Below are 230,686 nucleotides of genomic sequence, written 5' to 3' on the forward strand. Positions count from 1 at the left end.
AGCCTGAACAACGTCCCCAAGTCCCTCTACCTGCACCTTCTGGAAGCCAACTATAACGGTATGGGCACGGGACACGCTGCGCTTTCAATCAACCAGCGCAGCTCTGAGGTGCTTTTGACCCAGGCCATTCAGGTCGACAATCTGTCAGTCGAAGAGTTTGCAGAAACCGTCAAACTGTTCGTGAAGTACACCAGTTTCTGGGTTCATGAACTGGTGGAGCTGGCAAAGTTCCCCTCTGATGAACCTGTTCCTGTGCAGGATATGCCAGTCGATAGCTTAAACTCTCAAATGCAGTATCTGATGCCTTAAGCGATGAAGGCGAGTTCTCAAAGATCTGGGACCTCGCAAATCGGGTGGGTTTTGTCCGCGCAGACGCCAATAGTGCCTCTAGTCAACCACTGGAGGAAAACATGGAGTTACACGGACAAACGATCATCATCACGGGTGCAAGCAGCGGAATTGGCGCGGCAGCAGCCGAGTTGTTCGTTGATGAAGGAGCCAACGTGGTGCTTGGGGCCAGACGTGAAGCAGAGCTGGCAGTACTGGCAGACAAAATCACGGAACAAGGCGGTTCAGCCACTTATCTTGCAGGAGATGTGACTGATGAGGCCTATGCCTCCGCATTGGTGGAATATGCGCTCAACACCTATGGTGTGCTGCATGGGGCCTTCAACAATGCTGGCACTGTGGGGAACATGGAGCCGGTCCCAGAGATGGACAGCGCGAACTGGGAAAATGTTCTGCAAACCAACCTCACCAGCGCATTTTATGCGGCCAAAACACAGATTCCGGCTTTGAAGAAACGTACAAAGGGGGCGATTGTGTTCACATCCTCCTTTGTGGGGCACTGCAACAGCGGCATGCCAGGTATGGGGGCTTATGCTGCAAGCAAGGCGGGTTTGGTTGGGTTGGTGAAATCGCTGGCTGCAGACCATGGACCAGATGGCATCCGCATCAACGCGCTGCTCCCCGGCGGTACCAAAACAGCAATGGCAGGGGATGATCCGGAGGGACATGCCTTCATCTCTGGCTTGCATCCGCTCAAACGCATGGCAAGCCCGAAGGAGATTGCCCAAGCAGCGCTGTTTCTGCTCTCGGATCGGTCTAGTTTCGTGACGGGAAGCGCAATGACTGCCGATGGTGGTGTTTCAATCCGGCTGGTTTAAAGCCATATAAAACAGAGGGAGGTGCGGGCTCCCTTCTTACCTGCTTGTCAGCAGTTGATGACCTTCCAACTTCAACCCGGCATCAGCAATGCGTTTGTTCCACGCCTTGCGCGTTCCAATGCCTGCGGGCTTTGCAAACAGACCTGCATCTTCGGCGGCCTTCGTTAAAGCAGCATACATTGAGATGTTGGGGTCGTCTTCCGGCAGGAGCAGTTCTTTGCGATGCAGGATTGGCGGGTTCTCACGCTTAGAGTAGTCGATGGCCTTGCTTGTCTGGGTTGCAAGATCAAACGTGATGGAGTGGAGCAAAGCCGGGAAGCCGGAGGTCTCAAAGTCCTCGTAATGCAGCAGCGAGACTTTGCCCTTGCTGATTTTGCACAGGTTCCAAGGGGTGTCCGGATGCTGTGCCACGACCTGAGCCAGTCGTTCAGCCTCCTCCGCAGGGAGCAATTCAACGCCAGAGCGATGCAGGTAGAGCCAACCACCCACACGGCGGCCAATTTTCGTCTTTTGAGCCATAGCTCTTCTCTAACCGAAACTGGTTGCACATGCAGTTCAAATTGAGGTGTTAGCGAAACGGAGATAAAGAACGCACCACCTTAAGGAATAAGGCGGTGCGCTAGGTGGTTAAGCCTGAAGCAGCTTAACAGCTTCGTCTGTTGTCCAGACCGCGTTTGCGATGAAGCGGAAATTGGTCAGAGCGGCAAGATAACCATCACCATCCGGAATAATAGCAGCAGCTGTGCCATCGCTCACCACAGCAACCTCAAAGCCTTGCTCGATCAACTCGCGCATGTGGCTCTCGGTGCAAAGGTTAGCAGACATACCTGCCAGAATAACCTGATCAACACCCTGCTTGCGCAGCTGAAGAGACAGGTCATTGGTGTCGTTGCCGTAGACCTTGTGCGGAGACGTGACGATGGTTTTGCCGTCGTTGATGTATGGCTTGTAAACGTCCAACCAGTCTGCTCCGGACCCTTCAAAGCCATCCACGTTGAGTGCGCCTTTGCGGTCAAACATACCGATGTTGTGCATCAGCTTTTCCAGCGCGCCTTCAAACTTCCAGCCGTGGTCGGTTGGGTAGTAGTAGTGAGGAGAAACGGCCACGGTGATGTCTGCTGCTTTTGCGGCTTTGAACAGGCGCTCGATGTTGTTGACTGTGTTGTTGCGAGTCACACTCTCGCCCACAACACCCCAGGTCACACCATCAGGAGACAGGAAGTCATTCTGAGGGTCGGTCACCACAAGCGCAGCGCGGCTCAGGTCCAGCTTCATGTTGCTTGGAGGCAGAACGGACTTTGCTGGTGGGGCATATGGATCTTTCACTTTGTCCTGCGCTTTGGCGTGCGCTGAACCTGCAATCGCCGCACCACCAACAGCTGCTGCAGCTGTCAGACCACCGCGCAGAGCATCGCGGCGGCTGAGTGTTTTCTTGTGATCATGATCATTACACATCGTCTGTTCCTTCTCTTGTTCGGTGAAGAGAAGATGGAATAGGCTATGTGCCTTGTGGTCCAAAATTGGTACCTTTTCGTCCTGATATGTATCATTTCATCGATTGGACGCGTATAGAGATCAGCATGGATATTCATTTTATTCTCGATGAAATGGAGATACAGGCGCATCCGTTTGCTTTGTGTGAGCTGAATGGCGCCTGCGATCTTGATCTGGACAAAGACCCTTTGGCAACGCTACATTATGTACTCGCAGGGGAGGGCGAGCTTGTGCTGCCGGGACGCCCTGCCATTCCGATGAGCAAAGGGTCGTTGATCCTCGTACCTGCGCTCAAAAAGCACGTTTTGCGTAGCTTCGGGCAGGTTCATGATCCAATCCCCAGCTGCAATCCTGACAAACTGAAAATGGCACACCTGATCCATAACAGTGACACACAGGACAAAGGCCAGCTCATCGCGATCTGCTCTCGTATTTCGCTCAGCTTGCGGCAGATGGAGAACCTGATTGATCTGGTGCAGGAACCAATTGTCGAAAATCAGGCTGGCGAAGATGCCTGTGAAGCGCCAATCCGGCGTTTGCTGTTGGAGCTTGCCAGTCCCGCGCCCGGAAGCCTCGCCATGGTGCGTGCACTCCTGATGCAATGCATGATCGAGCTGATGCGCCGCCGCTTCAACGATCAGCGCGGTGGTTTGGAATGGATGGCCGCGCTGCGCGATCCACGTATGTGGCCCGTGCTTCGACATATCCTTGACACTCCGGGCGAACCGCACTCCGTCGAGAGCCTCGCCTCCCTCGCTGGCATGAGCCGCAGCGGCTTCGCCAAACGCTTTCAGGAAGCATACGGCAGTGGCCCGATGGAACTTCTGCGAGATGTGCGCATGCGCCGTGCTGCCACTATGCTGCTAGAAACAGACCACCCAATTGAGCGCGTCTCCTACCTCATCGGCTTCCGCAGCCGCAGCGCCTTCTCCCGAGCCTTCGAAGCCGCTATCGGCGTTTCACCGCAGAAGTTCCGTATGGAGCGGAAGAGCTAAATATAAACCGCTGGCACCACCACGTTTGTCAGCCCTGCTGACCTCAACTCTGCCGCGATGCGTTCCACGTCTGGTTCTTTCATAGTGGGCCAGGTGAGGGCGTCGCCTTTGACGCCGTGGTGTTGGAAGGCGTTGAGGCGCAGGGGCGTATCCGTATCCAGTGCACGAACGAAGTTAGCGAGGTCTTCGATTTCTTCATCGCTGTCTGTGCGGCCCGGGATGAGCAGATAGCGCAGTTCATGCAGCTTGGCGGAGTCAAAGAGCAGCTTAGCGGTGGCCAGAACGCGTTCATTGCTGCGTGTGGTGAGCAGGTGGTGCAAGGTGTTGTTGAAGGCTTTGATGTCAAGCATCACGCCATCGGTTACGGGCAGAACGGTCTTCCACGCAGCTTCAGGCAGGTAGCCGTTGCTATCGATGAAACAGGTGAGGTCCTTCAGCTTCTCATCAGTTTTGATGGCCTTGAACAAAGAAATGATGAACTTCAGCTGCGTCGTAGCTTCCCCACCTGAAATTGTAATGCCATTCAGGAACGGTTTGTTCTGGTAAAGCAGCGCCAGAACATCATCAACACTGTACTGAGTCACCTTAGGGTTGGCGTTGATGGGGCAGACGTCCAGACACTTATCGCATTGGTCGCAGATGCTCGCATCGTGCACCACTTTGCCTTGCACGATGGTCAGAGCGCCGGTCGGGCACTCTGGCACGCAGTCGCCGCAATCATTGCACAGCTTCATGGTGTGCGGATTGTGGCAGGTCGGGCAGGCGAAGTTACAGCCTTGCAAAAACAGGACAAGCCGGTTGCCCGGCCCGTCCACGCAAGAGAACTTTAAAACCTTACTGACTGTAGCGAGGGGCAAGTTCATGGCTCATCACCCGCGGTGCGCGCTCAAGTATTTTACCAGTCTCAGCAGCTTCCGCACCCAGCACAGTTGTGTTGATGCGAGACCCACCGCATTCTTTGAACTTCGCAATGTCTGACAAGCGCACCATGTAACCGGTGATGCGCACCAGATCATTGTTGGAGACGTTGGCGGAAAACTCTCGGAAGCCCAGTTGGAACGCACCTTTCACGAGCTGCTCCAGCGCGGCTGGATTGTTCTCGATGGTTTCATCCAGTGTCAGGATCTCCGAGACACCAGATGGATAGAACGCATGGTGCTCTGCCAGTGCCTGAACGTGCGTGACTGGATCGGGTTCACTGCCGTAAGGGATACGAACACCTGGCGTACAGCCATCATCATCGCTGAGGCCTGCTTGTGAATGCAGCATAGCCTTGCCGTGCCAACAGTTTTCCATCGGACGCGCTTCAACAGCCTCATAAAGCACTTTGGAGATGCGGTGACCAAGCTGGTTGGCGGTCTCATCATGTCCGTACTTGCCGGAGCGGCCTTCCTTGGCCTGCAACTCATCCACGCACTGCGCCATGGCAAAGATGCCATACATGGCCGTGAAGCGGTCTCGGCTGATCCAGCCTTCCTTCACGAGGAAGCTTTCAAAAAAGCCGGACTTGTTGAAGAGATGATCAATCCGCGCTTCAGTCAGGCGGAAGTTGAGGTCAATGTATTTCGGCAGAACGTTCTCGAAGAAGTCTGCAGTATCTTTGGATCGCCGCGCCACTTCACGCAGGTTGATGCGGGTGAGTGTGGACGCACCACCGCACAGTGGCAACACGTTGTAGCAGCTGGCAACGCCGTAACCGTAGTCATCAAACAGCGGCTGATGCAGCGGGTTGTTGGCGATGTGCGGTTTGGAGCATTCAATAATGCTTTCGCAAGCCTGAGAGAAGATCGCATCAGAGCTGACATCTGGATCCCAGATGAAGGTCAGGTTTGGCGCGATCTGCTTCAGCTCCGCATCAATGCGCATGATGGTACGGGCAACACGGTTGTCGGTTGGCCCCACATTGGCGTGCATGAAGGCATCCGGCAGCACACGGTCCAGATAGCGCCAGAACAGCTTCAGCTTCTTGTAAAGCTCTTCATCACTGACCTCATCGCAATACGGCAGCAGCAGATTGTCGAGGCGACCAATGAACACCGGCATGTTGGTGACAGACGGCACGTGGTGATAAGCAATCATGAGGGAGTTGATAGCTTCATCCAAGGTGGTTGCTGGTTCCAACTCAAGGAAGGTGCTCCCCTTTTCCAGAACCACAGAATAGTCGGGCATCACATAGCGCGGCTTGAAGGGTGCATGCCCCTCATACATGTCGCAGATGACACGCTCTTCCAGCGCCTTGGCGGTTTCCTCATCAAGCTCAGGGTAGGGCAGAGAGTTTTCTGCCTCCAGCGAGAGATACCGCGCCTTTTGCGCAAAGGAGAGGCCAGGGTCTTCCGTAATGCCCTTAAACCGTTTGAGAAGCTCCGACATGCGTTCGTTCCTTTTTGCTCTTTGGAACAAATCTTAAACCCGGCAGACAGACAACGAATTGAACTACCGCAATTTCCGATTGGAAAAGAAGGGTGGTGCACAGGACTGGATCGAAATACATACCAGTTAAACTCACAAGTCGGGCTCACTCAAAGTAACTATGATTGAACAGATTAGAACCCTTGCAGTCATCAGTTGCCAGCGAGGGGCTTTGTGAAAATGATGACGGCTTTTATTGATGGTGAGTAGGTATGCGATTTAATCGAGTTATCGAAATAGACCTGAGCAACAAATACCATTTGCTAGGGCTGAATAACACGCTCATTCCTTGGCTGTTGGCTTACCTAATCAGGTTTGCGAGGAACTTACTAATTGCGCTTCCAGTTCATGTCGATACCATCTTCATACTGGTTGTTATCTCTCTGCTTGTTCTTATGAATCTGTTTAACTTGTATCTTGCTAGTTCTTTGGAATTTCGGGGAAAATGTGTCGCGGTACTACTCGTGTTTTTGAACGTATCTTCGCTGCTACTGTTGGGGGCGATCTCATTTTTTACGGGGATACCAAACTTGCCATTTCTGATTGGAACGTTGCAAACATTCTTCAGCTAAAGCATGAAAAAAATAAAACCCGGCCTCATCGAAGCCGGGTTTTGCGTTTTTCATTTCTGACTAAGCGATTTACGCTTTTTCAGAGGCTGGCTTTGGGTCCAGGTCGCTTGCGTCGTGGCGTTCTGGGACTTGCTGGTCCTCATCACCCCATGTGCGGTTCACGCGTTTGCCGCGTTTAACGGCAGGGCGTTCAGCGATTTCTTCCGCCCAACGCTTGACGTTTTTGTAATCGTCAACGGAGAGGAATTCGGCTGCGCTGTAGAGCGAACCAAGCACCAGCGCGCCGTACCATGGGAAGATCGCGATGTCTGCGATGGAGTACTCATCACCAGCCATAAAGCGGCGCTCGGCCAGATTGCGGTCCAAAACGTCGAGCTGGCGTTTTGCTTCCATGGCAAAACGGTTGATCGGGTATTCAAACTTCTCTGGCGCATAAGCGTAGAAGTGACCGAAACCACCACCCAGATATGGGGCAGAGCCCATTTGCCAGAACAGCCAGTTCATAGCTTCTGTGCGTGCTGCCGGATCTTTCGGCAGGAAGGCGCCGAACTTTTCTGCCAGATACAGCAGGATAGAACCAGATTCGAATACACGGGTTGGTGTTTCGGTGCTGTGATCCACCAGTGCCGGGATTTTGGAGTTAGGGTTTGCGCCAACAAAACCGCTGGAGAACTGGTCGCCTTCACCAATCTTGATCAACCATGCGTCATAGTCTGCTTCGCTGAAACCTGCGGCCAGAAGCTCTTCCAGCATAATGGTGACTTTCACACCATTTGGCGTTGCCAGCGAGTAAAGCTGCAGCGGATGCTTGCCTACCTGCAGGTCTTTGTCATGGGTTGAACCAGCAATAGGACGGTTGATGTTTGCGAACTGGCCGCCGTTTTCCTGTTCCCACACCCAAACCTTTGGTGGGGTATATTCTTGTTTATCACTCATAAAATTGTGGCTCCATATTGATTATGTGCAAATGGGAACGAGCAGTTTTTCGGGCTGCCTTTTTCATTTCAACAGATGGGTGAATCCTTAACAAAATCAAGTGTGCAATCAAAAGCAAGATCTTGGATGTCACTCCTGAGTGCTTAGTCGATATTGAAAGTTCCCTGTGCGCCAGATTAAAAATTGCTTTTTACAAAGCATCTGCCGGAATAATGTTCGTCAATGACATTACGCTCAGAGATTCCTTTTTTCATTGCTGGACTGATCAAATGACTGTGATACCGACACTTGAAACAGAAAGATTACGCTTAAGGCCGATGACAATTGAAGATTGGCCTGCCTATGAGCAGTTGATGCAATCCGAGCGTTCGCAGTTTATGGGCGGCCCAACACCCAAGCATGTGACCTGGGGTATCTTTAGTCATGATATCGCGCATTGGGTCTTGTTTGGTCACGGTGCTTTGATGATTGACGATAAGACCACGGGCAAAACCGTTGGTCAGGTGGGCCTTAATCACGGGCCGCTTTTTCCAGAGCACGAGTTGGGCTGGTTCCTCTATGAGGGCTTTGAAGGACACGGATATGCATTGGAAGCGGCTCAAACCATGCGTAAATGGGCCTTTGATAAGTTGAGTTTGAAAACGCTCGTCAGTTACATCGACCCTAAAAATGATCGCTCGCGGAAGTTGGCTGAACGGATGGGAGCTGTAATTGATCCTGATGCGCAACATCACGATCCGGTCGATCTTGTCTACCGTCATCCGTCCTCCTGAACTTTTTGAGGTGTAGAGTTTGTTTTTTTCTCATCACCACGTCACATCTGAGAGAGCTGTCTCGTCGACCTTGTGAACGCAACAAAACAATCACTGGAGATAACGATGAACGTTCACACCACCATCAATCACTACGAGAGCGGTGCGCAGATCATGACAGCCCTGCAGGGCGTGGAAGCAACTATTGCTGCAACTGGGTTTGACGAGAAACTGCATCACCTCATTCTGCTGCGGGCTTCCCAGATCAACGGTTGCGGGTTTTGTGTAAAGATGCACACCCGCGATGCCCGCAAAGCTGGTGAAACCAACGAGCGTCTGGATCACCTGATCATCTGGCGCCATTGCGATGACTTTTCGGAAAAAGAGAAGCTGGCATTTGAATGGACCGAAGCACTGACTGAACTCAACAAGGAAGATCAGTTGTCACGTCTTCGCCAGGAGTTGAAAAAGCACTACAGTGATCAGGAAATTTCCACCCTGACGGCGATGGTTGGTATGATCAACCTTTGGAACCGGATTGCGATATCGAACCATTGATGAAGAACTCAGACAAATCACTTCGTGTATTTGAACAGGCCAGACCCATGTTGATGGGGCTGGCTTATCGTTTGCTGGGCACAACGGCCGAGGCTGAAGATGTGGTGCAGGAAACCTATCTCAGCTGGTCAGCTGCTGCGCAAGACGACATTGCCAACCCTGATGCTTGGTTGACGACGGTTTGCACCCGCAAAGCACTCGATCAGCTCAAATCAGCACGCAAAAAACGCGAAAATTACGTTGGTATGTGGTTGCCTGAGCCGCTTCACACCACCACACAGGACACACCGGAAGACAGAGTTGAGCTTTCCGAAAGCCTCACAATGGCATTCCTTTTGGTGATGGAGCGCCTTGCTCCAAAAGAGCGAGCTGCGTTTTTGCTGCACGAGGTGTTTTCCTCCAGTTATGAAGACGTTGCAGATATATTGGAGGTCACTCCAGCCAGTTGCCGCAAGCTGGTCTCAAGGGCAAAGGCCAATATTCAGCAGAAATCGCAACGCTTTGTCGCTCAGCCAGAAAAACAGCAGGCGATGGTGAGTGTATTCCAAAGCGCGCTGGAAACCGGAGAAACAGCTGAACTCTCCAAGCTTCTGGCAGCTGACGTCGCGCTTATTTCCGACGGTGGCGGCAAGGTCAATGCCGTTCCAAAACCACTTGTTGGTCTGGAGCAAGTGCTTGGCTTTATCGAAAAGGCGATCTCCCCAGCCGCGAACAGTGGCAAAGCTTGGGTTGAAGAACTTAACTCTTGCCTGTCTCTCGTCACGGTCGACGGAAGCGGGATCACGACGACTTTCACCTTTGGCTATGATGATAACATGAAAGTCGACGCGATTTATGCGCAGCGAAACCCGGACAAGCTCGCTGCCTTCCATTAGGCACTTGCAGTCCAATCAAAGGCATAGCTTGCAATGTGACAAAGAACCTCCCAAACTATCCTCTGATGTTTGGGAGGGGGACTCATGTCTGTTGAGATGATATTAGCGCTTGTGATTGCGACTACGGCTCTGGTGGCTATTCCAGGCCCCAACGTTGCGCTCATCGCAGCCAATACCATCAGCCATGGCTTCCGCTTTGGAGCAGCTACGGTACTGGGAACAACACTTGGCGTTGCCATCCAGCTCAGCATTGTGGTGCTTGGATTTTCAGCCCTGCTGGCACTCGTTGCCGATGCCTTCCTGTGGGTGAAATGGATTGGTGCGGCCTATCTGATCTATCTCGGCATCAAATCCTGGCGAGAGCGGGCGGATATGTTGGAAAACACTGAAGCCAGTAACATCCCTTTGAGCAAGCTGTTCTGGCAGGGCATGTTGCTTGCTATGATCAACCCGAAAACGCTCGTGTTCAGTGCGGCTTTCCTCCCTCAGTTTGTTGGGGACCAAAGTACGAGTTACGCTCTTGCCCAGTCAGCGCTGATCTACCTTCTCGTTATTCTAGGTGGAGATCTGTGTTGGGCGGCTCTTGCTCGTTCTGCAACACCGTTCTTCAAGAGCATAGGTCATTTGCGACATAAACTCACCGGTACGCTCTTCATTGGTTCTGGTATCGGTCTCGCTCTGGCGCGTTTTGAGCGATAGCTTCAAGCTTTTCTGCCTATGGGAATGATCTCGCGTGAGGTTGCGTGGTAAGGTTCACCTGTCCACTCACCCAGCCATGTTTGAGCACATAAGCCAGCTTCTTCAAGGAGCTGGTCGACTTTGTCTTGTGCCGTATATTTAATCTCAGAAGGTGCGCTGAAAATCTCACCAGTCTCAAGCTGCCTGTAAGCATTGATGAAACTGAGCGTTTGAGTGGTCTCGTCATATTCTGAAATGTTCCAGCTCTCAATTGCACCGAGGGCAGGGTGTTGCGTCCGGCTCAGTGTTTCCTCTTTGCGGCGCGTCTTCTTGCCCGGAAAATTCGGGTTGCGGGTATCAAAGACAAACAGGCCTTTGGGGCTTAGATGCGCTGCGATCATTTTAAGAGCTGCAAGCTGGTCCTCTTCCGTCAGGAAAAACTGAAAGGAATGTCCGGTCAGACAGATCAGGTCAAACGTCTCTCCCAGATCGAATGAACGGGCATCCGCTTGTACCCAGCGAACTTGTTCTCCATTGGGGCGCTTGCGTGCAATTTCCAGCATCGCTTCAGCCGGGTCCAGACCAACCACACGGCGACCCTCAGCCAGCTGAACGGTGAGCTCTCCCGTACCGCACCCCAGGTCGAGGACAGAGCGTGCCTCGCGTGCAAGCACTTTGCAATATGTGTGATCCGCGCGATCTCGTGGTGTCAGCTCATAAAATTGTGCCAGATCGGGATCAGTAAAAATTGTGCGATGAGTCATTTGAAAATTGCTTCCTTGGTCAATTCTTGCAGCATAGAACGTCAGAGCCTTTTGGACAATTCCGTGCTTTGCTCGTTAAAACCGAGGAAGACGTGGCTGTTCAGAGCCTCGGGTTCGCATTAGTCTTGTCTGGATGAATCAGTCCCGGCAGGCTCACATTGAGATGCGGGTGAACGTCTGTTGTAATAGTGAAAGGCAGTCCCATGGCAAACCCGCTTTATGATCGTTTGTTTGGGATCCACGCGTCCAAAACAGAGCCGTTCCTGTTCCTTCAAGATGGCACTACTCTTACTTATGCCCAGTTCTTGGCAACAACCGCACAGTTGGCGCACACGCTGGTCGCAAATGGGTTGAACCCGGGCGATCGTGTTGCTGCACAGGTTAAAAAATCACCGGAGGCTTTGGCGCTTTATGCCGCCTGTGTGCAGGCAGGCCTCATCTTCCTGCCTCTGAATACGGCCTACACCAGTGATGAACTCTCTTACTTTCTCGACAATAGCGGAGCATCTCTTCTTGCCTGTGATGGCGCAAAGGCAGAGTCATTGCAGCCCTTAGCTGATCAGCTAGGTGTCCTCCTCAAAACCTTGAATGGAGACGGTTCCGGGTCTTTGATGGCAGAAGCCAAAACTCACCCAACTGCTTTTGAGACTGTAGAACGAGATCTGCAGGATCTGGCAGCGTTTCTTTACACATCAGGCACAACAGGCCGCTCCAAAGGCGCGATGCTGACACAGGACAATTTGCTGTCCAATGCAGATGTGCTGGTTGATTACTGGCGCTTCACAAAAGACGATGTTCTGCTGCATGCGCTGCCGATCTTTCATACGCATGGTCTGTTTGTAGCAACCAATGTCATCCTTGCGGTTGGTGGCTCCATGATCTTCCTGCCAAAGTTCAATCAGGATGCCATCGTACAGTTTCTGCCGCAGGCCACTTCCATGATGGGGGTGCCAACATTTTACACCCGGCTGTTGGGTGATGAACGTTTTACCAAGGAGCTAACAGAGCATATGCGCCTGTTCACCTCCGGTAGTGCACCGTTGCTAGCTGAAACTCATCGCCAGTTTGAAGAGCGTACAGGACACCGCATTTTGGAACGTTACGGCATGACTGAGACCAACATGAGCACGTCGAACCCGTACGATGGAGAGCGACGCGCAGGCACTGTAGGCTTTCCGCTTCCCGGCGTTGAACTCAAGATCACCAATCCTGAAACGGGTTCTGAATTGCCCCAAGACAGCATCGGCGTCATTGAAGTTCGTGGCCGCAACGTGTTCAAAGGCTACTGGCAGATGCCGGAGAAGACAGCCGCCGAACTACGAGAAGATGGTTTCTTTATCACCGGTGATATGGGGAAGGTAGATACGGATGGTTACGTCCACATTGTTGGACGCAACAAAGACCTCATCATTTCAGGGGGCTTCAATATCTACCCAAAAGAGATTGAACTCCTGTTGGATGAGCAACTGGGTGTTCATGAAAGTGCGGTGATCGGCATCCCCCACGCTGACTTCGGTGAAGCCCCGCTTGGATTAATTGTTGCCGAAAAGGGTGAGACCCCTGACCTCGAGCAGATCATGACCACCGTCAAAAAACACCTCGCCCGCTTCAAACACCCACAAAAACTCCTAATCATCAACGAACTCCCCCGTAACACCATGGGCAAAGTCCAAAAAAACATCCTGCGTGATAAGTATGGTGAAGCTGTGTAATTGGAGCCGTTTCAGAAGCTAAAGCTCAGGCATTAAATGCGATATTAGGTAGGCGTATGGTGATAGCTAAGGAAGGCTTCTGAGTAAGTACCATGGCAATCGTGAAAGGGTTCTGAAACTTGCTTATTTTGCGCGTTCGAAGCTTTGGAAGCCTTTGCAGGCTGGTGGGCTTGGGGCGTTGGGTTGGCTGAGTTCGCTGCAGGTCTTTTTTGTGACTGAGGATACGCAGGCAATCGCCTTTCTTTTCTGGGTGTTCGTTGTCGCCGCACTGGTGAAATCTGCTTTGATCAGCGCACAGGCCTGATTGACGCTGTTGTTGATGGCGGTTGCTGTCGGGGTTTGTTTTGAAGACGCGTTGATGCCCATTTGCTGGAATGCGCAGGTTTTTAGTTTCTCGCACATATTAGCAATGGCAGAGTTAAGATTGGCGTTCATCCCGGCGGAGGTGATGCCGGATGAGGCAATGAGAAGTAAAACTGCCAGGCTGAGGCTTTTCATGGGACACTCAGATTTGTATTGGTCACATAAGCATTGTGAGTTGCTGCCATGACCAATACAAGCACCAAGATCTGTGGGCTTTACCCTCGGTGTTCGAACATCTTTGTGCTTTCTATTGCTCTGAAATTCTGCCCTGCTTGACCGTCCTTGCAAGTCAGTTCGATCACCCTATTTCAGGATAGAAACCTTACCGCGCAGAATATCGAAGAACATCACAAAGTCACCAAGCAGGCTGTAGAATGGAAACTTGAACGTGGCTGGTTTGTTCTTTTCAAAGAAGAAATGCCCAATCCACGCAAAGCCGTAGCCAACGACTGGAACTGCGAGCAGTAAAGCCCAAAGACCGAACGTGATGATGTAAGTGAGAAGTGTAAGCACCAGCGCTGTTCCAATAAAATGCAATCGGCGACTGACGACATTCCCATGTTCCGCCAGATAAAATGGATAGAATTCTTTGAAACTGCCAAATTGCTGGTTATGGCTATTGTTGGCTTCACTCATTGCATTATCCCCCCTTGATTTGCCGGTAGTACGTTAGCATTACTCCGGCTTGACGCGTGATGAACAGTCTTGCGCGTTCTCCCAATCCTGCCCCTTTTTCCGGAAGAAGCATAGACCTGACCAAATTGCGCATGGCGCGGGCGTGTTCGCGATAGCGCTGTGTTGGGTTCAAGTCCTTCGCGCGCTTCTCCATGCTGATGCTCGTATGGTTTTGCCCGCGCACGAGGAGCGCGGATTGGTTATCAACACTCACATTGCTCTTTGCAGCCACATACCTGATTGCAAAGCCAATGCGGCGATCATTGGTGGTGTTTGCATCAGACCCATGCACCAATTTGAAATGATGTAGCGACATTTCACCGGGCTTCAGTTCCATATAGATCTGGTTTTCCGGTTCCAGCTCTTCCTCCGGGATTTCCTGTCCGCGGGTGAGGAGGTTGTCTTTAGCGTAGGTGTTGACTTGCGTGCGGATGGTTTTGTGACTGCCCGGCTCCACCTTCATGACGCCTGATTGAGCCGTGGCTGGACTTAATGCGACCCAAGCGGTGACCACGTCATCGGCATCCACCCCCCAGTAAGCAGCGTCCTGATGCATGGAAACGTAGGATTTGCTGCCTGCTTCCTTGGTGAACAGGTTAGTCATCAGACACAGGATATCCGGGCCGATCAGCTGCTCGACTGCGTCAAGAATAACGGGGTGATGGACAAGTTCATCTGCCCAGTCATACAGAAGGTACGACTTGTTGCACTGTGCTTTGTCCATGGGATGTCCCTGAAGCTTCTCAATAGCTTCAAGTTCGGCACGCATACGGATGGCATCGTCTTTTTCGAGCACTTTGATTGGATACAGGAAGCCATCCTTCTGGTAGGTTCCTGTATCTATTGAGTTGGCGGTATCTATCAGTGTCATGCTGAAACCATCCTTGAAATGAGCGTTGCGAAGGTTGCCACAAGACCGATTGAGGCTGCGCCAAGTAAAACTGAAAGAGCAGGTATGCGTTCGCGTGTTCCCGTTTGTGGGTCGAGCCGTGTAAACAGCATTGCGTAAAGATTGCCAGACATGAATGCCCAGGCACAAAGCATAAGAGCGACACCCACTGTGCTATCAAAAATCAAAGCAGAAAAGATGAGTAAGCCGCATGCAAGATAGTCATCGATAGATAGCGGCCAATATTTATCGGTTTTTATCAAAATGAGTGTTTCGCCGACAATGAGTATAACGGCGAGAACCACTGCATAAATTGGCAGATAAGTTTGAAACTCCCCCAAAGTTCTCCCTCCTGAATATATGGAAACAGCGTTACCGAGTCTTGTTGATGTGTCAAGTTAATTGATTTTGATCAAATCTGGAGTGTTTTTCGGTACATGTTCAAACAAGGCGGCTAGGAGACACTAAAAAAACGGATACAATGGTGGAAATTGGGGGGAGCCAATCGGAATGACCGTGGATGTAGACCGCAGAACAATAAAGCCGGAAGCACTTGAAACACTTCGCAGAACCATTCTCGAGATCTTCTCCTCCGGGATGTATCAGGATGTGGGGATACGGCAGATCTGCCAGCAGGCGCGAGTGAGTCCGCAAACGGTTTACAAGTACTTTGGCAATAAAGAAGAGATGCTCTACGCCTGCATCAAAGGGGATCTCGAAAACCTCTATGCAGAAGCGATGCAAGCAGCGCGTGCTGCTGATAACACGGTCGATAAATGCCTCGTTTTCCTGGATATCTGGTGTGAGTTTTATTTCGCCAATCCAAGCATAGCGCGCATTGTATTTCTGAACATCCCGCAAGCTTATTGGTTAGGGCAAACCCAGTTCACGCACGTCGCATTGCATGATGAAACCACCCGTACAATAGCACATGGCCAAAGCGAAGGTTTAGTCTGGGATGAGACATCTGCCGAATTGTTGGGGCAGGCGATTATGGGTATGGCGCACAGGTTACTGACCCGCTGGCTCATGACGGACAATGCGGACAGCGCGGAAACGAAACAAGCGCTGGCGAAGAGCATCAGAAAGCTGTTGCAGCCTTAAAATACGGAGCAGGGGGCTAGTCCAGTTCAATATCTGAAGCATGGGCTATCAGCCGTTTAAGGCTGTGCATGCCTTCATCGACTGATTTTTGAGCCTGAATCGCTTTGCCGTTTTCAATATGGCTTGCTGCGTTGTTGAAGTGGCTTTTCACGTTCTCCGCTTCTTTTTCATAGGCGTCAAAGCTTTGTTTGGCGTCTTCGTCTGACTGGCTTATGAGCTTAAGGTCTTTGTGGCGATCAAGCCAGGATTTGGCATCGCCTTGCAGCTGAACAAGTTGTCTTTCAACCCACTCAACCTGTTCTTTTGCCTTATGGGTCAGGCTGTAAAGCTGGAAGCGGATTTTCCGGAGTGGCAGAACCTTTTCTTCGGCATCTTCAACCTTGCCAGAAATCAGATCTGATTGGGCTGAAGTAAGCAATGTCTTCAGTGATTTGCATTCAGCTTCATACTGGTGAGCATTCGGCAAGCTGGCTTTGATAAAGGGAAGCCGTTCATAGGCTTGTTCCAATGCACGGCGCAGGTTTTGTATCTTTTTGTGCGTTGGGATTGGTTTGCCTTTTTCGATGGGCTCATCTGTTTGGTCATCTGCCGCAGTCGCATTGCTAAACCATAGCTGTTGCATCTGAAACAAGGCGCCTTCGTTGTCGTGCAAAATGGCTGTCGCACCCTGATAATCACCACGGCCTAAAGCCTGCTGTCCTTTTGGCGTCGCAGCAGCAACCTGCTCAAAAGAAGCTGTAAACTGTGCAAGTACATCGGGAGTGTGTTCCAGTTCTGATGAGCGTTTGTTTAAGGCGGTGGCATCGGCAAGGGTTTTGTCCAACCGCTGTTGCGCATCTTCCCGGTTCCTATCAATCTGCTCCTTGGCGTCATCATAGGCTTTGACGAAGGCTTCTTTCTTGCCTGCAATCTTACCCAACATGAACTTCAGGCCCGGATAGCTGTGATCTGCAATCGCCTTTTGCATGCGCAGGAGTGGCAGATTTGCGATGCGGTGAGCCTTATCGAAGTCAGCCGTATCAACGCCCCATTGCGTTAACTCATCACGGTGCTTGTAAGTGTCTTCAACGGTGTTTTGGTAGGCCTCAACAGCGGGCATTTCCTTGGCAATCATTGCATCCGCGTGCTTGCATCCTTGCTGCAGAACCTTCTTTCCTTCGCCAATATGATACTGAACTTTATCCAGCAATGTTTTGAGCAGGCTTATGGTTCCGGCATCAGGCCGCTGCTGGCCAGAAAAGTTCTTGTTAAACTGTTTGAAGGTGTTGCTGATCTTGTCGACTTGCACCTTGAAGGCTTCGATATGCTCCTTGGTGACCAGCTGCTTACGAGCCTGTGCATCCAGCTTCTGGGCGTTCGTGGCCAGTGTTTGATACCTGTTGGAGAGCTGAGTGATCTCGGCCTTGAACTGTTCTGCCGCTTGCGCTGCCTGCTGCTGATGTGCAGCCGTGCTGTCCTTGGAAACCAGCACGCGTGATCGCCGCGCTGCGGGCCGTCCCGGATTCACTTCATTGGGACGATTGCTGTGTTCGGTAGTATCCGAATGCCTCTCGTCTAGCTGCACCTCATCCACATTCTTTAAATTCAAGTGCTTAAGGACCTGCTCAGTCCATTTTTCCTGCTCGGGGGTGAGGTCTGACTTCGGCATCGAGATGCTCCAATCGAATGCACATATTTTTGGTTCTTGCTTACCTATAAGACCAAAATACTGAGCAATCTTAAGGGAGATGACGTGAATTGCGTCGTTGAGTTAATCGAAGATTGAAGGAGGCAAAATATTTTATAGCAATTTGCAGAGAAGAGAGGTGAGGCGCGCGCTGAGCTTCGGAGTGCCTGAAAATGTGATGGTCGTCACAGAACTGTGGCTCGCGCACATAATTTACAGCTTGCGTCTGGTATGTACACTCACTGGTTCCTAGTTTAAGCAGCGAGAAACGGGCAAGGCGAGCAGGCTAGGTTCTTCAAACTCGCAACTAAGAGATTGCAAAAAAGAATGATTAAGAAGATCGCGGGTGGCGTGCTGGGTGTTGTGGTGATCGGAGTTGGTGCGATTTACGCCAGCGCCTATACGAACATGGGGCAAAAGCCAAATGATGAGCACAAAGCGCAGCTGACGCAATCCAACCAATGGGGCGAGGATAGTTTTGTAAACGAGCTGCCAATGGTGCGCGGCCCGCTAAGTGAGATTTTCCGTCAGTTTGTTCTGGAGCCGACCGACCACAACAGGCCGCAGCAAGACATTCCTGTCGAGACGATTGGTGACCGCCTCAACAAACCACCGGAATCTGGAGCTCGCGTTACATGGTTCGGACATTCCACGCTTTTGGTTGAGATGGATGAAACGCGTATTCTGATCGATCCGGTTTGGAGCAAACGCGCTTCGCCTTTGCCATGGGCAGGCGTTGAGCGCTTCTATGATCCCGTAATTGCATTGGAAGAACTCCCTGAGCTTGATGCCGTTGTGATCTCTCATGACCATTATGACCACCTGGATATGGAAACGGTTCAACGACTGGCTCAACAGCAGGTACAATGGATCGTTCCACTCGGAGTTGGGTCTCATTTGGAATATTGGGGTGTTTCCAAGTCCAGCATTACTGAACTCGACTGGTGGCAATCAATGCAAATTGAGGAGACGACGATTACAGCCACCCCGTCACGACATAGGTCAGGCCGCTCCGTCACCTTTAGTGATGTGAATGCAACTCTTTGGGCTGGTTGGGCCTTTAATGGGCCAGAGCATTCAGTGTACTACTCCGGCGATACTGGCATGCATGACCGTTTTGAGGAGATTGGCGACCGCCTTGGTCCGTTTGATCTGACAGTGATTGAAACGGGGGCTTACAATCCGCTTTGGAAAGACACTCATCTGGGACCAGAGCAGGCCGTTTTGGTGCACAAACTGGTGAAGGGTAAAACAATGCTCCCGGTCCATTGGGGTCTGTTTGATCTATCCTCTCACAATTGGACCGAGCCTGTGGAACGCGTCAAGGTTGCCGCAGAAAAATACGGGGTGGATGTCGCCATACCGCTGCCGGGTGGTTCTGTTGAACCGGGACAGGTTATCTCTACAGAAGCCTGGTGGCCAAAAGTACCTTGGAAAAACGCCGAGGAACGCCCGATCTGGGCAACGCAGGTGGAAGACGCGGTAAAGCGCGCCAAGGAGATGAAGGACACTCCCCCTCATGGCGTTGCAACACCTTCCAGCTAACGAGTGGACGACAGGGAGAGCCGTTGAACTCAGCTCTCCTTCCCATCTTTAATAAACTGCAAGGACACGCCCTGGTCCCCCGGTCCCACCTTTGAACTTTGGGGCTCCAGCGATGATTGTTGCACCTGCCAATGGCACCTGATCCAGATTGGTCAGGTTCTCGATGCCATAGCGCCCAGACCCCAGCCACAGATAGTGCACGGGAAAGTCTTTTGTTGGCCCGTAGTCAATGGACAAAGTATCCACGCCAAGTCCGTAAACACTGCGTTCGTTGATTAAAAACTGCGCCGTATCCTCATGGAAACCGGGGAAGTGGAGAACGCCCTTGCTGTCTTCCCCGCGGTATTTATCGGTACCCACGTATTGCGGCCAGCCAGAAAGCATCGCGAAACAGGCCCTGTCCGGAATACGCCCATGCTGCTGCTCGTACTTCAGAATATCTTCCGGCATGACACGGTAATCGGGATTATCCGCTGCTTGATCACGCACATCAATCACCGCTAACGGACAGACGAACTTCTCAACCGGAATTTCATCAATTGACTGCCCGTCCTTGCTGAAATGGATCGGAGCATCGAAATGAGTTCCCACATGTTCGTGATAGTGGAGAGTCTTCAAATTCAATCCGTCTTTAGCAAAGGTGTATTCGTAGCTCTCTTCAAATGCAGGACCACCCTCAAACGTCGGGAAATCAGGCGTCAGTGTCTGGGTGAGGTCAATCACGTTTGAAAACGAAACACTCTCCGGTAAAACATTTGCCGTTGCCGCCAAAGCAGATGCACTCAGCACAGCCCCACCCGCCACCGAAGCCACTGCTCCGCACATAAATCCTCTCCGGGACAACCGCTCCCTCACCATCCGCACAACACACGCATCACACATATCCGTTCCTCTATGGTTCAGCTCTAAAGCGTATGTGAGAAGGGTTAAGGAGAGCAATACGCTAGGGGATGTACCCGGAAGGACGTGGAGCGAAAGGGCCAAATATTGCTGTTCATTAGTTTATGAATGAAGAAAGTGAAACTTGCAGAAACCGCAAATTCTATGGCGAAAACATGGTGTGAGATGTAACAATAAGAGTTGCTGGTGCTGATGAAGGAAGTTGAGTTACGTGGAGAGCAGCAAGTGCAATCCGTTGCTATCATTGAACAAAGTGCAAGATTTCTGAACCGAGTTATGGAAGGTTTGACTTACGTTTTTACTCAGGCCACACCAAGGCGTTTTCGGATTCTGGCTTCGAGTTGGGTTAGTGCGTCGTAGATTAGGACTGCGAACAGGCCGACTATGAGGCCGCCTTGTAAGACGTAGGAGGTGTTGTTGGTCAGCAGGCCTGCGATGATGACTTCGCCAAGCGTGTGGGCGGCGACGGTGGAGCCGATTGTTGCTGTGCCGATGGCAATGACGACAGAGAGGCGAACACCTGTCAGGATCAAAGGAAGTGCCAGTGGAAGTTCGACTTGAAGCAAACGTTGCCGGCGGCTGAGCCCTATACCCCGGGCTGCTTCCATTGTTGCAGGTGGCAAGGTTGAAAGACCGGTCATCGTGTTTTCGAAGATTGGCAAGATGCCGTACAAAAACAAAGCAACAAGCGTTGGTCCGGCTCCAAAACCCAGCATCGGTACTGCCAAAGCCAGAACGGCCACAGGTGGAAACGTCTGTCCCATGTTTGCAATGGTTCGTGACAGCGGCAAAAATGCCTTCCCTTGTGGGCGAGTGACGAGGATCGCCAGTAACACCGCAACAATGATTGCGGCGACGGAAGCTAAGGCAACGATACCCAGATGACTCAGAGAGAGCGACACTAACGAGGTGCGATCGTAGATCACGGCGGCACCGGGCGGTGTGAAGGGTGCAAATATAGGTGCAAACCACTCAGGCTGAAGGACAAGAGCGAGCAGCAGCAAAACAACGATCATCCTCAGGAAATTAGACCGGCTCATGTGTCCCCTCGGCTCTGGAGCGGATCGCTTCCAGTGTTACACGGCCAATAGGACTGCCGTTGCGTTCTACAGGCACAGCATTTCGCCCGCTCCAAAGGCAAACAGAAAGAGCCTCTCGCAGGCTGGACTTCTCGTCAATTGGCTCCCCTTCTGCAGCTCCCTCTTCAAGTATCTGGGAGACCGAAAGCAGCGATAGCAGGCGAAGCGGTCGATCGACACCACCAACCATTTCTGCAACGAACTCTGTGGCAGGGTTGGTGATGATCTCTGCTGGCGTGCCGTGCTGAACCAACTGTCCCTGATCCATCACCGCTACCTGATCACCGAGTTGTATAGCTTCCTCCATATCATGCGTGACGAGAAGGATTGTGGAGCCGAGTGTTCGTTGAATCCGGTGCAAGTCTGTCTGCGCGCGCGTTCGAATGATGGGGTCCAGCGCCCCGAAGGGCTCATCCATGAGCAACAGGTCGGGCCGGGATGCCAAAGCTCGTGCCACGCCTACCCGCTGTTGCTGGCCGCCTGACAGTTCAGCAGGATAGCGATCGCGAAACTCATCTGGCGGCATGGAGAATAGGTCCAACAGCTCATTCACACGCGTATAGATCTTGTCCTTGTCCCAACCGAGTAGCCGCGGCACGGCGCCGATATTTCTGGCAACTGTGTGATGCGGGAAAAGACCATGGCCCTGAATTGCATACCCAATGCGGCGGCGCAGGGCGTTTTTTGGCAGACCTGCAGTTGGTTCACCATTGATCCGAACTTGACCAGACGTGGGCTCAACAAGCCGGTTGACCATACGCAGTAATGTACTTTTTCCAGAGCCGGATGTGCCGACGATTGCGGTGATTGTTGCGCTCTCAATCGTCATAGATACGGAATCGACAGCAGGCCTTCCGTCGTAAACCTTAGTTATGTTGTCGATCTCAATCATCCATGCCTCATCTTATTAGGGCGGGCCAATTCGACCAGAATATCCATTGTAATTGCTGAGATAAGAGCAAGAATGACTGTTGGCAGGGCTCCAAGCAGGATCAAATCTGTTGCAGTCTGATTGAGCCCCTGAAAGACAAAGGTTCCAAAACCACCACCGCCAATCAATCCGGCGATTACCGCAAGGCCAATATTCTGCACCAGAACAATCCGCAGTCCAGCCAACATAACCGGAAGCCCGAGCGGCAATTGAATCTGTATGAGGCGTTGATGGCGGGTCATTCCCATACCGCGCGCAGCATCCAGCGTCACGATTGGAGTGGCTTCCAAACCGGCCACAGTGTTTGCCACTACCGGCAACAGGGAATAGATAACCAGTGCCAGAAATGCGGGCAAAAAGCCGATGCCGACGACACCCAGTTCCTTGGCACCGGGGATCGTGCTGCTGACCCAGGCAAGAAGCGGGATCATGATGCCGAACATGGCAAGTGAGGGGATTGTTTGCAAAAAGCTGAGCACAGGCAGGACTGCGCTACGCAAGCCTTCGTTCCGGTGGCAATACACACCAAGAGGAAAACCTATAGCAGCGGCGACAACAAGCGAGCCAAAAGCAAGGCCGAGGTGCCGCCACGCTGCATTGAAGAAGGCATCTTGTCTGCTGGCGTATTCTCTGAAGATTGACAGATCGGTCAAGGCTCCTGACCACAAGACCAACGCCGACACCACAATCGCTAGTGCCAACAAGGCGCCGCGCATTTTGGGGCCAGGAGAAAGAGAGGACAGAGCATCCGCCGCCAGCAGTAACAGGATTGCAAGCAAACACCAGAAACCACTGCCCAGGGATACTCTGGCATAAGTTCCAGCTCCCTCAAGAAGCGAGGTGCTGCCTTCCATCAGCAGCCAAATCAACGCTGCTATTCCGATCATCGCGCCCGTCAAACGCAAAACTTGCCAAGCCGCTGGCAAACCCAGGACGAGCCCAGCCATCAAGCCAGCAAAGCCGGGAATGACTGCTTCTGGTCCGGCCACGTCCCACACAGGGATACCCTCACCCGCGACAATACGATTGGCGGCAAGCGTCATAAAAGGTGCGTATAAGGCACCCAGACCCAGGCTTACAAACAAAAGACCGGGTCCGGAGACGACTGATTTAATCCTGCCAGGCATAACGCGCGCAGTTAATCCAAAACACCGATCTTGGTCAGATAGTCTTTTGCGACTGCAGCTGCTGGTTCACCACCCACTTGGATGCGGCCGTTGAGCTCCTGTAGTGTCGCCAGATCCAGACCTGCAAAGATCGGGTTCAAGACTGATGCAACTTCTGGATACTGTTTTAACACAGCAGCTCGGATAACCGGAGCTGGCTCGTAGACTGGCTGCACACCCTTGTCATCAGTCATAACAACAAGGCCTGTTGCAGCAACGCCGCCATCTGTGCCGTATGCCATAGCTGCGTTGACGCCAGAGGTGCCACGAGCTGCGGCCTGAATTGTCGCGGCTGTGTCACCGCCAGAAAGCACGACTGTCTGATCCGGAGACAGTTTAAAGCCATAGGTTTCCTGCATGGCAGGAAGGACTGCGGGAGAAGAAACAAACTCCGTAGAGGCCGCCAGTTTCACATTGCCTCCGTTTGCAACCCAGGCGCCGAAGTCAGACATAGTGGCAAGTTTGTTCTGGGAGGCCAATGCACCTGTTACAGCGATGGCCCAGGTGTTGTTAGCTGGTGCGGGTTGAAGCCATACCAGCCCGTTTTTCTCACCATCCAGCTCAGCTGCGCGGGCGTACCCGGCTTTGGCGTCTTTCCAGACTTCGCTGTCCGCCTCATTGTGGAAGTAGGCTGCATTGCCCGTATATTCAGGATAGATGTCGATTTGCTCCGCAAGCTGTGCTTCGCGAACCACCTGAGTGCCGCCAAGCTGCAGACGGCGTTCTACTGGCAAGCCAGCATCTTCCAACGCAAGTGCAATAACGTTTCCGAGGAGACCACCTTCAGTATCAATTTTGGAAGAAACAACAATTTCAGCATGAGCTGCAACTGTTAAGGCTCCGGTCATGCCGATCGCAGCAAGAATTCGATTAAATGTCATGCGAAGTATGCTCCTCAAAGCTCTCTATTTTTCAGCACTGCATTGTGAAATTTCTATTATGGGAAGAATGTGGCATCCCTAAAAGGGCTATTGCCCTAAACTTGGGCGTTTAGCACGGAATCGATTTCGCCAAATCTGTCGAATATCATCTGAGATTTTCCCTCACTCGACTTCCCCCTCAGCCTAGAGCACTCTTGTAAAAACCATAAGTAATCCAGAGTTGTACCAAAGGCACCGCTCATATAGGTCGCCGCCTGTTTCTTCGCAACCCGCCTCTGGTCTCCAAACGGAACTTTATCCAGCGTTCATTCCATCCCTCAATTCCCAAGGATATGCCCAGAGAAGTTCTGGCTGCAAGGTTTTGTTGAAATTGGAGATGTTCTCAGAGGTTTGAGGGTATTGGTATAAGAGGTGGTTCCGTTTTTTTGGAGAGTTGAGCGTCATCTCTAAGTGGATTCGCTCCGAGTATGCGGCAGCTTGAGTTATGCACTGCGGTTGGTTGCAGTAAGTCTGATCCTACGTGTTCCAGTCAAATGATGAATACGGGCGTGTGTTATTGTAAAATGCGATGAACTGGTCGATGGATTGCCTTGCCGCTTGCACGCAGGTGTAAATCTAAAGCTTGGACTCATCGTACTTGATTGTGCACTAGAACCGCTCGATAATAACATTGTCGTGTCGGGCTCCCTTGCCATCCATAGAAATCTTGATGTCCTCGCGCTTAAGCACTTCGGTGAAGTCTCTACTGGTGAACTGAGAGCCCTGATCAGAGTTGAAAATGTCTGGTTTGCCATGCTTTGCGAGCACCTCGATACAAAAAATCCACTTCCATGGTGATCGATAAGCGCCAACTCAAAACTCGGCGTGAATACCAGTCGATGATTGCCACCAGATAGGTGAACCCTTTGGCCATAGGAATATAGGAAATGTCGACCACCCAGATCTGATTGGGCCTCATCACAGCAATATCCCGCAGCAAGTACGGGTAGATTTTGTGCCCAGGAGCTGGTTCGGATATGTTTGGGTGCCTATAGATTGTCTCAATGCCCATCTTCTTCATCAAGATTCTCACCTTGCTGCAGCATTCAACTACCCGCGACTGGATATTTCTGGTGCCAACCATCCTGCCGTCGCATGAGAGCAAGCGTTTCCGGTGAGACTGGGCATGGTCGGTAGTAAACACTGCTTCTAGATATGTTCAGGGCTTTGGCCTACCGGCAAATCGAAAGTTTGTGCGTGGGGTCGAATGTTTTTTGGCGCTCAACAAACCCGGTTTTGTGAGCACTCCTTCTAAAAAATTGTTCTCCAACGCCAGCTCCTCAATCTTGGCGTGCTGCCATTTGATGTCGACTTCCAGTTCTTGCTTATCAACCCCAAACACATCTGGCATAGCTGCAAGAGCCTGCTCTCTACATAACTGGTAAATTCTGCCGTGCTTAATACTAATTGGCACTAGCAAAGTTTGCTTCTACAAGTCGGAAAGAGATAACTAATAAGTTGTAGCGTGAAAGCGTTAGTCGCAAATGTAGTGTGGGACGAAGCGAGATAAGTCTTTTGTGATCTTGGAGCTGTCTTCACGGATGCCTATTCCTGCTGGCTCATCTCCAATAACCCAAGATCCTATTACTGTGAAATCCTCACCATATTGCGGGACTGGGCAATAAGCTTGCAGAACGAAGCCCTCAACACCGTATGGGCCTTGTGCTTCCTCAGCGACTTGCGCTCCCTCCATGATGGAGATATTAGCCCCTTCTCGGCTAAAGATGGGTTTTCGTACATAGCGGTCGGTGAGATCGCTCTTGTCTTCATCCTGCTCAAAATAGGATGGCAATAGGTTAGGGTGGCCTTTGAACATTCCCCAAAGCATCGGAAGCATGGCCTTGTTGGACAGAATGGCCTTCCAAGGTGGTTCAATAAGGCGCATGTTTGTTTTGGGCAAGATAGGTCCATAGGACTCGCGGAACATGTCTTCGTAGGGGTAGAGCTTGAAGAGGTTCTCGATCACGTACTCTTCTTGATCGGCAAACTGGAATGCCTCATCCACGCCAATATCTTCGATAAAGACAAAGTGGTCCTGAAGGCCAGCCTGACGGGCGCAATCTTGCAGGTAGCGCACGGTTGCGCGGTCTTCAATAGCATCCTTCACGCAGGACAGGTGCAGGTGGTCTCCGGCTTCCAGAATCTGTGAGAGACGGCTGATCAGCTTGTCCTGAAGTGAGTTAAACTGATCGGCTTGTTGCGGGATCCCGCCGCGGGAGAGCTGGTCTTCCAGCCAGTTCCACTGGAAGAAGCCGGTCTCATACAAAGAGGTTGGAGTGTCGGCGTTGAACTCCAGCATCTTTGCAGGGCCGTTACCATCGTAGACAAAGTCAAACCGCCCGTAGAGCGCTGGCTCGGAGTTCTTCCATGATTGCGCGATCCAGTCCCAGTATTTCTCTGGAATCTGTAGCGCGCGCATCATCTGCTCACTTTGGACCGCTTTGTCGACGAGTTGGAGACACAGGCCGTTAATCTCCTCGGTCACATCTTCCAGATCATCCTCGATCTGTTTGAGTGTGAACTGGTATGCACGGCTTTCATCCCAATAGGGTTCGCCGTACATACTGTGAAAATTGAAGCCGAGCGCTTCTGCCTGTTGTTTCCAGTCGGAGCGCTCAGGCAACAATATTCGTTTCATAGATCAGCTCAGATGCTTATAGGGCTTCAAGAAGTTTTTGCACGTCGCCCTGTCCCGGACGCTCAAGGCGCTTGATTTTCTCTTCAAGGTCTGCCCCGCTATCAACCCGCGCTTCCTGCTCGGCAGCTTCCAGCATAGCCTGCTGATGGGCCTGACGTTGTTCAAGGCGGTCAAGACTGTCCACCGCACTTGCCAGTTTGCCATTGGAGGCCACTGTGCTGGTGGAGGAAGCTTTTTGAGCCTTGATCAAAGCTTCGGTTGCTTTGGCGCTTTCGATCTTTCGGTTCAGGTTTTCAATACGATCCTGAGACTGACGGATAGAAGCATCCATTTTCTCTTCGGTGGATTTATACTGATCCGCCAGATCCTGTTCAGAGATCGACTTTTCTTTCAGCTTGAGAATGCTCTCAATGATCTCGACAGCCAGCGCTTCATCTCCGGTTGATTTTGCCGTGCGCGCGGCGTCTGTACGGCGCTGTACTTCGCTTTCCAGCTCAGCAACGGAGCGCTCTTTCAGCACTCTGTTGGCAGTCATACGTGAGCGCTCGTCCTTGGCCTTGGCGATGGCGTCTTTCGCCTCGCGAATTTCCTGTTCCAGAATTACCATCAAGTTGGAATCCTGAATGCTCTCAGCTGCGTTGTTGGCGTGGCCCTTCACCGCAGAAAACAGTTTGCCCCAGATGCTCATAGATGCCTCCTGATTATGCGCTGGCTTTTGGACCGAGTTCACGGGCCAGTTCGATTGCGTTTTCTGCGATTACTTTGAATTCCTCGACGATCTCAGAAATCGGAGAGGTGGAGGACATGGTGCCGAACAGCTCATGATACTCACGGTCGCCAATCTTCTCGATGGAGAGGGCGCTGAGCGGCATGAGTGTACGGTGAGAGCGGAGCATCAGTGCTTCAAACGCTTCCGGATCTTCCAGCTCATCGCGATCCCAGAGCACGGTGGTGGTGGTGATTTGTGCAGTGCTGACAACTACAAAGAGGACGACATCGCCGATGCTCTTCATGTGAACTTCAAAAACATCCTGTGCTTCAGGTGCAGCAACAAACTCCATTTCCTCTGAAAGGCCTGCTGCGCTCTTCAGCGCTTCCAGCAAACTTGAGGCCGTCCATTGGCTAACCGACTGAGCCATTACAAATTCTCCAATTCAAAACCGTATGGGTTCAAAGCGCTTTATAAGATGCGAGTCTTTAGTAGATTACCACCCGACTGTCTTGAGTGGGCTCAGAGAATGCACTTATTTAATGCAAATAAATGCTTTTCCCTATTCACCAAGTCAATATAATTACCTATTACTCACGGGGTTAATTTCAATAGTTCGCCACAAGTTTCTTCAGTGACCGTTCTATGGTGTACAGGCGACAGGACGTTTTATCAGTGCCAGTTATTCAGCGGATATATTCCAAGTTCTATGAGCACCTTGTTGAGCTGCGTCTTTGGGTGCTGTTCTCGCTCATAGGCGCGTACCTGCTGATCTCGTGGCTGCTATTTGTGTGGGCGGGTGAGACAGATCTGGTGTCTGACCCTGTCGTGTTCCTGTACTTTGCCTCCACCACGGCCTCAACCGTCGGCTACGGTGATTTGTCTCCGGCAACAGAGGCTGGACGGCTGATTTCGGCGCTCTGGTTTGTGCCCGGTGCACTGCTTATTTTCACGGCTGTGTTGAGCAAGCTCACCAGCTCTCTCGTTCAAGGGATAAGACGCATGGTCGATGGTCGCGGAAACTTTAGAAACCTTAGTGGAGCCACGGTCATCATCGGGTATCATAGCGACCGGACCGAGCGCATGATCACCGACCTGATTGCCGGCAAAGACAACGACACCAAAATTGTGCTGCTCGCCACCTCTGCCGACATTACGGTTCCTGAGGGGGCTCGCTTTGTGCGCGGTGACCGGCTGGATACACTGGAAACCCTGAGACGAGCAGCGGTGGAATTTGCTGAGAAGATTATCGTTTACACCGAGAGTGATGCCGAAACGTTCAACACCTGCCTTGCGATCCGTGAGATTTCCAGTGACGTGCATGTCGCCGCCTATTTCGGCGACCGCGACACAGCACGCCGTGCAACCAGACTAGCGCATGTGGAAGCGGTGGTTTCCAGCGCAACGGAAACGCTAGTACGGGCAGCGCAGGATCCGGGGGCAAGCCGGGTCATCATGGCGCTGAGCAGCGCAACGCACAATGCCACCATTTATTCTGGTGTTCTTGAAGGGACACGGGCGTATCTGGCTGCGGAAGTTGAACAGCAACTTCTTTCGGTCAATGCCGTTTTGCTTGCTGTAGGACAGAACGGAGCGGATGATGTGTCTTTCAAGCCATTTCCGCGTGATTTAGGAGGCGGTACCACCGTCTATTATGTGGCTCAGCAACGTCTTGAGCCGGAGACATGGTCTCGTTTAATGGAGAAGCTTGATGCTGAAGTTCTGGCGTAAATCAAAAACTCAAAATGAATTACCTGAAGTGCTCGGCATCACCATTGGCAGGGCTGTTACTGTTGACAGTATCTCCGTTAAGCTGCTGCCTCAGGACAGTTTGATCGAGGTGCCACAGCTGACGTTTTCAATTGTTGCGCAAGGCCATTGCGATCTTGGCGAACAGTCACATTTGCACCGTTTTTACCCGGATGACGACGCCGTTCTCTTGCAAATTCAGGGAGGGGATGGTGTCACTGATGAGCGTGTTGACGAGATCATGCTGTGGTCCTATTACGATGTTCAGTACCCCAGTACAGATCACCAATGGCGCGAAATCCATCGATCTATCTGCCAAAAAACCTTTTCGCTCTCCAGTTCTCAGGGCGATGTACTGTTCGAACGGGCATGGTTTGACAGCTCTGACCAGCCGGAAGAACCCATGCAGTACTGGGAGAGTGTGAGTGAAGATCGTATTGGTAAATCTGGACGTAGAATTTTCCAAAGCGCCATGTTGTTTGCACGAGAACTAAGCGATGGCAAAGACGAGATGTTGCTGGTGAACATGGAAGAGGTGGAAGGCACAAACGAGCGCAGTGTGGCCTTTATGCTCGGACGTAGTCTTTCACAACACGAATTGCATATTTGATCTTTATGGAGAATATTTTGGCTGAACTTCAAAATTCCTTATTTGGCTTACTGCCTTTTCTGGCCTATTTTATTGTCGCCGTTGTGATGCTTGTGATTTTCGTGGCGATCTACAAGTTTGTCACTCCTCATAAGGAAATGGCACTTATCAAAGAAAATAATAGTGCTGCCTCTCTCTCGCTCACGGGCACTGTTCTTGGCTTTTCCATTCCTATCGCAAGCGCCGCTGCCAACTCTGTTGGTCTGATTGATTTTGCTGTTTGGGGTGTTGTTGCTGGTGTCCTGCAAATTGTCACATTTTTAGTATTCCGAGCGTTCTACCCGCAAGTCTCCAGCAGAATTGAAAAGGGTGAAACCGCAATTGGTATCCATCTTGGTGGCGTTTCTATTAGCGTCGGGCTTTTGAATGCCGCTTGCATGACCTATTGAGCCTTGGAGGAAACCAGATGAAACGTTCAGGACCTCTAAAACTCGTAATCATGGCAACAGCTGGGGTGTCTCTTGCTGCTTGTGATAAGTTCGAGGAAAAGGCAGACGGACAAGTTTTTGTCGATCAGGAGCAGTGTGTTTCTGCTGAGCAATATAGCGTGAATGAGTGCACCGCAGCCTTCAAGGTTGCCAAAGATGCAGACAATGCCTCCGCACCGCGCTACAACACCAACCGCCTCTGTGAAGATCAGCATGGGCGGTATGCATGTGTTCCAGCGCATGGGACTGGAACCTCCTATAGCAGCTACTTTGTTCCAATCGCGGCTGGGTACTTTATTGCTAATGCTGCGCAAGGTTTGTCTGACTGGAAGTATCGCGTTCGCCCTGTTTATCCAGATCGCAATCGACGCCATTTTTACACCAGCGGCGGATACCTTCTCGACATGTCGTCGAGCAATCGTTCAGCTCGTATTCCTAAAAAAGCGACAGCAAAACTCCCAAAGCCACCCAAAGTTCAGACCAGAACCTCCATCGCGTCTCGTGGTGGTTTCGGATCCAGATCAGGGCGTGGATTTGGCGGGTAAGAAAGATAACAGATGAGGCACCGTTTATGTCGATGCCTCATTGTAGAATTGAAATATTTTCTGAATGAATTTTTTAAGTTAGCTTTGCTCATCGAGATTAAGTGAAGTTCTGACAGATGGGACACTGCGTACTCGTAGAAGGACTTTAAAATGGTTCTAAGTGTTTATTCAGATTTTAGTGTTGGGGTTTTCAGCGGTTCAAAATGGTCGTTTGAGCAGAACTCAAATAGCGCTGAACTAATTCTAATTGCTCGTATGTGCAGTATAGCTCGGTAGTTGAAGTGTGGACATTGGCTCTTGTGAAAAACAAGCCCAGCCCAATCTAGAACTCTACTTCAACGAGTTTCTTTCCAACTCACTACGAAGGTCAGAAGACATCTGTTTGCGGGTAATGCAAAAAACAAATATCTTTGCAGACAGAATAGACATTTTACAGATGTTGGAAGTTAAATAGTTGACGGCGAAGGCAAGATGCTGACATTCGAATGTTTTCAATAAGGGAGGTGCCTGCATAAATATTACTCCGATTACATTCACTTTACTTAAGTATTAAGTAGAATAATCGTTGGCATGTAGAAACACGATAGCTAAGAGAAGGTAAAATTGTGCTTTGGCTATGATCAAACTGATGATTTGCTAGCATTGGTACGATCTCATTTCTCATTATCTTGAGTGGGTAAATTTGCGGGAGTGGTCGAAATTTCTACTGGTGAAAACAGCGTTTGTATTTATTTTAGGTATTACAAACAGGAACCGCCCGCCGCTACCTTGTGCTTGAAAGCTTTCGAAAAGTACCTCTCCTACTTTAAAGTTATGCTTCCACCAAAGATAACCATAGTTTGGGAAACCAAGGCGTTTCTCTATGGTTTTGGTGTGCACATCAGTGGAGCGAACGACACAATCAGGCCAAACGATTTGCCTGCCCTCCCATGATCCCATGTTCAGGTAGAGCTGTCCTAGCTTGGCAAGATCCCGACTTGTGAGCTTGATGCGATACGGAACATCTGGCCGCCCCTCCAGACAATGGGTCCATTTGTAATTCTTTATGCCCAGAAGCTCAAATAGATAGACTTTGGCAAATTGGTCAAGCGGCATACCGCTTGCGTTGATGATTGCCTGCCGAAGAGCAATCTCGCCAATACTGGAATATGAGAATTGCTGACCTGACTCGTTTATCAACTTAAGCAGAAATAGCTGATAGTGCCAGTTTAATGACATGCTCCCGGATTTCATAAAAATGACGTTCCAAACATTAGGTGGTCGTAAGATGTAATCTACCTGAGTTTTTGTGTCTTCTTCCGGATCGCGATCATACCAGATTTAGAACGTGGGGCGCGGAACACCCAGCGATTCTAATGTATGCTTGATTGGCTGTTGTGAGTTTTCAACGGGTAGGATGAGTTCCAGTTTTCATAGGCGGGGCACCCCAACTATTCGCTTCCTTCAAACCGATGACAGGCGACTTTTTCATACTCCCCTATCATCGAACATGTTTTTTAGGAGATGCAGCTCGAGAGCCTGCTTGGTGAACGTTTATTGATTGAGTTATCTGTGGTAGGGGGAGGAGACCACGTTAAGTGGAAACTTGCCATGGGCTGGTGCGGACATGACGAGATTTTCAAGGATATTTATCGGTAGTGTTACCCGACTGCTGATTGGCCTGCGTAAGAAAAACTATTCGAGGCTACGTTTGTTTGTTGGTTCATCTGCAAATATTAAACTGATAAATAGCATAAGATAACCCACTCGACGTCACTTCAAAACAACGTAATAATCACCTCATTGAAATAGTTTATTGATGGACTACTAAATGAGTTGTCGATGGCCGTCCCAGTGGTTTGATACTACAGCAGATAAGTGCAAGCTGAACTTGGTTTGTTTGCCTCAGGCGGGAGGTGATACGAGCTTGTATAACCGATGGAAAGTACCGCTAGGTGATCAGGTAAATGTTATGCCTGCTAAATTTCCAGGGCGAGGAACCCGGTTAAAGGAACCAACAATCAATGCGATGGAAAGGGTTGTATCGCAGCTAGCGCTAGAGATTGAGAAGTTCGGCGATGCGCCTTTTGCAATATTGGGGTCAAGTATGGGGGGGTGGATTGCCTACGAGTTGGCGCTCCATCTTTTCAAGCAAAGGCAGCTGACGCCAACGGCGCTTTTTGTGCTGGCTTCGGCGTCTCCTTTTGCTCCAAGAACCCTGCCGTTTCTTGATGGGTGTACACGCGAGGAGATGGTTGATGAGCTCATCTCGTTTAATCCCGAGTTTGCTCAGATTGCACAACATAACGATCTTGTAGACTTGCTTTTACCTGCGATTGTAGGTGACTTTGAACTCTGTGAGACTTACAGGCCGCGAGTTCCCTGGCAAATCGCGTCACCTGTCTTTGCCTACGCAGGAACTAAGGATCAGATTGTGGAACCACATAAAGTGGAGGGATGGACGAAGTTGAGTTCTGAAACTGTTGCCATTGATGAAGTCGAAGGCGGACATTTTTTTATTGAGCATTCTCCAGCTAAAATCCTTAATCAGATAAAAGATCATGCTGCAAACGTTGTTGGTCAGTTACACCAGCCTTCATCCATAGAGCTCGCTTAAGATTTCATGCCTGTTTCATATTCCGTCTTTGATGCTCAGCATTGGTTTTTGGCTGTGAAAGAGCAATGGCAACGTTGCTGTGAGTCAGGCAAAGTGATGCTTGTTTTGTTGCCATTGGAGTATCCATTTCCAATGGACCAAGCGTTAACCGCTGAAGAGAAAACAAGAGGTGCCCGGTTCAGGTTCTTACGAGACCGGCGCGCGTTTGCCTTGGGTCGCTGGGTCGTTAGAACCATTCTGGGAGTGGATCAGCCGCCAATACCCTTTCTGCTGCAAGATGGTGGTAAGCCATACCTTTCAGGATACCCGACATTCAATGTGAGTCATTCAGGCGGTTTGGTTGCAGTCGCTTTTGCACATAATGCGCCCTTGGGTGTTGACATTGAACTCAAGCGACAAGGCAGCCAAATGACTGATTTGATGCTGCTTGTTTGTCATCCGATGGAGCGTTTACACATTGAATCAAGGAGTCTCAAAGAACGCTCAGCCATGTTTTATCGCTGTTGGACCCGGAAAGAAGCCATCTTAAAGGCAACAGGTGAAGGGCTGCGTGATGACCTCAGCTCACTTGACGTGAAATTAGAGCAACAGCACCCCTGGATCACTTCAGAACCTCTTCCTTTGAAACTGCTGGATATTGAGGTCGGATGGGAAGGTTACAGCTGTAGCCTCGCAGTGGACCCCGGTATCACTAGTTTAGACATCCACTCCCCCTTCCAATTACGCCAACTCGAGTGTTTTGACCAAACCAGCAGTAGCCAATACGTGATCTAACGTTTCTCCCATGAGTATTGAATAGTGATCTGTTTCTACAATCTGCCAGTTTTGTAAATCTGGCAGTAGTTTAACCCAGATCTCATGGGAGTTTGCTGTTGTATTTTGGGTTCCGTTCAACCCTTTGGCAGTTTCAGATGCCAAGAATACACTCGCCTGCCAAAAAGGCGTCGGACTCATTGTATGGTGTGCCATCGCTTCCAGATTGGCTTTCGTACAGCGAACAAGTGCTTCTTGATAGGCCTGTCGTTCATGACTGTTCTCAACAAGGGTTCTTTTATCTGGCCATTTCGCCTTCAGCTCCTTTAAGAAGATGATTTCGACTTCTTGCTCACTCATTTGCTTCAGGTTTTCGCCAGAGTTTGGTGCAGGCGGATCAATGAGCGTTAAGTTGCCGGGAGCTCTTTGTTGCTTCGAGAAGCAGAGTCCCATTTCTTGAGCAACCCATGAGCCGAATGACCAGCCGACTAAATGAATCCGCTTATTTGCAAACCTTTCCGCTATGGCTTCAGCGTAAACCGCAGCTCTTTCTTTTAAACTGATTTCTGGTAGATCGGGATTTGTGAGGGCAGGATCGGCAATCACGGTGATCCCAATGTTGTCCGGGAGTTTTCCTGCCAGTTCTCGGTATGCTTCAACATCACCTCCGATTGGATGTATGAGAACAACAACTTCATCACCCTCACCAGAATGCCATTGGTGCGGGGCAACTGCATCTGCCCAAGTGCTGTTTGGAGAAGAGGGGTTTGCCTTGTGCTGTTGTTCAACCAGATTCATAATCAGGTCTAAGGAAGTGTTCTTTGGGATTTGGGAGAGTAACACCTGAATGCCATAGTTTTCTAAGAGGCTAACGACATCCAGAAGAGTAAGTGAATCCATACCTAAGTCATAGAGGCATTCATCAGGGGCAAGCTGATCAAGTCCAAGCTGTTGCAGAAGAAGGGTTTCTATCTGATCGCGAATGAGTTTTAGTTTGTGTGTCTTGCTCGTTCGCGCATCAGATTTGATCTCGTTCCTGACCAGTGATCGATAGAAGTATCGAGCCTCTTCAACATCACAAGTGCTAACCAGCACTTGCGGTACAGTTGTATGAAGTACACGAGAAAATGTGCGCAGGCCTTCTTTGTTGGATAGGCCAAGCGTCAGGTGTTTTTGATGTAGTTCATCTTGTGTATTGGAGTGGGTCGCCATCCCACTTTCGCTCCAGATATCCCAGTTGATGGTGGTTCTGATTGTGTCAGGGGTCACCGGATTGCTGTAATGCGCAAAGCTATCCATTAAGGCGTTGGAGGAAGCGTAGTCCAGTTGGCCAGCTCCCCCTAAAACAGCTGACATTGACGAGCAGTAGATAGCCCTCGTTGGCTTGAATACTTCAATGAAACGCTCAACAAAAATGCTTCCCTCATACTTTGCTAGCATCTTGTTGTAGACTTCTATCGGGTCACGGAAAGAAATCAGATTTCCTTCTCCAACTCCAGAGGCATGGACAACGCCTACAACAGGCATGTTTAATTTGGTGACACTCTCAAACGTCATAAGCCACGTGGCTGGCTTTCCTATGTCAGCCTGTATCAGGTGAATTCTTGTATCAAACTGCAGAAGTTCTTCTGGAATGCGCGGATTGCGGGAGATAATTGCGATTTGAGCAAGAGGATCAGCCAGCAGGCTCTTACAAACTTGAGTTCCAATCGCTCCGCTGCCACCCGTCACCACGAAGAGAGCTGACGCATCGAGTTCAATCGGTTCGATAGTTGGGCGATTTTGAGAAAGAGGTAAGATCCTGCATTCCCAAACAAATCCATTACGCAAGGCAAGGCGTTGTGCCTTCATTTCTTCAAGTGAGAGTGCAAACGCAACCTCGGGCCAAATAAAACCTTGTTTTGTGTCTTCTAAATCCAGCCAGAGTGTCTGGATGCCAAACTCCTGAGGGATCACAGAAAGCGGACCAGCGAGTAGTCCGTGTAGCGGCTGAGCGACTGTACCATTCACCGGTGCAGCCTCGTAAGAGAGCAGGCATATTCTGGATATCTCAAGCCCATATTTAGAGTGAGCCTGAAGCACATAAGTCAGGCTATCCAGACAAACCTTTTTTGCTTCCCGAAGGCTATCCAACTCATTTTGCTCGCCTTTACTGGACAATGGAAGTGCATGAAGCCAGTCCAACTCTCCTAGGTTCATAAATGACAGGTGGCTCAGAAGGTCTTCAACGGAGTCCGTAGAAAACGGATCTACCGACAACTTGTCTGAATGAGCACCAGAAATGCGTCCGTCATAACAAACAAGCACAACACGATGGTAGACGGCATCAAGTGCGGCAAAGTCATCGGAGACGTTGTTCGGATCATATAGGACAACCGCTGTTTTTGATCTCTGCGCTGTTTGGCAACTTCCAACACGGCAGACTGGTTGCCAAACCATCTGGCTTAGCCATTGTTCCTCTGGCAGGCGTTTTGGAAGGTTTTCACTCGCCTTACTCTTGGCTGCTGGAAGCTCTAACACGTTGTATTGTTGAAGATTGAAGCAATAACCCGGCAAATCCCAAGGCGGCGGAGTACCTGCACTTTGGGACACAATCTCTTTGCCTTCCAGCCAATCAGCAGCGGTTAGGCTGGCGGGATCGCAAGCTCCTTTATTCTCATCACAGTAATGCGGGACGAATGAACCGAGAGTTTTAATTGCCTCTTCGACTTCATCACAATCTATAGCAAAACGCCATGGGTGTGCTCGCCTGCTTGATTGCAAATGTGAGAGAACCTGCTGAAATGAAGTTGGGTTATGTTCAAGATAATTCTTGATCTTTTCTGCCAAAGAAAAAAGTGCAATCTTGGTATGTGCTGATAGAACAAGGCATTTTGTAGTTGCGTATTGTCGAAGCTCGTCTTCCGCGGCTTCTCCAATTACAACATGAGCGTTTGTGCCGCCAATTCCGAAACTGCTGACGCCTGCATAACGTGGGCGTGTATCTTCCCATTTTTTGCTGTTGGTCGGGATATAGAACCCCTTTTGATCCAAGCCAAGCTCTTGATTGGGCTGCTCAAATCCAAGGTTAGGGGGTACATAGCCGTGATAGATCGACAGAGCAGCGCGAATAAGCCCAAGGACGCCAGCCCCGGCACCTAAGTGGCCGATCTGGCTTTTGACAGACGAGAGTGCACAGGATGCTTTGGGGAGATTACCGTATGCAGATGAAAGGGCTTGTACTTCAATAGGATCACCCAGTTGTGTCCCTGTTCCGTGCGCTTCCACATATCCGACTTGATCACCCCTTACTCCTGCATTCGTAAGGGCTTGACGAATAACGCTTTCCTGTCCGGAAACTGAAGGTGAAGTATAACTCATTTTGGACCGACCATCGTTATTGATGGCTGATCCTTCGATAACAGCATAGATGCGATCACCGTCCGCTCGGGCGCGATCCAATGACTTCAACACCACAACCCCAACACCACTGGCACCGATGGTACCGCTGGCGTCTTTGCTGAACGGTGAGCAGTTGCCATCCTTGGAAAAGATGTGCTGAGACTGATACTTATAGCCCTCTGACATATCGGGATCTACAAGCACGCCTCCTGCTAGCATGACATCACACTCACCATTTCGGAGCATGCCTGCAGCCGTATGAATACCAATCAGCGAGCTTCCACACGCGGCTTGTAGCGTAATGGCAGGGCCTTTGAGGTCCAGCTGAAAGGCAACCTTGGTGGCGAGGAAGTCTTTCTCATGGTGTAAGGCCATTTGGAACTTGTCGGGAAGGGTGGTTGGGGGGTTGGAGCGAAGGGCTGCGTGATAGTAGGTTGTCTCACCACAGCTTGCGATAACACCGATGTTTTGGTCGGTGTTCAGTGGAGGAATGCCAGCATTTTCAAGAGCATGTACACAGCTCATCAGGAAATGTCGCTGCTGCGGATCCATGAGCGCTGCTTCCCGTGGGCTGATACCGAAGTACTCAGGATCGAACGACATCATTTCGCTCATCTGACTTCGCGCACCAACGAAATCAGGGTTCTCTGGAGTGAAATGTTCAATTCCGCTTCGGTTTTCAAGGACCATGGACCAGAACTCGGCCAGGTCGTTTGCGCCTGGGACACGTAGTGCCATACCGATTATAGCTACTTTATCTGCATTTTTAGCTGTCGATGATTTGCTAGTCCGAGGTTCTAATTCCGCTTTTCCTTCAAGATGTTCTGCCAGACCTAAAGGTGTCACATAACGAAACAAATCTGCGATACTGACTTTTTCTTCCAGCGCTTTATTGAGATGCATTTGATAGCGCATCAATTGCAGGGAAGAGCATCCGGCCTCGAAAAATGTTTGGTCCGCAGTGATGGATGCACCAGTGACATGTTCAAAAGCTGCAATGAGTTCATTTGTGCGTTGAATTGCGTTATTTGCGTTTTTATTGCGTTTTTTACGTTCAATCTTGCGCCAACTGCAGCCGGCCAATGCTCTTTGATTTATCTTTCCACTTGGAGCGCAGGGCCACTCGTCGACCTGTCTGAATTCGTCAACTCGGATGTAGTCAGGAAGCTGCGTTGAAAGATAGTGGTCAAGCTCATCTGCATTGATGGTTTCCACTCGCAAGCTGACATAGGCATGGAGTTTTTTATGCTGGTCATCAAAGACAACAGAAGCCTGCTCGATGGCTCTATGATTTATCAAAGAGGCTTCCAACTGGCCGAGTTCAATGCGGTGACCTGAGATCTTCACCTGGTGGTCGTGACGCCCTTCATAATTTACCTGTCCAAGTTCATCTATAAAGCCGATGTCACCGGTTTTGTAATAGAGTTTTGAACCGTCAGTGTCACTATCTGGCTGGAGTATGACAAAGCGTTCTGCGTTCAGTTCTGCATTGTCTAGATAACATCGGTGAACCAGGTTGCCGCCTATGAGGAGCTGGCCGCGTTCACCGGATGGAACCGGATGGAAGCTGTCATCTACGATGAGAATATCGGTATTGTGAACAGGTGCGCCAATTGGTGGGCGGGTTGGCCAGTTTGCTGCTGATCCGTGCAAAGAGTAGGCACAAACAACATGTGTTTCCGTTGGGCCATAGTGATTGTGCAAGGAGGCTTGGCGTAACTGCGTGAAGAACGTACGAAGGGCTTTGGTACAATATAACTGCTCACCGGCCGTGATCACATTCTTCAAGGTTCCGGGGAAAATATTGAATGTTTGAGCAGCTTCGCAAAACAATTCCAGTGCCACAAAAGGCATGAAGATGCGTTGAAGATTATTGTCACGTATATAGTTCAATAAGCCCTGCATGTCCTGTCGCCAAAGAGGATCAATGACATGGAAGCACCCGCCCGAACAGAGCGTTGAAAAGATCTCCTGAAACGAGACATCGAAGGCTAACTTGGAAAACTGCATGGTGTGTTCTCCAGCGGGCAATCCTCCGTCTTGCTGTTGCCAATGCAATAAATTGCAAAGTGTCTGGTTGTAGACATCAACCCCTTTAGGCTGACCTGTGGAACCAGAGGTGAACAGGGTATATAAGGGCCTTTCACGATCTGAAAATTTCAGAGGATGCTGATGATCTCGCAAGTTTCTGAGCTCTTGCAAATCGACTGAGAGCGCGTGTAAGTCCTTGCGTTTAAGTGCAGAAGGTAAGGATGCCTGCGCTGCATGGAGGATCCCAACTGGTTGGGCTTGCGAAATCACATCCTCCAGCAGCTTTTGAGGATAGCTCAGGTCCAACGGAAGTGCTGTTACACCCAGTTTTGTAACTGCCAGAAGCGAGACTATGTAGTCTGGGGAAGCATCCATATAGAGTGCGACGTGCGCAGGTCCGACAGGTTCTGTTGACCCGAAAATAGTGGACTGCATATAAACAGCTAAAGCATCGGATAGCTCGTCCAACTCGTGATAAGTGAGAGTGTTGCCATCCCATGCCAGGGCAGGTGCATGCGGTGTTAACGAGACTTGTTTGTGGAACCAGCTTGCTACCGTTGTGTATGGTAGTGACTGGCTTGCTCCAGTCACATGCGAAATGCCTTGGTGTGCGTTGAGTTGGAAGACGTTAGCTGCAGGCTCTTCAGTTTCCATCTGAGCCAAACCAGTGAACATCGTTTGTTCCAGCAGGTTGATAGCATCATTGTCGAAATAACTGAGATCATACTCCCAGTAGAATTGATAGGTTTCAGCTTCATCAAGAACAGACAGATAAAGCGGGCACTTAGAGGCGATATCTTCAGGGTAAGATAGCTGCGCGCCTTCTCCATTAAGCTTTAGCGTTTCGTAACGGGTGTTTTCGGTCGCAAACATAAACTCAAACGGAATGCCCGAAATAAGCTTCCTGTTCTGGAGATGATCAACCACATGTTCGAAGGCAACATCCTGACAGGCAAGGACTCGTTTTGCAGCCTTAGTGAGGGTGCTTGTATTTTGTCGAATAGAGGCTGTTGGGTCGATATTAACCGGAACCAACGCTGTGTTGGCGAACATGCCAACTGTTGCTTCAAACTCTGTTGTAAGCCGGTTCGCCACAGGGCTCGCAATTGTGAAACTCGTTCTACCCGTGTGCACATAAAGTGCATGGGCAAATAGCGCGTGAAAGACCTGATGAGGTGTTAGTGAAAGACGCTTTGCAATGGTCAACAACTTTGCTCGGGTGGCTGCATCAAGACGTGTCAAACGTGTTCGCCCTGCTGAAACACCTTGCTTCCCTTGACCGTTTGTCAGCACGGGCTTCCAGCATTCCTTTATCTCCGGTGTGTCGTACAGCTTGAAGAGAGCATCTTTTTGCTTGTTGTAGTGTTCAGTTTCCCATAGGAGCGACTGCCATTTCGCAAAATCTAATGTTGTCAGCCCGATTGGCTTTTGGTCCTGTCCTACTTCGTCTGTTTCTGCCTGGAATAAACGGGAAAGATCTTCAAACAAGATATTGAGAGACCAGCCATCCAGAATAATATGGTGCGCATGAAACAGAAGGACGCTGCTGCCATTTGGTTCGTGGACCAAATGAAGTTGAAACAGGCTTGGGTGCTCAAGATCAAATGGCTGAGTGAGGAGTTTGGTTTGCAGCTGCGAAATTGCTTCTTCTTCCAAGGTTCCGTGGAAGTGAAACGCCTCTGGATTGCTTTCAGCTACCCGCTGTTGCACCCCATCATCAGTGAAATGGAAGCTGGTGCACAGTGCCTGGTGTTTTTTGACCAGCTCATATGTTGCGTGACCCAAACTTTCGGCATTCAGATGACCTGAAAACCGAAAAACGAACGGTGTATTGTAGGATATGTCAGCAGGGTTCCGTTGCTGCTGTAGCCATAACCGCATTTGCTCTGAGGTTGCCTGCTCTTTTGCCAAACCTGATGGAGCAAGTGCAGGCGGTAAACTGCTGGCTTGCTCATTGTGCTTGCCAACAATCTCAGAGAGTTCAGCAAATGTCAGGTTTAAAAGCTGTGATGGCGCAACGCGGCAGCCAAATACTGAGGTGAGTCGGTTAGATAAGCTGATTGCTTTGAGTGAATCGCCCCCTGCAGTAAGCAACGTCTCTTCACGGCTTAACTGCGCCACACTCAACACCATCTCTGCAGTTTGCAGAATGCTGCTCAGAACGGCACTCTCCGAGGCTTGAGAGGAGGAAGCTCGCCGGAATGGAGCAATTTGCATTTCTTGAAGGGCTTTTCGATCGATCTTCCCGTTTGCATTCAGAGGTAACGAGCCAAGGCAAAAAACCTTATGAGGACGCATGTAATCTGGCAGGTAAGCAGAAAAATGGGCATCGAGCTCTTCATAATCAAGCTGCTCTTCAATCGCTAAGTAAGCGTGCAATTCAAGCGGATTGTTTTGCTCCTGAGTTGCTACAACACAAGCCTGCTGTATCTTCGGATATTGCTGGATGCGCTGTTCGATTTCTTCAGGTTCTACGCGAAACCCGCGTACTTTAATCTGCCTGTCAACGCGGCCCACATACTCGACCAGACCTTGCGGATTGAGGCGGACCAGATCGCCAGTGCTATACCATTTTCCAGAGTTTGGAAGCTCTACAAACCTACGCTGTGTTTCCTCTGTTCTATTCAGATAACCATGAGCAACGCCTGCGCCGCCAAGATAGAGTTCCCCAGTTTCACCGATATTGGTGATCTCACCGTTTGATGACCTTAGCTGGCAGTCTGTACTGGCAATGGGACTGCCAATGGGAATGATGTCTGCATCAAAGTCCCGAGGAATTGCAAAGCACAAGGCAAAGGTTGCACACTCTGTCGGGCCATAGATATTGTATATCTGACAGGCGCTTTCAGGGTTTGCTGCATACCATTTCTCGACAGTTTTGGGGTTTAGCTGCTCGCCGCCAATGAGCAGATGCCCAAGCGATCCAAAGCAGGCAGGCCCGTGATCGACCATCGCATTGAACAGAGAGACTGTCATGAACATGGTTGAGATCGACTGCTGCTCCAGCTGCCGAGCAAAGCCTGCAAAATCGGAGAGTTCGTCACTGGAGAAAACGACACTACATCCGCCAGTTAAAAGCGGTACCCAAACATCAAAGCTGAGTGCATCAAACGCAGGGTTGGAAATATGCGCGTAGCGATCTCCGATATGCATGGGGACAAAGCGGGGTTGATGGGCAAGCCTCTCGATTGCTGAGAGAGGCACTTGAACGCCTTTGGGCGTCCCCGTTGTTCCAGATGTGTAAAACAAAAACGCAGTTTTCGCCAAAGGATAACGCGGGAGGTCGCCGCTATTCTCATGCAGGCTTTGTATGAGCAACTGGTCAGCATGAAGGATCTGATGCGCTTGTTGGGAAAATGGCGTGGATGCACTCGCCTCTGGCACGATGAGAAAACGTGTTTGGCTATCAGTTAAGATTGCTGTTTGCCGGTCTGGCGGGCTGGCGGCATCTAACGGGACAACCGTTGCTCCCGCTTTCAGTATCGCGAGCATGACAACTATGAGCTCTTGAGAGCGAGGCAAACAGACGGCAACCACATCGCCGTTTTTTACGCCGTGGCCTCTCAATGCTGAGGCTACTTGTGCGGAGCGTTCGTTGAGCTCTTTGTAGTTGAGGATACGATCATGATCCTGCACCGCGGCCAGTTCAGGAAAATGGTCCGCATAAAAGCTGATACTGTCTAATAACGAAGATTGGACGGGTCCCTGATCTCCAATTTCTAAATCATAAGAGCTCGAGGCTAAATATTCATGAGAAGTGTTGATAGTCATGTAAGCCTCTAAGCGTCTATCTGCATAGGAACGGCAGGAGAGGTGGTTTGCCGCTCAAATAATTGAAACTCATAGGAAATCGCTTTTTTGACACGCTGTATTTCTTCTGATTCAAGCAGTTCCCAGTGGTCCCCCCGAACCAGTCTCGTCATGAAGCCACCTGAAGCTCTTTCAATCCAAAACTGACGTAGTTGATGCAGGAAGCCTTTGTTGAGTGAGCCAAGCGCCTGAATGAACACAACTCGCGCGTCCAATGGCTGGCAGTCATAATCCAGCACACAGGCCCGATTGTGATTGTAAACCTGATGGTAGCGCTTTATTTGCTCGTCATCGATGCCCGGATACATCCCATTGAACTTCACCAGCTTGTCTCGAAATTCTGCAAGATCCACTGGTGCAAGGCTCTGGCGCTCATGCTCCTCAAACCCCTGAGTGTCCAGAAGAATGACGCTGACATTGTGGTTACCACGGGCTTTCAGAAGTCGGGCCATCTCATAGGCAACGTAGCCCCCAAACGACAGGCCGGTGAGGACAATTTTTTCATGCGCGATGTGTTCGATACGTTCCAGATAGGCGCTGGCCATGGCCATTATGGAGGGGAGAGTTTCCTCTCCCGCGTTGAGGCCGGGCGATTGTAGGCCATAAACGCCAATGTCATCAGCCAGGATCTTCGCCAGAGACAGATAACAAAAGGCTGTCCCACCAGCAGGATGAACGCACACGACATGCTCGCCGTTTTGGCTTTCGCGGAACGTAATGAGGTTGTCGCGGGAGTTCTCTTCCGCAGCTCCGGTTCGTATCCAACTGGCAAGCGCCTCTACTGTCGGATTTAGAATGAACGTTTTGGGCGGGACTTGAATTTTGAACGCCTCACCAACTCGATGGGCCACTTTGATCGCTGCGATGGAAGAACCACCGACATGGAAGAAACTGTCGCTGATCCCGATGGATGGATGGAGGAGCACTTCCTTCCAGATGTTATAGATCTGGAGCTCGATATGATCGCGTGGGCTTTCCTGATTGACCTTGAACACAGCCTCATGGGCCAGCACAGATGCCTTGAGGCTGGAATAATCAATCTTACCGTTATTGGTGAGAGGGAGAGTTTCTAAATGTAGCAAAATATGAGGAAGCATGTAGTCCGGAAGCGCTTCTGCCAGATGACGACGAAGGTCACTTTCTACGAGGGGAGAACCGTCTGATGTGGTGTAGCAAAGTGCCAGTTGAGCAGCACCACCCACTTGCTGAACCACGAGCGCGGCACAGCTGCGGCATTCGGGATGTTGTCGGAGGACAGCTTCAATCTCTGACAGCTCGATGCGAAAGCCATTCAGTTTGATCTGGTTGTCTTTGCGGCCTGCAAAAACCAGCTGGCCTTGTTCATCATAGTAGGCAAGATCGCCGGTACGGTAGAGCTGTTCACTTGAGTTGAATGGGCTGGTAATGAACGCTGATGCTTGTTGCTGCGGGGCGTTAAGATAGCCAGAGGAGAGGCCGGCACCACCGATGTAAAGCTCACCAACCAGTCCGATCGGGACAATCGACATGCTCTCATCAAGCAGGTAAGTCCTTGCATTCGATATGGGTTTGCCGATGGGAGCTGAAGGTTTGTCCAGATCTTCCGGCTTCACACTATGCCAGGTGCTGTCTACGGTGCATTCAGTCGGGCCGTAAACATTGTGCAGTGTTGCCCACGGCAGCTTGCTGGAGAACTTGCGCATAAGTGCGCCGCTCAACTCACCACCACCGCAAAACACATTGCGCAGTCGGGTGCATTGGGCAGTCTCCGGTTCGTCAAGAAACAGATCCAGCATTGCGGGAACGAACTGGATACTGGTGATACCATGAGATACACAGATCTTTGCAAGTTCTGCAGGAGAGGTGTGAGCATGAGCCGGAGCCAGCACCAGCGATGCACCAGAGCATAATGGCCAGAAGAATTCCCAGATCGCCGCATCAAATCCCATCGGTGTCTTCTGCAAAAGCGCATCACCGGGCTTGCCTGGAAATGTGCGATTGCTCCACTCTATGAGGTTCACCAAACCCTTGTGTGTGAGCTTGGTGCCTTTTGGAACGCCGGTGGTTCCTGACGTGTAGATGATATAGGCAAGATCCTCGGTGCTTATACCGTTAGCTGGCAAATTATCAGTGCCGCAGGAATGAGTGATTTTGGCTCGTTGCTCCGTATCCAGTGATAAAATTTTAACGTCACAATGGCTCTTGAGTCTCGTGACCGCTTCCGATGCCTCTGGGTGGGTGAGGATCAGATTGGGCTGGCTGTCTTGCACCATATATTCAAGACGCTTGATTGGCAGTCCGGGCTCCAACGGAATGAAATGACCACCCGCCTTGATCACGGCAAGCATGGCTATCACCAACTCACTGGACCGCTCAAAGAGCAGGCCCACTGGACTTCCCTCAGTAACACCAAGTTCCTTCAGGTGGCGGGCAAGTTGATTTGCTTTGGTGTTGAGGCTGGCGTAGCTCCACACGTCTTCGCCGCACACGAGTGCAGGTGCTCGGGGTGAGTGCTCGCATTGAGCCTCAAATGCTTTGTGAATGCACGTTGAGCTTAACGCGTGCTGCGCTCCATGAGACCGTACCTGCGTTAACAGATGTCTTTCTTCGGAGGGGATGAATTCAATCGCACCGAGATCCACTTCTGGCGCTTGGATAGCATTTGAGAGGAAGCAGGTGAGGTGACTGGCCATTCGCGCAATGCGGGATGGCGTAAACAGATCTTTGTTGTACTCAAAGCCAAGGCTAAACGTGGAGCCTCGTTCAAATACTTCCAGTGTGATATCGAACTTTGCTGTCTGGCTGTCTGTTGCCAGAGTTTCGATTTCAACACCATCCATTTGAGCCGATCCACCCGGCAGGTTCTGATAAATCAGCATGACCTGAAACAGAGGCGAGTGAGCTGGTGAGCGTTCCGGATTTACAGCTTCGACTACTTTCTCAAAAGGCAAATCCTGATTGTCCAGCGCTTCCAGAATGGTCGTTTGCGACTGCGTTACCAGCTCGGCAAAGGTGCTTGTGGCCGTGACATGCGTTTTGAGTGCGAGCGTGTTGATGAAGTGCCCGATCAGAGGCTCCAGCTCTGCCAGATGACGGTTGGCAAAAGAGGTGCCAATGCAGATGCCTTCCTGTTTGCTGTAGCGCCATAAGAGGGCGGCAAATCCGGCCAGATAGAGCGCAAATGGCGTGATTGAGCGTCTTTTGCAGAAAAGCCGCAAGCGTTCACTCAAGTTGTCATCAAGCGTGAGTTCAAAGTGAGCACCGTTATGTGTCTGTTCTGCCGGGCGAGGGAAATCCGTGGGTAGCTCAAGTAAGTCTGGCAGGTTCTCAAGCTTGTCAGTCCAATACTGGATCTGTTGCTGCTCTCTGGATGAACTGCGTTCGGTGTTATGATGCTGCACATAATCGGCGTACTGCATGGACAGAGGGGGAAGGTCAGGCGAGATGCCCTTATGATAAGCGTTGTAATGAGCGGTAACTTCGTTGAAAAACAAACCGATGGACCAGCCATCAGCGGCAATGTGGTGCAGGTTTACGAGCCATACATGTTCATCATCTGCAAGCTTGATGTAACTTGAGCGCACGAGCGGGCCGCGCTCTAAATCAAACGGTTGGCTTGCCTCATGCTGGACCCGTTCATTGAGCGCCTCCGCCTGTTTTTCGGCACTCAGATGGCAAAGGTTCAAGAGGTCAAAGGGCAGGTCAGCAGGTTCTGGAAAAGTTTGTGTAGGCGTTCCGTTGCTTGTGCTGAACCTCGCTCGGAGCATGTCGTGACGCGCAACAACAGCATTTACGGCGCGGTGCAGAGTTTCCAACTCGAATATTCCGGAAACTTTGAGCGCAACGGGGTTATTGTAAAACGGACTCTCTGGCTCCAATTGATGCAAGAACCACAAATGGCGTTGTGATGGTGAAAGAGGGATACCTTCAGCCTGCCTTTCTGATGCATGTTGTTGCAGCAGATGAATCAGCTCTGATTTTTCCGCTTTCAGAGCGGCGGCAAGATCAGCTCCCAGAAACCCCTTTTGCGCTTTGAAACGAAGCTTTTCTCCATCAGTCTGGAGGCTCACATTGTGCTGGGCAAAATAATCAAGCAGTTGTTGAGCTTTCATATTTCAAACTCCTCCATTTCATCTTCTTCCATTGAGGAGGCAAGCGCAGTCCCGAAGGTCTCTATGGTGTGTTGCCGGTTTTGCTCACTGGTGGGTGCGCCGCCGATCATGGAATAGATGAGCTTATGAGTAGGCCCCAACCGGAACAGCTCTGTCAAAACCGTCTCATCTATGGAGCCGATGCCGCACAGCCCTAATCCCGCTTCATGGGCACGCATGGTCAACAGCTGTGCCATTGCACCTGTTTCGATCAACCAGAACTGCTCGCTCATCTCGCCATAAAGGGGTTCGATTGCCTGCCGCTCGGCGATGAAGAAAAGCGCGAAGGCAGCCTCTTCAAAAACTGGCCGGTTCACGAAATAATCATAGGCATCCGGGGGCAGTGCCTTGCCATCTGCTGTCGAAATCAGAGCGTGTTTTTCAGGATCGTAATAATAGGCCCCACCTTCCAGGCCCAACACACGACCGGGTTTGATGTAAAGGTAGGTTTGCACCGGATAGAGCCCCCCGGCGCTTGCAAACAAGTGCTTTGGTGCTGCCAGGTTCTGATTACGCCGTAATGCGGTGAGGAGTGCTTCTAATCGGGTTTTGGGGACAGGATCCAAAATGAACTGACGCACCGACCGGTAGGCGTCAAATTCGTCGAACTCAGGAGAGCCGGAGTGTTCCAATTGATGTACGCCATGTTTCTGACCAAACTTGCGCAATCCAATATTACGGTCTTTGAAAGTCTGTCGCTGCAGCGGGTCCTCAAGAGTGGCAATTGCGGACTTTGCTGTGTCAGGTTGCGCTTCTCCCGCTACCTGACCAAACTGCTCCCGATACATGGCAAGGAGCGTTGCAAGGCTTGGGTTGCCCATAAACTTTGCAAGTGGCGGCCGGAATGAGAGTGTGCTCGACAACGCGTTTGAAATGCGCGTGATATCGATAGAGGTCGCTCCCAGCTGCAGTAAATTATCCTCGGGAGTGACGTGATCCAGTTTCAAGATCTGAGAGATAATCTCGTGGATTTTCTCTTCCTGATCGCCTTGCAGATTGAGGCTTGGCTTAGCTTGTGTCTCACTGCGTGGTTCCGGCAGTTGCTTCCGATCAATTTTGCCGTTTGCAGAAATCGGAAGGCGCTCAATCTCAAGGAGAGAAGAGGGAACCATGTAGTGGGGCAGGTGGGCGCGTAAATGATCCAGAAGGGCGTCGATCTCGACACCGCGTTCTTCCGGAACCACATAGCCAATAAGTTGCTTATCGCCTTGTGCCTCGCCAAACATCTTAAAGACTGAGGTTTTTACGGCTTTATGGGCATTGAGCACCGTTTCGATCTCACCAAGCTCGATGCGGAAACCCTGCACCTTGACCTGAGTATCCACGCGCCCAAGAAACTCTATGTTTCCATCTGGCATATAGCGCCCCAAATCGCCGGTACGGTACAAGCGTTCGCCGGTCTTGGGGTGGGTGATGAAACGATGGTTGGTTTGTTCTTCGTCCCGCCAATAGCCTTTCGCAAGTCCAATGCCACCGATGTACAGTTCACCAGTGACCCAGCAAGGGCGAGGGGCCAGCGCTTCATCCAGAACATAAAACTGTTGGTTGTCGAGCGCTTTGCCGTAGGGGATGCTCTTCCAATGCGGCGCGATATCCTGAATAGGGAAGCAGATGGACCAAATGGAGGCTTCAGTTGCTCCACCCAGAGACAAGACATGCGCGTTCGGTGCGAGTGCACGCACCCGCTCAGGCAGTGAAAGTGGGATCCAGTCTCCAGACAACATCACTTCACGCAAATGCGAGCCGAGATTTTTGCGATCGCTTTGAGCATAATCTGTCAGCACACCAAGCAAAGCGGGTGCAGAATTCCAGATCGTGACCTTGTGACGAATGAGGCACTCCAGCCAATGGGCAGGGTCTTTTGCCTCACCCTCATTGGGCAGGACTAAGGAACCACCTGCCGCCAGCAAACCAAAAATATCATAGACTGAGAGATCAAAGCCCAATGCAGAAATGGCAAACACACGATCTTCTGGCTGCACGTTTAGGCGGCGGTTGATGTCAAGCAACGTGTTAACCGCTCCACGATGATCGATCATGCCCCCCTTGGGTTCCCCGGTGGAACCTGAAGTAAAGATCACGTAGGCAAGGTCATCCGGCTGCGTATCAACAACCTGCAGCTTCTTATCGCTCAAGTCATCCAGTTCCCCGCCAACATCAACCGTTTGAGCAAGCGCAGGAAGCCCCTTGTGTGTGTCACTCTGGCTTGTCTTGACGCATACGAGCCTGCACTCGGTCCGTTGCAATATGCCTTTAATGCGATTGGCCGGCAGATCCGGGTCGATTGGAAGATATGCGCCCCCTGCATATAGAATGGCGAGGGCAGCTACACTCTGTTCCCAACCGGTCCGCATCTGAATGGCAACCAGATCACCTTTGGCCAGGCCCTTCTGTTGAAGGAGAGTGGCAAGATTACGGGCACGCTGGCGGACTTTGCTGTAGGACAAAACCAGATCACCGCAGATCACGGCAGGAGCAGCTGGTGTTTTGAGCGCTTGTTCTTCAAACAGCTCATGCATCAATGGCCAATGTTGTGAAAGTGCGCGCTCAGCGTTCCAGACAGGAAAGTGTTGGGGGACTTGCTGTTGCCAGTGATCAGAGGTGACCAACTCTTCTAGCAGAGCACAATAGGCGTCAAACATGTCCTGCATCATGCCCTCTGGAAACAGCTCGTCTATGCTGTCCCAGTTGAAATGTAGCTCGCCATCAATCTCCATGATGGTGTGGTCCAGCCACACCTGTGGTGTTTGGGTGATGGTATGTACATTTTGAGCGTCCAATGCGGAGGAAAGCGTAATTTCCTCCTGATCCGGGATCATCTCCACAAGGGTGCTGTTGAAGACGATGGGCATTCCCGTTTGCTGCTCACCACGCAGGCGCGTGAGCTCTCGCAGAACCCGCACACCACTGACTTCGCTATGATCCATATCCTTCCAGAGTTGACGCTGGACTGCCTTTGCATTGTCAGAAAAGCTCTTTGATGGGTCCGAGCCAACTTCCAGCAAAACAATCGACGTGAAGTCGCCAATGAGACGGTTGATATGGGGGTGGAGCGGTTGGCGATTGAACACAGGTAAGCTGAGCGTGAACCGGGACGACTGGCTCCATTTGGCCAGCACCTGCGCAAATGCTGTCAGCAGACAGCCGGAGGGGGTGACACCATGCTTTCGCGCATTTGCTTTGATCGTTGACCATTTGGCCTCTTCCAAAACAAGTTGTCTGCGTGTGAACCGGGGATTGCTGATGGCCTCTGGCTGTTTTGCAAGTGGCAGTTCCGGTGCTGCAGCGAGAGCCGACAAGCGGTCTTGCCAGTACTTCAGAGAAATCGCATAGCGGGAGTCATCCCGCATCGCCAGTTCCTGCACCACATAGTCGCGGAACGTGATTTCAATCCTCGGAAGTTCTGCCTGCGGGTCCTCATAGAAGGTAGCCAGTTCGCGTGAGAAAATCTGGCTGCTGGCTGCATCCACGATTAACGCATCCATGGAAATGTGTAGCCGGGTTATCTCATTCTCAAGCTGCACGGCCCGGAACTCGAAAAGCGGCCATGTTCCCGCATCCAAAACCTGATGCGACATGGCCTCCCGGTTTCTTGAGATGATGCGCTCCACGACACGTTCACTGCGGCCACAGGCATCGTCAGTTTGAATGATGTATTCAGGAACATCCTCCAATATGCGCTGGGTTCCATCGCTGGCAAAAACAGCTCGCAGCATATCGTGCCGAAGGATCAGCCTGTTCAAAGCAGCGTTGAATCTCTCAAGATCAAGGTGAGGGATCTCAATTTCCTCATAAGCATGAGCGCTGACGCCGCCCAGCCCCAAACTGTCATCCCTGCCAACCCAGTAAGCCTGCTGGATGTCCGTGAGTGGAAATGGTTCATACCGGTTTGCTTCATCTGCATGGATTTGCAGCGCTGAGTGTTCTGCCTTGCCGGTGTTGGTATTGGACGAGGCAGCTAGGTCAACAAGTGTCGGGTTTTCAATAAGATCACTGAGGGACAGGCCGAGTGACAGTTCTTTGTTTATTGCATGGATCAGGCGGGTCGCCAGCAAAGAATGCCCGCCAAGGTCAAAGAAGTTGTCGGTGCGGCCAACCTGTTCCACCTTGAGCACCACCTGCCAAATCTGAGCAATATCTGCTTCAAGCCCCGGCAGTGGTGCTTCATAGTCTGTACTCCCTGTGCGGACAGGAGATGGTAAAGCTCTTCGATCCAGCTTGCCGTTCCGGGTGATGGGCAACTCTTCCAGAGGCATCCAGTCCGTTGGGATCATGTAGTCCGGCAAGTGAGCTTTCAGCTCTGCCCGCAATGTGCCAGCGGGTCTTGTGCCGACGAAGTAACAGACGAGCCGGGCATGCTCGGGGCCTGCTTGCTTGTCCAAAATCACGGCGGTTTCCAGAATGCCATCCATCTGTAAGATGCAGTTCGTGATCTCCATCGGCTCAATCCGGAACCCACGGAATTTCACCTGATCATCTGCACGGCCATGGAAGGCAAGGCTGCCATCTGGCAGGTAGGCCGCCAAATCACCGGTACGATAAAAGCGTTGCGCGTCTTGAGAGGCGAATGAGTGCGTGACAAAACGTTCTGTGGTCAGTTCTTTCTGACCAAAGTAACCTAAAGCCAGATTGTCTCCGCACACATACAGCTCTCCAATCGTTCCGGGAGGCACAGGTCGCATGCCTTCATCCAGAAGAAACACACTGGTGTTATCCATGGGCTTGCCGATGGGCGGAGAGGCTGGCCAAGCCTCCATGTGCGCGCAATCCAGAACGTGCTGGGTCACCACATGAGTTTCAGTGGGGCCGTATTGGTTGTAAAAATAGCGCCCTCCCAGTGCTTTAAGGAGTTGCCGCAGGCTGTCATTGACCAGTAGTGCCTCACCAGCAGTGATCACTTCACAAGCAGGGCCATCTAGCAGCTGCTCTGCCTCAAAAAGTCCTGCCATCTGTTGCAGTACCGCAAAGGGCAAGTGGGCGCGTTCAATGCCGTTGGACTTGATGAAGCCTGCAAGGTTGCCGATGTCTTTGCGCTGGTCATCACTAAGCAACACAAGGCTTGCGCCCTGACACAACGTGCAGAAAATCTCCTGAAAGGCCACATCAAAGTTGAGGGAGGCAAATTGGAGAATGCGCGACGGGGCTCTTTCTGAGGGAACCTGTTTAAGTTGCCAGTTGACCAGATTGCGCAAGGTGCGGTGGGTCTGTACCACGCCTTTTGGTTTGCCTGTAGACCCGGAGGTGTAAAGGACATAGGCCGGGTCAAGAGGGGCAGGGGTAAGGCCCGCAATCTCCGCCGAAGTATGCTGGCTCTTTTGTGCAAGCTCTGCAAGAGTGACTGTTGCACTCGCAAATTCGACTGGCAGTTTTGGCTTTAGTGCATCTGTGGTTATGACGAGATCAGGCTGAACATCCTGCAAGATGGCCTGATGGCGGGCCTCAGGGTAAGCGGGATCCAGTGGAACAATAACGGCTCCCGCCTTCAAGATACCCAGCAGCGCGATGATCATTTCGGGTGACCGGTCCACACAAAGCGCGATGTTTGCCCGTGTACGAATGCCTTCCTGCACAAGTGCATTAGCAAACCGATTAGCGCATGTGTTCAACTCGTCGTAGCTGAGTTCTGTCTGGCCGAAGATCAGCGCTGTGGCTGTTGGTGTGTAAGTGGCGTGTTCTTCAATGCGTCTGCTGATGCATTCAAACTCAGAGTAAGGCACAGAAGGCTGTTGCCATGCATCCAGCGCCAGCGTTCGTTCCTCTTCGCTCAACAGACTTATTGAACGGACCTCCGTACCCACGTCTGCAACCATTTGAGTGAGAACATGCTCGAAGTACTTTGCTATGCGAGTGACGGTCTCTGGCTCAAACAGGTCGCTCGCAAACTCGATGGCGCCTTTCAGCTGGCCGTCTCTTTCCTGAAGCGACAACAGCAGATCAAACTTGGCACCGCCATGGTGGTGAGGAAGAACATCAACAGAAAGACCGGGAAGCTCGAACCGGTCATTGTTCTCTCCCTCCCAGGCAAACATCACCTGAAACAAGGGGGAATGCGCAAGACTTCGCGGCGGGTTGATATGCTCAATTACCTGTTCGAAGGGAAGGTCCTGATTTTGTTGCGCTTCTAAAACAGTGGTCTGCACCTGCGACAGGTACTCTTTCAAGGTAAGGCTTTCATTCGCCTCCACCCGCAAGGCCAGTGTGTTGGCGAAGAAACCAATCATGTTGTCGAGTTGTGAATGATCTCTGTTGGCGACCGGACTGCCAACGACGACATCTTTCTGTCCTGAAAGCTTAGCCAGAGTCAGCGCCCACGTCCCAAGAAGACTGGTAAACAACGTGTTCCGATTGGATGCAGCAAGCTCCTTCACCTTCTGAGTTAAGGATGGCTCCAGATTCAATGGGACTGCGGTGCCTTTGAAGGATTGCCGCTTTGGTCTTGAATGATCGGTTGGCAGCTCCAGCAGCACAGGTGCATCTTTGAGCCTGGACTTCCAATAGCGCTTTTGCTGGTTCCATGAGCCATTCTTCAGCTCATTGCTCTGCCACTGCGCGAAGTCTGCATATTGGATTTGCAAATCGGGGAGCTTGGTATCCTGATGTTGGGACAGAGCAGAATAAAGCACACTCAGTTCCCTGCTGAAGATACCCATGGACCAAGCATCTGAAATGCTGTGGTGCATAACAATCACCAGCACATGATGGTTCTCGTCACAGCGCAGGAGATCCGCACGGAACAGCGGACCCGCCTCCAAATCAAAGGGCACAGAGATCAAACGGGCGACATGATCTTGTAACGTCTCATTCGCAGCCACTTGCGTAACCGCCCCCATCCGCCAAACATTTGCTGGCTGAATTTCCTGATAGGCGGTCCCGTTCTTCTGACTGAAACACGTCCGCAAAGCCTCGTGTCGTGCAACGATTTTCTCAATTGCTTGAGACAGGGCTGAGACGTCCAACTTTCCTTTCAGTTCCAGAACCAATGGCATATGGTAGGCTTCGCTCTGCCCCTCCATTTCTGCCAGGTACCATAAGCGTTGCTGAGAGGAGGAAAGCGGTAGGTTCTGTGTTCTGTCTGCGGGCTCAATTTGTCTTTTTGCGGTGCGTGTCTGGCTGTCTATTGCCTCGGCGAGAGAGGTAAGCGTTGGGGCAGTGAAAACAATTGTTGCCGGGACTTCGACGGAAATTGCATCACGGATACGTTGAGCTAACCGTACTGCAAGCAGAGAATGTCCGCCCAGAGCAAAAAAATTATCGTTACGCCCAATATTGGCGACACCGAGTACATCGCACCAGATCTGGCTGAGTTCCGTTTCTCTGCCTGTTCGTGGAGGCTCAAACTCTGTTTGTGAGAGCGTGGACAGATCAAAGTCCGGGAGGGCTTTCAGATTGACTTTGCCATTGGGAGTGAGTGGTACCTTGTCGACGACGGTGATCCAGGCAGGAACCATGAAGTGTGGGAGTTTTTGGCTCAGGCTTGCTTTCAGTGCTTGAGGAACTTCAGTTCCTACATTATCCGCAAGGACGACATAGGCGAGAAGCTGTTCGCCGCTGGTGTGAGGTCTTACAACACAAATGGCTGATGTGACGCGTTCATCAGCTTCAAGAGCGGCTTCAACCTCACCAAGCTCGACGCGAAAACCGCGGAGTTTTGCCTGCCGGTCATTCCGCCCTAAAAACTCGATTGTCCCATCACGTAGCTGACGGCCTAAATCTCCTGTCTTGAAGATCCTCAGGCCATCACCAATTGATACATCGGTAAACTTTTGTTTCGTGAGTTCAGGTGCGTTCCAATAGCCGCGTGCCAAACCAGATCCGGCAATACAGATTTCTCCAACAACCCCTTCGGGGACAGGTTGGCCGGAAGTGTCCAAAAGCAAGGCCTGATAATTCTTGAGTGCAGTACCGAGACTCAGAGTAGTGTTCGGAGAAATCTCCTCAGGTAAGCTGAGTGCGAGGCAATCAATGGCGGTTTCGGTTAAGCCGTAAGCATGAATGATGTGCACTGTTGGCCCGAAAACCTTTCGTGCTTCGCAAGCACCTTTGGGCGACCAGCGGTCAGAACCGCACACGACAGTTTTGAGGCTGGTTGACTGTTTTCCGATCGTCTGCAAGTGTGCTGTGAGATTGTCCAAAACTGCTGGAACAAAATCACCGAATGTTATCTGATGGTGCTCAATCTTGGCGAGAAGGGCGGTACTGTCTACCAGCTCGTCCTGATCCACCAGGGCAAGCCTGCCCCCAAATGTGAGGGCACGGACGAGGTCTGCGGTGAAAACATCAAACGAAAGACTCGCCATCTGCAAAACGCATGGTGGTTCTTTGAAGTCGTAAAGGCTGCACCATGCGTCTCTGACAGTCCAGATCGCACGATGATCGACCATGACGCCTTTGGGTTGTCCCGTCGAACCGGAAGTGTAGATGATATAGGCCAGTTGGTCAGGCGCGACTTGAACATCTAAATCGCGTTCATCCTGAGACGCCCATTCATCTCTTCCCCTCTCAATATTAATAGTCTGGGCAGACAGCTTGGTGAGTTGATCCAATTGCTCCTGACCATGCATATCGGCCAGAATGGTTTTGGGTTTGCAATCTTGTACAAGCGAGTTGATCCGCTCAGGGGGATAGTTCGCATCAATTGGAATGTAGGCAGCGCCGGTTTTCAGGACAGCAAGCAAGGCGATAACCGCGTCTGCGGATTTGCGCATGCACACCGCAATCCGGTCCTGATTTGCAACGCCGTTAGAGCGCAGGTATCTGGCGAGCTTGTTGGCCTGACTGTTCAGTTGAGAATAAGTGAGTTCGATCTCATTGCTGATCAATGCAACCCGATCGCCGTGGGCCGCAGCGGCCTCTTCAAACGGCAGATGGATGGCGCTTGCTGCCGGTACATCCATAGATGCAAGACGGGAAGCTTCTAATGTTGCTGTATGTGTGGCTGCATCCATAAGGGGCAGTTCGGCGACTGCCTGTTCCGGGTCTGCGCAAATGGCCTTTACAGCCTGCATTACATAACTTGCAAGCCGAACTAAGGTTTGGCGGTCAAACAGAGCTGTCGCGTATTCCAGGCCGCCGGAGATGTTTGAGCCATCGTCTACCAGCTCAAGTGTGATATCGAACTGGGAGGCGGTGCGAGGCAGCCGTACAGTGTCCAATTCCAAACCAGCGAAATGGGCGGTTCCACCCTCTGTGTTTTGCCATGCGAACATGACCTGGAAAAGTGGTGTGTAGGACAAGGACCGTTGAGGACTGAGCGCTTCCACCACCTGCTCGAAAGGGAGAGACTGATTGTCCTGACTGTCGAGGAAAATGCCTCGCATTTGAGCAAGCAGCTGGCTTACAGTGGGATTTTCGCTCAAATCAAAGCGCAAAGCCTGTGTGTTCACGAACAGGCCCACCATCTCTTCCAGCTCTTTGCGGACACGGTTGGCAGATGGCGTGCCAATGACAAGATCCTCTTGTCCAGACAAACGGGAGAGCACGATTGCATAGGCGCTCATGAGTAACAAATAAGGGGTGGAGCCCGTGTTGCGCGCCAATTGGCGCACCTTTTCACTCAACTCAGGGCCTAACTCCAACGGCAGAAGTTCACCCGCAAAATTTTGCTGAGCAGGTCGCCGCCGGTCCGTTGGCAACAGCAAACGCTCGGGTGCACCGGCAAGCGTTTCTTTCCAATAAGTCTTCTGCTCATCAAATTTTTTGAGCTGCTCCGGCTGTTTCTGCCATACGGCATAATCGGCGTATGTAAGATCGGGTGTTTCCCGCTCGATTGGTGTTCCTGCCTCTACCAGATGAGAGTAGTTTTCACCCAACTCTTTGAGGAGGAGGAAGTTGGACCACCCATCGGAAATGATGTGATGCAATGCCAGCAGCAACACGTGATGCGTCTCGTTGATCCGGATAAGACAACAGCGAGCCAACGGTCCTTGCAGCAGATCGAACGACCATGTGCTCTCCTCTTCTGCCAAACGGCAGATCTCTGTTTCTGGGTCGCTATCGACCTCAATTTTGAGCAAGCGAAGGGGAAAGCCACAGGTACGGGGTGAGAAGCTTTGAGACAGCTTCCCGTTATCATCTGTAATGACTGTACGCAGGCCTTCATGACGGTCCATCAGCTGGTCTAGCGCGCTTTGCAGGTATGTCACGTTTAACTCACCACGAAGGCGCAAGCCAAGGGTCAGATGATAGGCTGAATTGATGCCTTCCATGCGAGAGAGGAACCAGAGCCTTTCCTGCGCAAAGGACAGAGGCAGGGGGTCTTGATCACGCGGAGCTGCCTTGAGCGCATTGCGTTGACGCATCTTCAAAAGCTGCTCTGGTGTGAGAGAGCGACGTTTGCGCTTGTTTAATTCGTCCTGCATGATTCCTCCCAATGACGCTGACAATCTGCTTCTGCGTCAGGAATATTCTTCGGCTGCTTCCAGCTCTTCAAAAATGTAATCGAGTGTCTGCTCAATGGTGGGGCGCTCGAAAAAGATGCGCAGCGGCACTTCCATTCCCAACACATCATGCATTCGGGCAATAATGCGTGTGGCTCGAAGAGAATGTCCGCCAATGTCGAAGAAGTTGTCGCGTATGCCGACACGCTCCAGCTGCAGAACTTCGGCCCAGATACGTGCAAGCTCCTCTTCCATTGGGGTTTCAGGAGGCACGTAACTGGTGATCGGCTGAACGCTGCCGCTATCGGGCTCAGGAAGCTGGCTACGGTCTATTTTGCCGTTAGACGTCAAAGGCAAGGTATCCAGCTGCACATAAAGCCCCGGCACCATATACTCCGGCAATTGGCTGGCAAGGATGGTACGCAATGCAGCAGGATCTAGTTGGCCAACGCCTTTATCAGGGCATACATAGGCAACCAGCTGCGTGTCTTTGGCCTGATCCTGATGGGCCACGACGACAGCATTGGACACGCCCTCGCTCCGACACAAGGCATGTTCGATCTCGCCGGGCTCGATCCGATAGCCACGCACTTTGATCTGGAAGTCATCTCGCCCTAAATACTCAATGGTGCCATCTTTCAGATAGCGCCCAACATCACCAGTCTTATAAAGGCGCTCTCCAGCTTTGAACGGGCTATCAATAAAACGTTCTGCTGTGAGTTCAGGGCGGTTCAGATATCCGGTTGCAACACCTGGGCCAGCAACATAAAGATCCCCCGCCACACCGGGGGCGGCAAGTGCCAGATGTTGATCCAGAACATGCATCGTCATGCCTGCGATGGGGCGGCCTATAGGAACAACTGGCGGATAATCTGCGTGATGTTCAACCTCTTGCGCTGTGCAATATATGCTTGCCTCAGTAGGTCCATAAAGGTTCTGCAGCCGCACGGGCCCCAGTACTTCGAAACAGCGCTTTGCTAGATAGGAAGAAAAAGCCTCACCACCGCACAGCACAGACCGTAGGCTCGAGCAAGTATCAGCGCCTTCACATGACAGGAAGAAGCCCAATAGAGAAGGGACGAACTGACAGACTGTGACCTGGTACACACGGATGAGCTCAACCAGATACGAACCTTCCAGTAGGCGGGAGCGGTCTGCCACAATCATGCTTGCACCACAGGTAAGGCTGGCGAATATCTCAACCACTGAGATGTCAAAGGTAAGAGAGGTGGACAGGAGAACTCTGTCTTGCTGCGTGATTTGTCCTTGCTGCTGGAACCATGCAACGAGATTAGCGGGACCTTTGTGTGGTACCATCACGCCCTTGGGTTTGCCCGTGGTGCCAGAGGTGTAGATCACATAAGCTGTGTCTTCGCGGGAAACCGATACATTCAAGTTGTCTTCGCCAAGCACCTGCCAGCATGGATCAGGCTGATCCAGATTGATCAGCTTCTCAGAAACACCCATTTCTGCCATTTGAGGCAGGGTGACATCGTCACACAGAACCAGAGCTGGAGTGCTGTCTTCAATCAGGTAAGTGATGCGCTCAAAGGGGTAAGTTGCATCAACTGGGACATAGGCTGCGCCGGTTTTCAGGATGGCGAGGAGTGCGATAACAGCATCAGCGGTTTTTAGCATGCACACCGCAACACGGTCTTGATATCCAACGCCTTTGGAAACCAGGTATCTGGCAAGCTTGTTGGCCCGGCTGTTCACCTGAGCATAAGTGAGTTGGAGTTCATCAGTGGTCAAGGCAACCTGAGCACCGTGTGCTGCAGCAGCGGCTTCAAAGCCGCCATGGAGTGTGGTTGAACTCTCCGAAAACTCTGGCCCTGCTGCACATTCAAGGAGCTTGGTCTCCAGATCCCGATCCAAACCAACAAGTTGATGTGTTGGTGTCGTTTCAGCCTCTGGATAGACTTTTGTGAGGTGTTGCAGTCCCTCCAGTGTCATCCTCAAAAGTGCAGATGCATTGCAACCATGTGGGGCCTGTATCTGGACTTTGAATGTCCCCCCGAAGTCATCAATGGTCAGGTTGAACGGGTAACTGGTGCCATAATGGCCGGCGAGGTACGTGGCGCCTGGTAAGTCGCGATGAGAGGTGCCTTGAGACCCATCCGACAGAAGCTCGGCATGGCGAAAGTTGATCAACGAAGTGATGAGTGGTGTAGCACGGTCCACTCCACTGGCTTCAATCGCATCGGTTAGCGAGGAGAACTCGTGGTGCGTCAGATCGACAAGTGTCTGGTGGACAGCACGAAGGGCGCTCACCCAATCCCGGTCAGCAAGCTGGATGCGTAAGGGGAGGGTGTTGATGAAGGGCCCCAGTATCCGCTCAGCATTTTCGAGCCCCTGCAATCGACCAAGGAGAACTGTGGCAAAGCAAATATCTTCCTGCCCAGAACACCTTGCCATGACCAGAGCCCAGACGAAATGAAACACTGAAGCTGTACTCACCCCTAATCGGCTGGCAAGTTCTCTGATGTCCATAGTCAGCGCGCTGTCGGTACTGGTGCTATCAGTATCCAGATCTGCACCATGAACATGCTCACCTGTAAGACCGAAGGGTGCCGTGGCGCTTTCAAACCCAGTGAACAGGTCACGAAAGAAGTTGTGTGTGTCCTCCTTGCGGCTCTGCCCCTGTTGGAACGCAACATATTCTCCAAACTGAACAGGGGAAGGCAACGTCTCACCTTGCCCCATCATGAATGCTTTGACCTCAGCATTCAGCTGCTTGAGCGATGTGTTGTCGTCGATAATGTGGTGGAACAGTTTGAGAGCCAACCAGCGTTTGTTGTCAGCATCGTAGCAATAATGAACGCGAAGAAGGGAAGGCTCGCGAAGATCAACTTTTGTTACTCGTGGATCAAACAAGGCCTGAAGCTTTGCAACTGCATCTCCAGCCCCTTCGAGGCTATCAGTCTCCAACTCGCAGGTTTTCAGCTCAACAGTCTTGAGAACAACCTGAAGTGGCTTTTCCAGCCCTTCGGACACAAACACTGTGCGCAATATGTCGTGGCGATCCATGGCCTTCTGCAGGGCAGTCAGATAGCTCTGCAATGCTTCAGCGGTCTCAAATGCCATCAGGCCCCAGAGCAAATATGGGTCCCCTTGTTCTGAAAGCCGATGATGGAAGTAAATACCTTCCTGTAATGGTGTCAGAGGGTAAATGTCTTTTACATTTTGGATGCCACCGGGCACCGAGCCTGCAACATGCTCGATCTGCATTTGCGAAAGGCCGGAGATAGACATTGGGCTTTGGTTGGTGCCGGTTTTTCCAGCAGTTGCGCTCTGTTGAACGCTGGATTGAATGTGTTGCGCAAGATCCTTGAGCACTGGCCTGCGTAGCAAATCCACCGCTGCCAGATGGAAGCCTTTTGCATGCAGAGAGGCCTGCACTCTTGCAGCTAAGAGTGAGTGACCACCAAGCTCGAAAAAGTTGTCAAAGCGGCCAACCTGTTTGACCTTTAAGATATCCGCCCAAACCTGAGCTAACAGCGTTTCGCGGTCCCCCTCTGGACCTACGAAGGTTTTGCTTTTGGTCTGTGTAACGTTGTATCTTTCAAGCGCTTTGTGGTCCAGTTTACCGTTTTGGGTCAGCGGTAACGCCTCTAACTCCACGAATACTGAGGGCACCATGTAGTTTGGCAGAAGATTAGCTGCAAAAGAATGTAGCGCGCTGGAGTCCAAGCCTGTTCTTTGTGCCACGGGCACATAGTAGGCGACCAGCAGGGCATCGCTTGTGGCTTCATTTCTGCAGGTGATTACAACGTGCTGAAGCTCATCGTGGGTGGCGAGAGCGGCTTCGACTTCGCCCAGTTCGATGCGGTATCCGCGCACTTTCACCTGACTGTCGTTGCGGCCCAGATACAACAAGGTGCCGTCAGTTGCATACCTTGCTAAATCTCCTGTTTTATACAGGCGATCTGCAAGCGAAAGAGGGCTCTCAATAAACCGTTCCGCGTTTAAAGCAGGACGGTTAAGGTAACCTCGAGCAACGCCCGCTCCACCAACGTATAGCTCTCCAGTTGCACCAAAAGGCACAGGCATGAGGTTATCATCCAGTACATGAAGGCTCAGGTCATCCAACTGGCGGCCAATGGGGCTGCCTTCTGAATAGCGATAATTGTTCTCAGCCGTGAGCTCCATATATGAAACATGTACGGTGGTTTCTGTGATCCCGTACATGTTCACCATCTGACAGTCCGCATTGCCAGGGTTATTGAACCAGTTTTTGAGCATCGGTGTTGCAAGGGCTTCACCACCAAACACAACCGAGCGCAACGCATGTGGCGTGTTGGCTTCGGCCTGTGCCACCATGAAAGCACGAAAGGCGGAAGGTGTTTGACTGAGAACTGTTACCCCTTGTTTGCAGCATAAAGTGTAGAACTGAGCGGGATCACGGCGCACATCGTCTGGCACAATTGCCACAGAGCCGCCCGTAGAAAGAGCTCCCCATATCTCCCAGACCGAAAAGTCAAACGCGTAGGAATGAAAGAAAGACCAGACATCGGAAGATGTGAAGTTGAACAGAGGCTGGCAGGTGTCAATCAGACGTGCAATGTGCCGATGTTCAATTTGAACGCCTTTGGGTTGCCCGGTAGATCCTGAGGTGTAGATGACATAGGCAAGATCCTCAGAACAGACAGGCTCCAGCTCAAGACCTTTCGGCACTGAGTGGTCTGTGTTTTCTTCAAGAGCTTCAAAAAGATGGAGATTTTGATTGTCTGGCAAACTTGCAAGAGATTGGTGTGTTGCACGGCAGCATAAAATCAAATCTGGCGCACTGTCCTGAAGAATAAAGGCCATTCGCGCTTCTGGTAGTGCGGGATCGATTGGAAGATATGCTCCACCAGCTTTCCAGACTGCCAGCAGTGCCACGATCAAATCGGTGTTTCGTTCCATACAAACGCCGACCAGCTTCTCCTTACCTACACCATGAACACGTAGTTTCATGGCCAAGCATGACGCTTGCTTTTCTAATTCACCGTAGGAAAGGGATGTTTCATCCTGAAGGATCGCGGTGTGCTGAGGCTGGGATTTTGCGAGCTGTTCCAGTCTATGTACGACCGCGCTTGGCGCACTGGTCTTGGTCGGTTGGGTAGGCTTGCTGAGCGAGAGCAGATGCTTTCGTTCTTCTTCGCAAACTGCGCTGAAACTGGCAACTGACAGGCTCGGCTCAGATAAACACTGCTCCAGCAATGCGAAGAAATTTTCCTGCATGCGTTCTATGGTTTGAGGCTGAAAGAGGTCAGTTGCATAGTTCCACAAAAGAGTCAGCGCCGGGATATCAGAGCTGTCAGAGGAACGAGGTAGAATAACCACCTCAATATCAAATTTGGCAGAGTTGTTGCTGTAGGCTTCGTACAGCGATACGTTCAGATCATTTCGTGCGAGCTCTGGTACCTTTGAGTTGTGGTAGCTAAAACCAACTTGGAAGATGGGGTTTCTGGAAAGGTCCCGTTCAGGCTGCAGCGCTCGGACAACTCGTTCAAACGGCACTTCTTCATTGTCATAAGCATTGGAGAGTGTGCTTCGCAGTCGGTTCAGATACTCGGAAAAACTTGGGTTGTTAGACAGATCGGAGCGAATAACGACACTGTTCACAAACATGCCCAGCATATGTTCTGAAAAGCTGGTTTTCCGGTTTGCGACGGCGCTGCCTGTGAGTAGATCTTTTTGACCTGTGTAGCGGGAGAGTAGAAGATGGAAGACACCGAGAAGCACAGTATAATCTGTGTGACCACTGGCCTTACAGTAAGCTTCCAGTTTTTGAAGCAGCGTCCCTGTTAGTTCCAAACGGGACTGTTTGCCTTTGAACGACATGGTTTCTGGGCGCGAGGCATCTGTTGGGAGAGCGAGAGTAAAGTTGGCGCCTGAGAGTTGCTCTTCCCAATAGGCCAGCTGTTTTTCATAGGTTCTCTCTGCGTCCTCACTCTGCTGCCATCCCACGTAATGCCGGTACTGGGCAGGGACAGGCGCGAGATTGGGCAGTGCTCTATCTGCGAAAGCCTCATAAGCCTCTAGGAACTCTGAAAGAAAGATATTCGCGCTCCAACCGTCATGAACAAGGTGATGTTCAATGTGCAAGAGTGCGGAGGAGTCATCATCAAGCTTGAACAATACCCAGCGAGCCAATGGCAAGCAGCTGGTGTCAAAGGGTTTTGAGACCTCGCGATCGACAACCTTCCAGAGCTCTGGGCTATCCATTGAGGTGTTCAGGTCCACCAGATCCAATCGGGCAGGCACAGGTTGATGAACTTTCTGACAGGTCGTACCAGAAGCATCTTCGTGAAACGTGGTGCGAAAAATCTCATGACGCTCGACAATCAGGTCCAATGCTGACTGCAACGCGGATGCATCTACTTTGCCCTGCATCCGGATCAGGCATTGAGCGTTGTATGCAAGAGAGCCCGGCGTTAGTTTTTCCAGTAACCACACTCCGTTTTGTTGATGAGAAACGGGGAAGGTGGTTCTTTCCAGATCATAATCAGTCAAAGACCTCTCGGATCTATCTGGTTCTTCTGAAGTTTGGATTTTTGCCGCGAGTTCGCTGAGTTTCTTTCCGGTAAATACGTCTTCTAGTGAGAGGACTGGACCAAACCGTTCACGGCACCGCGTGAGAAACTGAACAGCATCAAGGGAAGAGCCTCCCAGAGTTTGAAGTGTGTCATTACAAAAGACCGTTTCGACGTGGAGCAGATCTTTCCAAAAACCAGCGAGGATCTGTTGCGTTTCTGTGCTCGGAAGCTCATTTGACTGCGCGCCGCGGGCATATCTGTCAGGAGCTGGAAGCGCTTTTCGATCTATCTTGCCATTTACATTTAGAGGGAACTCATCGAGGTGAATAAACGCGCTCGGTACCATATAGTTTGGCAAGAAGGCGGAGAGGTTCGTTTTAAACTCGTCTACGCCAGGGACAAGAGTGCCATCTCGCGAAGTGAAATAGGCGAGGATTTCCGGGTCTTTTGAATCCGCTGTTGTCGCGGTAACATGAGCGTGCTCTATGCATTCAAGCTTAGAAAAACACTTCTCAACTTCCTGCAATTCAACACGATAGCCACGCACCTTGACCTGCTCATCCAGACGACCGAGGAACTCCAGCGTTCCATCTGCAAGTCGTCGCGCGCGGTCTCCTGTGTTATAGAGCCGGCCAGTTGCAATGCCGGGGACAGAACGGAATACTTTCGCAGTAAGATCTGGCTGGTTCTTGTATCCACGGGCTAACCCGATACCACCCAGCCACAGGGTGCCGACCTCACCATCTTTCACTTGTTTCAGGTCACCATCGAGAAGATGGACATCAACGTTTGAGATTGGTTTGCCTATCGGAACTGTATCCGAAGTACCAGTCTCACCGTTGGTCTTGAAAAGTGTTGCGCATACAGTGTTTTCAGTCGGACCATATGCATTTATCAGGTTAACGTGCCCGGACCAGCGCTCCACGAGCGACCACGGCATTGCCTCGCCCGCGACCACCACTGTCTTTAGGCTCGAATAATCCAACGGGTCCATGCGACTGGCAAGAGAAGGAGGCACTGTTAGATGAGAAATACATCTTTCTCTAACCATCTGCTTCAATGCATCTCCGGCTAACAGCGTGCCGTCGGGTGCAAAATGAAGCTGCGCTCCGCAACATAAACTTACCAGAATTTCGGATATTGACGCATCAAAACCTAAAGATGCGAACTGAAGGACGCGAGAAGTCTCATCCAGACCAAAACAGCGTGCTTGTTCAGAGACTAGATTTAGCAGGCCACGATGTTCAACCATGACACCCTTGGGCTGTCCCGTAGAGCCTGAGGTGTAGATGATGTAAGCAAGCTGATCTGGATTAACCGATTGGCTTGTGCTGCTAGTGAAGGGAGTTGGATCCAGTTTAGAATAATTAACGATCTGCAATGAGTTCGGTATCTCAGCAGATAACTCCTTCACAAGAGAAGCCGTTTCTTCAGTGCACACAACGATACTGGCCTTGCTGTCCTTAAGCATGAACTCAAGCCGTTTGCGTGGGAGGCTATTGTCCAGCGGGACATAAACTCCTCCAGCTTTATGAGTGGCAAGCAACGCTATTATGGCTTCTGGAGTGCGAGGCATACACACCCCAACAGTAACTTCAGGCCCTACTGCGTTTGATTGCAGAACGCTCGCTAGTTGGGCTGTCGCGGCAAGCATTTCGCGGTAACTGATAATCTTACCATCCCCGACTAAGGCTGGCTTTGAAGCATTTTTCGTCACAACTTGTTCTATTTGCGACACGACATTGCCTAGGTCACCTGGGTTCATCGTAACCTGGTTGCGAGGATTGGTTTCTTCCATGAAACAACTATCATTGATTGTGTAATTGAATAAAAATTTATATTACTGAGAGTTATTTGTACTCACTCTCAGTCCATACGTCCGTTTATATCGGATTTTTGGAAGTAAAGATGAATTTTATTCATTAAGGCCTCGGGTATTAAATTTTTAATTGCTCAAACATTCTTTCTAATATATCACAAAGTCAAGTTATAATTCGAATCTGAAAGCATCTTGTTAGCGTGCTGGGGAAACAAATGAACCACTCATATTTGAGGGAGAGCATCTCAACATTGATATGATCGGCAACCTAAAAGGCTGGTCAAACACTGATTGCGAAGTTTTCTATAGCAACTAACTCGCCGCGCAATTTTCGCGCCGAACGTCCTCATTAACGAGCAGGTTATTTTCTTCATGCCCGTACCACGTCACCGGCAATCATTTCTGCGTCAGTTCTGGGTACTTCCGAGACCAGCAAAAACTATTCTGGTTGGCACCTTTTGCGCACGCTTTGCATCGTTCATGATCTGGCCTTTCTTCGCGGTACTCATGGCACGAAACTTCGGAACCTCTATTGCCGAACTTGGGGTAGTTTTTTCGCTGTCGGCGTTTGCTGCGCTTATTGCCTCGCCTGTAAGTGGGATTATAGCGGACAAGTTGAATCGTCGCGCGATCATGCTGATCAGTGCTTTGAGCATCTTAGGGCTCTATTGCGTTCTGGCGTTTGGCAGGGACGAGCAGATCTATTTTGCGGTTATCGTGGGCATGTCCGTTGCCAATGGTGCACTCGAGCCGCTTTTACGATCTGCATTGGGGGACTGCGCAGCGAAAGATGAAGACCGACCACTGCTGTTTCACATACGCTACTATCTGGTCAATATCGCAGGTGCGTTAGGGCCTTTGTGCGGGCTATGGTTTGCAAACCAAAACTCAAACTTCGCTTTTCTCGCAGGTGCGGTTGCGTACGCTGTTCTCGCGCTCTGCATAATGAAAAGTGTCGCGCCAAGCATTGTTGTCTCAGACAGGGAGGAAATGCCGATTTCGGCACTGTTAAAAACAGCAGTAGTGGATCGTCTTTTTCTGACATTGTTTATCTCAAATTTCTTCCTGGTCATCTTGTACGCACAAATAGATGAGCCCCTCACATTTTTCCTGATGTCTCTCGAAACGCCTGATATCAATGGGATTATTGCCTCGATCAACGTTACAAACACGAGCGTCGTTTTGATCGTCCATCTGTTCTTGATGAAGTGGCTGGTTGAGCTTGAAGAACACAAGGCCATTCTGGCTGCTTTCTTTTTCCTGATGCTTGGTCTGCTGGTGATCGCTTCCAATCGCTCCGAAGTAAGGGAGTTGTGGCTTGTTGCGATAGCACTTGCGACATTGGCGGAAATTATCGCCATGCCTTTGTTTGCCACAGTGGTGGATCGCACCGCTCCTGTGCGTCTTAGGAACAGCTATATGGGCCTTTATATGCTTTCCAATGCGGGCGCTGCTGCGGTGCCATTTGCTGCAGCAATGGTGATTGAACGTATCGGTGGGGGGCCATTGTTCCTCACATCCGCGATAATGTGCGTACCGGTAGCTTACCTGGGTTTCCGGCTGCTCAGTGCAACCAGACAAAGAGAAAAAATTGCGGAGCAGGCCAGCTGAACTGCTGACCCATCTCACGTGAGGAGTGGTGTGAAATGAACCCGTACAGTTCGCTGGCTTCCAACAAGTTCTGGCGCCCATCGGTCGCAGAGCGAGACTATTTCTCGATCTCGCAGGTCTGGACCCCGAAGTTTCAAATACAGAAAGATGCGGCCATAATAACTGCCGGGTCTTGTTTCTCTCAGAACATGGGCAAAGAACTGCAGCGGCGAGGGATGAACTGGCACAATGCTGAACTCGCGCCCGACAGTTTAAGCGCTCGGGAAGCCTTTGATCACAACTATGGCGTTTTTTCATTCAGAACAGGAAACATCTATACCGCACGTTTGTTGTTGCAATGGCTCCAATGGGCTTTTGATGAAGTCCCCCAGTCTAAAGAGACTTGGAATAATGGAGAGCGGTACTTCGATCCATTCCGGCCCAATATTTCCCCAAATGGCTTTGAAAGCCCTCAAGCCATGTGGGCATCACGTGAAGACACCCTTGTGGCTATTCGCAAAGCGATAAGTTCTGCTGATCTGTTCGTGTTCACTATGGGTTTGACAGAGGCCTGGCTCAATACGGCAACAGATGTTGTCTATCCTATGTGCCCTGGCACAGTGAAAGGCCGGTTTGATGAAAGATTGCATAAAGCGCATAATTTTGCCTTTGCAGAAATACTCTCTGATTTTCAAAAATGTATCGATCTTATAGGAAGACACAATCCCAACCTACGTCTGGTGTTCACCGTCTCACCGGTTCCGGTCACGGCGACATTCACGACGCATCATGTGCTAACAGCTTCCACCTATACCAAGTCTGTTCTGAGAGCTGTGGCAGGGCAGTTGGAAGTCTCCAATGAGAACGTCGAGTACTTTCCCTCTTACGAACTGGTTGCTTCTCCTCCCATGAATGGAGTGTTTTACAACCCCAACAAGCGCACGATCACACCAACCGGCGTCCGATTTGTAATGGGTCATTTCTTTAATGGCATTTCTTCTGCTGATCAGATGCAGCAAGGCCATTCAGACGTCAGCACGCAATCACTCCTTCCAACTGAGGATATCATCTGTGAAGAAGAACTACTCGACTATTACAAATGACATTCAGTTCTTGTTGTTAGGAGACTCCCACGCTGGCGCAATTGGGCGTGCGGCCAAAGAAGCTGGGATCCCTTTCGTTGGTGGTCCTATGGGCGCAGGGCGCGAGTTCACAGCTCCTTTTGTTGACTGGAATAACGAAGATCCAGTTTTTCGAAGTGGCTATGCCAATGAAATGTATCGGTCTTTTCTGGAGGAACTCGATGCAAATTCGCTGCAGGATGTAAAGGTTCCACTGCTCTGCACTTTCGGCTTTGCGCTGCATTTTTACGCAACCACTGAAAACTGGGAGATATACAGGGAGGTTGACGGAACGCTGCCATCAGCCTTTCTGGAAGGCCCTCTGTTTCATGGCCTTATCTGTGCCATGGTACAGGGCGCTTTGGATTTCTACCGCACCGTTCTCAAAATGGGAGTTGAGGTGATTGCCGTTCTTCCTCCCCAGAAAGTACCTGAGACTTCAGAGCCAAGTGTTTTCCAAGCAGCGCAAAACGTTATGATTGCAGAAGCAGAACGCTTGGGCCTTCCGGTTCTGGACGTTCGCGATGGTACTACGGGTTTCGATAAATTACAGAACGAAGACTTCTCGCAGGAAAATGACCCGATTCACGGGAATACTGCATTTGGTCAGGCTATTTTGAATGCGTTTTCCAGTCAGAGGATATCAGCTCATGTTGGTGCGTGATTTGGAGCAAATACACATTGAGGCTGACCTGGCGAGTTGTACTATGTCTTTGTTGACCGATGGTACGGTTCAGAGACTCCATGCGTATATGGGGCGAACAGTACTGGTGCTTGGAGTTGAAGCAGCACAGATGCGTGGGGAAAGCACCCGTGAGCTGGAATGCCTCAAAGATATGCATTGCAAAGCGGCGATAGGGGATATGCCAGTATCCGAGTGTTGGCTCAACGCGTTAGAAGATGCTTACTTAGTCCTGTTTCGCCTTGCGTTCGTTGCGGAGAAAACCTACCGCGTTTCACACTCCAGTGCGCTTGAGTTTGCCGCGGGCAATAAAGATATGATCGAGAGCGAGTTTGGCTCTGCGGAAGCTTATGCTGATTATTATGGCACTTTAAACAGCGAAGCCAACACAAGGGCGTTTGCTCGGGCAAATGCGCAAGTTCATTCCAACATAAACGCCAAACTGTTTACTGATGGCTCGCTGCAGGGGGCAGATACGACTACTCTCCTCAGCCTGTTTAAAGCTTTGGCCTATGCCTTTGCGTGTGCTCATGCATTTGGTGAGTTGGAGAGGCGTTACTGTGAAGCTTTACTACGCCTCGTTAGAGGCCTCCGAACTATTGCTTAACTATCTTCCAGGGAGAGAACTTCATGCACGAACATGCTCTGACAGCTATTGAAAGTATTGCGGCAGCGCCTCGAGAAACCTACCGGCATATTCAGCTGGACCGCCTTACGCCGGTCATTGGCGCTGAAGTTTGTGGAGTAAATCTATCTGATGGCGTAAGCAAAGAGCAGTTTGCTGAGATCCACCGTGCCTTTCTTGAAAACCACGTCCTGGTGTTCCGCAATCAAAAACTCTCCAAAGACCAACAAAAGGAATTTGCTCGGCAGTTTGGTACACTGCGTGCTCTTCCACTGAGTGATATTGATGGTGATGATCCAGAGATTGTCTTAATCCGTGCCGGTAAGAAATCTCGATTTGTAGCAGGAGAGGTTTGGCATACAGATGGTACAGCTGATCCTGCCCCTTCGCATAGCTCGATGTTGTACATGCATGAGACACCTGAGCTTGGATGCGGTGGGGATACCTTGTTCGCGAACATGCATCTGGCCTATGAGATGTTGTCGCCTGTGATGAAAGAGTTCTTACTTGGGCTCACTGCAATTCACGATGGAGCCGTGCCGTGGAAGGGCTTCACGCCACCAGAAGGGCTACCTAAAACTGAGCACCCAATAGTTGCGAAGCATCCAGAGACAGGCAAGCCAATGCTTTTTGTGAACTCAGGTTTTACAACGCATATCCCAAGTTTATCCGAGGATGAGAGTGATGCCATTTTGAACATGCTCTTTCAACTCGTTGAACGCGAGCAGGCATTGAATTGCCGTATACGTTGGGAGCCGGACACATTGGTATTTTGGGATAATCGCTGCACGCAGCATCGTGCAGTCTGGGATTACTACCCATACTCGCGCTTTGGCGAACGCGTGACTGTTTTAGGCACTCAACCAACCGCCGCAGTACCTCATCGGATCACGAGGGAGATGGAGTTGGCAGACTGAGCACCACGCAACATGGCTTCATTCGTTTGAAGGATAGGGGCTCTGGCCCCTACCAGTTCGGTATTTTATTCTAAGCCTTACAAATGTTCACAGTCAGGTCTGATAAGTGGCGCAGAATGTAAATTATGGAACTTCAGGGCTGCGCTTCAAATCTCCTGAGTCCCTCTTACCCAGAGCAGTGAGTTTATTGCTAGGAGGGCGATGAAGGTGGTGAAGAGGAGGGTGGGGTTGTTTTGTTCCAGGAGGATTCCGGTGAGGAAGAGGCCTAGGGGGACGCCGGTGTAGCGCAGGGAGGAGAAGGCGGAGAAGACTATGCCGCGTTTGTCTTCTGGGACGAGCTTTTGAAGCACAGTCGCATCCACGACGCTACCAACGCCCAAGTTCACACCATACACAAACATTCCCAGTGAAATGACGATTGCTGGGGTCTCGACATTGCCGCTTGTCCAATCCGTACTGAACATCCAGAGCAGCAAGGCTAGGCCGAGTGCTTGTCCGATGGGTGTGAGTTGCAGGAGCCGGAGTGAGGATACTCGGTGGCCCAGGAACGTGTAGGCCAGTGTTGTGAGTGTGGTTCCGCAGGCAAAGCATGTGAGCCAGATTCCAAGCCAGACTGCTTGCTTGTCATTCGAATTTGCCAGAACTGGCAAGGTCAATGACAGCAAGGAGACTGCTACTGTATTGATGATCAAGTCATAAAGGCCAAGCTTTAAAATGCCCGGTGTTGACAGCATCCACTTCCAGACTTCTTTTGTTGGCTGTCTATCTGTATTTGCTGCGTCTTGCTGACGAGTGGCCTTGATGCCTAAAGATACGATCATAAGCGCCATCAGGAAACTCAGTGAGTCTAAAATCAAGACAGTGGTCGCGCCAAAGGCCGCGATCAGAATACCAGCCATCGATGGGGTTAGAAGGTCAGCCACAGTCTCAAGAAGCGAGCTCATTCCGTTCACCCGTTCGCGAGGCAAGCCTTCCCGATCAATCAACGCCGGGATCATGACGCTTTTTGCGGTTTGTCCGGGGACATCGATGACCTGCGAGAGGAAGACGAGAAATCCAAGGAGAGCAAGATCCAGCAGATCAACAGCGTATAGCAGTGGTATCAAAAGTACGGCGAAGGCGTTCACAGTATCGCAGAAAATACTGGTGGTTCTGGCAGAGAACTTGTCGATCAACGGCCCGCTGAAGAGACCGACAACGATGTTTGGAAGCTGTCCGGCAATGGCGATTGTTGCAGTGATGACAGCGTTGCCCGTCAGGTCATAGACAAACCACGGTATTGCGATGGCAGACAGGCCATTCCCCAACAAAGACAAAAAGTTGGCTGAAAACAGGAGGCTGATCTGTCCCCATTTAGCCTTTAAGGTAGTATCAGACAAAACAACCCCACTCCGCGAAATGCAGCATAAATTCAATGGCTTGAGTGCGCGCAATCATGGCTATCGGAAACAAGTTCAAATATCATTCTTATCTTATACTGATAAAAGCGAGTACTTGGGAGTGCAACTCAAAGTCGGTCATTTATTCGTTGAGGGCCTGCGGGCATGACACCATGTGCATATCGCAGGAACTTTGGCGGGTGTCATGAAATGTTACGCGGACAAGGCCTTTGTCATGAGAAAGTTTGTGAGCGTGATCCCTCGAATATCGGGTGCTTGCTCGCGCTCAACCTGCCAGTCGTGGTGAACGAAGAAAGCTTTTGCAGCCACGCTAATATCTGCTGAAAGGGTCGAGATGTTGCGCTGTTCTGCCCAGTTCTGCAGCTGATCATATATGGCGGTGCCGACACCTTGGCGGGTGTGGTAAGGGCTGGTGAATGCGAACTCGATGTAACCTTTTGCATCGATGGTCATGAAACCGATTACAGACTTGTCTTTGACAGCAACAAAGCCAGCCATATCGTGGAGTTTAGCAGACCAACGCTCAGGTGCGGGTGCAGGCCCAGCCCATGCAGCGAGTTGCTCCTCGGAGTAATGCTCCTTTGCTCCGATCGTGACGGCATCATAAAACACGCGTGCGCAGTCTGGGGCATCTGAATTCTTCAGTGGGCGGATCTCTACAGGCATTGGTGGCTTTCACTCAGCTGGGTTTGGAGGCAGCCTCTTGCCACAAACTCTGACAAGGTGAAAGAGGATTGAGCGACAAAGTCCTCCGTCTTCTGATTTGGCTTATCTCACTGCTGAATGATCGCGTTTTGCCATTCCTGAAGGAAGTGTTGCCGTTTCAGGTTGTCCTGATAAACCAACAGACCTGGTCCAAGGCGGATGGCTCGCAGAGATAGGTTTGGGGCAATCTCGTTGCGGTTGAGTTTTGGATAGGGGTAGTAGTCAGCCCCCTCCTCGCTCCAGGATGCAGTGATCAGATGATCTATGAAAGCGCCCGCGATTTCGGGTTGTTCGGCCCCCGCTGGAATGATGGCAGAGCGCAGCATGAGTGTGGTGAAATCTTCCAGTTCGAGAATGCCGATATCAGGATCACTGGCGGCCCGTGCAGAGGCATAGGAGCCGAGCACGTTGTAGGCAACGGCCAGATCGCCCTTTGTGATGTCAGAAATCATATCAGCGGAGCAGCAGTAGAGACGGGCGTTCAGAGAGCCCATCACCTCGTTCAGACGCCAGAAAGTGTCTGATGTGCGGGCATCTTGCGTGGCAAACAGAAAGCCAAGGCCGCTCTGACGTATGTCATAGGTGCCGACTTTGTCGAGGAAGCGTTCTGGATGGTTGCGCAGAGTTGAAATCAGATTTTGCCGTGATGTTGGCACTTCCAATCCTGCAAAGGCGGATTTGGAATAGACCACCGAAGCTGGTTCCTGCGTGAAGGCGAACACGTGATTGCGCCAGCGGGCCCAGTCCGGCATCAAACCGGCGACTGAGGAGTTGTGCGGCAGGGTGAACCCGTCGTTCGCCAACTTCACCTGCAGGTCCATGGCAGATGAAATGGCAACGTCAAAAACCTGTTTTTCATCATAAAGAGCTGTCATCAACTCGGTGCTGCTGACAACAGTGTAGTCTATAGAAACGCTAGGGTATTTGCGTTGAAACGCTACCACCATGGGCGAGAAAATGTCGATGTCTGAGTTGGAGATAATACGCAGGTTCGCGCCCTCTTGCGGAGCGGGAAACACTTTGTGCTGTTCAATCTCATAGGCACCTGCGGAAAGCAAAGAGGCCAGCAACACGATCAGGACTGAGGGAAATAGAAGGATACGCATGCGCCTCTGACATTTTTTCTGTTCGAAAGTTTCAGGTGTCCGCCATGAGCTTGTGTCACCTCTTCGGCAATTGTAAGCCCAAGCCCGGAACCGACCGTGTCTTCAGCGTTTTTGCCCCGCGAGAACCGCTCCGTCAACTGGTCTATGTCTTCCGGAGCAAAGCCTGGGCCCTGATCATAAACCGATAATACAACCCATTTGTCTTCGGAGGTAACGATAACCTGTACGTCCTCGCCTTGCGGGGCGTACTTGATCGCATTGTCCAAAATGTTGCTCAGCGCATTTTGGATAAGGATCGCATCTCCGGAGATTGGCGGTGGTTCCTCACCATGCGAGCTCAGGGTTTTGTCTTGCATCTCTGCCAGTGGACGCAGCCGTTCAAGAGTTTCTTCGGCCAGGTCCAGCAGGTTGATTTCCTTGACCTCCAGATGATCGGTACGGAAGGAAACCATGGCGTGATCCAGCAACTGGCCTGCGGCGCGTGAGCTCTCATCAATGGCCCGGATCATCTCTTTCAAAGCCGCTCTGTTTTCTGGTCGCTCCACGCGGCGCAAGGCAATTTCCGCTTGTGTTCGCAGCACTGCAAGCGGCGTGCGGATGCGGTGAGCAGCTTCTGCAATGAACTCTTCGGAGCGTGTGAGTGACTTCTTAAGCCGTGCCATGAAACGGTTGAGCGCCACCACAAGCGGTGCCATCTCACCCGGTACGGGGGCTTGTACTGCCCTCAGATCCTGCGGACCTCTTTTAGAGACAGAGTTTGCCAGTGTCTGGACAGGGCGCACGGCAGATTGAGCTGTCAATACACCCAGCACGGCAGCGGCGATGAAGAACCCAAGTCCGAGATAGGCGGCATTCGCGGAGATGCGCTCCAGTGTCTCTCGCTGACGCTTCAGTGTTTGAGCCACAGATACAGTGACTTCAACAGGGCCGGATGCGTTGGAAAGGCGGCGTGTGGCAGAGACCATACGAATGCTCTCACCTAGGTAATGAGAGGTGATGAACCTGTGACTGTCCTGCCCTTTTGATGCCTTGGCAATGGGTAAGCTTTCATATCCGGTGAGGTACTTTCCGTTGACGACAACACGGTAGAACACGCGGTCATCACTGACATTGCCAAGCATGGAAAGGGCGGAATACGGAATATCGACCGTGACCTCCCCGCTCTGAATTGCGGCGCTGTCCAAAATGGACGTGGCGGATGCTGACAGGATGTTGTCCTGAGATTCTTCTGCGACTTGTTTGGCATAAGTCATCACCATCACAAACAGCAGCGCTGCAAGCACGGCAGCAATGCCGAGGAGCTGCAAGGTCAGGCGGCGACGGATCGAGCCGGATATGTTGGCACCAGAGTTCATGTCAGGCTTAACCGATACCCCAGTCCACGCACGGTGATGATCTGGACCGAGGAGGAGGAAATATGCCTGCGTAAACGGGCAACATAGACCTCAATGGCATTTTCCGAGACGTCTTCGTCGTAAGAAAATAATCTGTCTACAAGCTTGGTTTTTGAGAAAATAACGTCCGGTGCACCGAAAAATATCTCCAAAAGACGCAGTTCTTTGTTGCGCAGGCTCACTGTTTTGCTACCAATTTTGAGTGTGCCAGCCAGTGAGTCAAACACCAGATCGCCGAATCGCTTCGCATTTGTCACGCCGCCGGACCTGCGTCGGATAACAGCACGGCATCTTGCCTCTAACTCTGAGAAATCAAAGGGTTTTGTGATGTAATCATCGGCCCCAAGATCGAGCACCCCTACCCTGTCTGACACTTCTGAGCGAGCTGTCAAAACGATCACCGGAGTGTCATCCTGACGGCCTCGATGTTCATTTAGAAAATCTCGCCCATCACCATCTGGAAGCATAATATCGAGCAAAATCATGTCGTAATCCGCTGTCGAGATGTAGTCCTCGGCAGTAGAAATTTCAGCAGCGTGATCAACGACATGACCATCCAGTGTCAAACGCTCGACAATGGATGTCGCCAGCTTGGCGTTATCTTCAACGAGAAGAAATCTCATCTTTTGCTTCCCCAAAAAATCAAGGAGGTGACAGGTTTGTGTCAGGTTTCCGTGTTTTCACGTAAGTCATGGGTGACAAATGCTGCCCTTGTCAAATGGGAGGACACAATGAGTTTTATTCGGGCGCGCCGCGTGGTTGCGGCAGCGGCTTTGGCTGCGATGACATTTTCCATGCCAACGGCTTCAATTGCGGAGCCTGTGGTTGATAGCATTCACTTCCTCATTCCAGGCGGTGCTGGCGGTGGCTGGGACGGTACTGCACGCGGTACAGGTGAAGCACTGACCAAGTCCGGCCTCGCAGGCACGGCCTCTTTCGAAAATATGTCCGGCGGTGGCGGTGGTAAGGCCATCGGTTATCTGATCGAGAACGCTGCAAGCCAGCACGGTACGTTGATGGTGAATTCTACGCCAATCGTGATCCGCTCACTGACTGGCGTATTCCCACACAACTTCCGTGATCTGACATTGGTTGCCGGCACCATTGGTGATTATGCAGCCATCGTGGTTGGCAAGGACAGCCCAATCAACTCCATGAGTGACCTGCTTGCAGCCTATAAAGCTGACAAACGCGGCACCGCAATTGGTGGCGGTTCTGTACCGGGCGGTATGGATCACCTTGTTGCGGCCATGGTGATGGAAGCAGCTGGCGAAGATGCAGCCATGGTGAAGTACATTCCGTATGATGCGGGTGGTAAGGCCATGGCGGCGCTGCTTTCTGGCGAAATCTCCGCGCTTTCTACCGGCTTCTCCGAGGCGATTGATCTTGCCAATGCGGGTGAAGTGAAAATCATTGGCGTCACTGCTGATGAGCGCGTTGCAGCCTACAAAGATGCGCCAACCATGAAGGAACAGGGCATCGACACCACGTTCGTCAACTGGCGTGGTTTCTTCGGCGCACCGGGCCTGCCAGAGGCACAGGTGTCTGCCTATCAGGAGGCTCTTGCGAAGATGTACGACACCCCTGAGTGGGAAGAAGTGCGGGCACGCAATGGCTGGGTCAACATCCATAACTCTGGTGAAGACTTCCACGCGTTCCTTGAAGGTCAGGAAAAGACCATCGGCGATCTCATGAAGAAGCTGGGCTTCCTCTAAATCAATAAGAATAAATGGATGCGCTCTTGGCAGCGCATCCACTTGTCACGCCAACGGGAGGGGATGATGGCACTGGACCGATGGATTGCACTTGTCATTCTGGCAGTGAGTTTAAGCTACGGATACACCGCGTTTTTTCTGATGGACGCTGGTTTGCCACCGTTTATGCGGTTTAACCCAATCTGGCCGAGCACGTTTCCAAAAGTCATTGCGGTGCTGGCTGCAATCACAAGCCTCGCCATTTTGCTCGGGTTTGAGAAAAAGCCTGCAGATTCAGATGCAGACGAAATCGATTTCAGCAGATTATGGGACTACAACATTGGTCAGGCCGTGTTCCTGCTGGTTCTGATGGCGGGCTATGCTCTGTTGCTTCGTCCTGCTGGCTTCCTGCTCTCCACACTGCTCTTTCTGGTGATCTCGGCTGCTCTGCTTGGAGAGCGGCGTTTTGTGATCCTTGTGCCTGTTGCAGCCATTGCTGCTGGCGGTGTCTGGTATCTGGTTCAGCAAACACTGGGCATTTACCTCAGCCCTCTTCCAACATTTTTCAACTAGGAGGCCACGATGTTAGACGGTATTTGGGTTGGCCTCTCGACGGCCTTCTCGTTTTCTAATCTTTTGATGGTAATCGGCGGCTGCCTGATTGGCACGTTCATCGGCATGTTGCCGGGTCTTGGACCTATGTCCATCATCGCCATCATGATCCCGGTGGCGATCTCTATCGGTGACCCTTCCGCAGCCTTGATTCTGCTCGCTGGCGTTTATTACGGCGCAATCTTTGGGGGCTCCACGTCCTCAATCCTCATCAACGCGCCGGGCGTGGCATCCACTGTTGCAACAAGCTTTGATGGCTATCCGCTGGCACGCCAGGGCAAGGCTGGCAAAGCGCTGACAGTTGCGGCGATTGCTTCATTCGCGGGTGGCAGTATCGGGGCCATCTTGCTGATGATTTTTGCACCTGCGCTCGCATCCGTCGCGCTGCTCTTCCACTCTGCAGAATACTTCGCATTGATGGTGGTCGGCCTTTCCGCAATCGCTGCTTTCGCGGGCAGCGGACAGGTCGGCAAAGCCCTGCTCATGACACTGGTAGGTCTGATGATGGCAACCGTTGGTGAAGGGGCATTGTTCAACCAACCACGCTTCACCATGGGTATTCTGGATCTGCAATCGGGCTTCGGTTTCATCACGCTGGCCATGGCCATGTTCGCCTTACCTGAAGCTCTGTTCCTAGTGCTAGATCCATCCCGTTCCAATTCTGGTGGAAGTAGCGGCGACATCAAGGATCTGCGTATTACAAAGGCAGAGGCCAAGAAAATTGCACCAGTGATTGGTCGCCAGTCTATTCAAGGCTTCCTGATTGGGGTTCTTCCGGGAGCTGGCGCAACAATCGCGTCCTTCCTCGGCTATGCGGTAGAACGCAACATCGCGCCGAAAGAAGAACAGGCTGAGTTCGGCAAGGGCTCTGTCAAAGGCCTTGCAGCTCCAGAATCTGCGAACAATGCGGCATGTACTGGTTCCTTCGTTCCTCTGTTGACCCTCGGCATTCCGGGCTCCGGGACAACGGCGATCCTGCTCGGTGCCCTGATCGCTTTGAACGTTTCACCGGGGCCACGCCTGATGATCGATCAGCCAGAGATTTTCTGGTCCGTGATCATCTCCATGTATGTGGGCAATGTGATCCTGCTGATCCTGAACCTGCCACTCATCCCCTACATCGCTAAGGTGCTGGCTGTACCGCGCACCTACCTCATTCCGTTCATTTTGTTCTTCACCCTCATGGGTGCCTATATTGGGCAGAATAATGCAACGGAACTGCTGATGCTTGTTGGCTTTGGGGTATGTGCAACGCTCCTGCGCTTCGCCAACTATCCGCTCGCGCCACTGCTGATTGGCTTCATTCTGGGCAGCATGCTGGAAGATAATTTCTCCCGGTCTATGCAGCTTTATGATGGGATTCGCTTTATCATGGAACGCCCGATGACCATGGGCTTGCTGGCTCTGGCTGTTATTTTGGTCGTTTTGCCAACCATCCGTGCACGTCGTGTGCGCAAGCAGGAATTGGAAGCCGCTGAAAGCGACTGATCAAACCGCAGCTGGGAAACTGAGTTTTGGTGATTGAGAAGAAAGACTGGTCCAATCTGTCCATAACGCTTGCTATTGCAGGCGCAGGGGCTGGTCTTTTTTCTCTCCTCGGGTTCCCGGCAGCTCCCCTCACCGGTTCCGCTCTTGCCGTTTCGCTGGGTGGCTTGCTGGGTGCCCCAGTCATCGTTCCACTCCGGCTGCGCACGCTCTGCTTCATTGTTCTGGGTACGAGCATTGGTTCTGGTGTGACGCCAGCCGTTATCGATGCCGCGATTACATGGCCTGCGAGCTTCTTGGTACTGGGGATCAGTCTTATCCTGAGCATGCTGATCAGCCGTGCGATTTTGGTACGGTTTTTCGGGTTCGATGCCTATAACGCTTCACTCGCCTCCTCTCCGGGGCACTTGAGCTACATCCTCAGCATGGCGGCAGGCAGCAAAGCGGACGTTACCCGCATCGGGCTTGCACAAAGCACGCGGGTCTTGTTCCTCACCATCTGTGTTCCGCTCTTTGTCTCGCTGCTATTTGAAGAAACAGGCGCTTCTTTCCTGCCTGCACAAAACATCAACGTGCTCTCAGCTGTCTATCTGTTGCTCGGGGCAGCTGTCGTTGGAACCATCTTCTTAAAGATGAAACTCCCCGCCGCCTATCTGCTCGGTGGGATGCTTGTGTCTTCTCTGGGGCACGTGAGTGCACTCACACCCGGCAAGATGCCGGATTGGGCAACGCTCAGCTCATTTCTGGTGATGGGGGCTTTGATTGGAACCCGTTTCAAAGGTGTCAGTCTTGACCTTTTCGCCAAAGCCATTGGCGCGGGCGTTGTGGTTACGCTCATCACTGTTGGCATGGGAATCCTTGGGGTTGTGCTGGTGATGCCACTGGTTGGACTGGACCCAAGCCTGTTGTTTGTGGCATTCGCTCCCGGCGGTGTTGAGGCTATGGCCGCCATCGCCGTGCAAAGCGGTCTCGACCCCACCTTCGTCGCCGCCCACCACGTCTTCCGCCTGCTGTTGCTGACCTTTGTTGTGCCTTTGGTGTTGAGGCGTTCAAAGACCGCACTCCCCGCAAAAGGTCAGTCGTGAATCTACGTAGCATATGAGCTGAAAAGTGCATTACGAATAGGTTAGGCGGAAGTATTTTCCTTAAATTCGATCAAAGCTCAAAAATTTCCCTTATTCATGAAGGTATATCAGTTGGCTCAAGAGATTAATTCTCAAGGCAATCTGATAGCCTCGCGGAATAAAAATATTCCAATGAAACCGACGGGGAGTTTAATGAGCGCAGCTTCACTGGATACTTTGGGTACGCTGGAAAGCCGAGTGCGATGGCTTGCCTCCTGGACCATTCACAATGCCAACCATCTCCGCGGTTCTGACGTTGGTGATGTGAAAGTTGGTGGCCATCAGGCGTCTTGTGCCTCTATCAGCACCATTATGACTGCGCTCTATTTCCATACTCTGAGCCCTCAGGACCGGGTGGCGGTGAAGCCGCATGCCGGACCAATCTTCCACGCAATCCAGTATCTGGCCGGGAACCAGACCCTGGAGAAGTTGCAGAACTTTCGTGGGTTTCATGGTGCTCAATCATACCCCTCTCGCACCAAGGATATTGATGACGTTGATTTTTCAACCGGCTCCGTTGGCCTTGGGGTCGCGCAGACGCTGTTTTCATCACTGGTGCAAGACTATGTGAAAGCGCATGGCGGGCTCAACAAAGCGCCTGAAGGCCGGATGATCTCGCTGGTTGGCGATGCGGAGATGGATGAAGGCAACATCTACGAGGCACTGCTGGAAGGCTGGAAACATGGCCTGCGCAATTGCTGGTGGATCGTGGATTATAACCGTCAGTCATTGGATGCAGTGATCCGCGAAGGCCTTTGGGAGAAATTTGAGAGCATCTTCCGCAATTTCGGGTGGGAAGTCGTCACTCTTAAATACGGTAGCCTGCAGGAAGAAGCCTTTAAGGAACCGGGTGGCAAAAAGCTGCGCGACTGGATCGATCTATGCCCCAATCAGCTTTATTGTGCCCTTGCCTATCAAGGTGGGGCAGCATGGCGTAAGCGACTCCTGGATGATTTGGGAGATCAGGGCGAGGTCAACGAGCTGATCAATCGGCGCAGTGATGCTGAGCTGTCCAAGCTCATGTGCAATCTGGGTGGCCATGATTTACCGTCCTTGATTGAGGCATTTGAGAATGCCAAGACCCATGATCGTCCTGTCTTGTTTCTGTGCTACACCGTGAAAGGCTTTGGCTTGCCGCTGGCAGGGCACAAAGACAACCATGCAGGCCTGATGACCTCCAGGCAGATGGAAGAATACCGCAAGCTGGAAGGCATTCGCGAAGGGCATGAGTGGGACAAGTGGGAAAGCACATCTGACCCGCACAACCTTCAGACTTTCGTGACTGAAGCACCGTTCTTCTCAAAAGGCAGCCGTCGCTATTCTGCGAAAACGGTGCCTGTACCGGCAAAATTGCCGGCACCCAATGCAGCAGAGAAGATGCTTTCCACGCAGATGGGGTTTGGCCAGATCCTGCATGAAATTTCCAAGCAGGATGAAGAGCTTGCTAAGCATATTGTGACGACCGCGCCAGATGTGACCGTCTCCACCAACCTTGGCCCGTGGGTCAACCAGCGGGGATTGTTTGCGAAGGAAGAACTAGCAGATACGTTTAAAGCAGAACGGATCCCCTCCACCTTCAAATGGGCGTTTTCTCCGCAAGGCCAGCATATTGAGCTGGGCATTGCAGAATCCAACCTGTTCCTCCTTCTTTCTGCACTTGGGTTGTCTCACAGCATCAACGGTCAGCGCTTGCTGCCGATTGGCACGGTCTACGATCCGTTTATCCTGCGCGCCGCAGACCAGCTCAACTACGCCTGTTATCAGGATGCCCGCTTTATGTTGGTGGCAACACCATCCGGTGTGACATTGGCACCGGAAGGTGGGGCGCACCAGTCCATCAGCACACCGTTGATTGGTATGGCTCAGGATGGGCTTGCCGCGTTTGAGCCTGCCTTCGTCGATGAGCTGGCAACCATCATGCGCTTTGGGTTTGATTACATGCAGCGCGATGGAGAGGGAGACCCTGATGAGCGCACATGGTTGCGGGATCAAACAGGAGGCTCCATCTACCTGCGCCTGTCCACACGCCCGCTGGAGCAGCCTCAACGGACGATCTCACCTGAAGACGAACAGGACATTGTCGATGGCGCCTATTGGCTACGCAAGCCGGGACCAAATGCGGAAGTTGTAATCGCATACACGGGTGCCGTCGCACCGGAGGCAATCAACGCTGTTGGGATGATGGCAGAAGATCGCCGTGATGTAGGCCTGCTGGCAATCACGTCTGCCGACCGCCTCAACGCAGGGTGGACAGCTGCACAGCGGGCGCGAGACCGTGGGGCAATGCATGCTCGCAGCCACATTGAGCGCTTGTTTGATGATGTGCCGGACAACTGCTCGCTCATTACAGTGCTGGATGGGCACCCTGCCACCCTTGCATGGCTTGGTGCGGTGAAAGGCAACACAATCCGCACTCTTGGCGTAGAGCACTTTGGTCAGACTGGCACCATTGCCGATCTTTATGCTCATTACGGCATCGACACCCAATCCATATTGCGGGCGGCTGAAACGATTTCGACAGGTGGCAAGATTCGCTACATCAAGGCGAGCTAGACTTGCAGGCGGAGGCGGTGTGTGGTGCATTGCTTCTGCCGTTCTATCTGTTCAGTTTCGTTCTTACTGAACTCACGCCTGCTGCAAGGACTTCGCTGTGACCTCAGATCTTTCCCAGTACACGCTTGGCTATGACATCCCTGCCCTACCGGGAATGAAGCTGGATGATGTGCAAACGCCTGCTTTGATTGTTGATCTTGATGCCTTTGATCATAACCTGCTGAAAATGCGTGATGAGATTGCCAAGTATGGTGTTCGCCATCGCGCTCACTGCAAAATGCATAAGTCTGCTGAAGTTGCAAAACTACAGATAGAGCGAGGCAATGCTTGCGGCGTGTGCTGCCAAAAGGTGAGCGAAGCAGAGGCTCTGGCGAAAGCGGGTCTCACAGACATTATGGTGTCCAACGAGGTGTGCGATCCATATAAGATTGATCGTTTGGCACAGCTTCCCAAGCTTGGGCCACGTATCCTAGTCTGCACGGACAATCTGGCTAATATTGCAGATCTCTCTCAAGCCGCAGTCAAACACGCAACACAGTTGGAAGTTCTGGTGGAACTGGATTGCGGAGGTGCCCGGTGCGGCGTGGCAGATAGTGCTGCTGTGTTGGAGCTGGCAACTGCAATCATTGCAGCCTCCAACTTACGGTTTGCGGGCATTCAGTCCTATCAGGGCGCTGCGCAACATGCCTATGATTATGCTGATCGAAAAGCGCTGCTGGATACGGCAATCACGATCACCAAGGATGCTGTAGACCTGCTGGAAAGCAAAGAGATCCACTGTGATATCGTTGGCGGTGCAGGAACCGGAACTTATCCGTTCGAGGCAGCCTCCGGTGTGTTCAACGAGTTGCAGTGCGGGTCCTATCTCTTCATGGATGCGGACTACCGCAAAGTGAAAGACAAAGATGGCAAGCACTTACCTGCTTTTGAGCATGCCCTGTTCCTGCTGACTTCGATCATGTCCACTGACATCGATGGGCAAGCCGTTTGCGATGCAGGGCTGAAGGCACACAGCATCGATTCCGGGCTGCCGACTGTGTTTGAGAGACCTGATCTGCAAAGTCTTGATTATTCAGATGAGCATGGCGTCCTGAAGGATCCGCAAAACTCGTTGAAGATCAACGATAAGATCAAGCTCGTTCCTGGGCATTGCGACCCGACCTGTAACCTGCATGACTGGTATGTGGGTGTACGTGACGATGTCGTGGAAACGCTTTGGCAAGTGACAGCCCGTGGTAAGTTTTACTAGGCGTGCAGAACCTTGGTTTGACAGCAACACCCATCCTCTGTAGGTTGCGCGGCGAGGGATCAGGCCCCTGCCGCTCGCAGAGCAATGCTCATGGTGAAGCCTGAAACAAAAGATGCGACTTCAGCCCAGACAAGCGGGTTGGTGGCAATGCGAGCTCCATCAAGTTGATCCCGCATAGTTTGAGGCTATGAAATGAACGGATCTCTTCCTTCCCTTTCAGCGTTAAAAACGCAAGCGAAGCAATTGCGTGCTGCGTTGGAAAAACGCGGCGAAACAATTTCGCACTCCCAGACACTGGAGCTTATTGCTCGCCAACAAGGCTATAAGGACTGGAACACTCTTTATGCTGCCGTTGGCAACCGTCCACCTGTGTCGTTTCTGCGGCCCGGTGACAGGGTTGCGGGCAAGTATCTTGGACGTCGGTTTGCTGCCGAGGTTCTTGGTGTTCAAAGCTCCGTCGCGGCCCACCGGGTGCGGCTGACACTCCATTTTGATGAGCCAGTTGATGTGGTGAGTTTCAAGAGCTTTTCTGCGTATCGGCAACGAGTGACCTGCACGGTAAATGCGGATGGCATGACCAGTGAAAAGACCTCTGATGGCGAACCGCACATGGTTCTAACAGGGCTCTGATCTTACCTCACAAAAGAACCGGGAGACGTGACACCTCCCGGTTTGCCAATGGACACAACCACCCTGTGCATCAATGCGATCTCAACTGCAAAATGCTTGGTGAGGTGAAACTGTTGCTTGAACATCCATGCTTAATTAAACTATACTATGATACTCATGTTTAAACTGTTGGCGATGTGATGCAATCGCCAGATGCACGAAAGAGGCGCTGGCCATGGATGTTGGGGCAAATGATGTTTACCTGGAACGCCAACCGGAACGACTGGTTCTGGAAGGGTATCGCCGCTGGTCATCCGGCTTCGAGACAGGTTCCATCACACCCTGGGAAATGGCATGGGACCTTTATAGCGAAGTTCTTGGGCATCAAAATGCAGGAGTAGCGCTTGCCAGCCTGTCTCAATACGTGCGCACACTCAAGCGCTGCGCAGCCTGCCCACTACGCTCCTACCCTTATGATTCTCAGCATCTTTGTGTTGAAGAATGCCTGACCATGGGCCTGATTGCGGGCTTGCAACATGATGTCGACACCGTTGAGCTGTGCCTGCAGCACATTACCTGTCCGCAAAGATGCGAAGAAGTAGAACAGGCCGCTGCGAACTTCGCCGAGACCCTCAAATCCCTCGGTCAAGTCATGCTGCCTGTACCGTCTCATGTGCTGACTGATATTCTGAAAATGAGCTCAGGCGGAAGCATGCATTAGGCTTGAACTAGAAAGCGCTTCTTAAAATATTGTGCGGCTCGTGTTTGTGAGCTGAAGCCTTCAAATTGATTTCATTACCAATTGCAATGGACGAGTCTGCGTCCGTGCAGGCCAATCTCTTCTATAATTCCCTCCAAACCATCCGCCTCCTACCACATTAATATATCCGCCGCAGCTATCTGATATCTCACAGGTTTCCCTCTGGGTGCGCTGCGGTAAATCAGTGGTTGTGCACAGTAGGTATTTACAAGCACAGATTCCTGTTTCTAAAATTGGTCTGACGTCTGATGGCAGACGAAATAAAATAGACATCTGTGCGGAGCCTAATGTGCCAAGCCCATCCAATAATAAAATTCGGCCAATCAAGACCGAGGACAGAAGCGACGCAATTCTGCAGTCGCTGACAGATTTCATCGTGGAGGAAGGCTTGCAGCCCGGTGACAGATTGCCCACGGAACGAGAGCTGATGAACGGCCTGAAGGTTGGCCGCTCGTCCATTCGTGAGGTGATCCGCCATTTGCAAGCATTGGGGATCGTGGAGATCCGCCGTGGGTCAGGGACATACTTGAAGCGCCCGCTCTCCGAGAAAACCGTTTACCTGCCGCTGTCCATTGCAACCAAGCGCGATGGCCTGTTGCAAACGCTGGAAGTGCGCCGGGCGCTTGAAGTTGAGGCCTCTATACTGGCAGCCAAGCGGGCGACGCCGGAAGAGATTGACGAGATGCGCACCAAGTTAGAGCATATGGAGTCAGTCCATCACCTCAACGGCACGGCTGGCCCGGAAGACCTTGAGTTTCACCTGTCTATTTACCGCGCTGCAGGCAATCCGCTGTTTGAGCAGTTGTTGCAGCAGATGCGGGAATCTTTTGAGAGCTTTTTTGATATGCCGTTCGACCGCAAAGATTTTGCCGGACGGTCTTTTCCTTTTCACCGACAATTATTTGACGCCATTGCCGCTGGAGACACGGAGATGGCCCGCAAACATACCTTGGAAATTTTGAGCGTGGTTGAAGAAGATATTGTGCAAATGGCACAGGAAACGGACGCAGTATGATCGACCTGTGGGGGGAGGACACAGCAACAATCGTGGCGCATGATGAAACATCCTTTGCGGATGCAGTCGTGCCACCTATTTTTCAAAACTCGCTTTTCACGTTCTCTTCCTATCAGGAGATGTGTGAAACCTTCGCGGGTAAGATCAACCGCCCGGTTTATACGCGCGGGATCAACCCAACCGTCCGTGCGTTTGAGGAGAAGATTGCCAAGCTGGAGGGCGCTGAAGATGCACTGGCGCTTTCCAGTGGTATGGCCGCTATTTCATCAGCCATTCTGTCTGTGGTGAAACCCGGTGACCGGATCCTGTCCGTCAAACATGTTTATCCAGACACTTTCCGTTTCTTTGAAATCTTCCTGCGCAAGTTTGGTGTGAGCGTTGATTACATCGATGGTGGCAATCTGGCGACGGTTGAAGCTGCCTTGCCCGGGCATGCTCTGTTCTATCTGGAAAGCCCGACCAGCTGGATCATGGAGGCTCATGATGTGAAAGCGTTGTGCGCGCGGGCCAGGGAAGCCGGTGTCACGACGATCATCGACAACAGCTGGGCTTCACCCATCTTCCAGAATCCGATCAAACTGGGCTGCGATATTGTGGTCCATTCGGCATCCAAGTACATCAGCGGCCACAGTGATGTGGTTGCGGGAGTGATCGCAACGTCTGCTGCGCGTGTGGCGCAAATCCGCGGGGAAGTGACCCAGTATCTGGGTAGCAAGATTGCACCGTTTGAGGCGTGGTTGTTGTTGCGCGGCCTGCGGACACTGCCAATCCGTATGAAAGCCCATGAGCAGGCTGGGATGGAGATTGCCAAGCGACTGGCTGAACATCCTCGCGTGAAAACTGTTTTTCATCCGGCGTTCCAGAATAAGGCCCATCCCGGTCTGCGTGGAACCTCCGGTCTCTTTTCAATTGAACTGGCAGACAATGTCAGCGTCGAAGCACTGTGTAACCACCTGAAAATTTTCAAAATGGGTGTGAGTTGGGGCGGGCATGAAAGCCTGATTTGCCCTGCGCAGGCCTCTCTCATTCAATCGGGAGGACCAAACTCAACCGCATTCTTTGGCGTGTCACCGCACGTCGTTCGCCTGAATGTTGGCCTTGAAGACCCTGAGGATCTCTGGGGGGACCTCGAAGAAGCGTTAGGGGCAGCATCAGAATAACATTGCTAGAGGAGAGGCAATTATGAGTTTGAAGAAATTATTGGCCGCAAGTCTTGTGGCAACAGCTATTGCAGGTCCGGCAGCTGCTGAAACCAATCTTCGACTGGTGGAAGTGATCACAAGCCCGGAACGTACCAAGGTTTTGCAGAGTATTGTTTCAGAGTTTGAAGCGGAAAACCCGGACACCAATGTCGAAATCATCTCGTTGCCTTGGGGACAGGCTTTCGAGAAATTCGCGACCATGGTTTCTGCTGGTCAGACACCGGATGTGGTTGAAATGCCAGACACATGGGCCGCGCTTTATGCCAACAACGGCGTTTTGGAAAGCCTTGAGCCCTACCTGAAGAGCTGGGATGGCACCGACAAGCTGAATGCCCGCACCATTGAGATGGCACGCAGTGGTTCCGGTACAGCTTACATGCTGCCCTACGGCTTTTATCTGCGCGCCATGTTCTACAACAAGAAGCTCTTCAAGGAAGCGGGTGTTGAGAAACCACCTGTGACATTGGATGACTTCCGTGATGCAGCTGAAAAAGTATCGGCTCTTCCAGGCAAGTACGGCTTTTGTCTGCGCGGTGGCTCTGGCGGTTTGAATGGCTGGGCCGTGTTTGGGGCAACGGCAGCTGGCACAGATCAGTTCTTTGATGAGGAAGGCAACAGCATCATGTCCACGGAAGCGTGGATCAAGGGTGCACAGTTCATGGTGGACCTCTATCAGGATGGTCTTGCACCAAAAGACAGCCTGAACTGGGGCTTCAACGAGATCGTGGCAGGCTTCTACTCTGGCACATGTGCCATGCTTGATCAGGATCCGGATGCACTCATTGGCATTTCGCAGCGCATGGACCCGAATGATTTCGGTGTGACCACCATGCCAAAAGGTCCAAATGGCAAGGCCTACCCAACCATCGGGTATGCGGGCTGGTCCATGTTTGCTGACAGCGAAGACAAAGACGCCTCCTGGAAGCTGATTGCGAAGCTTCAAAGCCGTGATGCAAACTTGGAGTGGTCCAAACGCGTGGGAACTCTGCCTATCTACAAGGATGCAGAAAGTGATCCGCACTACAACACACCACAGTTTGCTGGTTGGTTTGAAGAGCTGTCCGACCCGGATGTTCACCCGCTGACAATGCCAACCCACTTGGAAGAGTTCGCGTTCTTCAAAGATTCCATCTCCATCCGCACCAGTCAGGAAGCCCTGCTGGGTCGCAAGTCTGCGGAAGAGCTTGGCAAGGAGTGGGGGGATTACCTCACAACAGCACAGAAAAAGTGGCTGGCTAAACAGTGATGACAGCTGCCACAGACCTTGGAACACACCCTGCCAGTCGGCAGGGTGTGACTTCCCGCAGATTCCTATCCCGATTTGAGCCCTACTTTTACGCAGCCCCTGCCATTGTGTTGTTGGTGACTGTGATGATGGTGCCGCTGGTGGTTGGCCTGACCTACACAGTCAGAGACATCCGCATCCTCAATCCGTTCAGTGGCGGTTATGTGGGCTTTGCGCATTTTGAGGCGGTCTGGCACGATCAGAATTTCCATAACGCCCTTTACAATACCTTCTGGTGGACAGTCAGCTCACTGTTCTTTCAGTTCTTTCTGGGTTTAACGCTCGCTCTGCTGCTCAACCGCACTTTTCCGGGACGGCGCATCATCCAGTCGCTTGTTTTTCTGCCATGGGCGGTGCCTGCATTCCTGTCTGGCCTCAATTGGGCATGGATGTTCAATCCAGTCATCAGCCCCCTGCCCCAATGGCTGTTTGCGCTCGGCATCCTGAGCGAACCAACCAATATTCTGTCAGATCCTGACCTCGCCATGTGGGGACCGATCGTTGCCAACATCTGGTTCGGCATCCCATTTTTTGCGATCACTTTGCTGGCTGCGCTTCAATCCATTCCAGGTGAGATTTATGAGGCCGCATCTATCGATGGCGCGAGCCGCAAGCAGCAGTTTGTCAGTATCACGCTGCCGTTTCTGGCGCCGACCATCGCGATTACGCTGATGCTGCGCACCATCTGGATCGCCAACTTTGCGGATCTCATCATCGTCATGACCAATGGTGGTCCCGCAGATTCAACACAGATCGTTTCCAGTTATATTTTCACGCAGGCTTTCCGTCGTCTGGACTTTGGCTATGCCTCCGCAATTGCGGCTGTGCTGCTGGTTCTGTTGATGGCCTATGCGGTCTCCATCATCTTCATCAGACGCAGTCTGCTGCGCGAAACCTGAGGCTCTGTTATGGCATACTATGCAAAATCAAAGGGCCAACGGGTGGTGGACTGGAGTGTCCATTACGGCCTGCTCGCCTGCTATCTGTTCTTTGCGCTGTTTCCGCTTTTTTGGCTGTTCAAGGTCGCGGTGACACCGACTAAATTGCTTTACTCTGAGGGAATTCGCATGTGGCCCTCAGAAATGACGTGGACCAACTTCACGCAGGTGATGACAGATACGGATTTTCCGCAGTTCTTCATCAACTCGGCCGTCGTGTCAGGCTCAACCGCTTTCATTTCCACGCTGATTGCAGCGGCGGCAGGCTATTCATTCTCACGGTTTCATTATCGCGGTAAGGCGGTCATCATCGTGTTGATGCTGATCACCCAAATGTTCCCACTGGTCATGCTGATTGCACCGATTTTCCGCATCCTCACGCCGCTGGGGCTGACGGACAGTCTGCTTGGACTTGTGGTGGTCTACACGGCCTTCAACGTGCCGTTCGCGACGTTTTTGATGCAGTCGTTTTTTGATGGCATTCCCAAAGACCTTGAAGAAGCAGCCATGATTGACGGCAATACCCGCTTTGGGGCGCTGGTGAAGATCATCTTCCCGCTCACCCTGCCGGGCATTGCAGCCACGCTTGGCTTTGTGTTCACCGCAGCGTGGAGTGAGCTGCTCTTTGCGCTCATGCTGGTCAGCAGTCCGGATGCAGTCACCTTCCCGGTTGGCTTGCTCACGTTCGTCTCCAAGTTCTCTGTCGACTTCGGGCAGATGATGGCGGCGGGCTTTCTGGCGCTCATTCCAGCGGCAATCTTCTTCTTCCTCATCCAGCGTTATCTGGTGCGGGGTCTTACCGCCGGTGCGGTCAAAGGATAACGAGGTACCCTATGGCTTCTATTCAAATCACCGAGGCAACCAAATCCTACGGAAACACCGCAGTTCTGCATGGGATCGATCTGAACATTCAGGATGGTGAGTTCATTGTGCTGGTTGGCCCGTCCGGCTGCGGCAAGTCCACCTTGCTGCGCATGATTGCGGGGCTGGAGGAAGTGACAACTGGCTCAATCTCCATCAACGAACGGATTATCAATGATTTGCCGCCGCGAGACAGGGACATCGCCATGGTGTTCCAATCTTATGCGCTTTATCCTCACATGAGCGTGGAGGAGAATATCAGCTACGCGATGACCCTTCGCAAATCACCGAAGGAGAAGATCGCCAGTGCGGTTAACGGTGTCTCCAGTATCTTGGGTCTGAACGGTCTTCTGGAACGGCGTCCCAAAGCCTTGTCTGGTGGGCAGCGACAACGCGTTGCAATGGGACGGGCAATTGTGCGTGATCCGCAGGCATTTTTGTTTGACGAGCCGCTTTCCAATCTGGATGCGCGACTCCGCGAGCAAATGCGCTCAGAAATTCGCAAACTGCATCGCAAACTCAATGCCACGTCTATCTATGTGACGCATGATCAGATTGAAGCCATGACCATGGCCGACAGAATCGTGGCGATGCATGATGGATATATTCAGCAAGTCGGTACGCCGCTGGAAATCTACGACAAGCCAGCAAATGTTTTTGTGGCTTCGTTTATCGGTTCACCTGCCATGAACTTTATCAGGGGCATAGCGGTGGCGTCTGGCGAGGGGTATCACCTTCAAACAGATCAAGGACACCAGATTATTCTGGCAGAAAGTTCGGATTTGAAGGATCGGATGGACGTTATTCTGGGTGTGAGACCGGAGCACCTGATGATCGTGGAGGAAGGTCCGGCAAGTCTCCCGGCAACTGTGGATCTTATTGAACCGATGGGTCTTTCCACGCTGGTTCATGTGCGTGTTGGGCAAGACAGCCTTAAAATCTTCACACTCGACCGGCCTGATATTACTGAAGGCACGCAGGTTCACGTGTCTTACATTAAAGAAAAGCTGCATATGTTTGATGTTCGGACGGAAATGCGGCTGGAGTCTCCTGTATAAGTTCCCCTGAACTGGTTCGTTGCTGCCGCAACGAACCGTTTTTCTGGACTCAGGGTTTTCACGTTCTTCTGGGGCAACCTAAACTGGTATAAATACTGCCTGATATATGTACCGCAGAAGGAATTCCTCTGAATGCCCTCGATCAGTCTGGCCGTCGTTGGTTTGGGAATGGCCGCAAAACCACATCTGGAAGCGCTTGACCTGCTGAGAAATCACGTGGAAGTCGCAGGTCTTTATACCCGAACGAAAACCAAGGCGGAGGCTGTCTCTAAGCAATACGGCTGGCCGTGCTTTGACAGCCCCGAGCAGATTGCCAGTGATCCGGAGATTGATGCTGTCCTGCTGCTGACCCCGCCGGATCAACGACATGATCTGATTGAGTTGTTTTCCGGTGCAGGCAAGCACATCCTGACAGAAAAGCCGTTAGAACGAACCTATGACGCGGCGGCTGAGCTGGTGGAACTCTGCGATTATGCAGGCGTGAAATATGGCGTGGTATTCCAACACAGGTTCCGTGAGGGTGCAAAGCAGCTGAGGACGTTGCTTTCAGAGGGGGCTTTGGGCGATATTCACCTGGTGCGGGCGAACATCCCATGGTGGCGAGATCAGGCCTATTATGATCAGGCGGGCCGTGGAACATATGCGCGGGACGGTGGAGGCGTATTGATCACGCAGGCTATTCATGTGCTGGACCTGATGCTGAGCCTGACCGGCCCGGCAAAATCCGTGCAAGCCATGTGTGCAACCACCACGGCACATAAGATGGAGGCTGAAGACTTCGCCACGGCTGGTATTGAGTTTCACAGCGGGGCTGTCGGGTCCATCATGGCGACCACAGCCACCTTTCCCGATGCAAAAGAAACGCTGGTGCTGGATGGCTCAAAGGCCTCTGCCCATCTGGAAGGCAGCAAACTGACGGTGACGTATCGCGACGGGTCCATCGATGTGTTTGGTGAACGCAGCGGGACCAAGGATGGAACGGGTGGCGGGGCTAACCCAATGGCGTTTCCATGCGACTGGCACCGGGATCTCATTGACGATTTCGCCCTCAGCATCATTGAGCATCGCGACCCGAAAGTAACCGGTCATGACGCGCTGATGGTGCATGCGCTCATTGAGGCGATTGAGGGCTCTTCCCGCACCGGATCAAAGGTTGATGTGCGTGAGGCGGAGCTGTCGAAGGCCTATATCTGACAGGTGGCTCACTGCCCAAAACTTTACAGATAAAAAATGAGCAGGAGGCCGGACGAGGGCTCTCCTGCTCGGGTATTAGGCATAATCCGTGGGAGGTTTTAGCCTAAATTCTTTCGCGGCTTGATCAGACCTTGGCCCGCTTGCGCTGGCGATACTGATCCGCAACCACTGCAGCTACAATGATACCACCTTTCACGATGTCCTGGATGTAAGCATCAATACCAAGGAACGTGAAACCACTCATCATTGTACCCAGAATAATGGTTCCGATGACGGTGCCTGTGATGCGACCAACGCCGCCTGCAAGACTTGTTCCGCCAATAACAGCTGCAGCGATGGCGTCAAGCTCATATGCAAGGCCCATACCTGCCTGTCCACTGCCAGCTCGCGCTGCGGCAACCACACCGCCAAGACCAGCAAGTAAACCAGCAAGGGTGTACACTTTGATCAGGTGACGACCAACGTTGATGCCGGAGACTTTTGCCGCCTGAACATTTGCACCTGTTGCATAGGTGAACTTGCCGTAACGGGTGAAACGCAGGGCAATGTGGAAGATAAACGCGGCCATCAGGAAGATGATCACCGGAATGGTGCCAGAACCGAGCCACATGTACTCTTCAGAAAGCAGGCTGATCGGCTGACCCTTGGTGTAGTAACGTGCCAGACCGCGCGCGGTTACCATCATACCCAGAGTTGCGATAAACGGAGGGATTGCCGTGTAGGCTATCAACGATCCGTTTATGAACCCGGCTAAGGCCCCGACGGCGATACCAGCCAATACTGGTACGAGGAACGGCATGTCCGTGAACATCGGAAAGACAGCACGGGTATAGTCAGAGGTTTGTGCAAAACTGGCGGCAACCATGGCCGATAGGGCAAGCACTGAGCCTGAAGACAGGTCAATACCGCCGGTGATGATCACCTGCGTCACGCCAATAGCCAGAAGGCCGATGATGGAAACCTGCAGAACCATGATCAGCAGGCGCTGTGGGTTAAACAGGAAGGTGTCACCCTTCACAATCCAGCCCAGAATTTCAAAAAAGACTGCAATGCCGATCAGTACGAGGAAGATGTTAGCCTCTACCGGCAGTTTTCGAGCTGGAGCATTTGTCTCAGCTACATCAGTTGCATTTGCCATCTGGCAAGTCCTTTCAATCTCTGCGTCGGGCGCTTAAAGCTGCCGCGCATGAAAACTCTTAGTTGGAAGCAAGGCGCATAACGCTGACCTGATCTGCTTCAGCTCGATCCAGAATTCCGGTGACATGTCCCTCATGCATCACCATCACGCGGTCACTCATGCCCAGCACCTCCGGCATCTCGGAGGAGATCATGAGAACAGCAACGCCCTCACCTGCCAGTTTGGTAATGAGCTTATGGATTTCAGCCTTGGCGCCCACGTCGATGCCGCGGGTTGGCTCATCCAGAATGAGAATGCGAGGTTTGGTCAGCAGCCAGCGACCGATCAGAACCTTCTGCTGGTTGCCCCCAGACAAGTTCTCGATGCGCTCGTTCATGCCCGGTGTTTTAACGCGAAGGGCTTCGCTCATTTCCGTGCACAGCTTGGAGACAGCGCTTTCGGCCACAAAACCGGCCTTCACATGATCCTGACTGAGAAGCGCGATCTGCATGTTCTCCTGAATGTCGAGCATCATGAACAGACCGGTGTCCTTGCGGTCCTCGGTCAGCAACGCCATACCATGACCCATGGCCTCTGCTGGCGTTTTGATCTCAACCGTCTCGCCGAACACGCTGATGCTACCCCCCGTTGCCGGGGTCACGCCGTAGATGGTCTCTGCTACATTGGTGCGACCTGAACCCACCAAACCTGCAACGCCGAGAATTTCACCTGCACGCAGATCGAAGTTTACGTTCTCGAACACGCCGTCCAAACACAAATCCTTCACGGAAAGGACCACATCACCGATTGGCACTTCCTCTTTCGGGAACATCTGGGTGATCTCGCGGCCCACCATCATGCGGATGAGCTGATCACTGTCCAGATTGCTGGCAAGGTCGGTGCCGATGTATTTGCCATCGCGGAAGACGGACACGTCATCAGCGATCTCGAAAACCTCGTCCATCTTATGAGTGATGTAGACGATGCCTTTTCCCTCTGCCTTCAGGCTCGCGATGATCTGGAACAGATGCTCAACTTCGCGGTCTGTCAGAGCCGAGGTTGGCTCGTCCATGATCAGCACATCAGATTCATAAGAAATCGCTTTTGCAATCTCGACCATCTGACGGTTGGCGATGGACAGGTCACGAACTTCAGTTTCCGGATCCAGATTGATGTTCAGCCGGTCGAACAGCTTTTTTGTATTGTCACGCAGCGCTTTATGATCAACAAACCCGAGCTTCGTCAGCGGTTCTCTGCGGATCCAGATGTTTTCGGCAATTGTCATGAACGGCATCAGGTTGAGTTCCTGATGGATCATGGCAACGCCCTGTTCCAGTGCATCCAACGGCGTGGTCATGTGGACCTGTTTGCCACCCAGACGAACTTCTCCGCGGTCTGGTTGATAGATGCCTGCAATAATCTTCATCAGGGTGGATTTGCCCGCCCCGTTTTCTCCCATGAGGGCATGAACTGTGCCGGGTCGGATGCGCAGGTTCACATCATCCAGTGCAACAACACCGGGGAACTCCTTGCGCACACTATCGACTTCTAGCAGGTATTTTTGTGGGGCTGCGGCACCCTTATTCTCACGTACCGCCTCTTGTGTGCTTAAACTCACAGTCCGTGAACTCCATTTTTCTGCTGGCAGTGTGAGGGGCTTCCGGGTGCCTGGCCCGGAAGCTTGATCACTTGGAGGCTGGGCGCATTCCTGTCATTGGATAAAGCCAAGAGAATGGAACGCGCGCCAGAGCAAGGCGAAAGGCCCTAAAGCCTTCCGCTCAGCTGCTTACTTGTTGAGGAACTCGCCAAGGTTTGCTTTGTTTACCAGCTTGAATGGGATCCAAACGATGGTGTCCACTTTTTCGCCGCGAGCCAGCTTCAAAGCAGCTTTCACAGAGCCAGCGCCCTGGCCTTTCGCGTCCTGGAATACAGTTGCGAACATTTCGCCACGGTCCATGGAAACGAGTGCATCTGGAGTAGCATCAACACCAGCAACTGCGATGTCGCTGGAAGCAATGCCAGCCTGCTTCATGGCGATCAGAGCGCCCAGAGCCATTTCGTCGTTGTTTGCAGCAACAGCGTCGATTTTGGTGCCAGACACGATCCAGTTGTTCATCAGGTCGATTGCTTCAGAACGCTGGAAGTCAGCGGTCTGCTCTTCAACAACCTTGATGTCCGGGTAGCTGCCAAGAACTTCTTTAACGCCCTGTGTACGGCCACGTGTGCCGTTGGACGCCAGTTCGCCGAGCATGATAGCAACGTTACCCTTGCCACCCATCTGCTTGGCCAGTTCTTCCATCTGCAAACGACCAGCAACAACTTCGTCAGAGCCCACGAACACAACCTTTTCAGGCAGTTCTTTGTCTTCTGGCTTACGGTTTACGTAAACAAGTGGAATGCCGGCACTGTTGGCCAGTTTGGTGATGCGCGGTGTTGCGGATGTATCAGCCGGGTTCACGATGATTGCGTCAACGCCCTGTGCAACAAAGTTTTGTACCTGGTCGATCTGCTTACCGATGTCGCCGCGTGCGTCTTCAAACTGAATTTCAACGCCGTCAGCTTTGGCTGCTTCGTCACCCATCGCGTTGCGCAGGATGGTCAAGAAGTTATCATCAAAATAAGCCATTGAAACGCCGATGTTCTCAGCCATGACGCTGGTTGTCATCATCGCCGATGCAGCTAGAGCCAATAGAGTACGTTTCATTAGTTCCTCCTCCGTGCCGAAATTTGGCACTTCTCCCAAGATTATGCTGGCACGGATCCCCATCTACGCCAAATTATTTAGCGAAATCAGTCGCCTGGTATGATCAGGCGGCGGTTGCCGCCTGCAATTCTTTTTTCAGGAAATCAAAGCTTGCCTGCGTGGCGTCCACCACGTTTTCAAGGGCATGCACGACTGGAGAAAATGGCTCCAGAGACACGTGACCTGTGTACCCGTTGGCAAGCATGGTTTTGATTTGCGCTGCGTTGCCCAAACGGTCGGCTTTACTCACCAACAGGCGGTGGTCATCCAACATTTGCGCGATGGAAAGGTCTGGATCTTCCACGCCGGAAGTGTGCATGAGACCTGTCTGGTCCGCAAAGAACTCGGTTTCTTCAGCCAGGTGATGATGGAACGTATCATGCACCAGCTTGAACACGCCCTCACCGTTCACATCGCGGATTGCGGCAACGGCGTCTGCCTTGAGGCGCAAGGAGCACTGCGGGAAGCCGAGAGGCTCAACCAGACCGGTGACACCGGCGGTTTCCAGCAGAGGCTTGAGTTCTTTCAGAGACTGACGCAGGTTTGCCGCTAGTTCATCATCGCTCTTGCCATAGTCATGGTCGTTGACCGGGCACATCACGAGAGCTTTGGAACCACACCGCTCTGCAAAGCCGATGAGTTCGTTTGCCTCAGCAAGACGAGTATGTGACCACTCGTTAAAACGCTGAAGGGCATTGATGCTGATGATTTCGACGCTATGCTTTTCAGCGAGTGCTTTGACGTCTTCTGCTGGTGTTTTCTGCTCAAACGGATTGCCAGCAATGTCATTGCGGATTTCTACGGCATTGATCCCCATGGAGGCAGCCATGCCAAAGAACGCGTCCAGCGTCATTTGAGGTGCAAGCATATGGTTCAACGCGAAGTTGATGTTTCCCGACAAACGACTTCTCCCAATGTCCGATGTATAAACATCAATTTGATCTGCTAAAGATCATATGTAAGTACTGGTACCTGTCAATTTAGAGTCTGAAATTACATGTAAAATCGGGATGAGAGAACGAATATTCCATCATTTCAATATTTTGGAAGGTTTGCTCCCGTGAAGTCAAAATGTGAATTTCGGTGTCAAGATTGATTGTTTTGATGGCTTAACAATCAAAGGTGATATATATGAGGCGTGGCAGCTGGCAGAATCCGAGTGTGTTGGACATTGCAAACAAGGCAGGTGTTTCGACCGCTACAGTTGACCGTGTCCTCAATAAACGGGGTGGTGTTTCCAAGGTCAAAGTGGGGCTGGTTCACAAGGCACTGGTGGAGCTGAAAGAGCCCGAAGAGGTTGCCTTGGAAAAAGTTTCTCCAATAACCGTTGGGTTGCTGGTGGATTCTGGAACAAGTTTCATTGAAGAGCTTATGGGACTGGTGGATCAGCGCTACGGGGATGATCCCAATGTGCGGTTCAAGCGCTTTTCTTCGCACACCAAAGACTTTGAACCGAGTGTGTTTTCAGAGCGGATGATCTCCTGGGCAAGCAAATATGACGGTATCATTATTGCCGTACGTGAGCATCCTGCCATCACCCGCGCTATTGAAGAAATCAGCGAAACCGGAACGCCGGTGATCTGCCTGACAACAGACCAGCAAAGCCCTAAACACCTTGGTTACGTTGGGATGGACCAGATTGCGGCAGGCCTGTGTGCGGCCCAATTGCTGGGGAAACTCTCTGGCGGCAAAACAGGCGAAGTCTTCCTTGCAACCAGCGCTCATTATCACTGTCAGGAAGGTCGGGAGACTGGTTTCCGGCGGTTGCTGCGCAAGGATTACCCCAATATCGCCATTTCTGAGATCATCAACTCAAACGATGATGCGGAGACCGTCTATCAGTTGTTCAAAAAGCGATTGGATGAAGGCGCAAGGCCACTTGGTATTTACAATGTTGCTGGCGGAAATACGGGCATCGCAAAAGCAATTGGTGAGCTGGGTTCGCCGATCACCTTTGTCGGTCATGAGTTGAACGAAAACTCACGCAAGCTGCTTGAGAATGATCAGATGGATTTCGTAATTACACACGATATGGAAACCGAGCTGAAGCGGTGTGTCAAACTCATTAGGTGGCAAAAGGATTTTCCTGATGGGATTCAACCAGAATACGGGGCTTTACCGCCTGTTTTGAAGACGCGCTTCAACATCTGATGTATTTATGATGCAAATATTTGGATGAATTAGACTACCATTCTAAGGAATGGAATATATTTTCCATGGAATTGTGTGTTTGAATTATCTCAAATCCCAGGAAAAACAACGCATATCCGGCATTTGGCATTCATATTGTGCCCATGTGCAGAGTGGCATCATGGCAGGGTGATCGGATAAGTTCGATCCGTAGTTCTGCTATACGTACTAGCTCTGATGTTATTCACATCAAAATTGAGGTGTCCCCTCAGGCAGTTTGTGTTTGTGCTGTGAATAGTATGCGGCCCTGCTGGTCTCGTTCCCTGATGGGATGAATGGGGCTGCAAGAGTAACAGTCGCTTTGATGAGTGGATGCTCGCTCTTACCTGCTGCTGGGTGCAGGGCATCGTCCCCGCACATCATATGCAAAACAGAGATGCAAGAGTGACCCTCAATTCCTGTCAGTTGCAATCGCCTCCTCTTATTCCTTAGGCTCATTCATTGATGATCTGACGTTTGCGTCATGGACTCACTTCATTTTATTTGCTAAACGTTCAACAATTAAATTAAGTGAATGTTGGCTGATTTGGAAAAGAAGAAGACACAGGCAGAACGGCGGGAGGAATCTGAACGCAAGCTTTTTGACGCGCTGGTGAGCATCATCAACGCAGAAGGTGTTCAGATGGCGACCTGTGAAAGCATCGGCCTGAAAGCGGGCTACAGCCGCGGTCTCACCATTCAACGGCTTGGCAAAAAAGACGAGATGTTCGTCAAGCTGATCGACCGCATGGTGAGCGAGACCGAGGCACACGTCACCCGGCAGATTCCACCGGAGACAAACGCAAGGGAGGCGATCCGGCAGTATATCGACATTCACTTTGAGGATTTGCAGAACAAGCCCAGTTATCAGGCTTATTTCGCACTGATGGCTGGCAGCGTTACAGATTATGCTCTTTTGGGAGATGCGGTGAAACGCGCACACGAGTTCGTAAAGCGGCTGCTTGTCTCTTATCTGGAGCGTGGCAAAGCGGAGGGCGTGTTCCCGCAGGATCTGGATTCAGCCATTCAGGCCGTTTCCATCGGAAGTTATTTGCTTGGGGTCGCGTTGCAGCAAAAACTGCATCCAAGCCTCGATATCACGCTGCTGAAACCGGCAGCGTATTCATTGATACCATCATTGCCTGAAAAACAATAAGCGCCAAAACCAGCGCACCACGAGGAGAACAGGCGTCACATTTTAATACGCACAGCGCACATCTGCGCTGTTCAACCTATGACTTGGGAGGGGATTATGGTTGGAACACATACTGGGGTGCCGGCAGGTGCCATGAATTTTGATATGCTTGTGAACCATCTGCAGAAGGTGGACACCGGCATTCCATTGTTTAAAGACCTTGGTGGTCGCGCCTTCAGCAATCCGCAGTTTGCGAAGCGCACTCGCCAGTTTGCAAAGGGTTTGCAAGACCTTGGCCTTGAGCCGGGCGCCCGCGTTGCCATTCTCAGCCTCAATTCCGCTGAGTATGTGGAAGCGATGATCGGCACCATGATTGCGGGCATGATCTCCGTTCCGCTCAACATCCGCTGGTCTGCGGAAGAGATGCTTTACGCCATCGGCCACTCCAGCATGGAGGCCATCGTTTATGACGACACGTTCTCGCCTATGGTGGCGGCCATCAAAGAGCGTGCGGATAGCCTGAAGCATTTCATCCATGTGGGAGAGAAAGAGCAGCCTGAAGGCACCAAAGCCTATGCGGACTGCCTGAGTGAGCCGATTGCGCTGGAGCTGGACCGCGATGTGGAGACCGAGTGCTTCATGAGCTACACCGGCGGCACCACCGGATTCCCGAAAGGTGTCGTTCACACCCATAGTTCCATGCTCGCCAGTGCCAACATTGTTGCTGCCAACGGCGTTCCTTACCATGACCGGCCTGCGCTTCTGGTCATGCCGCTGTTCCATCTTTCCGGTTATGGCCTGCTGCTGGCTCGCCTCATCCAGAACAAGCCGTCACTGATCGTGCCGATGTTCCGTCCGGATATCGTGGTGGCTGCGGTTAAGAACTTCGACGTCTCGTCCTTCCTCATGGCACCGGCCATGTTCCAGATGCTGATGCACGCTCCGGAGTTTAACTCTGAAGACTTCTTGCGTGTGTCACAGCTTTATTACGGCGCCTCGCCTATTTCTGAGGCCTTGCTGAAGTTGATTCAGGAGAAATTTCCAAAGACCGATCTCATGCAGGTTTACGGCATGACAGAAGCTGGGGCGGCGACGTTCCTTGCAAGGCAATTTCACGAAGGCGAACTCATGCGCTTTGGTGCCGCCGGGCAGGCCGCCTCGCCGCTCATCCAACTGCGCATTGAAGATGAGGACGGCAATGAACTGCCAACCAACACAATTGGTGAGGTGGTGCTGTATTCTCCAGCTGTCATGAAGCGCTATTACAACGCTCCGGACCAGACAGCCGCCGTGCTGCGCAATGGCGGCTACCGCACAGGTGATGTCGGCATGGTGGATGACATGGGTATCCTCTCGCTGAAAGACCGGCTCAAGGACATGATCATCACAGGTGCAGAGAACGTGTACACCGCCGAGGTGGAAAGCGCGATCTCCACGCATCCGGATGTGTCCATGGTGGCGGTGATCGGCATTCCTGACGAGACCTACGGTGAGGCTGTTCATGCGGTGATTGTACCAAAGGAAGGCAAGACCCCGACTTTTGAAGAGATCCGCGCCCACACAAAAGAGCGCATTGCTGGCTACAAATGCCCACGCTCCATGTCGCTGGTAGAGGAACTACCACTCTCTGCCATGAACAAAGTTTTGAAGAACAAACTTCGCGAGCCGTTCTGGGAAGATCAGAACCGCGAAATTGCATGAGTTCAATCGGGGCGACCTGGTTGCCCCGGTCCTTAATCTGTTTGAAGATCACAAGACACGGTAGAAACACATGGCGACGACAGCATACGTTTATGATGCGATCCGCACTCCGCGTTCCAAAGGAAAGCCGGATGGATCCCTCAACGAAGTCAAACCAATCAATCTGGTGACCACCCTGCTCTCCGAGATGCAAGGCCGACACGACCTCGATACTTCCCGGGTGGATGATGTCGTGATGGGCTGCGTAACCCCGGTGCGCGAACAGGGCGCTGTTTTGCCAAAGATCGCCCTGCAGAAAGCGGGCTGGGACCAGACCGTGGCTGGCGCTCAGGTCAACCGTTTCTGCGCCTCTGGCTTGGATACCTTCAACACCGCCGCAGCGCGTATTGCATCCGGCTGGGAGGATATGATCTGTGCAGGCGGATATGAAAGCATGAGCCGCGTGCCCATGGGCACTGATGGTGGACCGTTCAGCGAAGACCCTGAAACCGTGCTCGCCACGGGCTTCGTGCCACAGGGCATTGGTGCAGATCTGATTGCCACCATTGAAGGCTGGAGCCGTGACGATGTGGATGCAACAGCCGTTGCCAGCCAGCAGCGGGCAGCGCACGCACGCGATAGCGGTTGGTTTGACAAGTCCGTTGTGCCGGTCAAAGACGAGAACGGCATCATTGTTTTAGAAAAAGACGACTTCATCAAGCCGAAAACAGACATGCAGACCCTCGGCTCCCTGCGTGCAAGCTTTGAAAAGCACGGGGCAATGGGCTTTGATGCTGTTGCTCTGGCGCGCTATCCGGAAGTTGAAAAAATCAACCACGTCCACACTCCAGGCAACTCCTCCGGCATCGTGGATGGAGCGTCCCTGATCCTGCTCGGCAGCGAACAGGCCGGTAAGGACATGGGTCTGACACCTCGCGCCCGCGTGCTCTCAGTTGCTGTGACGGCGTCTGATCCAACCATCATGCTCACCGGACCGGGACCAGCTTCCAAGAAGGCACTGGCCAAGGCTGGCTTGACCATCGACGATATTGATTTGGTTGAGATCAATGAGGCTTTTGCCTCCGTCATGATGCGTCTGCAGAAGGACCTCAATGTACCGGACGAGAAGCTGAACGTGGTTGGCGGTGCGATCGCCATGGGTCACCCACTGGGCGCAACCGGCGGCATGCTGGTGTCCACCATGATTGATGAGCTGGAACGCAGGAACCAGAAGCGTGCCTTGATCACCATGTGTGTTGGTGGCGGCATGGGCATCGCGTCCATCGTTGAGCGCGTATAACGGGGAAGACCATGTCTGAATACACTTACGAAAAAGACGCCAGCGGCATTGTTACAATCACGTTTGACTCAGCTGGCAAGTCCGCAAACACCATGACCCGTGCCTGGTTTGAAGGCATGAAAGAGCTGATGGCCAAGCTGTCCGCTGAAGAAGGCCTTTCCGGTGTCATCATCGCCTCTGCCAAAAAGACCTTCTTTGCAGGTGGTGATCTGGAAGAGATGCTCCACGGCAGTATGGACCCGGAAGATATCTTCGCCTACGTGGAAGAGATGAAAGCCCCGCTGCGCCAGCTGGAAAAGCTGCCAGTGCCAGTGGTTGCGGCCATCAACGGTGCCGCGCTTGGTGGGGGCTTTGAGATTTGCCTCGCCTGTAACCACCGCATTTTGCTCAACTCTCCTAAGGCCGTTGTTGGCCTGCCGGAAGCGACACTCGGCCTGTTGCCGGGTGCTGGCGGCGTTGTCCGCCTCACCGCAAAGCTGGGACTGGAAGCAGCCCTGCCACTGCTGGCAGAAGGCAAGCAGCTGCGTCAGGAAAAAGCGCTGAAAGCCGGTTTGGTGGACGAGCTGGTTGATATGCCGGAAAAGCTGATCCCAGCTGCAAAGGCATGGATCAAAGCCAACCCTGAGGCCGCTGTTCAGCCGTGGGATCAAAAAAGCTTCCGCTATCCAGGTGGCAATGCGGAAAGCGCCAATGTGCGCATGGTGGCCGCGATGGCGCCAACCATGCTCTACAACAAAACGCGTGGCCTGATGCCAGCACCTGAAAAGGTGATGGACATTGCCGTCAATTCCATGCGCATGGGCTTTGACAGCGCGCTGCGCAATGAAAGCCGTGGCTTTGCGACTCTGTTACGCTCTACCGAGGCTCGCGCGGCGATCACCACGTTCTTCTTCGGCATGCAGGCCATCAAGTCCGGCAAGGTTCGCCCGCAAGGGGATGCCTGGAAGGCAGGCAGCTCCGCAATCCTCGGCGCTGGCATGATGGGTTCTGGCATCGCATGGGCACATGCAAGCCGTGGTCTGCCAACCACACTCAAGGACATGAGCTTAGAGAATGCTGAAAAAGGCAAAGGCTACTCCGTAAAACTGGCAGACAAAGCCATCAAACGGGGCCGCATGGATGAGGCGAAGAAGGAAGCTCTTCTTGGCTGCATCACTCCGACAGATAGCGATGACACCTTTGCAGGCACCGACATCATCATCGAGGCGGTCTTTGAGGATATTTCTCTGAAAGAGAAAGTTATCCCTGAAACCTACAAGCAGCTTTCTGATACCGGTATCTATGGCTCAAATACCTCGACCCTGCCGATCTCCATTCTGGCGGAAAGCTGCCCTGATCCGACCCGCTTCATCGGCCTGCACTTCTTCTCGCCGGTTGATAAAATGAAGATCGTTGAGATCATTGTCGGCGACAAAACCAGCATCGATACCCTGCGCAAAGCCTATGATTACGTGCAGCAGATCGGCTACCTGCCAATCGTGGTCAACGACAAGCGTGGTTTCTTCACCAGCCGTGTGTTCGGCACCTATCTGGATGAAGGTCTGGCTCTGATGCGTGATGGCATGAGCCCGGTTGCCATTGAGCGTGCTGCGTGGAAAATCGGCATGCCGGTTGGTCCGCTGGCCGTGCATGATGAAGTCTCCATGGTTCTCACCAAGAAGATCCACGAGACCCACATCGCGCTGGATAAACGCCTTGGTGTTGAAGATGGCTTCCCGGCAGATGACAGCTCCAACGTAAAGGTTGGCCAGTCCATGGTGAACATGGGCCGTGGTGGCCGTCATTACGGCGGTGGTTTCTACGAGTACGCTGGCGATGGCTCCAAGAAACTGTGGGATGGTCTTTCCCAGTTCAAAGAGCGTGATCTGAACGTTTCCATGCAGGATGCGGAAGATCGCATGATGTACCGTCAGGCCATTGAGACCCTGCGCTGTCTGGATGAAGGCGTGCTACGCACAGAGGTGGAAGCCAACATCGGCTCTATCTTCGCCATCGGCTTCCCGGTACACACTGGCGGTGCTCTCCAATTCATCCACGGCATCGGCCTTGAGGCCTTCAAAAAACGTGCTGACGAGCTGGCAGCAGCTTATGGCCCACGTTTTGAAGTGACCGAAAGCGCGCTCAACAAACTGCGCAGCGAAAAACTCGCAGCTGCCTGAGCTTAAGCCGACTTAACAACAAGCCCGCGAAGCCATCGTTTCGCGGGCTTTTTTGTGTGCGGTTGCCTGCCGTTGATCCACGCGTCATCTCTGCACTGATAAAAATACGACATACTCTTCAGATTAACTTCAGGCTCACAAGGAAGAAAGGCATTGGAGGTGGAGAGAATGTCTGAGTGTTGTTGAGTTGCCGTGAGACTGCCTGTTGGCATTGCGGTTGACCTGACTGTGCCCGACCCTCTGTTCCCCATCCTAAGAATAAGCGATGTAACCTGATCATGAGGCAGCTGATGATTGACAGAACCGTCACACCAGCCCGTGTTGCCATTGTTGTTTTTATTATAGTTTTTTCTGCAGTGCTCGCCCGATTTTACGGGGCTGCCATGTTGGGTCTGGGCGTTGATGAAAGCTACATGGTTGTCATGGCCCGACTTCTGTCTCTCAGCTATTTTGACCATCCTCCGCTGACCTTCTGGATTGTCCATGTGACCGCTTGGCTGACAGGCTCTGAGGCAGGCTTTGTGCTCCGCACGCCCTTCATCGCCATGTCGGTTGTATCCACGCTGCTGTTGTACCAGCTGACCGCCCGCTTCTACGGTGCGAAGGCGGGGGCATGGGCGATTGCATGGTTCTCCATCTCCCCGTTTTTCCTTCTGTCGGCTGGAAGCTGGATCGTACCGGATGGGCCCATGATGCTCTTCTTGTTGGTTGCAGCCAGTGCACTGGCACCACTGTTGGAGACCACAACACCACACATAAGCAAGATGCGTTGGGGAGTTGCCGGACTGGCATTTGGGTTGGCGCTGCTTTCAAAATACATGGCGGTTCTGAGCGGAATTGGTGTCTTGCTTTTCCTGCTCTCCAACAGAACAACACGGCCCCTGCTCCATAGCTCAGGCTTATACATTGCCGTGGTGATCGCGCTGCTGGTCTTCAGCCCGGTCATCTACTGGAACGCAGTGAACGGCTGGCAGTCCTTCGGATTTCAGCTCTCACGTTCAGTCTCTTCCAGTGACTTTGAACCTGTGGTGCATCTCATCAATTCCGGACGCATGCTGTTGGGACAACTGGCCTATCTTCAACCGGTTACGCTGATTGTGTTCCTATGGCTCCTGCTGAGGCACTTCAGATCAGCTGAGAAAACAAGAGCCGATCGATATCTCCTGTGCCTTGCGATTGTTCCGATCGTGGTTTTCAACGCGGTGGCTTTGCTTTCCAGAAACACGCTTCCCCACTGGCCTATGGCTGGATATCTGTTCCTCTTCCCTCTCTTGGGGAGTTGGTTCGCCAGCCTCAAACCAACTGGTGCAGCAACCGCAAAACGTGCGTTTGCGGCATCCGCAGGGGTGATCCTCACTGTCGTGGTGCTGGGCGGACTGCATTTTAAAACGGGAATTCTGACGCGTCCGCTGGCGTCTGCTGCCCGTTGGGATGATACCATCCGCGCTATGGACTGGTTTGATGTGAGGGAGGCTCTCCACCGCCGTGGTTTCTTGCAGGCTGATGAGCCCAGGCTGATTTATACGCTGAACTGGATTGACGGTGCTAAGATTGCTTACGCACTTGGCGATCAAGCGCATGTCAGAGTACTGGGCAGTGATCAGCGTCATTTCGGGCTGTTGCGAGAGCTAACAAGTGATCCGGAGCGCAAAGTGCTCGTCGCGGGGCTTCTCCCCATTGATGACTGGGAAGAGAGACTGCGCAGAGTTCATGCAGCACTGGCCGGATCGTATTGCTCGATCACCCCCGATGAGCCGATTACGATTAACCGGGGTGGCTTACCCTATCGGGCACTCTTCTTGCTCTCAGCCTCTTCCTGCTGAGAGGCTGGGCTCTTTTCAGGGGCCTCTGGTTTGTAATCCTTGTTGGTGAGAGCCTGATAAAACGGCTTGCTCCTCAGCATCTTTCGGTTCTCTTCGAGCTGGTCTTCGTCGTCCACACCAACACCGCGCGAGCCTTCTTCATTGCGGAAGGTTGCAAAGCTTAAGCCTTCGAGGCCGGCATCTGAATCCGGGTTCTTGCCCGGTTGAATTCCAGCGGCTGCCAGTTCCTGTTCCAGCAGTTTCAGGAAAAAACCAAAGTCCTCAGCGCCATCAGGATAGCTGGTGTCCTTAGCATAAGGATAAAGCGTGATCTGTGCGCCCTGGGTGACCCGATCGAAATATGCTTTTTGCTCTGCTATTTTTGCTTTGGCCTCAGGCGTATCAGCGGAATACTTCTCCTGATCATCTTTAATCGCTGCCACCGCTCCGTCCATATTGGTGACTTTGAAAGAAAGGAAGGGGTTATCCGGTGAGAGCAAAAGTGGCGTCAGAATGTTTCCAGCTTGTGCCAGTTGATCCATTTGGACACTCAAATGAATCTTGTTACCGGCTTTCTCGTATTCGCCGCTATCAAGAACGGACCTGCCGTCCTCTCCTAAAGGCTCAAACTGGGTAAAGATTCCATCATGGTCGGCATTGTTGATCCGGTGATCGGGGTTTTTGAGCAACTCTCTTTGGGCCGATATCTTCTCCCTGCTCCGTGCGTACTCTTCTCTATCCGTGAATGGGATCTTGTGCTGCTCTTCATACAATCTATTCAGTTCAGTGAGTACTTCCTGAGCCGCAGCCACTGAGTTACCGCCGGTATAAGCCCGTACGGAAGTTTCCTTGCGCGGTTTTTGTGTTTCCTTTGACGGTACTTCCTTGAGCGTCAGCTCCAGCATTTCCAGATAGGTTTGCAATGCTAGAAAGGTATCCCGGCTGTCCTTGATTTCGCCAGCTTTCAGCTGTGCCTCTGCTTTATCTGCATTGGTTTTGATGAGCCCGGCCAGTCGAGGAGCCTCCTCCTGACGGCCCTGTGAGAAGCCCTCCAGGTCAAAACTCGCAAGGAACTTCAAACGGGCTCTGATATCTGCCAGTTCTTGCTTGCGATGCAGCAGCACACACGCGGAATCAACACCGCGGGCATAAGTCTCCTCGATCTCTTGCAGAGTAAGGTTTGCATTGTCCAACACATCCTCTGCAGCATCGACATTCTGCAGCTTGTTCAGATCAGTCGCTTTGTCCAGAATACCCGCTGTCTTTCTTACGTAATTATCGAAGATTTCAAGATCACGGACATCCTTGAAGGTATTCCGGCGCTTCTTGTAGGCCTCAAATTTAGCGCGGACTTTTTTGATTTCCGGCGACAGGTCCGGGATTTGGGGCTCTGGCGGCATATGGTTCCCGGCCGGGCCGTCAACGTGCTCTGTCGGCTCTCCATTGGGAACGCCTTGCGGGCTGGAGCCTTCAACCGTGGTGCCCTGCACACCATCCATGTTGATACGAAGAATTTCAGAGACAGAATGGATCCACTCTTCTGCTTTCTGATCACCGGAAGTGTTGTCCGTTTCAGGGTTGTTTTTGGGCATCCATAGGCTCCGTTTCGCACCGGGAGAACACCGCTATTTTGGAGTATCCCGCAGGTAAGCCAACTATCGCAGTGGTTTCAGAGCGAATGAAAAGTCAATGGAAACGATAAAATATCGGGATATCTGATTGTCTGGATTGAGCTGGCAATTCCTGCTTGCACACGGCTTTAGCTCATCGGTCCAGGCTCTGGCCGTGATGTGTGCCCAACGTAAACCCCGGCAGACACATAAAAAAACAGCCCGCGCTGGAGGCTTGGCGAGCTGTTTTGAAGCAAGTGACTTAGAATATAGTCCAGTCTAAGGTTCATCTCTGCTTGATATAGATTTCAAGTATAAATACAATAAGTTATGCAATATCCATTCTAATATTCTCTTCCCCCCATAACAGTTAAAACATAGCTGGATCTCATTTCGGCTTGCTCAAACCATCTGCTCAATGACCCGTCAGCTGAGGTAAATAATCTCGCCATGGGGCCACGAAAAACACAGTGTTTGTTTTGAAATGCGATCAGCTTACCTGCAAGATTAAGAGAAACGCGGGCCTCCAACCATTCCCCAAATGGGGGCTTGCAGAAGAAAAAGAGCACACCTCCGACAGATACCCGGCGTGTTCTGATCCTTCGATTAATAGGCCTGCCTCACCTGTGTTACTCTGCAAAAGCTATATACCACCTAAATCCTGTTTGATATTTATTGTCACTACGCTACGGTAACTGTATCGAATATTTAAGGAATCATTGCTGTTTACACATTTAGAGGCATGGAAAAGAATTTTGAACTCTTTCTCACTCAGTTATATGAGTCTGTAGAGCACCCCGATCTGTTTGAGGACGCCCTCACCACGGCCAGTGACATGCTGGGAACATCTGGCGTTCACCTTTACACGTATGATGCTGCAAAACCTGAGGAGCGTCTCAACTATGTGGCGCGGATTGATACCGCATTCGAGCTTGAATACACCACAGACTATTTCCCCCATGATTACCGAATAGAGCGGGTTCACAAATCTCCCTATGGACAGGTGATAACCGATGCGGAGATAACGACGGAGCATGGGTTGAAAACCAACCCGGTCCACCAGTTGCTCCCCAAATATGAGGTTTATGACCTTATGGGGACGAACCTGACCAAGGGCGATAACTTCGGCTGGTTTGGTGTGTCTTCCCTCAGGGCCGGAGATGGCTTCACACCTTTGCAGCGGAAGATGTTTGAGCGCATGATACCGCATGCCAGCCGGGCTCTGCATTATCGGCAAAGGGTCAAGAGCCTTGAGATGAAGCTGTCGTTGCAAGACCGCGTTGCCGCAGAGCTGCCATTTGGCCTCATCGTCTTTTCACAGCATACCATCAGTTCCATCAATCCAGAGGCTCTTGAGATTCTGGAGTACGGGTTTTTGAAGCTGAAGAAAGCAGGCCTTGCCTGTGCTGATCGTAAGCACAACAGAAAACTGGCAGAGGCGCATGTCAGCGCCCTTCACGGTGGCCTGCCCCTGTTGAAGCTGACGGATGAGCGATCCGGCATAACCTATCTGATCCAGATGTTTAACCCAAAACCACAGGCGGCAGGTGGAGCTGTTGAGGCCGCGCAGTATCTGGCGGTGAAGATCATGATGACGGGTACTACGGAGCAGGCAGATCGTGCTGTGCTGGAGAACATGGCAGATGCCTTCCGGCTCTCAAAAGCTGAGACAAATGTGATCTGCGCCGTCCTCTCCAGCCAGTCCCTGCAAGCCTACTCAAAAAGCCGCTCCGTCCGGCTCGACACCGTCCGCAAACAACTCAGAAGTGCCCTTTACAAAATGAACATCAACTCCCAAAAACAACTCTTCCAGCTTTATGAAGTCTTCCGATCCTTCTCGCGGTGAGTTGCTTTTCGATGAGACAGCTCCATTACTTGGGATAGGTGCTTCCCAGTGCCACCCATAGGCAAACTCCAACCTGCTGTTTCTTGGGAGAATTGGGAGGTGCCGACAAAAAAACAGTGGCTCGGCTGGTCTCACAAAAAACACACCAACCGACAATGCAAAAGCCTCTCCCAAAGCCAGCAGGACCGCGATGCTTTTGAAAAGAAACTAAGGTTTCTTGGCTGGCACGTTGCTTCAGGGAACGGAGAACACCCCCCACCACCGACGGGTAGCCCTCCTGACCCCATAAAACACGAGCACCCGGAAAGACACATCACGCCAACATCCGGACACTCAGTGCCAAAGTGCGGTGGGGTCGAGAATGTTGTATGATTGTAAGAGGCGATTAGAGGTGGCTACTTAGCTAATTATGCAATCCAGTAACTAACCAAGGGAGAATGTGAGAAGTATTCCCAATTTGTTAGCCTGTGCTACGTGGCAATAGCTTATACAGCAGGTTTACTCGATTTTAACGACAGGACTTTTAGTCGCGATGCGTCAGCATGAAGAAAGCTAATATCTCACTTGAAACAATAAGTGAACACTTCAATCAATGATTGTTTGTTTGCAAAGGATTGAAAGGGCTTTTGTATTATGTTGAAAGTAGTTACCATTTTATAAAATGATAGCTACTACGTATTCCTTTGGAGTTGCATTGGCTTCAACCAGAAGAGCTTAATATGAAATTTAAATTTAAAGATCTTGGCTTTATTTCGAACGCTGAGTTGGAGATGGGCGATCTGACTATAGTTAGTGGTCCGAACAATACCGGGAAAACATATTTAAGTTACGCGATATACGGATATTTGAGGTCCTTTCTCGAACACTCTGTCTTCTCTGTAGATGATAAAATCATCGATGAGTTGATAGATACTCAGGAAACGATCATTGATCTATCTCACTATCAAGAGTTGATAGATGATTATGTATCTGGAGCAAATGAATCGTTTTCTAGCGATCTTGATTCATTCTTCAGTGTTCCTGAGGGTTTTTTTGAAAAATCGGAAGTTAGCCTAGAAATAGACGATAGTGAGTTCAATACAGACAATAAGTTTAATTCAGGAGTGCGTAACAGGAGAGGTTTCTCGGTTCTATTCACTAAAGAAAAAGGTGATAGTAATCTGATTATTACATGTGAGGGGGATTTCAAAAAGAACATTTCAAAACCAGGATTGAAAGCACAAATTTCAAGAATGATTGCGAAGTCGATTTTTGATCAAGGATGGGGAGCTCCATTTGTTGTTACCTCTGAAAGAACAGGTGTAGCATTATTCTACAAAGAGTTGGATATCAGTAAAAACAAACTACTCTCACATATCGCAGAATCAAAAGAACTAGATCCGATTGAAATGCTTAATAGCATGAGATCGAGATACGCTACTCCTATTCAAGATAACATTGATGTAGTTCGAGATTTCGATCAGATCGTAAAATCCAAGAGCTATTTGCGGCGAAATGCTAATACTTATGCACCTGTATTAGATGCGCTTAAAGATTTGGTTGCTGGGAGTTTTAAGAACAGTGATGGAATGCTTCAGTACAAACCTAGAAGGAGGAATAGTCCCCAAGTTCCCCTTTATGTGGCTTCCTCATCGGTCAAATCTTTATTCTTGATCGATCTGTATATAAATTACATTTCTCTTCCTGGTGGCTTGTTAATTATTGATGAGCCAGAGTTAAATTTACATCCTGATAATCAAAGAAAAATGGCGCGACTTATCACACGCCTCGTAAACTCAGGTGTCAAAGTTCTGATTACTACACATAGTGATTTCCTAATCAGAGAGTTTAATAACTCTGTAATTCTGAGTAATGATTTTGAAGATAAGCAAAAAGTTATGAAGAAACATAAGTATATAAGTGAGGATATTCTTAGCCCAAAGCAAGTTGAAGCATACTCGGTTTCAGATAAAGGCATCCTGAAAAAGAGAGCGTGACTGATGAAGGGATTGATATACATATATTCGATAACTTGATCAAAAAAGCAAATCAAATTTCCAACGAAATATACTTTCATGCAGGGGTTTGAATATTGCTTACTGTTCTTCCTAATCTCGTGAATCCGAATGTTCGACTTCATCCATCTGGCCGAAACAATGAGATTATAATAAAGGAAAGTGGTGATGACTCAAAAATTAAAGAGTTAGCCATCCAAGATGTCCCCACGAGTGTGTTTGCATTCGAACTAGATTTTTGTCCCGCAGCAGCAAAAGATAAAAGTCGTTACCAGCAACTTTCTTGTTATGTAAATCCGGATGATGGCTCAGGGGTTAACAAGAGTTGCGATTTTGTGGTCGTCTTCAAATATAAATCAAAATTGAAAGTTTTACTTGGTGAGCTAAAATCTGATGACATCAGAGACGCTAAGAAGCAACTGAAAAATTCTGAGTTATTCTTAAAGTATCTGATTTCCTTGGCGAAGACATTTCATGATGTTACAGAGACGACGGTTGAGTTTCGTCATCTCGTTCTTAATACCAAAAGGCGCCCGATGGAAAAAGGGCCAATTGGTAAAACTGCACGGAGCAATTGGCACGTTGATCTTGGCTTCTTGCATATTAAACCCAATGCGCACAAAAAGGCAGTCATCAAATTCTTTGATATGCCAACATAAGAGGAATTGAGTTTTGGAGCGCTGGCCCACCTTCCCTTCTGCGCCGCACAATGAAATCCTTAAAAAACGGAGGAAAACACGAAAGAACGCAAACGAACGCGTTGCTATGCGAGGCTAATTGCTGAGTGGGTTTCATGTATGGTGGGTTCTGGTTTTGGCCGTTGAGAAAGATTTTTACCTGGTGAGTAAGGAAGTTATCAACTGGCGCGGCAAAGGGCTGAGCTGCTGGCTGGGGAGGATAAGTGCGAGAGTGCGCAATTTTCTTACGGGGATAACGTGGTGGCTGCCAAAAAGTGTCGCAAAGAGAGGTTCCACTGCAAATAACTTGGAATAATTGCTCTCTGTGAAATTTAACAGGAAAGAAATCTCTGAGATATCAAGAGTTCGTGGCGGTGCTCGTGTATCTGCTATTGATTTATGCGCTTCACTCTTGGGCGTCTTCAGGCGGTTTTGCCTTAAAGCCCCGCAAAAAATCTTGCTTTGAAGGGGAATATAAGAATTTACAAAATTATTTACTGTGTGACGTCGAATATTACAGCGTCTGTTAATGCCTCATGAAGTCTATACTGACCTTTATACTTGTTCTAGGGGCAACCCCGTAGGAAAGACGTAGAATAGCTGCTTGACACATGGGTAAATGTGGTTTCATATGCCTTTGCTATCACATGATATGCAGTAAAGATGAGGAATAGGCCATGAGCCGGTCAGTACTGGTTCTTCAGTATCGCAATAAAAAGAGTTTGGCATGGTTTACGCAAGATGTTCGTCTTGCCTATGACTTCCCAAATGTGTGCGTATAAGCCTACAGGCCCATCAGTCCCTTTAAAAATTTGAATGTTTGACGCCCAATCTACTTGGAGTAACGGGTAAAGTACATCTACCCTTGCGCTTTATCGGGCAAAACTACTCACACCGTCTCTGACAGTGAACGGGTGAGCTGCGTCTTACTTTCAAATCTGGTGACTGCTGCCGCAAAATACAAATTCCAAGATAACCGCCTGTAATTTCAGGTGCTTGAAAACTTTCGCGCCCAATGGTTGGAGAGCGACCCAACTCGTGCGCCGCTGCGTGTTCCCAAAGGTGGGAGCCAGTATTTGGATAAAGAATGCGCAGTAAAAACATGACGTAAGGACTAGAACAATGAAACGTATCCCTGAACCGTTCCGCATCAAAATGGTTGAGCCAATCAAAATGACCACTTTCGCAGACCGCGAAAAGGCATTGGCTGAAGCAGGTTACAATCCATTCCTGCTCGCAAGTGATGACGTTTACATCGATCTGCTGACAGACTCCGGCACGGGCGCCATGTCTGACTACCAGTGGGCGGGCATGATGATGGGTGATGAAGCCTATGCCGGATCCCGCAACTTCTACAACCTCAAAGAAGCTGTCCATCACTTCTTCCGTTATGAATATATGGTGCCAACCCACCAGGGGCGTGGTGCAGAGCAAATCCTGTTCCCGGCGCTGATCCGTCGCGCCAAGGAAGTGCGTGATGCAGACAAGCACGTGTTCATCTCCAACTACCACTTCGACACCACGGCCGCGCACGTAGAGCTGAACGGCGGCGAAGTCGTCAATGTGGTAGACGAACGGGCTTATGACACAACCACTTACTACGACTGGAAGGGTGACTTCGATCTTGAGAAGCTGGAAGCGTCGATCAAGGAAAATGGTGCGAAGAACATCACCGCGATCATCACCACAGTGACCTGTAACAGCTCCGGCGGTCAGCCAGTTTCCATGGCCAACATGCGGGCTGTTTACGAGATCGGCCAGAAATACGATATTCCGGTTGTGATCGACTCCGCCCGTTACTGCGAAAACGCGTATTTCATCAAGCAGCGCGAGGAAGGCTACGCGGATAAGTCCATCACCGACATCATCCGCGAAATGTACTCCTACGGCGATATGCTCACCATGTCCGCCAAGAAAGACCCGCTGGTCAACATCGGCGGCATGTGCGCCATCCGGGAGAAGAAAGAGCTGTTCCAGGCCGTCCAGACCCTCTGCGTCCCAATGGAAGGCTTCGTAACATACGGGGGATTAGCCGGTCGCGACATGGAAGCGCTGGCACGGGGTATGCATGAAGGTGCGGACGAGAGCTTCCTGCACTATCGTATTGGCCAGGTTAAGTATTTAGGCGATCGTCTCGTCGAAGGCGGCGTGCCAATTCAGTACCCAACCGGTGGTCACGCGGTGTTCGTAGACGCGAAGAAGATCGTTCCGCACATCCCGGGAGACCAGTTCCCGGCGCAGGCTTTGTGTAACGCGCTCTATCTGGAATCCGGTGTACGCCCAGTTGAAATTGGCTCATTCTTACTTGGCCGCGATCCAGCCACCGGCCAGCAAAAAGAGTCACCACTGGAACTCATGCGCCTAACAATCCCACGTCGTGTGTACACCAATGACCACATGGATTATATCGCGGATGCTCTGATCAACGTTGCGAAAAATGCGAAGGATATCAAAGGTTTCGACTTTGAATACGAGCCATCTGTGCTTCGTCACTTCACTGCACGTTTGAAGCCAATCAAATAATTTGGCAACTTGGGAGGCGCTGCTCTGTGCCTCCCTTCTTTCCTCACGGATATAACAAAACTACTTCACGGGAGAGAAGTAAATGTCTGAGGGCACACAAGTCGGTGGTTTGGGAAAATCCACTGCAACAATCAGTCCATCCTTCCTAGGCGGGGCTATGATCATCGCCGGCACAGCAGTCGGCGCTGGTATGTTTTCCGTTCCAACCGTTAGTGCTGGTATGTGGAGCATCTGGGCCATTCTGGCTCTGGCCTTTACCTGGTTCTGTATGCTGCATTCCGGCCTTATGATATTGGAAACAAACCTGAATTATCCGGTCGGATCCAGTTTCGATACCATGGTGAAAGACACCCTTGGGACTGGATGGAACACCGTAAACAACATTGCCGTTGCATTTGTCGGCTACATTCTCTGCTACGCTTACATTTCCGGTGGCGGGTCCATTGTGGTTCACACACTGGATGCAACATTGGGTGTTGCACCTCCGCAGATGTTGGCTGGTCTGATCTTTGCTCTGGGTCTGGCGTTCTTTGTCTGGTGGTCTACCAAGGCAGTTGATCGCATCACAACCATCCTTCTTGGTGGCATGATCATCACATTCTTCATGTCTGTGACTGGTTACACCTTCAACATGAAGGCTGCAGTCTTCTTAGACAGCGACAATAATATGGGAATGGGGAGTTACTTCCCGTATTTGTTCGCAGCAATGCCGTTCTGCCTGGCTTCCTTCGGGTATCACCACAACGTACCAAGCCTGATGAAGTACTATGGCAAGGAGCCAAAGAAGATCTTACTCTGCCTTGGTACAGGCACTTTCCTTGCATTGGTACTTTACATTGTCTGGCTGTTTGCCACATTGGGCAACATCTCACGAGCTGATTTTGGCCCAATCATTGAACAGGGTGGTAACATCGGCGTACTGGTGGAAGCTCTTGGCCGTGCAGTGGAAAACACCTCTGCATCCAACATGTTATCCGCATTTGGTAACATGGCTGTGGCCAGCTCCTTCCTGGGCGTCGCGCTTGGTTTGTTCGACTTCTTGGCGGACTTCCTGAAGTTTGATGACAGCCCTGCAGGTCGTGCGAAAACCGCAGCTGTGACCTTCGTTCCTCCGTTGATCGGTGGCATCTTCTTTCCAGATGGTTTCATCATCGCGATTGGCTACGCTGGCCTTGCAGCAACAGTCTGGACGGCGATCGTCCCTGCTCTGATGGTACGTGTCAGCCGCAAGAAATTCGGCAATCCTCAGTTCCGCGTTTGGGGCGGCGAGGCTCTTGTCTGGGTGGTCTTTGGCTTCGGCATTTTGGTTGCCGTCAGTCACATTCTGGGAATGTTCAACGCACTTCCAGTCTATCCATAAGCGCCGAGAATGGCATGACGCTCTGCTGGGGCTCGCGGTTGTGAGCCTCAGTTCCGATACGAGGTATTTGAAATGAAAGGCATACTCTCCATCCAATCCCACGTGACATATGGCCATGCTGGCAACGGCTGCGCTGTATTTCCGATGCAACGTATGGGGCATGAGGTCTGGGCTATCAACACCGTCCAGTTTTCAAACCATACCCAACATCCGCAAGGTTGGACCGGACAGGCCCATGATGCCAAGCAGATCTCTGAAATCTTTGAGGGTCTGGCAAAACTGAATGTCCTCTCTCAAATCAAAGGTATTGTAACAGGTTACCTTGGTGGCCCTTCTCACTGTGACGTCATTGTTGACATCGTGAAGGAAGTCCGGCGGCACAATCCTGAGTGTCTCTACTTCTGTGATCCGGTGATGGGTGCGCCTGACAAAGGCTGCATTGTCAGTGAAGGTGTTGCCGAGTTGCTGGTGAGCAAGGTGATGCCGATTGCGGATGTGATCGTGCCCAACCAGTTTGAACTTTCACAGTTCATTGGTGAGCCGATCGAAACACTGGAACAAGCAAAACAAGCATGCGCTAAGGCTATGGAAATTGGACCTAAAATGGTTCTGGCCAAGCATTTGCACAGCGTTTCTGATGATGCCTTCACCATGATGTTTGCAAGTGAGCAAGGCAGTCATCTGGCACAGCGTCCGCACCTTCCGTTTGAACGCCAACCGGTTGGCGTCGGAGATCTAATCACATCTGTATTTGCCGCTGGTTATCTAAATGGTCTTTCTGAAGTAGAAGCATTCCAGCACTGTAATAACGCGGTGTATGGCGTGCTTAAAACCACGCAGGAAAAAGACGAGTGGGAGCTGCAAACTATTGCGGCGCAACAGGAATTCGTCTCACCATCTGAACAGTTCCACTTAACAAGCCTATAAAACTGGAAAAACAATGACAGCTATCGATACCTCCAAAGCTCCTGCAGCAATTGGCCCGTATGTTCAGGGCGTGAACCTTGGTCAGATGATTATCACGTCCGGCCAGTTGCCAATCAATCCGGAAACCGGTGAGATGCCTGCAGATGTTGCTGAGCAGACCCTTCAATCCTTGAAGAACGGTCTGGCGATTGTTGAAGAAGCAGGTCTTGCAGCAAAGAACATCAAGAAGACAACGGTTTTCGTGAAAGATCTCAATGACTTTGCGCGCGTGAACGAAGTTTACGGCAAGTTCTTTGAAGACAACGATGCACCGTTCCCAGCACGGTCCTGTGTGGAAGTTGCGCGTCTGCCAAAAGACGCTCTCGTCGAGATTGAAGTGATTGCCTGCCCATAACGGGTAGGATTTCCCCTGCAATGCTCGTGGTCCAACACGAGCATTGCCCTCAATACGCATGACTACAAAGACGTTTGTTTGCAGTACCTTAGTGAGATTATCTCTGATCAGAGCAGCTGACAAGCGCGCGAAAAATCCCCGAAATTGAAGTGCGTTAAACAGGCAATGGCCAAATCCAGCGGCTACTCGAAGGCCTGCGAATAGGTCAGTGTCCGCATGTGAAAACATGTTTGCACATATCTCGCTGGTTGGAGTTGCTCGTTGTGCCTGCGCTGCTGCTTGCAGTGGTTGGGTGCTCGGAAATTCCAGGACATGGCCCAAGCGCTTATCAGGTGGAGAATGCAACTTCTCAACGTAATGCGCAGTCGCTGAGCTATGTCATGCTGGATGTTGATGTTCCGACAGTTCAGCATTTATCCAATTATGCCAGTAACTTACCTCCCAAAGAATTCCGCGTCGGCAAGGGCAAGAGAAGCACGATCCGCGTTGGTGTTGGTGATCAGCTCTCTGTTGGGATTTGGGAGTCCATTCCAAACGGGCTTTTCTCAACGCAGGGTCAAAAACGAACTGAGCTTGGCCTTGTGGTTGACGACCAAGGCAATATTTACGTGCCTTATGTTGGGGAACTCAAAGTCGAGAACAAGAGTATCTCTGAGGTTCGCGAACAGATTCTCAGTGGGTTGGAGGGTAAGGCTGTCGATCCGCAAGTGGTTGTAAACCTTCAGGCAAATGGATCGCACAAGGTCATTGTTATTGGTGATGTGATGCGTCCGGGCCAGTTCCGTGTGCATGAAGATGGTCTGAGTCTGGTTGAGGCAATCTCAGAAGCCGGTGGAACGCGGAATCCAGACTATGAGTCGTTTGTTACTGTCATGAGAGATGACAAGAAGTTCCGGTTTAGTCTGGACGATATTTCGGAGCAACCAGCTAACAATATCTGGCTTCGGCCGAAGGACATTATCTCCATTACGCACCAGCCTAAATCCTTCACCGTGTTTGGTGCGGTTGTTGCCCGGCGCAAATATGACTTCCCTTCCTCGCGGGTGAGTCTCTCGGAAGCCATTGGAATGTCAGGTGGTTTGCATGATGGGACTGCGGACGCTACGGGGGTTTTCCTGTTCCGGTTTGAGGACCGGCAAAAGATGATGCCGTTGCTTCCTCCACATGAGCAACATGAGGAGTTCGGGACAGTGCCTGTTGTCTACCGTCTCAATTTGAGAGAGCCAAGTGGTATGTTTTTGACGCAAGCCTTTGAAATCAGAGATAAAGATGTGATCTATGTGGCAAATTCATCAGTCTCTGAGGTCAACAAATTCATCAGCATCCTCATCTCTCCTGTAACTGGGACGTTGCGGTCTGGTGTTGCACTTGCAGGAGTGCCTTGATTTACTTAGTTTGCTTGGGTTTGAGAAATAAAGATAAGTAATTTTCGGAAAAATTGATTGCGGTGTTAATTGTTTTATGCATTTACCTGAATTACTTCTTTGAGTGATCTCACCAATTCTTCATCGGTCCGTTTTTCTCCGGCGCTTTCAAAGCCAAAATCCAGCAGACGCTGGTCTTGCGGATAAGTTTTACCGCAGCCTGCATGAATCTCAGTGAAACCAGCAGCTTGTAAGATATCGGGCGCCGTCTGAGTGTTAACACCTGACCCCGGCATCACAGAGAGCCTGCCAGCTGCGGCTTTGTGCATGGCGGCTAGGTTCTCAATCCCATCAATAGCTTTGTAAGCACCGCCGGAACTGAGGATGCGTTCGAAGCCGAGTTCAGCAGCAGTGTGGGTGGCTTCGTTCAAATCTGGGGCAAGGTCAATGACGCGGTGGAGCGTTACACCAAGATCGCCAGCATGATCCACTAGTGTATTCAATAGGTTAGCGTCGAGTACGTTGTTATGTTGGTTTGCGCCCAGAACAACACCGGCCAAATTGGTATTACGGGCAGCATCGATTTCGCACTTCATCTGGTCCACCTCTTGCGGGGAGAAGATGAAGTTACCCCCGCGCGGACGGATCATGGCGTAGACCGGGATGGGCGCTTTGGCCGCCAGTTCCATCAGGCCAACGGACGGCGTCAGGCCGCCCATGGCGAGGCAGGAACACAGCTCAATCCGGTCAGCTCCGCCAGCAACAGCAGCGTTCACTCCGGCAATGGTGTCAACACACACTTCCAGCTTCATGACTGAACCTCCACCTGACCCGCCATCAAATCCTCTGCCCGAATGGCCTTGCGTTTTTCAGGCTGACCGAGCTCCGGCGTCCAGACCCAATAGACGATCTCCTCGTCACACCCCACATTGACCACGCTGTGTTTGCCCGCTGCATCAATGGCATGGATCACAACACCGCCGATGTAACCGCTCTCCAGCTCCTGCAACTCAGAGATCGCCAGCCGCAACGCATCATCCAGCGAAACGCCGAGCTTCATGGCCAGCACAACGGTGCGGGCGGTGCCGCAGCGCATGGTCATTTCACCTGTATGAGTGCATGCGGCCGCGCCATAACGGCTGTCAGCATAAAAGCCAGCACCGGGAATGGGAGAGTCGCCTACACGCCCCGGATATTTCCAGGCCCAACCTGATGTGGAGGTGGCGGTGCAGATGTTTTTCTGGCTGTCTTTACAAAGGAATACGGTGGTGTCTCGCACCTTTTCAGGGTCGGTGATTGCTTTGGTCAACGGTGCCAGATCCGTGTTGGGAAAGGCGGCTTTCTGCTCGTCGCTCATCACCTCTTCCAGCTTGCGCCACCACACCTGTTTGCTGTGTTCCAGCAAGGCGGGATCCTTTGCAAACCCAAGCTCATCTGCGTAACGGCGAGCCCCCTCACCCACCAGCATTGTGTGTGGCAAGTTATCCAGCACCGCCTTTGCCAGACGGGTGACCTCCAGCGTCATTGGAACGCCTGCAACCGCGCCGTAATCACGGGTGGTGCCGTCCATTACGCTGGCGTCAAACTCCATGTTTCCCAACAGGTTCGGCCAACCGCCATAGCCTACACTGCGCACCTTGGTTTCAGCTTCCACCAAAGATAGTCCGGGCACCAAGGCATCAAGCCCATGTGCTCCGTTTTGCAGGTGACTGGCGGTGGTGCCAATGCCGGGCCAGCTTTCAGAATTACCAAGTACGATCATTGCGCCGCTCAAAACTTATCAGAGAATAAATCACAGTAACTCTTTGATGATGCCTTCGCCCTGTCAATGCTACCAATCCGGCTCCAGTTGGAAATGTCGTGTCTCTGCCATCAACGGCGCTAATCTAACATGCTGAAATATCGATGATATTCACGTTGAAAATTGGTAGCATCCAAAAGCTGTGAGCGTTTGCGTTGTTTTGTGCGTTCCTTTGAAAGCTTTTGCGTTTTCCTGCGTTGCTATGTTTTTACCCACAGATCACGCCAGATCCTAACGATACGGACCTCTCGGTTGGTCACTTTAGACCGCTCTATGAAATGGATATAAGGCAATTTGTGAAGGTATGCAGGTACTGTGTCGCTGTGATACCTGGGGTCAACTTGATCTCAGAGGATCAAGCTCCCCTCAGTTCAACTTCGCCTCTTTTAGCGAAGTGAGCCAGTTGGAGAAGATGCCGCTGGAGATGCGGGTTTTGTGGTCTTGCCCGGCGGCGATGTCCATCAGGATGTCGCGGGGAGAAACGCCGTAGTGTTCTTTGAAGCTGCGGGTGAAGCTGGAGGCGTGCGAAAAACCACAGCTCTCGGCGATCTGCTGGATCTTGACTGTATGGCTTCCAGAGCGCAGCAGCTTGCGCATGGCGTGTTTCATGCGGATGTAACGCAGGAAGGCCATGAAGCCGCCCATGGGCTCAAACAGGCGGTAGAGGGTGGTGCGAGACACGTTGAGGTGATGCGCCACTTCCGTGCTGTTCAGGCGTGGGTTGGTATAGGTCCGGCTGATGTACTCGGCGGCTTGTAAGAACCGCGCTGCAGTCTGATTGTTTTCATCCAGTGCAAATGGGATTCTCGGGCCGTTGTTCATCTGGTTGGCGACCAGCTTGGCGATGCATTCCACGATTGCAGTGACATCCTCATCTGACAGGTAACCCAGTTGACCGCGAAGCAGCTGCATCATGCTGATCACTGCATTGGTCGAGCCGCCTGTTGCGGGAAGGCATAGGGTTGGGTAGGTGCGATCGCCATGGAGGAACGGTGCCAGTGCCGTTCGCGGCAAAGCCAGTGTCATCAGCTTGTAAGAGCTGTGGTCTACCATAAACGGCTCGGCCATATCCTGCACGATCAGATGACCGGGCTGGAGTTCCACGCTCTCCTGGCCCATGTGGGTGACGCAATTGTGGGTGTGATCATAAAATTGCACAAACACAGCATCCATGCCATCGCGGGCAATGCGCTGGCTGGAGCGGATGAACCTGTGCGGGGTCGCGTTGATGGTTGCCACAAAGCCACTTTTATAGCGAAATCCGCGCACGCCCGCACCAAAGGCCTCCGGTGAAGCGGTGTTGGAAGCCAGACAAGCCTCTCCCGTTGCTTCGGCGACCCCCTCGCGCCATTCATCCCAGTTGATGCTGGGCCGGTAAATCACCTCAGGTCTCGGCTCATTCATTGAGTTGTTCGATTCAACAGACATTCTACCCGGTACTATACTGCAACTTGTGCGTGGTAATTCCAATCTGCGCTTAAAATATTCCTGAAGGCTGGAGAACGAAGGAGCTACAGTCCCGATTGAGAAAGGGACCTGCGAGGCCACATCGTTCTGTCAGTTTTGCGTCCCCTCCCGTTGAAAAAGATTCAAAACGGGCATTGATACCGTGGTCCTGCTTATGGTTGGAGGCAAGGCGGTGTTGAGCAATGTGTCCTACGCTAAGTCTGACAGGAATGGTGTCCCTCCAGCCTTCAGATGACCAAATTTCAGGAAGCGACCCCCGAGCTTCGGCCATAAAAAAAGAATTCTGAAAATGAATGCAGTGCTGACCAACAGATCAAGGCACCGAAAACAAAGTCACCACCATGTCGCCCATCCATAATGCCACAGTGGGTTTATTCTTCTAAAGGATCGCAATGAAAACAAGGGCGTGAAACAAATTGCTAAAACAAAGCTGTGCTTTGAAACGACAGGCTAAGAGACCTGAGCAGCGGGAAGAAGATGCGTTTGATAAAGATCGAATCGATTTTTAATGAATGAGCTGTTTGAGTTCTCGGTTTGCCCATTGGCTAAGGTTTTGGATGAGCAGAAAAAGGCGAGCACAAAGGCCCGCCATTTTGAAAAATGGAACGTTGAAAGTGGTCAGGCGCTGACGCGGGCAGCGAGCTTGGCGTTGTTTTCCAGCAGTTTGTCCAGCCGCGCTTTTTTGATGACTGGGTTGAGTTCAGGGTCCAGAACATGTGCGAGCAATGCTGTATTGGAAGCTTCGATCGCGGCGTCATCAACAACTGCAAGGCCGTGCAAGACGAAGGGGCGCAGGTAAACCATTCCAGTCAGCAGGGCAGTCTGTTGAAAGGGTTTGAGCAACTCATCCATGCTGAAATTGTTGTAGCCGCCTGCGTGATAGCTGTCCTCCGGTCCGCCGGTAGAGATAGCCAGCAACAGTTCCCGGCCAGCCAGTTTGGTGCCACCCGGGCCATAGGCAAAGCCGTAGGACAGGACCTGATCTTGCCATGCTTTCAGCGCTGGCGGGGCGGAATACCAATAAAACGGAAACTGGAAGACGATGCGATCGTGAGAGAGCAGGAGTTGCTGTTGTTCTTCAACGTTAAAGCTCAGAGTTGGGCCGCCAACACGGGCCAGATCAAGCACGGTGATGTCATCTGTTGCGGCAAATGCTTCAAACCAGGAGCGGTTGATACGGGATTTTGAAAGGTCGGGATGGGCAGTGAGCACAAGGGTTTTCATCGCAGGAAGGCCTCTTAGAATATCTGATCTCTGCTTTATAACAGGATGCATACATGCTATTAATTGCCTCCATATCAATCCAATAGATGTATGGTATCAAATAATGCGTTTGCCTCTTGCCATGCTGGAAGTGTTTAACGCCATTGCACAGAACGGCAGTCTCAAAGGAGCCGCTCAGGCGCTTGGCATCAAACCGTCCACGGTGTCTCATCAGTTGAAATCGCTGGAAGAACAGCTCGGGACGGCCCTGTTTGTGCGCACCACCCGGTCGGTAGCCCTGACGGATGCGGGTCGTGCGTTGCAAAGTGGGGCGGGCGCGGCGTTTGACCTGCTGGGGCAAGCGGTAAATGATGCAAAGGAACACGGCAGCAGCGCCCGTGGCAGTTTAAAACTGACCTTGCCTGAGTTTGTGTTTCACTCCTTCCTTGCAGATCTTCTGCCCAGCTTTCAGGCTGCTTATCCGGAGATACAGCTGGAGCTTTCTCTGACGGACGCCATTGTCGACATCGTTGCAGATGGTTTGCACGGCGGGCTTCGTCTGGGGGGAAAGATTGCGCAGGATATGATTGCGATCCGTATCTCTGACCCGCAACCCCTGACCGTCCTTGGCAGCAAGGCATATCTGGCTGAGCATGGCACGCCGGAAAAACCTGAAGACCTCCTCGTGCACAACTGCCTTCACTACCGGTTTCAAACATCAGGACGGCTGGCGCCATGGGTGTTTGAGGTGGATGGCAACACCGTGGAGATTGATATCAAAGGAGGGTTGATCCTCAACACCCTGCCCTCTCAGTTGCAGCTGATGGAGCAAGGCATGGGATTGGTGCTCACTTTCCGCGAGTATGCGCTGATGCAGTGCGACCTGACAAAGGTGCAATGCCTGCTGGAGGATTACCTGAAACCAACAGAGCCGATCTATCTGTTTTACCCGCGTGAATACAAAAACCTGCAGGCCCTGCGCCTATTCATCGACCACATCAAGGCCCACCGGCAGTTGGCGTAACAAGCAGGGTTAAGCAGCAGGCGCTTTATACGGTGGCACTTGCCGCAGGACCATGCCGTGTTTTTGGTCGGCTTTGTAACCGAGGCTTTCGTAAAAGCCTCTTGCGCCGCGGTCTTGTCCGGTCAGCAGCATGATTTTGTAGGCGTTGGCTTGCCAGGCGGCATCTCGCAGAGCATCCATGACCATGCGGCCAAAGCCTCTGCCCCGATAAGCTTTCAGCGTCACCACGTTCTCGGCAAGGCAATACGAGCGGCCACCATAGGTCATGTTGGGTAGAATATGGAGCGTGGCGCAGGAGACGATCTGGTCGTAAATCTCCACACCAAACAGAGAGGTGCCGTCATGTTGCAAAAGCTTGGCGAATTGCGCTGGCCCGTCTTTGCCATAAACAAGCGGAATGCCATCTGTCAGCTCATTCAGGAGCATGACGACATCCTCATAATCATCAATGGAAAGGCGGCGGATGGTGACGGTTGGCGAGAGGACAGTCATAAGGGGACTCACTGAAAACGTGCGGCATTGAATATGAAACACGTTTACCGCGAAGTTGTTCTGAAGCCCAGTCGCTCACTATTGAGTTTTCATGGCAGCTTTTGCGACGGCCCGTGCGATCACCTGTTCTTCGTTGGTGGGCATGATGAAGACGCGTACCGGTCCGGTCCCGATTTCCGGTGCGTTGGCCATGTTCTTTTCCTGATCGATGGTGATGCCGAGAAACTCCAGTGGTTCGCACACGCTGGAGCGCACCCGGGCTGAATTCTCGCCAATGCCAGCGCTGAAGATCAGGGCGTCGATGCCTTCCAGAGTGGCGGCCATGGCACCCACCTCGCGGCGGATCTGGTAGCAATAGTAGTTGATGGCTTGCTTGGAAAACAGTTCTTCTGAATGTTCCAGCACGCGCATGTCAGAAGATTCCTCTGACAATCCCAAGAGCCCGCTGCGACGATAGATGATGCTCTCGATTTCTGCTGCCGATAGTTCTTTTTCCTGCATCAGATAGAGCATGACGCCCGGGTCCAACCGTCCGCACCGTGTGCCCATAGCCAGGCCGTCGACGGCAGAAAAGCTGGTGCTGGCGTTGATGGAACGTCCCTCCTCCACCGCGCACATAGAGGCGCCGTTGCCCAGATGGGCGATGACGAGGCGTCCGTTGGCGACATCGGGATGTTCCCGGCGCATTTCACTGCAGATGTAATCAAAGGAAAGCCCGTGGAAGCCATAGCGGCGCACACCTTCCTCATAAAAATGCCGTGGAATGGCGAAGGCGTCATTGGGGAAGGTGTGACCGGCATGGAAGGCCGTATCAAAACAGCCGATCTGCAGCACGCCCGGAAACACCTGTTTGGCTGCGCGGATGGTTGCCAGACTGTATGGCTGGTGTAGCGGGGCCAGCGGAACCATCTGCTCCAGCTTCTGCACCACCTCAGAGGTCAACTCTGTTGGTTTGAAAAAGGCATTGCCGCCATGAACGATGCGGTGCCCTATGCCAACGACAGGCTGCCCTTGCAAGTAGGGCTCCACCTTGGCGAAGATGGCGACGACGGCGCTGGCATGGTCAACTGTGCCCAGCTCCCGCACGATGTCCTCGCCGGGTGTCTGCATCTTCAAGCGGGCAGAAGGGCCCAGACGCTCAACAATGCCGGAGATGAAAAGGTCAGGCTCAGCCTGCGCTTTGTAAAGCGCGAACTTGACGGAGGACGATCCGGTATTGAGCGTAAAATAAAAACTCATGCTTTCTGGCTCGCAGCGTAAAGAAGCGCAACAGCGCAAGACATTAACCGGGCCTTGTCGTCATCTGCACGGCTGGTGAGGATCACCGGACACCGGGCGCCCATAACCACTCCGCACACTTCTGCATGGGCAACAAAGGCCAATTCCTTGGCTAGCATATTGCCAGATTCCAGATTGGGCACAACCAGTACATCTGCCCTACCAGCAACCAAGGAGGTGATGCCTTTTGTTACCGCGGCATCAATGTCGATAGCGTTATCCATGGCCAGCGGGCCATCCACGATGCCGCCCTTGATCTGGCCGCGTTCTGCCATTTTGGATAGGATCGCTGCATCCATGGTGGAGGGGATTTTGGTGTTCACCGTTTCCACGGCTGAAAGGATGCCCACCTTGGGCTGCTGCTGCCCAAGCGCCAGTGCCAGATTGATGGCGTTTTGGACAATATCCACCTTGGCTTCCAGATCCGGTGAAATGTTGATGGCCGCATCACTGATGAACAGCAAATGGTCCAGTCCCGGCACATCCATCACAAACACATGGCTGAGACGATTGTCAGTGCGCAGGCCCACATCCCGTTTCACGATCTCCGCCAACAACACGTCGGTGTGGAGCTGGCCTTTCATGATCGCCTGCGCCTTACCCTCGCGCACCATGGCCACGGCCTGTGCTGCCGCCTGGCTGTGGCTTGCAACATCAATGATATCGCAGTGAGCCAGATCTTTGCCAAGACGCTCTGCGGCATCCTCGATCTTTTCGCGAGAGCCAATCAGGACAGGCTCGATCAGCGTGTTTTCGGCTGCCAGCAGGGCGCCGCCCAGTGACTTGCGGTCTTCTGGCGCCACAACGGCGGTGATGAGAGGAGGCAACGGGCGGGCTTGATCCAGCAGTCTATCGAAGTGCTCATGACTGCGCACAGTCAGACCCGGCAAGCTGACGGCCTTGGCGATTTTGCTGGTGCGCGGGGCGATAACCTCGGCCTCGCCTTCCACAATCACCTGACCGTCCGCACGTTCCACGGTGGTTTGCAGCGTGACGACGTAATCGGGCAGCTTTTCCGTCACCCTCACGCGGGCTGTCAGATGGTCCCCTTCATAAGCACGACCTAAAAAGCGCAGGCTCTGGCTTTTGTAGAGCGTGCCCGGTCCGGGCATTTGGTTGCCCAGCACGGCAGAGATCAGACTGGCGACCCAGAGCGAGGGGGCGACGCCCTCAAAGTCGCCTTCGCCCTCGCGATCTTCCCTGGGCAGGTGGATAGGGTTGAGGTCGCCGGAGGCATGGGCGGAGACGTAAAAATCATCCGCAGAGCAGGTTCGCTCGTAAATGGCTTCCATGCCAACTTCGATCTGGTCGTACGGAGTATTCTTGTAGGTTGTTGTCATCAAACCTTCCTAACCCCATTTGAGCGACTTCTTCAGACAGTGCCACAGTTCCAGAGAATTGGGCGCCATATTCTCTTCCTTGCCAATAATGTAGGACACGGCCTTATACGCAAAGGTCTTGTCCTTCTCGCTTTTCAGCAAGCCCGGCAGGGCATTGTAACCGGCTTCCATTTCGAAACGGGAAATGAGAGTCTGATCGTGAATGAGGAAGTTGCGCTCTTTCGGATCCATGGATTTGAACGGTGCCCATGTGGTCAACACTTCGTTGAACCGCTCCAGCTTTTCGCCGCGCACTTCGGTACGGGTGTCGGCAATCATCAGCACAATGCGTACGATGGCTGCGGCTGCCCCGCCCTTCTCGATCTTCTTGAGCGCGTTCTGGATGCTGGTCAGACTGTGCAGGTCCTGCATTGGCACTTTTGGCCGGCGGAAGGACAAGGCCTTGCCGTATTCCACGGCAGGCGGTGAGGCCCAGAAGGTGAGGAAGCTGTTTTCTATGAAGGCTTCGCGCATGTCCTTCAGCGCATCCCAGCCGTATTCAATGCTGTCGGCCATCAGCTCCTCCCAGTAATGGAAGGGTGTTTTGGCCATGTTGGGTGTGTGGTTTTCCTTCACCGCTGCGGCGGCCATGGTGGGCCAGAACATCAAGGGATTGGTGGAGGCAAAAGCGCCGTTTGCCAGCCGCATGGGGTGCATATCGCGCGTTGCATCCGCTGCCTGCGCGCTGTTCATGGTTTTCAGAACAGGGCCAATGGTGCTGTCATACACGTCCTCCCAGCTCTCGGAAAAGCGGGCGACACCGGCAAATGCTTTTTCTTCGTCGCGTTCACCAGTTTCCAGCAGCATCTCATCAATGGTTTTGCGGGCAAAGCTCACCTTGAATTTGGCATCACAGCCTTTGCCCTTCTGCTCTTCAATCTGCAGTTTATAGAGCCCGGGAGGCATGGCCTCGATGGTCTTCAGCGTAGAAGCCACCTGCGTATGTTCTCGCTTGGCCACGCTGGAGGAGACAAAGATGCCCAGATGCCCGACCTGATCATGAAGCATATAGAGGATACGCTGACCGAGGATCTCGATTTCCGCTTCATCCGTGTAGGTGTCGGCAATCCAGTTGAGCGCCTGATCGGGCGGAGTGATGTTATCGCCGTAGGAGGAAAACACGATGATCGGGGACTTGATGGTCTTTAAGTCAATGGGGCGTCCCGGTTCCAGAAAGGCTTCGTTCTTCGCCAGCTTGTTGCCGATGAAAAGGTTGTCCAGAATCCAGCGGAACTCCTCCTCCGTCATGTAGTAGAAGCCGCTCCACCATTTCTGGAATTCCAGGTAGCGCTCTTCGTCCTTGTCGATGTTGGTGTAAAGGTCATAGTACTTGCGGAACCAGTTGCGGCCCGGGTTCAGCATCTCGAAGTTCTGCACCAGATTGGCACCATCAAAGACGCCGTTGCCCAGATCCGCGGAGAGCAAGGCAGGTACGATGCCGCCTGTCAGGCCAGCGGAGTAGCGCATGGGGTCCTGCCCCATCTTGCCGCTCCAATAGGACATGGGCGCACCGTTGAGCACAATCGGCCCCACCAGATCCGGATAGACCGCTGCCAGAATAGCAGTCGCCCACCCGCCCTGACAATTGCCAACCACAATGGGTTTAGGGCTGTCTGGATGGCGTGAGATGATCTCGCGCAGGAAGGCCGCTTCGGCATGGGTGACGTGCGACAGCTCCTGATTGGGCTCTGGCATGGGGTGAAAGGCGACAAAGTACACGGGGTGCCCGTCACGCAGGGCAACCCCCACCTGACTGTCATTCTTGAACCCGCCAATGCCTGCGCCGTGGCCTGCACGCGGATCGATGATCACATAGGGGCGCTTCCAGTCCAGCACCTCCACGCCCTCAGGTGGAATGACCTTCAAAAGCATGTAGTTGCAGGGGCGTGGCAGGTTGCGGCCCTCAACAACCACCTCGTAATCATAAATGAGAACCGGAGGACAGCCCTTGGCCATGTGGTCAAAGTATGTGTCACTGGCTTCGCGCAGGGCATCCATGGTCAGGATGGCGCGTTCGCTGGATTCTTTGAGATAATGCGACCAGGCATCCAGCAGCTTCTTGGGCGTGTCGTACGGGCCCCAGGATGCGGCCAGTGCGTCGCTTTTGGTTTTTGATTTGGCCTGTTTCTTCTGAAGGTCGTTCATCAGGCGCGTGGAGCGTCGTGAGTTGGCGACCTGCAAAAACTGGTTTTGTTCAGCGAGAGCCTCAAAGTACTGGGCGGTTCGCTTGCTAAAGAGTTCTACTTGCATAATCTACCTCGGTGCCGGCCTAACCAATGATGCGGTAACCACCGTCAATGGGGTGAACCACGCCGGTGATGTTTCGGGCTTCATCACTGGCCAGAAAGGCGGCATATGCGCCAATGTCTTCAATACTTGCGAGTTTTCGGGTGGGAGCACGCTCGGTCGCGTCGGCCAGCATCTCGTCAAAGCTGGCAATGCCGCTGGCGGCGCGTGTTGCCAGCGGGCCAGGGGACAGCGCGTTGACAGAGATGCCCTTCTGGCCCAGTTCGGCAGCCACATAGCGCGTGGTGCTTTCCAGCGCGGCTTTCACCGGACCCATGATGTTGTAGTGGCTGATCACCTTTTCCGAGCCATGGAACGTCACGGTCATGACGCTGGATCCGGAAGGCATCAGCGGTTCCGATTTGCGGATGAGGCGCAGGAAGGAGTGCACGGAGATGTCCATGGCCACGCCAAACCCTTCTGCCGAGCAATCCACCACCCGGCCATGCAGGTCAGCCTGCGGGCAAAAGGCGATGGAATGGAGCAAAATGTCCAGCGACCCCCAAACCTGCTCGATTTGCTGGTAAAGAGCATCCACCTCATCAGGTTTCGTCACATCCAGCGGCGCAAAAATGGCTGCATCGGCTTCTTCTGCCAGTGGGGCCACATGCTTTTTCGCTTTGTCATTCAGGTATGTAAGAGCCAGTTCTGCGCCTTGTGCCTTCATGGCTTTGGCGCATCCCCATGCAATGGACTGGCTGTTCGCCACCCCAACAATAAGGGCTTTCTTGCCCTTCAATGAAAACATGCGGTCATTACCCTGTTGGTTGAAACCTGTCATTTGGAAGGAAAACAACAAGACTAGAAATAGCTATACAGGAGAAATAAGGAAAACCAAGGTGCGAAATCTAGTAAATGAATTGGGCGGTTGAAATATTCAAAGAGTGACTATTTATGTAACTAAGTAATTTTGTAATTAATTTTAAGTCGTTTCTCGGTGAGCGTTGAGTAACCTAGTTTTCCAAGACAAATGTGTCTGTTGTTTACTTTTTTCGGTTGGCGACCGGAGCTGAGTGCCTGTCAGCACAGACACGCCCGGCAGGGGATTCTAATAGTTTGATTAAAACGTGATCCCGGAGTGTTTCTTTAGTTTTCGGGAAAGAAGATATTACCAAGCGATGGTGCTTTCATGACCGGATCAACTTTATCTGTTTCAACCACTCAGCCAACTGTCCCTCAACCCGATCTTGCGCAGTATCAGGATGTGGTTCCTCCTAAGCCAAGTGAGCGGATTGTTGAGTATTCGCTCAACTATGTGACGAAGAAAACGGCGCAGCATGAAGCGGTTCTGGGTGAAATAAAGCGCGAGCTCAATTCTTATTTCAGCACTGAGGTCACGGAGAAGGTGGTTGATCACTTCCTCTCCACAAAGCCACATCTGCCAAAATCCAGCGTGCTCGCCATGCTCCTTCATGTGCCAAGCAAAGCTTCGCAGCAAGCGCAGGAAAAAGTGACAGCGCTCTTTGAAGAGGCCCATGCCTATGGCAGCAGGCTGACGATGGAAACCTTTTTTGAAGGCGCCGCAATTCCGGATGATCCAAAAAAGGCGGCTGAAGTTCTCACGGCCCGCATTGTTGAACTGGCAAAAACAGCAGATGCGGATGGTATTTCCAGCATCACGCGGTCGCTGAGCTTTCTTGGCGGCTCAGACAACGCAGTGTTGAAAGAAGCCGTGCCGATCGCGCTGAAGGCCGTCCATTCCACGCTTGTCTATCCCGAGAGCGTCCGGACACAGAATGCAGCGCAGGGGGGAGACGTTGCGCGCGTGCCGGGTGAGGTGACAACCCATCTGCTCGCACTCATCAGAAATGAAGCGCAAACCCCGGGTCTGGACCCGGAAACAGCTGGCAATTTGGCTGAGGTTGACGGGTATGTGAAGGATCAGGTTCTGGGCCATAAGATCTCCGTGCCGGAAACCCGCGAGCTGTTGACTGCTGTTGCGGAGCGATTTGAGGAAATCGGCCTGAATGGCCTTGCCGATGAGACCAAAACGCTGCTGGGACAGCTGGGCAAGAGTGACAACCCGCCGCTGACGCGCCTGCACGATGCGATCTACTCCCGCGTGCTCGACAGTACCTTTATTGCGGATATGGTTCACGACACGCCGCAGTCCGTGATGAACTCCGCACAGCTGGTGAAAGATGGCATCCGCGATGTGATTTCCATCCAGACCCCGCGGGTCCAAAACCAGACAGCCATGACCATGCACAGGATGATGGCAGGCAACGAGCGGTTCTGGATGCCGGAATGCCCTGAGCTGATGGAGTTTGTGCAAGGGCCGCGTGACGATGCGCTGATGAATCTGGACAAGTTTTTGTCCGCTCCAACCCGCAACGGATATGACGCCATTGCAGTTCCTATGCTGGTTGTGAAGTCCACTGTTGCCTTGCATGCATTGCTGACCAAGACGGTGCCTGCAGACCGCCAGCCACTGGTCGTCAACGGCAAGAAGGTCGCTGACTTACCTGCTTATGTAAAGGTTGCCAACAAGGCCTATCAGGGGATCTGTCAGGAAGCCAATCGAACGAATGCTCCGGAAGATCCTGATTTGCAAAAAGCAGACAGATCCAAAGTTGGGCGTACGGACACGCCAAAGAGTGCGCATGCCGGGATCACCCTTGGCTATCAGCCCGGCAGTGTGACGTTTGAAGGAGATGTAAGCAAGATCCCGAGCACGCACCCTGCGGATGTGAACCTGCCAAAGCTGCAGGAACCGAGCAAGTCTCAGGTTGAAGCGCTGTCTCGTGGTATGCCGTTTGCCTCTGGCGTTTCCGGTTCAACCAACCTCAATCTGCATTTCCTGCATTATCTGAGGCACACCTCCCCTAACCCGGACCAGATACCGGATTCCAAAGACTACATGGTCGCAAACACCATGTTCCTGAATTACGACGGTGGTCACTCAATCCACGAGGCGCTTTGGGTTGGGCAGGAGCTGGACGGTACGCTGGGGCTGGATCTTGGTTTGGCGCAAGGGAAGCCAGATGGAACTCAGATTGAGTCCTCAAGCTATGTCTCCGACCTCAATGAGTTCATCGACCTTTACGATGGCACGGAGACTGGTGACGCATTGGCACGAGCCAAGGAAAACGCCTGGGATGCGACACTGGATTACTTTGATGAGCACAGCTACGCCGCCGGTAAAACCGTGAGCGACGCCTGAGCCTCAAGCCAATTTGGAAATAGAAAATGAAACAAGCTGAAACACTCATTGCCGAGCTTGGCGAGAAAATCGGGCTGCCAAACCTTCAACTGGATGAGGAAGGGCTCTGCTCTTTTGACGTTGAGGAGGAGTTTACGCTCACCTTGGGTGCAAACAATCAGGATGAGGTGATCCTGTTCGCCCTGCTGCCTGACATCCAGAAAGACAAACGCGAGGCAGGGTATCGGTTGTTGCTGCAAGCCAACCTGCTGGGCAAAGGCACCGGAGATGCGGTTCTTGCCATGACGGAAGGCGACAACCAGCCAGCGCTGAATTCAAGGTTTTCTGCCAAGAGCCTTGGTATCGCGCAGCTTGAAGAGAAGCTGGATAAATTCATCAAGCTCGCCAAACTGTGGCGCGTGACCATCCAGTCCCTCAATACCTCACAAAATGAGGGCACAACGCAGCTTCATCCCACAAACGATGAGTGGCTTCGCGCTTAAGCTTGAGCGCTTGTCATCCTGTTGGGCTGTTCGCAGGCAGCCCAACGGTCCTTTGTCAGCCTCTTAAAGCGTAGGGGCAGACAGAGCTTGCTCGCAGATCTGGTTGCTGATCCGCTCGGCAATCAACGGGGCGAGGATGACGCCGGGGTGGCTGCCTGCCACGAAAGCGTTGGTGAAACCGTTGATGGGACGAGCGAGTGGTTCGGAGGATCGGGTTGCCGGGCGTTGGCCGACCTGAATGGAAAGCAGCTCCACACGGCCCGCATTGGCAAACGTATCTTTGACCGCCTGCACAACTGTCTCTCCGATGCGTGCCAGCTCTGCCGGGTCTTCGGTCTTTGGCGGGCATTCAGCAATGGCAAAATTGCCTGTTCCCAGACTGCGCATCTCCACATCCGGTGTTTGCAGCACCGGAAGGAAGTCCGGCACTTCTGCACTCACTTCGATGTAGGTGCAGGGCGAGGTATAAAGATCGTGCTCTGGCTCAAATGGAGCGATCAACGCACCATTGCCGCCACCAGAAGCAAGCACGGTAAAGTCGCTGGCTTGCAGCTCCCCTCCCGTCATGACCCCTTTACAATGGTGGTCAGACGTATCCAGCCCGCTGGTGGTGCTGTTCAAAACCACCCTGCCGCCAAGGCGCTCAAAGGCGTTGACCAGTTTGCCGATGACTTTGGGTGGGTACCACGACACATCCTGCGTCGAATGAGCTGCAAACTCTGGCGGGTTGGCGAGAGCCGGCAGATGCTGCTGAAGTTCCTGTTTGCTCATGGTGCGGGTTTGTGTGCCCGCCTGTTGCTGCCGGTCGATCAGGTGCTGGGTTTTTTCCGGTGTGGCGCGCCAGACAATAGCGCCGCCTTCTGCATCAAACAGCGTGCCGTCAAACTCCGCGTTCAGGGCTTTGTAACGCTGGATGCCATCAACCAACAACGGGAACAAATCCGGTTGGTCAATCGGATCATTGGCGATATGGCAGATCCAGCCAAAGGAAACACGTGAGACAACTCCGCCCACACTGTGGTTTGCATCAAACAGGGTGACTTTGAAACCTTGACGCGCGAGCTTATACGCAATCATGGCTCCCGTAATTCCGGCCCCGATCACGTTAACGCTTAAATTTTGCATAGATGCCTCAGTTCAAAGAAAAAGATACCGGCCAGCGACAAACATCGCTGATCAGCTGAAGAATTCAAAGGAATGGCTATGCGCAGACCCTAACGAACCCTCCTGCACGGTGGAACCGGCATCCTGAAAAATAAGAGGGTAGTGATATATTTGTCGCGACTAATATAGTCAGCGAGATAATTTCGGTAACCAATTGATACAGTGAGATAAACAACCGATCTCATGGCTTTTGATCGCCTGGATTGCAGGGCCTAGGTGAAATATCTCTTGAAAATTTCACGATGATTAGTGAAAATATCGCGAAATATTTCACGGAATCACGTCACATGACTATCACAAGTACATTGGGGGAAGATCTGAAGGCGCTTCGCATCGCGCGCGGTATGAAGCTTGAAGATCTGGCAAAACAACTGGGCCGCTCAGTGGGGTGGCTCTCTCAGGTAGAGCGGGATAAATCCACGCCGCGCCATACAGACCTGAAGCACTTTGCCGAGGTGTTCGGCGTCCAGCTCTCCCTGTTTTTCGGCAATGCAGAAGCGCCTGAAAATGAGAGAGGCCGTGTGGTGCGCGATGGCAACCGCCGCGTGATTGGAGAGCGGGATAAGGGCCTGCTTGAAACACTGGTGTCACCAGACCTGACCGACAGCTTTGAGATGATCCACTCCACCTTTCAACCGGGCTCTCACCGCAGCGCGGCGATTACGCGCCCGACGCAAGAGGTGGCCTACATGGTCTCCGGTAAGCTGGATGTGTGGATTGGGGAAGAGATGTTCACGGTGGAAGCAGGCGACAGTTTCCGCATCAAGGAGGCGTCTTACCGCTGGTCCAATCCATATGCTGAACCTGCCATTGCGATTTGGGTGATTTCACCGCCGGTTTACTAGGGCATCCGCTCACAGAAATGTTTGCAGACAAGAATGATACCCGTCTCACAGAGATAAGCGGGAGAGGACTACATGACAAACGAATAGATTTTGGAGGAGGCGCGCATGTCTATCCCAACCACCGCGCGGGTTGTCATTATCGGCGGCGGCGTTGTCGGCGTTTCCACGCTATACCATCTGGCAAAGCTGGGCTGGAGCGACTGCGTGCTTCTGGAAAAGAATGAGCTGACGGCAGGCTCCACGTGGCATGCAGCGGGCAACTGTCCCAACTTCGCCACCAGCTATGCGGTGATGAACATGCAGCGTTACGGTTTGGAGCTGTATCGCGGTCTGGCTGACGAGGTGGACTACCCCATCAATTACCATGTAACAGGCGCGATCCGACTGGCGCACAGCCACAACCGGATGATGGAGTTTGAACATGTGGCTGCCATGGCTGAGCACATGGGGCTGAAGATGGACATGTGCACGCCTGAGCAGTTGCAGCAGCACTTTCCCTTTATGGAAACACACGATCTGGAAGGTGGCCTCTGGGATCCACTGGACGGCGATATTGATCCGGCACAGGTGACACAAGCCCTTGCCAAAGGCGCACGAGAGCTGGGTGCCCGCATTCTGCGGTTTACCCCTGCCACAGGCGTGCGCCGCGAAGGTGGAGAATGGATCGTTTGTACTAAGGCAGGCGAGATCCGCTGCGAGTATGTGGTGAATGCAGCTGGCTACTATGCTGCCCGCGTTGGCGAATGGTTTGAGCCGTATGGTGGGCGTGCTGTGCCTTCCGTTACCATGAGCCATCAGTATTTCATGACAGAGGCTGTTCCTGAGGTGGAGGCATGGACCAAGGCGCAGGGCCGCAAGCTGCCCATGCTGCGTGATCCGGATACCTCCTATTACCTGCGGCAGGAAACGGGTGGGTTCAATCTTGGGCCCTATGAGCGGGCCTGCCGAACCGCATGGACCTCATCAGACGACCCTATGCCGGATGACTTCAGCTTCCTGCTCTACCCCGATGATCTGGAACGGTTGGAGTTTTACATCGAAGACGCCATGGCCCGCGTGCCCTTGCTCGGAACGCAAGGCGTGAAACGCAACATCAACGGCCCTATCCCCTATGCGCCTGATGGCTTGCCTATGATTGGCCCCATGCCCGGTGTGCCCAACGCGTTTGAGGCGCACTCCTTCACGTTCGGCATTGCGCAGGGCGGCGGGGCTGGCAAAGTGGCGGCAGAGTGGATTGTACACGGCCAGACTGAGTGGGATATGTGGGCGGTCGATCCAAGACGTTACACCGATTACACCGATAAGCAGTATTGCATCGATAAGGCGAAAGAAGTCTACGGCCACGAATACGCCATGCACTTTCCCCATCACGAATGGCCAGCTGGTCGGGACCGCAAGCTCTCCCCCAACCACACCAAGCTACTGGAACTGGGTGGACAGTTGGGGGCTTACAATGGTTGGGAACGGGCCAATTGGTTTGCGCAAACGGGCGACGATATCTCTCACGAGGCCACGCAAACATGGAGCCGCTCCGGTCCATGGCAACAGCGGGTGCGAGAAGAATGTGAGGCCGTGCGTGACCATGCTGGCGTGCTGGACCTCCCCGGCTTCTCGCGGTTCAAACTTTACGGCACAGACGCTGCTGACTGGCTGCGAGGGCAGATCGCGGGAGGTCTCCCCAAAGTTGGCCGTATGACCCTTGGCTACTTCTCCGATGATTGTGGCCGCGTCCTAACGGAAATGTCGATCCTGCGCCATGGTGCAGACGAGTTCACGCTGATCACCGCCGCGTTGGCTCAGTGGCATGACTTTGAGCTGCTGAAAGCCCGCCTGCCAGAAGGATTGGGTCTGGAAGACCAGACAACGGACAAAACAACACTGATCGTCACCGGCCCAAAGGCCCGTCAGCTGCTTGCTCCCATGCTCAAAGCGGACCTGTCCCTAAGCTGGCTGAGCCTGCAACAGGCAACCATTCTTGGTAAGTCTGTTATGTTGGTGCGCGTCTCTTTTGCAGGTGAGCTGGGCTGGGAAATCCACGCCAACATTCAGGATATGCCAGAGATTTATCGGGCGATCCTTGCAGCTGGCGCCAAACCGTTTGGCATGTACGCGCTCAATGCCTTGCGGTTGGAGAAAGGCTATCGCAGCTGGAAGGGAGACCTCTCAACCGACTACACCTTGCTGGAGGCAGGTCTGGACCGGTTCGTGAAGCTTGATAAGCCGCAGAGCTTCCCCAGTAAAGCCGCACTGCTGACAGAACAGGCAGAAGGCGTGAAGCGTCGGTTTGTGACGATGATCGTGGAGGCGGGCGAGTATGACGCTCCTTACATGTCCACCATTTGGCATGGGGATCGCATGGTGGGGGAAGTCACCTCCGGCGGGTGGGGCTACCGCGTTAATGCCTCCATCGCGCTTGGTGTCGTGCAGGCTGATCTGGCAAAACCGGGAACTGAGCTGACCATCAAAATCTACGGCAAGCCCTACAAGGCAATCATACAGTCGGATGAACCACTTTGGGACCCGGAGAATGAGCGCCTCAAAGATCAAAGCACGCCTGAGAGTGTCGTTTTGGAAGGGCACGCAGTGTAATACCCGTTCGTCTGACATGATCTGTGGTATCCATATCTCTCCTGCTCCACAGGACTGAAGCAGAAAAATATGGATGCCGTAATAGTTGGGTGTGCGATCTATACTTGATTTATTTTAAGTTTAGATATGAGTATGACTTTATTTATATTCGTGTGTACTCCATTCTATAACATAATATAGCTTTGCGTGATGAGTTTACGCGTGGTGTTTGCATGTTGACATCTAAGCAGTCAGTCATATTTAATTGTATGTCAGACATGGATAGGGTTGTCTTATCTTTCTGCTTTTTTGATGAGGCTGACGCGCGATGGTATCGACATATACTCAGGATCTGCGAGATCAGATCACCGAGGAACTGGCTCGGTAGTTGTTTTCTGCTGAGCTCAAGCCCGGTGACTTTCTGCCCAAGGAACTTGAGCTCACGGACCAGTTTGGTGTGAGCCGCGCCACCATGCGCAGCGCTCTGGCAACCTTCACCAATCACGGCATCATTGAGCGAATTTCCGGCTTTGGCACACGCGTCAAAGATTATCAGGAATGGAACATCCTCTCCCCGCAAGTGGCCACGTGGATCGCGCAGTATGGTGGCAACACATTGATCTTTGCCCGGGAGATTTTCCGGTTCCGCACGTCTGTTGAACCGTTTATTGCTATGGAAGCCGCCCGCCGGGCCACGGCAAAGGATCTGATGAAGATAGAAGCGGCGTGGAACGGCATGTATGCGGCCATGCAGAAGGACGACCTGACCTATCGCGGCAAGCACTTCCAGCAGTATGACATTCAGTTTCATGAGGCGATTTATCAGGCGACCCATAATCTGGTCTGGGTGCAGATTGGGCGCAGTACCATGCCCGCGGTGTTTGTCCTGATCAAGAAAACCACGGAAGCCGCCAGTGAGCTGAGCGACAGTCTGGAACGCCACCGTCGCCTTTTGGAAGCCATTCGTTTGAGGGATGCGGAGGCGGCTCGAAAAGCGTCTGTCCGCATCATTGACCGCGCGGCCTATGATCTTGATCTGGATGAACTGAACGAAGAGATCCGCGAGAATTCACTGGCCAACGTCGTGATGCAGAATGAGCGTGACCGCCTCGCCTCTGACTGAGCTGCAATCTTCTTCCCCAACTCCTTTCTCCGAGACACAACATGAAAATCACCGGTATTGAAACCATCAATCTCAAAGAATTTCGCAATGTAACCTGGGTGCGCGTGCATACGGATGCGGGCAGCTTTGGTCTGGGCGAGACCTTTTATGGCTCAGATGCGGTTTGCGGGTTCATCCACGAAACGCTGGGTCAGGAACTGATAGGCCGTGACCCAACCCAGATTGATGCGATCTCCCGCCTATTGCTCAACCCCATCTGCGGTTTCAACTCCACGGGAGCTGAAATGCGGGCCGCCTCTGCCATTGATATCTCGCTGTGGGACCTTGCGGGCAAGACACTTGGCGTACCGGTGCATCAGCTGCTGGGTGGCAGAAGCCGAGATAAGATCCGCGCCTACAACACCTGTGCAGGTTATGAATATGTGAAGGACAAGCAGGTCAACACCACAGAAGACTGGAGCACGGGCTCTGTCTCTGAAGGCCCCTATGAGGATCTGGAGGCTTTCCTCTCCGATGCCGGTACTCTGGCAAAGAGCCTGCTGGATATGGGCTTTCGCGGCATGAAGATCTGGCCGTTTGATCAGTTCGCGGTCAAAACCAACGGCACCTACATATCACCGGAAGATCTGGAGGCCGGTCTGCGCCCGTTCAAGCAAATTCGTGAGGCTGTTGGGGATGCAATGGACATCCATGTGGAGCTGCACAGCGTGTGGAACCTGCCCATGGCCGAAAAGATTGCTCGTGCACTGAAGCCCTACAACGTGTTCTGGCTGGAAGACCCGATTAAGATGACCAACGTGGATGCACTGGCAGAATACGCTCGCCGTGCTGAGACTTGGGTCACCGCCAGCGAGAACCTGGCCACACGCTGGTCTTTCCGCGAACTGTTTGAAAAGCGGGCCACGGATGTTTGCATGCTGGATATCGGCTGGTGCGGCGGCCTGACGGAGGCCAAGAAGATCGCCACCATGGCGGAAACCTACGAGTTGCCCGTCGCGCCGCATGATTGCACCGGACCAGGGCTTCTGACCGCAGCCGTGCACCTTTCCATAAACCTACCCAATGCGCTGGTTCAGGAGATGGTGCGGGCATTCTACTTCGGCTGGTACAGCGAGTTGATGGAAGGCCTGCCAGTATTCGAAAATGGCTACTTGCTCGCCCCAACCGCACCGGGCCTTGGCATCTCGCTCTCCCCAAAGGTCTTTGAACGTAGCGATGCAACAATCCGGATGACGGGCTCAAAGAACAGTTAGATTGCACATGGCATGACTGTGGGCGCCCGCTGGACATTAAGTCTGTCCTGCGGGCCTTCACCCGTTGTGCTTGTTACACGCTGGTCTGTGAGCTTACTCGTTGACTTCCTGAAGTGGTTTCTCACCCACTGCAATCTCAGGAATGGTATCTGTCAGCAGTTTTCCAGCCACTGCAATATTATCATATGAATGTTCCTCAAGATGAATCACGAGGTGGTCTCTGGCTAAACCTGTTGTGGTGCAAAATGCTTCGGTTAAAGCTGCAACACAGGCAGCTTTCTTTTCACGGCTAAGACGAGGGGAATAAACAACAATATGAGGCATGGCTTGTACTCCTTAAAATCAAGGCACTTTGAAGTATAAGGCAGCCGATTTTAAAGTGTTACAGAAGCACGCCTGGGAATATGTCTTGGGCAATCCCACTCAAGTGCTTTTGTTTTAATAGTAATCGCTCGCTCAGGATCAGCCTTATAGCTTTCAGGCATGAGATCCATGACAGACTCCCGGTCTTCCTCCAGGGAAGTTATCTGCGCCTCACCCCAGATTTTGAGCCTTTGCTGTGTTTCATAGTCCACCAGTATGAGAGACACGCGGGCGTTTTGAGAGATGTTTCCAGCACTGAGATATTGCCGGTTGCCGCGATAGTCGGCATACGCAAAATGCTGGTCATCCAGCACCTTCAAAAAACCTCTTGGCCCGCCTTTAAATTGCACATACGGCCAGCCAGTTTGCGAGAGTGTTGAGAGGTAGAACCCATCCATACGGCTGATGAATGCGGCGTGGTCTGGTTCAATCTGATGACCCGTCAACTCCTCCCCTTCCAGAAATGTAGCGTAGGCTTCTTTGGTGCCATAGCGGTCCTGAAAAGATTGAGCAGCAGGCGTAAAGGCAATCTGGGCAAAGGCTTTGGGCATGAAAACTCCCGAGATATCTGATGAATATCTTTGAATATGGGAGCTGGAACAGAAAATGCGACGGTCCTTTGGGTAGAAGGAGCCGTCGCATTGCTCTGGGGGGAGCGGGAGGAACTGGGCAAGTCCGCAGTGTTCTGAAAAGGCCAAGTCGATGGGGCCGTGCTTGGCACTCTAAGCGGATGAACGCATTCCTCCGGTGGAGCTCGTTATAAGTTCATTTCGGACAGACCTGGGTGGTGATCCGGGCGGCGGCCAAAGGGCCAGGCAAACAGGCGTTCGTTTTCGTTGATCTCCGTATCGGTGATGCAGGTGATCCGTTTTTTCATCAAACCTTTGGTGTCAAATTCCCAGTTCTCGTTGCCGCAGGAGCGGAACCACTTGTTGTGTATGGTGCGCCATTCGCTGACAATGCGAATTGAGAAACGGTTTTGGTTATAACTCCAAAGCTCTTTGATGTGGCGATAGTGGAGCTGGGTTTTCCATTTGGCGGAAAGGAACCCCATAATCTGTGGCCGGCCTTCGATCGTCTGGTTCCGGTCATGCCACATGCAATCGCGAGACAGGTTTCGGATAACAATAGTCGGGCAGCGTGAGTTCCACGCATCCTCCGCAGCTCTTACCTTTGCGAGTGCCGCATCTTCCGTCAGGGGGCGCATAGATAAGTTGAGCATATTGTTACCTCTTATTGTTTACTGATCGGTACAGTTGCTGATTGCTAAGGTGTACCGATCTGTTCATTTGGTCAATTCACCAAATTGCGAGGTGTGTGATGCCCGTCACGAGACTTAGCAAAGTCCTTTGATTTTGCGGTTAAAATGAATTCCCTTGTTCGGCCATATTTTTTTCGTTATATGTACTGATCAGTAAACCCAGAGGTTGGTATGCGCAAAAATAAACGAGATGAACTCGTACAACAGGCGATGGAAACCTTCTACAGAAACGGATTTCACGCAACGGGCATGGATATGCTGGTGGCAGAATCCGGCATCTCCAAAACCTCCATGTACAAGCATTTCAAAAGCAAGGACGAGTTGATCCTTGCTGCGCTGAAGCTGCGTGAGGAGCAGTTTCATAGCTGGTCTGCACAGCGGGTTGCTGAGCTGGCGAGCGAACCCAGAGATCAACTGCTGGCGCTGTTTGATGTGCTGGATGAGTGGTTCAAAGAAGACACCTTCAAGAGCTGCATGTTCATCAAAGCCAGCTCAGAATATCCGGAACCTGACCACCCTATTCACCAGCAAACCGCTGAGCAGCGAAATGCCATGTACAAGGGTGTGCTGACACTGGTTGAAGCAGCTGCTCTGAAAAATCCAGAAGCGTTAGCGCGGCAACTGCTTATGCTGCAGGAAGGCGCGATCATTACCGCGCATTTTGGCAACAGCAAAGACCCGGCAGGTGAAGCGAAACAAGCTGCCAAAGCCTTGATTGACGCTGCTTCCTGACAATCCCAACTCGCGAAAAGTAATCGTCGCCTCTCAGAATGCAAAAGACGGTTTGAGTACTGTGCGGTCCCAAGCGCGTGGCCTTACATCTGCAAATCTTACTCTGCGGAAAATATTTGCGTATACATATGAATTTGTTTAGCGTGGTCCCTGAGAAATCTAACGGGACGGTTGATCTCTCATATTAAAAACGTCCACTTTCTGGGAGGGAGAAAGAGGGATGCTGACCAAAAGCATATTGGAAGACCTTGGCACAAAACTGATTACTGGAGATGTGGAGGTGATTGACCTGTCAGGTCGATTAGGGCCAGAAACTCCCATTTTACAACTGCCGCCTGACTTCGCCAAAAACACGCCGAAAGTGGAGATTCATAAGATCTCCGAGTATGATGCGGACGGACCGTTCTTTGCGTGGAACTGGATGAAACTGGGAGAGCACTCCGGTACACATTTTGATGCGCCGCATCACTGGATCACCGGAAAAGACTATGCAGATGGATATACTGACACCATCTCACCGCAGAATTTTGTGGCGCCTGTTAACGTGATTGATTGCTCCGCTGAGACTGCCGCGAACCCGGACTTCCTGCTGACGGCTGACCGTGTGAAAGAGTGGGAAGCTGAGCATGGATCAATCAATGCTGGCGAATGGGTTGTCATGCGCAGCGATTGGTATCACCGCAACACCGATGAAGCGAAATTTCTCAATGTAGATGAGAATGGACCGCACTCACCGGGGCCAACCGTTGATTGCATTGAGTATATCCTCTCCAAAGGCATTCTGGGTTGGGGCAATGAATGCATTGGCACGGATGCGGGATGCGCCGGAGGGATGGAACCACCCTATCCTGCGCACAACTTGCTGCACGCTGCCAACCGCTACGGCCTCGCCAGCCTCGCTAATCTGGACAAGCTACCACCCAAAGGCGCCATCCTGATCGCGGCTCCACTCAAGATCGCCGATGGAACCGGCAGTCCCATCCGTGCACTCGCACTGGTTTCTGTGGGTTAGAGAAGTGCGCTCTGAGACGATGACTCGTCTTAGAGCGTTTGTAGGCATGTAACGACATATATTAAGGCAAGTTGTTGTTTTAGCTAGTTTTGCGACACCACTAACTTTTGGATGATGGATTTTGCTGAGGCACTGCTGGTCTTGAATATGAAAGGTGGCGCACATCGAGCTTGTAGAACATTCCAGAGTTTAGGGTTAGGGTCTGGAAAGACTGTTGCACTTGGACCTCTTAGTGGAGGGAGCTTTCCCCCTGCCTTCCTTAGTGCGATTAAAAATGGACCACGTGACATGCTATCTGGCTCGCCAAATGTGGAGTTGTTCCATGCAACTTCAATTTTATCGCTCGCTTCACCTTGCAAAACTTTGCCGACTTTTACTGTGAAGCGAGCATAGTCAGTAATGAAGCTTTTTTGCTTCCCATAGAATTCTTTTAGTTCAGGACAGCGCTCAATCTGTTTTCGCCGTTGCTCTCTGATTTCCTGATCCTTAACAATTTCATAATCTGTGATTTCACCAATAACCACTAAGTCAGCAAAGCTGACGTCGTCCAAATTCGTTTTGGCAGCTAAAAGACAGGCCTTGGCATTCCCGGCGAAAAGTAGGGTCGCGGCAATTACAGTTGCTGCAATATTGCTAGAAAACATCTCAAAACCTTTATCTTGGCAATATGTTCCCAGTGGGAAAGAACGGTGCTGGGTGTGTGAGCATAAATTGGCCGCTGAAGCCTATAAATGGTGCTCTTAGGTGAAGTTTTTGATTGAATGAGGGGTCATCTCACCTTCATTAGCTCTACCATGCGGGTGACGGTGTCGATCACATAGTGTGGCTTGTCTTTCATCACGTTATGTCCGCTGCCTTTGGCGAGCAGGCTGCTGCGGTTTGGGGAGGCGGCGACGAAGTCTGCATGGGCCTTGCGCATTTGGCTGACGATCCTCTCGTCCTGTACCCATGACGTTTCTGCGAGGATGTCGATGACAGGCAGATGCTCAGGAATGCTCACCGTGCGCATGCGTTTCGCTGTGGTTGGGTAGGCTTTCACCACGGGAATGATTGCTTTTGCCAGTTCAGGAGCTGCTCTTTCGAGTGCCTCGAAGCGTGGTGTGTACTCTGCAAGGACGTAATCGACCAGCTGCTGGCTCATATCCGTCGGGATGCCTGCATCTACAAAAACAAGGCCTTTCACCTGCACCATATTCTCGGCCAGCAGACTGGCGATATAGCCGCCATAGGAGTGAGCCACGAGGATGATAGGACCTCCGATTGCATGCTCTGTGAGGACTGCTTTCAGGTCATGGGCCTCGCCTTCGATTGTATAAAGACCTTCCCATAGTGGGCTACGGCCCAAACCGGCGCGGTCATAGACCACGGTTTGAACCCCCACCTTGCGCAAGTGTGGTTCAATGTCTTTCCAAACCGAAGCATCATTTCCATTCCCACTGATGAAGATGATGGTTGGGCTACCCTCCCCTTTTGCTTCCAGCCATAACGGAGCCGACAAAGCTGCGGTTGAGAAGAGAATCGCGAGGAAAGCGCAACAGATGTAAGAGAGTATCTGGCGGAGTATCAGCACAACAGCAACTTTCTTGAAACTAAAAATCTTAGAGCAATACGGCCATAACATCCCATTTTCCGGGATGTTTCAATGGTGTTGTGAAAGCTTGGATGAGGAGAGTGTATGTCCCTCTCCAACGCGGATCCTTGAATATAGTTGATAAGCTATATTGTAATGTTGCTATATAGCTTGCTGCCTATATGTTATTTACATGAGCTTGATTGAAATCCTTAAAACTCTCGCCAATGAGAACAGGTTGACCATTCTGGAGTGGCTTCAGGACCCTGAGGCGCATTTTCCGCCGCAAAAGCATGGCGACCTGATTGAGCATGGGGTTTGTCTGGGAGCAATCGCTCGAAAACTCGGCATTTCTCAGCCCACAGCAACCAACCATATGAAGGTGCTGGTGAATGCCGGTCTGGTGACGCTCACGCGCAACAGCAACTGGGTGTATTTCCGCGTAAACAAGGAGATTGTTTCTCTTTTTCTGGATGATCTTCAAACCAAGATCGCCCCACAAAAATAACTCGCCGGCGCAACCTGCAAGCTGATCCTCTTAGGCTGATGACCTTCTCCCACCTCCCCTGATCTTCAGCGGATTGCTCTTGTGCCACGAACCCTACTATTCGTTTCCTCATCCAATTATGACTGGAATACAGAGTGAAAAGCTCCGTTTTTGTGTTCTTTGGCTCCATGTTTGGTTCTCGTTTAGGAGACCAACTGCTGCTTTTCGTCGTTCCACTTGTTGTCTTCCAAACCACTGGCAGTGTGTCGCTTTCCGGCCTTGCCTTTGCTGCTGAAACGCTGCCGCGCATTCTGTGCTTTCCCGTCTGCGGAATTCTGGCAGACCGTTTTTCTCCCGTCACATTGATCCGCATTTCTCAGGCAGGCCGCTCACTGGTCTGTGCCCTTGGCCTTGTTGGCCAATATTTTATGCCCCATGTGGGCTGGATTGTTGCCATTGCGGCCCTTTCAGGCGTGCTCACGACACAAGGGTTCATGGCTCGCGAAGTGATGCTGCCGCAAATCTTCAAAGACGTGACCTTCACCAAAGTGCAGTCCTACGCGCAGAGTGTTGACCAGATTTGTATCGTGTTGGGGCCGGTTATTGCCGCGGCTCTGTTCAACGTGTTCGGCTGGGAAATTGTCGTGGTCATGTCAGGCGCACTGTTTGTCAGTGCCGATGCACTCATCTCCATCTGGCGCCGTCTCAGTGACGTGGAGTTGAAAGAGGCCAAGCCGTTGGACGGGCATTGGACCAAGCCATTCCGCATTGCGCTCAACCATCTGTTTTACCTGCCGGGGTTGAAGCGCATTGTGGCGCTCACAGCTCTGGTCAATCTGGTTTTCGGTGTCACACTGGCAACCTCTGCCAGTATGGTCACTGGTCTTTATGAGCAGTCCGAGGAGTTCTACGCGCTGCTGCAATCCGTTGGGGCGATTGTCACCTTTGCGGTTTTGCTGGTTACAGGTGCGAGCCGTCTGAAGCTGACTCATATCGGCATCATCTCATACAGCGGGTTGGTTGTTGGCGGTGTGATCACCGGGTTCACGAGCAACTACTGGATTTACCTGTTGGGGTACTGTGTGATCCTTGGCTTTGACAGCATGTTTAACGTCTACATCCGCAGTGCACGGCAGAAGATTATTCCGCCAGATGACTACGGTAAGACGGTTGGTGTGATCATCCTGTTCAACAACTTCACTCTGCCACTCTCCGGCTTGTTTGTTGGTCTGGTGACTTCCGTTGAATATACGGGATGGCTGGTGCTTGTCCTCACTGCGTTCATTGCGTGTGCGGGACTGGCACTCAGCCTTGTTGGCGACTCTGTGCAGCAAGCAAAGGTTAGCGAAACACAATAGGCTCCCGCCAAACAGTCAGGCCACACCCCCTGAATTGCCATGGGGTGTGGCGGTTTCTTTGGCTGGCGTAACCACTTCACCATGCAGCATCCTTATGATGTCTGAAGTGCTTCTTAACAGAGGCACTGGGGACCAAAGGCACTTGCAAGGGTGAGTTTCATGCCAGCCGACTCCAGCCTGCCAGATCAACCGGAAAGCTCTGGCCCGTTCTTCTCCAAGTGGATGAAAGAGGGCCGTGAGATCATACCCGGCCTTATCATTGCAACGGTGATCGCCATTGCTGCGCGTTACATCTCCGAGCATCAGGGCGGGCCGGTGATGCTTTACGCCCTGCTCATTGGTATGGCCGTGCATTCTATTTATGAGGATGGAAACTGTCAGGCAGGCCTGAGTTTTGCGGCTAAAAAGGTGCTGCGACTGGGCGTGATCCTGCTTGGCCTGCGCGTCTCGTTTGCACAGATCCTTGCGCTCGGTTGGCAAACGCTGGCTCTGGTGATCCTCTCGGTGCTGGCCATGCTGTTTGTTGGCCTAATAGTGGCTCGGTTACTGGGTCGCTCCGCCAGTTTTGGATTGCTGACGGGAGGCGCTGTTGGCATTTGCGGAGCATCTGCAGCACTGGCGATTTCCTCCGTATTGCCAAACTCCAAGGAAAACGAACAAAACACGCTGTTCACGGTCATTGCCGTAACAGCCCTCTCAACCCTCGCGATGATCCTTTACCCCAGCATCGGACAGATGTTCGGCCTTACCGATGTGCAGCTCGGCATCTTCTTTGGCGCGACCATTCATGATGTGGCGCAGGTGGTAGGTGCTGGGTTTGCGGTGTCAGACAGCGCAGGTGAAATCGGCACCGTGGTCAAGCTGATGCGGGTGATGATGTTGCTTCCGGTGATTTTTATCATCTCGGTGTGGTCCGCCAAGTGGTTGCACACCAAAAGCAACGCCGCAACAACTGCTCTGCAGACCAAAGCCCCTGTCCCTTATTTCGCCTTCGGGTTCGCAGCACTGGTCGTGGTGAACTCACTGGGCTGGATACCTGAGACACCGCGCCTGATCCTCGTTGATGCCTCCACCTGGTGCCTCGTCATCGCGATCTCGGCACTTGGAGTCATGACTACCCTGAAAACCCTCGTCAGCCTCGGCCATCAGCACCTGTTCGTCATCGTGGCCGAAACACTACTGCTGCTTGGCGGGATCGTTCTAGCGATCAAGTACCTGCTTTAGAACGTTTTGGAATGTGCTGCCAATAGACGAACGCGTAGCCCATTGTGCAGGCAATACCCATGAAGATGAGGAAACCTTCTAGGATCGTAACTGACGGCATTGCGATTACGGGCATGAGCAAAATGGCTGTGCTGGTGCCAGCCAAATAGCTGATGAGGGCGGCGCCAACGGGGGCCTGAGCCGTGTTCTTCTGAGAATGAGATGAAAGACAATAGTTGCCGGTAGAGCGGGCCCTGCAATGAAAGGGATGATCGTTGTGAGCGGGATCCTGTCTTGCAGGATATACAAGATCACAAAGCCGACAGGAGGGAAGATGGCAAGCAGGTAGAAGGTGAGACAAGCCGTGATGCCTGCGAGCGTCAGCGCAAAAAGATAAACCGGATACCCGCGCGAAAACTCGAGAATCTTGCTCTTTGTCATGCCACTCATATTTTTCTCCTGAAGACAACAAAGCAATGATTGAATTGCGCAATGACGTCCACTCTGTGCACTCAAATATGTTGTTTGTTACTAACTTTAGTCTCTACGCAAAACTCCTGAATTCGCTGATGCAATTCGTGGTTCTGCGCGTTATAAGTTACTGGTGCAAGTTTAGGGGTGACACGCGGGAGGTGTGCGCCGCTTTAATCAATTTTGGGGAGGTCCCGCCACATCCGGCGGGTCTATAACAAGACGTATAGGTTCACAATATGGATACACGCGCCGCTGTTGCTTATAAAGCCGGAGCCCCTCTTTCTATCGAGACAGTTCAGCTGGACGGCCCGAAGCCTTTTGAGGTTCTGGTTGAAATCATGGCAACAGGTATCTGTCACACAGACGCCTTCACCCTGTCCGGTGATGATCCGGAAGGTCTGTTCCCGGCCATCTTAGGCCACGAAGGCGCAGGCATTGTGCGCGAAGTGGGCAAAGGCGTTACCTCGCTGAAGCCGGGCGATCATGTGATCCCGCTTTACACACCGGAATGCCGCGAGTGTGAGTACTGCCTTAACCCGAAGACCAACCTGTGTCAGTCCATCCGCTCCACACAGGGTGCAGGCGTAATGCCAGACGGGTCCAGCCGCTTCTCCATCAATGGTGAAAAGATTCACCACTACATGGGCACCAGCACCTTCTCCAACTTCACTGTTCTGCCTGAGATTTCTCTGGCGAAGATCCGCAAGGACGCACCGTTTGATAAGGTTTGCTACATCGGTTGTGGTGTGACCACTGGCGTTGGCGCCGTGATCAACACAGCAAAGGCTGAGCCAGGCTGTAAGGCTATTGTGTTTGGTCTTGGTGGTATTGGTCTTAACGTTGTGCAGGGCCTGCGTCTGATCGGTGCTGACCAGATTGTTGGTGTTGACCTCAACCCAGGCAAAAAAGCACTTGCAGAACAGTACGGCATGACTGACTTCGTCAACCCGAAGGAAGTTGAAGGCGATCTGGTTCCTTACCTGGTTGACGTGACAGGCGGCGGTGCGGATTACACCTTTGAGTGTATTGGCCACCCAACCACCATGCGTCAGGCGCTTGAGTGCAGCCACAAAGGCTGGGGCGAAAGCATCATCATCGGTGTTGCTGGCGCTGGTCAGGAAATCTCCACCCGTCCATTCCAGCTGGTGACTGGTCGTTCCTGGAGAGGTACTGCCTTCGGCGGCGCGCGCGGTCGTACGGATGTGCCGAAGATCGTGGACTGGTACATGGATGGCAAGATCGATATTGACCACATGATCACCCACACCATGCCGCTGGATGAGATCAACACTGCGTTTGATCTGATGCATGAAGGCAAGTCCATCCGTTCGGTTGTGACGTTCTAAGCCATACTCTGGGTTTTCGTATTGATAAGGTCTAAGCGGACATCTGCTCTGCTTAGGCCTTCATTTTAATGCGTATTCTTATCCGAAAACCGGAACCGCTTTTCGGAAGTACGCTGTGAGAGAGCTATTATGATTGAGCTGATCCAAAGCTGGCGCTGTTTTGATGGCGAGCAGCGCGTTTATCGCCACGATAGTAAAGCCACCGGTACGCCAATGGAATTTGCGGTGTTTCTACCGCGCCGTGCGTTGAATGGTGAAGAGTGTCCTACGCTGATGTTCCTCTCCGGTCTCACCTGTACCTGGGAAAACATGGTCTCCAAAGCTGGCAGCCAGCGTGCAGCAGCAGAGATGGGCATGATCATCGTTGCACCGGATACGTCTCCACGTGGTGACGATGTGGCGGATGATGATGGTTGGGACATGGGCAAAAGCGCTGGCTTTTACCTGAACGCCACGCAGGAGCCTTGGGCCAGGCATTACCGAATGGAAGAGTACATCACGCAGGAGCTGCCGGAGATCTTGGAAGAACACTTCCCGATTGATCTGAGCGCTCTGGGCCTGACGGGTCACTCTATGGGTGGTCATGGCGCGTTGACTCTTGCGTTGAAGAACCCGGGCCTGTTCAAGAGCGTGTCTGCATTCGCGCCAATTGTGAACCCAATCAACTGCCCGTGGGGTGAGAAAGCCTTCTCAGGTTACCTCGGTGAAGATCGCTCCACATGGGCAAACTACGATGCCTGTGAGTTGGTCAAGTCTCGCGGCTGGAAAGGCCGCATCCTGATCGATCAGGGCTCAGCCGATGGGTTCCTGGAAGAACAGCTGAAGCCTTGGGTCTTTGAAAAGGTTTGCCGTGACGAAGGCGTTGACCTGACTCTGCGCATGCATGGTGGCTACGATCACAGCTACTATTGCATCGCGTCCTTTATGCAAGACCATATTGCCTGGCACTATGACGAATTGGTTTAGTGGTTAACCTATACCAGACCATTGAGGCGCTTGTAGTTTGCAGGCAATAGGGTTAGGTAGCTGCAACAATTGGGAGGGTCCTGCCCTCCCTGAACAGAAAACAGCCAGAGGAACAGATGTCCGAATTCATCCAGAAGATCGTAACCGGGATCAACGGCAAACTTGATGGCGTCGATATGTCAAAATCGATTGCACTCAACATCAAGGATGAGGGCTTCATCATCGTCGACGAGAACGGCGCGCGCGCAGAAGAAGCAGAGGCTGATTGTACGATCTCTTGCTCTGCGAAGACCTTCAAAGGCTTGGTGGATGGTTCCGTCAACCCGATGACAGCTGTGATGATGGGCAAGATCAAGATCGGCGGCGACAAGATGGTCGCCATGAGCCTTGGCAAAATCCTCGGCTAAGCAAATATAGCGTCAGTCCGCGGTACTGTGGACTGACGCCTCCGCCTTGACGCGAATACATTCCCGCCTTCTCAAGGCTCTTAGAGCCTCTTCAAATTCCATTTTGAAATTGCGATATGGCCAAGTTTCCTCGTGAGATCAAGAGCATGAAACTTTAGCAGCCAATCGCGCACTGATTACAGTTTTCGAAAGATCAACTGGACTGTTCGGATAGGTAATTAAGTGTTTTATGGCTCACTGCGCTCTAATTAAACCAGAGAGCTGTAGTCATGAAAAACGGTATTGACGACGAAAATCAGTTTGATCCGGTTGCAGATATTCTTTCCAGTTTTTTTGAGCTTAACAACGCTTTAGACTTGGAAGCTGCAGGCAAGTATGATGAAGCCGCAGAGGCCTTTGAGGACATTCTGCGCAATGATCCAGAAGATAGTATTGGCGCTTCACTTCATCTGGCAGCTATTGGCAAAGGCAATGTCCCCAGCTGTATGCCCGAGGCCCATGTGCTGATGCTGTTTGGCCAAATGTCTGAGACCTATGACAAAAGGCTGCTGGACGGCCTGAAGTACGCCCTCCCCGAAAAAGTTAAGGAGAGAATGACTGCGCTTGAGGTTGGACCTTTCAAGCGAATGCTGGACCTTGGTTGTGGAACAGGACTTTGCTGTGAGGTGCTCAAGGATCAGGTCACTCACAAAATCGGTTTAGACCTTTCTGCGGAGATGCTTGAGAAAGCAAGAGAGAAAGAGATTTATGATGTCTTGCATGAAGGCGAGATCACTCAATTTCTGAAGCAAAGCCGCCATGAGCCCTGGGACCTTGTGATCTCGACAGATGTCATTCCATACAATGGGACTTTGGATGAGATGTTTTTAAATATCGCCCGAAACATGACTCCCGGCGGTATTTTCCTCTTTTCAACGGAGACCCAGCCGGAAGAGGCATTTGGCGGCCAACCTTATCTTATGGGAAAGTATTGTCGCTATGCCCACTCGCAGGATTACCTTCAGAACCTGCTGAAGCAGAACAATCTCAAACTCCTTGATCGCACTGAAATGGTCCTACGTTTGGAACAAGGACATCCAATCGCCGGTCAGCTGGTGATTGCAAAGAAAAAAGACCCGGAATAGCCGTGAAAACTCTTTAGCAGTGAACAGTAGTGCGGAAACCAAAGAGTATTATTCAGGCAAGAGTAGATAAGGATACTCTAAGCCTCCCTTCCGCTATTCTATGAAGGCTTGAAAAAAGACCGTCTCCAAGCCATGCTCGACGCGGGAGACGTGGATGCTGCTCAGATTTCGACATTACAAGATTTAGTCGATGAAGCCCTGATTATTGAGGGTGAACATGAATAGTGTCTTTCCATTTTAGGGGACGTGTTCATGGGCCATATTGTCAGGCTCCTGAAAAAGGAAGAAGGCCAAAAAGTTATTGATGACTACATCCATGAAGGTTTTAAAATTGGAGAGGCGATTCAAACAGGTGTGATCAGTCACGACAACACCGCGAACAATCGCCAGAATGTTATTGAAAGAATTTAAATGAGTGCAGACCAACTCATCCTGTATTGCATAGCTATTTTTTCTGTGTCGATCATCCCCGGCCCCAGCATGGCGCTTGCATTTGCTGAGGGCGCCCGGGGAGGCGTGAACGGTGTTGTTCCACCCGCACTGGGGAATGTCACCGCCTCTTTAGGGCAAGCGTTAATTGCCTTTTTCGCCTTCCGCTCCGTGGTGTCGCTGGAACCTCGGGTTCTGCTCACAGTGCAGGCGGTTGGAGCGCTGTATATCGCCTATATCGGCTACATCTTTATTCGCCACGGCAGGAGCTTTCGGTTGGATACTGCAGGACCGGAAAAACAGCTTTCCAAAGCGACAGAGGGATTTCAGACTGGATTTCTCATTGCCTTCTTCAACCCAAAAGCAATCCTGTTTTTTGTGGCGTTGTTTCCGCAGTTCGTTAACAGCGAAATTGTAGCAAGCGTTGGGGCGTTGAGCTCTGTTTTTCTGCCCATTGGGCTGATCGCTCTGATCTGCTTTTTAGCCTACGGCTTTCTGGGACAGATCTCGCTTCAGGTCTTTGATGAAAGCAAGGTGTTCAACTGGATTGTGCCAGGCTTGGGTGGTTTTTTGCTGCTAACAGCGACACTGGGCCTTCTGGATGCAATCAACCAGATTTTCTGAGTTCAGCAAAGCAGTGACCTGTGTTGGCTGACCTAATCTCTCAGAATTGCTTGTGCTGCTTTGCCTTTCAGCTGAAGGGTGAGGCAACGCACTGAGCCGCCCAACTTACACACTTTGTTGGCTGGCACCGGAATAACCGTCTTGCTGGTGTTGGCTTGGATGGTCTCCAGCACTTCATCGCTGTTCTGGTCGCCAAAATGCGGCATGTAGATGAATTTGCTGGTCATCGTCGCGTTGACGTTGACCCCGCAGGCGCTGGACAGATCAGCTTCATCCCACATAGCGTTCACTTCAACAATCTTGATGCCAGGAAAAGATGCCTCCAGTTCCTCGGTGATCTCAGTCCTCATGGGGGCGTCATAGCGGTTGAGGATGATGGTGTTGTCTTCCGCAAACATCACCATGCCATCGCTGTGAGCCATGACCTCTTCATCGGGAGGCAAGATCGCGACTTCTTTCGCGTTCAGCAGCTCCTTCAAAACTGCCTTGCCGTCTTCATAGGACAAGTGATTGTCTTCCAGAAAGCGCGTTGTGGTGATCACCCGGCCTGTGTGGTTATCAACGATATTACCGCCATCCAACAGGTAGTCGGTTTGAGCAAACGTCAGCCCCTTCGCATTGGCAAAGGCATTAAAGCCGCCCTGCATTTCATCTGCGACCGCCTGATCACCTTCAAAGGTGACAGGGGTATAGCGGAACTGAACTGGTTTGCCTGGGTTGATGACGGTGTAATCCCGCGCCCAAATATGCGGGAGATAGTCATTGATAAGAACCTCGTCCGGCACCTTGCCTTTAAAGTAAGACCGAGTCTGTGCATCCACAATGATCCGCACCTCGTCGTTTCCATAAACAGCATTTGCGAAGGCGATGTCGAAATCCACGATATCCTGAAACAGCGCTGCGTACTCGGGATCATCGTAGGTATCAGCAATGGATGGCGCAGCAATGAGGATCAGGTCCTGATCAGACGCTAAGGCCGCTGTGAAATGACTTGTCGTCAACAATAGGCTCAGGCTTGCAAGCAACCTACAAGCCATTAGCTGGAGTTTTGATTTGAAGTTTTTCATGTGTTCTCCAGCTGGTCTATCAGTGCCTCACTTGTAAAAACAGGTGAGTGAACGGGCGATGATCATTTCGTTTGAATGTAAAAGGCCCTGCATCACCAATGGAATGCAGGGCCTCTTCAAGTCATTACGCTCCTAAGAGGCATAGTGCTTAGGCTGCGCGAATATCATCCATAAAGGAGTTGATGGTTTTGCGCAGGAGCGCTGCGTTGGATGCAACTGCCTGCGATGCGTCAAGCACCTGAGAGGCCGCTTCTTGCGTTTCCGTCACTTTCACCGACACTTCGCTCACGTTGTGTGCTGCGCTGCGAGTGCCCTGCGCTGCCATCTGAACGTTCTCGCTGATCTCCATCGTCGCGGATCCCTGCTGTTCAACGGCATTGGCGATGGAGGTGGCGTGTTTGTTCACTTCGCTCATTGTGTCGCTGATGCCACAAATGGCTTCCACTGTCTCCTTGGAGGAGTTCTGGATGCCTGAGATCTGCGCAGAGATTTCCTCGGTTGCCTTGGAGGTCTGGGTCGCCAGCTCCTTCACCTCGGAGGCAACAACTGCAAAGCCTTTGCCCATCTCACCAGCACGTGCTGCTTCAATGGTTGCGTTGAGCGCCAGCAGGTTGGTCTGCTCTGCAATATCGCGGATGAGGTTGACGACTTCGCCGATCTTTTGCGCAGCACTGTCAAGTGCCTGAACCTTCTGGCTGCTTTCTTCTGCTCCACTGGTTGCGGCGCCCACCACACGGTTGGTCTCACCCAACTGGCGGCTGATCTCTTCAATGGAGGCGCTCAGCTCTTCAGCTGCGGTCGCAACCGTCTGCACATTGGCAGAGGCTTCTTCGGAGGCATCACGAGCGGTGTTGGAACGCAAAGCAGAATCCTCTGCAATGCCGGTCAGGCGGGTGGCGGTGTGTTCCATTTCCGCAGAACGCTGATCCACACTCTGCAGTGCTTGCGTGACTTCGGCACCAAACTGGCTCAACAGGTTCTCGATGCGGCTCTGACGTTCCTCGCGAGCGCCGGATTCCTCATCGCTTTGCTCTTGCAGGCGAATACGCTCTACGTTGTTCTGACGCAGAACTTCGATCGCTTGCGCCATCTCACCAATCTCATCAGAGCGGGTGGAATACGCAATCTTGATGTCCATCTTGTTCTCGGACAAATCACGAAGGGCCTTCGTCATCACAGGAATCGGCTTCAGCATGAACTTGAAGCCGAAGTAGGCCATCAGAACAAGAACAAGCCCCAGTCCAAGCGCAGCGTAAAGCAGGTTCCAGGTGACGTTATCAACCTGCGCTTCAATGTGGGATTTTTCAACGCCTACATAAAGAATACCAATCACGCGATTGTTGCTGTCAAAGATTGGTTGGTACAGGGTGTAATAGGCCATGCCGAGGATGTCGGCTTCACCGCGGAAGGTCTTGCCGGACTTGATAATTGGATAAACACTGCCAGTCTTGCCGAGTGGTGTATCGACGGCGCGTTCGCCCTTCTTGTTTTTGATGTTGGTGGTTTTGCGCCAGTAATCCTGGGTCGCGTCATCCCACACAAAAACAGTTGCGGTCTCGCCAGTCAGATGCCCAATCTGGTCAACAAGATCGTTCCCTGAAAAGCTCAGAGGATCATTTGTGATGATTTTGGCAACATTAGAATTGTGATCCAGCTTCACGGTTGCTGATGGGAGTTCCTGCTGGAACTGTGCAGCCGCGATGCGAAAATTGATATTGTGACGTTTGTCCACCTCATCGCTCAGCGTACCCCAGAGTAACAGGTCTGCGGCCAGCACAAGAACACCGATTGTTACGACAATGGCAAATGAAACGGTTGAAGCTATTTTGGTGGTCAGGTTAATTCCGGAAAAGTGCATAAGTGCCCCGTTGCTATTCTTATTTTCCGCTGCGGGTATTTTCTGAGAATACCACTGTTAGTTTTAGGGGTATGGTGCACTTACTAATAACAAATTAAATTTTGAACTATTCCGCTCGGTAATATGCAAAAATATAATGAGAGCAAATACTTATATTATTTCTGATAGGGTACATTTCTGCGCATAAGCTGTTGCCTGAGGGGGAGAATGCGACAATCCGCGCAAGAAAAAACCCCGCCTCCAAGGGAGAGGTCGGGGCTGAGGAGAGGTCTCCACCACAACTTACGTCGCCAAACTTGCCTGAAGCTCGGCGAGAGGAGTCGCGGGTTTCAATATTGCTCTTTGTAAGAACCAAATGTGAGTTGATGCACCAACTTGATCACAAAGATGATTGGTTGTGCGAGCAGACCCGGAACAAACAAGACAAAAGCTACGCAGTAGAACGAAAAGAACGGCCCCACGAACATAACGAAAGTCCCCAGGCGTTCGGGGACTATGTCCTCGGGCGTGAAAATAAAGAAACCCCAAATTGTAAATAACAGAATTAGGAACGAGGCAATCACACTTAAGAAATGCAGGTGACTAACACGCTGGTATGCTTTGTTTTCGTTCCAATACTTCAAGTATCCGTAAACAAAGGGGAGAGTGAATGGTACGGCGAGCAGTAAAGTGGAGATGCTGGCTATTGCGAAGTGACTTGCATTATATGAGCTTAACCTCTGCAGCGCGAAAAAACGTGATTGAGACATTGGAAATGTTTCGAGATAAAATGATACAAGGTATTGAATTATATCATATTTCATCAGATAAACTGAAAAATTGGAAGGTAAGACTATGAAGAGGATAGAGAGGATAAACAGATATAAGATTGTCTTGTTGTTCCACCTATAATATGCGTAGGAGTGATAGGCGCATCAGTGATGCATAACCCAGCAAGCTCCTGTATTTCTTTCGTCCCTCTTCAAATTTCTCAATTGAGTTTATCTTCATTGGGTTGGTCCAAGATAAGTAGAAGAAATTTATGTTTGAGAATGCAGTTTTCGGCAGAAAAACAATTGATAACAACTAAGTGGGCTGGCTTGTCACCAATTGGAAGCACAGCCCAAGTTAGTTGCTTTACGAAAGTGCTCTAAGTCTGCATTTCGCTTTGAAGCTCGGCGAGCAGTTCTTCCAGTAGGCCCATACCGGCATTCCAGCCTTGGTTCATGCCGCCGATGGCTGCCTCGAAGCAGGCGATCTCAGCCTCTGTGGCGTCATGAGGAACCCATGTGAGGCGCATTTTGGTCTGGTCGCCGTCTTGCTCAAAGGTAACGGTGGTCAGCAAAACACGAGGCCAGTCCTGCATCATCGGGCTGGCAATCACATTCCAGTCAGCGTCAGACGTTGCATGAAGCCATACCAGTTTTGAAGGTTTTGAGACCTCTGTATATTCAACGCGTTGGAAGTTGGAATTGTCTCCCCACTTCATCTCATGCAGCCAAAGGCCGCCTTGTTTGACGTCCAGCTTGTGGACGATGCTTTCCACGTTGGGGCCGTACCAGCGCGAAATAAGATCAGGCTCCGTCCATGTGCGCCAAACCAGCTCGCGCGGGGCGTTAAAGGTGCGTTCCAGTACATAGGTTGGTAGTTCACTCATTCCAATTCCCTCCTCAACTCTCGGATTTCTTCAGTTCCTCCAGAAGATCATCCAGCTGATCGAAGCTGGATGACCAGAACTTGCTAAACTCTTCCAGCCATTTAACCGCCTCACGCATGGGTTCAGCTTTGAGCCGTGCCGGGCGGCGTTGCTTGTCTATGGCGCGTTCAACCAGCCCTGCCCGTTCCAGAACCTTCAGATGCTTTGAGACGGCAGGTTGGCTCATGCAAAATGGCTCAGCCAGCTCGTTGACCGATGCGTCTCCATTGGCGAGCCGGGTCAGGATTGCTCGGCGCGTAGGATCGGCCAGTGCTGCAAACACGGCATCAAGGTTTTCTGGTTGGGGTGTCTGGTTCAGTTGTTGCATAACCGTATGGTTATATAATAATTGAAATTGGTCAAGCCCAAAGTCTTGAGAGTGTGTCAGAGCAAAAGAAAACCCCGCCGTCCTGATGGAAGTCGGGGTTTTCAAATCTTGTGATAACGCAGGAGGCTAGGCCAGCTCTTCACTGCGTTTTTTGGCAGCTGCAACAGCGCGGGAAAGAAGTGGCGGCATGCCATTGGCTTCGTTCATAAGCACATCAAGCGCCGCAGCTGTGGTGCCGTTTGGAGATGTAACATTGATGCGCAGCTGGGTAGGGTCATCGCTGGCATCTTCTGCCAGTTGCCCTGCTCCGCCAACGGTGGCTTTAGCCAGCTGCATTGCCAGTTCTTCCGGTAGCCCCTGCTCTGCGCCTGCTTTGGCGAGGCACTCGATCAGGTGGAACACATAGGCAGGTCCAGAGCCGGAGACTGCTGTCACAGCATCCATCTGGCTTTCGTTCTCCAGCACAACGGTCTGACCAACAGCGGCGAGCAGTTCCTGTGCCATAGCCAGATTGCTTTCCGAGCAATGACTGTTTGGAATGAGCGCGGTGATGCCGCGTCCAATAGCTGCCGGTGTGTTTGGCATGGCACGGATGATCGGGCTGCCCTCACCCAACAGAGAAAGAAGTGTGGTCAGGTTTGTGCCTGCTGCAACGGAAATGAAAACGGTGTTACCACCGCCTAGCGCGACAACCTGAGGGGTTGCATCCCCCATCATCTGTGGCTTCACAGCCAGAATGCACACTGCGGGAGCTGCTGGCAGTTGCTTATTCAGGCTTAGGCCGTGATCTTCCAGTGACCTCAGCCAGTCAGATGGATAAGGATCAATCACAGTTGTGCTGGAAGGCAGAACGCCTGCTTCCAGCCAGCCCTTCAGCATGGCTGAGCCCATCTTTCCGCAGCCAAGCAAAACGAGGCCGTTTGTGTTTATCTGTTCAATCTGACTAGGCTTCGACATCGATTAATTTCCGTAAGTCGCTAAATCCAAACGCGGGTCATCCAGTTCCAGCGGGAACTTACGCGGAACCAGACCGGATTGGAACCAGTTCACAAACGTGTAGATGGAATATACGGGCAATCCGGTGAGTTTGCGGATGTCATTGGCGTAGGGCACCATATTGGTGCATTCCAGAACGATGGCGCCAATGCCCTCGTTTTTGGTCACCAATTCTGCGGCAGCGTCCAACAGATCCAGACGGGCATCTTCAAAGTTGATGGCGTCATAGTCATCCAGCACTTCGCGGGTGAAGTTGCGCAGACCATCTGTGCCTACAATCACCGTGTCTTCCGGTGCGCCTGCTGCTTTCAGGTGCTCCTTGGTCAATGTTTCTTTGGAAATGGTGATGACGCCGACGCGCTTGTTCTTCGGCAGAAGCTGCTGCACGCTTGGGATCTGCATCAAGGAAGATGTTGCGACGGGTACGCCAAGCGCTTCCTTCACCTCGTCCTGAATGAGAGCCAGAAAACCGCAGTTGGTGGTGATGCCATCACAGCCGGTCCGCACCAGATCGCGGCCAGCTTCAACAAACAGATCCACCAGTTCACGCGGATCATTGCGTACCACCTTGTTTGGGGTCGCACCGCGGACCACGCGATAATGCACTGGAAACGGCCATGTCTGGGCATTGCCGATGTCGCCGTAAATGCGCGGGAACTTGGTTTCCAGCATGAGAATGCCGACTGAGGCACCAAATACGGTCTTGCCTCCATACTCAACGGACATAATTCAAAACCTCTTCTATAAAATTGGAGGGCAAAGCAGGTTAAGTGTTGGGGACCTGCGACCTGCTTTGCTTTTGGTACTCGCGTTAATCTGCTGGAACGTAGAGCTGCGAATAGGCGATGCGCACCGCCTCTGTTGCTTCATCGCGGCGACGTTCAATATGATGGCGCATGGTGGAAACGGCTTTGTCTTCATCCCGGTTGATCAGGGCGGTCAGCACCACACGGTGGGCCGAAAGCTGGGCTTCCTCCTGCGTGGAAACAGGTGTCTTGCCGCGTAGGTATTTCAAGTCGACAAGACGGATGTAACGCACGCGGTCATTCAGGTTTTCCAGAATGCGGACCAGCTCGTTGCTTTGAGAAAGGGCAGCGATGCGCATGTGATACGCCTCATCCATGCTCAAAAGCTCCATCGGGTCTTCGCAGCTGTCGTAGTCCGGCTCTGTGGACTTCAAAAACTCCATCAGGTCCTGAAGTTCTTCATCACTGGCTCGGCGGCAAACAAGGCGGACAATCTCCGTCTCAATGGCGACACGCGCTTCATAAAGGTCGAGAATAAGCTTCGGGCTCAGGGGGCGGCAAAAGAAACCGCGGCCACTCTCTGGAACGTGAGGAAGCCTTCTGCCACGAGTCGATTCAACGCCTCGCGCAGCGGTGTCCGGCTTGCGCCCAACTCTGTGGATAACGCACTCTCGTTGATACGGGCATCCGGCTTAAGTTCGAAATAGGCCGCCATTTTCCGTAGTTTTTCGTAGATGCGGTCCACGTTGCTATCAGCTTTTGTCATTCCAAAATCGCTCTCAATCCTGCCGTCGCAGGCCCCAAAAATTGGCTCAGCACTTACCACGTCATAGATGAACTGTACATTCCATTTGACCTGCGCTCAATATTGAATATGGTGCTGTATACAATTTTGAGTGCAATCGATTCTGCATTCTTCGGGTTTAGTAAATTGCCTGCTTAACAGGTGGGACGGGTCTGATAGGTGACACTGTGACGAATAAGATGAATGGTGCAGAAGCCATGGTAAAAATGCTGGAGGCGCAGGGCGTCCAGCACATTTTCGGTCTTTGCGGCGATACAACACTGCCGTTTTATGACGCGATGTATAAGCTTGATCACAAGATGACCCACGTTTTGACCCGTGATGAGCGCTGCGCCACTTACATGGCTGATGCGTATTCACGAGTGACCGGACGTCCGGGTGTGTGTGAGGGGCCGTCTGGTGGTGGCGCAACCTACATTTTGCCGGGTCTGATCGAAGCCTCTGAAAGCTCTTATGCTGTGCTTGGCATTACGACGGACATTTCTGTTGGGTCCTACGGCAAGTACCCATTGACTGAAGTGGATCAGGAAGCGCTGATGCGTCCGCTGACTAAATGGAACACCGTGATCAAGCGCGCTGACCACATTCCGCGGATGGTTCGTAAAGCCTTCCGTGCCATGACAACCGGTTGCTCCGGTGCGGCTCATCTCGGCCTGCCCTACGATATTCAGTATGATGCGGTCGACGCCTCTGACATCTGGGCAGATCAGCAACTGACGTCATATCCGGCTTACCCTCAGGCCCCTGCACCAGGTGCTGCTGAAGCTGCGGTTGATGCAATCCTGTCCGCCAAGAAACCGCTCTTTGTGTGCGGCGGCGGTGTTGTGATTGCTGGTGCTATGGAAGAACTGGAGCGTCTGGCATCCCGTCTCGACATTCCGGTTGCAACGTCTATCTCCGGTCAAGGTTCACTGGCTGAAACCCATCCAAACTGTGTGGGTGTAGTCGGGTCCAATGGCGGAACAGACGAGACATGGGAAGCCATGGCCAATGCGGACCTTGTGGTGTTCATGGGGGCTCGTGCCGGCTCCACCACCACCTCCCGCTGGGAAGCGCCATCTACTAAGACCCGTGTTGTTCACTTCGACAACGACCCGATGGTGATCGGTGCGAACTACGAAGTGGAAGTTGGCGTTGTTGGTGACCTCAAGCTTTCCCTTGCGCAGGTCAACGCTGTTCTGGATAAACGCGATCAGGGCGCTGACACTTTCGGCGGTGCAGCTGCTGTTGCAGACATCAAGAAACGCAAGTTTGAGATCTTCAACATGCTGGCCCAAAGCGGTGAAGCACCGATCCGTCCTGAACGGGTGATCGATGCAATGATGAAGGTGCTGCCGGTTGATGCCACAGTGATCTCCGATCCGGGCACCTCCTGTCCGTACTTCTCTGCTTATTACCAGCTGCCGCAGTCTGGTCGTTACTTCATCACCAACCGCGCGCATGGCGCATTGGGTTACTCGCTCTCTGCAGCGCTGGGTGCATGGTATGGCCGTCCAACCAGCAAAGTGGTTGCCATGATGGGTGATGGCTCCTTCGGCTTCACCTGTGGTGAGCTGGAGACTGTGTGCCGCTCCCGTGCACCAATCACCTACATCGTGTTTTCCAACTCCAGCTACGGCTGGATTAAAGCGAGCCAGTATGCAGACACAGATGCGCGCTACTACAATGTAGACTTTAACCGCACTGATCAGGCCGCTGTTGCCGCTGCTTATGGTGTGAAGAGCTGGCGCGTTGAAAATCCTGATGATCTGAAGCGTGTACTCAAAGAGGCAATCGAACATGACGGCCCAACGCTGATTGATGTTGTGACGCAGCCTCTTGAAGAAGCAAACGCCCCTGTACGTCGCTGGATGGGATAAGAGCCATGAACGCTGCACAAAAAATTACCGGCCAAAAGATCGTTGGGATGGATGTCTGGCACGTACAGCTGCCAGTAAATGCCCGCCGCGACCATGGCATTGGCTCTGTTGAACACGCCGTTGATATTGTCATCCTCCGCTTAACGGCGGAGGGGGGCGAAACCGGTTGGGGGGAAGCCTCGCCGTGGTCTGTCTTCACAGGTTCTGCAGAAGCCACCTTTGCGGCGCTTGACCGCTACATCCGTCCGCTTGTTGTTGGCCGCACCATTGGTGAACGCGCCACAATCATGAAGGACGCCCAAAAGGCGGTTGCTCATTGTACTGAGGCGAAAGCAGCCCTGGAAACCGCACTGCTCGACCTGCAGGGGCGAATCTCTGATTTGCCGGTCTGGGCGCTTCTGGGTGGCAAATGTCGCGATACGATCCCTCTTTCCTGTTCTATTGCTGATCCTGATTTCGATCGTGATTTAGCATTGATGGAACGTTTGAAAGAGGATGGTGTGCGCATCATCAAGCTCAAAACCGGCTTCAAAGGTCATGAGTTTGATATGATGCGTATGGAGCGCTTACGCATGAGCTATCCTGAGTTTTCCATTCGTGTGGACTACAATCAGGGTCTGCACCACGATAGTGCCCTAGCGTGCGTTCGCGACATCGCGAGTTTTCAACCAGATTTTATCGAACAGCCCGTTGCGCATAACCTTCGGGAACTTATGGCAACTATCCGAAATTCCATCGATGTGCCGCTTCTTGCGGACGAAAGCATCTTTGGGCCAGAGGACATGCTGACCGCGATTAACATGGGGATAGCTGACGGTGTTTCAGTCAAAATAATGAAGAGTGGAGGCTTGACTCGGGCCCAAACTGTAGCCCGCATGGCCGCAACCGCTGGTATGAGTGCCTATGGCGGCGACATGTTTGAATCCGGCCTCGCCCACCTTGCCGGAACGCATATGATTGCTGCAACGCCAGAAATCACTTTAGCTTGTGAGTTTTATCAGGCAAAATACTTCCTAGTAGAAGACCTTATGGAAACGCCATTTGAAACCAGAGGCGGCGATGTGATCGTTCCGCAAACGGCAGGCTTGGGAGGCCGACCGGATCTGGAGAAAGTTGAGCACTATGCGATTTCCAAGAGTGCGGTGCTGGGGGCTGCATGAATAAAAATAATGTCGTCGTCATCGGTGCAGGGATCGTTGGTGTATCAGCAGCTTTATGGTTGAAGCGTGAGGGTCATGATGTGACCCTCATCGACAAGGGTGAGCCCGGCATGGGCGCATCCTTTGGCAATGCATGTGTGCTGGCCAGCTGCTCCGTGGCGCCAGTCACAGCGCCGGGTCTGATCCTGAAAGGCCCAAAGCTTCTGCTGGATCCAAACTTTCCGCTGTTCCTGCGTTGGAGCTACCTGCCGAAGCTGGCGGGATGGCTGGCACGTTACCTGTCTCACGCAACGGATAAGGAAACCCGACGCATCGCGCAGGGGCTGACACCGATTGTTGGTGACAGTGTGGACCAGCACCATGCATTGGTGGACGGAACCAGCGCTGCTAAATGGCTGCAGGAAAGCACCTACAGCTTTGCCTACAACGACAGAGCCGCCTTTGAAGCAGACGCATACACCTGGGAACTGCGTCGCAAAGCCGGGTTTGTGCCGGAATTGATTGAAGGCGACGCCGTTCACGAGATGGAACCAATCCTTGCCAAAAACATCAAACTGCTGGCGTTGATGCGTGATCACGGGTTCATTCAAGATCCGGGTGCATATGTTCAGGATCTGGTGCAGATTTTCAAAGAGATGGGCGGCACGTTTGTGCAGGCCGAAGTGAAGGATTTCGATCTGTCGGGCGGCTCAATTTCAGCGGTAATGACTGACAGAGGACGTTTTGAGTGTGATCGTGCCGTTTTGGCAACGGGCGTCTGGTCCAAGCCTTTGATGAATAAGCTTGGCATCAACGTACCGCTGGAAGCCGAGCGCGGTTACCATATTTTATTCAAGAACCCGAGCGAGCAGCCGAGCCAACCAATCATGGTCGCCTCCGGCAAGTTCGTGGCAACACCAATGGCACAGGGATTGCGCTGTGCGGGTGTTGTTGAGTTTGGCGGGCTGGAAGCTGGTGCTTCCAAGGCTCCTCTGGCTCTACTACGGAAAAAGGTTCGCGAGAGCTTCCCGCATCTGGAAGCATCAAGCGAAGAAGAATGGTTGGGCTTCCGCCCTGCGCCATCGGACAGTCTCCCCCTCATCGGTGAAGTGGGCAAAAGCGGTGTTTATGCAGCGTTTGGGCACCACCACATCGGCCTGACGGGCGGTCCAAAAACCGGGCGGCTGGTCTCTGATCTGATCAGCGGTAAACGCCCCAATAACGATATAAGCCCTTACGATCCGCAAAGATTTAATTGAGGGCATCACTAATTTTCTTGGAGGAGAGAACATATGAAGAAGTCTAGTCTACTGGTCACCTTGAGTGTTTCCGCTATGGCGTTGGGGGCAACTGCTGCTTCTGCGGAAAAGTGGGACCTGCCAATGGCGTACTCAGGGTCCAATTTCCATTCAGTAACTGGCGCTGAATTTGCAGCTTGTATTACGTCTGGCACTGGTGGTGAAATCGAAGTAACCACTCACCCGGGCGGCTCCCTGTTTAAAGGCGGCGACATCAAGCGTGCAGTTCAGACCGGTCAGGTGCCAATCGGTGAGCGTCTGCTTTCCGGTCACCAGAACGAAAATGCCTTGTTCGGTGTGGATTCCGTTCCATTCCTCGCAACATCTTTTGATGATGCGGCCAAGCTTTGGACTGCTGCAAAGCCAGCGCTTGAAAAGGTTCTTGGCGAACAGAACCTGACCCTGCTGTATTCCGTGCCATGGCCTCCTCAGGGTCTGTACTTCAAAAATGCAGTCAACTCTGTTGCTGACATGGAAGGCATCAAGTTCCGCTCTTACAACACCGCAACTGCGCGTCTTGCTGAGCTGACAGGCATGCTGCCAGTTTCCATTGAAGCAGCTGAAATCTCTCAGGCATTTGCAACCGGTGTTGCTGACTCCATGGTCTCCTCCGGTGCAACTGGTTACGATCGTAAAGTTTGGGAAAGCCTCAACTACTTCTACGAAGTGGATGCATGGCTGCCACGCAACTACATGCTCGTAAACTCTGATGTGTGGTCTGGTGTTTCTGAAAAGAACAAAGGCATCATTCAGGGCTGTGCGGCAACTGCAGAAGCAGCTGGCCTCAAGCGTTCTATCGACTACACAAACTTCACCCTTGATGGCCTGCGTGAAGGCGGCATGAAGGTTGAAAAGGGTAGCGGCCAGATGAAAGCTGACCTGCAGGAAATTGGTGCAACCATGACTGCAGAATGGCTTGAAGCTGCTGGTGACGATGGCAAGGCTGTTGTCAGTACCTTCAAAGCAATGAAATAAGCACGCAAAAGCCGGAGAACCTTTTGGAACTCCGGCTTTTCTTTTTTCGAGGGGGAGAACAATGAAGCTGACACGCGCACTGCGCTTAGGGCTGGATGGGATCTACAAGACAGCTGGAGTTCTTTCCGCGCTTTGTCTGATTGCCATCCTCGGACTGATTGTCGTGCAGATGCTGGCACGTTGGACGGGAGAGGTCTTTCCGGGCGCCGCAGAATATGCAGGCTATGCCATGGCCGCCGCCAGTTTCCTTGCATTTGCCAATGCCTTGAACAAGGGCATCCATATTCGCGTATCCATCCTGCACCAAATGCTGGGCAAGACAGCACAGCGCATTCTGGAAATCTGGTGTTTTGCCATTGGCTCCGCCACGATCTGGTACTTTGTGTACTACGCCTACCGTTTCGTTTATTGGTCTCACAAATTCAATGACATCAGTCAGGGACAAGACCGCACACCGCTTTGGATCCCACAGGGCTTCATGTTCCTTGGTGCCTTGATCCTTGCGATTGCTCTCACAGACCACCTCCTTCAACTCATATTCACTGGCAAGCACCGTATTGCGCCTGAACTTGAAGAAGCAGTTGCCGGAGAATAAGAGCAATGGAAAATATAAGCATTATCATTCTGTTCCTGTTTGTCATGTTCACCTTGCTTGGCACCGGCGTCTGGGTCGGTCTGGCGCTCATGGGTGTGGCATGGGTTGGCATGGAACTGTTCACCACCCGCCCTGTTGGCGACGTGATGTTGACGACCATTTGGTCGGCATCCTCCTCCTGGACACTGACGGCGCTGCCGCTGTTCATCTGGATGGGTGAGATCCTGTATCGAACCCGATTATCGGAAGATATGTTCCGCGGCCTTGCCCCCTGGATGGCCCGCCTTCCAGGTGGTCTGGTTCACACCAACATTGTTGGCTGTACCGTCTTTGCGGCAGTTTCCGGTTCGTCTGCTGCGACACTGACCACCGTTGGCAAGATGTCTATCCCCGAGCTGCGTAAGCGTGATTATCCGGAAAAGATGATCATTGGCACGCTGGCTGGTGCAGCAACGCTGGGTCTGATGATCCCGCCGTCCCTGACGCTGATCGTTTATGGCGTGACCATTAACGAGAGCATCTCCAAGCTGTTCTTTGCAGGCATTATGCCGGGGATCGTGCTGGCTGGCATGTTCATGGCCTATGTGGCGATCACCTCTAAAGTCTCTTCTAAATGGGATCCGAAAGCGGAACCTGAGATGAGCTTTGCTGAGAAGGTGAAGAACACCCGCTTCCTGCTGCCTGTGATCCTGCTGATCCTCGTTGTGATTGGCTCCATGTATCTGGGCTACGCAACGGCGACAGAAGCTGCTGCCTTTGGCGTGATTGGAAGTCTGATCCTTGCAGCTTCTCAGGGCTCACTGTCCTGGAAAAGTTTCACGAGCAGTCTGATGGGGGCGACCTACACCTCCTCCATGATTGCACTGATCCTTGCCGGTGCTGCGTTCCTGTCTCTCTCCATGGGCTTTACAGGTCTGCCGCGCGGTCTGGCTGACATGATCGCAACGCTGGAGCTGAGCCGCTTTGAGCTGCTGATGGTGCTGCTGGTGTTTTACGTGATCCTCGGCATGTTCCTGGATGGCATTTCTTCTGTGGTGCTGACCATGGCTGTGGTGGAACCTATGATCCGTCAGGCGGGTATTGACCTGATCTGGTTTGGTATCTTCATCGTGGTGGTGGTTGAGATGGCGCAGATCACGCCGCCGATCGGGTTTAACCTGTTCGTGCTGCAAGGCATGACCAACTATCAGATGGGGTTCATTGCGCGTGCGGCGTTCCCGATGTTCCTGATCATGGTCGCGATGGTCTTTGTCCTGATCGCGTTCCCTGAGATCGCCACATGGCTGCCTGAGAACATTCGCAGCAGGCCCGGAGGTTAGCGCCTCTGAACCATCTGCCGTAAGTGCTGATCTCTTAATGCCCCGATCTACGAAAGTAGGTCGGGGTATTTACTTAGAGTAAGCAATCTGAGGTTCATCAGCTTAGTTTGATTAAACCATTAAGTGCGCGCAGACGCTGGATTTCTCATTTCTAAATTTCCGGATTTGTCCTCTTCCACTGACACTATTATCCACTTTGATTGCTCTGATTTGCCGTTGTGTGGTCACTTTTAAGGTAAATATATGACCTAAACGGCACCTTGGTGATATATTTTCACTATAAAATGAGTGTCACCCTCATATTTTTTGTGTTGACACACGTATGAGTGTGACATGCATCACGTCATGCGAGGTAACTTACTCAAACGTAAGGTACTTTTTATCGATAAATTTTTATGTAAGATAAATTTAATATACCCTAAGTATAAAAATACTGATATTTCAATAATACCTAGAGTTGTATTTGCACTAAACATTTGGATAACATTTATTCTAGATCTAAAAGTATAAAATTGTTCGCCACATTTCCGCCCCAATTGCGGCCAAATATTGAACTCAGATCAGGTCACCTCCCAAAACGGGGATGTGTAACTGGCGGATTGCATCGTATCTGTAATGTGTACTCAAAGTGGTATGATGAGATTAATGCAAGTTATGCATAGGGGATTTGATTAGGACTTCAGGTAACTGAAGTTAGTTGGGTGACACTAAACGTTACTCAAAACGTTTGTCGCTATGAGGCATGCTCATTGTGAGCATTTAGCGAAGCTGGGAGGCTAGGCTATGACATATATTCGTAGTGTAGACTTGCATTCTGAATGCGGCATTAGCAGTGTTCGGGTGCGTCCAGGGACTTCTTCGAAATAGAGAACCGACTTGGATTGGGACCCTTTGAAGCCAACACGTAACGTGTAGCCATCTGAAGGACCTCCTGCCAGCGGTATCACACCAACAATTTAACATCACTGTACCTCGGAGTGCGCTTCGGGAGCGGTGAAACTTATCTAACTTTTGTCTGAAAGGGATAAAGACATGGGCTGGTGGAATCCATTCAAAGCAATCGCAAACGTCGTAACCAAAGCTGTTAGCGCAGTGATTGAAACCGTCTCCGATGCATTTGGTCAGCATGAGCTTGGTCAGAAGATCGCAGGCGTATTTGAAGCTGTGGTCGACACTGTTGTTGACGTTGTCGTGGACATAGCCGTGGGGGTTGCAACATCAAACCCAGTTACGGCCGTTGTCAGCGTCATCACCAACATCGCTGAAGGGGTAAAGGACGTTTATGACGCTCTCAACCCTGCATCTGAAACTGTAGAAGTTGCTGCAGCAGATGCACCAGTGCTGGAAGGGAATGCAGACTACGGTTCTGATGACATGTTGATGTAATCAGAACGGTTCGGGCGCCACGAGCTTGGGTGTGGCGCCCGAACCAACCCAGCATAAAAACAACAAGCTGGAGGGTATTTTGGGTAAGCCGTTACAAGAGCACACATCCTACATTTCCAACGCCTTTCGCAAACTCTATCGGGCGTTTTGGGGCATTGGTGGCATCAGCATGTTAATTAACCTGCTTATGTTGACTGGCCCTTTGTTCATGCTGCAGATCTATGATCGCGTCTTGTCCAGCAGCTCTGTGCCAACGCTTGTTGTTCTCAGCCTGTTTGTGGCTGTGCTTTATGTCTTCTACGGAATTCTGGATGGTCTGCGGAACCGGCTGTTGCTGCGTGTTGGTCAACACGTGGATGAGCAGCTCACCGGTCTGGCCTTTGAAACATCGACCCGTGTCCCGTTGGTTATGGGCGCTGAGGGCGAACGCTCCAGACCTGTCAGCGATCTGGACTCCATCCGGCAGTTCCTGTCCGGCTCCGGTCCTTCCGCGATCTTCGATATGCCATGGATGCCACTCTACTTGGGCATCGTGTTTCTGTTTCATCCGCTTTTGGGCACCACAGCTCTCATTGGTGCGTTGTTCATCTGTGCCTTGATTGCGCTGAACGAGTTATCCTCTCGTCGCCCGGCTGCAAACACAGCTGTTGAAGCCAACAAGCGGACCACATTGATTGAAGCGTGCCGCCGCAATGCCGAGAGCATTGAGGCCATGGGCATGATCGACCATTTGCGTGACCGTTGGGAGGACAACAATGATGTCTTCCTTGGTCGTCAGCGGGCAGCCTCTGACCGGTCCAACATCTTCACCACCATGATCAAGACCCTGCGGTTCATGCTGCAGTCCGGTATTCTTGCCCTTGGGGCCTGGCTGGTCATTCAGCAGGAAGTCTCTGCAGGCGTGATGATCGCGTCTTCTATTATGACGGCCCGTGCACTGGCTCCGGTTGAGATGGCAATCGTCAACTGGCGTGGATTTGTGGCCGCCAGAGTTGGCATTTCGCGGCTTCAGGAAATCTTCGCCTCACAGGCAAAGCCAAAGGAGCGGGTGTCCATTCCGTTCCCGCAGGAGTCGGTTGTTGTTGAAGGCTTGTCCTGCGGACCAATCGCAGCCAAAGAGGCCTTCGTCAAAAACGTTTCTTTGGAACTGAAAGCTGGAGATGGTCTGGGTATCATCGGGCATTCGGGGTCTGGCAAGTCAACGCTGACGAGAGCGATGGTTGGCATCACCAATCCTCTGAAGGGCTCGATCCGTTTTGATGGCGCGGAGCTCGACCAATGGAGCGCGATGGATCGTGGTGATTTCATCGGCTATCTGCCACAGGACATTCAGCTCTTTGATGGCACCATCGCCGAGAACATCCAGCGTTTCAAGCCGGATGAAGACAGCGACAAGCTGATTGAAGCCGCTCGCATGGCCAACGTACACGATCTGATCGTGAGCTTGCCGGAAGGCTACAACACTGTCATCGGCGCAACTGGCAACGGCCTTTCTGGTGGTCAGCGTCAGCGGATTGCACTGGCGCGTGCGCTTTATGGCAACCCGTTCCTGATCGTGCTGGATGAGCCAAACTCCAATCTGGATGCGCAAGGCGAAGCAGCGCTGACCAACGCCATCCACGACATGCGTGAGCGCGGTTCCATCGTCATCGTGGTGGCACACCGTCCGGCAGCAACGTCAGCAGTCGATCAGATCCTTGTGATGAATGAGGGTGAAGCGGAAGCCATTGGTGCAAAAGACAAGATCATGAAGCAGGTGATAGCTCCGCTTCGCAAGCCGCAGGAGGTCGCGTTAAATGGCTAGAAATACCGACAATTCCTACGATATCGGCGCAAGCATCACCCGCCATCTCAAATGGGGCGGTGCTCTTGCAGCACTCCTCATCTTCGGTGCAGGCACCTGGACAGTTGTGACGGAAATTTCTGGCGCGGTTGTTGCTCCGGCAACCATCGTTGTTGAAACCAGCACCAAGAGCGTGCAGCACCGTGATGGCGGTATCGTCAACCAGATCCTCGTCAAGAACGGCGATCCGGTGAAGGCCGGAGAACTTGTTCTGCGGTTGGATGATACTCTCACCCGCTCCAATCTGGCCGTACTGACCAATCAGCTGGATGAGCTTTATGCGCAAGAATCCCGGCTGACCTCTGAGATACAGGGCCGCACTGAGATTACGTTCAAGCAACGGGCGAAATCTCCTTTGCACCGTGCGCACTTGATGATGATTGAAGAAACCCAGCGCAACATGATGGAAGCGCGGCAGAAAAATCATCTGAGCAAGAAAGAGCAGCTGGAAACCCAGATCGGCCAGTTTGAAAAGCAGATCGACGGCCTAGAGCTGCAGCGGGATGCAAAACAGAACGAAGTAGACCTGATCAACACCGAACTGGGTGGCTTGGAATCTTTGCGTAAAAAGAAACTGGTGACCGAGTCCCGTGTCATGGCGTTTCAGCGTGAGCGCAGCTCTCTGGAAGGCGAGCTTGGCGGCATCATTGCCCAGATCGCCCGCTCTGGTGAGGCGATCAGCGAACGCCGGGTCATGATCATACAATCAGATGAGGAACTACGGTCCAACAATCTGGAACAATTGCAACAGACCCGTGCCCAGATCTCTGAGCTCGAAGAACGACGCATTGCAGCGCAGGATGAGCTGCGCCGGACGGAAATCCGAGCACCTCAAAACGGCAAGGTGTTTGATCTGGCCATTCACACCATCGGCGGCGTCATCATGGGCGGCGAAGTGGTGATGAAGATTGTGCCGGAAGAAGACCAGCTCATCGTGGAAGCCAAGGTGCAGCCGGTGGATGTGGATCAGATCAACCCCAATCAGGAAGCAACCATTCGCCTGCCCGCGTTTGACAAGCGCACCACCCCGGAACTCAAGGCGCGGCTGAAAACCATCTCGCCCGATCTGGTGCAGGACCCGCGCACAGGCAGCACTTATTATCTGGCCGAGCTGGCCATTCCTGAAGAGGAACTGGAGCGTTTGGACGGCAAATCTCTTATTCCGGGCATGCCGGTTGAGGCGTTTATCAAGACAGAAGACCGGTCTGTTCTGTCTTATCTGATCAAACCAATGATGGACCAGATCGCACATGCGATGAGAGAGACTTGATGCTCCTGGGGCTGATCCGGGCATATCTCTGAAAGATGGGTTTTCAGGCAAAGATATCCCCAAAAGCCATAGCCCCAGTGTGTTGTGAGAAGTTGAAGCAATGGCCGCTCCTGTTGCTTCAGCAACCTCCTCCCGAGAGCCCGGAACCCTAATTCCGGGTATGTGAAGGCCCGTGTGGTGCTATGCCGCCGCCCTGTGCGAGCACTGCACGGGCTCTTTCCCTCGCAAACGCTTGACGAAATCTCTATCCTGGAAATTTCTATTTGCTGATATATGAATAAACTTCAGGACGGTGGTGCCTTGGGTTCTATTTCGACCCCGAGGCTCACGAGGTTGATCATTGTTTGAAATCCGGGCGGACGGGCAACATATTGACGAGTTTAGCAAAACAAGGGCTGGAAAGCCGCGCAATTCAGGTTCCTCCATCCATCACGCGAGAGCTGGCAAATGCTGCCATGAGCGTGGAGGGTCTTATTCCTTTGTGGTTTGGGGAGCCAAACATCCCTACCCCCAAATTCATTTGTGATGAGGCCGCACGGTCCTTGTCTGCGGGAGAAACGTTTTACGCAGAAGGCCTCGGACGACCTTATTTGCGAGAGGCGATCTCAGGCTATATGAGCGAGCTTTACAACAAGCCCATCGGCGTGGACCGTGTTGCGGTCACCGTCTCCGGCGGCAATGCGCTCAATCTGGCCTTTCAGTGTGTGTTGGAAGAAGGCGATACGGTTGTCACGTTGACGCCCGCTTTCCCAAACCTGCTCTCCATTCCCAAACTGCAAGGTGCCCGCACGGTCACTCATTCACTTAAAGTGAAGGACGGCAAGTGGTCACTGGATGTGGAGGGGTTTCTGGAAACCGCCAAGGGCGCAAAGGTGGTGTTGCTCAACTCACCTTCCAACCCGACGGGCTTTATGCTGACCAAACATGAGATTGCGCGGATCATGGAAGTTCTGCGCGAGCGCGGCACCTGGCTGATCTCTGATGAGGTTTATGCCCGTACAGTTTATTCCGGCAAGGCAGCTCCATCGTTTCTTGAGGTGTCCGAGCCGGAAGATCGCCTGATCGTGGTGAACTCCTTTTCCAAATCGTGGGCCATGACTGGCTGGCGTTTAGGCTGGCTCACCTTGCCGCCAAGCCTGACCCCTGTTGTCGAAAAGATCGCCGAGTTCTCCATCGCCAGTGCCCCGCCGTTCTCTCAGCGAGCAGCTGTGGTTGCACTTCAGCAGGGCGAGGAGTTTGTTGCGCAAATGGCAAAGAACTACCAGCACGCACGAGATCTGGTGTGCTCGCGCTTGCTCGCCCATGAGGGCGTAACCTGTCCGGTGCCAGAAAGCGCTTTTTATGCTTATTTCAAGGTGGAGGGCGTGACGGATTCCGTCGCTTATGCCCGCATGCTGATTGAAAAGGACAAGGTGGGGCTCGCACCGGGAGATGCATTCCTTGTTGGAGAGCCGGGTTGGTTCCGCCTGTGCTTTGCGCAAACGGATGAGCAGCTCAATGAAGCCATGGCGCGGCTGTCTCCGTTCCTTGCCAATGCGCGGGAAACAGTGTGACCCTGTAAGTTAGAACCAGTGATAGGAGGGCAATGTCCCTCCTATTGTATGGAGAATGAGCGGCTCAATTTTCTCAAAGAGCTTCTCATTGTTGGAAAGTACCACAATCCCCATATCATCCCGCGGATAGCCAACTGTGTAAGAGCGATAACCCGGATTGCTGCCCCAGTGCCAGATGGAGCTGTTTGGCTTGGTCGCCTGAAGCCCCCAGCCCATAGACCAACCGATCTTGCCTGTCACAGTCTTGTGGGTTTGCAACATGCGCTCTTTCAGCTCGGGCTCTGCGGCCTCATCCATCATGGCAACCAGAAAGCGGGCGTAGTCTCCAGCTGTAGTGTGCAGGCTCCATGCCGCATTGCCGATGGCGGGTTTCCGCTTTTCTTTTATCCGGTCCCCCTCTGCATCATACCCAAAACGGATGCGGTAATCGTAAGCCCGCTGCCAGAGATAGCTGGTGGACGACATGCCAAGCGGCTCAAACACATGAATGCGCGCCAGCGTCTCAAGGTTCAGTCCCGTTCGCCGCTCCAGCACCTGCTGCAACAAGGCATAGCCGGAACCGGAATAGGTAAACTCCGTCCCCGGATCAAACCGCAGCTTCAGCGGATCTTTCTCATCAAAGTTGGCGAGACCGGAGGTATGAGAGAGCAGCATACGAGCGGTGATGCGCTTCAATCGTGGGTCAGAGCCTTCAAACAGATCCGGGGCGTACTGGTAGAGCGGACGCTCCAGTGAGAGGATGTCCAGATCCACCAGTTTCAGCGTCAGATAGGCGAAGACGGGCTTGCCGAGGGAGGCAACTTCAAAAATAGGCTCTTGCGCCCCAACCACAGTTTTGCCTCTGCTGGATTTGTCGTAGAGACGGATAAACTCGACCTTCCCCTCACGAACCACCGCCACACTCAGGCTTGCATCCGGATTGCCGCGCTGGATGCCTTTGGCGTGCTCGTCCAACTTTGCAATCATATCTGCTTGTGGGGCTGATTTTTGGAGGGGCGTGGACTCATTGCAGCCACTGAGCGCCAGAAGTCCTGCCAAAACTGTTAGTGTCCGTAGATGCATCAAGAAGCCGTCTTAAAATCAGGTGGTGCCAAGGTGTTTATGCAAATCGCCGGGGCATCGCTCCGGTTACCCTGAGAGCATACGCCTAAGAAGATGAAGGAGAGATTGGTCTGTGCAGTTAATTTTGGCCAAACCTGTAAGCAAACAAAATGGCGCCAATGCGTCAGGTTGTGGCTTACGGCCCTTACACGGGGACTTTCGCACTAATCATCTGCTGGCTTTTCCGGTGCCGGTGTTTTTGAGGCTGGTGGTCTTTGTCTTGGTGTGTGGCCTTTGAAGGCCCAAAGAGACATGACAGCGGCACCAGCCAAAACCAGTGCGCTGAAGAAAAAGCCATCTGCAAGTGCTCGGCTGCTGATTGCTTTGAGGATGTAAAGCGACTGCGGCCAGCGCTCGTGCAGCAAGGCGGCAGCGGCGGGTTGATCACCCATGAACTTGTAGAGCAGCAACTGCAGCAGTTCGCGGTCTTTGTCATTAGGCTCCATCAGCTCAGCTGCAGCGGAAATCATCGTCTTTTCCCGCCAATTGATAAGCGCCCCCACACAGGCAATGCCAAAAACTCCCCCCACTTGCCGGCAGGTTTGCAGCAAGGCCGTGGCGCGGGCGCGGGCGAGCAGAGAAACGTGAGAAAGCGCTTCCGTGGAAACGGAACTGATGAGAAAGCCCAGTCCGGCCCCCATCAGCATCATTCCGGGAAACAGCATCCAGAGATTGTTGAAGTGGATCACCAGGGCCTGCATCAAGAAACCAGCCCCCATGGCCAGACTGCCGCAAACTGCAAGATTGCGGAAATTGATTTTGCCCACCAAACGCCCCCCAAACTGAGCGCAAATGATGATTGTCAGCACCACAGGCAACATGGAAAGGCCTGCTTGAAAGGGCGTCAGGCTCAAGACGTTTTGCAGGAAAACTGCGCCGAACACCACTTGTGCCAACAAGCCAAACGGAATGCAGAAGAGCAGTAGACAGCACCCCAGATAGACCTTGTTTTCAAAGAGGGAGAACTGGATGAATGGCTGCGCGACACGATGCCTGCGGGCAAACAGCAGGTAACAAATCAGAGCTATGAACCCAAGCGAGACGACCCCTTCCCCCAATGTGAGGCGATAGTCGCCCAAGCGTTGAACTGCAACAGTGAACACCAGCAATGCCATGACAAAAAGAGCTGCACCCAGAAAGTCAAAATTGCCGGTTTCTCTGGAGGTTTTGCCCTTGCCAATGGCAAAGGCCATGATCAGGACGGCGGCTCCAACGGGTACGTTGAGCAAGAACACCAGCCGCCATGAGAACAGTTGCACCAGCGTGCCGCCCACCAGTGGCCCTGCTGCCATAAAGACCAGGCCAGCGCCGACATAATGTGCCAGAGCCTTGCCCCTTTCATCTGCCGGATAAGAGGAAAACACGAGGGCCGTTGCCGCAGGCTGCATCAATGCGGCGCCGAGCCCCTGAAACACGCGGGAGGTTATGAATATGTCACCCGTTGGAGCATAGGCACAGGCGAGCGAGGCGGCGGTGAACAGTGCCACACCGATGCGAAGGGAGGTGAAGTAACCGAATTTATCGCCTAACCAGCCACCACACATCAACATGGAGGCCAGCGCGATCAGGTAAGCATTGACCGCCCATTGCAGGTGCACCGGACCAAAGGCATAGGTTCGCTGAAGGGACGGCAGAATGATGCCCAGCACAGTCTGATCGATCATGACCAGAGCGAGTGCCCCGATCATATTCAACAAAACCAGATGTTTGCGGGCCATGCTTGCCTCCACTCGTTTACGGTTCAGGCACGGTTTTCAATTTGAGCCATGAAGCCCATCAGCGCTTCTATGCATTGCGGTTCATCCAACAAGGGGCAGTGCCCGCGATTGGGAATATCCACCGATTGCATGTGAGGGGTCATGTTCTTCATGGAGCGGATGGTAACGGCAGTGGTGACATCCGACAGCTCACCGCGAATAGACAAGACAGGCAGCTCAAGGTCGGCGGCGCGCTGGTGAGCCTGCCACAGGTCACGGAAGTTCTCTTTGTTCTCGCAGAGTGCAACGCCGAGATTGTCGTCGTAGCGATGATGCCATTTGCCGTTTTTGCGACCATACATGGACAGCGCCATGCGCTCCCACTGGTCCTCCGGTAAGTTTATAAATTGGTTGCCTACGTGCACTTTGATGGTGCTGACCACCGCACTCAGCTCTTCTTCGTCCTCCAGCTGTCCGGCATACCCAAAGATGCGCGACATGCCAGCAAACTCGATTGTGGCACCAAGGTCATTGAGTACTGTGCCAGCCAGCATATCCGGGTGGTCCTCCACCATCAGCATGGCAAGCAAAGCGCCAAGGGAGGAGCCGAGCAGCACAACGGGCAGCTCTCCGGTGGACTTCCAGAACTCGTAGATATCGCGGATGTAAACGGTGGTGTTGTAGTTGCGGTAATCCGGGTCATAGTCGGATAAGTCCCGCCCGCGCAGGTTCAGCGCGTAGATCTTGTAGGCCTCGCTCAGTTGGACCGCCATGGGGTCCAGATCGCGCGCACAGCGGGTCAGGCCCGGCAAGGCGATGATTGCGGGTTTTCGGGAGGTGCCATTGCCATACACACGGTAATTGAGCTTGATGCCGTCGGAAGCCTCGAACCATTTGTTTTCATAGGCGCCGCTGTCATATTTGCTTTCGTCAATCTCACTCATTGGCACCTCTTTTCGTCCGGGTGCGGTTTGTGCTCTGAATGGGTGTTGTCGGTCATATGGCCTTCGTACGTCGCCGATATGATGGCCTCAATACGGTCGGCGTAATTGATCAACGCCTGATCCGCAGCCAGATATCCGGTCTTGATGCGCTCGTTGATGCTCTTGGGTTCAAAATCCACCACACCGGTCAGCGCATTGTGCTCAGCCTTTACTGTGATGATGTGGGAGATCGCGCGCATTTTCATGAGCGAACGGTAGTGATCACAGTCTCTGATGGGAGAATCCTGAGGCACCAATTTGTCCAGATCGTAGAGCATATGCGAGTAATGCTGGGCGCACTTGTCGCCGTCCAGCATGAGCCAGAACTTGTCCTCAAACATGAGCTCCGTCATGCGGTAGACCGCTTCTTCTACCGTGGTGGGAATGATGCCTTCCGGACAGAACAGCTCGATCAGGAAGATTGGCATATGAGAGACCTGGTAGTCATCCAGAATGCGCAGAAGTGACCGGATCGGCGTGTTATCGTAAAGTCCGCCGTCCCAGTAATAGTGACCGTCCAGCTCAATCGGAGGGAAGCCCGGAGGCAGAGATCCACTTGCCATGATGTGTTTGGAGGTGAGGTAGTGATCCCGGTTGGAGAACCGCTCAATCTGCCCCGTTGCCACGTTGGTTGCTGTGATCACCAACCGTGGTGCCTCCTCGCTGTTGAGGCGCTCAAAGTCGATGAATTTTTCCATGGTCTCTAGCGCAGGGGTGATGTCGTAGATGCTGGGGCGATTTTCACTCATGAAAGACGGCGGGTGCAGCTTGAAAAAGCGAGGGTGGCCCATGCTGGCACGCAGCAGCTTCTGGCTGGAATGCCATATGAAGCCGGGCGCGTGGCTCAGGTGTTCCCACAGGGCGTGGAGGGTCTCGATAGGGTCGCCGAGTTTTGGGGCCGCAATGACAGCCGCATTCAGCGCACCAATGGAGGTGCCAGTGATGATTTCCGGCTCGAAGCCTGCCTGATAAATGCGGGTGAGCGCACCAACCTCATAGGCTCCAAGAGCTCCACCGCCTTGCATGACAAGGCCAACTCCTTGTGTCATCTACCGTCCTTCCGACAGGGTTTCCTGCATTCCCCCGGCGTACTCCAGCTGACAGAGAAAGACCTCTTTCTCACCCAGCCCAGAGAACAGACGTGATGATGAGCGGCCCGAAAAAGCCCACCTCACGGATGAAGCTTAGGCGCGAACCTCCAAAGAAAACATAAAGCCTTTCAGAAAAACGTGCTTTTGAAAGGCGAGAGAAATCACTCAGGCGCAAGCCTTCGCTGACACTATGGCTCATTACAATTTCGGCCTCGATGCAATGAAGTCATAACTCAATGAAAAACAAACTATTATATAGCTTCGCACAGAAGCTGAAGAACCTGCGGAACGTAGCAGTGCTTGCTATGGCTGGGCTTTCACTGGCAGCGTGCCAAACAACCATTACGGCTAAAGACATTGAAGCAGCGCGCGTAAATGTTGCAAAGCTGACTGTGACTGGCGATTGGAAATACCAAGGGCTCCACAACGTTTTGGGCAAAGACTACGATAAAGACATCATCGTAAAAGCCACAAAAAGGGCCTTAAAGACCAAGTTGAAAGACTTGCATGGCCCGACCCGAGTCAACGTTGAAGTCACGGTGCGGAGCTTCTTCATTTCCAACATGGGATATGATGTTCTCTTCGGTACTGGTGCATCCTCCATGGCTGGCACAGTAACGGTTATCGAGGCAAGGACAGGTAAGATCATCATTAAAGACGAGTGGGTAGGCACTGCGGTGGCAAACCCCGAAGTATTTGCCGAACAGGTGTTGGCTAAGATTTTGCGATCCACAAAGAAGCCCTAGTGACTTCAAATAGCAGCCGTTGCTCTTTGCAGCGGCATGCTGCTGTTTGTTAGTCCGCTCTGGCTCAAACCAGCTGACGAAGCGGACCGGTGACATCTTACGCGACGCTTACAATTCGTTGAGCCTGACCTGATAAAGCAACTATGGTGGGGGCACCGTTTGGCCCCTGCCTTTCTTAGGAGCTTCAGATGCTAAACAGCTCTTTACCTCCAGTCCTGCTTTTGACCGGCACCAACGCTGCGGCCTGGACGATGGACACTGTCCGTATGTCCTTCGAGGCTTCCGGGTATGTCTGTCACAGCCTCACCTATCGGCATCATGGGGTAGATTGAAAGTACGTGTAAAAAGTTCACACAGTTGATGGTTTTGTTGACCTGACGCTTTTCACTATTTCTTCGACCCGGCCTAGTGCAACTTTGCTTGATTTTTGCGCAAAACGCTTCTATTTACTGCATTAAAATTGCTTATAGGTGATGTGGTGCTTCCGATAAAGCAAAAGAAAAGCCGTGACACGGGATCAGTCAATGCATATGTCATCAACAACAGAGCTGGAAATGGTCACACGTATCCTCAACAGCCCCCCTAAAGATCAATTAGGAACTTCCCTTCAATCATTAGTCCGTGAAAAACAGGCCCTGCTCAGAGCAATGAATTTAATTTTTAAAAACAACAAAACTGCAAACTTAGTAAAGTATTTCAGCAATCCATATCATCATTTTTTGTTAAAATACAATTATTTAAAAAGATCTTTAAATACATCAAACAGGGGTAATTTTTTTGTCTCAAACATACATCCATGGAAACGAAGAATAATTATCGAGCTACTCTATGAAGAAGGGGCGAAGTCTGTAACCTTTATAAAAAACAACACAAGTTTGAAAGGTGCGCGAAAGCTGCTTGATAATCAAAAAGATCCAGTGGTCGTGTTCTGGGGAATGGGCGGCAGCAGTGGTCTGCAAGAATATGCAGAAGAACAAAATATTCCTATCTGGCGGATCGAAGATGGTTTTGTCCGATCCAAAGGATTGGGAGCACATTATGTTGCGCCATCCAGCTTGCTTCTGGATAAATCTGGTGGAATTTATTTTAATTCTACACGGGCATCAGAATTGGAGGAGCTTATTTCCACCTCGACCTTTACGGATGATGATAGGAAAGCAGCAGCTCGATACATGGATATAATCCTCTCCAAAAATATCACTAAATATAATTTGGAAGAGAAAAATACCACCTATAATATTGACCATGATAGCGACCGAAACATAATTGTATTCGGTCAATGTGAGGATGATGCATCTATTAAATATGGCAGTCCTAAGGTAAAAATTAACACCGAACTTATTGAAATATCCATAAGAGAGAACCCCGGAGCTAATATTTACTTTAGGCCTCATCCAGATGTTACTGCTGGACGTAGAAAGGCATACTCAGATATTTACGAATACTCTGAACGCATCACTATTATGGATCAACCATTTCCAATATGGGAGAATATTTCGGCCTTTGCCAAAGTCTACGTGATATCGTCTCTCGCTGGGTTTGAGGCCGCAATGCGTGGCTCTAATGTCCGAGTTGTTGGAATGCCATTTTATGCGGGCTGGGGCATCACAGATGACCTTTTGGAGAATCCTAGAAGAAACAAATCCCTCTCAATTGAGGAACTGTTTTTTGCGGCTTATATCAAAGCTCCGCATTATCTAAAAAGCGGAACGGGGAAACCCGAGAAATTCGAAAAGATACTCGAAAATATTAGCAAGTAGGAAGGAATTCTATTTGGATATCAATATTGTTTTGCAACAGTATCAAGCAGACTGGAAATCCGGAAAACAAGATAGTGCGCTCGCTAATCTAGAATGCCTGGTTGAGAACCAAGTAAGCTCTATCCTCCCATTCCATACGTTGGCAAAGTGGCATTTTCTTAAGAACCAACACAGCAAGACTGTGCAATTAAGCGATACCGTTCGCAGAAACTTTCCTAGTTCATCATCAAAGCATCTGAATTCTATATATTTGCATGCCGCTCAATCCGCCAAAATTTTGGAAGACAAAGCCAATATATCGCAGAACCTTGGTCGCATTAACCTATCCATACTTAGACATCCTAAGCAGCTAAGGATTCTATCTGAGTTGGCGCACTTTGTCAGAGAATATGAATTGGAGGTACTAGGCTGGACACAGTTGTATGAGGTTAGTGGGAACAAAACCTACGCAAATCGCGCTGAAAGTGCCCAAGAGCTGTCACAGATTCGTCCTGACTTTAGAGAAATGCAATTCAGTGGATTGATGATCCAGCACTTGGTAGACGAATGCAATATCAACACTGTTCTAGACGTTGGAAGTGGCGGAGGCGAGCAGTCTCAAATCCTCAGAGAATTTGGAAAAGAGGTTACCGAACTCGACTTCGGCGACAGTTACTACTTCAGCACCAGAGGTGATGACCTCCATTATATACGCGGAGACTTCTTGGAGATTGACCTCCCGAACAAATATGATTGTGTTCTATTATCTCATGTTTTGGAGCATCAACCAAACGTCAACCTTTTCCTAAAAAAAGTTAGAGAAACCGTCAAACCGGGAGGTTATGTAGCAATCAGCGTCCCCAAAAGGAAAGATGAGATCGTTGGCGGGCATCTAACAATCTGGAATGCTGGGCTACTGCTCTATAACCTCGTGTTTGCAGGGTTTGATTGTAGTGAACCATGGATTAGGCAGTATGGTTATAACATATCTGTAGTAATACGAGCGAAACGTATTGAAGTCCCAGATTTACACTATGACACCGGAGATATAGACAGGTTATCGGATTATCTACCAAAGGGATTTTCAGAGGGATTTGATGGAAGTATCACCAAATATCCGTAGCAATTTGACGCTCACATTTAGCCTCACATCCCCATTCCCCTATCAGAGTCACGGCTTGCCGGGGTAGCTTGAAAGTACGTGTAAAAAGTTCGCACCAGCGGTAGTTTTGATGTTTTATATAATTAAATCAATCTACTACCTGATGATGAGATAAGTACTCTGGTAAGAGTTTCCGTTTCGAAAAGCAGTAAACGGGAAAGCTTGTCCATTTATGTACGCGTTCATGGACACCAAATCGCAATGTACTAACTACCTGATATTATGCATGTTTGTTCATTCCTCTGGCGCACCCTTTTTTGGACACCGCATGGCGCGTGTGAACTTTTTACACGTACTTTCAAGCTACCCCATCATGACCTGCCACCCGGGCCGGAACGCGATGACAAGCTTGTCGGAGTGAGTATCGCGGATTATGTGGAGGATGCCCGGCAAGCCATAGCAGAGATTGGCGAGGCGCCAGTTGTTGTCGGGCACTCGATTGGCGGGGTTATCGCGCAGCTTTTGGCAGCCGAGGGCGCCATAAAAGCAGGGGTTCTTCTCAACACAGCATTGTGAACGGCATTTTGCCGACGACGGACGGGGAGCGCGAACTTGGCAAGCTGCTCATTTCGGCTGGCGCATTTTGGGAGCAGGCCCTGGAGCAGGATTTCGAGCTTCTGACGACGTATGGGTTCAACACGCTGCCGCCCAGTTTACAGCGGGACATCCATGCGCGTCTCTGCTCCGAATCCGGGCGGGTGCTTTTCGAGTTTGTCTTCTGGATGTATGACGTTCGCCAAACCACGTTTGTTGACCCGAACAAGGTCTCTTGCCCCTTGCTCTTCGTCTCTGGAACCGAGGACAAGGCTGTGACGCCAAGCACCGCGCGATTGATGGCGGAGCGCTACGAAAACTCGGATTTCCTTGCGGTCAACGGGGCCTGCCACTACATCCAGTTTGAGGACCAGTGGCCAGAGACAGCTGCCAAGGCGCTCGACTGGCTGAGGCAGAAACTGTGAGTAGACTGCCCGTTTCGGCTGGGCCAGATGCCAGAGGATAGCTAAACTGGCGAGCTTCCTATGTGCTGGTGGGCTCGCTGTCGTCACCCATCATCATTTTCCAGATGGCTTTGATGGCCAGTTCCGGGTCAAACCAGCTCACAAAGCGGGTATCTACGGGTTGGCCGTTGCGGATCGTCATGGCGGGGCGGATCAGGCGCAAGCCCTGTGGCATCATAACCTGAGGGTTGCCGTTGAGCAGAGTGAAGTCGGCCTTCATGCCGACAGCAATCATTCCAAGCGTGTCTTCCTGCCCCAGCTGACGAGCGGCGTTGACTGTCATGGCCTGCAACGCTTCTTCAAGCGTAACAGCCTGATCTGCGCCAACCACCGTGTTGCCACTGGTGGATGTGCGGGACATGGCAGTCTCAACAGTTCCCATCGGGTTCATGGGCGTTGCAGGGTGGTCCCCATGGAAGGTTATGACAGCACCGGCATCCTTTGCATCGCGCACAGGCATGTAGCGATCCAGCCGCTCTTTACCAAACAGGCTTTCCAGCTGATCACCGTAGTGGCTGATATGATCGACAAAGAAACCTAGAGATACGCCCAGATCAGCTGCTCTCTGGATTTGCTCGTTGGTTATAAGCGCGTTGTGCTCCAGTCGGTGCTCTATGTCATCGCGCGGGTCTTCGGCCTGAATGGCGGCAATCGCCATCAACGCCTGATCAATGGCGCGCTCTCCCTGCGCATGCATCGCCACTTGCCCGCTGCGTTTGTGCACGTCGCGGAGTTTTTCCAACAGGTCTGTATCACTCATGCTGAGGTCGCCCCGGTGACCCGTAGACAGGCCTAGCCGTTCCAGCACCAATTCAGAATCTTCATAGGGCTCATGGGTTGCGGCCCCGCCCGTAAACGGTGATCCGTCCAGCCAGAACTTTGCACCTAAGATGGTGAACCGGTCATCCCCGCCAAAGCGCCAGTTGGGAAGCTGGTCCTCTGTCAGATAAACGTAAGTTCGCAGTGGTGGATTGTCTTCCAGCCCAACGCGTTGCAACAAACCAACAGGGTTGGGATGGCGGCCGACAGCGCCCGTCACGCCAATGGTGGTGTAACCTGCCTTGGCGTAGTCAATATAGGTCTTGCGCACCAGCAATTCGACCGCTTCATCTGAAGGGGCGGGAATGGCAGAGACAACACGGTTGATCTCTTCCAGCTCTCTCAGCATTGGGCCGCGGCGCGGGTCAACACCAGCTTCTTTCAGCGCAGCGGTATTGGCGTAAGCCTCGTGCATCATCTGGGTCAGAACGAGCATGGGTTTATCAGGGGAGATGGCGTCCAGCTCCGCCAGTGTTGGTGGAGAAAGATCTCTGATCGCAATCGGATCCCAACCGTAGGCGAGTACCCAGGGGGTTACGCTGAATTCATCGGCGGAATCCTGCAGGGCCTGCATGATCTGCATGCGGTTGTCGTATTTAAAGGCGCTGATGTCGGTGGCTGAGCCCAGCAGGGCAGCTGCAATCGGGTGGGTATGAGGTTCAATCAAGCCCGGGATCAATGTGCCTTTGAGGCGTATGATCTCCACGTCGGCAAGGCCCTCCAACTCCCGCACATCACCAACGGCCATGATCTCGTTGTCATCAACCAGCACGGCCTGCACCTGTGGCAGGTCCGGGTCCATGGTCAAGACGCGGTCTGCGGTGACGATGTATTTGCCGGGATAGGTCGGTGGCAGAGAGTACCAATAGTAGCCCGCAGCAGCTCCGACGATGATAATTACCAACCCAGCAATCCAGCGCATACCAACCTCCCAGTTCTTACCCTTACGGAATGATGCATATAATTGGCGGTGATGCCACCCGATAGTTTCGGGCTATTCGCAGGTTTTGACCTGCTATTGTGCCATATGATGGCGTTTTATGAGTTTGCATCTGATTTCTGAACCCGCCCGCAAGGCGACACCGGATTCTGGAAAGACCTCGTCAGGCTTCATAACTTTGAAACTGTAAAAGCGTGTCAGACGGGCCAGCAAGACGATTGCCTGCACCGTTGCAAAACTGGCGCCTGCACACACGCGGGGGCCAACACCAAATGGTATGAAAGCGCTGGTCATGGGGTCGTCAGCGCGTTCAAACCGGTCCGGGTCAAAGTGGTCCGGATTGTTCCAATAGGACCTGTGCCGATGCACGATCCATGGTGATATAATTATAAGAGCCCCGCGCGGAATCTTGTGACCGCCTATGGTGCTGTCCTCTTCCGCCATACGGGTCATGAAAGCAATTGGTGGATACAATCGCATGGTTTCGCGGAAGACATCCCGTGTGAATTTCAGTTTGGAGATATGCCGGTACTCGATGTTCTCGCCATTGGTAACATTGTCGGTCTCTCTCCTGATGCGCTCCGAATAATCAGGCCGCTGGGAAAGAATGAAAAAGGCCCAGTTGAGGATTGCCGAGGTTGTCTCATGTCCAGCAAGGAAGAAAGTTGCAATGTGATCTACCAGCTGTTCCTTGCTCAGGGGCTGGCCCGTTTGTGGGTGCCGGGCATCAAGCAGCCTCTGGCACATATCATCGTGCTGGCCAAACCGGTTGGCGGTATGTTCCTCCACCAGATCTCGCAGCAAGAGGCGCAATTCATTGCGGAGAAGCTCCGCTTCCTTTGGCATAGGAGTTTTGGGGGCGTCTGGCGTTCCGCGCAAAATCATTTTGCGCGCCCATGTGGTCGTGATGGATTGGTAACGTGAAGACAGCGAAAACACCATGCGTGCGCGGTCATTGTCAACCGGATGCGAAAAGATAGTGCGGAAGATGATATCAGCGGTCAATCGGTTCATTTCATCGCGCAAGCTGATGGTCTTACCGAGTTGCGCCATTTGATCCAGAAAAGACAGAAACTGCGTGCAGGCACTTTGAACATGCTTGTACGCACCACGAATGCTGACATGGGAAAACACGGGGGCAATCATTTCCCGCTGCTCTTCCCATTTGGGACCACTGACAAGAATGGTGCTCTCACCAATCACCGGCTTGAGCGTATCCACCATCACATCGGATTTGGGAAAGGACAGTCGTTTCTCGACCAGAACCTCGTTGACCAGATCAGGCGCGTTGACAAGGAAACAGGGGCGCTTGGTAAAATAGATCCTCTCCATCGGGCTGTTGAAGAATTCTCCGGGAATCAACGTTAGAACGTTGCGCGCCCAGAACACGCGAAACAGACGCAGACCACGAAGTGGCTTGCAAGGCGTGGGAGCCGGTGGCCGATAGAGGATGGAGTCAGGCATGTGTTGCTGCTTCTCCGCGGTACATATCGATCGCGTGACAACTGTGTTTGCTCATTTTCTGCTCTGGACCATGAAAAACAAAAAACGCCAGATAACGCAAAAAACGCATAAACCTTTCAAAATCCACGCAACTAAAACTTCCTGTTATATTTCTAGCACTTAGCTCGCTAATGCTGCCCTAAGGAAACCACGCAAAAATCTGAGTTTCTCTTCATAAATCCTCAAGCAAGCGTGCACTTGTTCTCGTCTCTTCTGATTAGGTTGACCATTACGTCAATATGAGTTTGACTGGAGGGGCTCTGACTCTCCTGCCTGTGTTTTAGGAGAACGAAAAGAGACACCGGGGAGGATAAGATGATGTCGACACCATATTCTGAGCAGTTGCAAAAGTGGCTGGATATGCTGGAGGGTGGCAAGGATCTGGCGAAGTTGTCCGCTTTGATTGCCAAGGACTGCGTGTTTTACAGCCCCGTGGTGCACACGCCGCAACGCGGACAGCAGATGACGGTCATGTATCTTTACGGTGCAGCGCAAGTGCTGGGCGTCAACAACACCTTCAAATATGTGCGCATTCTGGATTGTGGCGACAACGCTGTGCTGGAGTTCGAAACAGAGGTCGATGGCATCTACATCAACGGCGTTGATATGATCCATTGGAACGAGGGGGGCCTGATTGACGATTTCAAGGTCATGCTGCGCCCGTTGAAGGCGGTGACCATGGTGCAGGCGAAAATGGCAGAAATGCTGGAAGGCCTTAAAGCTCCTGCAAAGGCGGGGGGATAAATTGAAAGAGACGGGGGAGTAATTGATAACCATCTCTGTGCTCCCCTCAAAGAATTGGTTCCTGAAATCTCATGGGTCTCAGGCCGTCGGGCCGCGACCTTAAATATTCTGTAATCCCCACCCCCTTGAAATATCCCCGTTAGGTCACCCACTCCTGCGCGGGATTACGATGAAACATTTCATTTCAAAACCTTTCATAACGGGAATAACTCTGCTGGGCCTCCTGCTTGTGTTAGCTGGATGCGGCCTTCAGACCTCCCCGGTTGCCGACCCCAAAGGCCCGATTGCCCTGATAGAACGCGATCTGCTTTATACCGCCTTCTTCATCATGCTGATCGTGGTTATTCCCGTTTATTTTATGGTGTTCTGGTTCATCTGGCGCTACCGCGCAAAAGGTGGCAGCGGTGAATACAAGCCGGACTGGCACAAATCCACCATTATCGAGGTGTTTGTCTGGTCCATTCCAGCGGCCATCATCATCACGCTTGGCTATCTGGTCTGGACGTATTCCTACAAGCTCGACCCCTACAAGAAGATCGCGACGCCGGAAAATACCATCAATGTGCAGGTGGTGGCGCAAGACTGGAAGTGGCTCTTCATCTACCCGGAGCTTGGCATTGCCTCCGTCAATGAGCTTGCCTTCCCCGTGGATAAGGCTGTCAGCCTGCAATTGACCTCTGACACTGTGATGAACTCGTTCCTCATACCCGCACTGGGGGGACAAATCTATGCCATGGCGGGGATGACCAGCGAGTTGAACTTGCAGGCCAATGAGATAGGACGCTTCCGTGGCCGCAACACCCAGTACAGCGGTGACGGGTTTGCCATGCAGTTTTTTGATGCTGTTGCCATGACACCGGACGAGTTTGATGCGTGGGTTGCCAATGCCAAATCGCAGACCAAACCGCTCTCCACCGTGACCTATGATCAACTGGCACAGCCGACCATCGGGCACGACGTGGAGTATTTCTCCTGGGTCAAGCCCGACTTGTTTGCAGAGATTTTGAAGAAGTACGCCCGACGGCCCGAAACCACCTTGCGCCGACACGCACCGGTGACGACCCAACCTGCTTGTGAGGGGGATACACCATGCTAGGAAGATTAGGATTAGACTCTCTCCCCTTCTACAGTGCCATCGCTTTTGGTGGTGCCTCAATCACCGTATTGGGCGGACTGGCCGTTTTTTTGCTGGTCACCTACTTTGGTAAGTGGCGGTATTTCTGGGATGAATGGCTGACAAGCCTTGATCACAAACGCATCGGCATCATGTACATCGCCCTTGCCATGGTGATGCTGGTACGTGGCTTTGTGGATGCGCTCATGATGCGCTCCCAGCAGGCCATTTCCTTGAACAATGATGGATATCTTGCCCCTGAGCATTTCGATCAGGTGTTCAGTTCTCACGGCACAATCATGATCTTTTTCATGGCCATGCCGTTCCTGACAGGCCTGATCAACATTGTGGTGCCACAGCAGTTAGGCGCACGTGATGTGGCCTTCCCTTTCATGAACTCCATCAGTTTGTGGCTGACAGCAGCAGGGGCAGCGCTGGTGATGGTCTCCCTTGTCATCGGCAAATTCTCAACCGCTGGGTGGACCGGTTACCCACCGTATTCCGGCGCTGAGTATAGTCCCGGTGTGGGCGTTGATTACTGGATTTGGGCGCTGCTGGTCAGCGGTGTGGGCAGCACCATGACGGGGATTAATTTTGTCGTCACGATCATAAAGTGCCGCGCCCCCAAAATGCGCCTGATGCAGATGCCCCTGTTCACCTGGACCACTTTATGCACCAGTTTACTCATGGCTTTCGCTTTTCCAGCACTGACAGTTGTTGCTGCGATGCTCGGATTGGACCGGATTCTCGGGTTTCACTTCTTCACCAATGATTCTGGCGGCAACATGATGAATTACGCCAATCTGATTTGGATTTGGGGACACCCGGAAGTTTATATCCTCATCTTACCCGCGTTTGGCGTGTTCTCAGAAGTTGTCGCAACCTTCTCTCAGAAAAGGCTTTTTGGCTACAAGTCACTGGTCTACGCAACAGCAGCTATTACCATCTTATCCTTCTCGGTCTGGCTGCACCATTTCTTCACCATGGGCTCCAGCCCCAATGTGAATGCGGTCTTCGGCATTGCGACTATGATCATCGCCGTTCCGACCGGTGTGAAGATTTTTGACTGGGTGTTCACCATGTACAAGGGGCGGATCATCTTCCACCCAGCCATGTTATTCACCATCGGTTTTCTGATCACCTTCGTGCTTGGCGGCGTTTCCGGCGTGTTGCTGGCGATCCCTCCTGCCGACTTTTTGATGCATAACTCCACGTTCCTTGTCGCGCACTTCCATAACGTGCTGATCCCCGGTGCGGTCTTTGGGTACTTTGCCGGCTTCCAGTACTGGTTCCCCAAGGCAACCGGCTTCAAGTTGGATAGGGCGTGGGGCGTTCGTTCTTTCTGGTTCTGGATCATCGGCTTCTACCTCGCCTTCATGCCGCTCTATGCCCTTGGTTTCATGGGCATGTCTCGCCGGATGGAGCGTTACGATGTTGCCGAGTGGCAACCCTATCTGATCGTAGCAGCAGTCGGTGCCTTGAGTGTTCTGATCGGTATTTTCTGTCAGGGTATGCAGCTTTATGTAAGCATTCGTGATCGGGAAAAGAACCGCGATCTGACGGGTGATCCGTACAATGGCCGGACACTGGAGTGGCAAACCTCTTCCCCTCCTGCCGAGTATAACTTTGCCAAGATCCCGGATGTGCAGGACATTGATGCCTTCTGGGATATGAAGCAGCGCGGCGTGGCTTATGCCCCTGCGCAAAAATACGAGGATATTCACTTGCCCCGGAACACAGGCATTGGTGTCTTCCTAGGTGGTCTCGGGTTCCTCATCGGCTTTGCTGTCACATGGTACATCTGGTGGCTGGTCGCCCTCGGGTTCCTTGGCGTGCTGGCGTGTTTGATAACCCGCGGCTCGCAAGATCATACCTACGAGATTATCCCCGCTGCCGAGATCGAGGCCCATGAGAAGGCCCGCGTCAAAGCTTTGGAAGCCCACAAACCAGCACCGGGGGATTTCTGGTCATGAGCACATACAGCCCTAAAACCACCGGCTCCCCCGGACCGACAGAAGAAACGTTAGATATCAGAGACTTGGGCTTCTGGCTCTACCTGATGACAGATGCGATCATCTTCTCGCTTCTGTTTGCAACTTACGTGGTCATGTTCCAGAACACTGCCACCGGACCGCTGCCGATTGACGTGTTCGACATCAAACACGTCTTTGCCGAAACCATGTTCCTGCTCTTTTCAAGCGTAACGTTTGGCTTCGCGTCCCTTGCCTCTGTCAGAGAGCATAAAAGTCAGGCAGTGTTCTGGCTGATTGTTACCATCGTGCTTGGTATGGGCTTCATATCGCTGGAAGTGATTGAATTTGTTGGCATGATTGAGTCTGGGGCCGGACCGCAGACCAGTGGCTTCCTCACCTCGTTCTTCACGCTGGTGGGAACACATGGCGCACATGTGAGCCTTGGCATGATTGGGATCACGGTGATGATCTTCCAGATTCTCATCAAAGGGCTGACCTCTCCGGTCAAATCCCGCCTCCATCGCCTCGGCATGTTCTGGCATTTCCTCGACATCGTCTGGATCGGCATTTTCTCAATCGTCTACATGCCCGGCTGGCTTATTTAGGAGAGTAAGATGCACCCGCAATCTCACAGTGCAAAGAGGCTGATCACCGGGTTTATCCTCGCGTTGGCGCTCACACTCATTCCGTTTGCCATTGTCTGGACCATGGCGTTTCCGGTTGAACTGACCTTCGGCATCATCGCTTTATGCGCGCTTGTTCAGGTTGGCGTACATCTGCATTACTTCCTTGGCATTGATAGCAGAACCCCGATTGAAAACGTGCTTGCCATGAGTTTTGCAGGCGTTTTGATCTTCCTGATGGTTGGCGGAACGCTCTGGATTATGTTTGATCTGTATGAGCGGATGATGTGAGGATATCCTTGGCTTTCTGAGGTTGCTCTATAGAAAAACTGACGAGGTTATTCAGAAAGTCCTGCGTTGCCCGCTCCCAAGAGAATGTTTTGGCATGAGCGATGCAATTCTCTGGTTTCATTGGTAAAGCACGTTGGATTGCAACTGCGAGATCCTCATCCATCGCCCCAACCGGCTCATCACTAATAATGTCTTTGGGGCCCGTCACCGGATAGGCTGCAACGGGGATACCACAGGCCATCGCCTCCAGATTAACGAGACCGAATGTATCGGTTTTAGATGGAAAAACCATCACATCCGCCCCGCAATAAGCCTTGATCAGATCATCTCCGGTTTTTGCCCCAGTAAAGACGGCATCTGGATAGCGCTTTGTAAGCGATGCCAGATCGGGCCCATCCCCCACCAGAATCTTCGTTCCCGGCACGTTCAGATCTAAAAATGCCTCCAGGTTCTTCTCGGGCGCAATCCTCCCCACATAGAGCATTATTGGTTTGGGAAGGTCTGCAAACATTTCAGAAGGAACAGGCCGGAACTTCTTCAGCTCAACCCCCCGCCGCCAGCGTACCGCACGCTTAATTCCGATACGATTGGCCGTTTCCAACATAGTCTGTGTAGTGACCATGGTGTGGGTGGCTTGATTGTGAAAGGCAATCAACCACTTGTAAAACCAAGCCTCAGGCAGACCGGTGCGCATGGAGGCATACTCCGGGAACTTGGAGAGCCATGAACTGGTGAAGTGATGCGCATTGCGGCGGCAGTATTTGCGAGCGGCCCAACCTAACGGCCCTTCGGTCACCACATGCAATGCATCGGGTTTCAGCTCGCGCAGCATGCAGGAAAGCTTGTAATAGGGAAACAGCGCCAACTTGATGTCAGGGTAGGTTGGCAGCGGCATTTGGTGAAACTGATCGGGCGTGATGAGGATAACTTCATGCCCCAGGGCGGATAACTCGCGGCGTGTGATCTCTAAAACACGAACCACCCCGTTGATCTGCGGGTGCCAGGCGTCGGAGACAATGACAATTTTCATCGGCCTATCCCCGTAAAGTTACCAGAGGGACAAGCAAGGGATTTTGGTCGTATCGCAGCGATCAGAGTATTTTCTCGCAATATCAGTCACTTCCTCAAGCAACCGATCACTCAGCGTGATTGGCTCCAGTCCCATCTCCAGAAATTTGTGATTGGCCACCATCAAATCGTTTTCGGCAGCTTCCTTGCGCGGATTTTCCAGATATGCGATTTCCACACTCGCCATTTTGGCGACCATCTCGGCTAGATCACGAACCCGGTGGACCTCTGTCATCTGGTTGAGGATCTTTACACGATCTCCACGCTCTGGTGGATTTTCGACGGCGAGCTGAACACAGCGCACAGTGTCCTGAATATGAATGAAAGCCCGCTTCTGGCCGCCTGTGCCGTGCACGGTTAACGGATACCCAATTGCGCCTTGCATGAGGAAGCGGTTGAGTACGGTGCCGTAGTCGCCGTCATAATCAAAACGATTGATGAGCCGCTCGTCCAGTGAGGTTTGCTCGGTCTGTGTGCCCCAGACGATACCCTGATGCAGATCGGTTATCCGCAGTCCATAATTCTTGGCGTAGAACTGGAAGAACAGCTGATCCTGCGACTTGGTCATGTGGTAGATGGAACCGGGGTTTGTGGGATAAAGGATCTCCTGCTCGCGCATATCTCCGTTCACATCCAGATGAACCCGCAAGTATCCCTCGGGGATTTCGCAGCCCACCGTGCTGTATCCATAAACCCCCATGGTACCGAGATGCACAAGGTGAGTATTCAGCTCCGCTTCAACGATTGCAGAGAGCACATCATTGGTCGCGTTGAGATTATTTGAAACCGTGTAGCGCCGGTGCCAGGAAGACTTCATGGAGTATGGCGCTGCCCGCTGCTCTGCAAAGTGGATGATTGCATCCGGCTTCTCGTGCTTCAACAACTGCAACAGGCGGTCATAATCTGTGCCAAGCGTTATATTGGCAAAACGAATGGTGTTGCCCGTCAGCTCTTCCCATGTTGCCAACCGCTCACTGATCGGCTCAATGGGAGTGAGAGAGGAAACCTCAAGCTCAACGTCGATCTTGCGGTGAGAGAGATTATCGACAATGACGGTATCGTGGCCAAGGCTGGAGAACAACAGACTCGTGGGCCAGCCGCAAAAACCATCGCCGCCCAGTACCATAACTTTACCCACGAAATCGCCCTTCCCGCCGACTCACCCATGTCTGGATGAGGTAGCATCCGATTGGTACAGACTGATGACCTCGCCTTCTGCGGATGGCGAAAATCCTGCATGATTAGCCCACGTTCTTTCAAGTGGTCACAATGCGCAGTCCAAACACACGCTAGATAAGCACGTGTACGGGTTGGCTTCATCTCCCTAAAATCAAGGGCAAAGATCGCTCAATATGCAGGCAGCAACGCTGTAACCTGAACTGTGCCGCGCACGTCATGTTTATAACTCGGAGAACTTTCGTTTGAATTTGCGGAAATGTTTTGCGGTCGTCGAAACGTAATTTTGAGAGGAGTTGGTGAGATGTAACCCCTGTGAAGTTTCACAGGAACGTAACGGTCACTGGGAGTTCGCCGAAAGGCATCGCAGACAAGAGGCGCCTTTCTAGCCAGCTGGAATTGAGAGATCTGGACAATATAATTACATTTTCTCAGCAATAACGGCCTGTACTTCCGCAAAAAACACTCTCTAATATACCACATATTTCAAGAGGTTTGTTTTGGGAGAGGGACACCAATGAGAGTAAAACTAATTTCAATGCTGGGTGCAGCTGCACTATCCTTGTCATGCGCCACCGCGATGGCTGCAGATACAATTCGCGTTACTTTACAGCTACCTGAAAGCCATAGTCTTGGTCAAAACTGGAATGCCTTCAAGGAAATTATTGAAGAAAAATCGGGCGGTGAGCTGAGTCTTCAGCTGTTCCCGTCTGCGCAGCTGTTTAAGGACAAGGAGGTTCCGGAAGCGGTTGGTTCTGGAGCGATTGAAGCTGGCTCAGCGTTTCTTGGCCGCTTTGCAGGCTCCGTTCCTGCCGTTGAAATCGTCAACCTGCCGTTCTTCTTCCGTGATGAAGACCACCTGAGGGCTGCTGCTGCCAACGGCTCGCCGATGCGTGAGATTCTCGATAAAGCCGTACTGGAAGAAACCGGTGCCCGCGTTTTGTGGTGGCAGGCCTATGGCCGTAACATCTACCTCAACAACGGTGATCCGATCAGAACCCCTGAAGACATCAAAGGCGAAAAGGTTCGGACCTACGGCAAAGTCCTTGGTTGGACTGTTGAAGCCCTTGGCGGGGCACCAACTCTGATGTCTGGTTCCAAGCAATTCCTTGCTTATCAGCAGGGTGCAGTTGATGTGGGCATGACCGGCACTTCTGGCGTAACCAGCCGCAAGCTTTATGAAGTTATGGAGAACATGACCCTCTCCTATGATTTCGCCATTGAGTTTGTCGCTGTGATCAACAACGAGTTCTTTGAGAGCCTTTCAGCTGAAAACCAGCAGATCATTCTTGATGCAGCAGCTGTTGTCGAAAAACAGCTGCGTGATCAGGTGTATTCCGGTGAAGATGCCTTGGTTGAAAGCGTCAAGGACAAGATCAACGTGATCCGCTTGAGTGATGAAGAACGCGCCAAATGGGTGGAAGCAACAGCCTCTGTTCAGGACCGTTTTGTTGAAGCGGCTGGCCCTGTTGGTCAGCAAGCCATTGATGCTGCAAAAGGCATGTAAGATTTACGGGCAGGTTCACCTGCTCAGATCTTCAATTTGATTTGGAAAGGGAGCCATGCGGCTCCTTTTCTCCCATCCTGTTTTAGGATCCCCTTTATTTTGAGGGAGCCGACTGCACATAATGATCACTCCAAACAGTGCGTGTCTGCTCTCCGGAAAATCCATTTGGTGCTCAGCCGTGATTAAGCTCATCGATCATATTTCCGAATTCACTGGCAAGTTGGCTGCCTGGGTGTTTTTCGCAATTGGTTTTTTCATCTGTTACGAAGTCGTCTCCCGGTACGTCTTCAACAGCCCGACCGTGTGGGTGGATGAAGTCTCTCGGATCGGTCAGATCTGGGGGGCTTACCTTGCCGCAGCCTTTGCGCTCAAGCACCGCGAAATGATCGTTATTGATGTGGCCTTTCGACGCCCGGATACAGTGCTGCGTAAGGTGGTTGAGACCTTCTCCATTCTGGTGATCCTGATCTTCTGCCTAACAGCGGTCTGGTACGGTTATGGTCTCTGGCTCAAGTCCACTTTGCGCGGTCACACCACTGATACTTATCTTGCTCTGCCCAAGTGGTTCACGCATGCCTCAGTATGGGTTGGCTTTGCCTTGCTGGGCCTGCAATCCATTGCCGAGGCTGTAAAGATTTGGCGTGACGGGGTGCCTGCTGATGACACCTTGCAACATGAGATCTAGGGGCTACACATGACTGGGTTTCTCATTCTCGCAGCCCTGCTGCTACTTCTTGTTCTCCGTGTCCCGGTCGCATTTGCGCTTGGCTCGCTCGGAGTTTTCCTGCTCTGGTACTTCCCGCTGCCACTGAATGCCGTCCCCCAGCGCCTTTATGGCTCCATGGACAGTTTTGAGCTGCTAGCCGTGCCCATGTTCTTGCTCATGTCCAACGTGCTGCTGAAAGGCGGGGTTGGCAAAGACTTGTTTGCAGCTGTGCAAAGCTGGGTCGGTCACTGGCCGGGTGGACTTGGTGTCGCAACTATTCTGTCTTGCGGCCTGTTTTCTGCCGTTTCAGGTTCTTCCGTGGCGACCGCAGCAACCATCGCGACGGTGGCGATCCCTGAGATGACCTCGCGCGGATACGAGCGCCCGTTTGTGCTGGGTATGTTGGCAGCTGGTGGAACGCTGGGTATCCTCATTCCGCCGTCTATCCCACTGATCCTTTACGGGATTGTAACCGAAAGCTCGATCCCGAAGCTGTTCCTTGCGGGTATTGGGCCCGGCCTGTTTCTTGCCAGTGTGTTCATCGTCTATGGCATGCTCTACTCGCGCTTTAACAGCAATTATGAGCGCATTGAGAAAGCGAGCTGGGTGGAACGCAGACGTGCGACCTTCATGGCTCTGCCGACCGTGCTGCTGGCTGGATCTATCATCGGGTCCATCTACATGGGCATCGCCACACCTTCGGAGAGTGCTGGCATTGGCTTTGTTATGGCGCTTCTCATCACATTCGTCATGGGGCGGATGAACTGGGAGAAGATGAAGGAAGCTACCTATAAATCCATGAAGACCACCACCATGGTGTTCCTCATCATTGCGGGGGCAAAGGTCTTCTCCTACGCCATCACTCTTTATCGTTTGCCGCAGGATATCTCCACACTGCTCACCACCAACATCTCTGAGCCGGGCCTGTTTATTCTCGCCGTTGGTCTGGTGTTGCTGATCGTTGGCTTCTTTCTGGAATCCCTCAGCATGTTGCTGATCATGGTGCCAGTCCTGTTTCCTGCGCTAGTGGGAATGTCCATTGATCCGATCTGGTTTGGCATCTTTTTCGTGGTGCTCATCGAGACTGCGCTGATTACACCACCCGTGGGAATGAACCTCTTTATTATTCAAGCTGTTGGCGGGGCGAAATTGTCAGAAGTCGCCAAAGGTGCGTGGCCGTTTGCACTCATGATGCTGGCAACTGCCGCCCTGCTTTACTTTTGGCAAGGGCTTGCCCTGTATATCCCTTATAACACATAGAAGATGGGCACATAAAAATGTCAAAAGCTCAGGTGCTCAAAGATCTGTTCGAAAGCGGCAAACTGAATGTAACGCCTTGTTGCTGGGATGCCCTCTCCGCTCGCCTGATCGAGCAAGCCGGTTTCCCCCTCGCCTTCATGAGTGGGTTTGGTGTTTCCGCGGCTCGTCTCGGACAACCGGATGCGGGCCTCATCTCCTATGCAGAAATGGTTGATCAGGCCCGTAACATTGCCGGTGCGACCGACATTCCTGTGATTGGGGATGGTGATACGGGTTATGGAAACGCTCTCAACGTCAAACGCACAGTCAAGGGCTATGCCAATGCCGGTATGGCCTGTGTGATGATTGAAGATCAGTTGGCGCCCAAACGCTGCGGTCACACGAAAGGCAAACACGTGGTGGATCGTGAGGAAGCCTTCATGCGCATTCGTGCCGCTGTCGATGCGAAGAACGAAGGTGCAGATATCCTGGTGCTTGCCCGCACAGATGCCCGCGCTGAGCATGGCCTGGATGAAGCCATAGAGCGCGCCAAAAACTTCCGCGAAATCGGTGCTGACATGACCTTTGTGGAAGCGCCGCGGACCGTTGAAGAAATGAAACGCTACTGTGACGAAGTTGAAGGACCTAAAATGGCAAACATGCTGGAGGGCGGACTAACACCATTCCTTCAACCAGCTGAGCTTCAGGAGCTTGGTTTCGCCATTTCAACCTATCCCTTCACCGGCCTGATGGGTATGATCAAAGCGCAGCAGGAGGCCTTGGATAAGATGAAACAAGGCATCTTCACTGACCCTGCCATGACCTTTGAAGACCTGCAAAAGGCTGTCGGCTTCGATGTTTATTATGAGGCAGAAGAGCGATATCGGCATTGAGTTGTATTGCGCTATTCTATGCCAAATCTTAAATTAACACCCTGCGCATTGCATAAGACGAGCTTATAGTGGCTCGAATGGCCTACTACTTTAGGGAGATTTCTTAACCAAATAAAGCTTCTAGCAAAGTCTAGAATTATTCAAATAATTCATGGCATTAATACAAGTCACACAACAAATACATACAACAAGATCTGACAGATTTATTAATCTGCATTTTTTCTTACTAATTGCACCATCAATTCTATCGGGTTCTTTACTCAGTTCAATGGTGGTTCGCAAAATGTCAGAGAGTGTTCGAATATTCATCGGTTATGATTCCAATGAAACGATTGCCTATCATGTGCTTGTTCAAAGCATAATTGAGAACTCATCCCTTCCACTTTCCATCACGCCCATTGCTCTGAATAACGTACGCAGTATCTTCAAGCGTGAGAAGCATCCTCTTCAATCCACCGAGTTCTCATTCAGCCGCTTTCTGGCGCCGTATTTGTCCAATTATGAAGGCTGGTCGATCTTTATGGATTGCGACATGATCGTGCGAAAAGATATCGCAGAGCTTTGGAATATGCGTGATGACGACTACGCAGTGATGTGTTGCAAGCATGATTACACGCCAGTGAGTGACACGAAGTTCCTCAATAACGTCCAGTCCAAATATGAGAAGAAGAACTGGTCGAGCGTTATGATGTTCAATAATGCCAAGTGCAAAGCACTCACACCAGAATATGTAAACACGCGTTCCGGGCTTGAACTGCACCAGTTCAAATGGCTTGGAGATGACAAGCAGATAGGCTCTCTGCCGCTGATCTGGAACCATCTGGTCGAGGATTATCCATACAACCCAGAGGCTGCCCTTGTTCACTACACCTATGGCGGCCCTTATTTCGAAGAGTATCTGGACTGCGATTACGCGGAGGACTGGCAGCAATACAAACGCAGTACTCTTCATGCAACACAGCGAGCCAAAGCAGAGCCTGAGCTGGCATAGGCTGGCGGCTCTCTGACATTCTAAAACGTCCCTGCGGGTGATCAATGCTTGCAGGGACGTATCGATATCTTTTGCGAACTGTCATAGGGGGAGAATGCGAGAGCTCTGCTGCTCCTACTCAGGCACCTTCTCTCCATCCCGCAGTGTCAGTACTTCAAAGCCGTCGCTTGTCACCAATACGGTGTGTTCCCATTGGGCTGATGGTTTGCGGTCGAGAGTTTCTACTGTCCAGCCGTCTTCTTTGGTAACGGTGAGGTCTGTACCTGCATTGACCATGGGCTCGATGGTGAAGGTCATGCCCTCTTTCAGCACAACGCCAGTGCCTCGTTTGCCAAAGTGCATCACGGAAGGGCCTTCGTGCATGTCGCGGCCAATGCCATGGCCGCAGTAATCACGCACGATTGAGTAGCCGGCCTTTTCTGCCAGTTGTTGGATAGCAGCACCCACATCGCCCAGTTTTGCGCCGGGACGGACTTCTTTGATGCCGGCCCACATGGCCTTGTAAGTGGTCTTGACCAGTTTTTGTGTTTTACGGGAAGCGCCTGGCATCACAAAGGTGGTGCTGGAATCTGCAATGAAGCCATCCTTCTCCAATGTAATATCTACATTGATGATATCTGAGGTTGTCAGCTTGCGGTTTTGATCAGGTATGCCGTGGCAAACAACTTCGTTGATGGAGGAGTTGAGTGCGAACTTATAGCCGTATTGGCCTTTGCTGGCTGGGCGGGCTTGCAGTTGGTTGACGATGTAATCTTCTACCCGATCATTGATCTCAAGTGTAGAGACACCGGGCTTCACAACGTCTTCCAGCATTTTGAAGACTTGCGCGAGAAGTTTGCCGGACTGGCGCATCAGGGCGATTTCATCGGCGTTTTTGATGATGATCGCGCTCATGTCTCGATCACCTCTGGGGGAGCGACCTTGCAAGCTTTGAGCTGTTGTTGAACCAGTTCTGTGTAGCTCAGTGTTGGGTTCAACTCTGCCAGCATGCCCATTTTGATCCAGAATTCTGCTTGCGCGTTGATGGAGCGAGACATGACCGTGCTCGCTTTTCTGATTTCCTCATGCAGGTCATCAGAGATTTTTACAATGCCCATGGAAATGGCCCTTTATATGATTGATATACATATCGTATACGAATCGCATAAAGGCAAGAGGTGAGTTGCAGTGGGTGCAGCAGATCAGAAAGATCGTTTGCTCTATTCCTTCAGGTCGTAGGTGAAGGGGTGAAGACGGTAGTTTTGTTGATACTGGCGTTTATGATCGTTGAGCGTGTTTAAAAAGGTCCTCCAATCCAGATCAGGCTCTCCGGTCATGTCGCTCAGCCTGGTAAAGCTCTCGAACACGCTGTTGTGGTACTCTTCCAGATTGGCAGGGTTCTTTTGCAGGACACAGCCACCATTGGCGATTTCCCTGTTGATCTCATTGGCAGGTGGTAGATCCAATTCTCCGCTTAAGATCTTAGCGCAATAAATGCTTTGCAGATGAATGTTGGCGAAGTGGACAGTGAACCGCGGCAGACCGAGGAAAATAAGGGTCGGGTCTGGTGGGTAAAATATGTTCAGATACAGCGGTCCCATGGAGCACCCGCTCAGTTCAATGTCATCCAGAGAGCCTTTCAGGAAGGGGAAGTTGTAGATGTATCCCGTACACAGGATGATATCGTCCACGTTGTGCAGGACTTCCCCGTTTTGCAGGTAGACTTTACGTCCTTCAATGCGCTCTGGCCGTGCATGCTGGCTGATATTGAGCCCCTCCCCGTAAAGCCCGTCGCGCACATAGCATTTGTGACCGTTTGGTGGGAACGTACCGCAGATATACACCTGCTCGGCATGTGGGCTCAGGTCCAGCGAAATATCCTCTGAGGAAACGCAGGCTCCAATCAAAACAACGCGCTTGCCTTCATAAAGGTTCGGCAGGCGGTAAGACTGGGAATGAGTGACTGGTCCTTCAAAACTTTCCAGTCCTGCGATCTTGGGAATGTTGGGGTAGCTGTCCTTTCCGGTTGCGATAATCACATGCGTGAAGATCTTTTCGATGCCTTCAGTGCTCACACGCCAACCATCGCCTGCCTTGGCAACATGCTTGACCGGTGTGTTGAACTCGATGAGCGGCTGGATACCTGCTTCTCTGGCGGTGGCGTCGATGTAATCCAGCACATCTACGCGGCCCGGAAACAATTGTAAGTCTTCCGGCAGCTTGTAATCGCTGATTTGCATGGCGCGTTTGGGCAGGTTGGCCCAAAGCTTGGGGTACATTGCAGAATAGACGCTTTGGCTTTGCGGATCGCGCACATCAACGGGTTCGTCTGTGAGAACCTCATAGGCCCACTGTCCACCCAGACAGTTGCGTGCTTCAAATATAGTTGGAATTATGCCGCGACGCTTGAGCTCAATCGCAGCAGTGAGCCCGGTTGGGCCAGCCCCGATAATGGCGATGTTAGGAGCCATGAAACCCTCAGCCTTATTATGGTTGCAGCTACTATGGGCCTTGCGGGTTAATTGCCGGTTCGTGCGTTTGTTAGGATGCGAGATGAGTGCGCGGCCCTAAAATGCAAAAGGGAGAGCTGGTGCCCTCCCTTTTTTCGTTGATCTCAGATCCGGTGTGGTCACATGGCTCCAACGAGCCACAAAGAGAACCACGGGAACGCGATCAGCAGCGCGAGGCGTACAAGGTCGGAAACCCAGAATGGGAACACACCCTTGAAGATCGTGGAAAGTTTGACATCCTGCAGGACGTTGCGCAGCACGAAAACATTGAGCCCGACCGGTGGCGAGATCAGACTTATCTCGGTAACCACCACCACAATGACTGCAAACCAGATAAGCACGGCTTCCGGATCGTTCAGTACTTCTGTGCCAAAGTCCAACTCCAGAATGAGCGGATAGAACACCGGTACGGTCAGCAGGATCATGGAGAGGCTCTCCAGCACACAGCCAAGTACGATGTAGATGAGCACGATGCCGAGGATCACCATGTAGGCGTTGACTTCAAGCTCCAGCACCCATTCTGCCAATGTGTCCGGCAGGCCAGCAAAGTTCACGAAGTTGGAAAACACTTCTGCGCCAATGATGATCATGAAGATCATTGCTGTGGTGCGGGCACTCTCCAGCATGGCTTGGTAGAGATTTCGAATGGTCATGCCACCCATCAGCAACGCGATCAGGAATGCTGTTCCAGCGCCGATACCAGCCGCCTCGGTGGGGGTGAAGAGCCCGCCATAGATACCAACCATGATCACAGCAAACAGGCCGAGCACAGCAAAGACACCAAGCTTTTCTTTGCGGGTGAATGGTTCAACACCTTCAGCTTTGGGCGCAAGAGACGGGTTGATCAAAGTGGCGACATAGATGGCGCCGATGTAAAGCAGAAGCCCAAGAATACCCGGAATGACACCCGCGACGAACAATTTGCCAATGTCGGATTCCGTCAGTAGGCCGTAGATGATCATCACCACAGATGGCGGAATGAGGATACCAAGCGTACCGCCAGCGGCGATGGAACCAGAGGCCAGACTGTCCGCATAACCATATTTGCGCATGGATGGCATGGCCACTTTGGACATGGTGGCCGCTGTCGCCAGAGACGATCCGCAAACAGCTGAGAACCCGCCACAAGCCACAACTGATGCCATGGCAAGGCCTCCGCGCGCGCCGCCCAACAGGCGGTTTGCAGCAGCATAAAGGCCGTGGCTGACACCGGAGATAGTGAGCAGATTGCCCATGAGGATGAACAGCGGAACCACAGAAAGCGAGTAAGACAGGCTGGTTTCAAAACCCACGCTGCTGACAACAGACCATGTGGCAGACCAACCGCGCAGCCACGCAAAACCAGCCGCCCCGATAAAGATCATAGCGAAGGCGATTGGCACGCGCAGGAAAATGAGGACGAGCAGAGCTGCAAAGCCGACAAGGGATTCGAACATGACTTTAAAAACCTCTGCGGAATGCTTTTTTGAAGAATACGAATGTGTAACCGGCGCTCAGCAGTGCAGAGACAGCAGCGATCCAGGCAAGGGGTGCCAATGGGATGTCCAAAGCATTGGTGACGGCTCCATCTTCCATGAGGCGTTCTGCGTGTGCAGCCAGCCGCCAGGAGAGGATCAGGAGCGTGACAGTGGAAACAGACCAGGCAATGCCCTTCATCAGAGACTGCATGACCGGAGGAACCATGCCGTAGATCATGTCCACTTCAACATGTTCTTTACGAGAGGTTGTCAGCGGCAAAGCTGTAAAAACCAGAGCGCCAAGCATCAGCTGGGTGATCTCAAAAGCACCGCGAACAGGAGCGTTGAACCAGTAACGGCCAACAACATCAACGACTGTAAGGCCAGTCAGACCCGCGAGGAGTAACGCGCAACATATTCCAAGGCCAAGCTCAATGAGGTTGGCGAGGGAGCGCACCCGCGATGCGCCCCCTGAAGAGTTGTTAGACCCGATCACTTTTCTACGCCTGTAGATTTACGGAATTTTTTGAGAGCAGCAGTGCCGTCAAAGCCATCTTCTGCAACAGCCTTTGCCCATTCGGTCTCGTAGGCAGCAGCTTTTTCCTTGATGGCCGCAACCATTTCAGGAGAGGCATCATAAATTTCGATGCCAGCTTTGTTGATACGCTCGATTGCTTTTTCATCCGCACCATTCCATGCCTTGCCAACACGCTCAGCAAAAGCATCGCCGGAGATTGCCATGATGGCAGCCTGATCTTCAGCAGAAATACCGTCCCACTTGCCTTCGTTCATGACGAGGAACCATGTGGTGTTGTAGATACCACCTGGAACGCGCATGGAGTATTTGACGTGGTCCAGCAGTTTGAACGCGGTCAACGCTTCATAAGTGAAAGTCACACCGTCGATGATGCCGCGAGACAGGGTCTCATAGACTTCGCCGGATGGCATGAACAGCGGAGATGCGCCAAGATCGCTTGCCAGATCAGCAATGTAACCACCCGGTACACGAATCTTCAGGCCTTCGATGTCAGCTGGTGTGTTCAGCTTGCGCACGTTGTTATGGAATACGCCCGGGCCATGAACGAAGAGACCAAGAACCTTGGTGCCTTTGTGCTCAGCCTGTGCATTCAGATCGTTTGCGTAAACATCCCAAAATGCTTTGGAACCGGAAACAGCGTCATCTCCAAGGAAGGAGAACTGGCCGATGCGGGAGCGCTGGAAACGGTTGTCCTTGGTGAAGGAATGCAGACCATATGTGATGTCGACAACACCATCCGCAGCCATGTCAAAGTGCGCAGGTGGAGCGCCAGCAGATTTCGCCAGAACGCGCACAGAAACGCGGCCATCGGTAACCTTCTTAACTTCCTTTGCCCAGGGCTTGATTGCATTGACCACAATCGGGTGGCGTGGTGGCAGCCAGCTGGAAAGAACCAGCTTGGTTTCTGCGTAAGCAGCGGTTGCAAATGCAGTTGGCGCCAGCATGGCAGCTGTTGCCATGCCAAGCAGCGTGCGGCGGGCAACTTTCGTCTTCAAGAATTCCATGGCTCCCTCCCTAAAGATACCAATAAAATCATTTTGTTGGGTGAAGAACGGGAACCTCCCAGTCCCCATTCTTCAGGCAGTCCTAATCCTAGGCTTTGCCGAGTTCTTTTGCGTGCAGCCAGTCAGCGTGTTTTGGTGCTTTCTTGGTGCGGCTCCACTCTTCCAGCATGTCCCACTTCACAGCATCGAGACGCTTGAGCTTCTCTTCTTCAGCAGGATCCGGACATGCCAGCTCGACGCGGTGTCCGTTTGGATCGAAGAAGTAAATGGAGTGGAAGATGGAGTGATCTGTCACGCCCAGCACATCAATGCCGTTGCCTTCAAGGTGCTCTTTAAACTCGATCAGAGTTTCACGGTCCTTCACTTTGAAGGCAATGTGCTGCACCCAGATTGGTGTGTTCTCGTCGCGGCCCATTTCCGGCTTGGTTGGCAGTTCAAAGAATGCCAGCACGTTGCCGTTGCCTGCATCAAGGAACAGATGCATGTACGGATCAGGCTCGTGTGTGGAAGGAACCTTGTCCTCTGCAATGGCCAGTACGAAGTCCATGTTGAGGTTTTTGGTGTACCACTCAACGGTCTCTTTTGCGTCTTTACAACGGTAGGCAACGTGGTGAATTTGCTCAATTTTCATAAGACTCTAACCGAGGCGATTAAGCCTCGCCTCCTCCCTGTGTTTTGGCAGCCAGGTCCATTGCTTCACGAAGAACACTTGCATCCCCGATGTGGTTGGCAAGAATGAGAACCAGCTTGGCGTTGAGCGCTTCGCTTTCTTCTTCAGAACGTCCTTCATGCAGAACCAGAAGATCGTGATAAAACTCGTCCGGTTTGGCGATGTTTGCTTTTGTATTCAGATGGCTCATTGTGCGGCCTCCTGCTCAAAAATGCCGATAGCGCGGTTCAGGGCCTGTGCGACGTTGGCACCGTCATAGGTCTCCCAACGGGCAGCAACGTGCTGGTCCGGGCGCATCAGATAAACAGCGGAAGACTTGTCTCCCAGATAACGATCTTTGATCTCATCGGTCGCGTTTACACGCAGTGCAGAGATGGTCACTCCGCCAACATCGACAGTGTCCGGCACATCTGTGTTGATTGCCAGCAACTGAAATTTGTTGCCCATCTGATCCAGCAACCAGCCATTTGCGGTTGGTGCATCTGCTGCCGGAGAGCCCGGACGGGAGCGCACTGGCATGCCAGCACAATCATCACTGTTCAGAGAAGACCCGTCATAAGTGGCCGGAACGGACAGGCGACCGGAGTTGACCAGCGGGCGGGCAAACTCGGCAGCCTCGGAAAGGTCCAGCACAGCATTGCGGAACACACGGCTGATCGCAGATTTCGGCGTGATGAAGTCAGTGGAGCGCGAAGAGTTCAAAATGTTCTCTTCAGCAGCAAAAACACGCTCTTCATCGTATGTGTCCAGCAGGCTCATTGGTGCCGTACCGTCCATCACCAGCTTCAGCTTCCAGATCAGGTTGTCTGTGTCCTGCAGGCCGGAGTTCGCACCACGGGCACCAAACGGAGACACCTGATGAGCACTGTCACCAGCAAAGATCACTCGGCCTTTGCGGAACTGTTCCATGCGGCGGCATTGGAAGGTGTAGATGGAAACCCACTCAAGCTCGAAGTTCACATCCTCGCCCAGCATGGCTTTCAGGCGTGGAATGACGTTTTCCGGCTTCTTCTCTTCTTCCTTGTCGACATCCCAGCCAAGCTGGAGATCGATGCGCCACACATTGTCTGGCTGCTTGTGAAGAAGAGCGGACTGACCACGGTTGAAAGGCGGATCGAACCAGAACCAGCGCTCTGTCGGGAAGTTTGCTTCCATAACCACGTCAGCAATCAGGAAGTTGTCTTCAAAGATGCGGCCGACAAAATCCAGACCCATCATGGCACGGATTGGAGACGCAGCCCCATCACAGGCGATCACCCAGTCGGCTTCGACGGAATAGTTACCTTCCGGTGTTTCCAGCTCAACAGTTGCAAAGTCATTGCCCTGATCAACGGAGACAACCTTGTTGTTGCCGCGGATCTCGATAGGCTTGCTTTGGGCCTGAAGTTCTTTAACCCGGTCAACCAGATACTCTTCAAAGTAATACTGTTGCAGGTTGATGAAAGCCGGACGTTTGTGACCGTCTTCCGGCAACAGGTCAAACTGGTAGACCTGACGCTCGTCAAAGAACACCTTGCCCACGTTCCACTGAACGCCTTTGTCGACAAACTGGTCACCGCATCCGATGCGATCGAGGATTTCCAGCGGGCGCTTTGCATAACAAACCGCGCGAGAGCCCCAGCTCACCTTGTCGTTGTCATCAACAACAACAACTTCAATATCCTGCATAGCCAGTTCAATTGCTGCGGCCAGACCAATCGGGCCTGCTCCCACCACAACAACCTTATGGCGCACTGCCTTTTCCGCATCCTGATCCGGCGACCGGACATATGGATAAAGCGGAACTTCGAAAATCTTTTTCAAGTCAAAACCTCCCAGTTTCGTCTGAGAAACAGCTATTTAACGACGCTCCCTCAAGGTTGAGGGGAGTTGGACTGTGTTGTGGAGTTCTTTGAGAGATCAACGCATTTGCTATCAGAGACCATTGCTCGGAATGCTTCAATTTTGCGGGCTACTTCATAGTCCCCATTGTAGGAACATTCACCTGGTGATCGCATAATTATGACCACCACAATGACAACTGATGCCAATCCCCAGACCATTGAAATTCCGAGGTATTTGCGCAAATCTCGATGTCTCCTTCCAACTAAAAATAGACCGTAAAACTTGGCTAGCAATGCTGGATATAGGAAGATTGAACGACCAGAAGTCTTCCAATCTTCGTGTAGTTTCGACATGAGCAAAGAGTTCAGCAACATCCAAACGATTGTTGATACAACAACATTCACAAATGCTAGTATTGCCAATCCTTCACTCAAGCTCATCTTACTTTATCCTTGCAATGCTGCCCACATTTCGCGGTCGCGTTCGGCTGTCCAGATACGGGGTGTGTCAATGCCGCGAGCTTCGTCAAAAGCGCGTGCGACATTGAATGGCAGACAATGTTCGTAGATTGCGTAGTCAGCGAATTTCGGATCGCATTCTGCGCGCACTGCGTCCCATGCTTCTTTCAGCGTGCCGCCTCGTACTGCCACGCGGGCGGCTGGTTTATAGGTGCTCTCAACAAAGTCGCGCGTGTTCTCAATGGCTTTGTTGACCATGTCCTGACCCACAAGCGCATCACCGCGACCCGGTGCAATTGCGTCTGGATTGTAGGCTTTGATTGCGTCGAGCGTGTTGCCCCAGTCCTTGAAGTGACCGTCACCGCAGTAACAGGCAGAGTGGTACTCAACGATGTCACCAGTGAACATCACGCCTTCATCAGGAACCCATGCAACAATGTCGCCAGCGGTGTGGGCACGGCCCAGATGCATCAGCTCAACCTTACGGCTGCCCATGTTGATGGTCATGCGGTCTTTGAAGGTCATGGTTGGCCATGTGAGGCCGGGAATGGAGTCCGCTGCATCAAACAGGCGTGGGAAGCGTCCGAACTCGGAGTCCCAGTCTTCCTGTCCGCGCTCATAGATCATGCCCTCACACTTTTCAGAGGCAATGATTTCTGAAGCGCCGTAACCGGATGCTCCCAGCACGCGCACAGCGTGGTAGTGCGACAAGGTCACGTATTTGATCGGCTTGTCAGTCACTTCGCGGATTTTATCAACCACGAGCTGAGCCATGACAGGGGTCGCCTGCGCATCAACCACCATGACGCTGTCATCGCCAATGATGACGCCGGTGTTTGGATCACCTTCAGCGGTGAACGCGTACAGATCGCGTCCAACTTCGGTGAAGGAGATCTTTTTGGCTTCCATGTCGCCACTGGATGCAAATGCTTTAGCCATCGTCACTATCCTAATTATGCTTTGAAATCTGGAGCTGGCAGAATTTTGCCGGTACATTCGCCGAAGCCAATGCGGAAGCCATCGCCCTGCGCCCAGCCTGTCAGCGTCAGGGTGTCACCATCCTCGATGAACGTGCGGCTTTCACCACTGTCCAGAGTGATTGGCTCTTTGCCACCCCATGTGAGTTCCATCAGGGATCCAAACTCAGCCTTGTCAGCACCGGAAATGGTGCCGGAGCCGAGCAGGTCGCCCGTGTTCATTTTACAGCCGCCAATGGCATGGTGTGTCAGCTGCTGTGCCGCAGAGTAGTACATGCGGTTGTAGTTGGTGTGGCAGAGCAGTGTCGCTTTATCAGCGCCTTCCGGCTGCATGTAGGCCTGTAGCTCAATGTCGTAGATCATCGGACCCGGCTCATTGAGGTAAGGCAGAAGCTCTTTTTCGCGTTCCGGCGTGCTGGTGCGGAAGGCTTCCAAAGCAGCCTTCGTCACAACCCATGGGCTGATGGAGGTTGCGAATGCTTTTGCCTGGAATGGGCCAAGCGGCTGGTATTCCCAGCCCTGAATGTCACGGGCGGACCAGTCGTTGAGCAGCACGTAACCGAAGATCATGTCATCGGCTTCCTGCACGGTGATCGGCTGACCCATGGTGCTTGGCGTCCCAACAACAGCGCCCATTTCCAACTCGATGTCGAGGCGTGCGCAGGCTTTGAAAGAAGGCACCTGAGCCGTTGGTGCTTTGGTTTGACCCAGAGGGCGCTTGATATCTGTACCGGATACAATGACCGTTGAGGCGCGGCCATTGTATCCGATTGGGATATGCAACCAGTTTGGTGGTAGTGCATTCTCAGCGCCGCGAAGAATAGTGCCAATATTCATGGCATGCTGCTTGCCGGCGTAAAAGTCGGTGTATTCGGAAACTGCAAAAGGCAGGTACATCTGCGCCGCGCTCATAGGCACCAGCGCTTTTGCTTTCAGCGTATCGTTACCTGAAAGCGCGTCATTGTCGCCTTTTGCAAACAGGGAAGTCAGCTGTTCGCGAATGCTGTCCCAGGATGTTTTGCCAAGGCCCATGAAGTCATTCAGAGTTGTCTTATCGAAAACGGTAGTGGTGCCGCCCGCCTTGAGCAGGCCGGCAGATTCCAGCACAGCCATGTCAGCAACCATGTCACCGATCGCAACACCACACCGTGGCTCTTCTCCATTTTTGGCAAACACACCGTAGGGAAGATTCTGGATTGGGAAATGGCAGTGCGGTGCGTTCGCACTCTCGATCCAACTCGTCATAACACATCCTTGGCAATTGAAGATCACAGCAAAGTCCTCCCAGACTCAGGCAATCTGTAATTTATCTAATCTCAGAATAGTTTCACTTGTAACTTTGTCAATAACATTTTCCGCCAAAACAAATTCCCTAAGCGTAAGAAAGCGGGCTAAAATGCTGCAAAATGGCTAAAAATAGCTGATTATTCTACTTTTGGATATATATCAGAGGCGCTGATCAAGCTCTTGACATATAGTTGCAATTGATACTATCAGGATGATTGTGCAAGTATGAGTGCGCAATAGTTTCATTTTAAACCAACGAGACGTGATGATGGTGACTGCGAGCAACACGATGGACAAGGAAGACTTCCAGCTTGGGTCGTTCTTTCCCTATAAGGTCCGTGTTTTTGGCACAGCCGTTAGTACTGCTGTCTCAAGTGTTTATCGGGAGCGGTATGGCCTCAGCGTATCTGAGTGGCGCACCATGGCGATCCTGGGTCGCAATCAGGCGCTGTCCGCCTCTGAGATTGTTGAGCGCTCCAGTATGGACAAGGTGAATGTCAGTCGTGCCGTGCAGGCTCTCCGTAAAAAAGAGTTCCTGCGCCGCGACATTGACGGAGAAGACCGCCGCAAGTCCGTCCTGCGCCTGACCGAAAAAGGCCTTGCCGTTTTCAACGATGTCATTCCGTTGGTCCGGGATGTGGAAGCTGCGCTGACTGGGAACCTTTCCGCGGAAGAACAGGCGGTTCTGCTGTCTTTGATGGAAAAGGTTCAAAAAAACGCAGAGGGACTTATTGGGGAAATGAGTGCCGAGGCTGCCGACGGGACCTAAAGCGTATCCCCCTCAAAAGTTGGGAACCGACTCTCGGGGAAGGATAGGCGTAAAATCATGAATTGAGCTCTGGGAGGGGGCGCCAATACAATGAGCAACATAAAATTATATGATTACTGGCGTTCTTCTGCGAGCTACCGGGTCCGCATCGCACTGAACCTGAAAGGGCTCACCTACGATATGGTCACGGTCAATCTGCTCAAAGGCGAGCAAAAGGCCGATGAAAACCTGAGCCGCAACCCGCAAGGCTTTGTGCCATCGTTGGATCTGGACGGCGATATGCTGACCCAGTCGCTCGCCATCATCGAATATCTGGATGAGCTGCACCCATCCCCTGCCCTGTTGCCATCCACCGCCCGCGAACGGGCCCGCGTCCGTGCGCTGTCTCATGCAATCGCGATGGATATTCACCCGGTTTGTAATCTGGGTGTGGTTCAGCGCATCGTGGAGCTGGCTGGTGGAGACGATCAGGTCAAAATTGACTGGATGCGTGAGTTCATCGCCAAAGGCCTCGATGCTTTTGAGCAGATGCTGGCAGATGGACAGAGCGGTAAGTTCTGTCATGGGGATCAGGTGGGACTGGCTGATATCTGCCTTGTGCCGCAGGTTTACAATGCGGATCGCTGGGGCGTGGACCGCTCTCACCTCACCCGCATCAGTGCTATTTTCGAGCAAACAGAGCAGATTGAAGCCTTTCAAAAGGCTGCCCCAAAACAGGTTGCGTGAGGGAAAATATCCCTCAGTTTAATGAATGAGCTTCATTTTTAACGCGGTGTTGGAAAAATATTCCTGCGCCGCGTTTTCGCGTTTGAAGAGCATCATTCCAAAATACATCAATAGTTTGGCTCCGAGATTGTTAGAATACTTCCAAGCTTCCTAGGAGGAATGGGCGCAAGTTTCTCTCAGTGAAACTGCAATTTTAGCAATATTTCACTTCTAAACTATCTCCCTGCATGGATTTGTTGTCATGAAAATTCTTCTTTACTGAGTTTTGCCCCTTGCCAACAGAGATATATCAGAGATAATACTGATATATCACCGGTGGCTAATGGAATTTTTGGGAGAGGCCACCAACTGCGCGCCACCATGCATCATAAAATAATAAGCAGGTCCGGCGTGTATCAATTGAGGGGACTATCATGAAGACTTTGTTGATTGCCGCGCTTGCAGGCGTGTCGATGCTCGCCATCAATTCGGCTCAGGCTGTGGAACGTGGTGGCACGCTCACCTTCGCCCGCTATGATGATTCCAATCTGGTTGATCCAGTCTATGCAGACCGGAACCCGGATATCTGGATGGTCACAAACCTCTATGATACCCTGCTCCGCACCAAGGCAGATGGCAAAACCATCGTTCCAGGCCTTGCTTCCGGTTATGAGGTTTCCGCAGATGGTAAAACCATCTCCATCACCCTACGCGACGGCATCAAGTTTTCCGATGGCTCTGCAATTACACCAGTTGATGTAAAGTTCTCGCTGGAGCGCGCCACCAACCCTGATTTCGGTCCATGGTCCGGTCTTCTGGGCTCTGTTGAAAGTATCACTGAGACCGATAATGGCGTGACGCTCGCCATGAAGAACCCTGATCCGACCATCATCTCAATTCTGGCGACCTTCAACACCGCGATCGTGTCCAAGGCCGCGTTTGAGGCAGCGCCAGGTGCTAATGATCAGGAAAAAGCAACCGCTCTTTTCGCTCCGGGTACGCCTGTTTCCGGCCCGTTTACGCTGAAAGACCGTAGCCGCGGCAGCACCATGACATTTTCCGCCAACCCGCATTACTGGCGTCAGGGCGAAGACGGTAAACCACTGCCGTATCTGGATGAGGTCAGCTTCGTCGTGATTCCGGATGATGCAACCCGTATCCTGAAACTGCAGGCTGGTGAAGTGAACGGTGCTGAGTTTGTTCCATTCTCTCGCGTGGCTGAGCTGAAGGCAGACCCTGCGATCAACATGGAGCTGTATCCATCCACCCGCATCATTTACAGCCCGATCAATTCTCGTGAGACCCGTGCAGATGGCTCTCCAAATCCGATGGCAACCAAAGAAGCGCGTCAGGCGCTGAACTATGCCATCAATAAAGATGCGCTGGTTCAGTTGATCACGCATGGCACTGGCAAGTCCATGACATCCCCACTGATGGCATCGACAACCCAGCTGGCACATGACGGCGGTCCGCTTTACCCATATGATGTTGCCAAGGCGAAAGAACTGGCTGCTGCATCAGGTCTTGAAGGGGCAGAAATCACACTGACCACGCTTGCTGGCTCTTCTGATGATGCAACTCTGTTTGCTGCCATCCAGCAGATGTGGGGCGCCATTGGCGTCAACGTGCAAGTGGAGCAGGTTGATAACCCGACCCGCGGCGCGAAGAACCGTTCCGGCGAGTTCGACATTCACACCTATGGCTGGGTGAATGATGTGAATGATCCGGCACAGGTCGCAGGTTGGCTGGGTTATTACCCAACCCGTAAAGCTGTCGGGACTGGCTGGAACAACGCGGAGTTCAACTCCCTGTTTGAGGCCTCCAACACCGAGATCGATCCTGAAAAACGCAGTGAGCAGTACAAGCGCATGCAGGAAATCTATGCAGATGCGGCCCCGCTTCTGTTCCTCTATGAAACGCCATTTGCTGTTGCTCTGTCGGCCAACGTGAACGGTTATCTCCAGACACCGTTGGGGAACAATGAGTTCTCCTCGGCGTGGATTGCAAAATAACTCCTCCTCTGAGTGCACCCGGCCTGCATCTACAGGCAAGCCGGGTGTGAAGTAAACGGAGCGGGTGGTCTGATCAGAAAACGGCAGGACCAGACCGTCTGCCCTATGCAATCCGGAAAGCCGAAGCGTCAATCCCATTATCTGTCGCTTCGGCTCTCAATGCTCACGCCCTATTAGGACTCAGGAATGTCGTCACTTTCCTATCTGGTGTCACGGCTGCTGCAGATCATTCCGACCTTTCTTCTTGTGATGGTCGTTATCTTTCTGCTGGTACGTATGCTGCCAGGGGATCCGGCCATCGCCATGGCCGATGCCAAAGCCACCGAAGCTCAGCTGGAACTCATCCGCCAAAAACTCGGGTTAAATGAACCGCTGGTCATGCAGTTCTTCTATTTTGTAAAGAACACTTTGAGTGGAGATATGGGCACATCCATTCTTCTCAAAGCGCCAGTTCTGGAAGTCATCATTGAACGCATTCCAGTCACTGCGTTCCTCACCCTTTATGCCGTTTGTCTTTCCATTCTAATTGCAGGCCCATTGGCCTTTGTCGCCGCGCTGAACAAAAACCGTGGGCTCGACATTGCCATTCGCAGTGGTTTTCAGGTTGGCTTGTCGACCCCTGTGTTTTACATCGGCCTGCTGCTGCTCACCTTCCTTGCAGCGTCCCTGCGATTGTTTCCGGTTGGTGGTTACGGCACAACGTTTTTGCAGCATCTGCACCACTTGATGTTGCCCGCGCTGACGGTTGCTCTTTACACCTCTGCCATCATCATGCGGAACTTGCGATCTGCCGTGATTGAGGTGCTGGATGCAGACTATGTTCAGTTCGCCCGCTCCAAAGGGTTATCCCGAAGCGTTATTCTGGGCCGCCATGTCCTGCGCAATGCGCTCATTTCCACCGTTACATTGCTCGGCCTTTCCATCGGCAATCTGATGAGCGGAACGCTGGTGACGGAGACGGTGTTCGCGGTTCCCGGTCTTGGCCGGTTGATGCTGGAGGCGATCTTTGCCCGTGAGTATAAGCAGATACAGGGCCTCACCCTCACCTTCGCTGTTATGGTTTCTCTCGTGTTTCTGTTCACCGATATGGTGCAGGCATGGCTTGATCCGAGGTTACGCCTGTCATGACCCAGCTCGATACACTTCAAGCCACCACGCCGCAGAAGAAAAAGCTCCACCCACGGGTCAAAGCTCTGCTCCGCCCAGGGTTCTTGCTGGGCTTCTTCATCCTGTCCTCTTCCATCCTGCTGGCCGTATTCCCATGGGCGTTCGCACCGTATGATCCCAACGCCTTTGACTTCAATGCGATCCAGAAGTCACCAAGCTGGGCGCATCCGTTTGGCACGGACAATCTGGGGCGTGACACGCTTTCCCGCGTGATCTGGGCGTATCAGGTTGATATGCAAATCGCGTTTTTTGCCACCTTCTTTGCGATGGTGATTGGCGTTGTGGTCGGATCGCTGGTGGCCTATCACGGCGGCATTGCTGATGTGCTCTTTGGCCGTCTGGTGGATGTCACCATCACCTTCCCGTTTCTGGTGCTGGTCATTGCAGTTGTTGCAGTTCTAGGACCGGGGCTGACCAACATGTACGTGGCGGTGACGCTGGTGCAGTGGGTCTATTACGCCCGCCTCACCCGCGCTGAGATTATGACGCAGATGACCAGCGATTATGCCTCTGCCGGACGGGTGATGGGCTACTCCTCTGGCCGCATCATCTTCCGTCATTTGCTACCCAACGCCATGACGCCGCTGATCACCTATTGGATGACTGACATGGCTCTCGCCATCCTGCTTGGGTCCTCCCTAGGCTACCTCGGCCTTGGCGCGCAGCCACCGCAGGCAGAATGGGGTGTATTGATTGCAGAAGGCCGCAACTTTATCACCACCGCCTGGTGGATGAGCCTGATGCCAGGTGTCGCGATTGTTTTGACAGGGCTTGGGTTCTCTCTTGTTGGCGACAGCCTTGCCGATGTTCTCAGACCACGGGGGGCATCCTGATGACCAACCAAAACGAGAGCCTGCTACAGGTTCGAGACCTCACAACCACCTTTCACAGCAAGGGCCGCGCGTTGCGCGCTGTTGATGGCATCTCCTTTGACGTGCGCGCTGGCGAAGTGCTTGGTCTGGTGGGCGAAAGTGGCTCCGGTAAATCCATCAGTCTGCGCTCCATCATCGGCCTTGCCCGCGACTATGGCACAGTAGAAGGCAATGTTTACTGGAAGGGAGAGGACCTGCTCACTCGCACAGACAAGCAATTGCAATGCGTTCGTGGCAGTCAGATCTCCATGATCTTTCAGGAGCCGATGACCTCGCTCAACCCGCTGCTCACCGTGGGCTTACAGATTGAGGAGAACCTGAAAGCCCACACGGATTTGGATCGCCGTGCCCGCAAGGCCCGCGCCATCGAGCTGCTGGACACTGTTGGTATTCCCAGCGCCTCGTCCCGCCTCAAGGATTTCCCGCACCAGTTCTCCGGCGGCATGCGCCAACGGGTGATGATCGCCATCGCACTGGCATCCAATCCGGAGCTGTTGCTGGCGGATGAACCCACCACGGCACTGGACGTGACCATTCAGGATCAGATTCTGCAGCTGCTGTTGTCGCTGGCCAAAAACCTCAATATGGCGATTGTGCTGGTGACACATGATCTGGGAGTGGTCGCGCAAACCTGTGATCGCGTGGCGGTGATGTATGCTGGTCGCCTGGTAGAAACCGGTTCCGTTCGCGATGTGCTGAAACGACCTCAGCATCCTTACACGCTCGGTCTGCTGAAGTCGGTACCGGAGAACATTCCACCCCGCACACCACTCTACTCTGTTCCCGGTACACCACCGGCGCTGGATGCCCTGCCGAAAGGATGCGCCTTTGCACCGCGCTGCCACAAAGCGGAGGATGTGTGCCTTGGTAGTAAACCACTACTCTCCCAGTTGGGAGATGGAATTTCATCTGCCTGCCATTTCACAGCAGATATTCGTGAGGAGGTACTGGCATGACCTATGAAGCTCCTGTTCTGGAAGTTGAGGGCCTGCATTTACACTTTCCACTCAAAAGAACCCTCTTCGACGCAATTCAACGCAAAGAAAAACGCATCGTCAAAGCCCTCAATGGGGTGAGCCTTGAGGTAAAACGGGGTGAAACCCTTGGCATTGTTGGCGAATCCGGCTGCGGAAAGTCCACTTTAGCCCGTTGTCTTGCCCGTCTTTATGAGGTGGACAAAGGCACCATTCGTTATGACGGGCAAGAGGTTGCGGCCAAAGATGCGGGTGCATTGCGAGAGTATAACCGCAAGGTCCAGATGATGTTTCAGGACCCTTACTCCTCCCTCAATCCCCGCATGACAGTCCGGCAAGTGCTCGTGGAAGCTCTGCGTGTTCATAATATGCGGCCTCTTGAACAGATCAATGACCGCATTGCCGAGCTGCTTGATCTGGTGCGCCTGCCGCAAGATGCTGCGGATAAGTTGCCCCATGAGTTTTCTGGCGGGCAACGCCAACGCATTGCTATTGCACGGGCTTTGTCGGTTGAGCCGGAGGTGCTGGTTGCGGACGAACTGGTGTCGGCGCTGGATGTTTCGGTACAGGCACAGGTGGTGAACTTGCTGCTGGAACTGCAGGACAAACTGGATCTGACCATTCTGTTTGTAGCGCATGACCTCAGACTTGTCCGTCATGTCTCCCACAGAGTCGCGGTGATTTATTTGGGCACAATTGTTGAGATCGGCGATTCAGAACAGCTCTTCAACGCCCCAAAACACCCCTACTCAAAGGCTCTTCTGGCAGCAGCCCCTTCTCTTGATCCAGACAAACGCCATACTCGCCCGTCAATCTCTGGCGAACTGCCCAGCCCGCTCAACGTGCCAAAGGGCTGCGCGTTCCATGCAAGATGTCCCCATGCAACAACACAATGCCAAAGTGAAACTCCCCGATTGAGGGCATTAGACGAGCTCGGTAATGTGGCTTGTCATCATGCCGAAGCTCTTTTATCAGCATAAAACCCCATCACACGATCGAGCAAAAAATGTTGGAAAATCAGAAATTTGAAAGAACCACAGACCGCTTGAACCTCATACGAGACGAGCTGAAGCGCAACGGACTGGATGCGGTTATCATCCCGCGTTTTGACGAGCATCAGGGGGAATATTGCGCCCCGCATGATGAGCGTTTGGCATGGGCAACCGGCTTCACAGGATCCGCTGGCCTGGCAATTGTCACGGTAGATCAAGCGGTTATGTTTGTTGATGGCCGCTACACGGTTCAGGTGCGTAACCAATGCAGCAGTGAGTTCTTCTCCTACCAGCATATCTTTGATGAACCACTGGAAAACTGGATTTCTGCCAATATGAAGGCAGGCCAGCAAATTGGCGTCGATCCGATGCTTATCCCCTCCGCATGGTGGGATCGCTTCGCTGGTGGCGCAGACGAAGCAGGCGCTACACTGATCGCTACTCCTAGCAACATCATCGATGCAGTCTGGGCTGATCAACCAAACAAACCACTCTCACCCATCACACCGTACTCCCTTGAAAAGGCTGGGAAAACAAGTCTGGAGAAACGCGCTGAGATTGCAGCGCACATGAAGCACAAAGGCGCAAAGGTGCTGGTTGAAACCCAACCCGACAACATCGCCTGGCTTTTAAATGTCCGCGGTGACGACGTCGAGTTCAACCCCATCCCACACTCTTTCTTGCTCCTGAAAGATGATGGCTCCGCCAGCTGGTTCGTAGATTCTCGTAAGCTTTCCAACAGCTTAGATGAGTATGAACTGGAAAATGTAGAGACCGCAGACCCTATGAGCTTCATCGGTTCACTGGAAAAAATGACCGGAAAAGGAACACAGGTTCTGATCGACCCGATGTTCTCCCCCGTTGCAACCCGTCTTGCTGTTCAGGCTGCTGGTGGTGTTCCAGTCATGGAACAAGGCGCAATCACGCTCACCAAATCTAAGAAGAACGGGAGTGAACTCAAAGGGTTACGCGACTGTCATGTGCGTGACGGCATTGCATGGACCGAGTTTTCTGCGTGGTTGAAGCGGGAGGTTCCGCAAAGAGCCAAGGCAGGCGATCCGGTGCACGAGTTGGAAGCGGAAGAGCGCATTCTGACAGAACGCAAACGCCAGAAAGACTTTGTTTATCCAAGCTTTAGAAGCATTTCGGCTGCTGCTGGCAACGTTGCAATGTGTCATTATGCAGCCACGGATACCTCAAATACTGCGATCCTTCCTGAACACACATATCTGTTAGATTCCGGCGGCCAGTATCAGGATGGCACCACCGACGCAACGCGTACCTTTGCGTTCTCAGAAACATCTGAAGAGTTCAAAGCCGCCTACACCGCTGTTTTCAAAGGCTTTGTAGCGCTGGCCTCGCTGCGTTTTCCAAAAGGAACGCAAGGCCATCACATCGACGGGTTTGCCCGCAGACCGCTTTGGGATCTGGGGCTCGATTATGATCACGGTACCGGCCACGGTATCGGGCACTTCCTCTCCGTTCATGAACAACCACAACGCATCGGCAAGCCGTACAATCCGGTGGACCTTGTCGCTGGTATGGTGATGTCCATTGAACCGGGATATTACGTTGCAGATCAATACGGTATCCGGATTGAGAACCTTTTCGAGATCGTAGAGGAAAACGATGGTTTCCTCGTTTTCAAGAACCTCTCCTACATCCCCATTGAGCCACAGATGCTCAATATGGTTGATCTGACGCGAGCAGAAATCAAATGGCTTGGAGACTACAACGCTGATCTGAAACGGGTTCTTGGGCCGGAGCTGAGCCCTGATGCCTATGACTACCTGATAAGTTGCTGTGACTTGCCGGAGTAATCACAGTTGATGCGATAAGAAAAAGCCCCGCAAAGCCAGAAGCTCTGCGGGGCTAATTATTTGTAGATCAACGAGAAATCAGGCAGATACCTGCTCTCCAATCGCCTCAATGAGAAGAGCTTTTGCAGCTTCCAGCGTAAACTCGACCGGGTTGCCGCCAGCACTTGGATCCTTCACCGCTTCTTCTGCAAGCACGTCAATCTTGTCAGTGCCTACACCAAGTTCGGCAAGGGTATTCGGAACACCCATGTCTGAGCGCATCTTCATAATGAAGTCGAAGAAACCGTCGAAACCACCGGGAATATCAAGGTAAGCAGCGAGCTTCTCAATACGCTCTTCAATCGCACCGCGGTTGAACTTCAGCACAGTTGGCATGATCACAGCATTGGTCAGACCGTGGTGCGTGTTGTAAACCGCACCTACCGGATGTGCCAGCGCGTGAATACCGCCAAGGCCTTTCTGGAAAGCCACTGCACCCATAGCTGCTGCACTCATCATGTGGCCGCGAGCTTCGATATCATTTGGATTTTCAAAGACTTTCGGCAGGTTCTCCTTCACAAGGCGCATGCCTTCCAGCGCGATGCCCTGAGACATTGGGTGGTAGTGAGGAGAGCTGTAGGCTTCGAGACAGTGCACGAATGCATCGATGCCGGTACCAACTGTGATCATCGTCGGCATGCCAACAGTCAGCTCAGGATCGCAGATCACAACGCTTGGAAGTATCTTCGGATGGAAGATGATCTTCTTTACGTGGCTCTCAGAATTGGTGATAACGCTTGCACGGCCAACTTCGGATCCGGTGCCAGCAGTTGTTGGAACCGCGATGTTTGGATAAATCGCATCCGCATCAGCCCGCGTCCACCAATCGCCAATGTCTTCAAAGTCCCAGACTGGACGGGTTTGACCTGCCATGAACGCAATCAGCTTGCCAAGGTCAAGGCCTGAGCCCCCGCCAAATGCGATAACACCGTCATGACCACCAGCGTTGAAGGCTGCAACGCCCGCTTCCAGATTGATCTCGGTTGGGTTTGGATCAACCTCAAAGAACATGGCACGGCCAAGACCAGCCTCTTCCATCACATCCAAAGTGCCGGCAGTGACAGGCAGATTTGCAAGGCCTTTGTCAGTGACAAGCAGCGGCTTTTTTATACCAGCAGCAGCACAAGCATCGGCCAGTTCCTTAATGCGCCCGGCACCAAAGCGGATGGCGGTCGGGTAGCTCCAGTTTGCTGTCAGAGTCATTTTTCTTATGCCTTTTTAAGATGATACGATTTTGGACGCGTCAGGTTCTGGTAGCCGATCTCAGACAGAGCGCCGCCGCGGCCCGTGTCTTTGCAGCCTGTCCAGCATAGGGCGGGGTCCAGATAGTCAGCGCGGTTCATGAACACGGTACCGGTCTCGATCTGAGCGCCGAGCTTTGCTGCCCGTGCAGGGTCCTGTGTCCAGAGAGACGCCGTCAGGCCGTAGTGGCTGTCGTTCATCAAGCGGATTGCTTCTTCGTCGCTCTCCACTTTCATGATGCCGACCACAGGACCGAAGCTCTCTTCGCGCATAACTTCCATATCGTGGTTTACATCCACGAGGATTTGAGGTGCGAGGTAAGCGCCACCATCATCTTCCGGGAAGAGGCCCGCGTCGATCATAGGCTTTGCGCCCTGCTCAACAGCATCTGCCACCTGTTTGCGCACCAGATCTGCAAAACGAACGTTCGCCATCGGGCCGATGGTGGTTGTCTCATCCAGCGGATTGCCGAGTTTATAACCGGAAACGATCTCGACAGCCTTCTTTACAAAGGCATCGTACTTGGAAGAATGGACATAGATGCGCTCGATACCACAACAGCACTGGCCGGAGTTGAACATAGCACCATCAATGAGTGTTTCAGCCGCAGCCTCAACATCCGCATCATCCATCACGTAGCCCGGATCTTTACCACCCAGCTCAAGGCCAAGGCCCGTGAAGGTGCCCGCTGCTGCGATCTCCATCGCACGACCGCCACCAACAGAGCCTGTAAAGTTGACGAAACCGAAATTGCGGCCTGCGATCAGGTGGGAGGTGGTGTCATGATCCAGGAAGAGGTTCTGGAATACCTCTGCCGGAACACCTGCCTCTGCAAAGGCACTTGCCATACGCTCACCAACCAGAAGCGTCTGGGTGGCATGCTTCAGGATCACCGCGTTGCCAGCAATCAGGGCCGGAGCGACGGTGTTGACCGCAGTCATGTATGGATAGTTCCATGGTGCGATCACGAGGATGACGCCGTGCGGCTCCTTCTCGATGCGGCGCTCGAAGTTGTCACTCTCTTCGGCAATGATCGGCTTAAGGCTTTCTTCCGCGATCTTTGCCATGTGAGAGGCACGTTCGTTAAAGCCGCCAAACTCACCGCCATAACGGACCGGGCGGCCCATCATCTTAGCAAGTTCAGGAACGATTTCGTCGTTCTGTTCACCAATCTTTGCGACGCCAGCCATCACCAGTTTGATGCGCTCTTTGAGTGGACGAGCAGCCCACTCTTTCTGCGCGCTCTTGGCACTGGCAATGACGGCTTCTGCTTCTTTCTGGCTTGCCACCGGACGTTCTGCAAATACAGAACCATCAACCGGCGAAATACATTTTAGTGTTTTTGTCATGGTCAACTCATCATTCACAGCGTGGGCTGGTTTTATCAGGCCCGTTCAAACCCGCGCGCAACTTCCCAGTCGGTTACACGGCGGTCATATTCATCCTGCTCGATCTTGGCGGCATGTGCGTAGTGATCAATCACATCGCCCCCAAATGCAGCACGAAGCATCTCGGAAGACTTCATTTCGGTAGCTGCGTCGCGCAAAGTTGTCGGAATTTCGCGAGCACCCTCACCTCCGTAAGCATCGCCTCTGAACTCTGGCTCCAGCTCAAGTTTGTTTTCGATGCCATCAATACCAGCAGCGAGCAGCGCGGCCATTGCCAGATATGGGTTCAGGTCTGCACCGCCAACACGGCACTCAACACGCACAGCCTTGGTACCATCGCCACATACGCGATAGCCAGCGGTACGGTTGTCCATACTCCAGATTGCTTTGGTCGGCGCAAAGGTACCAGCGGCAAAGCGCTTGTAGGAGTTGATGTTTGGCGCAAGGAAATAGGTGATCGAACTTGCGTGCTTCAGCAAACCAGCGAGGTAATGGCGCATCATCTTGGACATGCCGTACTCGCCGGATGGATCGTAAAACAGAGACTCGCCATCCTTGCCCCAAAGAGACTGGTGCACGTGGGAGGAACTGCCGGAAGCATCATAATGCCACTTGGCCATAAAGCTGATGCTCTGGCCGTTCTGCCATGCGATCTCTTTACAGCCGTTTTTGATAATGGAATGGCGGTCTGCCATATTCAGTGCATCAGAATAACGGACGTTGATCTCTTCCTGACCAGCATCAGCTTCGCCTTTGGAGCACTCAACCGGAATATCGGCGCCGTTAAGGCCGTTACGAATGGCACGCATCACGTTCTCTTCCTTGGTGGTCTGGAAGATGTGATAGTCCTCATTGTAGGCGGAGACTGGCGAAATATTGCGGTAACCCTTGGCGTGAGCTTCTTCAAAACTCTCTTTGAACAGGAAGAACTCCAGCTCGGTCGCCATGTTAGCGGTCATGCCCATGCCTTCGAGGCGGTCGACCTGGCTTTTCAAAATGGCGCGCGGAGAATGTGGAACTTCTTTATGGGTGTGGTGGTCCAGCACATCGCACAGTACCAGTGCGGTGCCTTCCAGCCACGGAATAACGCGCAAGGTGGCAAGGTCCGGCTTCATGACGTAGTCGCCATAACCCGCTTCCCAACTTGTTGCTTTGTAGCCATCCGGAGTGGCCATCTCCATGTCGGTTGCAAGCAGGTAGTTACAGCTGTGGGTCTCTTCCCAGGCGCTGTTCACGAAGAACTGAGCCTGAAAGCGCTTGCCCATCAAGCGGCCCTGCATGTCCACTTGTGCGGCAATAACGGTGTCTATCTCACCGGTGTCGACCAGCTCGCGTAACTCGTCGAGGGTCAGTTTTCCGGTTCTACGTGTCTTTTTGGTTTCTTCTCGCAACATACCTGTTCCCCGAGGACCCTGTTAAAGCGGCGGATGCCTGTGCCTCTCCTGCATGGCATCACCGACACTGCTTCGTTACTGTGTGGTGTGGCCAGCCCGAAAACCGGGCTGACCAATCTTGGAAAAACAGTTTAGCCGTAGCGATAAGGACGACCAGCTTTTGCCATTGCTGCGTTGTATTCCTTCAGGATTTTAACAACGCGGGCGTTACGCTCGGATTTGGCTGCAATTTCATCCCAGAACTTGAGAGCTTCGTCTTCAACAGTTGCCCACTCTTCATCAGGAATGGAGGTCAGCTCCATCTTCTCGCCTTGTGTGCGCAGCTTGGCTTCGCCTGCCCAGTACCAGTGCTGGCGGTAGTAGTGAGAACTATCCATGCACAGGTTAAAGAGGGTCTTCAGGTGATCTGGCAGTTCATTCCAGCGCTCTTCGTTGGCAAAGTAAGAACCAGCCCACGCACCGGAGATGTTGTTGGTGAGGAAGTAGTTGGTCACGTCAGCCCAACCTACAGTGTAATCCTCAGTGATACCGGACCACGCAATCCCGTCCAGTTCGCCAGTCTGCATTGCAACTTCAATGTCTTCCCATGGCAGGGTGACCGGAACAACGCCGAAGCGTGTCAGGAATTTGCCAGCGGTTGGGAAGGTGAAGACGCGCTTGCCTTTCAGATCAGCAAGGCTGCGGATCGGGTCTTTTGTCGCAAAGTGACAAGGATCCCATGCACCAGCGGAAAGCCACTTAACGCCTTCAACTTCGTCATAAGCTTCTTCCCAAATCTCTTTCAGACCCCAGTGGTTAAACAGAGCTGGAACATCAAGGCTGTAACGGGAAGCGAATGGGAAATAGCCACCGAAAACAGATACATCTACTGGTGCTGCAATGGAGTCATCATCTGACTGAACAGCATCAATGGTGCCGCGCTGCATGGCACGGAACAGTTCACCAGTTGGTACCAGCTGGTCTGCGTAGTATAGCTCGATCTCCATCTCACCATTTGCTGCCTTGTTGAAGGCGTCAATGGATGGCTTGATAACATGTTGAGCAAGTGCTGCACCAGCATATGTCTGAAGGCGCCATTTGATAGGACGACCTGCAGCATGAACAGCCGGGGCTGCAAGGGTAGATGCACCAGCAGCGGCGACGGTTGTTAAACCAGCTTTCTTAAGAAAATCACGTCTATTCGTCATACTCAATTCCCCTTGGAATATGAATTTCTGGATCCCTCAGAACCGGTGGACTTTTTATAGCGAGGGGTGTGATTTTTATCTGTCTCCATCCGGAATTCGCTAATTACTTCAATGGGTACGTTTGTGATGCCTTGTCATGTCACCTCGCGTAGTAAAGGTTGGGCAGCCAAAGCGCGATTTGCGGGAAGACCGTGACCAGAGCCAATCCAAACACCATGATTGCCACGAATGGAATGATGGATTTGTAGATGTCTGTCAGCGAAATCTCCGGCGGCGCCATGGCACGCATCAGGAACAGGTTGTAGCCAAATGGCGGTGTCATATAGGCGATCTGACAAGTGATGGTGTACAGCACGCCGTACCAGACCAGATCAAACCCAAGCACTTTGACCAATGGCACGTAAAGCGGAGCCACAATCACGAGCATCGCGGTGTCATCCAGGAACATGCCCATGACGATGTAGGAGAGCTGCATCAGCAGAAGGATTTCCCACGGGCCAAGACCAAGGTCGCCCACGAAGAAGCCTTCAATCGCACGCACAGCGCCCAATCCGTCAAACACAGCACCAAACGCAAGAGCTGCAAGAATGATCCACATGAACATACAGCTGATCTGAAGCGTCTTTTCAGTGGTGATGTGCAGCAAGCGGAAGGTGAGACGCCGTTTGAATGCAGCGGCCAGTGTCGCAGCTGTTGCTCCAACAGCGGAACTTTCCACGAGGCTGGTCACACCCATCAGGAACAGACCAGTCATCGCAAAGAAGATGAACAGCGGGATCACACCAGCTTGTAACAAGCGGATTTTCTCAGACCATGTGATCTCTTTGCGCTCTTCTTCAGAAAGGGTTGGACCCAATTCCGGCTGAAGGCGGCAACGCACCACAATGTAAAGAATGAACAGTCCTGCCAGTAACAAACCCGGAATAGCGCCTGCGAGCCAAAGTTTGCCAACTGGTTGACGGGCAATCATGCCGTAAAGAACCAGAACAACGCTTGGCGGTACGAGAATGCCCAGTGAGGAACCAGCCTGAATAACGCCAGTCACCATAACCTTGTCATAGCCTCGACGCAGCAACTCAGGCAGAGCGATGGTTGCGCCGATGGCCATACCGGCCACAGACAGACCGTTCATGGCTGAAATCATCACCATGAGGCCGACTGTGCCGATGGCCAATCCACCATGAAGGCCACCTGTCCAGACATGGAACATCTTATAAAGATCTTCGGCAATGCCTGATTCAGAGAGCATATAGCCCATGAAAATGAACAGTGGCAGCGTGAGGAGCGGGTACCACTTCATCAGCTTCATGCTGGCGGAGAAGGCAATTTCGGAGCCACCATCACCCCACAGCAGAAGGGCGGCGATAACAGCAACGGAACCAATTGCAGCAAAAACACGTTGCCCGGTCAGGAGCATCAGCATCATGCTGGAGAACATCAAAATTGCGATCAGTTCATAACTCATGGCGCAGGCCTCCCAAGGGCTGCGGCCAAGTCTTTAAAGAACGTCGCGATTGCCTGAAGCAGCATCAAGAATATTCCAAAACACATAATGGCTTTGATTGGCGCCATAGGTGGTGCCCAAGCCGAGTAGCTTTCCTCACCGTATTTGACTGCGTATTCCAACGAGGAAAGACCGCCGTAAAGGAGGAAGATGAGGTACAAAATCAGAAGCAGGATGGTCATGACATCCATGGTGGCTTTACGCCGTGGAGACCAGCTTCCATAAAACAAGTCCATGCGCACGTGAGACTGTGTCTGCATGGAATAGGCGCCACCCAGAAGGTAGTAGGCTGCCATGGTGAACTGGGCTGTTTCCAGCGTCCAGAGCGGCGGTGCGAAAAAAGTCTTCGCGATGGAGGAGTACAACAGCACCCCCAGCATCACGAAAATGAGGTACATGGCAAAGCGGCCAACATATTTGTTGATCCAGTCCACATACCTGACGAAAACAACTATTCCCCTTGGCATTAATCTGCTGCCCTTGCTTTTGTTGTTGCTCCCTGCCCGCTCACAGTTATTTCAGCGCTAAACTGTGGCAGGACTTGCAGAATTGCCTCTCCTAACAAGTCTGCAATTTTCTTCTGGTCTGCTCGCTTTGCGATTAAGTCGTTGCGCACTTCAATCATAACGTTTAGCAGGCCGCGGGATTGTGCCTGATCAACGAGGGTATGCGTAACCCCGTCTTCCGGCCCATATGGTTCGTTTCTTTGGATGACGTAGAGATCCGATGGGCACAGTGCTTCCAGCAGTGCATCGGCAAAGCGGGTATCGCTGTCATGCAGCACACCTACCTCGACGGCTCTTTTCTTGCCGTTGTAAACTGGTGTGAACGAGTGGATCGTGACCATCACCGGAAGCTGACCCGCCGTATATTTGGCGTGGATCACCTGTTTTACTTCAGACTGGAAGGGGCGATAAAATTTGTTGGCCCGGTCTTGCCGCTGTTCATCATTCAACGAAACATTGCCCGGCACCTCGTAGATCTCGCTTTTTTCCGGCATGGCACTGGGTGCTTCCGGTGGGCGGTTACAATCATAAACGAGGCGCGAAATTCGTTGAGCGACCAAAGGTGCGTTCAGCTTGGTGGAGAGAAGTTTGGCAATCGCCAAAGCTCCTGGATCCCAAGCTGCATGGCTGCTTGCAGCTTCTTCACTTAGACCGAGGCCATTTAGGTATGCAGGAATAAACTTGGATGCATGTTCGCAGATCAACACAACTGGAGCCGTTCCTCCTGTATTGATCGTTTCAACAGTGTCGTTGCCAACAGATTCTATCTGGTCAGTTTTGACTTCAGACAAGAACAGTCCCCCCGAATGCATCTTGTTTTTCCTTGTACTTTCAGTCTTTTTATTCGTAAAAGAGTTTCTGAAAGAAACGTTTCCAAGGAGACTAATCTGAAAGGAACGTTTCACAAAGCCTAAAAACTAGGCAAATATACATACATCAGGTAGGTGAGAGACGTGCGAGACCCAAATGAACAGACCGTCGCAGAAAAATTACGCGGACATTTTAATGGGTTAACTCGTGCAGAGCGTCAGCTGGCCGTCTCCTTGCTTGCAAATTATCCAGTCAGCGGATTAGGCAGCGTTTCAGAGCTTGCAAAGTCGGCAAATGTCTCTGGTCCAACGGTCGTCAGAATGGCGCAAAAGATTGGTTTTGCTGGGTTTACGGAGTTGCAATCAGCCTTGAAGTTGGAAGTGGAAGAAACAATTTCCAACCCGATTTCCAAACAAGAGCGCTGGACCCGAAATGCACCTGATGCACATATTCTGAACAGGTTTGCTGACGCGGTCATCGACAATCTGAAACAAACCTTACAGCAACTCGATACGCAGGATTTCGATCAGGCTGTGGGTTTGTTGACGGAGCGCGAGCGGGCTGTCCACATTGTTGGTGGTCGTATTACACGTGCTTTATCGGACTATTTCTTTACGCATTTGCAGGTGATCCGTGATGATGTAATTGCCATCGCCTCCAACTCCAACACGTGGCCGCACTATCTCCTGAACATGAAACCGGGTGATGTTGTGGTGGTGTTCGATATCCGTCGATACGAACACGACATTCTGCGCTTTGTCGATCTGGCGCGCGAACGCGGGGCGGTTGTGATCGTGTTTACTGATCAGTGGACTTCACCAGCAGCTGTTAATGCGGAGTATGTTTTCAACGCTCGCATTGAAGCACCATCGGCCTGGGACAGCAGCGTTGTCATCATGTTTATTCTGGAAGCCATGATTGAAGCCATGACCACCTCCACGTGGAAGGTGACCAAGGAGCGGATGAACACGCTGGAGAACCTGTTTGACAAGACCAAGATGTTCAGCAAGTCCAGTTAGTTGGTCTGCTGTCCCGTTGCACGCGCTGGCAACAGAGCAGGTGCGAAGAATGTCAGGTACTTGAAACTGACATAGAGAACGACGGCTGTTGCCACATAAAGTTCAATGTGCGCCAAGGCTCTGATCTGCGCGACAAGATTGGCATTCGCACCCAGACTTTCCATCCATGATACCGTTTTAAAGAGCGCTGTTGCGCCAATTACGAGCGGAAATGTGAAGGCGGAAAAGCCTGGAGAAAATGGCAGGCGGAACAAGCGCAGGAATGAGATATAAATCAGCGCTGTCATCGCGACGGCAATTCCGCCAAGCACGGCGACCATGATTGGAGATGGATTACTCGTCAAAGTGAGATAACCAGCAAGCGAAAGACTGGCAGGTGCAGCGAGGATTGCGATGGTGGGTTTAGCTGCATCCGGCACCTCGGCGTGAAAAATCAAACGATACAGCATCATTGGTAACATCAGCGCATAGGCGACCAAACCAAACCAGAGCAAGGCATTTGCAAAGCCTTCAAACACACCGCCGGGAAAAGCAACGGCTGCCACGATGATTCCAACTGGTGGCACAAACCAGCTTGGGACCATGTGCTGTAGATTGAAGCCTTTTGCGCGATGGTAAA

The 230,686-nt window shown here is 52.1% G+C and carries 188 protein-coding genes and 1 pseudogene (1 of these 189 cut by a window edge); 103 read left to right on the plus strand and 86 right to left on the minus strand.

The genetic code is table 11. The features are described 5' to 3' along the window. The coding region (locus PsAD13_RS25405) for a type III secretion system chaperone (RefSeq protein ID WP_193777105.1) at positions 1 to 309 on the plus strand (309 nt) is incomplete at its 5' end. Between the two features lie 101 nt (positions 310 to 410). Continuing rightward, positions 411 to 1,166, plus strand: coding sequence for an SDR family oxidoreductase (locus tag PsAD13_RS25410; RefSeq protein ID WP_063319867.1), 756 nt, complete (start codon positions 411 to 413; stop codon positions 1,164 to 1,166). A gap of 36 nt (positions 1,167 to 1,202) precedes the next feature. Here PsAD13_RS25410 and PsAD13_RS25415 read toward each other — a convergent pair whose 3' ends face one another. After that, positions 1,203 to 1,685: a hypothetical protein gene (locus PsAD13_RS25415; RefSeq protein ID WP_063319868.1), complete on the minus strand. Its 483-nt coding sequence runs from the start codon at positions 1,683 to 1,685 to the stop codon at positions 1,203 to 1,205. A 108-nt stretch (positions 1,686 to 1,793) separates the two neighbouring features. Continuing rightward, on the minus strand, positions 1,794 to 2,621 hold the full coding sequence (locus PsAD13_RS25420) for a cysteine hydrolase (protein WP_063319869.1): 828 nt from the start codon (positions 2,619 to 2,621) through the stop codon (positions 1,794 to 1,796). Between the two features lie 125 nt (positions 2,622 to 2,746). Here PsAD13_RS25420 and PsAD13_RS25425 point away from each other — a divergent pair, with 125 nt between their 5' ends. Beyond that, positions 2,747 to 3,655, plus strand: coding sequence for an AraC family transcriptional regulator (locus PsAD13_RS25425; protein WP_153040971.1), 909 nt, complete (start codon positions 2,747 to 2,749; stop codon positions 3,653 to 3,655). On the opposite strand, the gene PsAD13_RS25430 is transcribed toward PsAD13_RS25425, so the two are convergent. From PsAD13_RS25430 to yghU, 3 genes are all read right to left on the minus strand, one after another. Beyond that, complete coding sequence (locus PsAD13_RS25430) at positions 3,652 to 4,518, minus strand: YjjW family glycine radical enzyme activase (RefSeq protein WP_063319871.1); 867 nt, start codon at positions 4,516 to 4,518, stop codon at positions 3,652 to 3,654. The genes PsAD13_RS25425 and PsAD13_RS25430 overlap by 4 nt on opposite strands. Next, complete coding sequence (locus tag PsAD13_RS25435) at positions 4,490 to 6,025, minus strand: YjjI family glycine radical enzyme (protein ID WP_063319872.1); 1,536 nt, start codon at positions 6,023 to 6,025, stop codon at positions 4,490 to 4,492. The genes PsAD13_RS25430 and PsAD13_RS25435 overlap by 29 nt, the downstream gene beginning before the upstream one ends. Positions 6,026 to 6,705: 680 nt before the next feature. After that, positions 6,706 to 7,572 carry a glutathione-dependent disulfide-bond oxidoreductase gene (yghU, locus tag PsAD13_RS25445; RefSeq protein WP_063319874.1) on the minus strand — a complete coding sequence of 289 codons (867 nt, stop codon included), beginning with the start codon at positions 7,570 to 7,572 and terminating at the stop codon, positions 6,706 to 6,708. A 269-nt stretch (positions 7,573 to 7,841) separates the two neighbouring features. On the opposite strand from yghU, the gene PsAD13_RS25450 reads away from it, so the two are divergent. The 4 genes from PsAD13_RS25450 (at position 7,842) to PsAD13_RS25465 (ending at position 10,456) form a co-directional block, all read left to right on the plus strand. Then, positions 7,842 to 8,345: a GNAT family N-acetyltransferase gene (locus PsAD13_RS25450; RefSeq protein WP_084404828.1), complete on the plus strand. Its 504-nt coding sequence runs from the start codon at positions 7,842 to 7,844 to the stop codon at positions 8,343 to 8,345. A gap of 105 nt (positions 8,346 to 8,450) precedes the next feature. Beyond that, the gene (locus tag PsAD13_RS25455; protein ID WP_063310473.1) at positions 8,451 to 8,882 is read left to right on the plus strand and encodes a carboxymuconolactone decarboxylase family protein; all 432 of its coding nucleotides are present in this window, start codon (positions 8,451 to 8,453) and stop codon (positions 8,880 to 8,882) included. Next, on the plus strand, positions 8,882 to 9,757 hold the full coding sequence (sigJ, locus tag PsAD13_RS25460; RefSeq protein WP_063319876.1) for an RNA polymerase sigma factor SigJ: 876 nt from the start codon (positions 8,882 to 8,884) through the stop codon (positions 9,755 to 9,757). Before PsAD13_RS25455 ends, sigJ begins: the two co-directional genes overlap by 1 nt. 84 nt (positions 9,758 to 9,841) lie before the next feature. Further along, the gene (locus PsAD13_RS25465; RefSeq protein WP_063319877.1) at positions 9,842 to 10,456 is read left to right on the plus strand and encodes a LysE family translocator; all 615 of its coding nucleotides are present in this window, start codon (positions 9,842 to 9,844) and stop codon (positions 10,454 to 10,456) included. Positions 10,457 to 10,458: 2 nt separating this feature from the next. On the opposite strand, the gene PsAD13_RS25470 is transcribed toward PsAD13_RS25465, so the two are convergent. Then, positions 10,459 to 11,199, minus strand: a complete 741-nt coding sequence (locus tag PsAD13_RS25470; protein WP_063319878.1) for a class I SAM-dependent methyltransferase — start codon at positions 11,197 to 11,199, stop codon at positions 10,459 to 10,461. A 203-nt stretch (positions 11,200 to 11,402) separates the two neighbouring features. Between PsAD13_RS25470 and PsAD13_RS25475 the strand changes: the two genes are divergently transcribed. Next, on the plus strand, positions 11,403 to 12,911 hold the full coding sequence (locus tag PsAD13_RS25475) for a malonyl-CoA synthase (RefSeq protein WP_063319879.1): 1,509 nt from the start codon (positions 11,403 to 11,405) through the stop codon (positions 12,909 to 12,911). Between the two features lie 123 nt (positions 12,912 to 13,034). On the opposite strand, the gene PsAD13_RS25480 is transcribed toward PsAD13_RS25475, so the two are convergent. The 4 genes from PsAD13_RS25480 to PsAD13_RS25495 all read right to left on the minus strand — a co-directional run bounded on the left by PsAD13_RS25480 (position 13,035) and on the right by PsAD13_RS25495 (position 15,179). Next, on the minus strand, positions 13,035 to 13,409 hold the full coding sequence (locus PsAD13_RS25480) for a hypothetical protein (protein WP_063319880.1): 375 nt from the start codon (positions 13,407 to 13,409) through the stop codon (positions 13,035 to 13,037). Positions 13,410 to 13,577: 168 nt separating this feature from the next. Then, positions 13,578 to 13,910 carry a DUF962 domain-containing protein gene (locus PsAD13_RS25485; RefSeq protein ID WP_063319881.1) on the minus strand — a complete coding sequence of 111 codons (333 nt, stop codon included), beginning with the start codon at positions 13,908 to 13,910 and terminating at the stop codon, positions 13,578 to 13,580. A 4-nt stretch (positions 13,911 to 13,914) separates the two neighbouring features. Next, positions 13,915 to 14,820, minus strand: a complete 906-nt coding sequence (locus PsAD13_RS25490; RefSeq protein WP_063319882.1) for a phytanoyl-CoA dioxygenase family protein — start codon at positions 14,818 to 14,820, stop codon at positions 13,915 to 13,917. Beyond that, a complete protein-coding gene (locus PsAD13_RS25495; protein ID WP_063319883.1) occupies positions 14,817 to 15,179 on the minus strand; it encodes a hypothetical protein in 363 nt (120 codons plus the stop codon). The genes PsAD13_RS25490 and PsAD13_RS25495 overlap by 4 nt, the downstream gene beginning before the upstream one ends. Before the next feature lie 169 nt (positions 15,180 to 15,348). On the opposite strand from PsAD13_RS25495, the gene PsAD13_RS25500 reads away from it, so the two are divergent. Continuing rightward, the gene (locus tag PsAD13_RS25500) at positions 15,349 to 15,942 is read left to right on the plus strand and encodes a TetR/AcrR family transcriptional regulator (protein ID WP_057460857.1); all 594 of its coding nucleotides are present in this window, start codon (positions 15,349 to 15,351) and stop codon (positions 15,940 to 15,942) included. A gap of 16 nt (positions 15,943 to 15,958) precedes the next feature. Here PsAD13_RS25500 and PsAD13_RS25505 read toward each other — a convergent pair whose 3' ends face one another. After that, positions 15,959 to 17,590: a hypothetical protein gene (locus PsAD13_RS25505; RefSeq protein ID WP_063319884.1), complete on the minus strand. Its 1,632-nt coding sequence runs from the start codon at positions 17,588 to 17,590 to the stop codon at positions 15,959 to 15,961. Positions 17,591 to 17,935: 345 nt separating this feature from the next. On the opposite strand from PsAD13_RS25505, the gene PsAD13_RS25510 reads away from it, so the two are divergent. Next, a complete protein-coding gene (locus PsAD13_RS25510; protein WP_063319885.1) occupies positions 17,936 to 19,153 on the plus strand; it encodes an MBL fold metallo-hydrolase in 1,218 nt (405 codons plus the stop codon). Positions 19,154 to 19,201: 48 nt separating this feature from the next. Here the strand turns inward: PsAD13_RS25510 and PsAD13_RS25515 are convergent, their stop codons facing one another. The 9 genes and pseudogenes from PsAD13_RS25515 to PsAD13_RS25560 form a co-directional block, all read right to left on the minus strand. Further along, the gene (locus tag PsAD13_RS25515) at positions 19,202 to 19,978 is read right to left on the minus strand and encodes a cyclase family protein (RefSeq protein ID WP_208986940.1); all 777 of its coding nucleotides are present in this window, start codon (positions 19,976 to 19,978) and stop codon (positions 19,202 to 19,204) included. A gap of 377 nt (positions 19,979 to 20,355) precedes the next feature. After that, a complete protein-coding gene (locus tag PsAD13_RS25520; RefSeq protein ID WP_063319886.1) occupies positions 20,356 to 21,093 on the minus strand; it encodes an ABC transporter permease in 738 nt (245 codons plus the stop codon). Beyond that, positions 21,080 to 22,024: an ABC transporter ATP-binding protein gene (locus PsAD13_RS25525; RefSeq protein ID WP_063319887.1), complete on the minus strand. Its 945-nt coding sequence runs from the start codon at positions 22,022 to 22,024 to the stop codon at positions 21,080 to 21,082. Before PsAD13_RS25525 ends, PsAD13_RS25520 begins: the two co-directional genes overlap by 14 nt. Continuing rightward, complete coding sequence (locus PsAD13_RS25530; RefSeq protein WP_063319888.1) at positions 22,021 to 23,190, minus strand: ABC transporter permease; 1,170 nt, start codon at positions 23,188 to 23,190, stop codon at positions 22,021 to 22,023. Before PsAD13_RS25530 ends, PsAD13_RS25525 begins: the two co-directional genes overlap by 4 nt. Positions 23,191 to 23,201: 11 nt before the next feature. Continuing rightward, positions 23,202 to 24,110 carry an ABC transporter substrate-binding protein gene (locus PsAD13_RS25535; protein ID WP_063319889.1) on the minus strand — a complete coding sequence of 303 codons (909 nt, stop codon included), beginning with the start codon at positions 24,108 to 24,110 and terminating at the stop codon, positions 23,202 to 23,204. A gap of 516 nt (positions 24,111 to 24,626) precedes the next feature. Continuing rightward, positions 24,627 to 25,461 (minus strand): annotated as a pseudogene (locus tag PsAD13_RS28440) (IS3 family transposase); the annotation flags it as partial. Between the two features lie 162 nt (positions 25,462 to 25,623). Further along, positions 25,624 to 26,787 carry a glutathionylspermidine synthase family protein gene (locus PsAD13_RS25550; protein ID WP_063319891.1) on the minus strand — a complete coding sequence of 388 codons (1,164 nt, stop codon included), beginning with the start codon at positions 26,785 to 26,787 and terminating at the stop codon, positions 25,624 to 25,626. A gap of 16 nt (positions 26,788 to 26,803) precedes the next feature. Continuing rightward, positions 26,804 to 27,475 carry a PspA/IM30 family protein gene (locus tag PsAD13_RS25555; protein WP_063288392.1) on the minus strand — a complete coding sequence of 224 codons (672 nt, stop codon included), beginning with the start codon at positions 27,473 to 27,475 and terminating at the stop codon, positions 26,804 to 26,806. Positions 27,476 to 27,488: 13 nt separating this feature from the next. Then, on the minus strand, positions 27,489 to 27,926 hold the full coding sequence (locus tag PsAD13_RS25560; RefSeq protein WP_084404830.1) for a DUF2170 family protein: 438 nt from the start codon (positions 27,924 to 27,926) through the stop codon (positions 27,489 to 27,491). 245 nt (positions 27,927 to 28,171) lie between these two features. Here PsAD13_RS25560 and PsAD13_RS25565 point away from each other — a divergent pair, with 245 nt between their 5' ends. Genes PsAD13_RS25565 through PsAD13_RS25580 form a run of 4 tightly spaced genes read left to right on the plus strand, consistent with a single transcriptional unit; the run spans position 28,172 to position 30,867 of the window. After that, entirely contained in the window at positions 28,172 to 29,227 is a 1,056-nt protein-coding gene (locus PsAD13_RS25565) for an ion channel (RefSeq protein ID WP_063319892.1), read from the plus strand. Next, positions 29,208 to 29,855 carry a DUF2491 family protein gene (locus tag PsAD13_RS25570; RefSeq protein WP_063319893.1) on the plus strand — a complete coding sequence of 216 codons (648 nt, stop codon included), beginning with the start codon at positions 29,208 to 29,210 and terminating at the stop codon, positions 29,853 to 29,855. Before PsAD13_RS25565 ends, PsAD13_RS25570 begins: the two co-directional genes overlap by 20 nt. Positions 29,856 to 29,872: 17 nt before the next feature. Next, the gene (locus tag PsAD13_RS25575) at positions 29,873 to 30,283 is read left to right on the plus strand and encodes a DUF350 domain-containing protein (RefSeq protein ID WP_208986941.1); all 411 of its coding nucleotides are present in this window, start codon (positions 29,873 to 29,875) and stop codon (positions 30,281 to 30,283) included. A gap of 17 nt (positions 30,284 to 30,300) precedes the next feature. Beyond that, positions 30,301 to 30,867 (plus strand): DUF1190 domain-containing protein, encoded by a 567-nt coding sequence (locus PsAD13_RS25580; RefSeq protein WP_084404831.1) that lies wholly within the window; start codon positions 30,301 to 30,303, stop codon positions 30,865 to 30,867. Positions 30,868 to 31,530: 663 nt separating this feature from the next. Here PsAD13_RS25580 and PsAD13_RS25585 read toward each other — a convergent pair. Continuing rightward, a complete protein-coding gene (locus PsAD13_RS25585; protein ID WP_063319894.1) occupies positions 31,531 to 32,085 on the minus strand; it encodes a serine hydrolase in 555 nt (184 codons plus the stop codon). Between the two features lie 592 nt (positions 32,086 to 32,677). Here PsAD13_RS25585 and PsAD13_RS25590 point away from each other — a divergent pair. Both PsAD13_RS25590 and PsAD13_RS25595 read left to right on the plus strand, forming a co-directional pair. Continuing rightward, positions 32,678 to 33,463 carry an alpha/beta fold hydrolase gene (locus tag PsAD13_RS25590; protein ID WP_084404832.1) on the plus strand — a complete coding sequence of 262 codons (786 nt, stop codon included), beginning with the start codon at positions 32,678 to 32,680 and terminating at the stop codon, positions 33,461 to 33,463. Positions 33,464 to 33,469: 6 nt separating this feature from the next. Next, positions 33,470 to 34,237 carry a 4'-phosphopantetheinyl transferase superfamily protein gene (locus tag PsAD13_RS25595; protein ID WP_063319896.1) on the plus strand — a complete coding sequence of 256 codons (768 nt, stop codon included), beginning with the start codon at positions 33,470 to 33,472 and terminating at the stop codon, positions 34,235 to 34,237. Here the strand turns inward: PsAD13_RS25595 and PsAD13_RS25600 are convergent. From PsAD13_RS25600 to PsAD13_RS25615, 4 genes are read right to left on the minus strand one after another with little or no spacing between them, the layout of a single operon-like run. Continuing rightward, entirely contained in the window at positions 34,184 to 43,399 is a 9,216-nt protein-coding gene (locus tag PsAD13_RS25600; RefSeq protein ID WP_084404833.1) for a non-ribosomal peptide synthetase, read from the minus strand. The genes PsAD13_RS25595 and PsAD13_RS25600 overlap by 54 nt on opposite strands. Positions 43,400 to 43,407: 8 nt before the next feature. Next, a complete protein-coding gene (locus PsAD13_RS25605; protein ID WP_063319898.1) occupies positions 43,408 to 47,529 on the minus strand; it encodes a non-ribosomal peptide synthetase in 4,122 nt (1,373 codons plus the stop codon). Then, on the minus strand, positions 47,526 to 57,926 hold the full coding sequence (locus tag PsAD13_RS25610) for a non-ribosomal peptide synthetase (protein ID WP_063319899.1): 10,401 nt from the start codon (positions 57,924 to 57,926) through the stop codon (positions 47,526 to 47,528). The genes PsAD13_RS25605 and PsAD13_RS25610 overlap by 4 nt, the downstream gene beginning before the upstream one ends. Positions 57,927 to 57,962: 36 nt before the next feature. Continuing rightward, complete coding sequence (locus PsAD13_RS25615; protein ID WP_063319900.1) at positions 57,963 to 66,263, minus strand: non-ribosomal peptide synthetase; 8,301 nt, start codon at positions 66,261 to 66,263, stop codon at positions 57,963 to 57,965. 393 nt (positions 66,264 to 66,656) lie between these two features. Here PsAD13_RS25615 and PsAD13_RS25625 point away from each other — a divergent pair, with 393 nt between their 5' ends. Genes PsAD13_RS25625 through PsAD13_RS25645 form a run of 5 tightly spaced genes read left to right on the plus strand, consistent with a single transcriptional unit; the run spans position 66,657 to position 71,219 of the window. Beyond that, entirely contained in the window at positions 66,657 to 67,895 is a 1,239-nt protein-coding gene (locus tag PsAD13_RS25625) for an MFS transporter (protein WP_084404834.1), read from the plus strand. A gap of 35 nt (positions 67,896 to 67,930) precedes the next feature. After that, positions 67,931 to 68,977 (plus strand): GSCFA domain-containing protein, encoded by a 1,047-nt coding sequence (locus PsAD13_RS25630; protein WP_063319902.1) that lies wholly within the window; start codon positions 67,931 to 67,933, stop codon positions 68,975 to 68,977. Further along, a complete protein-coding gene (locus tag PsAD13_RS25635) occupies positions 68,946 to 69,659 on the plus strand; it encodes a hypothetical protein (RefSeq protein WP_063319903.1) in 714 nt (237 codons plus the stop codon). The genes PsAD13_RS25630 and PsAD13_RS25635 overlap by 32 nt, the downstream gene beginning before the upstream one ends. Before the next feature lie 43 nt (positions 69,660 to 69,702). Beyond that, a complete protein-coding gene (locus PsAD13_RS25640; protein ID WP_153040975.1) occupies positions 69,703 to 70,284 on the plus strand; it encodes a hypothetical protein in 582 nt (193 codons plus the stop codon). 23 nt (positions 70,285 to 70,307) lie between these two features. Beyond that, positions 70,308 to 71,219 carry a TauD/TfdA family dioxygenase gene (locus tag PsAD13_RS25645; protein WP_063319905.1) on the plus strand — a complete coding sequence of 304 codons (912 nt, stop codon included), beginning with the start codon at positions 70,308 to 70,310 and terminating at the stop codon, positions 71,217 to 71,219. 146 nt (positions 71,220 to 71,365) lie between these two features. Here PsAD13_RS25645 and PsAD13_RS25650 read toward each other — a convergent pair whose 3' ends face one another. From PsAD13_RS25650 to PsAD13_RS25670, 5 genes are all read right to left on the minus strand, one after another. Continuing rightward, positions 71,366 to 72,598: an MFS transporter gene (locus tag PsAD13_RS25650; RefSeq protein ID WP_063319906.1), complete on the minus strand. Its 1,233-nt coding sequence runs from the start codon at positions 72,596 to 72,598 to the stop codon at positions 71,366 to 71,368. Between the two features lie 213 nt (positions 72,599 to 72,811). Next, positions 72,812 to 73,285 (minus strand): GNAT family N-acetyltransferase, encoded by a 474-nt coding sequence (locus PsAD13_RS25655; RefSeq protein WP_063319907.1) that lies wholly within the window; start codon positions 73,283 to 73,285, stop codon positions 72,812 to 72,814. A gap of 107 nt (positions 73,286 to 73,392) precedes the next feature. Continuing rightward, on the minus strand, positions 73,393 to 74,430 hold the full coding sequence (locus tag PsAD13_RS25660) for an ABC transporter substrate-binding protein (protein ID WP_057461449.1): 1,038 nt from the start codon (positions 74,428 to 74,430) through the stop codon (positions 73,393 to 73,395). Next, positions 74,400 to 75,785 carry a sensor histidine kinase gene (locus tag PsAD13_RS25665; protein WP_063319908.1) on the minus strand — a complete coding sequence of 462 codons (1,386 nt, stop codon included), beginning with the start codon at positions 75,783 to 75,785 and terminating at the stop codon, positions 74,400 to 74,402. Before PsAD13_RS25665 ends, PsAD13_RS25660 begins: the two co-directional genes overlap by 31 nt. Continuing rightward, positions 75,782 to 76,447 carry a response regulator transcription factor gene (locus PsAD13_RS25670; RefSeq protein WP_057461447.1) on the minus strand — a complete coding sequence of 222 codons (666 nt, stop codon included), beginning with the start codon at positions 76,445 to 76,447 and terminating at the stop codon, positions 75,782 to 75,784. Before PsAD13_RS25670 ends, PsAD13_RS25665 begins: the two co-directional genes overlap by 4 nt. 108 nt (positions 76,448 to 76,555) lie before the next feature. Between PsAD13_RS25670 and PsAD13_RS25675 the strand changes: the two genes are divergently transcribed. The 15 genes from PsAD13_RS25675 (at position 76,556) to PsAD13_RS25745 (ending at position 93,463) form a co-directional block, all read left to right on the plus strand. Next, entirely contained in the window at positions 76,556 to 77,539 is a 984-nt protein-coding gene (locus PsAD13_RS25675; RefSeq protein ID WP_063319909.1) for a tripartite tricarboxylate transporter substrate-binding protein, read from the plus strand. A gap of 66 nt (positions 77,540 to 77,605) precedes the next feature. After that, positions 77,606 to 78,091 (plus strand): tripartite tricarboxylate transporter TctB family protein, encoded by a 486-nt coding sequence (locus PsAD13_RS25680; RefSeq protein WP_063296019.1) that lies wholly within the window; start codon positions 77,606 to 77,608, stop codon positions 78,089 to 78,091. Between the two features lie 9 nt (positions 78,092 to 78,100). Continuing rightward, the gene (locus PsAD13_RS25685; protein WP_063319910.1) at positions 78,101 to 79,618 is read left to right on the plus strand and encodes a tripartite tricarboxylate transporter permease; all 1,518 of its coding nucleotides are present in this window, start codon (positions 78,101 to 78,103) and stop codon (positions 79,616 to 79,618) included. Between the two features lie 29 nt (positions 79,619 to 79,647). After that, complete coding sequence (locus PsAD13_RS25690; RefSeq protein WP_208986942.1) at positions 79,648 to 80,700, plus strand: AbrB family transcriptional regulator; 1,053 nt, start codon at positions 79,648 to 79,650, stop codon at positions 80,698 to 80,700. Between the two features lie 192 nt (positions 80,701 to 80,892). Beyond that, a complete protein-coding gene (locus PsAD13_RS25695) occupies positions 80,893 to 83,292 on the plus strand; it encodes a transketolase (protein ID WP_063319912.1) in 2,400 nt (799 codons plus the stop codon). 97 nt (positions 83,293 to 83,389) lie between these two features. Then, entirely contained in the window at positions 83,390 to 84,541 is a 1,152-nt protein-coding gene (locus tag PsAD13_RS25700; protein WP_063319913.1) for a DSD1 family PLP-dependent enzyme, read from the plus strand. A gap of 192 nt (positions 84,542 to 84,733) precedes the next feature. Next, positions 84,734 to 85,171 carry a glyoxalase superfamily protein gene (locus PsAD13_RS25705; RefSeq protein ID WP_057461441.1) on the plus strand — a complete coding sequence of 146 codons (438 nt, stop codon included), beginning with the start codon at positions 84,734 to 84,736 and terminating at the stop codon, positions 85,169 to 85,171. Between the two features lie 214 nt (positions 85,172 to 85,385). Beyond that, positions 85,386 to 85,871, plus strand: a complete 486-nt coding sequence (locus tag PsAD13_RS25710) for a hypothetical protein (protein ID WP_063319914.1) — start codon at positions 85,386 to 85,388, stop codon at positions 85,869 to 85,871. Positions 85,872 to 86,199: 328 nt separating this feature from the next. Next, positions 86,200 to 86,925: a FadR/GntR family transcriptional regulator gene (locus PsAD13_RS25715; RefSeq protein WP_057461439.1), complete on the plus strand. Its 726-nt coding sequence runs from the start codon at positions 86,200 to 86,202 to the stop codon at positions 86,923 to 86,925. Next, complete coding sequence (locus PsAD13_RS25720; protein ID WP_057461438.1) at positions 86,922 to 88,085, plus strand: PLP-dependent transferase; 1,164 nt, start codon at positions 86,922 to 86,924, stop codon at positions 88,083 to 88,085. The genes PsAD13_RS25715 and PsAD13_RS25720 overlap by 4 nt, the downstream gene beginning before the upstream one ends. Before the next feature lie 28 nt (positions 88,086 to 88,113). After that, entirely contained in the window at positions 88,114 to 89,373 is a 1,260-nt protein-coding gene (locus tag PsAD13_RS25725; RefSeq protein WP_063320070.1) for a sugar ABC transporter substrate-binding protein, read from the plus strand. Beyond that, on the plus strand, positions 89,373 to 90,311 hold the full coding sequence (locus tag PsAD13_RS25730; protein ID WP_063293356.1) for a sugar ABC transporter permease: 939 nt from the start codon (positions 89,373 to 89,375) through the stop codon (positions 90,309 to 90,311). Before PsAD13_RS25725 ends, PsAD13_RS25730 begins: the two co-directional genes overlap by 1 nt. Before the next feature lie 9 nt (positions 90,312 to 90,320). Continuing rightward, positions 90,321 to 91,172, plus strand: coding sequence for a carbohydrate ABC transporter permease (locus PsAD13_RS25735; protein ID WP_206599794.1), 852 nt, complete (start codon positions 90,321 to 90,323; stop codon positions 91,170 to 91,172). 11 nt (positions 91,173 to 91,183) lie between these two features. Further along, entirely contained in the window at positions 91,184 to 92,269 is a 1,086-nt protein-coding gene (gene ugpC / locus PsAD13_RS25740; RefSeq protein WP_063319915.1) for a sn-glycerol-3-phosphate ABC transporter ATP-binding protein UgpC, read from the plus strand. A 132-nt stretch (positions 92,270 to 92,401) separates the two neighbouring features. Further along, positions 92,402 to 93,463: a Gfo/Idh/MocA family oxidoreductase gene (locus PsAD13_RS25745; RefSeq protein WP_063319916.1), complete on the plus strand. Its 1,062-nt coding sequence runs from the start codon at positions 92,402 to 92,404 to the stop codon at positions 93,461 to 93,463. A gap of 124 nt (positions 93,464 to 93,587) precedes the next feature. On the opposite strand, the gene PsAD13_RS25750 is transcribed toward PsAD13_RS25745, so the two are convergent. The 4 genes from PsAD13_RS25750 to PsAD13_RS25765 all read right to left on the minus strand — a co-directional run bounded on the left by PsAD13_RS25750 (position 93,588) and on the right by PsAD13_RS25765 (position 98,191). Next, entirely contained in the window at positions 93,588 to 94,601 is a 1,014-nt protein-coding gene (locus PsAD13_RS25750; RefSeq protein WP_063287512.1) for an ABC transporter permease, read from the minus strand. A 58-nt stretch (positions 94,602 to 94,659) separates the two neighbouring features. Continuing rightward, positions 94,660 to 96,198, minus strand: a complete 1,539-nt coding sequence (locus tag PsAD13_RS25755; RefSeq protein WP_063293359.1) for a sugar ABC transporter ATP-binding protein — start codon at positions 96,196 to 96,198, stop codon at positions 94,660 to 94,662. 168 nt (positions 96,199 to 96,366) lie between these two features. Further along, complete coding sequence (locus PsAD13_RS25760) at positions 96,367 to 97,284, minus strand: sugar ABC transporter substrate-binding protein (RefSeq protein ID WP_063287514.1); 918 nt, start codon at positions 97,282 to 97,284, stop codon at positions 96,367 to 96,369. Positions 97,285 to 97,387: 103 nt separating this feature from the next. Next, positions 97,388 to 98,191, minus strand: a complete 804-nt coding sequence (locus PsAD13_RS25765; protein ID WP_063319917.1) for a TIM barrel protein — start codon at positions 98,189 to 98,191, stop codon at positions 97,388 to 97,390. 263 nt (positions 98,192 to 98,454) lie between these two features. Between PsAD13_RS25765 and PsAD13_RS25770 the strand changes: the two genes are divergently transcribed. The 6 genes from PsAD13_RS25770 to PsAD13_RS25795 all read left to right on the plus strand — a co-directional run bounded on the left by PsAD13_RS25770 (position 98,455) and on the right by PsAD13_RS25795 (position 107,589). Then, positions 98,455 to 99,474, plus strand: coding sequence for a LacI family DNA-binding transcriptional regulator (locus PsAD13_RS25770; RefSeq protein WP_208986943.1), 1,020 nt, complete (start codon positions 98,455 to 98,457; stop codon positions 99,472 to 99,474). A 553-nt stretch (positions 99,475 to 100,027) separates the two neighbouring features. Continuing rightward, positions 100,028 to 100,648 carry a TetR/AcrR family transcriptional regulator gene (locus PsAD13_RS25775; RefSeq protein ID WP_208986944.1) on the plus strand — a complete coding sequence of 207 codons (621 nt, stop codon included), beginning with the start codon at positions 100,028 to 100,030 and terminating at the stop codon, positions 100,646 to 100,648. A gap of 96 nt (positions 100,649 to 100,744) precedes the next feature. Continuing rightward, positions 100,745 to 102,328 carry an AMP-binding protein gene (locus PsAD13_RS25780; RefSeq protein ID WP_063319918.1) on the plus strand — a complete coding sequence of 528 codons (1,584 nt, stop codon included), beginning with the start codon at positions 100,745 to 100,747 and terminating at the stop codon, positions 102,326 to 102,328. Positions 102,329 to 102,398: 70 nt separating this feature from the next. Beyond that, complete coding sequence (locus PsAD13_RS25785; RefSeq protein ID WP_063299736.1) at positions 102,399 to 103,607, plus strand: acetyl-CoA C-acetyltransferase; 1,209 nt, start codon at positions 102,399 to 102,401, stop codon at positions 103,605 to 103,607. A gap of 11 nt (positions 103,608 to 103,618) precedes the next feature. Beyond that, on the plus strand, positions 103,619 to 105,766 hold the full coding sequence (locus tag PsAD13_RS25790) for a 3-hydroxyacyl-CoA dehydrogenase NAD-binding domain-containing protein (RefSeq protein WP_063319919.1): 2,148 nt from the start codon (positions 103,619 to 103,621) through the stop codon (positions 105,764 to 105,766). A 290-nt stretch (positions 105,767 to 106,056) separates the two neighbouring features. Then, positions 106,057 to 107,589 carry a glycosyltransferase family 39 protein gene (locus PsAD13_RS25795; protein ID WP_063319920.1) on the plus strand — a complete coding sequence of 511 codons (1,533 nt, stop codon included), beginning with the start codon at positions 106,057 to 106,059 and terminating at the stop codon, positions 107,587 to 107,589. On the opposite strand, the gene PsAD13_RS25800 is transcribed toward PsAD13_RS25795, so the two are convergent. Then, the gene (locus PsAD13_RS25800) at positions 107,550 to 109,160 is read right to left on the minus strand and encodes a virulence protein (protein WP_063319921.1); all 1,611 of its coding nucleotides are present in this window, start codon (positions 109,158 to 109,160) and stop codon (positions 107,550 to 107,552) included. The two genes, PsAD13_RS25795 and PsAD13_RS25800, sit on opposite strands and share 40 nt — an antisense overlap. Positions 109,161 to 109,920: 760 nt before the next feature. Between PsAD13_RS25800 and PsAD13_RS25805 the strand changes: the two genes are divergently transcribed. From PsAD13_RS25805 to PsAD13_RS25840, 8 genes are all read left to right on the plus strand, one after another. Continuing rightward, entirely contained in the window at positions 109,921 to 111,024 is a 1,104-nt protein-coding gene (locus tag PsAD13_RS25805; protein ID WP_063319922.1) for a hypothetical protein, read from the plus strand. Between the two features lie 719 nt (positions 111,025 to 111,743). Beyond that, positions 111,744 to 113,000, plus strand: a complete 1,257-nt coding sequence (locus PsAD13_RS25810; protein ID WP_063319923.1) for an ATP-binding protein — start codon at positions 111,744 to 111,746, stop codon at positions 112,998 to 113,000. A gap of 95 nt (positions 113,001 to 113,095) precedes the next feature. Next, complete coding sequence (locus tag PsAD13_RS25815; protein WP_063319924.1) at positions 113,096 to 113,677, plus strand: hypothetical protein; 582 nt, start codon at positions 113,096 to 113,098, stop codon at positions 113,675 to 113,677. A gap of 1,140 nt (positions 113,678 to 114,817) precedes the next feature. After that, positions 114,818 to 116,218 carry a tryptophanase gene (locus PsAD13_RS25820; RefSeq protein WP_063319925.1) on the plus strand — a complete coding sequence of 467 codons (1,401 nt, stop codon included), beginning with the start codon at positions 114,818 to 114,820 and terminating at the stop codon, positions 116,216 to 116,218. Between the two features lie 82 nt (positions 116,219 to 116,300). Further along, positions 116,301 to 117,578 (plus strand): tryptophan permease, encoded by a 1,278-nt coding sequence (gene mtr, locus PsAD13_RS25825; protein ID WP_063319926.1) that lies wholly within the window; start codon positions 116,301 to 116,303, stop codon positions 117,576 to 117,578. A gap of 72 nt (positions 117,579 to 117,650) precedes the next feature. Continuing rightward, positions 117,651 to 118,505, plus strand: coding sequence for a pyridoxal kinase PdxY (gene pdxY, locus PsAD13_RS25830; RefSeq protein ID WP_063293371.1), 855 nt, complete (start codon positions 117,651 to 117,653; stop codon positions 118,503 to 118,505). A gap of 13 nt (positions 118,506 to 118,518) precedes the next feature. After that, positions 118,519 to 118,899, plus strand: coding sequence for a RidA family protein (locus tag PsAD13_RS25835; RefSeq protein ID WP_063293372.1), 381 nt, complete (start codon positions 118,519 to 118,521; stop codon positions 118,897 to 118,899). Between the two features lie 263 nt (positions 118,900 to 119,162). Beyond that, a complete protein-coding gene (locus PsAD13_RS25840) occupies positions 119,163 to 120,284 on the plus strand; it encodes a polysaccharide biosynthesis/export family protein (protein WP_208986945.1) in 1,122 nt (373 codons plus the stop codon). 74 nt (positions 120,285 to 120,358) lie between these two features. Here the strand turns inward: PsAD13_RS25840 and PsAD13_RS25845 are convergent, their stop codons facing one another. The 4 genes from PsAD13_RS25845 to PsAD13_RS25860 form a co-directional block, all read right to left on the minus strand. Beyond that, on the minus strand, positions 120,359 to 121,075 hold the full coding sequence (locus PsAD13_RS25845) for a copper homeostasis protein CutC (RefSeq protein WP_063319927.1): 717 nt from the start codon (positions 121,073 to 121,075) through the stop codon (positions 120,359 to 120,361). Next, a complete protein-coding gene (locus tag PsAD13_RS25850) occupies positions 121,072 to 122,025 on the minus strand; it encodes a N(4)-(beta-N-acetylglucosaminyl)-L-asparaginase (RefSeq protein WP_063319928.1) in 954 nt (317 codons plus the stop codon). The genes PsAD13_RS25845 and PsAD13_RS25850 overlap by 4 nt, the downstream gene beginning before the upstream one ends. Positions 122,026 to 122,430: 405 nt before the next feature. Beyond that, entirely contained in the window at positions 122,431 to 123,468 is a 1,038-nt protein-coding gene (locus PsAD13_RS25855) for a helix-turn-helix domain-containing protein (protein WP_084404837.1), read from the minus strand. Between the two features lie 681 nt (positions 123,469 to 124,149). Beyond that, positions 124,150 to 124,755, minus strand: a complete 606-nt coding sequence (locus PsAD13_RS25860) for an NAD(P)H-dependent oxidoreductase (RefSeq protein WP_063302884.1) — start codon at positions 124,753 to 124,755, stop codon at positions 124,150 to 124,152. A gap of 103 nt (positions 124,756 to 124,858) precedes the next feature. Here PsAD13_RS25860 and PsAD13_RS25865 point away from each other — a divergent pair, with 103 nt between their 5' ends. Beyond that, positions 124,859 to 125,758, plus strand: a complete 900-nt coding sequence (locus tag PsAD13_RS25865; protein ID WP_063302885.1) for a LysR family transcriptional regulator — start codon at positions 124,859 to 124,861, stop codon at positions 125,756 to 125,758. Between the two features lie 9 nt (positions 125,759 to 125,767). On the opposite strand, the gene PsAD13_RS25870 is transcribed toward PsAD13_RS25865, so the two are convergent. The 5 genes from PsAD13_RS25870 to fabI all read right to left on the minus strand — a co-directional run bounded on the left by PsAD13_RS25870 (position 125,768) and on the right by fabI (position 131,941). Then, a complete protein-coding gene (locus PsAD13_RS25870) occupies positions 125,768 to 126,250 on the minus strand; it encodes a GNAT family N-acetyltransferase (RefSeq protein ID WP_063302886.1) in 483 nt (160 codons plus the stop codon). 78 nt (positions 126,251 to 126,328) lie between these two features. Further along, positions 126,329 to 127,489, minus strand: coding sequence for an acetate/propionate family kinase (locus tag PsAD13_RS25875; protein ID WP_063319930.1), 1,161 nt, complete (start codon positions 127,487 to 127,489; stop codon positions 126,329 to 126,331). Then, positions 127,486 to 128,868, minus strand: coding sequence for a bifunctional enoyl-CoA hydratase/phosphate acetyltransferase (locus PsAD13_RS25880; protein WP_063319931.1), 1,383 nt, complete (start codon positions 128,866 to 128,868; stop codon positions 127,486 to 127,488). The genes PsAD13_RS25875 and PsAD13_RS25880 overlap by 4 nt, the downstream gene beginning before the upstream one ends. Positions 128,869 to 128,877: 9 nt before the next feature. Next, entirely contained in the window at positions 128,878 to 131,157 is a 2,280-nt protein-coding gene (locus tag PsAD13_RS25885) for a DUF3141 domain-containing protein (protein ID WP_063319932.1), read from the minus strand. 19 nt (positions 131,158 to 131,176) lie between these two features. Further along, the gene (gene fabI, locus PsAD13_RS25890) at positions 131,177 to 131,941 is read right to left on the minus strand and encodes an enoyl-ACP reductase FabI (protein ID WP_057461408.1); all 765 of its coding nucleotides are present in this window, start codon (positions 131,939 to 131,941) and stop codon (positions 131,177 to 131,179) included. Positions 131,942 to 132,322: 381 nt separating this feature from the next. Between fabI and PsAD13_RS25895 the strand changes: the two genes are divergently transcribed. Together PsAD13_RS25895 and PsAD13_RS25900 are read left to right on the plus strand one after the other, a co-directional pair. Beyond that, positions 132,323 to 134,356 carry a hypothetical protein gene (locus tag PsAD13_RS25895; RefSeq protein ID WP_063319933.1) on the plus strand — a complete coding sequence of 678 codons (2,034 nt, stop codon included), beginning with the start codon at positions 132,323 to 132,325 and terminating at the stop codon, positions 134,354 to 134,356. A 26-nt stretch (positions 134,357 to 134,382) separates the two neighbouring features. After that, complete coding sequence (locus PsAD13_RS25900) at positions 134,383 to 134,838, plus strand: type III secretion system chaperone (protein ID WP_063319934.1); 456 nt, start codon at positions 134,383 to 134,385, stop codon at positions 134,836 to 134,838. 63 nt (positions 134,839 to 134,901) lie between these two features. Here the strand turns inward: PsAD13_RS25900 and PsAD13_RS25905 are convergent, their stop codons facing one another. After that, the gene (locus tag PsAD13_RS25905; protein ID WP_063319935.1) at positions 134,902 to 135,963 is read right to left on the minus strand and encodes an FAD-binding oxidoreductase; all 1,062 of its coding nucleotides are present in this window, start codon (positions 135,961 to 135,963) and stop codon (positions 134,902 to 134,904) included. A gap of 326 nt (positions 135,964 to 136,289) precedes the next feature. Here PsAD13_RS25905 and PsAD13_RS25910 point away from each other — a divergent pair, with 326 nt between their 5' ends. The 4 genes from PsAD13_RS25910 to PsAD13_RS25925 all read left to right on the plus strand — a co-directional run bounded on the left by PsAD13_RS25910 (position 136,290) and on the right by PsAD13_RS25925 (position 141,791). Continuing rightward, positions 136,290 to 136,847, plus strand: coding sequence for an XRE family transcriptional regulator (locus PsAD13_RS25910; protein ID WP_063320073.1), 558 nt, complete (start codon positions 136,290 to 136,292; stop codon positions 136,845 to 136,847). Between the two features lie 105 nt (positions 136,848 to 136,952). Then, positions 136,953 to 139,436: an FAD-dependent oxidoreductase gene (locus PsAD13_RS25915; protein WP_063319936.1), complete on the plus strand. Its 2,484-nt coding sequence runs from the start codon at positions 136,953 to 136,955 to the stop codon at positions 139,434 to 139,436. 367 nt (positions 139,437 to 139,803) lie between these two features. Beyond that, positions 139,804 to 140,538, plus strand: a complete 735-nt coding sequence (locus PsAD13_RS25920) for an FCD domain-containing protein (protein ID WP_208986946.1) — start codon at positions 139,804 to 139,806, stop codon at positions 140,536 to 140,538. A 41-nt stretch (positions 140,539 to 140,579) separates the two neighbouring features. Next, on the plus strand, positions 140,580 to 141,791 hold the full coding sequence (locus tag PsAD13_RS25925) for a mandelate racemase/muconate lactonizing enzyme family protein (RefSeq protein ID WP_063319937.1): 1,212 nt from the start codon (positions 140,580 to 140,582) through the stop codon (positions 141,789 to 141,791). A gap of 93 nt (positions 141,792 to 141,884) precedes the next feature. Here the strand turns inward: PsAD13_RS25925 and PsAD13_RS25930 are convergent, their stop codons facing one another. From PsAD13_RS25930 to PsAD13_RS25940, 3 genes are all read right to left on the minus strand, one after another. Then, positions 141,885 to 142,115 (minus strand): tautomerase family protein, encoded by a 231-nt coding sequence (locus PsAD13_RS25930; RefSeq protein ID WP_063293390.1) that lies wholly within the window; start codon positions 142,113 to 142,115, stop codon positions 141,885 to 141,887. Positions 142,116 to 142,165: 50 nt separating this feature from the next. Continuing rightward, complete coding sequence (locus tag PsAD13_RS25935; protein ID WP_063319938.1) at positions 142,166 to 142,705, minus strand: pyridoxamine 5'-phosphate oxidase family protein; 540 nt, start codon at positions 142,703 to 142,705, stop codon at positions 142,166 to 142,168. Between the two features lie 206 nt (positions 142,706 to 142,911). Beyond that, the gene (locus PsAD13_RS25940; RefSeq protein WP_063287541.1) at positions 142,912 to 143,376 is read right to left on the minus strand and encodes a DUF1348 family protein; all 465 of its coding nucleotides are present in this window, start codon (positions 143,374 to 143,376) and stop codon (positions 142,912 to 142,914) included. 210 nt (positions 143,377 to 143,586) lie between these two features. Between PsAD13_RS25940 and PsAD13_RS25945 the strand changes: the two genes are divergently transcribed. After that, positions 143,587 to 144,147, plus strand: a complete 561-nt coding sequence (locus PsAD13_RS25945; protein ID WP_063319939.1) for a TetR family transcriptional regulator — start codon at positions 143,587 to 143,589, stop codon at positions 144,145 to 144,147. A 220-nt stretch (positions 144,148 to 144,367) separates the two neighbouring features. After that, complete coding sequence (locus PsAD13_RS25950; RefSeq protein ID WP_063319940.1) at positions 144,368 to 145,159, plus strand: cyclase family protein; 792 nt, start codon at positions 144,368 to 144,370, stop codon at positions 145,157 to 145,159. Between the two features lie 83 nt (positions 145,160 to 145,242). On the opposite strand, the gene PsAD13_RS25955 is transcribed toward PsAD13_RS25950, so the two are convergent. Together PsAD13_RS25955 and PsAD13_RS25960 are read right to left on the minus strand one after the other, a co-directional pair. Beyond that, positions 145,243 to 145,803, minus strand: coding sequence for a hypothetical protein (locus PsAD13_RS25955; RefSeq protein WP_206599795.1), 561 nt, complete (start codon positions 145,801 to 145,803; stop codon positions 145,243 to 145,245). A gap of 125 nt (positions 145,804 to 145,928) precedes the next feature. After that, positions 145,929 to 146,729: an alpha/beta hydrolase gene (locus tag PsAD13_RS25960; protein ID WP_208986947.1), complete on the minus strand. Its 801-nt coding sequence runs from the start codon at positions 146,727 to 146,729 to the stop codon at positions 145,929 to 145,931. A 193-nt stretch (positions 146,730 to 146,922) separates the two neighbouring features. On the opposite strand from PsAD13_RS25960, the gene PsAD13_RS25965 reads away from it, so the two are divergent. The 3 genes from PsAD13_RS25965 to PsAD13_RS25975 all read left to right on the plus strand — a co-directional run bounded on the left by PsAD13_RS25965 (position 146,923) and on the right by PsAD13_RS25975 (position 149,798). Further along, complete coding sequence (locus PsAD13_RS25965) at positions 146,923 to 147,237, plus strand: metalloregulator ArsR/SmtB family transcription factor (protein ID WP_057461393.1); 315 nt, start codon at positions 146,923 to 146,925, stop codon at positions 147,235 to 147,237. Positions 147,238 to 147,371: 134 nt separating this feature from the next. After that, positions 147,372 to 148,574: an MFS transporter gene (locus tag PsAD13_RS25970; RefSeq protein ID WP_084404839.1), complete on the plus strand. Its 1,203-nt coding sequence runs from the start codon at positions 147,372 to 147,374 to the stop codon at positions 148,572 to 148,574. Positions 148,575 to 148,733: 159 nt separating this feature from the next. Further along, positions 148,734 to 149,798: a putative sulfate exporter family transporter gene (locus PsAD13_RS25975; protein ID WP_063319941.1), complete on the plus strand. Its 1,065-nt coding sequence runs from the start codon at positions 148,734 to 148,736 to the stop codon at positions 149,796 to 149,798. Positions 149,799 to 149,903: 105 nt separating this feature from the next. On the opposite strand, the gene PsAD13_RS25980 is transcribed toward PsAD13_RS25975, so the two are convergent. After that, complete coding sequence (locus tag PsAD13_RS25980; protein WP_208986948.1) at positions 149,904 to 150,227, minus strand: hypothetical protein; 324 nt, start codon at positions 150,225 to 150,227, stop codon at positions 149,904 to 149,906. A gap of 260 nt (positions 150,228 to 150,487) precedes the next feature. On the opposite strand from PsAD13_RS25980, the gene PsAD13_RS25990 reads away from it, so the two are divergent. The 6 genes from PsAD13_RS25990 to PsAD13_RS26010 all read left to right on the plus strand — a co-directional run bounded on the left by PsAD13_RS25990 (position 150,488) and on the right by PsAD13_RS26010 (position 155,147). Further along, complete coding sequence (locus tag PsAD13_RS25990) at positions 150,488 to 151,597, plus strand: S-(hydroxymethyl)glutathione dehydrogenase/class III alcohol dehydrogenase (protein WP_063306958.1); 1,110 nt, start codon at positions 150,488 to 150,490, stop codon at positions 151,595 to 151,597. 129 nt (positions 151,598 to 151,726) lie between these two features. Further along, positions 151,727 to 152,563: an S-formylglutathione hydrolase gene (gene fghA, locus PsAD13_RS25995; protein ID WP_063319942.1), complete on the plus strand. Its 837-nt coding sequence runs from the start codon at positions 151,727 to 151,729 to the stop codon at positions 152,561 to 152,563. A 116-nt stretch (positions 152,564 to 152,679) separates the two neighbouring features. Continuing rightward, positions 152,680 to 152,970: an SCP2 sterol-binding domain-containing protein gene (locus tag PsAD13_RS26000; protein WP_057461386.1), complete on the plus strand. Its 291-nt coding sequence runs from the start codon at positions 152,680 to 152,682 to the stop codon at positions 152,968 to 152,970. 269 nt (positions 152,971 to 153,239) lie between these two features. Continuing rightward, entirely contained in the window at positions 153,240 to 154,094 is an 855-nt protein-coding gene (locus PsAD13_RS26005) for a methyltransferase domain-containing protein (protein WP_063319943.1), read from the plus strand. A gap of 252 nt (positions 154,095 to 154,346) precedes the next feature. Beyond that, entirely contained in the window at positions 154,347 to 154,505 is a 159-nt protein-coding gene (locus tag PsAD13_RS27910) for a hypothetical protein (RefSeq protein ID WP_161831198.1), read from the plus strand. Then, on the plus strand, positions 154,506 to 155,147 hold the full coding sequence (locus PsAD13_RS26010) for a LysE family translocator (protein ID WP_057461384.1): 642 nt from the start codon (positions 154,506 to 154,508) through the stop codon (positions 155,145 to 155,147). It abuts the gene before it with no gap. 32 nt (positions 155,148 to 155,179) lie between these two features. On the opposite strand, the gene PsAD13_RS26015 is transcribed toward PsAD13_RS26010, so the two are convergent. The 8 genes from PsAD13_RS26015 to PsAD13_RS28215 form a co-directional block, all read right to left on the minus strand. Next, entirely contained in the window at positions 155,180 to 156,214 is a 1,035-nt protein-coding gene (locus tag PsAD13_RS26015; RefSeq protein ID WP_063319944.1) for an agmatine deiminase family protein, read from the minus strand. A gap of 148 nt (positions 156,215 to 156,362) precedes the next feature. Beyond that, positions 156,363 to 158,072, minus strand: coding sequence for a Cache 3/Cache 2 fusion domain-containing protein (locus tag PsAD13_RS26020; protein WP_063319945.1), 1,710 nt, complete (start codon positions 158,070 to 158,072; stop codon positions 156,363 to 156,365). 1,129 nt (positions 158,073 to 159,201) lie between these two features. After that, the gene (locus PsAD13_RS26030) at positions 159,202 to 159,708 is read right to left on the minus strand and encodes an SRPBCC domain-containing protein (protein ID WP_063319947.1); all 507 of its coding nucleotides are present in this window, start codon (positions 159,706 to 159,708) and stop codon (positions 159,202 to 159,204) included. A 13-nt stretch (positions 159,709 to 159,721) separates the two neighbouring features. Next, positions 159,722 to 160,075 carry a metalloregulator ArsR/SmtB family transcription factor gene (locus PsAD13_RS26035; protein WP_063319948.1) on the minus strand — a complete coding sequence of 118 codons (354 nt, stop codon included), beginning with the start codon at positions 160,073 to 160,075 and terminating at the stop codon, positions 159,722 to 159,724. A 126-nt stretch (positions 160,076 to 160,201) separates the two neighbouring features. Further along, positions 160,202 to 161,032, minus strand: a complete 831-nt coding sequence (gene proC / locus PsAD13_RS26040; RefSeq protein WP_063319949.1) for a pyrroline-5-carboxylate reductase — start codon at positions 161,030 to 161,032, stop codon at positions 160,202 to 160,204. Between the two features lie 3 nt (positions 161,033 to 161,035). Next, positions 161,036 to 161,797: an aspartate/glutamate racemase family protein gene (locus tag PsAD13_RS26045; protein WP_063319950.1), complete on the minus strand. Its 762-nt coding sequence runs from the start codon at positions 161,795 to 161,797 to the stop codon at positions 161,036 to 161,038. Positions 161,798 to 161,882: 85 nt separating this feature from the next. Beyond that, positions 161,883 to 162,368: an FCD domain-containing protein gene (locus PsAD13_RS28210; RefSeq protein ID WP_343228963.1), complete on the minus strand. Its 486-nt coding sequence runs from the start codon at positions 162,366 to 162,368 to the stop codon at positions 161,883 to 161,885. Then, entirely contained in the window at positions 162,365 to 162,583 is a 219-nt protein-coding gene (locus PsAD13_RS28215) for a GntR family transcriptional regulator (protein ID WP_208986950.1), read from the minus strand. Before PsAD13_RS28215 ends, PsAD13_RS28210 begins: the two co-directional genes overlap by 4 nt. 206 nt (positions 162,584 to 162,789) lie before the next feature. Between PsAD13_RS28215 and PsAD13_RS26055 the strand changes: the two genes are divergently transcribed. From PsAD13_RS26055 to PsAD13_RS26100, 10 genes are all read left to right on the plus strand, one after another. Beyond that, complete coding sequence (locus PsAD13_RS26055; RefSeq protein ID WP_063319951.1) at positions 162,790 to 164,481, plus strand: thiamine pyrophosphate-binding protein; 1,692 nt, start codon at positions 162,790 to 162,792, stop codon at positions 164,479 to 164,481. Positions 164,482 to 164,486: 5 nt separating this feature from the next. Next, positions 164,487 to 165,641 (plus strand): enolase C-terminal domain-like protein, encoded by a 1,155-nt coding sequence (locus tag PsAD13_RS26060; protein ID WP_063319952.1) that lies wholly within the window; start codon positions 164,487 to 164,489, stop codon positions 165,639 to 165,641. Continuing rightward, a complete protein-coding gene (locus PsAD13_RS26065; RefSeq protein WP_063319953.1) occupies positions 165,638 to 166,879 on the plus strand; it encodes an FAD-binding oxidoreductase in 1,242 nt (413 codons plus the stop codon). Before PsAD13_RS26060 ends, PsAD13_RS26065 begins: the two co-directional genes overlap by 4 nt. 33 nt (positions 166,880 to 166,912) lie before the next feature. Further along, positions 166,913 to 167,893, plus strand: a complete 981-nt coding sequence (locus PsAD13_RS26070) for a TRAP transporter substrate-binding protein (RefSeq protein ID WP_063319954.1) — start codon at positions 166,913 to 166,915, stop codon at positions 167,891 to 167,893. A gap of 61 nt (positions 167,894 to 167,954) precedes the next feature. After that, a complete protein-coding gene (locus PsAD13_RS26075) occupies positions 167,955 to 168,488 on the plus strand; it encodes a TRAP transporter small permease (RefSeq protein ID WP_057461374.1) in 534 nt (177 codons plus the stop codon). A gap of 5 nt (positions 168,489 to 168,493) precedes the next feature. Beyond that, positions 168,494 to 169,807 (plus strand): TRAP transporter large permease subunit, encoded by a 1,314-nt coding sequence (locus PsAD13_RS26080; protein ID WP_057461373.1) that lies wholly within the window; start codon positions 168,494 to 168,496, stop codon positions 169,805 to 169,807. Positions 169,808 to 170,839: 1,032 nt separating this feature from the next. Beyond that, positions 170,840 to 171,193, plus strand: coding sequence for a hypothetical protein (locus PsAD13_RS26085; RefSeq protein WP_057461372.1), 354 nt, complete (start codon positions 170,840 to 170,842; stop codon positions 171,191 to 171,193). 79 nt (positions 171,194 to 171,272) lie between these two features. After that, positions 171,273 to 172,997 carry a type I secretion system permease/ATPase gene (locus tag PsAD13_RS26090; protein WP_063320077.1) on the plus strand — a complete coding sequence of 575 codons (1,725 nt, stop codon included), beginning with the start codon at positions 171,273 to 171,275 and terminating at the stop codon, positions 172,995 to 172,997. Further along, complete coding sequence (locus PsAD13_RS26095) at positions 172,990 to 174,306, plus strand: HlyD family type I secretion periplasmic adaptor subunit (protein WP_063306947.1); 1,317 nt, start codon at positions 172,990 to 172,992, stop codon at positions 174,304 to 174,306. The genes PsAD13_RS26090 and PsAD13_RS26095 overlap by 8 nt, the downstream gene beginning before the upstream one ends. A gap of 371 nt (positions 174,307 to 174,677) precedes the next feature. Next, the gene (locus tag PsAD13_RS26100) at positions 174,678 to 175,859 is read left to right on the plus strand and encodes a pyridoxal phosphate-dependent aminotransferase (RefSeq protein WP_063319955.1); all 1,182 of its coding nucleotides are present in this window, start codon (positions 174,678 to 174,680) and stop codon (positions 175,857 to 175,859) included. Between the two features lie 9 nt (positions 175,860 to 175,868). Here the strand turns inward: PsAD13_RS26100 and PsAD13_RS26105 are convergent, their stop codons facing one another. The 4 genes from PsAD13_RS26105 to PsAD13_RS26120 form a co-directional block, all read right to left on the minus strand. Further along, a complete protein-coding gene (locus PsAD13_RS26105) occupies positions 175,869 to 176,825 on the minus strand; it encodes a serine hydrolase domain-containing protein (RefSeq protein ID WP_063319956.1) in 957 nt (318 codons plus the stop codon). Between the two features lie 299 nt (positions 176,826 to 177,124). Further along, on the minus strand, positions 177,125 to 178,678 hold the full coding sequence (locus PsAD13_RS26110) for an MFS transporter (RefSeq protein WP_063319957.1): 1,554 nt from the start codon (positions 178,676 to 178,678) through the stop codon (positions 177,125 to 177,127). A gap of 23 nt (positions 178,679 to 178,701) precedes the next feature. Then, positions 178,702 to 179,601, minus strand: coding sequence for an alpha/beta hydrolase (locus PsAD13_RS26115; protein ID WP_063319958.1), 900 nt, complete (start codon positions 179,599 to 179,601; stop codon positions 178,702 to 178,704). Continuing rightward, the gene (locus PsAD13_RS26120) at positions 179,598 to 180,689 is read right to left on the minus strand and encodes a patatin-like phospholipase family protein (RefSeq protein WP_208980581.1); all 1,092 of its coding nucleotides are present in this window, start codon (positions 180,687 to 180,689) and stop codon (positions 179,598 to 179,600) included. The genes PsAD13_RS26115 and PsAD13_RS26120 overlap by 4 nt, the downstream gene beginning before the upstream one ends. Positions 180,690 to 180,967: 278 nt before the next feature. Here PsAD13_RS26120 and PsAD13_RS26125 point away from each other — a divergent pair, with 278 nt between their 5' ends. The 6 genes from PsAD13_RS26125 to PsAD13_RS28225 all read left to right on the plus strand — a co-directional run bounded on the left by PsAD13_RS26125 (position 180,968) and on the right by PsAD13_RS28225 (position 185,337). Beyond that, positions 180,968 to 181,477 (plus strand): hypothetical protein, encoded by a 510-nt coding sequence (locus PsAD13_RS26125; protein ID WP_063319959.1) that lies wholly within the window; start codon positions 180,968 to 180,970, stop codon positions 181,475 to 181,477. A gap of 188 nt (positions 181,478 to 181,665) precedes the next feature. Next, positions 181,666 to 181,809 carry a hypothetical protein gene (locus PsAD13_RS27725; RefSeq protein WP_208986951.1) on the plus strand — a complete coding sequence of 48 codons (144 nt, stop codon included), beginning with the start codon at positions 181,666 to 181,668 and terminating at the stop codon, positions 181,807 to 181,809. A gap of 192 nt (positions 181,810 to 182,001) precedes the next feature. After that, a complete protein-coding gene (locus tag PsAD13_RS26130) occupies positions 182,002 to 183,237 on the plus strand; it encodes a hypothetical protein (RefSeq protein WP_084404841.1) in 1,236 nt (411 codons plus the stop codon). Between the two features lie 13 nt (positions 183,238 to 183,250). Further along, positions 183,251 to 184,339, plus strand: coding sequence for a class I SAM-dependent methyltransferase (locus PsAD13_RS26135; protein WP_063319961.1), 1,089 nt, complete (start codon positions 183,251 to 183,253; stop codon positions 184,337 to 184,339). 261 nt (positions 184,340 to 184,600) lie between these two features. Next, entirely contained in the window at positions 184,601 to 184,894 is a 294-nt protein-coding gene (locus tag PsAD13_RS28220) for an alpha/beta fold hydrolase (RefSeq protein ID WP_208986952.1), read from the plus strand. A gap of 8 nt (positions 184,895 to 184,902) precedes the next feature. Beyond that, positions 184,903 to 185,337 (plus strand): alpha/beta hydrolase, encoded by a 435-nt coding sequence (locus PsAD13_RS28225; protein ID WP_208986953.1) that lies wholly within the window; start codon positions 184,903 to 184,905, stop codon positions 185,335 to 185,337. 58 nt (positions 185,338 to 185,395) lie between these two features. On the opposite strand, the gene PsAD13_RS26145 is transcribed toward PsAD13_RS28225, so the two are convergent. Both PsAD13_RS26145 and PsAD13_RS26150 read right to left on the minus strand, forming a co-directional pair. Further along, on the minus strand, positions 185,396 to 187,117 hold the full coding sequence (locus PsAD13_RS26145; RefSeq protein ID WP_063319962.1) for an amidohydrolase: 1,722 nt from the start codon (positions 187,115 to 187,117) through the stop codon (positions 185,396 to 185,398). A gap of 93 nt (positions 187,118 to 187,210) precedes the next feature. After that, complete coding sequence (locus tag PsAD13_RS26150; RefSeq protein WP_063319963.1) at positions 187,211 to 188,599, minus strand: cytochrome P450; 1,389 nt, start codon at positions 188,597 to 188,599, stop codon at positions 187,211 to 187,213. 354 nt (positions 188,600 to 188,953) lie between these two features. On the opposite strand from PsAD13_RS26150, the gene PsAD13_RS26155 reads away from it, so the two are divergent. From PsAD13_RS26155 to cyoD, 5 genes are all read left to right on the plus strand, one after another. Continuing rightward, entirely contained in the window at positions 188,954 to 189,382 is a 429-nt protein-coding gene (locus tag PsAD13_RS26155; protein WP_208986954.1) for a nuclear transport factor 2 family protein, read from the plus strand. A gap of 169 nt (positions 189,383 to 189,551) precedes the next feature. Next, positions 189,552 to 190,478, plus strand: a complete 927-nt coding sequence (gene cyoA / locus PsAD13_RS26160) for a ubiquinol oxidase subunit II (protein WP_208986955.1) — start codon at positions 189,552 to 189,554, stop codon at positions 190,476 to 190,478. After that, entirely contained in the window at positions 190,472 to 192,469 is a 1,998-nt protein-coding gene (cyoB, locus tag PsAD13_RS26165; protein WP_063319965.1) for a cytochrome o ubiquinol oxidase subunit I, read from the plus strand. The genes cyoA and cyoB overlap by 7 nt, the downstream gene beginning before the upstream one ends. Continuing rightward, on the plus strand, positions 192,466 to 193,074 hold the full coding sequence (cyoC, locus tag PsAD13_RS26170; protein WP_057461360.1) for a cytochrome o ubiquinol oxidase subunit III: 609 nt from the start codon (positions 192,466 to 192,468) through the stop codon (positions 193,072 to 193,074). Before cyoB ends, cyoC begins: the two co-directional genes overlap by 4 nt. Before the next feature lie 9 nt (positions 193,075 to 193,083). After that, the gene (cyoD, locus tag PsAD13_RS26175) at positions 193,084 to 193,383 is read left to right on the plus strand and encodes a cytochrome o ubiquinol oxidase subunit IV (RefSeq protein WP_063287574.1); all 300 of its coding nucleotides are present in this window, start codon (positions 193,084 to 193,086) and stop codon (positions 193,381 to 193,383) included. Here the strand turns inward: cyoD and PsAD13_RS26180 are convergent. Together PsAD13_RS26180 and PsAD13_RS26185 are read right to left on the minus strand one after the other, a co-directional pair. Then, a complete protein-coding gene (locus PsAD13_RS26180) occupies positions 193,352 to 194,413 on the minus strand; it encodes a glycosyltransferase family 1 protein (RefSeq protein ID WP_063319966.1) in 1,062 nt (353 codons plus the stop codon). The genes cyoD and PsAD13_RS26180 overlap by 32 nt on opposite strands. Before the next feature lie 18 nt (positions 194,414 to 194,431). Continuing rightward, positions 194,432 to 195,577, minus strand: coding sequence for an NAD-dependent epimerase/dehydratase family protein (locus PsAD13_RS26185; RefSeq protein ID WP_063319967.1), 1,146 nt, complete (start codon positions 195,575 to 195,577; stop codon positions 194,432 to 194,434). Positions 195,578 to 196,144: 567 nt separating this feature from the next. Between PsAD13_RS26185 and dctP the strand changes: the two genes are divergently transcribed. The 5 genes from dctP (at position 196,145) to PsAD13_RS26210 (ending at position 200,963) form a co-directional block, all read left to right on the plus strand. Continuing rightward, a complete protein-coding gene (dctP, locus tag PsAD13_RS26190; RefSeq protein ID WP_063293421.1) occupies positions 196,145 to 197,134 on the plus strand; it encodes a TRAP transporter substrate-binding protein DctP in 990 nt (329 codons plus the stop codon). Between the two features lie 178 nt (positions 197,135 to 197,312). Next, positions 197,313 to 197,819 carry a TRAP transporter small permease gene (locus PsAD13_RS26195; RefSeq protein WP_063320079.1) on the plus strand — a complete coding sequence of 169 codons (507 nt, stop codon included), beginning with the start codon at positions 197,313 to 197,315 and terminating at the stop codon, positions 197,817 to 197,819. Between the two features lie 9 nt (positions 197,820 to 197,828). Further along, on the plus strand, positions 197,829 to 199,100 hold the full coding sequence (locus tag PsAD13_RS26200; RefSeq protein ID WP_063319968.1) for a TRAP transporter large permease subunit: 1,272 nt from the start codon (positions 197,829 to 197,831) through the stop codon (positions 199,098 to 199,100). A gap of 17 nt (positions 199,101 to 199,117) precedes the next feature. Continuing rightward, positions 199,118 to 199,972 (plus strand): isocitrate lyase/PEP mutase family protein, encoded by an 855-nt coding sequence (locus tag PsAD13_RS26205; protein ID WP_063319969.1) that lies wholly within the window; start codon positions 199,118 to 199,120, stop codon positions 199,970 to 199,972. A gap of 283 nt (positions 199,973 to 200,255) precedes the next feature. Continuing rightward, positions 200,256 to 200,963: a glycosyltransferase gene (locus tag PsAD13_RS26210; protein ID WP_063320080.1), complete on the plus strand. Its 708-nt coding sequence runs from the start codon at positions 200,256 to 200,258 to the stop codon at positions 200,961 to 200,963. A gap of 114 nt (positions 200,964 to 201,077) precedes the next feature. Here PsAD13_RS26210 and map read toward each other — a convergent pair whose 3' ends face one another. The 11 genes from map to fahA all read right to left on the minus strand — a co-directional run bounded on the left by map (position 201,078) and on the right by fahA (position 211,625). Continuing rightward, positions 201,078 to 201,857 (minus strand): type I methionyl aminopeptidase, encoded by a 780-nt coding sequence (gene map, locus PsAD13_RS26215; RefSeq protein WP_063302922.1) that lies wholly within the window; start codon positions 201,855 to 201,857, stop codon positions 201,078 to 201,080. Beyond that, positions 201,854 to 202,060: a ParD-like family protein gene (locus PsAD13_RS26220; protein WP_057461352.1), complete on the minus strand. Its 207-nt coding sequence runs from the start codon at positions 202,058 to 202,060 to the stop codon at positions 201,854 to 201,856. Before PsAD13_RS26220 ends, map begins: the two co-directional genes overlap by 4 nt. Before the next feature lie 102 nt (positions 202,061 to 202,162). Beyond that, positions 202,163 to 203,413: an NAD(P)-binding domain-containing protein gene (locus tag PsAD13_RS26225; protein WP_063319970.1), complete on the minus strand. Its 1,251-nt coding sequence runs from the start codon at positions 203,411 to 203,413 to the stop codon at positions 202,163 to 202,165. Positions 203,414 to 203,571: 158 nt separating this feature from the next. After that, a complete protein-coding gene (locus tag PsAD13_RS26230; RefSeq protein ID WP_063287583.1) occupies positions 203,572 to 204,888 on the minus strand; it encodes a TRAP transporter large permease in 1,317 nt (438 codons plus the stop codon). A gap of 4 nt (positions 204,889 to 204,892) precedes the next feature. Next, positions 204,893 to 205,366: a TRAP transporter small permease gene (locus PsAD13_RS26235; RefSeq protein ID WP_057461350.1), complete on the minus strand. Its 474-nt coding sequence runs from the start codon at positions 205,364 to 205,366 to the stop codon at positions 204,893 to 204,895. A gap of 35 nt (positions 205,367 to 205,401) precedes the next feature. Continuing rightward, positions 205,402 to 206,451: a TRAP transporter substrate-binding protein gene (locus PsAD13_RS26240; protein ID WP_063319971.1), complete on the minus strand. Its 1,050-nt coding sequence runs from the start codon at positions 206,449 to 206,451 to the stop codon at positions 205,402 to 205,404. Positions 206,452 to 206,539: 88 nt separating this feature from the next. Further along, positions 206,540 to 207,082, minus strand: coding sequence for a VOC family protein (locus PsAD13_RS26245; RefSeq protein ID WP_057461348.1), 543 nt, complete (start codon positions 207,080 to 207,082; stop codon positions 206,540 to 206,542). Between the two features lie 19 nt (positions 207,083 to 207,101). After that, on the minus strand, positions 207,102 to 207,311 hold the full coding sequence (locus PsAD13_RS26250) for a DUF2783 domain-containing protein (protein ID WP_063319972.1): 210 nt from the start codon (positions 207,309 to 207,311) through the stop codon (positions 207,102 to 207,104). Continuing rightward, on the minus strand, positions 207,308 to 208,924 hold the full coding sequence (locus PsAD13_RS26255; protein ID WP_063319973.1) for an FAD-dependent oxidoreductase: 1,617 nt from the start codon (positions 208,922 to 208,924) through the stop codon (positions 207,308 to 207,310). Before PsAD13_RS26255 ends, PsAD13_RS26250 begins: the two co-directional genes overlap by 4 nt. Positions 208,925 to 209,391: 467 nt before the next feature. Beyond that, a complete protein-coding gene (locus PsAD13_RS26265) occupies positions 209,392 to 210,342 on the minus strand; it encodes an MBL fold metallo-hydrolase (protein ID WP_063319975.1) in 951 nt (316 codons plus the stop codon). Positions 210,343 to 210,356: 14 nt separating this feature from the next. After that, positions 210,357 to 211,625, minus strand: coding sequence for a fumarylacetoacetase (gene fahA, locus PsAD13_RS26270; RefSeq protein WP_063319976.1), 1,269 nt, complete (start codon positions 211,623 to 211,625; stop codon positions 210,357 to 210,359). Between the two features lie 271 nt (positions 211,626 to 211,896). On the opposite strand from fahA, the gene PsAD13_RS26275 reads away from it, so the two are divergent. The 8 genes from PsAD13_RS26275 (at position 211,897) to PsAD13_RS26310 (ending at position 220,978) form a co-directional block, all read left to right on the plus strand. Continuing rightward, positions 211,897 to 212,436, plus strand: coding sequence for a MarR family transcriptional regulator (locus PsAD13_RS26275; protein ID WP_208986956.1), 540 nt, complete (start codon positions 211,897 to 211,899; stop codon positions 212,434 to 212,436). A gap of 90 nt (positions 212,437 to 212,526) precedes the next feature. Then, positions 212,527 to 213,162, plus strand: coding sequence for a maleylacetoacetate isomerase (gene maiA, locus PsAD13_RS26280; RefSeq protein ID WP_063319978.1), 636 nt, complete (start codon positions 212,527 to 212,529; stop codon positions 213,160 to 213,162). Between the two features lie 413 nt (positions 213,163 to 213,575). Continuing rightward, positions 213,576 to 215,153 (plus strand): ABC transporter substrate-binding protein, encoded by a 1,578-nt coding sequence (locus PsAD13_RS26285; protein WP_063319979.1) that lies wholly within the window; start codon positions 213,576 to 213,578, stop codon positions 215,151 to 215,153. Between the two features lie 186 nt (positions 215,154 to 215,339). Then, the gene (locus PsAD13_RS26290; protein WP_063319980.1) at positions 215,340 to 216,281 is read left to right on the plus strand and encodes an ABC transporter permease; all 942 of its coding nucleotides are present in this window, start codon (positions 215,340 to 215,342) and stop codon (positions 216,279 to 216,281) included. Next, entirely contained in the window at positions 216,278 to 217,153 is an 876-nt protein-coding gene (locus PsAD13_RS26295; RefSeq protein WP_063293433.1) for an ABC transporter permease, read from the plus strand. Before PsAD13_RS26290 ends, PsAD13_RS26295 begins: the two co-directional genes overlap by 4 nt. Next, positions 217,153 to 218,148 (plus strand): ABC transporter ATP-binding protein, encoded by a 996-nt coding sequence (locus tag PsAD13_RS26300; RefSeq protein ID WP_063319981.1) that lies wholly within the window; start codon positions 217,153 to 217,155, stop codon positions 218,146 to 218,148. Before PsAD13_RS26295 ends, PsAD13_RS26300 begins: the two co-directional genes overlap by 1 nt. Then, on the plus strand, positions 218,145 to 219,146 hold the full coding sequence (locus tag PsAD13_RS26305) for an oligopeptide/dipeptide ABC transporter ATP-binding protein (RefSeq protein ID WP_063319982.1): 1,002 nt from the start codon (positions 218,145 to 218,147) through the stop codon (positions 219,144 to 219,146). Before PsAD13_RS26300 ends, PsAD13_RS26305 begins: the two co-directional genes overlap by 4 nt. Before the next feature lie 26 nt (positions 219,147 to 219,172). Further along, the gene (locus PsAD13_RS26310; protein WP_063319983.1) at positions 219,173 to 220,978 is read left to right on the plus strand and encodes a M24B family metallopeptidase; all 1,806 of its coding nucleotides are present in this window, start codon (positions 219,173 to 219,175) and stop codon (positions 220,976 to 220,978) included. Between the two features lie 78 nt (positions 220,979 to 221,056). On the opposite strand, the gene PsAD13_RS26315 is transcribed toward PsAD13_RS26310, so the two are convergent. The 7 genes from PsAD13_RS26315 to PsAD13_RS26345 all read right to left on the minus strand — a co-directional run bounded on the left by PsAD13_RS26315 (position 221,057) and on the right by PsAD13_RS26345 (position 229,029). Continuing rightward, the gene (locus PsAD13_RS26315; RefSeq protein WP_063319984.1) at positions 221,057 to 222,220 is read right to left on the minus strand and encodes an iron-containing alcohol dehydrogenase; all 1,164 of its coding nucleotides are present in this window, start codon (positions 222,218 to 222,220) and stop codon (positions 221,057 to 221,059) included. A gap of 5 nt (positions 222,221 to 222,225) precedes the next feature. Continuing rightward, complete coding sequence (locus tag PsAD13_RS26320; protein WP_063320081.1) at positions 222,226 to 223,608, minus strand: aldehyde dehydrogenase family protein; 1,383 nt, start codon at positions 223,606 to 223,608, stop codon at positions 222,226 to 222,228. A 35-nt stretch (positions 223,609 to 223,643) separates the two neighbouring features. Then, on the minus strand, positions 223,644 to 225,041 hold the full coding sequence (locus PsAD13_RS26325; protein WP_063306922.1) for a glutamine synthetase family protein: 1,398 nt from the start codon (positions 225,039 to 225,041) through the stop codon (positions 223,644 to 223,646). Positions 225,042 to 225,172: 131 nt separating this feature from the next. Further along, complete coding sequence (locus PsAD13_RS26330) at positions 225,173 to 226,228, minus strand: TRAP transporter substrate-binding protein (RefSeq protein WP_057461334.1); 1,056 nt, start codon at positions 226,226 to 226,228, stop codon at positions 225,173 to 225,175. 139 nt (positions 226,229 to 226,367) lie between these two features. Further along, entirely contained in the window at positions 226,368 to 227,693 is a 1,326-nt protein-coding gene (locus PsAD13_RS26335) for a TRAP transporter large permease subunit (RefSeq protein ID WP_063287599.1), read from the minus strand. Next, positions 227,690 to 228,199, minus strand: coding sequence for a TRAP transporter small permease subunit (locus tag PsAD13_RS26340; protein ID WP_063287600.1), 510 nt, complete (start codon positions 228,197 to 228,199; stop codon positions 227,690 to 227,692). Before PsAD13_RS26340 ends, PsAD13_RS26335 begins: the two co-directional genes overlap by 4 nt. Beyond that, positions 228,199 to 229,029 carry an N-formylglutamate amidohydrolase gene (locus PsAD13_RS26345; RefSeq protein ID WP_063320082.1) on the minus strand — a complete coding sequence of 277 codons (831 nt, stop codon included), beginning with the start codon at positions 229,027 to 229,029 and terminating at the stop codon, positions 228,199 to 228,201. The genes PsAD13_RS26340 and PsAD13_RS26345 overlap by 1 nt, the downstream gene beginning before the upstream one ends. Positions 229,030 to 229,191: 162 nt before the next feature. Here PsAD13_RS26345 and PsAD13_RS26350 point away from each other — a divergent pair, with 162 nt between their 5' ends. Then, positions 229,192 to 230,067, plus strand: a complete 876-nt coding sequence (locus PsAD13_RS26350; RefSeq protein WP_063287601.1) for a MurR/RpiR family transcriptional regulator — start codon at positions 229,192 to 229,194, stop codon at positions 230,065 to 230,067. Here the strand turns inward: PsAD13_RS26350 and PsAD13_RS26355 are convergent. After that, positions 230,064 to 230,686, minus strand: partial view of a TDT family transporter gene (locus tag PsAD13_RS26355; protein ID WP_063319985.1) — the 3' portion only. 355 nt of this gene lie beyond the right edge of the window; 623 of the gene's 978 nt are visible here — the last part of the coding sequence; the start codon falls outside the window, past its right edge; it ends in the stop codon at positions 230,064 to 230,066. The two genes, PsAD13_RS26350 and PsAD13_RS26355, sit on opposite strands and share 4 nt — an antisense overlap.

The sequence above is a fragment of the Pseudovibrio sp. Ad13 genome (assembly GCF_001623225.1).
Classification (GTDB): Bacteria; Pseudomonadota; Alphaproteobacteria; order Rhizobiales; family Stappiaceae; genus Pseudovibrio.

Bases quoted from the DNA above. Each gene is read 5' to 3' on its own strand.
- maiA (WP_063319978.1), top strand. From the start codon at position 212,527: ATGAGCAACATAAAATTATATGATTACTGGCGTTCTTCTGCGAGCTAC.
- PsAD13_RS26150 (WP_063319963.1), bottom strand. From the start codon at position 188,599: ATGCCTGACTCCATCCTCTATCGGCCACCGGCTCCCACGCCTTGCAAG.
- PsAD13_RS26300 (WP_063319981.1), top strand. From the start codon at position 217,153: ATGACCAACCAAAACGAGAGCCTGCTACAGGTTCGAGACCTCACAACC.
- PsAD13_RS25820 (WP_063319925.1), top strand. From the start codon at position 114,818: ATGAAACGTATCCCTGAACCGTTCCGCATCAAAATGGTTGAGCCAATC.
- cyoA (WP_208986955.1), top strand. From the start codon at position 189,552: ATGAAACATTTCATTTCAAAACCTTTCATAACGGGAATAACTCTGCTG.
- PsAD13_RS26110 (WP_063319957.1), bottom strand. From the start codon at position 178,678: ATGGCCCGCAAACATCTGGTTTTGTTGAATATGATCGGGGCACTCGCT.
- PsAD13_RS25470 (WP_063319878.1), bottom strand. From the start codon at position 11,199: ATGACTCATCGCACAATTTTTACTGATCCCGATCTGGCACAATTTTAT.
- PsAD13_RS26295 (WP_063293433.1), top strand. From the start codon at position 216,278: ATGACCCAGCTCGATACACTTCAAGCCACCACGCCGCAGAAGAAAAAG.
- map (WP_063302922.1), bottom strand. From the start codon at position 201,857: ATGAGCGCGATCATCATCAAAAACGCCGATGAAATCGCCCTGATGCGC.
- cyoC (WP_057461360.1), top strand. From the start codon at position 192,466: ATGAGCACATACAGCCCTAAAACCACCGGCTCCCCCGGACCGACAGAA.
- PsAD13_RS25735 (WP_206599794.1), top strand. From the start codon at position 90,321: ATGGCATACTATGCAAAATCAAAGGGCCAACGGGTGGTGGACTGGAGT.
- PsAD13_RS26330 (WP_057461334.1), bottom strand. From the start codon at position 226,228: ATGACGAATAGACGTGATTTTCTTAAGAAAGCTGGTTTAACAACCGTC.
- PsAD13_RS25515 (WP_208986940.1), bottom strand. From the start codon at position 19,978: ATGTGCGGAGCAGTGGCTTCGGTGGCGGGTGGGGCTGTGCTGAGTGCA.
- PsAD13_RS25625 (WP_084404834.1), top strand. From the start codon at position 66,657: ATGCCCGTACCACGTCACCGGCAATCATTTCTGCGTCAGTTCTGGGTA.
- PsAD13_RS25895 (WP_063319933.1), top strand. From the start codon at position 132,323: ATGACCGGATCAACTTTATCTGTTTCAACCACTCAGCCAACTGTCCCT.
- PsAD13_RS25785 (WP_063299736.1), top strand. From the start codon at position 102,399: ATGGCGACGACAGCATACGTTTATGATGCGATCCGCACTCCGCGTTCC.
- PsAD13_RS26245 (WP_057461348.1), bottom strand. From the start codon at position 207,082: ATGAAAATTGAGCAAATTCACCACGTTGCCTACCGTTGTAAAGACGCA.
- PsAD13_RS25930 (WP_063293390.1), bottom strand. From the start codon at position 142,115: ATGCCTCATATTGTTGTTTATTCCCCTCGTCTTAGCCGTGAAAAGAAA.
- PsAD13_RS25535 (WP_063319889.1), bottom strand. From the start codon at position 24,110: ATGACATTTAATCGAATTCTTGCTGCGATCGGCATGACCGGAGCCTTA.
- PsAD13_RS25655 (WP_063319907.1), bottom strand. From the start codon at position 73,285: ATGCCTGTAGAGATCCGCCCACTGAAGAATTCAGATGCCCCAGACTGC.
- PsAD13_RS26105 (WP_063319956.1), bottom strand. From the start codon at position 176,825: ATGATTGCAAAGTTGGACGAGCACGCCAAAGGCATCCAGCGCGGCAAT.
- PsAD13_RS26070 (WP_063319954.1), top strand. From the start codon at position 166,913: ATGAAGAAGTCTAGTCTACTGGTCACCTTGAGTGTTTCCGCTATGGCG.
- PsAD13_RS26325 (WP_063306922.1), bottom strand. From the start codon at position 225,041: ATGTTGCGAGAAGAAACCAAAAAGACACGTAGAACCGGAAAACTGACC.
- cyoB (WP_063319965.1), top strand. From the start codon at position 190,472: ATGCTAGGAAGATTAGGATTAGACTCTCTCCCCTTCTACAGTGCCATC.
- PsAD13_RS25850 (WP_063319928.1), bottom strand. From the start codon at position 122,025: ATGATCGTACTTGGTAATTCTGAAAGCTGGCCCGGCATTGGCACCACC.
- PsAD13_RS25410 (WP_063319867.1), top strand. From the start codon at position 411: ATGGAGTTACACGGACAAACGATCATCATCACGGGTGCAAGCAGCGGA.
- PsAD13_RS25860 (WP_063302884.1), bottom strand. From the start codon at position 124,755: ATGAAAACCCTTGTGCTCACTGCCCATCCCGACCTTTCAAAATCCCGT.
- PsAD13_RS25670 (WP_057461447.1), bottom strand. From the start codon at position 76,447: ATGAGATTTCTTCTCGTTGAAGATAACGCCAAGCTGGCGACATCCATT.
- PsAD13_RS26265 (WP_063319975.1), bottom strand. From the start codon at position 210,342: ATGGCTAAAGCATTTGCATCCAGTGGCGACATGGAAGCCAAAAAGATC.
- PsAD13_RS26310 (WP_063319983.1), top strand. From the start codon at position 219,173: ATGTTGGAAAATCAGAAATTTGAAAGAACCACAGACCGCTTGAACCTC.
- PsAD13_RS26210 (WP_063320080.1), top strand. From the start codon at position 200,256: ATGTCAGAGAGTGTTCGAATATTCATCGGTTATGATTCCAATGAAACG.
- PsAD13_RS25645 (WP_063319905.1), top strand. From the start codon at position 70,308: ATGCACGAACATGCTCTGACAGCTATTGAAAGTATTGCGGCAGCGCCT.
- PsAD13_RS25680 (WP_063296019.1), top strand. From the start codon at position 77,606: ATGGCACTGGACCGATGGATTGCACTTGTCATTCTGGCAGTGAGTTTA.
- PsAD13_RS25975 (WP_063319941.1), top strand. From the start codon at position 148,734: ATGCCAGCCGACTCCAGCCTGCCAGATCAACCGGAAAGCTCTGGCCCG.
- PsAD13_RS25500 (WP_057460857.1), top strand. From the start codon at position 15,349: ATGACCGTGGATGTAGACCGCAGAACAATAAAGCCGGAAGCACTTGAA.
- PsAD13_RS25580 (WP_084404831.1), top strand. From the start codon at position 30,301: ATGAAACGTTCAGGACCTCTAAAACTCGTAATCATGGCAACAGCTGGG.
- PsAD13_RS26315 (WP_063319984.1), bottom strand. From the start codon at position 222,220: ATGACTCTGACAGCAAACTGGAGCTACCCGACCGCCATCCGCTTTGGT.
- PsAD13_RS26220 (WP_057461352.1), bottom strand. From the start codon at position 202,060: ATGGGCATTGTAAAAATCTCTGATGACCTGCATGAGGAAATCAGAAAA.
- PsAD13_RS25720 (WP_057461438.1), top strand. From the start codon at position 86,922: ATGATCGACCTGTGGGGGGAGGACACAGCAACAATCGTGGCGCATGAT.
- PsAD13_RS27725 (WP_208986951.1), top strand. From the start codon at position 181,666: ATGCTAAACAGCTCTTTACCTCCAGTCCTGCTTTTGACCGGCACCAAC.
- PsAD13_RS25880 (WP_063319931.1), bottom strand. From the start codon at position 128,868: ATGACAACAACCTACAAGAATACTCCGTACGACCAGATCGAAGTTGGC.
- PsAD13_RS25875 (WP_063319930.1), bottom strand. From the start codon at position 127,489: ATGAGTTTTTATTTTACGCTCAATACCGGATCGTCCTCCGTCAAGTTC.
- PsAD13_RS26320 (WP_063320081.1), bottom strand. From the start codon at position 223,608: ATGACAAAAACACTAAAATGTATTTCGCCGGTTGATGGTTCTGTATTT.
- PsAD13_RS25585 (WP_063319894.1), bottom strand. From the start codon at position 32,085: ATGTCATTAAACTGGCACTATCAGCTATTTCTGCTTAAGTTGATAAAC.
- PsAD13_RS25705 (WP_057461441.1), top strand. From the start codon at position 84,734: ATGAACGGATCTCTTCCTTCCCTTTCAGCGTTAAAAACGCAAGCGAAG.
- PsAD13_RS25855 (WP_084404837.1), bottom strand. From the start codon at position 123,468: ATGAATGAGCCGAGACCTGAGGTGATTTACCGGCCCAGCATCAACTGG.
- PsAD13_RS25465 (WP_063319877.1), top strand. From the start codon at position 9,842: ATGTCTGTTGAGATGATATTAGCGCTTGTGATTGCGACTACGGCTCTG.
- PsAD13_RS25910 (WP_063320073.1), top strand. From the start codon at position 136,290: ATGACTATCACAAGTACATTGGGGGAAGATCTGAAGGCGCTTCGCATC.
- PsAD13_RS26080 (WP_057461373.1), top strand. From the start codon at position 168,494: ATGGAAAATATAAGCATTATCATTCTGTTCCTGTTTGTCATGTTCACC.
- PsAD13_RS25955 (WP_206599795.1), bottom strand. From the start codon at position 145,803: ATGTTTTCTAGCAATATTGCAGCAACTGTAATTGCCGCGACCCTACTT.
- proC (WP_063319949.1), bottom strand. From the start codon at position 161,032: ATGTCGAAGCCTAGTCAGATTGAACAGATAAACACAAACGGCCTCGTT.
- PsAD13_RS26145 (WP_063319962.1), bottom strand. From the start codon at position 187,117: ATGCGCTGGATTGCTGGGTTGGTAATTATCATCGTCGGAGCTGCTGCG.
- PsAD13_RS25990 (WP_063306958.1), top strand. From the start codon at position 150,488: ATGGATACACGCGCCGCTGTTGCTTATAAAGCCGGAGCCCCTCTTTCT.
- PsAD13_RS25675 (WP_063319909.1), top strand. From the start codon at position 76,556: ATGAGTTTTATTCGGGCGCGCCGCGTGGTTGCGGCAGCGGCTTTGGCT.
- PsAD13_RS25610 (WP_063319899.1), bottom strand. From the start codon at position 57,926: ATGCAGGACGAATTAAACAAGCGCAAACGTCGCTCTCTCACACCAGAG.
- PsAD13_RS25865 (WP_063302885.1), top strand. From the start codon at position 124,859: ATGCGTTTGCCTCTTGCCATGCTGGAAGTGTTTAACGCCATTGCACAG.
- PsAD13_RS26180 (WP_063319966.1), bottom strand. From the start codon at position 194,413: ATGAAAATTGTCATTGTCTCCGACGCCTGGCACCCGCAGATCAACGGG.
- PsAD13_RS25805 (WP_063319922.1), top strand. From the start codon at position 109,921: ATGGAAAAGAATTTTGAACTCTTTCTCACTCAGTTATATGAGTCTGTA.
- PsAD13_RS25615 (WP_063319900.1), bottom strand. From the start codon at position 66,263: ATGGAAGAAACCAATCCTCGCAACCAGGTTACGATGAACCCAGGTGAC.
- PsAD13_RS26045 (WP_063319950.1), bottom strand. From the start codon at position 161,797: ATGTCCGTTGAGTATGGAGGCAAGACCGTATTTGGTGCCTCAGTCGGC.
- PsAD13_RS25710 (WP_063319914.1), top strand. From the start codon at position 85,386: ATGGATGTTGGGGCAAATGATGTTTACCTGGAACGCCAACCGGAACGA.
- PsAD13_RS25685 (WP_063319910.1), top strand. From the start codon at position 78,101: ATGTTAGACGGTATTTGGGTTGGCCTCTCGACGGCCTTCTCGTTTTCT.
- mtr (WP_063319926.1), top strand. From the start codon at position 116,301: ATGTCTGAGGGCACACAAGTCGGTGGTTTGGGAAAATCCACTGCAACA.
- PsAD13_RS25485 (WP_063319881.1), bottom strand. From the start codon at position 13,910: ATGAGTGAAGCCAACAATAGCCATAACCAGCAATTTGGCAGTTTCAAA.
- PsAD13_RS25760 (WP_063287514.1), bottom strand. From the start codon at position 97,284: ATGAAACGTACTCTATTGGCTCTAGCTGCATCGGCGATGATGACAACC.
- PsAD13_RS25420 (WP_063319869.1), bottom strand. From the start codon at position 2,621: ATGTGTAATGATCATGATCACAAGAAAACACTCAGCCGCCGCGATGCT.
- PsAD13_RS26020 (WP_063319945.1), bottom strand. From the start codon at position 158,072: ATGCACTTTTCCGGAATTAACCTGACCACCAAAATAGCTTCAACCGTT.
- PsAD13_RS25550 (WP_063319891.1), bottom strand. From the start codon at position 26,787: ATGAAACGAATATTGTTGCCTGAGCGCTCCGACTGGAAACAACAGGCA.
- fahA (WP_063319976.1), bottom strand. From the start codon at position 211,625: ATGACGAGTTGGATCGAGAGTGCGAACGCACCGCACTGCCATTTCCCA.
- PsAD13_RS26000 (WP_057461386.1), top strand. From the start codon at position 152,680: ATGTCCGAATTCATCCAGAAGATCGTAACCGGGATCAACGGCAAACTT.
- PsAD13_RS26115 (WP_063319958.1), bottom strand. From the start codon at position 179,601: ATGAGTGAGATTGACGAAAGCAAATATGACAGCGGCGCCTATGAAAAC.
- PsAD13_RS25750 (WP_063287512.1), bottom strand. From the start codon at position 94,601: ATGGCAAATGCAACTGATGTAGCTGAGACAAATGCTCCAGCTCGAAAA.
- PsAD13_RS25605 (WP_063319898.1), bottom strand. From the start codon at position 47,529: ATGAAAGCTCAACAACTGCTTGATTATTTTGCCCAGCACAATGTGAGC.
- fabI (WP_057461408.1), bottom strand. From the start codon at position 131,941: ATGTTTTCATTGAAGGGCAAGAAAGCCCTTATTGTTGGGGTGGCGAAC.
- PsAD13_RS25900 (WP_063319934.1), top strand. From the start codon at position 134,383: ATGAAACAAGCTGAAACACTCATTGCCGAGCTTGGCGAGAAAATCGGG.
- PsAD13_RS26240 (WP_063319971.1), bottom strand. From the start codon at position 206,451: ATGGAATTCTTGAAGACGAAAGTTGCCCGCCGCACGCTGCTTGGCATG.
- PsAD13_RS26230 (WP_063287583.1), bottom strand. From the start codon at position 204,888: ATGTTCGAATCCCTTGTCGGCTTTGCAGCTCTGCTCGTCCTCATTTTC.
- cyoD (WP_063287574.1), top strand. From the start codon at position 193,084: ATGCACCCGCAATCTCACAGTGCAAAGAGGCTGATCACCGGGTTTATC.
- PsAD13_RS26010 (WP_057461384.1), top strand. From the start codon at position 154,506: ATGAGTGCAGACCAACTCATCCTGTATTGCATAGCTATTTTTTCTGTG.
- PsAD13_RS26060 (WP_063319952.1), top strand. From the start codon at position 164,487: ATGAACGCTGCACAAAAAATTACCGGCCAAAAGATCGTTGGGATGGAT.
- PsAD13_RS27910 (WP_161831198.1), top strand. From the start codon at position 154,347: ATGGGCCATATTGTCAGGCTCCTGAAAAAGGAAGAAGGCCAAAAAGTT.
- PsAD13_RS26185 (WP_063319967.1), bottom strand. From the start codon at position 195,577: ATGGTACTGGGCGGCGATGGTTTTTGCGGCTGGCCCACGAGTCTGTTG.
- PsAD13_RS25665 (WP_063319908.1), bottom strand. From the start codon at position 75,785: ATGAACTCTGGTGCCAACATATCCGGCTCGATCCGTCGCCGCCTGACC.
- PsAD13_RS26130 (WP_084404841.1), top strand. From the start codon at position 182,002: ATGCATATGTCATCAACAACAGAGCTGGAAATGGTCACACGTATCCTC.
- PsAD13_RS25845 (WP_063319927.1), bottom strand. From the start codon at position 121,075: ATGAAGCTGGAAGTGTGTGTTGACACCATTGCCGGAGTGAACGCTGCT.
- PsAD13_RS25590 (WP_084404832.1), top strand. From the start codon at position 32,678: ATGAGTTGTCGATGGCCGTCCCAGTGGTTTGATACTACAGCAGATAAG.
- PsAD13_RS25490 (WP_063319882.1), bottom strand. From the start codon at position 14,820: ATGACACTGATAGATACCGCCAACTCAATAGATACAGGAACCTACCAG.
- PsAD13_RS25775 (WP_208986944.1), top strand. From the start codon at position 100,028: ATGTTGGCTGATTTGGAAAAGAAGAAGACACAGGCAGAACGGCGGGAG.
- PsAD13_RS26285 (WP_063319979.1), top strand. From the start codon at position 213,576: ATGAAGACTTTGTTGATTGCCGCGCTTGCAGGCGTGTCGATGCTCGCC.
- PsAD13_RS25940 (WP_063287541.1), bottom strand. From the start codon at position 143,376: ATGCTCAACTTATCTATGCGCCCCCTGACGGAAGATGCGGCACTCGCA.
- PsAD13_RS26225 (WP_063319970.1), bottom strand. From the start codon at position 203,413: ATGGCTCCTAACATCGCCATTATCGGGGCTGGCCCAACCGGGCTCACT.
- PsAD13_RS25980 (WP_208986948.1), bottom strand. From the start codon at position 150,227: ATGAGTGGCATGACAAAGAGCAAGATTCTCGAGTTTTCGCGCGGGTAT.
- PsAD13_RS26085 (WP_057461372.1), top strand. From the start codon at position 170,840: ATGGGCTGGTGGAATCCATTCAAAGCAATCGCAAACGTCGTAACCAAA.
- PsAD13_RS26290 (WP_063319980.1), top strand. From the start codon at position 215,340: ATGTCGTCACTTTCCTATCTGGTGTCACGGCTGCTGCAGATCATTCCG.
- fghA (WP_063319942.1), top strand. From the start codon at position 151,727: ATGATTGAGCTGATCCAAAGCTGGCGCTGTTTTGATGGCGAGCAGCGC.
- PsAD13_RS25935 (WP_063319938.1), bottom strand. From the start codon at position 142,705: ATGCCCAAAGCCTTTGCCCAGATTGCCTTTACGCCTGCTGCTCAATCT.
- PsAD13_RS25945 (WP_063319939.1), top strand. From the start codon at position 143,587: ATGCGCAAAAATAAACGAGATGAACTCGTACAACAGGCGATGGAAACC.
- PsAD13_RS25950 (WP_063319940.1), top strand. From the start codon at position 144,368: ATGCTGACCAAAAGCATATTGGAAGACCTTGGCACAAAACTGATTACT.
- PsAD13_RS25695 (WP_063319912.1), top strand. From the start codon at position 80,893: ATGAGCGCAGCTTCACTGGATACTTTGGGTACGCTGGAAAGCCGAGTG.
- PsAD13_RS25770 (WP_208986943.1), top strand. From the start codon at position 98,455: ATGAGGCGTGGCAGCTGGCAGAATCCGAGTGTGTTGGACATTGCAAAC.
- PsAD13_RS26340 (WP_063287600.1), bottom strand. From the start codon at position 228,199: ATGCCAAGGGGAATAGTTGTTTTCGTCAGGTATGTGGACTGGATCAAC.
- yghU (WP_063319874.1), bottom strand. From the start codon at position 7,572: ATGAGTGATAAACAAGAATATACCCCACCAAAGGTTTGGGTGTGGGAA.
- PsAD13_RS26200 (WP_063319968.1), top strand. From the start codon at position 197,829: ATGACTGGGTTTCTCATTCTCGCAGCCCTGCTGCTACTTCTTGTTCTC.
- PsAD13_RS25730 (WP_063293356.1), top strand. From the start codon at position 89,373: ATGACAGCTGCCACAGACCTTGGAACACACCCTGCCAGTCGGCAGGGT.
- PsAD13_RS25525 (WP_063319887.1), bottom strand. From the start codon at position 22,024: ATGATTGAGATCGACAACATAACTAAGGTTTACGACGGAAGGCCTGCT.
- PsAD13_RS26005 (WP_063319943.1), top strand. From the start codon at position 153,240: ATGAAAAACGGTATTGACGACGAAAATCAGTTTGATCCGGTTGCAGAT.
- PsAD13_RS25780 (WP_063319918.1), top strand. From the start codon at position 100,745: ATGGTTGGAACACATACTGGGGTGCCGGCAGGTGCCATGAATTTTGAT.
- PsAD13_RS25905 (WP_063319935.1), bottom strand. From the start codon at position 135,963: ATGCAAAATTTAAGCGTTAACGTGATCGGGGCCGGAATTACGGGAGCC.
- PsAD13_RS28220 (WP_208986952.1), top strand. From the start codon at position 184,601: ATGCATGTTTGTTCATTCCTCTGGCGCACCCTTTTTTGGACACCGCAT.
- PsAD13_RS25510 (WP_063319885.1), top strand. From the start codon at position 17,936: ATGATTAAGAAGATCGCGGGTGGCGTGCTGGGTGTTGTGGTGATCGGA.
- PsAD13_RS25595 (WP_063319896.1), top strand. From the start codon at position 33,470: ATGCCTGTTTCATATTCCGTCTTTGATGCTCAGCATTGGTTTTTGGCT.
- PsAD13_RS25745 (WP_063319916.1), top strand. From the start codon at position 92,402: ATGCCCTCGATCAGTCTGGCCGTCGTTGGTTTGGGAATGGCCGCAAAA.
- PsAD13_RS25530 (WP_063319888.1), bottom strand. From the start codon at position 23,190: ATGCCTGGCAGGATTAAATCAGTCGTCTCCGGACCCGGTCTTTTGTTT.
- PsAD13_RS25455 (WP_063310473.1), top strand. From the start codon at position 8,451: ATGAACGTTCACACCACCATCAATCACTACGAGAGCGGTGCGCAGATC.
- PsAD13_RS25765 (WP_063319917.1), bottom strand. From the start codon at position 98,191: ATGCTTGCACCTCAAATGACGCTGGACGCGTTCTTTGGCATGGCTGCC.
- PsAD13_RS26075 (WP_057461374.1), top strand. From the start codon at position 167,955: ATGAAGCTGACACGCGCACTGCGCTTAGGGCTGGATGGGATCTACAAG.
- PsAD13_RS25885 (WP_063319932.1), bottom strand. From the start codon at position 131,157: ATGCAAGTAGAACTCTTTAGCAAGCGAACCGCCCAGTACTTTGAGGCT.
- PsAD13_RS25630 (WP_063319902.1), top strand. From the start codon at position 67,931: ATGAACCCGTACAGTTCGCTGGCTTCCAACAAGTTCTGGCGCCCATCG.
- PsAD13_RS25795 (WP_063319920.1), top strand. From the start codon at position 106,057: ATGATTGACAGAACCGTCACACCAGCCCGTGTTGCCATTGTTGTTTTT.
- PsAD13_RS25660 (WP_057461449.1), bottom strand. From the start codon at position 74,430: ATGCGTATCCTTCTATTTCCCTCAGTCCTGATCGTGTTGCTGGCCTCT.
- PsAD13_RS26065 (WP_063319953.1), top strand. From the start codon at position 165,638: ATGAATAAAAATAATGTCGTCGTCATCGGTGCAGGGATCGTTGGTGTA.
- PsAD13_RS26035 (WP_063319948.1), bottom strand. From the start codon at position 160,075: ATGCAACAACTGAACCAGACACCCCAACCAGAAAACCTTGATGCCGTG.
- PsAD13_RS25640 (WP_153040975.1), top strand. From the start codon at position 69,703: ATGTCTTTGTTGACCGATGGTACGGTTCAGAGACTCCATGCGTATATG.
- PsAD13_RS25415 (WP_063319868.1), bottom strand. From the start codon at position 1,685: ATGGCTCAAAAGACGAAAATTGGCCGCCGTGTGGGTGGTTGGCTCTAC.
- PsAD13_RS25965 (WP_057461393.1), top strand. From the start codon at position 146,923: ATGAGCTTGATTGAAATCCTTAAAACTCTCGCCAATGAGAACAGGTTG.
- PsAD13_RS25800 (WP_063319921.1), bottom strand. From the start codon at position 109,160: ATGCCCAAAAACAACCCTGAAACGGACAACACTTCCGGTGATCAGAAA.
- PsAD13_RS25925 (WP_063319937.1), top strand. From the start codon at position 140,580: ATGAAAATCACCGGTATTGAAACCATCAATCTCAAAGAATTTCGCAAT.
- PsAD13_RS26125 (WP_063319959.1), top strand. From the start codon at position 180,968: ATGAAAAACAAACTATTATATAGCTTCGCACAGAAGCTGAAGAACCTG.
- PsAD13_RS25430 (WP_063319871.1), bottom strand. From the start codon at position 4,518: ATGAACTTGCCCCTCGCTACAGTCAGTAAGGTTTTAAAGTTCTCTTGC.
- PsAD13_RS25555 (WP_063288392.1), bottom strand. From the start codon at position 27,475: ATGAGCATCTGGGGCAAACTGTTTTCTGCGGTGAAGGGCCACGCCAAC.
- PsAD13_RS25560 (WP_084404830.1), bottom strand. From the start codon at position 27,926: ATGGCTCAGTCGGTTAGCCAATGGACGGCCTCAAGTTTGCTGGAAGCG.
- PsAD13_RS25915 (WP_063319936.1), top strand. From the start codon at position 136,953: ATGTCTATCCCAACCACCGCGCGGGTTGTCATTATCGGCGGCGGCGTT.
- PsAD13_RS26015 (WP_063319944.1), bottom strand. From the start codon at position 156,214: ATGAAAAACTTCAAATCAAAACTCCAGCTAATGGCTTGTAGGTTGCTT.
- PsAD13_RS25570 (WP_063319893.1), top strand. From the start codon at position 29,208: ATGCTGAAGTTCTGGCGTAAATCAAAAACTCAAAATGAATTACCTGAA.
- PsAD13_RS25505 (WP_063319884.1), bottom strand. From the start codon at position 17,590: ATGCCGAAGTCAGACCTCACCCCCGAGCAGGAAAAATGGACTGAGCAG.
- sigJ (WP_063319876.1), top strand. From the start codon at position 8,882: ATGAAGAACTCAGACAAATCACTTCGTGTATTTGAACAGGCCAGACCC.
- ugpC (WP_063319915.1), top strand. From the start codon at position 91,184: ATGGCTTCTATTCAAATCACCGAGGCAACCAAATCCTACGGAAACACC.
- PsAD13_RS25600 (WP_084404833.1), bottom strand. From the start codon at position 43,399: ATGACTATCAACACTTCTCATGAATATTTAGCCTCGAGCTCTTATGAT.
- PsAD13_RS25425 (WP_153040971.1), top strand. From the start codon at position 2,747: ATGGATATTCATTTTATTCTCGATGAAATGGAGATACAGGCGCATCCG.
- PsAD13_RS28215 (WP_208986950.1), bottom strand. From the start codon at position 162,583: ATGACAAAAGCTGATAGCAACGTGGACCGCATCTACGAAAAACTACGG.
- PsAD13_RS26030 (WP_063319947.1), bottom strand. From the start codon at position 159,708: ATGAGTGAACTACCAACCTATGTACTGGAACGCACCTTTAACGCCCCG.
- PsAD13_RS25870 (WP_063302886.1), bottom strand. From the start codon at position 126,250: ATGACTGTCCTCTCGCCAACCGTCACCATCCGCCGCCTTTCCATTGAT.
- PsAD13_RS25790 (WP_063319919.1), top strand. From the start codon at position 103,619: ATGTCTGAATACACTTACGAAAAAGACGCCAGCGGCATTGTTACAATC.
- PsAD13_RS26250 (WP_063319972.1), bottom strand. From the start codon at position 207,311: ATGAGCCATCTGAATACAAAAGCAAACATCGCCAAACCGGACGAGTTT.
- PsAD13_RS26155 (WP_208986954.1), top strand. From the start codon at position 188,954: ATGATGTCGACACCATATTCTGAGCAGTTGCAAAAGTGGCTGGATATG.
- PsAD13_RS26095 (WP_063306947.1), top strand. From the start codon at position 172,990: ATGGCTAGAAATACCGACAATTCCTACGATATCGGCGCAAGCATCACC.
- PsAD13_RS26305 (WP_063319982.1), top strand. From the start codon at position 218,145: ATGACCTATGAAGCTCCTGTTCTGGAAGTTGAGGGCCTGCATTTACAC.
- PsAD13_RS26205 (WP_063319969.1), top strand. From the start codon at position 199,118: ATGTCAAAAGCTCAGGTGCTCAAAGATCTGTTCGAAAGCGGCAAACTG.
- PsAD13_RS25475 (WP_063319879.1), top strand. From the start codon at position 11,403: ATGGCAAACCCGCTTTATGATCGTTTGTTTGGGATCCACGCGTCCAAA.
- PsAD13_RS25480 (WP_063319880.1), bottom strand. From the start codon at position 13,409: ATGAAAAGCCTCAGCCTGGCAGTTTTACTTCTCATTGCCTCATCCGGC.
- PsAD13_RS25435 (WP_063319872.1), bottom strand. From the start codon at position 6,025: ATGTCGGAGCTTCTCAAACGGTTTAAGGGCATTACGGAAGACCCTGGC.
- PsAD13_RS25450 (WP_084404828.1), top strand. From the start codon at position 7,842: ATGACTGTGATACCGACACTTGAAACAGAAAGATTACGCTTAAGGCCG.
- PsAD13_RS25835 (WP_063293372.1), top strand. From the start codon at position 118,519: ATGACAGCTATCGATACCTCCAAAGCTCCTGCAGCAATTGGCCCGTAT.
- PsAD13_RS26335 (WP_063287599.1), bottom strand. From the start codon at position 227,693: ATGAGTTATGAACTGATCGCAATTTTGATGTTCTCCAGCATGATGCTG.
- dctP (WP_063293421.1), top strand. From the start codon at position 196,145: ATGAGAGTAAAACTAATTTCAATGCTGGGTGCAGCTGCACTATCCTTG.
- PsAD13_RS25520 (WP_063319886.1), bottom strand. From the start codon at position 21,093: ATGAGCCGGTCTAATTTCCTGAGGATGATCGTTGTTTTGCTGCTGCTC.
- PsAD13_RS26120 (WP_208980581.1), bottom strand. From the start codon at position 180,689: ATGACACAAGGAGTTGGCCTTGTCATGCAAGGCGGTGGAGCTCTTGGA.
- pdxY (WP_063293371.1), top strand. From the start codon at position 117,651: ATGAAAGGCATACTCTCCATCCAATCCCACGTGACATATGGCCATGCT.
- PsAD13_RS25810 (WP_063319923.1), top strand. From the start codon at position 111,744: ATGAAATTTAAATTTAAAGATCTTGGCTTTATTTCGAACGCTGAGTTG.